This window comes from Sphingobacterium puteale (genome assembly GCF_050986225.1).
GTDB lineage: Bacteria > Bacteroidota > Bacteroidia > Sphingobacteriales > Sphingobacteriaceae > Sphingobacterium > Sphingobacterium puteale.
The window spans coordinates 1,960,825-2,191,510 of record NZ_CP158959.1; the positions used below are offsets into that span (position 1 = coordinate 1,960,825).

Below are 230,686 nucleotides of genomic sequence, written 5' to 3' on the forward strand. Positions count from 1 at the left end.
CAGGACTTCAAAGCCATTGGCCCCCGGCATCTGAATGTCAAGAAAGATGAGATCAGGTTCGAGCCGGTCGATCTGCCCGATGGCTTCCAGCCCATTGGCACATTCACCCGCCACATAATACGTTTCAAATGGTTTCAGATACTGCCTGACCAGCACCCTGCCGTGCTCTTCATCATCGATGATTAAAACTGACTTTTTTGCCATGGGATCATACTTTTATGCAAGATAAACAGAATTATTGTGTTGTCCTTATTTTTCGACAGACGGCATTATAGACAGGTGAAGGTTAAAAATGTAGTGCTGAATCAACATAGTAGGTAAAAAAAACATAAATTAAGGTATAATTTAGAGGTTTATGACATATCCGGGGCATTTAGGCAACCCCAAAAGGGAAATATTGCTTTTTATATTCGTTTTGCTGGTGATGAGCGTGCTTTATGCCACACCGCGTCTCTTTGCGGGCGACTTTTCGCTCGGTTTCTTAAAGGAACTGCTGGTTGATTGTCTGATCATGGCGGTGGCCTGCTTTCCGGTCTGGTGGTTACATTTCCGCAAATGGACGACGCTTCCGATGAAAACGCGCTTTGCCCTGCATCTGCTTACCAGCATTTTGTATTATGCCAGCTGGGTGATCCTTTATCAGTTCTACAACCGATGGATAGGGGTACCGGTCATGACCGGCAGGCAGATGATACAGAATATCGGTCCCAATCTCCTTTTTTATATCCAGGTATTCAGCTCGCTGCATATTGATCTGTTCTTCCGCGAACGGGAGTATCAGCAGAACAGGGAAAGAGAATTGCGTGAATTTGCCCATCGGGCAGAGATCGAAAGCCTTAAGGCACAGATCCAGCCCCATTTCCTGTTCAATACGCTGAATAGTATAAGTGCATCGGTACCAGCAGAAAATGAGCACACCCGAGTGTTGATTGCTCAGCTGGCAGATACCTTTAGGTACGCGCTGCGGTCTACAAGGGAGGAGCTGGTTCCGCTCTGGCAGGAGCTCGATTTTCTGAAAAATTACCTGCTGCTGGAGCAGAGCAGGTTCGGAAAAAGACTTGAATTTGAAATTTTGGCCGACGACGGATGCCGGCAGGTCAACATTCCCCCGATGCTGCTGCAACCTCTGGTGGAGAACGCGATTAAGCATGGTATAGAACCTGCGGTATATGGAGGACAGGTAAATATTGCCTGTAAACTTGACCGTGGATTTATCCATTTTTGCATTCGAAATACGGGTGCTCCTTATGCCGGAACGGTCCGGGAAATGTTTAACGCAGATGGAGTCGGGCTTTCAAATACGGCCAAACGTCTATCAAACCAGTTCGGAGAAAACCTTCATATTGAGCTCGACGAAAATGGTGCGGTGGCGGTATCCTTTGCTCTTCCGGCTGGGCAGAGCTAGACTGCCTTGAATTTTGCTGTGCTCTGATAACAACAATTTATTCCAGACCGGCTTTTTTTCATCATTCCGTGGATGAGACCAAAAGAGCTATTCCCCCGTAACGGTTTTTATGTCGTTTGTCTACCGATATGTGCGTCTTATCGAAAAGATCAGCATCCTAACCACAGGACGACGATATTTGTCAACAGTTAGTAATACTAGTTTCATTTCATATGTGGCATGTCGTGATGATATTCCGATGTTTATTTAAGAATTGCCAGGGGCCTCCAAAGCCCTTGGTTTTTTTAATTGGCACCTACCGCCAATCTTATTTTGTCCGGAACGGCTGCTGTACCTGATGAGCTGGAGGTAGTCAGGAGATATGCTTTGAAGCGCAGATCCGGATGACCGCCAGAATATCGCATTAAACGCCCGAAAATGCTGTTCATCGAATTTACCACCCAAGATGTCCAAAAATTTTCATATTTGATACAAACTGTGGTAAGGTTTATTTTCATATGGGACATGTCGGGAGATATTTCCAGTTAACATGTTTATTTGGGGGGCTGCAAAGACCCCGATTTTTATTTTATAGGGGCAGAATTGCCGGACTAATGTTAGCTGGACTACAAAAAAAGGTGTCCCAAAAGGGACACCGTCAGGAAATCAGGGCTGGATGACCTTGTTAAAATGTGTATTTTACACCGAATCCGCCGCTCTTGCTGGAAAAACCGCCGCCGCTGTTTAGGGTATATCCGGGCTGCCAGTCTAAACTGATCGCGATAGGCAGCTTGTCAATTTTATATTCGAGTCCCGCGACGCCATCCAGACCATAGGAAAAAGAAGAACTATCTAGCTCGCTGTCTTCGAATCCTTTGAGTTTGATGTAACCCAGCGAGGCCCCGCCCCCCAGATACCAGCGTAGTCCCGGTACGGCGAGACTGCCATGATATTCATAGAGCACGGTGAGGTTCAGCGCGGTACCAAGGCCGCTCATGCCATCATAGTGGACAATGGCCTCAAAGGCAGCGTTGTCCTTTACAAAGAACTTTCCGGTGGCACTGAGACCCCAGAGGAATTTGATACCCAGTGCGGCCTTATAAGGCTGTTCTGAATTTCGCACCACAGATGATGATGCTGTTCTGGCTTTTTTCGCTGGGGCAGCTGTGGTACTTTGTGGGGCGGCAGCGTCTTTTTGCTGCGCGAATGTCGGAACTGTCAGTACCAGTGCACCCGCCATAAATAATTGTTTGGGTTTCATGTAGGATTGATTGATAAAATAAAATTATTGGGTCTTGCGGCCTCGTCAATATTCATCTTCGGGCCAGGCCGTACGTCGGTGTCCTTTGACGGTATAGATATCGCCTTCGGCACCGGTTTTATATTTGACATAGATACTGTCTGCCACCACATCACTGGGTTGCTTGGACGCATTTAGCAGAACCTTGCCTTCGATGATCGAGAAATTGACCGCGGGATCGGCCTGGGTATCCTGGTAATCTCCGGCAACAAAAGCCTTGTTGGCGACATCCACTTTGATCTTTGCCAGAATAGTTGGCCGCGATGGGGTAATCAGTCGAAACCAGGCGGCATCGGTTAGATTATCTGAAGTATTATAGGTACGCAGTACAGACATGTTCTCCACACGTCCGCCATCTTCATTGTATATATGTGTATGCCATTCGCCGGAAATCGGAAAAATGGGTGAATATTCGACTGCGGGCTGCTCTTTCTTGCAGGAGGCAAAGGCCACTAGAAAGAGCCCTGTTATGATCATTGTCGTATTATAACGTGATTTCATGATGCTGATCCTTTATTTGTTTCGTAAATATTTCTGCTTATTCTCCATACCGTTGTACTTATTTTTTGTGCCACCACATCTTCGTATTGATAGGAACGACCCTGGGGGTATTGGGATTAAAATCAGATGAATTTTTTGGATAGGCCAATCTCCGTGGTAGCTCATTGCCCGGAAGAGAGGAATTGACAGACACGGTATAGTGCCCTGCAACATAATTGGGGCTGTCCGGTTCTACGCTACTTACCTTCGGATATCCGGTGCGGTTCTGATCATAGAATGAATCCCAGGCCTGACAGCGCGTAGCAGCTACCCATTTCTGCAGGATAATCTGTTCAACCATAGATTCGACGGATCCCGGTCTAAAAACGTATTTCCCGTTTTCTGTAATAAAAGGCGCAGCATTTTTGCCCCAACGGGCAAATGCGGCTGTAACGCCAGCATTATAATGTGCGGCGGCTTTGACTGGTTCGCCTGTGCGGGCAAAGGCTTCGGCCTGTAAAAATTCAACCTCGGCATGCGACATAAAATAGACCGGATCAGTCGCCGCCAGCAAAGCCCGTGAAGAAATGACAGTAGATGACGCGAAATAATCTCCCTGGCGGTAGGCTTCGTAATTTCCATTCGATGCAAGTTCATAGAAATCCGAAATACGCGGATCGTCGTTTTGCTGCAGATAATAGAGTAAAGTGCGGCTTGCGCGGATATTGGGACCGCCCAACGCTCTTCTTTCGGACTCATAAAGTGGATTGGACTTGTTTACCTGATCCTCAAATGCGGTCATTTTTGCATCCGTGTTCAGTACATCAGCCTCGTTCAAAAGCGTGGTAATGGCGGCTTTATTGGCGTCAAAATCGCGCATCAGAATTTTTAATTTGAGTGACTTGGCGAACTTTCGCCAGTTGTCCATGTTCCCGGCAAACAAAAAATCATTTGTTCCCATAGCCGGCCCCTGTTTTGCCTGCTCAACCTTTGCAATGGCTGCCTCCAGCTGCTCCAGGATTAAACCGTTTGCGGTCTTTCCGTCATCCCATTTGGGGGTGAAGTGTCCCTGATCACCCTGAAGCCCCTCTTTGATGGGCAGGTCGCCATATAAATCGACCAATACATGATAATCAAAGGCCAGCATAATTTTTGAAGCCACATAGTAGTGCCACTGACCCATCCCTTCGGCCTTTGTCCCGGCGAGCTGCAGATCCTTCATGCCTCCGCCAAAAAGATTGAACCAGATACCGCTGTAGGATTGATTTGTAAGACTATAGGAGTCAATATTCCGGTATTGGCTGGAGTTATTGTTTTGTGTATAATGCTGTGACCAAAAGCTTCCGAGCAATTGAAGATCGCCACCTATTTTGGCAGCGCTATAGGCTAATCCCGAAGGAAACAGGAGCTGAGGACTGGCATCCTGTTCGGAAGGATCGTACGGATCTATGTTAATATCCAGGCTCTTGGAACAGGCAGCCAGCAAGAAGGTACTTACCAAAAGCATATACCCTATTTTTTTTAAATTTTTCATAGCAAACTCTTCAATAAGATTAAAAACGAACTCTTACACTACCACCAAAACTTCTGGAGGTCGGACCTACAGCAAATTCACCAAAGTTGGACCGGATATCATTTCCATAGTTGGATGATTCGGGATCGACAAAATTGTTATTCGCCGGTGTCCAGAGAAATAGGTTGCGGGCGACCAGACTGAAGTCTATCCCTTTGATTTTCGAGCCCAGGGCAGCTTTGGGCAAGGTGTAAGTCAATACGACTTCCCGAAGTTTAATAAAATCCCGCTTCAGCACCGCCTCGCTATATTGCGCATTATTTGTATTGGGATCCCAGTAGCCGTATTGATTGCCTGCAGAAATGGGCCGATCATTCTCTACGTAGCTGCCGTCCGCCAACTGTCTGACGGAATTTGGTACAAGCCAGGGCTGCCTTTCATTAAAAGTGGTCTTTACTGCATTTCCGACAAAATAGTTTAGCTGGGCAGTATAGGAATAAAAGAATCCGCCCTTACGCCAGTCGAACACTCCACCCAAACTCCAGTCTTTATAGGCAAATCTGGTCGTAAAGCCCAACACAAAGTCAGGCTCAAATTTGCCGACTGGCCGTTTCACATTGGCGTCGGCAATGGGTATTCCCGCATTATTGACCACCGTCCTGCCGGCGAAGGGGCCTTCGGCCACTGTCATAACTTTTGGAACCTTAAAAATCCCCAGCGGCTGGCCAACCTCGGCGATAAAATCCACACCATAGGCACTGTAGATGTTATATTCTCTGACATCATCCCAGAGCTTGGCGACCTTGCTGCGATTCTGCGTAAAATTGACACCAAAGTCCCACTGAAAAGTTTCGGTTTTCATCGGTGTGGTATTTAATCCGATTTCTACTCCCTTATTCCGAATATCGCCGATATTCCTTGTCCGAGTCGTAAAGCCGGTTTCGGGAGAAATGTCGGCTGCAATGATCTGGTCCACTGTTTTACGGTTATAATAAGAGACATCCAGGCGGATCCGGTCCTTCATAAAACGCATTTCGGTACCAAATTCGAGTTCGGTTGTAATTTCAGGTCTTAATTCCTTATTCCCCAGGATTTTGCTGTGCTGCAATCCGGCGGTTCCGCCCAGTGGGAGGATCAATGAACCGAAGCCTAATGCAGTCTGTGTTGCTCCATAAACATTTTCCGTTAGGTACGGCGAGGCATCATTGCCTGTTTTCCCCCAGGCGGCACGCACTTTCAGGAAATTGAACTGATCGGACCTTAGCCCCGGGAATGCCTCAGTCACAACCAGGGAGCTATTTACCCCGCCATAAAAATAATTGCGGTGATCGGCAGGGAGGGTCGAAGACCAGTCCGAACGGAATGAGCCATTGATATACCAGAAATTCTTATAGCTGAATGTAAGATCCGCAAGCAGACCCATCAGTCGCTGCCGTATAAAAATATTGTTGGAAACCGGATTTCCGGTTGTGTTTTTTAGACTATACCAGCCCGGTATATTCAGTCCGGAGATAAATGAATTTAGCTCCGAGTGGCCTCGTTGATTGAAATTGAAACCTGCGATTCCCGTCAGATTCATGTCCGGATTCAGTTGCTTGTCGCCTTGTAGCATCAATGTAGCGTCCAGCTGATTGGTCTTCCGGTAGAATTCAGCATAACGTCCCGTAATTGGTGCTTTGTCGTGTTCGGCAGATGGCGAACCGGGGGTGTAGGTTATCTTCTGCGCAAAATCAATGGTCTTGTTATTGCCAAAATCCCCACCCAATTTTCCGGCAATCCGTAACCAGGGCAGTAGTTTATAGGAGAGATTAATATTTCCGTAAAAACGGTCATCCTGAAATTTTCTGCCGTTATCCACCAGTGCCTTATAGGGGTTGGATGCATACGATGTATAATAATTGTCGTCGTTATAGTATTTGTTCATATAGTCGCGCAGTGAGGCAATAGGAATATCGACGGGGATCTGGATCAGTTCCTGAAAGGTCACATTTCCGCCATCGGAAGCTCCTTGCCCTTGATAGACCGCGTCCAGGTCCCTACGGACATAATTGACACCATATCTCATCTCAAATTTATTCAGTTTGGTATCGCCCTTAAACGAAAAGTTGTTCCGCTTGAGCTTATCGGGATGCCCCGGCAAAATGCCCTGCTGGAAAAAATTACCATAGGAAAAAAGGTACGAAGATGCTTCTCCACCCCCAGAGATGGCCAGCGAATTAGTGGCATCAAGTCCATTCACATAGAAGCTGCGAATGTTATCTTTGACATATGCAAATGGTTTGGTCTGTGCTACACCGTCGACCACTGAACCCCAGGAGCGCACAACGCCATCGAGCTTGGGACCCCAGGAGCCATTTTCGTTGGAATTGTAATCCGGCCACCCTTGTCCAAATATATTTTGGGTCTGAGGTACCATCAGCACACTGCTCGAATTTATTGCACCAGTATAGGTCACCGCAAGCTGCTGACCCAGTTTGCCGCGCTTCGTCGTAATCATAATAACACCATGTGCTCCTCTGGAACCGTATAAAGCCGTTGCGGAAGCTCCTTTTAAGATCGTCATCGATTCGATGTCGGCAGGATTGATATCATTTGCGGTATTTCCCAGATCGACAGACCTAGTCGTATTGATATCACCCTGCATACTGTTATTAATAGGGACGCCGTCCACTACATACAGCGGGTTATTGCCTGAAAAGGATGATATCCCACGGATAATAACTTTGGTAGATCCGCCCACTGTGCCTGAATTGGAAATACTGACACCGGCAACTTTTCCCTGCAGCCCGGTCATGGCAGTCATGTTGTTGGCGGCGGTAATGTCGTCTGACTTAAATGTGGTCGCGGCGTAACCCAGTGCTCTGCTCTGTCTTGAGCTTCCCATTGCGGTGACAACCACCTCCTGCAAGGCATTTGAAGATCCGTCAAGGCTTACATTAAAGACGGACTGTCCCTTTGTGACAATGACCGTCTTTTCCGAAAATCCTACCGAATGAAAGACGATCGTCCTTCCTGTGGGTACAACAAGTGAATAATTGCCGTTGGCATCGGTCTGGCTGGCCAGGTTAGATCCTTGAACGGCGATTGTCACTCCCGCCAGTGGTCTGCCGTCCGGCCCCGTGACGCGGCCGCTCACTTTTTGCTCCTGGGCAAAAGCAACAGAAGCCATGGCCATACTGCCCACAATTAAACTGACTAATTTGTGTTTCATAATTTTATATTATAGTCCTCTTTTATCGCATTGGGAATACCGATGGGTATGTGCAGGGAAATTGCCCCGCCCTGAAAAAATCATAATGTATCCTGTAGCGAAGATATTTGCCCTGGCAATAGGCCAAACAAGAATTAGACGAACGACATTTGCCGGCGGCCATCCGGCAAAAAATGGCGTCCAATAACGCGGGAGGTCTTTGCGTACAAAAGAAGAATTGGTGATGTGCTAAATGGTTTTCGAGTTTCTCATGAATTTGAGGAGGATTATAGTGGGGGGAGCTTTACCTATTTCGAAATGTAAAAAAGAGGCCCGTTTGGGCCTCTTCTCTTAAAATGCTAAATCTTCTTTTAGAGGACTGCAAAGATCGTTATGTGTCCATTTTATTGTTTCAATTTCAGTTAAACGAGGTTACATAAACAAAGTGGGGCTTGCGCAAATCCCCCTCTTTGTTTATTGGACTTATTGATAGGTTTGTTTTAGATCTTTTTCGAATAAGGTAAATGGATCCTGGTAAAATTTTAGAAAGTCTGCCGCACTGACCTGTCCGGGATAAGGGGCATAATAATGTGTCGGACTTTCCTTATCGTTGCGCCATACCAATACATAGGCCATGTTAACGCCCGCTGTTTTTAGCACTTTCAGCAATACATCGTTCCACCATTGCGGATTGGAAATGGATTCCAGACCTGTTTCCGTTAATGCGGCAATTTTATCGTTCTTTTCCGCAAAGGAACTTAGGATTTTGAGTTTATGGACCGCTGCCGGTAGATCATAATGCCCATCGCGGCCAAAATCTGCGTAATTATCCATTCCAACGATATCTACCCAGTCATTGCCTGGGTAGCGTTCCAAAAACTCCTGTTCGGAATTAAATTGACAGTCGGGCGAAAAGGCATAAATAAAGTTATGTACCTTCAATTGATCCCGGAGATAACTTACCGTAAATCGCCAGACGGCCATAAAATCTTCGCGCGAGGTATATTTTTTTCCCCACCAGAACCAGTCTCCGTCAAATTCGTGGAAAGGACGAAAAATAATAGGTATTGCTGCTCCGTCCTGTCCCTTGGCTTGATGTGCAAATGCCGCTATGAATTTTAGCAGTTTTTTATAGTGCCGGTGATGTGTGCCGCCCGGTTTAATGGCGGCCATCGCCGCTATGGATGTAGAGTCGTTCCAGTAAAAACCATCATTGGAAACCGGATTGTTAAAATGCCAGCAAATGGTCGTAATGCCTCCACGGTTGTATGTATCGCTGACCTGTTGCAGGAGCATCTGCTGATTATCGGAAATGGCTTTGGGAGATTGACCTGAAAAACCCATAAAGTCGAAGCCGATGACAGCCGGATGCGAACCGGTGACCGATTTTACATCCGATCGGTCTTTGCTTCCCTGCCACCCATGTCCGTAGGCTGTGGCATCCTGATGGCCGAACAATACATGACTGCCGGCCCATCTTTTAAGGTTTTTATACAGCGCCTGTGTTTGAACCGTTGCATTTTTATCAATCAGCTGCCGCTGTCCCCAGCTCTGCAGCCCCAGCATGAGTAAATTAACAAATAGGAGGATTCTCATACTTTAGGGGTTAAGTGTTCTCAATTGCGCCTTGATGTATTGCCCCGCCGGGGTAAGATGCCGTTTCTTCCAATGGCCATGCAGGGGAGCCATCGGTTTAAGCAAAGCGGTTGTTTCGTCCTTATCCGTCAGATTCCAGTTTGCCCAGCTGAGTTGATTGTTTTCCATCCAGTCGAGCCAGATCTTCGTCTTTTTCAGATCAAACTGGCCATTGCCATCGGCTTCTCCTACGCCCCATTCGGTAACGAACAAAGGCAATTGTTGCCCGATTGCTTTCTGAGCACGGTCTCTCAGCTGCTCCTGATGATTCGGATCGCTCGCATAGAAATGAAAAGAATATGCAATGTTATTAAAGCCCTGAATCCGATCATTGGCCACACTATCCACATCTTGATCCCAATGCGGAGATCCGACGACAATAATATTGTTTTTGGCATCCTTGCGGATCGTATGGATCAGCTCCACTGCATATGACTTGACCACTTGCCAGGTCGTTCTTTCGGGTTCATTCCAGATCTCATAAATAAGTTGCGGATGATCCGGATACTGCTGTGCCATCCGGGTAAAGAAAGCTTTCGCCTGATTGATGTTACGGTCCGCATGGTGGTCGTGCCAGTCTATCAGGACATAGATGCCACGCTGCAATGCCCGGTCTACTACGTTCTTGATCAGTGTGAATTGCTCTTCGGGAGATTGCAGATAGCCACCGTCCGGTTCCACGGCCAGCGCAACACGGATCAAATTGACATTAAAATCGTCGACCAGCCGGTCAACGACTTCTGGGGTATAGTACTTTTTGCCACCCCATATACTCCAGGAGAAACTGATGCCTCGCAATTGGACGATCTTGTCGTGTTGGTCTACTATTTTTCCTTGTTTTATACTGAGGCTTCCATGCCTCTGTACTGCGGTCTGGGAAATTACGCTGTTATGGAGCAGGCACAGGATCACTGCTACCGTAAAAATTCTTATATGCTTCATCATTTGTAAGGGGTGCTAGCTCGCCGAATAATCGACGATTTTTACTGAGCGGCATTTGATCGGGACCAAATGCCGCTGCAATAATGATATTGACCTGCTATTTAAAGAAAATAACGTCGTCTAAATAGAACGTTTCATCCTGTGCATCGGGTCCCTCGATCCAGAGGCCGAGCTGTTTGAAGGCATTGCCTTTGCTCCATAGACCGATATCCGCGAGATCCAGGCGGACATAGGTCCATACGCCTGCCGGAACACGGATGGGAGTTGATCTGTCGGCATTTCCAAAGCCCGCAGCGCGCCCATCGCTGGTAAGATAAAGTGTATAGTCCTGCGAACCGCCTTTGATCCAGAATGAAAGGAATTTTAGGTCGGCATTCTTGGCCATGCCGTCACCCCAGTTGGCCATGCCATTGGCAGACCAGCCTCCTTTGCCGTAAACCATTTTTGAGGATGCATTTCCCGACTTAAAGGTTGCCGTGCTAATTGTTACAGCTCCCCAGCCCCAGCCTTCAAAACCATTTTGATAGGAATCGGTAAAAAGTCTGAAAGCCTGATCAACGTTGACAAACTCCTGCGTTGTCGTAATTTCTCCGGCTTCGCTTCTGATATCGAGTTTTGTTCTGCTGACTTCTGTCTGCGGTAGGGTCACCACCAGCTGACGTTGACTTTTGCTCACGATGCTGGCCTTTGCCCCCGTACCGGTCAGGGTCACCTCCGTTACATCATTTAAATAGTTGCCGTTCAGGATAAGCTGGGTGACCGCGGGGGTAAAGTTGTAGTCTGAAACTGTGGCAACGGAAGGTAGCGGGGTGACATTGAAGGGAACCCGTAATTGCTTGTCCAACATATTGGTCAGGATGATGTCCTGCTGCCCTGCTGCCGCTGTGTCCGGTACACGGAATACCAGCGCATGGTCATTGTTAAAAGCTGGATTGAAGCCGGCAGGAACATTTCCCGTTTCAAAAATAATGGATTTCATGCCCGCAAGTCCCTGGCCGGTCAGTACGATTACCGTACCCGGAGGGCCGGATGTTACTTCCAATGGATCAGCCTGGGGATTTCCTGATGGTGACAGCTTATCGTCTTTTTTACAGGAAACAAATGCAAAGCAGGCTATTGCGAGGATGCAGACGTAGTGATATAAGGTCTTCATAATTTTTTTCTTTATAATATTAAGGTTTATAAGGAACGGCGGGTTTGGCCAGCTCTGGATTGTTGACCACCTCTGTCGTCGGGATCGGAAGATATAACTTGTCTTCACTGCTGAGCGTCACGCTGAGATGATCCACCACTGGCTTGCCCACTGAACTATAGGTGCCTCTTTCCTGCGCTTCCACCAGCTGTTTGGCCTTCGTAAATCCTTGGCGTTGAATGTCAAACCAATAATCTCCCTCAAATGCAAATTCTACCCGTCGCTCATGTAATATATTCGCTGGGGTCAATACGGTCAGGTCGCGTGAGGTACCCAGTCCGGCGCGGTGTCTTACGTCATTGACAGCGGCCAGTGCTTTTGCATCCGTACTCTGCGCCTGATCAGCCAATACGGCCTCTGCATAGATCAGTAATACATCGGCGTAGCGCAAGATGTAGGTACAGATGCTCGTAGAGGTACCATTAACATCCTGACCGCCGCCGCCCGGACCGACCACGTATTTCAGCGCATTGGAACGGGTACCTGTTTTTATCTTCCGTGCATTGTCATTTGAGCTTGTCCATGTGGTATCGTAGGTAAAGCCGTTCGGAAAGGCCGAATTCTTCCAGTCATCCCGATGAAACCCCTGCTCCATAATGGACCAGCCTTTGCGCTTATCGCCCACTTCATAGCTGTCCAACAGGTCGATTGACGGGATAATAGCGGACCATCCGGCTCCGGTGGTTTCCTTCAATAATGGCTCGGGACCTACATAGGCCTGGATAGGATTGCCTACACCATATCCTCCTGATGCTACCCATTGTAAGGCAAAGAGGCTCTCGGAATTATTATTGGCACTCTGATCGGTAAACATCTTCCCATAATCGGGATATAGGCTGTATTTTTTAGCATTGATGACCGTTTCCGCCTTCTTTCGCGCATTTTCGTAGTCTTTTAAGTAGAGATACATTTTGGCCATCATGCCCGTAGCCGATAGCTTGGTCACTCGTCCGGGAGTATCGTTATCTTTCAGGTTGGCCTCTGCAAAAGCCATATCATCCAAGGCAAACTTAATGACATCGGCCTGCAGATACCGTGGTGTATTAAAGTTGCCCGTCGTGGCCATTGCGACCGGGTCGGTGACGATGGGAACATCCTTAAAGACTCGGGCTAGATAAAAATATGCGACCGCCCGGATAAACTTTGCTTCCGCAATTCCCTGCGTTAGATAGGAGGGATCTCCGCCTTTGCTCATTTTTTCTTCAAAGGTGTTGATCAGCACGGTGGCGTTTCCTGCTACTTTATAAAAAGAATACCAGGAACGGCTCACCTGTTCGTCGGTTCCGGAGACCGTAAAATTCAAAAAGGTGTTGTAGACGGGATCACCGGTGTACATATTGCCCGACAGCACCTCGCCGATGGCATGGAAGGCTTTATCTTGATAATCATACCATACGGTATTGTACAGATAGCCGGTTGCACCCCTTACTTCCGCATCGGAATTATAATAAGTGTCCAGCGTTGGATTATTCTGTGAAGGCCTGTCTAGAAAACTTTTTTTACAGGATCCCAAAAACAATAGGCCGCCAATTATTGTGTATATCAGTTTTGTCTTCATAATGTCTTGTTCAATGGTTTAAAAAGTTATATTAGCACCGATCGTAAAGGTTCTCGGATTGGGATAATTGCCCAGGTCAATATTCTGCATCAGCGCGTCATTGTTGTAGGAACCTAATTCTGGATCGTATCCACTGTATTTTGTAAAGGTGTAGATATTCTGTCCTGAGATATAAATCCGTGCGGCCTGCATTTTGATTCTATTGATCCAGGCTGTGGGCAAATTATAGCCGAGGGTAATATTTTGTATCCGTAGGTATGAACCATCTTCGACAAAACGGCTCGACACGCGTTTATTATCCTGATGCCACTGATTGTACCGCGGTACCGTTCCATTGGTATTGAACAATTCGGAGTAGCGGTCTGTCAAGGAGGTCTGCAATTGATTCCAGTATACATTGACCGGTGTTTCCAGTGATCTCTTGGTGTAATTCAGGATATCATTACCCTGAGACCCTTGCAGGAAAACAGATAAGTCAAATCCTTTATATTTGAACGAGTTGGTCAATCCGAATGTAAAGTTTGGATTAGGATCTCCTATATAGGTCATGTCTCCATCATTGATGACATTATTGCCGTCGAGATCGCGATATTTGACATCGCCCAGCCATAAGCCTTTTGCACCAATAGCTTGGCCTTGATTCGCATGGTTGTGCAGGTCATCTTCGGAAGTGAACAAACCATCGGATATAAATCCATAAAAGCGGCCAATAGGTCCTCCCGGAACGGTACGGGTCAGGATAACGGCATTGCTATATTCGGTATAACGCATCAGGTCAGCCTGTTCGCTGTTTAGTTTGTCCAGACGGTTTTTATAATGGGATAGCACGAGGTTTGTTTTCCATGTGAAACCATTTTTATTGATATTGGTAGAAGATATACCGATGTCAAATCCGGTGTTTGTCATCCGGCCTGCATTGACATTGGGTGATTTGATATCATTCCATTCTGTCCCTATGCCTGTATATTTGGGCAGCCGGGTTGCCATAAGCATGTCAGAGGTGATCTTTTTATAGATATCGAAGGTGACATCGAGGCGTCCATTGAGGAAACCGGCATCAAATCCACCGTTGTAGGTAGTGACAGATTCCCAGCCGAGTGCCGGATTGCCGACATTGTCGGGTACGCCGCCCGCGCCAAAGGGGCCGGTGGCGAATAGGCGGATATTGGTTGCATAGCTTGCCCCGCCGACATTTGAACTGCCCACAGCTCCGACTCCGGCACGTACTTTCAGGTAATTCAAAACCTTGAGATTTTTGGCAAACTTTTCATTTGTAACCGTCCATCCCACGGAGGCCGCAGGGAAGTAGCCTAGCTTGCGGTCCGGTCCAAAGTTGGAGGAGCCGTCACGTCTCAGTGAGAGGTTAACAGAGTAGCGGTTGTCATAGGCGTAACCGGCCCGCAGGAAATAGGACTCCATGGCCCAGTCTCCTTTGCCTCCTTCGATGACCTGATTTTCCTGTTCGCCTGCTGCAATAGACGGTATATTCAGGGCCAGATTTTGCCGTGAAGCCAATATATTGTCGTAATAGGAGGCCTGGGCTTCATGTCCAATCTGTGCATTGATGTTATGTTGACCAAATGACTGGTTGTAATTCAAATAATTCCTTAATGCCCAATAGTAGCTGGGATTGCGTTGTTCGACGATTTTACTTGGAGCGAGTATTGTCGTCCCACCCGAGGAAAGGGAGGGCTGGAAGGACATGTTATTATCATTTGTAACGTCATAGTTGATCTCATTTCGCATGGTTAAAAACTTGGTGAAAATCAACTCTCCGTAGACACTTCCAAAGGCTTTGAACTGATCGCCTGTATTTTGACGCAGCTGCGCCAATGCCACAGGATTGACGGGGTTCCCAAAAGCATAGCCTCCTATGGATACCGGTGGTGCAAAATCCCCGTTCAGTCCAAAGACCGGGGCGGCTGGACTATTGAAAGCGGCAACGTTGACGATGGCATCAGATCCGTTGGTCAATGTGGTTTTTTGATTGGTGCGGGCGGTACTGCTGCTGATACCGACCTTCAGCCAGCTTTTGATCTGGTGGTCAAGGTTAAACCGCAGGGACAACCTGTCAAATCCGGAGTTGATGATCGTACCGTCCTGTTTAAAGTAATTTAAACCCAAATAATAGGTCGTCTTTTCACTTCCTCCCGAAAAACTTAATTGATGATTCTGCATCTTGCCTTTCTGAAAGATGGCATCTTGCCAGTTGGTCCCTTCTCCCAGGACTTCCGGACGCTGATATTCTCCGATAGGTACATAGGGATTTCCGGTGACGGTACTGATTTCCTGCAATACCTGATTGTTATACTGTGCAAACTGGCTTAAGTTCATCAGATCAAGGCGGGTAGGGACTTTTGATTCGCCATAATACATATCATAGCTTACTTTTCCTTCACCGGCTTTTCCGCGTTTTGTGGTAATCAGTACTACGCCATTGGCGCCACGTGAACCATAGATGGCCTGCGCGGAAGCATCCTTGAGGATGTCTATTTTTTCAATATCATTGGGGTTAATCCCTGCAATTCCACTTTGGGAGGTAGATCCGGCCATTCCGCCAAGTTTATCCTGTGCAATGGAACTCTTTCCGGTAGGGACAATAATACCGTCTATCACATAGAGCGGTTCGTTTCCATTGATGGAAGTCAGCCCCCTTACGCGTACGGATATTCCTCCGCCGGGCTGGCCACCATTGGCCGACACACTTACCCCGGCGACTTTCCCCTGCAGCATTTGATCGGCACCTGCAACTGGCAGGTCCTTTATGGCTTCTGCACTTACGGAAGAGATCGAAGAGGTGACGTCGGCACGCCTCATGGTGCCGTAGCCCACCACGACGACATCTTCTAGCTGCGTAGCAGCGGCAGTCAGGGTGACATTGACCAATGCCTGATTTCCGACAGGTACTTGGGATGTCTGCATACCGATATAGGAGAATATCAGTACGTCTGTGGGAGCAGCATTGATCTGATAATGACCGAAGCGATCGGTCACAGCGGTGGCCGTCCCGTCTTTTACTTTGACCGACACGCCGGACAATACCAAACCTGACTCATTCTTGACGATGCCATCCACTTTTTTATTTGCAACCTGCGCCGTTAGCAAGGCAGGCGCACTCACAAGCCAGACCAGACCGATCGGCTTAGATAATAACTTTGAGATCATATAAAATTGGTTATTTAAATTTTTGATAAAATAATTGGCGTACAGATCTGATCATGTACAATACTGTTTACGTTTTTTTCCCATTCACACTATAATTAGTTATGCCTTAAGCTGCCCGACCGGACGCCAGACTGTCAATAGGCAATATTAGACTTAAATGTGAAAAATGTAATTATCACTGCGTGCCAAAAGCATATCAGCGAATGCTAAAAAGTTAATTATTTTGCTTTTCAGCCCATTCAAGGTAGTTTTTGGGGCTCATCCCAAAATATTTGGAAAATGACCTGCTAAAATTTGAGGGTTCTGAGAAACCGACCCTATAGGCGATTTCGGCTATGGTGTATTTACCTGTGAGCAGCATATTGCGGGCGTGTTTGAGACTGACGCCCAATATGTATTCCTGTACGCCCTGATTTGTCAGGGCTTTTATCTTGCGGTATAGCTGGCGTCTGCTCATATGAAGCAGCTCAGCTAACAGATCAACATTAAATCCTTTATTGTTCAGATTTTCTTCCACCAGATGTTCTACTTTCTGCAAAAAGTCACGGTCGATCGCGCCAAGGCTGTTCAGCTCCGGTAATTTGCCGGAGGTATCCTGTCTGTGTGTGCTGTCAAATAGCTCCCGTAATTTTCTTCTTGAAAGGAGCAGGTTAGTGATGCGTGCAATCAATAGATCCATCGCAAAGGGCTTTGGAATGTAGGCATCCGCACCATGTGTATACCCTTCGATCTTATTGTCGTCGGTCTGCTTGGCCGTCAGTAAAACAATCGGAATGTGGCTGGTGCGTTCATCGGCTTTGAGTTCCTGACAGACCTGCAAACCATTCATTTTGGGCATCATAATATCGCTGACTACCAGGTCAGGGACGGACTGTCTGGCGAGTTCCAACCCGTCAAGTCCGTTGGTGGCGCTCAGAATTTCAAAATATGCCGACAGCTCGTGCCGGATATAGGCCTGTAGGTCGGGATTATCCTCTATCAACAGCACGATCGGCCGGTCTTCTTTCAGATGAGTATCTGTTTCGATAGCCTGTATCTGTTCTGTTTCCTGACGGAACAGGGGCGACAGCAATTCTTCATACCGCGCGACAAAAGCATCATCCTTATCCTGCAATATTGTACCTTGGGTAGATAGATGGATGGTAAAGTCCGAGCCCCGGCCGACCTCGCTTTGAACGGTTATTTTACCGCCGTGCAATTCGACAAGCTCCTTGGTCAAAGCCAGACCGATGCCGGATGACTTGTTTTCATAAGGATGTACCCCATCTATTTTGTAGAATATTTCAAAAATACGTTCCCTGTCCGATTCCGGAATTCCAATGCCATTATCGATGACGTGGATTTCGACGACAGTTTCGCTTCGTTCTACCGCAACTTCGATCTTTCCTCCGTTCGGTGTAAATTTAAATGCATTGGAAAGCAGATTGGAAAGAATTTTCTCAAACTTATCTTCATCAATGGAAAGCCGTATTACTGGGCTGGCATAGCGGGTAGAAAAGTCTATTTCCCGTACCTGGGCCCGTTCCTTAAAAGCTTCGCATATCTCGTTGATCACTTCGACCACGTTTACGGTATGCGCTTTGAATGACGCAGCACCGTTTTCCAGCCGTCTAAAATCCAGCAGCTGGTTGACCAGGTTGAGCAAGCGGTCTGCATTTTTGTACACGAGCCTGCTGTAGGCCTTCACCTGATCCATGCTGATGTCCTGATGGATGATTTTTCGAAGCGGATCCAGGATCAATGAAAGGGGAGTACGTAACTCATGTGAGATATTGGTGAAGAAATTGACCTTTATCGCATTGATCTCTTCATTCTTTTTTGCAGCTAATCGCTCTAAAAGCACATCATTTTTGAGCTTTTCCCTTGATTTTATTTCCAGAAAAAGTAGGTAGAGTGTCATAGCGGTTATCAGCCCATACAGGCAATATGCCCAGCCAGTTCGCCAAAAAGGGGGAGCAACGACAATTTTCAATATCGCCTCCTTGGAGTTCCATATTCCATCGCTGTTGGCCGCCCTTACTTTAAATGTATATGTGCCCGCATCCAGATTGGTGTAGGTAGCTCTTCGGTTATTGCCTACATAGTTCCACTCTTTGTCAAACCCTTCCAGTAGATAAGCATATTGATTCTGTTCGGGAATGGTGTACCCGAGCGCCGCAAATTCAATGGTGAATACAGTTTGATCATAGTCCAGCACCAGTTCTTTGGTCTCGTTGATATTGCGCGTCAGTGGAGAGTTTTCGGCTCCTATCACAACAGGTCTGTTAAATAGCTGGAAATCGGTAAATATGACCGGAGGGGCATGTACATTTCGCCGGATATTAGCCATATGAAGAACATTAAATCCGTTGTTGCCACCAAACAGAATTTCCCCTTTGCTCGTTTTGAGATCTGCGCCTGCGAGGAATTCTTTTCCTTGTAATCCATTATAGCGGTTATAGTTTGAAAAAGTATGCTGATCCAGACTGTACTGGCTTACCCCATTGTTCGTGCTGATCCATAGATGTCTATTATTGTCTTCAACAATACTGTTGATCACATTGCTGGGCAGGCCCTGTTCTTCACGATAATTGACAAATGTCTTGCGCTGTCTATCAAAACGGTGTAAGCCCCCGTCAATCGTACCGATCCAGATGTTGCGGTCAGAATCGCCATAAATGGTATTGATGATATCACTCTGGAGATTACTGTTTGCTCTGTTGTAACAGGTGAAACGGTTGTCCGCCGGATGATAGATATTGATGCCACCGCCATAGGTTGCGATCCACATATCGCCATTGTCATCTTCATAAAATGCCCGAATATAGTTGTTATTTAGTGCATGGGCCTGTCCATCGGCTCGATGTTTCCTGATCTCCGGTGTATTTTTCTGTATAATGTTGACTCCGCCGCCATTGGTTCCAAGCCAAATATTACCCTGTCGATCTTCTGTCAGTGCATAAATCGTATTGTTGCTCAACTGGAGGGGTCCCTTACCACTATAGAAATGGCTAAATGTACCTGTGCTCAGGTCCAGTTTTTTAAGCCCGCGTTCATAGGTTCCGATCCATAGACTTTTTTTATCTCTTGTCGTCAGTAAAGAGAGTACGGAGAATGAATTTAATCCCATTTTATCATTGGGATCCCAGTGGATAAATTCATTTGTTGCCCGTTTCCAAAGATTGAGTGATCCGCCGTCCGAACCCACCCATATATCTCCGTCAGCTTGTTCGGCGAATGAAGTAATGGTGCTTGTACTCTGACCTGATGTGACGTGAAAATTTTTAAAAACCTGGAAATAAGTATGATTCAGGTCATATTTATTGATCCCTCCGGCAAATGTTCCTATCCATAGGATCCCTTCCTTGTCCAATAAAAGCGCGTATATCGAATTATGGTTCAGGCTTTCCTCGTCGGCGAAATTGTTCTGATAATGTGTGAAATGTCCGGTTTGGCAATCGAATAATTCTAATGCTTCTTCGGTGCCTACCCAGAGTTTATGCTCACCGCCGGGAACGATTGAAAGTACAACATTATTGCTTATTGCTTTGCTGTTGCCTTGTTCTTTTCTGTAAGTGGTAAATGTATTGGTACGGTAATCAAACCGGTTCAAGCCACCATACGTCCCTACCCATAAATACCCGTCTCCATCCTGTGTTATTACATTGATCTTGTTATTGCTCAGTGCGCCCCGGGCGCCTGTAGAAGTGAAATAAGTGCTGCGCTGGGTTTCTTTGTTCAATAGGATAAGGCCGTTTTCCGTTCCTACCCATAGATTTCGCCTGTCATCTTCAAATATGGAAGTAACAACAGCTGTGATAGCACGCCCCTTGGTATCTCTGAACTGGTAGCGGGTCAGATGGCCTGTCTTTTTGTCCATTGAACAGAGATCGGCATAAGTCCCTACCCAAAAGTTTCCTTTGCTATCTTCCAGAATGGCATTGACGCTCACATCAATGCTGTTATTTCCGATTTGGGGTTTTATGACATGCTCAAAAGAATCATTGTCCCGATCATAACGGGCCAAGCCGCCACCCATTGTCCCGATCCAAAGTTCGCCATGTGGGTCTTCGTACAGTGATTTTATCTGGTTGTTAGGAAGACTTTTCTTATTGTTTTGTTTGGTTCTATAGATTTTAAACTGGTAACCGTCATATTTATTGAGGCCATCCATGGTACCAAACCACATAAAGCCATATTTATCTTTTAGGATGCAGGTGACGGTGCTTTGTGATAGGCCCTCCGCTGTGGTCAAATGGCTGAAACGAGCAATGGGTATGGTTTGTGCAGTTAGTTGTATGGTGATCAGACAAGCTATCAGAAAACATAAACATCGCTGCATTATATTGATTTTATCCACGCAATTTCGAATAATCGGTTGTAGGGCTGAAATTACTATTTATTTTGTGCCGAAAAAACTTTAAGTTAATTTTATCTCAAGCCCATTTATTCGGGCAGCAAACATGACTATCGTGAGGAGGATCTGCAAGAGGCGATCACGCAGCGTACCGGTAGGGGATTGATTAAGCATTATTGTCCAAAGGCTGAACTTCTGTTAAACAAAGACCGGCTTTGTTTATTCGCTAAGGTATCTGTCTACAAATGTTGCACAACAATATTATAAGAATTCTGAGTCAGCATAAGAGCGGATTATACCATCATGAATTTCATTTTTTTGTGAACAATCGGGTTTTCCAATTGTTAAAAATGTAAATAAAATACTTTTTATTTGAAATAAAATTAAAATTTAACGATATTAATTCCTTTGCCTTACATTTTTAATAAAATTCGTGCTTATGAACAACTTAGAATTAAACGAAGTCCAACAACATTGGGATAGATTTATCTCCTCAGCCATTGCTTGGGCTCCTCGTATTATTACTGCCGTACTTTCTGCTTTACTTATTTATTTGGTAGGTTCATGGTCCGGAGTAATTCATAGAAGTAATTTAACAGCGTAGATCAACCTTGGATCTACGCTTTCTCATTTATATAAAATAAAATCGAGTGATCTTTTCCAAATCGACTTTTAATAAAGGTATTGTTATCCCTAGCTTGATCTTTATCATAGGGGTATGCCTGTTATCTGTGTTTCTGCCTACGTTGACTGTACGTCTGTTAGATACGGTCAAGGAATTTATTTTTGTTAACCTCAATTGGGTCTACGTCTGGGCTGTGACGCTGTTTGTTATCTTTCTGGTCTATCTGATGTTTAGCAAATTTGGAAAGACGAAGCTGGGTAGCAACGATAGTAAACCGGAATACTCGTTCTTCTCCTGGATTTCAATGCTATTCGCAGCGGGTATGGGTATCGGATTAATGTATTTTAGTGTAGCCGAGCCCATGCAGCATTATTCGACCGATGTCTTTGCAGCAAATCACTATATTAATCGCGCTAAAAATGCACAGCTGTATACGTTCTTTCACTGGGGTATCCATGCCTGGGCTATTTATGGCGTGGTAGGATTGGCTTTATCATACTTTGCCTACCGCTATCGACTACCGCTTTCACTTCGCAGCTGTTTTTATCCGCTCTTAAAGAACAAGATCAATGGAAAAATGGGCAATGCCATTGATGTATTTGCGCTGTGCAGTACTTTCTTTGGTATTACCACGACCTTAGGATTTGGCGTGGTACAGGTGAATGCAGGCCTACAGACCTTGGGAATTGTGGCCGAGAGCAGTTTTACCTACCAGATCATTATTGTGGGGATCTTGACCCTGCTCTCAATTATATCCGCAACTTCAGGGGTGGATAAAGGCGTAAAGCTATTGAGTAGCATCAATGTCATTGCAGTGGTCGTGCTTTTATTGTTTGTGCTCTTTCTCGGGCCGACTGTTTATCTTATCGGAAGTTTTACAGAGGGGATCGGAAATTATATCAACAATTTTTTCGGTCTGACTTTCGATACACATGTTTATGACGAGGCCACCTTACCCTGGTTTTACAATTGGACGATTCTCTATTGGGCCTGGTGGATATCCTGGTCACCCTATGTGGGCCTGTTTATTGCTAAAATTTCAAAAGGGCGTACCATTCGCGAATTTGTCGCTGCCGTGCTGATTATCCCGACTTTATTTAATTTCATATGGATGTCTGTTTTTGGCAATAGTGCAATCTGGTTTGACATCAACATTGCAAAGGGTGCTTTGAGTGCTTTGGCAGATAATCCCGATGCATTGATGTTCAAGTTTTTGGATTTTCTGCCACTCTCTGAGCTGGTTAGTTACCTGGTCATTCTGATCATCGTCATATTTTTTGTAACCTCTGCAGATTCAGGAATACTCGTGATGAACAGTATCGCGACCAAGAATGCAGCCAGATCGCCCAAATGGCAGATGGTTTTTTGGGGAGCGCTACTGGCTATCCTGGCCCTGATGCTACTAAATACCGGGGGCTTGCAGGCCTTGCAGACCATGACGCTTATTACAGCTTTACCATTTTCTATGATTATGCTACTTTTCTGTGTCAGCTTGGTCAAAGCTCTTGTTATAGACCGCAGCTATTATGATCGGGATTTTTCGGTAAGCACTGTCCCTTGGTCGGGAGAATTTTGGAAGGACCGCTTAAAACAGATCATTTCGTTCAAAAGCAGTGCATCTGTTGATCAATTTATCGATACGACGGTAAAGCTAGCATTCGAAGAACTTCAGTCAGAATTTAAACAGAATGGGATCGAAGCGAAGGTCAAAAAAGTAGATAGTCCGGACACTATTGAAATTGAAATCCGCTACGATGTGGTCAATAACTTTATATATGGTGTAAAGAACCAGGTAAAAGTAGTTTCGGATTATGTCATGGAAGAGGATAATCTACCCGATCTCGAAGACAAGAAAACTTATTTCCCAAAATCTTATTTTGGAGATGCCCGTGAGGGATATGATGTGCAGTATTTTACCAAGAATGAGCTGATCAGTGATGTGCTCAAACACTATGAACGCTTTTTGGAAATTATTTCCGAAGAGAAGAATGAAATGTTTATCAGCAGCAATGCAAATAAAAATTTAAGATGAAGGTCCAAAAGCGCACTGGTAAAGGATAATAAATATTTGCACATTAGAAATATATATCGTAATATTGCGATATGATAAAATTGTAATGGGAATAACAAGGACAGAAATATACAGTGCTGAACACAACAAGCTGGGCTCGATGCTTAAAATACTTGGTCATCCTGCAAGAATTGCCATCCTCCAGTATATTATAGATCAGAAAACCTGTATCTGTAATGACTTGGTTGAGGAGTTGGGGCTTGCCCAGGCAACGATCTCCCAGCACTTAAAAGAACTTAAAAATATTGGCGTCATTCAGGGAACGATTGAAGGAAAGTCCGTCTGTTATTGCATTGACGAAAAAATCTGGAAAGAATTTCAAAAGCAGTTCAATTTGTTCTTTGACCAGGATGTCTGCGCCAGGAAATGCTGTTAGGCATTTTTTTTTATAATATCATCGTAAAATAGCAATATAACATTTAATTATAGGGTCATGAAACTATCAGAAATCAAGGAAATCCTACAGGGATTAGAAAATGTAGCGTTTAAGCTGGAAGATGGTACATTTGTACCGGAGTACTTCCACGTAACCGAAGTTGGTCAGATCACCAAAAACTTCATTGACTGTGGCGGAGTGATCCGTAAAGAAAAGTCTGTCAATTTTCAGCTATGGAATGCGGACGATTACGAACATCGTCTAAAACCCGGAAAACTATTAAATATCATCAAACTTTCGGAAGAAAAGCTGGGGCTTGAAGACGGCGACATCGAGGTAGAATACCAAAGTGGTACGATCGGAAAATATGACCTCGGCTTTGACGGAAAGACATTTGTGCTGAAAAATAAGACCACGACATGCCTGGCGCAGGATGCCTGTGGGATCCCTGCTGAAAAACAAAAGATAAACCTCGTACAGCTTGGTGTCAATCCCGGTTCTTCATGTACCCCCGGAAGTGGCTGTTGCTAAAAATCGCGGTACAAAAGAAAAAATTAAGTCGAGAAAACATGAACGATAACATACTAAAAACAATAGGAGGATTTTCGGCTGAAAATGTGCCAGCGGAAAGGAAGATATGCCTACAACCCTTAATAGCCTATTTAAATGAGAAAGTGGACAATGGGGAACGTATCCGTTTAAATTTCATCTGTACCCACAATAGCCGCAGGAGCCACCTCTCGCAGGTATGGGCACAAACCATGGCCTACCATTTTGGATTGAAAGATCTGTTCTGCTATTCTGGCGGAACGGAAGCCACGGCGATGTTCCCGAAGGTCGCAGAAACACTCGCCAGCCAGGGTTTTGAGATCCTCCAATTGGCGGAGGGCAGCAATCCCGTCTATGCTGTTAAGTATGCCTTAAATGAACCGCCGATCATGTGCTTTTCAAAAGTTTACGACAACAGGTTCAATCCGGCGAGCGGATTTGGAGCTATCATGACATGCAGTAATGCCGATGAAGGGTGCCCCCTGGTGATGGGTGCCGAGGCAAGATTTTCTATAAAATATGAAGATCCAAAGATTTCGGATGGTACGCCCGAACAGACAGCAGTTTACCGGCAACGGAGCCTGGAGATTGCCCGCGAGATGTTCTACGTCTTTTCACAGATCAAAAAGTAACCTATGCAGCCAAAACTAAAATTTCTTGACCGCTATCTTACCCTATGGATATTTCTTGCTATGGCAATCGGCGTTGGGATAGGTCATTATTTTCCGGGAATAGCTCATGTTACGAACTCCCTTTCCGTTGGGACAACCAATATTCCGCTGGCAATCGGTTTGATCCTGATGATGTACCCGCCACTTGCAAAGGTGGACTACTCGATTCTCCCGTTAGCGGTTAAGGATAAAAAGGCTATTGGCATTTCACTTTTACTTAACTGGGTCATCGGCCCAGTCCTTATGTTTGCACTGGCGGTTATTTTTTTACGGAATGAGCCTGACTATATGGTCGGATTGATCCTTATCGGACTGGCAAGGTGCATCGCTATGGTGATTGTCTGGAATGACCTGGCAAAGGGGAACAGGGAATATGCGGCCCTGCTAATAGCGCTGAACAGTATCTTTCAGGTTTTCACCTACAGCTTTATGGTCTGGTTGTTTATCAATATCCTGCCCAGTAAGTTGGGGTTGGCTGATTTCGACGTAAGTGTATCGATAAAGGATGTGACGCAAAGTGTTCTGATCTATCTTGGAATTCCCTTTTTGGCTGGATTTGTAAGCCGATATATACTGATCAGTATACATGGAAAAGAATGGTTCAACAGGAAGTTTATACCTAAGGTTTCACCTGTCACGTTATATGCATTACTCTTTACCATCGTGTTGATGTTCAGTCTCAAAGGTGGTAAAATATTGGAACTACCTATGGATGTTGTTAAAGTGGCCATCCCCTTGGTGATCTATTTTGTATTCATGTTTTTTCTCAGCTTTTTTATCAATCGATCGATGAATGTTCCTTATGAAAAGAATGCTTCTATTGCTTTTACTGCAACGGGAAATAATTTTGAACTGGCCATAGCCGTTGCTATAGCTGTATTCGGAATACATTCTCCGCAGGCTTTTGTAGGGGTTATCGGTCCGCTGGTGGAAGTGCCTGTCCTGATATTATTGGTAAGGGCAAGTTTATGGTTAAAGAATAGGTATTATAGTTGATCCTGTAACCGGAGCAAAAATTGTTGTAAGCAGAACAACGGTGTCGAACAGCTCGGCAGCTGCCATATTCCGACGACTATCAGTACTTGCAGAATAGGTTAAACTATTGTGCGCGTATCCGTCTACCGAGTAGTAAATCACGAGCTATCCAGTAGTCTACAGGCTGAAGGTTATTATCAGGAACTTAAATCAGGGATCAGTAAAGGTATGGTTTTAACCGACGCTTTGATCTAGCTCTTTTTGTAATACTAACATCGAAGATGGATTCGAACTCGTTTTTTAGTTCTCAAATCTAGTCCGAAGTGATCTCCGGCCAGAAAGTGATATTGTTTACTATCTGTTGGAAAATAAGAGATATATTTGTGATAAATATGTGTATTGCTGATTTCTATATGATTAAACCACAATTTTGTAGTTGTTGAGACAAACAACACACAATGAAAAATAAAAATGGCCGGAAAAGCACGTTTTTTTTATTGAAAAACGAAAGTATTGTCTGAAAAAAAACGCTAATTTAGCCCTGGAATTTAGCGATATCTACCTTTAAATTAAATGATGACCTAATAATACGATGAAAAGACAATTTTTATTATTTATTTTATGCCTGTTGACGCTTAAAACATTTGCTAACGATAGTAAAAAGCAAGAGGTTGATTCACTTTTGAAAAAAACAAAAGAATTAATTGATGCAGGCCAATTGTTACCGCATCTGGAAACTGCAATAGAAGCGCTTAATTTATCTAACGCAGCTAACTATGATGACGGAAAGGCAAAGTCGCGCTTTTATATAGCAGAAGGGCTTGTAAATCTGGGACTTTTCAAAGAGGGACTCAAGCATCTTGAACTTATTAAGAGTACGAACCATTATAAGGAGAAAATACTTATGCAATCCGAAGTACATCGGGTGTTGGGAAGAGCTTACGGCGGGCTAATGTTGTATCAGCAAGCCGTACGGGAATTTCGTTTACAGTTGGGCTTAATAAAGAATCTAACGGGCCTGAAACAAAAACTATCCTATCAGTTTACCTATGAAAATTTAAGTGTTGTTTTCGATCATTTAAAACAACTCGACTCCGTGGAAAAATATAGCCTTCTTCAATTGGAAAACTTGCGAGATTTTGATGAAAAAAAAGAACCAATGCGTTATTTGATCGTTTATGATAATTTGGGACAGTTATATCTTAACAAACGTGATTTCTCGAACGCGCAACGATACCTGGATAAAGCCATGGCGCTCGTGGAAAAATATAAAATTCCAGTATTGTTTAATACAATGCAACTTTCTGGGAATTTGGAACTAGCGAAAGGAAATTATAAACAAGCAGCGGTTTTTTATGAAAAGAGTCTAGAAAATAAAAGAAAGATCGGTATCAGAAATGGAATTAAAAATTCCTATAGGCAGTTAGCTGATTGTTATCGAGAGGGCAACTTAGACAAAACTAAAGCCGATGAATACGAAATGGCCTTTAGCCGGCTCAACGATTCTTTGGAAAGGGAAAATAGACAGGTCGTTGATCAGGTGCTCAATCAGATTTTGAAATTAAAAGACGAGGAATCTGATACCAAGGTATCGAAATCTCTTAGGATTTCAATAATCATCCTGATAGTGCTTATTATTGCCGTTACATTTTTTGTATGGCGCGTAAGGCACAACCGTAAGCTGTTGGGACAAAAGGAAGAGGCGCTACAGGAAACAGAAACCCTCAACAAGGAGCTTACAGAGCAGATCGGCGAAAACAAGTTCAATAATCTGATCGACCTGGCCAAAAGTAATAATCCGGAATTCCTGACATTATTTGCTGAACTCTACCCGCAGTTTATCCAGGCCCTGAAAACCCTTGACCCCAATATCAGAACGACGGAACTGGAGTTTTGTGCCATGGCTTTTCTTAATTTTTCGACAAAGAACATCGCGGAATATACCTTTGTCACGATCCGGGCTGTACAGGTTCGCAAGAACAGGTTGCGCAAGAAGCTTGAAATCCCTTCGGATGCAGATTTCAACACCTGGATGCGCGGGTTGGCAGAGAAGGGATAATGTTGAGTTTGATAACAGCCTGAGGAATCTTTTTGTAGCGGAAATGTAGGAAATAATTGAAAACGATGGGGAATTAATTAAGTTTGTAGTATAGCGCGTATATCATGCATTCTTTTTATTTCTATTGTTTATTTGTCAGTTCGTTGATCAGTAGCTCCCTCCTTGGGCAATCACTGGATCAGCCTTCTTTTCGGAATATTTCGTTGGGAACGAATGCAAATACGGTGCATTCCTTTGCGCAGGATAGTTTGGGAATGCTCTGGCTGGGCAGTAACAATGGTCTTTTTAATTACGATGGCTATTCTTTACAGGCGCTCACCGGGGCCAAATCTCCTTTTCAGACTTTTGTCTACTGTATTGCGCTGATAGACGACAAGCGCTTTGCGCTGGGTACCGGACAAGGTGTGCTGCTTTACAATTATCAGCAAGATCGCTTTGAACCTTTTCCGGCAGGTGGGCCTTCGGATGTCAGGGCTTTACTACGCGCGGGTGATAAATTGTGGATAGGTTCGATCGCTGGTTTATACTGCTATGATATCGCGACGCAGCAGCTTGTGGATTATGGCAAATCTGTCGCTAAAAATAAGATCAAAACTGCTGTTTATGCCCTCGATCAGGTCGGGGATAGGCTCTTAATCGGTACGTATAATGGGCTCTTTGAATTGAACCCTGCCAAAAAAGAGGCATTGCCGTTGGTACTCCCTGATTATAGACCGGGAAGCAATCAATTTGTGAATTCGATATTTACCATCAAGGGGTCTACCAAAACTTTTATCGGGACCGAATACGGCCTGTATCTGTATGAAAATAGCTCCTCTACGCTCCGAAAGACCCCGGTGCTTCAGAATCATCCGATCAAGGCAATGGCCTCCAACGACAAAAGTACTTTACTCGTGGGGACGGATGATGGTCTGTTTAGCTATCAGCTGGATCGGCAGTTGGTCACGCGGATTAAACATGATTCGCGCAATAGAAACTCACTGGCCAACAATATAGTATGGAGTATCTTTAAAGACCGATCGGAAAATATCTGGCTGGGCACCGATCTCGGCTTTTCCTTATGGTCAAACCGTAAGGTGGAAAAAATATTACCCATCTACCAATTGACGTCAAGCAGTGACGGCAACCGTTTTTACAAAATTTCAAAGGACCGCAAGGGATGGTACTGGCTGGGTGGGGATAATGGCTTGATCCGTAGTCATGGATTGGGCGGCCGCGCTTCGGAAAGCTTTTGGTATCGCATGGATGCCAAGGACTATCGTCTGACCCATAATCGTATTCGGGATATTTATGAGGATCGTAGCGGTTTGGTGTGGATTGCTTCTGATGGCGGAGTAAATGTTTTTGATGCCCATAGCCAGCAATTCAGAAACTTTACGATCTTAGACGCCAGTGGGCGAAGAAATGCAAAGTGGGCGTACGATATTCTGGAAGATGAGGCGGGTAATCTGTGGATTGCCTCCTACATGGGGGGGATATTTGTCGTCAACCGCAATACGCTATTGGAAACAAAGGGGCCAATCACAGCAAGCAAGAATTTTAGTAAAGCGGACGGGCTTTTGGAAGATTTTGCTAACCAGATCCTCGACAATGGCCGGGGCAAGATGCTGGCCTTATTTTATAATAAGGGTATCAGTAGCATTGATAGGGGCACCGGCAAGATAAGTGAATTGAAAGATAGTGCCGGCCAGTCCTTTGCGCGGGCGACCTTTATGCTGAAAGATAAGCAGCACACGCTATGGATAGGTGAGCACGGCGAGCTAAGACAGATCGGCGAAGAAGGGAAAAGTAAACGGATTCGCTTTGACCCTGTCGGTAGGAGCGAGGTCACAGCCATGGTCGAAGTGGATGACGCTATTTGGGTGGCCACGAATGCTGGGGTCTGGCAGATCAATAAGAAAAGCCTCAAAGCCGAACTGCTGCGCTATGGACAACGGATTTCGTCCATGTATTACGATGCCGAAAGGGCTGAGGTGGTGCTCGGTGGAATTGATGAAGTGGTGTTGCTGCCTGCCCACAAGGAGCCTGAAGGTATCGGACGATCAAAAAAGATCGTACTTACTGCAATGTATATCAACAATGAACTTTTCGGTAATTATGGCTATGGCTTACGTTACCGCAATGAAATTACGTTGGATCACGATCAGAACAACCTTAGGCTTGAATTTTCGGACTTGGACTACGGAAATCATCCCGGCTATCGCCTGGCCTATGCCTTTAAAGGTCAAAACGAAACCTGGATCCCCATGGAACGTGGCGATAATAAGGTGCTGCTATCCAATTTAAATTCGGGTAGCTATGATTTACAGTTGGCCAAAGTGGATATTGCTGGCCATGTTGTTTCTGAAATTTATACCTATCATATCCGGATTCGCTATCCTTGGTATGCCTCATATTGGGCTAAGGGCGTTTATATACTTATCGCAGTCTGCCTGTTGTTTTGGATCGTCAATTTTTTCCGGGTGCGCAATACCTTGAAATGGGAGCGGCGGGAGCGACGGAAGGTGCTCGAATTAACAAAGATGAAAATGGACTTTCTGGCAGCCATATCACATGAGCTGAAAACACCATTGAGCTTAATCCTGGCGCCCGTGAGCCAACTGATGCGGCAGACAAAAAACAGCGATAAAAAGAAACAGCTGGATGGCGTGCACCGGAATGCCTTAAAAATCAGTCATCTGATTCAGGAACTCATGACCTTTGATCGGGTGGAACAGCAGGAAACACCACTGCAGGGACTGCTTACATCACAGATTGACCTTGTGCCTTATCTCAGGCAGATCACCGAAGACTGGCAGCAGCTCCCTGAGTATACAACCCTCGCCATTCGATTTGATAGTGATTTGGAAAGTTTTTTTGTACAAACGGATGTGGCCAAACTGGGATCGATCGTCAATAACCTGCTTGCGAATGCCTGCAAATACAATCGGCCGGATGGAAGGGTGGATGTTTCCCTGCGGGCAAGGGATACCGACGTGCAATTGGTCGTGGAGGATACCGGAATTGGAATCGCTTTGGATGACCTGCCTTATGTTTTTAGCAAATTCTACCGCTCTTCCTTAAAAGAGGTGAGTGGGGTGCAGGGGACCGGGGTCGGCTTATTCTTGGTCAAAAGCTATTGTGATCAGTTGGGCTGGAACATCGGGATAGCAAGTAATCAGGAGGGAACCAAAGTGACACTTCACTTGAAACTAGCTCGCATAGACGATACGTACAAGGAGGATAACCCTAAGGTAGATACGGGAAATCGTGATCGGGGCGACAAACCTAAACTGCTGATCGTCGAGGATAATGCCGAACTTGCTGATTTCTTGGTAAACGCTTTACAAACGACGTATGATTGTAGCATTGTAGGGGACGGCCGTCAGGCACTGCACTTGATCGATGGACATACTTTTATGCCCGATATTGTCATCACGGATGCCATGATGCCCAATATGGGTGGAATTGAAATGGTCAGAAAGCTTCGCCAAAATACGGCTACAGCAACAATACCGATCATCCTGCTGACGGCACAGCATGATGACCTGATCCAGCGCGAATGGGTGACGGCCGGAGTAGATGCTTATATGACCAAACCCTTTGATTTGGAAATCCTCCAGATGCAATTGCTCCAGCTATTGGACAGAAAAGAAAAACTCGTAACGCAATTGCGTATCGACGAAATCAGCAAACCAGCGGAGCCTCTCGCTGTGCAATCGCCAGATGAAAAGTTCCTGACACAGGTGACACAGCGCATCGAAGAGCATATCGATGATTCTGAGTTTTCGGTTCAGCTCCTCAGCGACCTGACGGATGTGGCCGCCAAACAGCTTTACCGCAAGATCAAACAGCTGACAGGCTATACACCGGTAGAATATATCCGTAGCATCCGCATCAAAAAAGCAGCCCTGTTGCTGCAGCAAAAAAAGTTTACCGTGGCTGAAGTCATGTATATGGTCGGTTTCTCCAATGCTTCGTATTTCTCAAAATGCTTTCAGTCGGAATTTGGTATGCCGCCAAAGTCTTATATGGATAGTTTTAAGTAAGTTGTTGATATTTAGTTTGTTTTGGGTTTTGATCCAAATTGGACAAGCGAAAAATGTCTAATTTGTGTTGTTTTTTGTCCGATTTGTAGCTTTAAAAGATCGTATGGATTGATAGGTTTGCAATAGTAATAACCAGAAAATTATAAATCGATACAATCCATGCGTGTAATTATTTTATGCTGCTTTGCTCTTTTGGGGTATATTAAATCCTATGCACAGATTAAGGTCAACAAAAAGGTGCCAACGGTATTTGTCGACCCTCAGGGTGTGATGCGTTGGTCTGATACCAAAGCGGAGGCATCCTTTTATGGTGTCAACTATACCGTCCCTTTTGCCCATGCTTACCGTGCGCTGCGCGAAAAGGGGATTGACCATAAGCAGGCCATTGACCGTGATGTTTACCATTTTGCACGTTTGGGATATAATGCTTATCGCATCCATATCTGGGATGTTGAAATCTCGGATAAAAATGGAAACCTGATCAGTAATGAGCACCTGGACCTGCTGGACTATTTATTTTTTAAGCTCCAGCAAAAAGGGATCCGTATCCTGATTACGGGCATGACCAATTTTGGTAACGGTTATCCGGAACGGAATGAAAATACGGATGCATTCACCTACCACTATGATAAATGCCAGGTGCATGCCCACCCTGATGCTATAGCTGCTCAGGAGCGGTATATCGGACAATTGCTGCGCCATGTCAATCCTTATACTGGTCAGTCCTATTTGGAGGATCCGTACGTCATTGGCTTCGAAATCAATAATGAACCTTGTCACATGGGGGCTGTGCAGACCACCTCGGCCTACATTGCGCGCATGGTTGCGGCGATGAAGAAAAGTGGAAATAAAAAGCCGATCTTTTACAATGTAAGCCATAACATGGAACATGTTTCGGCTTACTTCAATGCCGATATCCAGGGCACCACCTACCAATGGTATCCTGTCGGGCTGGTGGCCGGGCGGCAACGCCAAGGCAATTTTCTGCCCTATATCGATCAATATGCCATTCCATTTTCAAACCTGAAGGGATTTGCCAGTAAAGCCAAGGCGGTCTATGAGTATGATCCTGCGGATAACCTCTACAGCTATATGCATCCCGCGATGAGCCGTACCTTCCGTTCGGCTGGATTTCAATGGATCACCCAGTTTGCTTACGATCCAATGGACATCGCAGCCTATAATACCGAATATCAGACGCATTATCTCAATTTGGCCTACACTCCTGCAAAAGCGATCAGTACGATGATTGCTGCCGAAGTGGCTTATCATATACCAAGAAACCAAAAATTTCCGCCCTATCCCCAAAATACGGCGTTTGGCAATTTCCTAGTCAGTTATGAACAGGATCTCTCGCTGATGAATGCGCCCGACAAGTTTTTTTATAGCAATGATACTAAGGTCAAGCCGGTACATCCGCAAAAGCTACAGCATATTGCTGGCCGGGGTTCTTCTCCTGTTGTAAACTACGCGGGCTCGGGGGCTTATTTTTTGGACCGTCTGGAAGATGGACTATGGCGTTTGGAAGTGATGCCGGATGCCGAAAAAATTGCGGATCCCTTTGCCAAGCCCTCGCTCAACCGTGAGGTCGTGCATATCTTATACCGGCCGCAAGAGATCGCTATCCGGATCCCTGATTTGGGCGAGCGCTTTACGGTGCAGCCACTTTTGGGCCAGCATGACGCCACAAAGGCCATTGTTGTAGATGCAACGACCTTTGTCGCCCAGCCTGGCGTTTATCTCTTAAAACGTAAGGATCTACAGCTGCATACGAGCTGGACTGCATCCTCAATATGGAAAAATGGGCGCCTGGACGACTATTATGCACCGAAGACCGAACCGTTGAAGCAGCCGATCTTGATCCATCAGCAACCGGAAGTATTGGAAAAAGGCCGTTCGGCAAAATTGCAGTTCCGCCTGGTATATGAGCAACAGCCTGACTCGATCATATTACAGACGGATCAGGTCTCGTTTTGGAAAGATAATAATCCCTACATCAAACTGGTCGCCAAAGACCAGGATACCTATGAAGCAGAAATACCGGCATCCTGGTTATCAGGAAATGAATTGAAATATACCGCTACGGTATTCGTCGGTGGGAAACAAGTGACCTACCCGGACAATCGTGCCGGTGCTCCGCTCGATTGGGATTATAGCGTCAAACGGTATTGGACGGTTGGATTGTACGAACAGCATGCCCGGATTCCATTGTTCGAATCGCTTGACAAGGCATCTTCTTTCGAGAGTTTTGCGATCCCCGAAACGGCTCATATGACTTCGGTGCGGCAACAGCAGGAGCTGGGACAGATCCCTGTTTGGACGTATACGTTCCGGGCAAAGGATGCCGGAGCTCAATATTTTTGGGTAAAGGATATTAAAGCAGTGGCGCAGGGAAGGCCTGCGGGACTGGGTGCTGCCAGACAGCTTTGCCTTCTATTAAAGTATACGGGACAAGGGGCTGTACTCAAAGCAGGTTTTGTGACAAAAAATGGTTATACCTATGTGAAAGATATTAGGCTTGGTTCGTCAGAAACAACGGTTCGTATCCAGCTGGCGGATCTACAGCTCGTGCCTACGGCCTTGTTGCCTGCACCTTATCCCGTCTTTCTTGAACGGTTTTTTAAACCGGCAGTTCCCGCGGAGTTTGACAGCATGGATATCGAAAAGCTGATCGTATCGGGACAGCAGATGGAGGGGCAATCTTTATCCATTGGGGCTGTATGGCTGGAGTAGCCGGACAATAAACTGCAGCGGTCGTACGGCCTGGCGGGCCATCAACGATCTGGTTGGAGTAGCCCGGCTGGAATATTTGTAGCCGCAGGCAGCGCCATTATAAGGGGAATAACGTGAAATAGAAACAATTATAAACGAATATAAATCTAAATAAAATGAAGGGTTTTGCATTTAAATCAAGTTTATTGGGCTTGTCATTGCTATCCTGTCTTGGGGAAACGCAGCTACAAGCAGCAACGGGTGCAGAAAGCAGGTGGATAGGGTTGATGCAACAACAGGATATCCGCGGTGTGGTGCGTAACGAGCAAGGACAAGGGATGGCGGGCGTGACGGTTTTGGTGGCTGGAACTACGGTGGGTACCTCCACGGCAAGTGACGGTTCGTACCGCATTGCTTTACCGAAAGGGAAATCGCAGCTGCTATTTTCCATGGTGGGCTATAGCAGCCAGACCTTGACAGTGGCGGGTACGACGCTGAACGTTAACATGCTGCCGGCCGGAAATGTTTTGGAAGAACTGGTGGTGGTGGGCTACGGCAGTACAACTAAAAAGGACCTGACAGGTGCGGTCAATACCGTCGGGAGCAAGGATTTTAATGGCGGACTGGTGGGCTCTCCCGAGCAGCTGATCAATGGTAAAACGGCTGGCGTGCAGGTGATGTCCAACAGTGGTTCGCCCTCTTCTGGCAGTACCATACGGATCCGCGGTGGTGCTTCATTAAGCGCTAGCAATGATCCATTGATCGTATTGGACGGCGTCCCCTTGGAGACGGGTGGAATTAGTGGCAACAGCGGCAATTTTCTAAGTTTGATCAATCCCAATGATATTGAAAGCATGACGGTGCTCAAAGATGCATCTTCTACAGCGATCTATGGATCGCGTGCCTCAAACGGTGTTTTGTTGATCACAACAAAAAAAGGAAAGGGCGATGCGCTCCGGCTGTCTTTTTCCTCAATTGTATCCATGCAGCAGGCGCTGGGGGTAGCTGATATGATGTCGCGCGATGAGTTTGCCGAGCTGATCAATAGCAAGGGGACAGCGGCACAGAAAGCTTTACTAGGCAATAGTTCGACCGATTGGTTGTCTGAGGTATTTCAGCAGGCCATGGGTACCGATAATAACCTGAGTTTACAGGGAAAGATGGGGAAGGTCCTGCCTTTTCGTGCCTCAGTGGGGTATTATAACCAGCAGGGTACCCTGCGGACGGACAAAACGGAACGTATGACCGGCGCATTGGTCGTCAACCCTACATTTTTCAATAAACACTTGACCGTAAACCTGAATGTCAAAACTGCACGGAACAACAACAGTTTTGCCAATACCGACGCCATATGGTCTGCTGTGGCTTTTAATCCCACACAACCGATCTACTCGGGAGAGGATGCTTATGGGGGCTATTATGAGAGCCTGGATAATGCTGGACTGCCGGCAACAGGAGCCAATCTCAATCCGCTGGGGCTACTTAAGCAGGAGAAACACCGCAGTACGGTCAATCGAGCTGTAGGTAACCTTGACCTGGACTATAAATTACATATGCTGCCGGAATTAAAAGCTCACGTAACTTTGGGATATGACTATGCCAAAGGAAATGGGTCCAACCTGATCCCGGCAAGTGCGGCCAATAATTTCACAGTCGGTGGTGCTTTTGACCGCTATGAGCAGACGCTCAAGAATAGGCTGTTTACCGGCTATTTAAATTACAATAAATTCTTTTCGGACATCAAGAGTACAATTGATGTGACCGCGGGCCATGATTATCAATATTGGAGCGCAAAGCGGCCGCCAATCGTGTACTATAATGAGGCTGGCGATAATATACGCTCTACGGCAATTGCATCGGACGAGCGCCATACCTTGATCTCCTGGTATGGCCGGATCAACTACAACTATGACAGCCGTTATTTGCTGACGGCCACCATTCGAAAGGATGGAACCTCGCGCTTCAGTCCCGAAAACCGCTGGGGGACATTTCCCTCGGTCGCTTTGGCCTGGCGCCTCTCACAGGAGTCGTTCATGAAAGGAATCTCCTTCCTGAACGACCTAAAACTTCGTGCCAGCTATGGCGTGACGGGGCAGCAGGAGGGCATAGGGAATTACGAATATCTGCCGGTCTATAATTTGGGAACGGCTTACGCGCAATACCGCTTTGGCGATCAGTACCATCTGGTGTACCGCCCGTCGGTGTATAACCGGGATCTACGCTGGGAAACGACCAAGGCTTTTAACTATGGTTTGGATTTTGCCCTGTGGAAGAACAGGATTTCGGGCTCGGTGGAGTATTACACGAGAAAAACACATGACTTGCTGGCCAATGTCCCAGTGGCTGCAGGAACAAACTTTGACCAGAATGCCACCATTAATGTGGGCAATGTGGAAAGCCGCGGATTTGAATTCCAATTGAATACGGTCCCCGTAGAAAAGGATAATCTGCGTTGGGAAGTTAATTTCAATGCGACCAACCAGCACACAAAAGTGACCAATATTGCCTTGGTTCAGGATGCGAATGCTGTGGGGACCTATGTAGGTCCGAATGTCAGTGGCCGGGGAATTCAAATCCTGACGACTGGCTATCAGCCTAATATGTTCTATGTCTATAAACAGTTATATAATGAAGCGGGCAAACCACTGGAAGGTGTTTATGCTGACCTGAATGGGGATGGAGCCATCAATGAAAAAGATCTGTACCGTTATCAGTCTCCAGCCGCAAAATGGCTGTTTGGCTTCAACACGCAATTGACCTATAAAAAATGGACTGCAGCAACGACCCTGCGGGCAAATGTCGGAAACTATGTGTTTAACAATACAAAAATGAACCTGAGTGCCTGGGAGACGTTGCAATATGTGGATCCGGCGATTAATAACTTACATCGTGACTATTTCAATACTGGTTTTCAAACGAGGCAATATTATTCGGATTACTATGTCGAAAACGCATCCTTCCTCCGCATGGAAAACCTTTCGGTGAACTATAATTTTGGCAAGGTCGGGAAGATCTCGAGCCTACGTGTGGGTGCGGTGGCACAGAATGTCTTTATTGTGAGCAACTATAGTGGAATGGACCCTGAGGTTCCGAGTGGATTTGACAGTTCATTCTATCCACGCTCGCGGACGTTTTCGTTAAGCCTCAATTTGGATTTTTAAGCGATACCTGAAAAATAGATAAATAGTTGAAAAACAAATGAAAAGGATGAAAAAGATAAGAACATATTGTTTTGGGTTGCTGAGCATGATTTTGCTGCTGCAGTCCTGTACAAAAGACTTGAACCAATACCCTACGGTGGAGACGACCTCAGAGTCGGTATACACCTCGGTGGATGGCTACCGGGCTGTGCTTGCCAAATTATACGGCTCGTTTGCCGTAGCGGGCAATGGCCGTGGGGATGCCGATCCGGATATGGCGAGCAGCACCGCATCCTGGGGCTACCTTCGGGTGTATTTTAACCTACAGGAGGTACCGACGGATGAGGTGATCTATACCTGGGCCGGAGGAGACAACATGACCGATATCCAGTATATGACCTGGGGTGCTTCGGATACATGGGTCAATGCGATGTATTACCGGATTTACTATACGGTAGCGATCTGCAACGAGTTTTTACGGAATGCAACAGCGGAAAAATTGGCCGCCTTCAGCTCGACTGAACAGGCTCAAATTGCTGCTTTTGCCGCCGAAGCGCGTTTTCTGCGTGCATTGGCTTATAGCCATGCCATGGATCTTTATGGAAATGTTCCTTTTGTAACAGAAAAGGATCCGGTAGCGGCATTTTTTCCGCCAAGGATGACAAGGCGCGAGCTTTTCGCATTTATTGAAAAAGAATTGACCGAAGTAGCTATGCTGCTACCTGAAGCTCGCCAGAATGAATATGGACGTGTGAGCCGTGCTGCGGCATGGTCTTTATTGGCTAAGAATTATTTGAATGCGCAAGTTTATACGGGCACCGCGCGCTATGCGGACTGCCTAAATTATGCCAAGAAAGTGATCGACGGCGGATACGCGCTCCATTCCAATTACAAGCAGCTGTTTAATGCAGACAATGATAAACGTGCAAATGAGATCATTTTTCCGATTCAGGCTGATGTGGCACATACGACGACATGGGGTGCCACCACTTATCTGGTCAACGGTCCGATTGTAGGCAGCATGAAAGCATCAGATTATGGTGTGCTGTCGGGCTGGAACAGTTTCCGTACCTTACGTGAATTTGTCGCCTTATTTCAGGTACAAGATAAAAGGGGGGATTTTTGGAAAAATGGGCAGTCACTGGATGTGGAAGACCCGGGGGCGTCAAGCCAAGGCTACGGAATAGTTAAGTTTACAAATTTGAACGATGATGGCAGCTATAAGACGGATGAAGGATTGGTGAGCACGGATTTTCCGATGATCCGCCTGGCTGATGTCTATCTGATGTATGCCGAAGCGGTATTGCGTGGCGGTGGCGGTAGTGTACAGGAAGCCATTACGCTGGTCAACCGTCTTCGTGAACGTGCCTACGGAAATGCTACTGGATCTATTGATCAGGCGCAGCTGACATTGGATTTTATCCTGGCGGAAAGGGGCCGGGAATTGTTCTGGGAGTGCACACGTCGTACAGACCTGATCCGGTTTGGACGATTTACCGGCAACGCGTACCTCTGGCAATGGAAAGGCGGTGAAATAAATGGCCGCAGTGTGGATGCTAAATTTAACCTGTATCCAATTCCGACGACGGATATGAGCGCAAACCCCAATCTGGTACAAAATCCGGGCTATTAATGGTTGAATTTAGTTAACGACAAAGAAATAGGCCAAAATAGGATATTCCCATATGGCCTTTTAAAGATAAATATTGACACATGAAACAATTGACACTCTATATCTTGGCATTGCTCTTTGTGGCCTGTAAAAAGGAAGGCGGAATGCCTGCCGTTACTGGCATCAGGCCAGCGGTGTTGCACAGCAGCACACAGGAGCTTACCTTAAAGGCCACAGATCGAAAAGCCGTCGCGCTGCAGCTTGTCTGGGATGAGGCGATCTTGCAGAGTGCTGCGGCAATGGCGCAGTCGGCTCTGAAAAATAAGATTGAGATAGCTGCTGACGCCTCTTTTTCAACCCTCGCGAAAAGCATTGAACAGGAGGCTAGTGCAATCAGTTATACCCATGAGCAGCTAAACAGTCTTGTCTCAGGTATGGGATTTGTACCCGGCGAGAAAAAAGCGCTTTATGTCCGCATTGCCTCGCGGCTGGGAGCCAATACGGATTGGCTTTATAGCAACGTGGTCTCCATTGCGGTTACTGCCTATGCACCCATCCAGGAGGCTGCTTATCTTTATCTGGCGAATAAGGAGCTGAACCAATTTTCTTGGAAACTGTGTTCGCGCAAAGAAGATGGGTTTTACGATGGATTTGTACGCCTCGACCAATGGTATAATTTTTATTTAACAAACGAAGAAAGTGCAAATGCTTCACTGATCTATGGTTCTTATCCATTAGACGGTAGCCAATATATCTTATATAGCGGGGCAGACCGTTGGAACTGCTGGACGAGCCAGGGCGGCTACCTTTACCTAACGGCTGACGTCAATAGGATGAGCTGGAAGGAAACCTCCGTGGAGTCGTTGGCTGTGACCGGCGATTTTAATGGTTGGAGCGCCACGGCCACTCCGATGGCTTATGATCAGGCGGCAAAGGTATGGAAAGCAACAATTACAACCACGGCCGCCGAACAATGGGGCATTAAAGTATTGATCAACGGCAGCTGGACCTGGTTTTTTGGTGCTGCAGAAGGTGAGGGCAACTGTGCATTATATACGGCCGATGGAAGTGGATTTGCCTACAATAAGGTGGGCACGCATACCCTGATCCTCGATCTGACTGATCCCAAGCAATTCAAATATCATGTGGAGTAGTCATTTTAGGCTATAACACGCTATAAAAAAAGATTTAATGAAAGCACTAAAAAAAGGAATGGTCTTAGGCCTAATAGGTTTGTATTTTGGCCTGTCAAGTTGCAGCGACAAGGATAATCTTGTGCCAGCCGAAAATACAACGCATTTGGCCAAAGGAGCGGATGTCAGCTGGATGACGGAAATGGAGGCTGCCGGTGTGCAGTTTTTTAACGCCGGGGGAGCAGCGGTAGACGGGCTCAAGCTACTGCATGGACTGGGAATGGATGCGGTACGCCTGCGGGTATGGGTAGACCCCGAACGGGGCTGGTGTAATCAACATGATGTTTTGGTCAAAGCACGGCGGGCGCATCATTTGGGGATGCGTCTCATGGTGGATTTTCATTACAGCGATAGCTGGGCGGATCCGGGGCAGCAAACAAAACCTGCGGCCTGGAAAGGATTGTCATTTGATGGCTTAAAGAAAGCCATAAGCGACCATACCACTGCGGTATTGCAATTGCTGAAGGACAATGGCATTGAACCGGAATGGGTACAGGTGGGCAATGAAACCGGAGATGGGATGCTGTGGGAGGAGGGTAGAGCTTCGGTCAGCATGGCTAACTATGCCGCTTTGAACAATGCCGGCTACGACGCGGTGAAAGCTGTTTTTCCGGCGGCTAAAGTCATCATACACCTCCATAATGGCTACGACAATGCGCTGTTCCGCTGGATGTTTGATGGGCTGAAAAATAACGACGGAAAATGGGATGTGATCGGGATGTCACTGTATCCAACAAAAGATAATTGGAAAGAACGCAATATTGCCTGTGTCGGCAATATCAAGGATATGATTGCACGGTACAACACGCAGGTAATGATCTGTGAGGTGGGCATGAGCTGGGATGAAGCAGATACGGCCGAAATCTGGCTCAACGATCTTTTCAACATGGTGGAGGCAATCCCCGATCAAAACGTGCTGGGCATATTTTATTGGGAGCCCTTGGCGCACAACGGCTGGAATGGTTATACCTTAGGCGCCTTGGATAACAATGGACGGCCGACAAAGGCATTGAATGCATTTAAATAATAGTATATTTATACGCTTTAAATGGCGAATGATTAGCTTAAACGACACACGATAAACACCTGAATGATGAAATTACTGCATGCTACTTATTTTCTGTTCCTTTTGCTCTTCTTTATTCCGACAGCATCACTGGGACAGCCGACCCGAAACTCTTTTTTACTGGAGAAAAACTGGCGTTTTTTTCAGGGTGAGGTCGACGGGGGTGAGTCCGCTGCACTGGATGATGCAACCTGGCAACATGTTACCGTGCCGCATGACTGGGCTATTTATGGACCTTTTGACCGTGCACATGATTTGCAGGATGTGGCCGTAACACAGAATGGAGAGAAGAAAGCTTCCGTAAAGACGGGCCGGACAGGTGGTTTGCCCTATGTCGGTGTGGGCTGGTATCGCAATCAGTTCGATATTCCTCAATTTGACGCCAACACAAAACGTGTGGTCCTGAAATTTGATGGCGCCATGAGTGAGGCTCGGGTTTATGTCAATGGAAAAGAAGCGTGCTTCTGGCCGTACGGCTATAATGCTTTTCATTGTGATGTGACGGAGCTGTTGCATGCCGATGGAATGAACAACAAGCTTGCTGTGCGCCTGGAAAATAAAGCACAGTCCTCGCGCTGGTATCCGGGAGCGGGTCTCTACCGCAACGTCCATGTGATCGTTACCGAAAAGGTGCATGTGCCGGTCTGGGGTACGTATATAACGACGCCCTTTGTGTCGGATAGCCTGGCTTCGGTGAAACTCGAAACTAACCTGAAAAATGCCGATGGCAAATTGCTGCGGATGGTGACAGCCATCACCGACGCGAAGGGGCGTGTGGTGGCGCAGAAGGAAAATCAACAAAAAATAAACTACGGCAAGCCTTTCGTACAAAATTTTGAGGTGACGAACCCTGCGCTATGGAGCCCAGAACATCCCAATCTGTACCGGGCATCAACACAAGTATATGTCGACGGCAAATTGACGGATAACTTTGAAACCCGCTTTGGGATTCGGGAAGTCCGTATCATTGCGGATAAGGGATTTATGCTAAATGGTAAAATTCGAAAATTTCAAGGGGTCTGCAATCATCATGACCTCGGCCCCTTGGGGGCTGCGATCAATGTCTCGGCCTTGCGCTACCAGTTGGAGTTGCTTAAAGATATGGGCTGTGATGCCATTCGTACGGCGCACAATATGCCCGCTCCGGAGTTAGTGGCCCTCTGTGATGAATTGGGCCTGATGATGATGATCGAGCCTTTCGACGAATGGGATATTGCCAAATGCAAGAATGGTTATCATCGCTTTTTTGGGGAATGGGCAGAACGCGACATGGTCAATATGATCCATCATTTTAGAAACAATCCTTCGGTGGTGATGTGGAGCATCGGAAATGAAGTACCGACGCAGTGTAGTGCCGATGGGTATAAGGTTGCTTCATTTTTGCAGGATATCTGCCATCGCGAAGATCCTATGCGGCCTGTTACCTGTGGGATGGACCAAGTGACCTGTGTACTGGAAAATGGTTTTGCCAGTCTGCTGGACGTCCCGGGGCTCAACTACCGTACGCACCGTTATGAAGAAGCTTATGCCAAATTGCCACAAAACCTTGTGCTGGGTTCGGAAACGGCCTCAACGGTGAGTTCCCGTGGTGTATATAAATTTCCGGTCGTGAAAAAGGGAGATATGCTGTATCCCGATCATCAGTCTTCTTCCTATGATATGGAACATTGTTCCTGGTCAAACTTGCCGGATGAGGATTTTGCATTGGCCGAAGACCATCATTGGACCATGGGTCAGTTTGTCTGGACGGGTTTTGATTACCTCGGCGAACCATCGCCCTACGATACGGATGCCTGGCCCAACCACAGCTCAATGTTTGGTATTATTGATCTGGCAAGCATACCCAAGGACCGCTACTACCTCTACCGGAGCCTTTGGAATAAAAATGAACATACCTTGCACATTTTGCCACATTGGACATGGCCTGATCGTGTGGGGCAACAAACTCCGGTATTCGTTTATACGGATTACCCAAGTGCCGAACTATTTATCAACGGTAAGAGCCAGGGGATACAACGAAAAAGCAAAGCATCAATCGAAGCACGTTATCGCCTGATGTGGATGAATACGGTTTACGAGCCCGGGGAAATCAAGGTGGTGGCCTATGATGAAAATGGAAAAACCGCAGATGAGAAAATTGTACGGACGGCGGGAAAACCCTACCAGATAAAAATGGAGACTGTGCACGGCACGATTGCTGCTGATGGACGTGCATTGGCTTATATTCGTGTCAAGGCAGTGGATAAAGATGGAAATTTGTGCCCACATGCAGACGGGCTGGTACAATTTGACGTAAAAGGAGCGGGTACATTCAAGGCCTTGGCCAATGGCGATCCGACCAACCTCGAGGCTTTTCATAAGCCACAGATGCACTTGTTTAACGGACAGCTTACCCTGATCGTGCAGGCTGCCGAAGAGGCCGGCAAGATTCAGGTACAGGCGCAAAGCAGAGGCCTAAAAAAAGGTGTATTGCTTGTTCATGCCGTTTCTGCGCCTTAAGGGCTGGACTTTATACTTGTTTAGAATCATTAGGCTAAAGGTGGGTGGATCAACGGCAATTGCTGTGGTCTCAGTAATCGTGTGTATCCGGAGATGGGGTAGAAACTTGATAAGCTGTAAATTTGGAGTTTTACATGTGATTAACTACCTTTAGAGACCTAATAAAAGCATCGATTTGAAAAGCAATGGTCTTGTAGATACTTCAATAATTAATCGCCTCAAGGATGGAGATGAATTAGCCATGAAGGAATTGATCACGAAATATAAAAGCACCTTAGCGCAGTCGATGATGCGTATCCTTAAGTCGCAGGAAGATGTAGAGGACCTGCTGCAGGAGCTCTTTATCCGTATTTGGACACGTAGGCAGGATATCGATACCGATCTGTCTTTTCATGCTTTTATATATAGGATCGCGGGTAATTTGGTCTACGATCGATTGCGTAAATTAGCGCATGAAAAACGTCTTGTTGCGGATTATTTTACGCACCTTACTGAAGTTTATTCCCATATCGAGGAAGGGGTTTTTAACCAGGAAACGAAAGATATTTTAAATCAGGCAATCAAACAGTTGCCAGAGCAGCGCCGGCGTGTTTTTATACTCTGTAAGATTGAAGGCCGAAGTTATGAAGAAGTAAGCCGATTATTGTCAATTTCGGTGGCAACAGTAAATACCCATATTACAAACGCGAATACGACACTTAGAAATTATTTTCAGCAGCGGCCGGATCTGTCTTTCCTTATAGTGCTGGCATTGCTTTCAGCCAAAATGTTGCACGCCTAACAATTTCTTAAACCTAATTTTATATTTTCTTTATTTTTTTTTGAATTCACTTCATTGGTTTTTCATTTCCAAACGTATATGTAAGAAAAGAACGTATGCAAAACCCTAGATTTGAAGAGCTGTTCAATAAATATCTCAACGATACGCTAACCAAGGATGAAATGTTAGAACTTCAACTTTTGCTGGCGTCGGATGATCATGAGCAAGGTTTACGTTCGTTGATCGATAATGAAATAGCTGCCAATGTGGAAGAGTATCCACATGTTGAACTGAACTGGTTTGCAGAGTTGGAAACTAATGTATTGGCAAATATAAGAAGCACTCGATCTAAAACGCGCTATTTAAACTGGAATTGGAAGAAAACGGTAGCCGCGGCGGCACTCCTGGTCGTCAGTATCGGAGCGTCTCTGTGGATGCTGTCGCGTTTGGATAACGATGAACGAAATACGATAAAACCGGGTACAAGTATTGCCTCATTACGGCTTGCCGACGGAAGAGAAATTGCGCTCAGTAATAAACACGAAAGTATCGTTTTTGGCGATGAACTCATGTACGCAGACGGAGCTTCCATCGAAGGTTTGGAAAGTCATGAACCGATACATCAGGACATGGTAATCACGGTGCCGAAAGGTGGTACTTACCACATCATATTGGCAGATGGATCTAAGATCTGGTTAAATTCGGACTCCAGATTAACATATAAAATCAGAAGTAAAGGCCAACCTAGAGAATTAGAAATGGAAGGTGAGGCATTTTTTGAGGTGGCTACACGATACATGCTTCAGAATAACAAGCGGATCAAAGTACCTTTTCTTGTTAAGACACCCGCCCAGACGGTGCAGGTATTGGGTACAGCATTTAATATTTCGGCCTATCCCGGCGAGGCTACGCGGACTACTTTGGTCGAAGGCAAAGTGGCTATTAATATAAAAGGAAATAAAAAACTACATCAACTGCAACCCAATCAGCAAGCAATTGTCCAGAATAACAGCATTTCTTTTATTCCGGTTGACCCAGCAAATTATGTGTCGTGGAAAGATGGCACATTTACCTTTTCCGATGAAGACCTAAATCATATTCTGAATCAAATAGGCCGCTGGTATAATGTAAAGATTGAATATGAGGATGAAAGCCTGCGAAAACTGAAATTTGAAGGGGTATTACCCCGTAACCAGAATTTAAATTTTGTATTGGAAGCCTTAGCAAGTACCGGTGAAGTCCAATTTACTGTTCATTCGAATACCGTATACGTGAAAAGAAAATAGATTTTATAAACAAACCAGCTAAAATACCCGATAGCCTATGAAGTAAAAAAAGCGACAAAAAAGATAACGTATGGACAGTAAAAATAATCAGGAGCGTTGGAGCGCTCCCGATCATGAAGTTAGCCGTTATCAAATCATCTTGAAAACTCATTTAATACCTAACTAACCAAACAAATGTATAAAATAATTAAAAAAGATGTGCATCGGCTTTTTAGTCGAACGAAACCCTACATTATGAAAATTTCACTGACAACCATCAGCTGTTTTTTGGTCTGTCTACAGATAAGTGCTACGGCTCTCGCGCAAAAGGTGACACTGAAAAATAAGAGCATCACACTCAAAGAGGCTTTTCGCGAAGTCAATAAACAAACTGGTTACCATTATCTGTGGTCTGCAAAACGGGTCAATAGCAATACCCGAATTGCCATTGATATAAAAGACATGGAGTTGGATCAAGCCATCCGGCAGATTATTCATGGTTTACAGCTGAGCTACAAGATACAGGGTAAGCTCATCACCATCAGAGAAAGAGAAAACACCCCAACAGTATCTAATCTTGCGCAAATAGACGATAATGGACAACAAGAGACGATAACAGTTAGGGGGCGGGTGGTCGATTCGCTGGCTAGGCCCCTCATTGGCGTAACCATCAGGGTCATTTCGGCAAATAAACATGTTATAAAGGATTCTAAATCAGATAGCCATGGGGAAATCATTATCGAAAGCGTACCAAAACAAAGTTTTTTGGAAATATCGCTGCTTGGCTACCGTCGCCTTAATCTGGCTGCGACTGAAAATATCGGTACAATCAGGATGGATGTTCTTGCTGAAAGCCTCGAAGAGCTTGTCGTGGTGGGATACTTGACCAAACGGGCTTCTGAAGTGACCGGCGCGGTACAATCTGTCAAGGGTGAAGAACTTCGTAACAGCGTCAGCACCCCCAATGTGCTATCGATGCTTAAAGGGAAAACGACGGGTCTGTATATTACGGAGAGTACCGGAGAGTCGGGAGCAAAAGGTCAGGTGATTGCAAGGGGACAATCGTCAATGACCACCCCTACAAACAATTACCTCGGTCCACTGATTGTTGTCGATGGTGTGATCACCAATTATCAGTCCTTACAGGATGCGGTCAATCCGGCTGATATTGAAGATATCAGCGTGCTAAAAGATGCTGCATCTACAGCTATTTATGGATCCCGGGCTGCACAGGGGGTCATTGTCGTGACTACGAAACGGGGACAGGCTGGTAAAAGCACAGTGGAAGCGCGGGTGCAGGCTGGGGTAATACAGCCAGTAAGGGACATCCGGTTTATGAATACGACCGAACTTATTGATTTTATGGATACGCAGATGAAACGCTATTGGGAGCAAACTCCTTCCATAAGGACGACATTTCCGAACGTCGCCGATTTTATTCGCGAACGCCGCGTCTATACGGATGAAGATCGTACGCGTAATTTCAATTGGGAAGATAAAATTTATAGCAATGGAAATTTTACCAATACAGAAGTAGGGGTACGTCATGGTACCCATAAAACTAAATTTTATATGGGAGTCGGGTGGTTTAAGGAAAATGGAGCATTATATGATAATGGTTTTGACCGAAAAAATATAAGATTTAATATTGACCATGCTATTTCAAGTAAATTACTTGCACGTATCAATGTAAGCTCTATTATTGACCGGATCACCAAACGCAACGGGGTGCCTGAATTATATATGATCCAGCCATTTATGTATCCGTATGATAATGCCGGCAATCTATTGGACAGTCTGCCTGTGCGACAGTCGAGTAATTATGGACCTGCTTACACAACATGGACGCAAAATTTTCTTGCGGAAACGGGATATGATAATACGAAGCTGACAAAGGTACAAAATCATTTAGCCAGCATAAGTCTGCGGTATAATATACTTCCTTTTTTAAGCTTTCAGACTTCCAACTCGCTTAATTTTGTAGGCACCAATGTCAATTCTTACTTAGATCCACGTTCATTTTCCGGAAAGTATGGTGGATACCCTTATTTATTCTCTCCGACAAGTGCAGTTTTACCTAATGGAACGCTAGAGATTGATGATACTAAATTCGTTGATTACCTTATGTCCAATACATTGAATTTCAACAAGACAGTCGGCGGTAATCATGTTATCAGTGCGTTGGTAGGACAAGAATGGGGCAAAAGGACCACAGAAATCATGGACATAGACATGTATAATGTATTGCCCAGTGAGCGGAATATGGGGGCCGCACAAAATTTTGGAAGTGTGATCAATGTGGCATATGGATTTCCTTACAAACCATCGGGAAATTATCAGGAACGCGCCACCTTTTCGGTATTCGGGCAGGCTGACTACAGCTATGCAGGCCGCTATATGGCTTCAATTTCCGTTCGTACGGATGCGACGACCAATTTTGGACGCGACAAACGATACGGTACTTTTTACTCGTTCAGTGGCGGATGGAATATATCCAAAGAGAGCTTTTTTAAAAACATTAAGGCTATTGATAATTTGCGCCTTCGCGCTTCTTACGGTACATCTGGTAGAGACCTGGGCGACGGATACCTAAATACGACATTTTATTCGGAGACAGCTCGATATGAGCAGGTCGATAATATCGGCGCAGTGATCACGCAATTGGCTAATCCGATGATTTCTTGGGAGACACTTCACAACAGCAATATCGGTCTCGATATCGCACTTTTAAAGAATAGGATTAATTTGTCTGCGGATATCTACCACAAACGTAGTGATGGTCTATTACAGCAGGTCAGTTTGCCTTCTGCACAGGGTGCATTAACACAATATCAGAATGTTGGACAGATCGTTAACCGGGGTATCGAAGTATCGTTGAGCACGCATAATGTAAAGTCTGCTCATTTCAACTGGCATACCAGTTTTAATTTTAGTTACAATAAAAATAAGCTTACCAGACTGTATCAGGATTCGCTTTTGGATTCTTACTCCAGATCATATTATCGAAAAATTGGCGAAGATATCAATGTGATCAAAGCGATCCAATTTGCAGGCATCAATCCTGAGAACGGTAATATGCAGCACTATAATTTTGATGAAAAGGGTAATCAAATAATTGTGGAAGGTATTGGGCAAGTGAGCAACTTGGCCAACTGGCAACGGGTAGGGCAGGCTACGCCACGCTTTTTCGGTGGATTTACCAACAGCTTTCAATACAAAAATTACAGCTTAAATGTCGAGTGGTGGTTTCAGGTGGGCAACTATACCCAAATGTCTTTAGTGAATAATTTCCAGGCTCCAACTGCGCCTAGGCTCGGCCGTAATAATGTTGTTTTTGCCGATAATCAACATGTCTGGCAGGGGCCCGGGGATATGCAAGCGAATTATCCTGATGTATTCAGCACCGATCCGAATGCATGGACTGCACTCACCTATCGTTCATCCAAAATGTGGGGGAATGCAAGTCATGCCCGTTTGCGCAATGTCAGGTTCACCTATAGCTTGCCTAACGGCGTGTTAAAAGCCTTGAAGCTAGCTCGCGCAGATGTTTTTGTTAGCGGCGATAATTTATATGTGATCAAGCATAAGGATTTTGTAGGCGTAGATCCGGAAGGAGCCGTCTTAGGAGGGGTAAACACAAGCTATGGTGGGGCGGGTACCGGTTTTGCCAATCCAAGAAGGTTTTTACTCGGGATGCAGCTGACATTTTAATTTGTAAATGATGAAAAATATTCAATATAACAATAGACAATTATATACATTACGATATGTTGTTCTAATCGCACTGACTTGGTTAGGTCTTACATCCTGTAACAAACAACTTGATGAGCTCAGGCCGCATAATGTCATTTTTGAAGAAAGACAATTTGATACGCCGTCTGGCTATTCAAAAGCAGTGTCGGGTATTTATAACCTAATTGCTGTTGGGTCAGAAAGCGCAATAGGGGTTGGTTTTACGGACTTGCAAATTTTTCTTTCAGAGGCCAGGGGAAATACCATACGTGCCCTTGATGCGGAAGTAAACCGGAATACTGACCTATTTGACTATATTAATTCTTCAAATAGAGATCTCTCCTATACATATGCTTTTTGGCGTAATAGCTACAACGTTATGTTGCACATTAATAAAGTGCTTGCCAACGTGAAAGACGACGAAACTAATCCAGTAATTCTGCAGGCAAAGGCGGAAGCATTATTTCTTCGTGGTTATATTTACTTTAATCTGGTCCGTTTGTATGGAATGCCATTCTACCAAGGTAATGGAAATTCGCTCGGCGTGATGTTGGTGGTCAATGATGAATTTGCACCGGGCCTCGCACCCAAACGGGCAACCGTCGCTGAAATATATGAGCAGGTCGTATCCGATCTGAAGACTTCGGTCCCATTATTTAAACAGCAGAAATCCAATAGTTACGCGAGTAGTTCGTCGGCAGAAGCACTATTGTCCCGGGTAGAACTCTACAGGGGCGGTACTTTTTCGTTACCAAATAACGAAGCGAATCAAAAAGCCTTTGAATACGCTGATAAGGTCATTCGTCAAGGGGGCTATGAACTTATACAAGGAGATGCCTTTAAAAAATATTACGATACGGACAACCTGAACAACAAAGAAGACATATTTGCTATTAATGGTGAATTTATGAATGGTTTGATTGCCAACCTCTTTAAGATGCCTTCTCAAATAAATTATACAGGTGGGCTCTATCGACCTTCACCTTATCTTCTATCCCTGTTTGATGAAAAGGACCTTAGAAAAGCATTCTATGTCGAAAATATAACACCGGGCTTTCCAGAGGATCACTTGGCATGCAATAAATACAATATTGGCTATGCTTCTTTATACAGCCGTTCTCCGTACCGTTATCTAAGATTAGCAGAGATGTATTTAAATAGAGCCGAAGCATCGGTCAAATTGGGAAAAAATGCTGCGGCTCTTGCTGATGTAAACATCATCAGGAAACGTGCCGGATTGACTGCGCTTGAGAACTTAGCGGGTGAGGCGCTGTTCAAAGAGATTTTAAAACAGCGTAAAATCGAACTTGCCTTTGAAGGCCATGCGAGTTATGATGAATTTAGAAACGGTCTTTCAATGGTACGCGATTATGCATCGGGCAAATCTTCGTCTATGACGGTACAACCTACCGAAGGAAAAATACTGATGAAGATCCCTGATGAAGAAATTGCGAGCAATCCAAACCTCGTGCAGAACCCATAACTATAATTGACACCAACAGAATAGCAGATATGCCTGGCTTAAAAAGTATTGACAGGAATAAACAAAAACTAAAAATTAAAGAGATAAAACATGAATACTAGCAATAAATTTATAGCGCTTATGGCCGTAATGATGACTTCGTTAACCGTGTCAGCCCAAAAGAAATTTGTGATTAACGGACTGGCCCCAGAGCTGAACGGAAAGTATGTCCATCTGTCTTATGGTACGGGTAACGATAATCAAATAAAAGACAGTGTCGTAGTTGCTAACGGGAAGTTCAAGTTTACGGGAGCCGTTGCCGGGCCAACATTTGGCTATATCAGCTTGGGCGGGCAGGCACTTTCGTTTGACAATATCTTTTCAGTTGTTCTTGAACCTACAACAATGAAAATGACGCTTGATCCGGACAGTATAAATAAAAGCATACTTACCGGATCAAAAGAGAACGATAAGTTAAAAAGCCTCGATGAGCAAAAGGCACCGATCAATAAAGCCATGGAGCCGTTGCGTGCAGAGTATCAGAAGCGCAATGAAGAATATGCCAAAGCAAGCAAAACGCTAAAAGAAATGGAAAAGAAGGTAGAGGCAATGAAAATTGATAACTATGCTTTCCGGGACAAGTTTGAACCTTTCCAAAAGCAGCAAGAAGAAATAGACCGCGACTTTATTGCGAAAAACCCACAGTCTATTGTATCTGCCTATCTGATGCGTTTTAAGATATCGGGGATGACATTGGCGGAAGCTGAAAAAGTATACCATTCTTTCACTTCCGACGTAAAAAACAGCAGTTATGGAAAAGAGGTCTTTGATGAAATCAAAAAAATGCGTAGCGGGTTTCCAGGGAACCCGGCCTATGTCTTTTCGAAACCTGACATAGATGGTAAACCTCTTAGTTTGGCAGATTACAGGGGCAAATATGTGCTACTCGATTTTTGGGCGAGCTGGTGTGTGCCCTGTAGACAGGGAAATCCACATTTGATCAGCGTTTATAATAAATATAAAGATGCCGGTTTTGAGATCATCGGTATTTCTGATGACGACCGTAACGAAGCTGCCTGGAAGAAAGCGGTGGAGCAGGATCAGATACAGATCTGGAAACATGTTCTTCGTGGACTTAAAATGGAAAACAACGTCATCGACCGCTCGCAGGACATATCCGAACATTATGGGATCCATACGCTTCCCACCAAAATATTGATTGATCCCCAAGGCGTTATTATTGGTCGCTATGGTTCCGGAGGCGGATCTGATGCTGATCTTGATGCAAAATTGAATGCAGTTTTTGGTAAATAATTTACAGATGAAGGCAATAAAAATCATAATACAAATTAGCTTACTATTGGTGGCTGGGCCACTTTTCGCGCAGTCCAAATCATTTACGCTAATTGGAAAAGTAGCTGGAAAAGCGGATGGTTATATCTACCTCTCGATTGCAGACGGCGAAAATGGACGGATGGATAGCATGCAGTTAAATCAAGGGAAATTTGTCTTCACAGGACAGCTCGCCTACCCCACGCAAGCCGAAGTTTTGATGGAAAAAAAGAGCGAACGCTCAGCAAATAAGCGTTTACCCCTTATTCTTGAGCCCGGAGAGATGACGTTAACCATCGATTACAACCAATTTGGGCTAGGCGAGCTTAAAGGCTCTATTTCCAATGCGGAACAAGAAATGCTGAATAAAAAACAAGCCAGCATCCGGATCAATATGCAACCCGCTCAACAACACTATAATCGTGTGGTGGAGAGATACCTGGCAATAAGAGAACAGAAAGATACGGCATCGTCAAAAATTATACGGGCTGAAATGAATGCTGTTCAGAAAGAAATGGAGCCATTTCATGCACAAATTCGTGCGACCGAGGATCAAGTATTGGAACATTATCCTAACGGATTTACCGCCGCAAATCGACTGATGTATGCAGTAGGCCAGTTGCCGGTGGAAGAGTCTGCGAAAAGATATGAAGCCCTCAGCACTGGAGCCAAACACAGTATCGCAGGTCGTTATGTCCAATCTAAGATACAGGCCATTCGCCGTGGGTCTGTGGGGGTAAATGCGCCCGATTTTACAAGTACAGACATCAATGGTATCCCATTAACTTTATCGGCTCACAAAGGCAAATATGTATTGCTGGACTTTTGGGCAAGTTGGTGTGTACCTTGTCGTAAAGGAAATCCACATTTACTGGCCCTTTATGCTAAATACCAGGAAAAAGGCCTTGAAATCATTGGCGTAGCATCTGATGATGGGAATGAAAAGGCATGGCGAAAAGCTGTCGAAGATGATAAGATTGCTGTATGGAAGCACGTGTTGTCAGGACAAAATATCGAGAAATTACGAAAAGGAGAGCGGGATGATAATTACATCGGTGGTCAATACGGCATATCTACATTACCAACAAAAATATTGATCGATCCTCAAGGCCTAATCATTGGACGCTATGGTAGTGGCGCCGGCACGGATGTAGACCTCGATCAAAAGCTCACTGAAATATTTCGATAGACATAACAGGATTATGATCACATATAAAAAATATTAAATGATAAACAAAATTAAATTAACGGCAGGATTACTAGTAGTGACCTGCGCTGCATGGGCTCAGAAAGCGCAGCTCAACGGAAATATTAAAGGATTAAAAGATGGGGAGATCGTCTTTTATAGATCAGTAAACGGAGCGCCCAAAATGGACACCGTTCAGACTAAAGGCGGCCAGTTTACCTGGTCAGCAGCAATCCATGAACCGCAGAAAATTTCCATCATGTTTCCAGAACGGTATGTTGAATTTTTTGCAGAAGCAAAAAATATGTCTTTAACCGGAACGGCAGAAGAATTAGACAAACTACAAGTAAAAGGATCTTCCCTACAAGACGAAGCCGATGCCTATCAAAACTCTTTACAAGATATAACAGATCAGGAAAATCCGCTCTATCAACAGTATGGAAAAGCGACCGCGGAAGAAAAAAAGCAAATTGAAGCGAAGATTAGTAATTTCAGAAATATTAGAAGGGAACGCGCCGCAGAATATATCAAAAAGTATCCGTCCAGTTTTTTTAGCCTTAGTTTAGTTGCTGACCGTGCTATGGTGGGTAAGTATGAAGACATTCAACCCTTATATGCCATATTATCAGCAGCGATGAAAAATACCATGCAGGGAAAAGCGCTAGCCAATAGATTAGACATATTAAAACGTAGTGCTATCGGTACTGCAATGTTAAATTTTTCGCAGGCAGACCTCGACAAAAAATTAGTGTCATTCTCATCGTTTAAAGGAAAATATGTACTCGTTGATTTTTGGGCAAGCTGGTGTGGGCCATGCCGGCAAGAGAATCCCAACGTCTTGAAAGAATACAATAAATATAAAGATAAGAACTTTACGGTTTTGGGTATTTCACTGGATGATAATGAAGACAAGTGGAAAAAGGCCATTAAGGACGATGCGATGCCCTGGACTCAGGTTTCTGATCTAAAAGGTTTTAATAATGAAGTCTCTTCTTACTATGGTATTATGGGAATCCCGAGTACCTTGCTTGTTGATCCCAACGGTGTGATTATTGCCAAAGACCTACGTGGTGAGACATTGAGTGAAAAACTGAAGGAACTTTTTGATAACTAAAAAGATAAGATATCGCGGACTGGATTCGATTGATTTAGTTATGACAAATAAAAGGACGGACTTTCGCCGGCCGTCCTTTTATCCTATGCACATTCGGCAGACTGGAAATAAATCTATTTGACTTCCTTTATAGACTTGGCAGTGATATGCATGACACCGGCCTGGTCTTTCCAAAATTCTCCTTTGGCTTGGATCCTATCACCAATATTGTAACGTTTGAATGTTCCACCTGATTTCTGGAGATTGACAATACTTATGGTTACAATCGAAATTGCACCCTTTTTATCCTTAACGGTTGCCATATATCCATCTTTTCCGTTTTCAATGGCGGCAATGGTTCCTATAACTTCTTGTTGTGAAACTTGTTGTTCCATATGAACTGTATTCTTCTGACTAGAGCATGAACTCGCACTCGCCAAAATAAAAATTCCAATAATTCCTTTAATAAATATCCTATTGCTCATTTTTTGTTTTGTTCGTGTGTTAAAACTACAAAATATTGTGGTGTAATCCAGCTGTTAAACAATTTTTATACGAGCTGCATCTGCTTTACCAGATCAAAAGTCGATGGTGCCATATTTTTTTCGGGGGCACGCTGCTGTATGCTGAACAGCTGGTCCTGAGTGGAAGCGTTGTTTTTCAATGAAAACAGGCATGAAGGAAAGAAAGTTGCCTATGCCATGGACTGGGAATAGCCATTCAGGGTCCAACTTAAATAGCCATGGTTCCTTAGGAATTCATGTTTTTTATGAAAGGCATTAATTTACCAAACCTTTATAAAAAATTAACATTAGGCCCGTTAATTTTGGAGCAGCATGGAACATATCAAATCCATTAAATCCGATAATCAGAAAAGTTTCAATCTAGTTTATGAACAATATCATACACAGATTTATGGTTTTGTGCTCAAGCGGACACAATCGGAATACATCGCCCAAGAGGTTACACAGCTTACATTCATTAGGTTATGGAATCAGAGAGCGAAGCTGGACGAGCAACGTGTTATTCTGGTTCAGCTTTTTGGAATGGCAAGACAGGTAATGATAGACTTATTACGTAAAGAAGCGGCCAGATTTAAATATGAAGGCCAGACTGCTGTTACCCCATTTACAGATAGTCTGATAAACTCCGTTGAAAGTAAGGATCTGCTCCGTATCATGGAGATGGATATCCAGAATATGCCCAATATGCGTCGAAAAGTTTTTGAACTCAGCCGTAAAGAAGGGCTTTCACACAAAGAAATCGCCGCCCGCTTTTCCATTTCCACCAAAACAGTGGAACAACATATCAGCAAAGCACTTTTGCAGCTTAAACAGCACCTCTATACGATTATGTTATAAGTCCTTAATATTAAGAAAACCTTACCTGTATTAAATAATTGTTAAGAAGTAGGGGATAGGGCTTTGGCCTGCGTAATAGGTATATGAAGCAGGATAAAAAGCAGGATAACATCCGAAAGAAGATATGGAAAATGCCGTTCTTAATAAACGGTCTTTTCAAGGACGAAGATTGGGCGCAATTCGATGGAGCAAAGTCCGATAAACAGATTCCTGGGGATAAAATGCTGTCATTCATCCAGAAAGAAATTCTGGCAGCGGAGCAGCGGAAAGAGCGGAAGATCATTCGTAAACATAGGGTCGTTCGTATGTTGCGTTATACAGCGGCAGCAGCGGTTCTTGTGTTTTTTTCCTTTCATTTTATCAGCCAGTGGACCAAAGAGGAACCTGCTCTATCCAATAAAGGGGGGGCTGTGGCGCAACAGCCAGCTGCAGACAAAGATACCAGCTGGACGCTAATTGAAAATAAGAATCCACAAAGCATGCTGCTGGACCTACCTGACGGGTCCCGTGTGCGGTTATTTTCTCGAAGTCATATTCGATACACGAAAGAATTTACAGGCAAGAGCAGAGATATACAGCTGGTCGGTAAAGCTTACTTTGATGTCGCTTCTGATCCCGGGCGCCCATTTTCTGTGTTTGCCGCCGGGACTAAAACCACGGCGCTCGGTACTTCCTTTACGATTAATACTTCTATGCAGAATAAAGCCGTGACCGTAGCCCTACATACAGGCAAGGTGCTTATATCCTCTGTCTCTAACCGTTTCAGGGAGGTATTTCTGAATAGCCCCGGACAGAGACTGTCTGTGAACAGACGGGGGCTTACAACCGTGGAGATACCGCGTAAAAAGCGTATCGCAAAAGAACCTGATCTTTCAGCACCCGAGCTGTTAAACCTGAAAAATACCCCTATGCCTATCGTGCTCCAGGGGCTAGAGAATGCTTTTGGACATAAGATCCATATCGCCGATCACGTGATTTCCGAGATTCATTATACAGGAGAGATCGATATACACAAAGAGAAATTGAAGGATATCCTGACAACAATCTGCCTGATCAATGAATTGCGCTATGTCACAAATCCCGATGGAAGTTATACCCTTTATAAACAGGAAAAAACGAAAACCGAAAATTTAAACAACTAACAGATATGCTCAAAAAAACTAATCCACAAAAAAAGAACCTGCTTGTTCTTGCGCTGCTTTCTGCTGGACTGGGTCATGTACATGCCCAGCAGGATCAAGTGAAGGGAGCTGTACAGAATGAAAGAGGTGAATTTCTTCCGGGTGTAAGCGTGAAGGCTATCCAGGTAAATGGAGGCCAAAGCGTGACGACAAGTACAAATAGCCAAGGCTTATTCCATTTTCAGAACTTAGTCGAACGGGGTGGGTATCAATTTGTGTTTTCCGCCGTCGGGTTTCAGGCGGACACCTTATCGGGTTTCGTTATTGAGGCCAGAAAGCCATTGTCGCTCAGTGTAAAACTGCAGCAAAGTTCGGTTAAACTGGATGAAGTTGTCATCGGCTATGGCCGTGTGTCCCGAAAAGACGTAACCAGTTCGATCAGCACCATCAAAGCTGAAGACGCCAATGTTGGTGTATTTACTTCGCCAGCGCAGATGCTTCAGGGCAAAGTGGCGGGTTTAACGATTTCGACGAACAATAGTAATCCCAATGCAACGCCTTCCATCAGCCTCAGAGGAGCTTCAACATTGCGTAGTGGTGAAGCGATGGAACCTTATTATGTTATTGATGGTGTCCCCGGGGCGTCTCTGGCCTTGATAGCGCCGGATGATATCGCGTCCATCGATGTGCTACGGGATGCTTCAGCTACAGCAATTTATGGATCCAAAGCAGCTAATGGTGTTATCATCGTTACCACCAAACGTGGAAAATCAGGTCAGACAAACATCAGTTACAATGGTTACCTGGCGATAGACAAAGTTGCTAAACACTACGAGATGATGAATGCAGCGCAATATCGCTCGTATGTTAAAGACAATGGTTTTTCCATGGAGCCCACGGATGATCTAGGGGCCGATACCGACTGGCAGCGTGAAGTGGAACGAATAGGAGTGTCTAATAACCATAATATTTCAATCCTGGGTGGAACCGAAAAAACTCAATATAGCATCAGCCTTAATACGATCAAAAATAACGGTGTCATTAAGGGAACGGATATGGGGCGGCAGATCGCCCGGGCTTTTTTGCAAACCAAAGCGCTTAACGACCGGTTGACTGCTTCCTTTAATATCAATGCGAGTATCACCAAACAGAACGATGTACTCGCCCTGGATCAAGGACTCAGTGTGTATGATGCCATGTACTACTATCTGCCGGTATCTCCTGTCAAAAAAGATGATGGCTCCTGGTTTGAAAAACCTGACCGCTCACAATATGCCAATCCGGTATCGCTGATCGAGGAAAATACAAATTTTTCCAAAACCAAAGTACTGCAAGCGCATGCCAAATTGGGCTATGAAATATTGCCGGGACTGAAGTATAACATTGATCTTTCCCTGCAAAACAGGCAATTCAACAATGCGCAGTACAACTCCATGTTTTCAATGGCTGCACGCGGACAAAATGGCAAGTCTATCCGTGCTGCGGTAGAAGACGAACGCAAAGTGATGGAAATGAACCTGAACTATGAAAAAACATTTGCCGGTCAACATAAAGTGTCGGCTCTGGCGGGCTACTCCTGGGAAGAGAATAACAACAACGATGGCTTCCAACTGACGACGTCCGATTACTACAATGATGATTTAAGTTACTATAATCCGGGAATGGCGAATGTGGTCGATCTGCTGGGCTTTGGAAATTATTATCTTTCGACTTTGCGCATGATCTCGGTCTACGGACGGATAAATTACGCCTATAACAGCAAATATCTATTCCAGGCCACAGTACGGCGCGATGGTTCATCAGCTTTTGGTACCAATAACCGTTGGGCCACCTTTCCTTCGGTATCTGCCGCATGGCGGCTTTCTGAGGAATCCTTTATTCGTGAAATGGGGATTTTTGATGACTTAAAGTTGCGTGCGGGATATGGTGTAAGTGGGAATTCGCTCGGCTTTGATGCCTTTACCGCACAAAGTGTCCAGGGGGCATCTTCGAAGTTCTTTGATTATGTGAATGCGCAAGGCTTGATAAGTCCATTGCGGACATTGCAGGTACTGCGAAATAGCAATCCGGATCTAAAATGGGAAACTACCAGCATGATCAATCTCGGACTGGATTTTGGATTCGTCAATAATCGCCTCACGGGATCATTGGAACTGTACAAGAAGAAAACAAATGATCTGATCTACGATTATCAGGTAAGCCAGTCGAAATACATCTTTCCGATACTGACAGCCAATGTGGGCGAAATTGAAAACCGGGGGATTGAGCTTACACTAAATGCAAAAGCTATTGATAAAGAGCAGTTCAAATGGAATACTGGACTGGTACTGTCGCATAACAGTAATAAGGTCGTGAGCATTGCCAATCAGCAGTTCACTCAGGATTATATTGAGCTTTCGGATCTAGGTGGGGCCGGTCAAAGTAATTTTTTTCAGCAGCGTTTGACGCCGGGTGCGCCCATCGGGCAATTTTATACCTGGGAATGGGCTGGCTATAACGATAATGGTGTGTCTGTATTCTATGCGCGGGATGAAAAGACCGGTGAACGTATCGGCGAGACCACGATCACCCCGCAAAAGAAAGATCAGACCGTAACGGGAAGTCCGCAGCCTAAATTGACGCTGGGCTGGAACAATAGCCTATCCTATAAAAGCTTTTCTTTAACGGGCATGTTTCAGGGAACCTTTGGTCAGAAGATCTTGAATGCTACGCGTGCACGCCATTCGAATGTCGTCGGAAATGCAGGCCAAAAAAATCTGCTCGCCAGTGTACTGGAGACTGAACGGATGACGGACATCAATGCGCATTACCTGTCAGATCGCTATCTGGAGAATGGAAGTTTTCTACGTTTGGCCTACGTCACGCTAGCGTATAACCTACCGGTCAAAAATATACCTGTGAAAAATCTTAGGGTCTATGCCACAATGAACAATGTGTTTGTACTGACAAAATACAAAGGGATCGATCCGGAGGTGGGGCTGGGCGGATTGACACCCGGGATCGATAACCGGCAGACCTACCCCCGTACGCGCACTTTTATGTTTGGCCTAAATTTTAATCTTTAAGACATTGATCAATGGAAGGTCCCCTTTCGAAAGATTTTTACAAGATCGAAGGAGACTGGGGATGGATCGAATCATTAAATGGATAACAGAGCATAGCAGGCTCATCAAATAATATTTAGATATGAAATCAGAATTTTTTATTCGTTTATTCACACTATCGGCTTTTGCCTTTTCAATAGTTTCTTGCACCGATCTGGATGTTGATATAAAATCACAGCATACGGAGTTCCCCAACACCGAGCGTGCCGCCGAAGCGATTTTGGCCGATGTATACGCGGCCTACCGCGGAGCACTGGGCCGTGACCACTGGATGATTCAGACGCTTTCTGCAGATGAGGCCGTCAGTGTCGCTATCGGTACGGATTATTACGATGGTGGGCGATACCGTGAATTTCACCTGCACAACTGGACCGCAGACAATGGTTTGCTGCCCAGTATATGGAATTCGGCTTCGACCGGCATCACCCTGGCCAATAATGCGATTACGCTGTTCGGTGCCGACAAAGCCGAATTTACTGCCCCCGCACGTGCCATACGTGCATATTATTATTTTATACTGATGGATAACTTTGGTGCAGTACCCTTGATTACCGGGCCCATCGACGCTGTACCTGAGCGTTCCAGCCGGGCTGACGTCTGCCGCTTTATTGAGTCTGAATTGTTGGCAGTAAAAGAGCAACTGCCGACTGTAGTGTCCATGGCAACCTACGGAAAAGCAACAAAATATATGGCTGAAGCGCTGTTGGCAAAATTGTACCTCAACTGGAACGTCTACACGACGGCGGATGTAGCCAGCTATTCGCCCGCTACCCCGAATCAGAAACTAAATGATGTTGTTGCCCTATGCGACGAGATCATTGCTTCTGGTCAGTTTAACCTCACGAGTCATAAGTTTATGGCCAAATTTCGCCCTGACAATGGGTATCAGATCAAGGATTTTATTTTCGCCGTGCCCTTTGACCGGGAAAAACAGCAAGGGATGACCTATGCACGTTTTTGGATCCACCGCAGTGGGCAGAATCAGTTCGCCCAATTGCCGCAAAGTGTAGGGGGCACTTTTCGTGTGTTACCATCTTACCTGGACAAATTTAATTTGGAAGGAGACGAACGCAACGCATCGTATATCGGTGGCAAGCAATACTATTGGTCTAACTACGCTGAAGATAAAAGCCGTCCTTTCCTGATCAAAACTTCTAAACGTGGTATAGATCAGGATTATAAAGGTGCCGATGCTGACGTGCAATTTGACTGGCAAATGGAAACCTCGCGGGATATTGTCTTGCGTCCCGATGGTGCTGCTACATTAAATGCCGGCAATGACCAAAAAGGGCGGTCCATGGGATATCGCTCCATAAAATTCTATATGGACGTAGCCGTGACCTCAGCTAATCAGCGTAATCAGAGCAATGACGTACCTGTATTTCGTTATGCTGATATTCTGTTGATGAAAGCCGAAGCGATACTTCGCGGTGCAACCCCCACAAACGGCCAGACACCACAATCTTTGGTCAATCAGGTTCGCGCTTATGTCAATGCACCAGCGCTGACGGTCGCGCCGGGGCTACAGGATATTCTGGATGAACGCGCACGGGAATTTGCGGATGAATCCTGGCGTAGGAATGACCTGATCCGTTACGGTAAGTTTGAAGATAACTGGGGCTTCCGCTCACTTTATGCTGCTGGAATGAGCGAAAAATTCCGCCGTATATTTCCGGTACCGACTACCGTATTGAACGTAAACACCCATTGGAAGCAGAATCCTGGCTATTAAATTGATCTATGAAACGCAGAACTTTTATGAAAAATTCCCTCGGCACGGCGCTAGCAGCTGGCCTGGGGGGAATTTCGCTGAGCAGCTTCGGACTGGCAGAGCCGACGCAGCTTGAAAGCGAGGATATACAGCAATTATTCAAACCAAAAGATGACTATGATCTTCATTTTATAGCTGTCGGGGATTGGGGACGCAATGGCGCTGATCACCAGCTCGCTGTAGCACAGCAAATGGGGAAATGGGCCGATCTGCATGCCAATGATTTTATCATCTCTACAGGTGATAACTTTTATCCTTCGGGGGTAGTCAGTGAGCATGATCCCTTATGGCATTATTCGTTTGAGAATATTTATACGGCATTTTCATTGCAATGGGATTGGTATCCGATCCTGGGTAACCATGATTACAAATCCGATCCGGATGCACAGGTCCGCTATAGTGGTATCAGCAGACGCTGGAAGATGCCCGCACGCTACTATAGCAGGATATTTAAGCTCAGGGATGATAAAAAGGTATTAATGGCATTTATTGATACGAATCCGATGATCCCCGAATTTTATACCAACAGTGAATATGGACCTCATGTGGCAGGACAGCAGCCCGAAAAGCAGCTGGAATGGTTAGATCAGCTGTTGGGAAACTCGGATGCCCATTGGAAAATTGTTGTTGGTCATCATCCATTATATACGGCCGGACCACGTACCGATAATTACGATACACTTGCCGTGCGAAAGGTATTGGAAACGATGTTTGAAAAACGGGGGGTAGATATTTACCTCTCTGGGCATGAACATTCACTACAGCATCTAAAAGTGGAAGGAAAGAAGTTTCATCAGTTTATCTCGGGTGCAGGATCGGAGATAACCCCGGTCAAAAATAATCTTCCTTACAGCCGTTTCGCGAGGGATCAGTATGGATTTTTCTACTTTTCGATAAATGCAGAAGGGCTGAAATGCCAGATTATCGACTACCAGGGCCACGAGATATATCAATTTAGCCTGCCCAAATCGTAGCGAATCTAATACAGGAAGCCGTGAACGGATAAAATCAGTATCGGTAGCAAATGAAGAATAGTGAAAAAGACAGAAAATTTTTAAAACCTTTTGCACTGACGACGGGATTTCGATACCGTAGGCAGTTGATTTAATTGTATTTTTTATAGGCTAGGGATTGATTCCCTAGCCTATTTTATTTTAGTTTTTAAATAGATCTTGCGGTACTGCAAAAGTTAACATTTGTTCATTGTTTCAGGAAGTGAAAAATTGCAATTTTAAAAATAAAATGCCTGAAGCTATTTTGCCAATTGTTTTTTTGATATCCCTCTTCATCTTAAAGATGATGATCAAGGAATATCGTTTCGCGTTAGCAGCGCGTTTTGCAATGACTATCATGTTGCTGGCGACGGGAATTGCGCATTTCGTTTATGTCAAAGGGATGGTCTAGATGATTCCGGAATATATACCTTTTAGACCTACCATTGTCTATGTCACTGGGATCGTTGAAATAATAGCGGGAATGTTGCTACTGGTTCCTAGATGCCAAAAAAAAGCAGGGGTTTTCCTTATCTTATTTTTCGTTTTGTTACTGCCTTTTAATATTTATGCAAGCATGCTACATGTTGATATGGAAAATGCTAATTATGAGGGTGCTGGTTTGCTCTATTTGTGCTATAGAATTCCATTACAGGTATTTTTTATGGCATGGGTTTATTTTTCAGCATGTAGATACTCTTAGTGCTTCACTCTTTTTCCTTGTTCACACACAACACGAATCTTAAAACGAGTACGACGAATGTTAAATGACTACCCATTTCAGGGATGAATATTTTTATATTTAAAAAATTCATTATTTATTTCTTTTATATAAAAACACCTCTTACTCGTACTAGTTATGCTAGTAAATACACTAGCGATGGCGCAAAATGCAACAGCCGAGAAACATTTGCACAAAGCATTTGAAGCGATAAAAAACCGCGATGCTAAGGCTTTCAAAACATTGTGGCCCGATCAAAAAACATTTTCCGAAATCATTATCAGCAGTGGTGATTTTGATGCCCGTACGTCTGACCTAGTCGAGGTGTACAACGAAAGCAGATATTATAAAATGATGGGAAAAATATTGGAAGATTTTTGTGAGGTTAAGAATGGGGAAATCAACATAACTGTAGGTGGAAAACCAGGAAGTGCCACCTCGGGTAACATATGAGTTGACGGAAGTGGCCAAAGAATTGATTCCGATCTGGGCTCAACTTAGCCAGTGGGGAAACAAACGCCGGAAACTGCTCCATGAGCACGAAGTGAGTGAATAAAAGTAGGAGCTGTGTATGTCTGCCTCTGGATAGAGGCAGACAAGATTATTAGCCTTTGTAAGGTTTTTTAGCGGCTTCTATCAATTCTTTCATTTCCAATTTGATATAGTCCACATTGGACGTGGATCCAGTAAGAAAGTATCGGATATTTCCTTCCTTATCAATAATAAATTTGGCAGGGATACCATTGACACCATATTGAGCTGCCATGACTTTTCCTGTCTGCGGATCTTTTTGATCGTCGTACAGCACCTCGAATGGATAATTGTTTTTTGTAATAAAGGATACAACATTTTCTTTGTAGTTCTTATCCCGCTCCCAGGTATTCATAAACAGGAATTGAACATCCTTATCATTCGCATAGGATTCTTGGGCAGCTTTCATTCCAGGAAATGAGCGTACACAAGGCTGACACCAGGTCGCCCAGAAATCCAATACTACAACTTTTCCTTTTAGGCTGGCGAGGGATACTTTTTCACCCTTTAGATTGAGGAGCTCGAAATTGGGGGCCGGTCTAAAGGTCGCCATCTCTTTGATATGGTTGCGGATGTTTTGCGTTAACTCCGCTTTCAGGGAAGCATTGAACTGCTCATAACCCTGGACGGATCCGTTTAATTCGGTATATAATCTTTTAAGATCATTTTCGACAGCAAACTGTCCTTTGGCATATAATTTTGTTAAAATATTATAGGCCTCAAGCTTTCTGCCTGTTCCTATCAGCGATTTATAGTATACCATGGCTAATCCATCCGCTTGCTCGGGCGCTGCTTTCAGCGCATTTTCGATATATTCGAGAGCTTCAGCATATTTTTTCTGCGCAACAAGAATATTTACATAAGCAGACATCGAGCTGGCATAACCCATCGATGCAAAGCGGGCTTTATTGTCCTTTTGCTCTTCTGGCAGCGTGAGGTAATAATAACTGTCATCCATTGCAGTCTTCAAAAGTGGCGCGGCAGTCGTTGTATCGCCTGCCTTTAGAAGGATCTGACCAACTGGAATATAGCCATTTCCACGCCAGAACCGTTCTTTCATTTCGCCCAAGTAATGAACAGCCTTTGGGGCATTTCCATCATTGGCAAAACTCTGCGCCAAATTGGCCAGAACGTAATCATAGGTCAGGGGTTCTTCACTGAAGTTTTTGACCGGCCATCTTTTGATCAGTTCAGTATACGCCCTTTCTTTCTCCGTTGACGTGCCTGCATTGTAGAAGACATCCGCGATAAAGACATCGCGCGTTATTGCGCCTTTTGGGTATTTTTTTTTCGCGATATTTTCAACGGTAACCATTTCGTTTTCTTTGTCCAGCGAACGGAGGATATTGATGGTCGTACGATAGTCCGCTTCCGTTTTGTAACCTTTTACTTCTGCAAGTAATGCTTTTGCCAAAGAATCTTTTTGTGCCAATGTGCCTTTTTCAATAATGGGAAGGTATTGTTCGTATCTATTCGCCGTTTGTTGTTGCGCATAACCTACTGTTGTTGCGAGCAGGAGTGCTAGTGTTAAAGCTTTTACTTTCATGGTTCTTTGTTTTATTTTTCAACATTCTGTTTAATGGACCCGTTGCCCGGATTCTCGGTTGCTCCCAATGGAAAAGGCATAATCCAGAGGTGTGATGTCGGGCTCAGTTGGACCGTCTTGCCATCAATCGTTTTGCTCAGTGTTGTCGCAAAAGCAGATTCTTTGTTGAGGCGTTTGTAATCGGCAAACGGGGTAATGGAATGAATCAATTCATTCTGTTTAAGCCGCTGTATTTTTTTAATGGCATCAGTGGCATTTTGTGCGGTTAGGTCGCTATAATTTGCTGGAAGGATCCTTGTCTTGCGCACCTTGTTGACGAGATCCATTGCCTTTTGGATATTTCCCTGCCGTGCCTGACATTCTGCGGCAATCAGATAGACTTCGACCGTAGTCAGGCCCTGTGTGTTATAGAAGCCGGTCATCGTGCTGGTATAATAGGTGTTGGGCACTACTGTACGCAACTTCCAGCGTGAAGCGAATTTACTGTCTCCTTTTTCAAATCCAGCTGCACGTTCTACCTGTAGGGATAACTCTGTGGCGGTATAGTTTGGCGATTGGCCATGTCTGAAATAGTAATTTTCGACATAGGCAAAATCCATCGGTGTCTTCTTCAACGCATAATTTGCAGGCTCTTCGATCTGCGATTTATTGGCATTATAGTAGGCTGTCCAGTCGTATAGTTTATCGTTGTATCCCAGTGCTTTTTCGCTATTTTCCAGTGCAACCGGATAGTTGTCCATTTGCAGGTAGATACGTGCCAATAATGCATAGGCGGCTCCTTTACCTGGATGGAGGATAGTTAGTCCTGTCGTAGGCAGGTTCGGGAGTGCGTCTTTGATATCCTTGATCATATAATCATATATTTCGGCAATCGTAACTTGCTTTGAAGGGGCACCGATATCAGCACTTTCAATCCATGGAACTGATAGCAATTGGCCTGCCGTTTTAGGGTCATAATCCGCCGCATAATAATTTGCTAAGGTAAAATAACTGATGGCCCGGAGTACCTTGGCGGTAGCCATTAATTGGTCCCGCTGTTGGAGCGTGGTCTCGGTCATTGCCGGTCCATGCTCCAGGATCAGATTGCAGACAGATATGCTCGAATAGGCATAGTAATAGGTGCTTTCATCGGAATTGTTGTAGATCTTCCGGTCTTCTTGTTCCTTCCAGTTATAGTTTATATCCCATAATTTATAATAGTTAAGATTGGAAGGGGAGACAAATCGATCATTGGGCAAAATAATAGCCTGGGGGATAGGAACTTGATGAACAGTTGCTTCATCGCGCAACAGCGCTTCAAAATCCGCATAGGTTTGTGGGATTTTCTTGCCTTTGGGTAATATGTCCAAATATTTATTGCAGGAAGCGAAAAACAGTACGGGTATGATCGCAAGGAGGTATATTATCTTTTTCATAAGAATTTTTAAATTAGAAGGTGAGGTAAGCGCTAAAAACATAATTCGGTGTACGATAGCCGCCCAGCATATATTTTGCGTTGCTGGATTTGGTAAACATGGCTACATTTTCAGCGTTGAACTGTAACCTTGCCTGTGTCAGGCGCATCTTTTTTATCCAGTCAGCCGGAAGCCGGTAGGCGAGACTAATATTTCGGATCTGTACATTACGAGCATCCAGGACATTGAGGTCCGCATATTGGTACACGGTGCCACTTGCTGAGTTGTAAAGAGATGTTTCTTCTGGAAATACCAAACGTGGAATATCGGTCTTTAGTTCGTCACCTTCCTGTTGCCAACGGTTGCGAATATCTTTATTCATCGGTGCAAGGGTAGTAAATGTCAGATAATTGCCGATACCCATATAAGGTAGATCTGCGTTTCTGATTTTATGGCCACCCTCGTACGTGAGCATCATCGAAAAATCAAAGTTTCTGTAGGAGAGGCTATTTGTCCAGGAAAGGGTATGCGTAGGCACTTTTGTTCCGGCGTATACAATCGATTCTAACGTCGTCGGCGTTTGCGTGGTTTTGTTCCCGTTTTCGTCATATACCTGTGGTATGCCCTGCTGATCGAGCCCGGCCCATTTGTAGGCATAAATTGCCTCGTATGGGTTTCCTATACGGGGATAAGCGTCGGGGTAATCCAATTGTAGGATATAAAATGGCGCTTTGACATTGACATAAGTAACTTTGTTCTTGTTATAAGCATAAAGTAGGTTGCTGTTCCAGCTGAAATCTTTGTTCTGCAAGACGTTGGCATTTAATGTCAGTTCCAAGCCATGATTGGTCATCTGCCCATTATTGATGGCATAGGTTGAATAGCCAAAACCTTCTGTGGGTACACCCATGGTGGAGGCGAAGAGGTCTTTCCCTTGTTTTCTATAGTAATCCAGGCTTCCCGAAATACGGTTTCTAAACAAACCGAAATCCATCCCAACATTCGTGGTGGTTGTTTTTTCCCACGAAAGTGACGGATTTGGACGGTCTGAGACTGTACCTTGTGTCCCCCCTACATGAGAGTTGGTATTATAAAAGGCTGTCATAAAAGGAGCAACATTCTGCAATATATTGCCGCCGATACCATACGAAGTTCGTAGTTTAAGTTGATTTAACCAGTCCAGTTGCATGAAATTCTCCTCACTCAGATTCCATCCGGCACCCACGGACCATATCGGTTTATTCTGATATTTCGAGCTTGTTCCCCATAAGTTTGATCTGTCCCAGCGCAAGCTTCCTGTGAAGAGGTATTTTTTGGAATAGGTATAACCAACATTACCATAAAAGGAAACAAAGCGATTGATAGATTCGTATTGACTGGCATTGTCATACTTTTGATTGAAAGAACCTACCGTACCTATTTTCGGATCGAGCATGGTGTAGGTGAGCGCATCAGGATCAAAATTGTAGAGATTTTGAAGCTGCGAACGCATCCTGTTGTTCCTGAGCTCGCTACCCAATATGGCGTTCAGACTATGTTTTTCGCCAAAGTCCTTATCGATATTGATCTGTTGCCTAAAATTAAATGCATTATTTTTGAGATCCGTTGTTTTATTGATATTGCCATTGGGCATCATTAGTGTCGCTTTTCCATCCGCAATTAACGCGAATTGATTGACTCTCGATCGCGTATAATAGGAGTTTTTCCCGTAGAGAAGCTCGAGTTTTTTATTGCTGATTTCATACTGAAAAGAGGTGGAATAGCTCAGCCAGTCTGCAATCTTCGCATTCAATTTGATGAAACTTCGGTTGGAGAAGCCACTGGACTGTTCGATATTGTTTTTTATCTCGTCCAATGGGGTGATGTCTAAGGTATTAAGGCCATATTGGTTGATGCTCTTGATCGTTGCCTGGCTCATATAATCGGCCATGTAAGCGGTATAATTACGACCGTCGCTATTTTTTAATTGATTGTAAGGCAGATAAGAAAATCCGGGTGCTAGCGCATCATAAGTTTGCCTGTCATCATCTGCATAGTTGAGAAATGAACTCATTTCTACTTCTAACCATTTATTGATCTGGGTGATATTCCGGAGATTGATGCCTAGATTTTGGTTTTTACTGAAACGGTCTTCCAGGAGGTCTTTTTTGTAGGTCGTCGAAAAGTAGAATTTGCTCTTTTCCGTACCATTGGAAAGGTTCAGGTTGTACTGCTGTGAAAAAGGACTCCGTTTGGCATATTTCGCGAGATCGTCATAATAACGATAACCCTGTTGGGAGAGACGGTCCAATTCGGCATTCATTTCGGATTCATTGAGCTGACCGGCGTATTTTTTGAGGATCGTGCGAATACCAAGGCTTCTGTAAGACATATCGTCTAAAGTACTTTGCGCCTGCGCTGGCGTCATTGTTTTTAAATTTGGATTTTGCTGAGCCCATTCCCGTTCGATGCCGATCATGTCCGCGGATGATGCCAGCCGATCCGTATTAAAATAATAGGGGTTATGTGTCAGCGTTGCTGAAACATTGATTTCAGTCCCTTTATTTTTTCCCTTTTTTGTGACGATAATAACAACCCCATTGGCTGCGCGTGCGCCATAAATGGATGCTGCGGCTGCATCTTTTAAGACGGTAATGGACGCGATATCTTCCAAATTGAGGTCAGGGAGGTTTTCTACGACGTTGCCATTGAAATCCATGCTTGTATTGTCTACGGGGAAACCATCGATAACATACAGGGGTAAGGTAACTCCTCTCATAGAAGTTGTTCCACGAAGTAGGCCATTGTGGTAACCTGCAATACGGCCTTCCAGCAAGCTTCCGAGGTTGTTGAGCCGCTGCTGTTGCAGACTATTTTTTGGTAGACTCGAAAATGCTCCTGTAGCGCGTTCCTTAGCAATGGTCTGATATCCTGTATTGATGGTCACATCAACTTCTGAAAGACTGGTATTGCTTGGCTTGAGTACGACCGTAGCAGATTCTTCATTGGCATTGATTTCTAGAGGCTCATAACCTAAGTAGGAAACGCTCAGTATGGCGCTACGAGTAGGAGAGGTCAATTCAAACTGTCCGTTTTGATCAGACTTTGTGGAGATCGTTGTGTTCTTGATCGTGACGGTAGCACCACTTAATGCTGTACCCTCAGCATTGGAAATTTTGCCGTGTAATTTGTACTGTTGGCTGGGTACTGAGGGCGCTGTGGAAATTGATTTTCTGGCAGGTGCATTTTTTAATAAAATGGTGTTTTTGACAATCTTGTACTGGATGTTGTTGGCCGTAAATGTCGCATCCAGCGCTTCCTTGAGCGAGACATCGGTAAGCCGCAGTTTAACTTTTGGAATCGTTAACTGTGCCTCATCATAGACGAAATGATAGGCCGATTGCTTCTCAATCTGTTTCATGACAGCAAGCGCTGATTCGTTATTGGCCTGAATGTTAATCTGTCCAAAACTGTAGGAACTACACAGTACCGAAAAGCCATAGAGTAGCACGGCCCTGGCTTTTTTGTTGAGCCTGGACGAATAGGTTTGTTTCATATAGGTGTTGGGTTAAGTTATCTGTTTATGCTATTGTTTTTTGAGGGTTAAATACACTTTATTGTTTTTCATGTGGCCTTGGATGTCAAAATAAGAAAGGATCTGCATGACATCGTCAAGATTGACGTTTCTAGGGATTTCTCCTGTGATCAGGCGATTTTCGGCTGCGGCTTGGTCAACGACAAAATCAATATTATACCAGCGTTCCAATTCACGGACAATATTTTTTATCGAGCTCCGTTTGAAGCTGAAAAGTCCATTTTTCCAGGCAGTAATACCGCTTATATCCGTATTTGCCTTTTGTAGATTTGCCTGTGCTAAAGTTTGTTGTCCAGGCTGTAAGATCAGTGTTTGCTGTGCTTTATTATTACGGGTGACTTTTACTTTTCCATGGACCAATGTGGTGATCGGAGTCAGGTTGTCATCGTAACTCTGGATATTAAATCCTGTACCTAGTACTTGAATTTCATCGTTTCCAACGGTCACTTTAAATGGTTTTTTCGCATTGTGTGCAACTTCAAAATAAGCTTCACCTTTTAAAATGACTGATCGTTCATTAGTAACAAATTTAGCGGGGTAACTGATGGTTGATCCGGCATTGAGCCAGACGTTGGTGCCATCTTCGAGCTGAACCTGAAATTGTCCACCACGGGGTGTTTCCAACGTTATCATTCGATTGCCCACCGCTGTGCCGAGATCTATATTGCCTGTATTCAGCTGCACGACGCCATTCTTATTGATCAGTTTGTCCTGTTGACCTAATGCGATGACTTCGCCATTGGGCAGGCGAAGTGTTGCCTGGTCATGTCCCGGTTTTATGGCGGCAAACTGTTCAGTAGCCTGTTGGGGTTCTTTTTCGGTAAGTTGCTGCTGCGTATACTGATATAGTCCAAATGCTGAGCTGAGTGTGAGGACTGCTGCTGCGGCATATTTCCATACTGCAATACGTTTTGTTTTTTGTGGAAATAAATTCCTGTCCATCGTATCAAGCTGCTCCTGGATAAACTGATCGTCCAGCTCCGTGGACGTACGCTTTGCTTTGTGCAGATAGAAGCTATGAATGATCCGCAGTTCTTCAGGCGATGCGGTTCCCGCTTTATATTTTTGGAATAGTTCCTGTATTGTTTCTTTCTCCATTCTTTAGGCGGATAGCCATAAGAAGGCTATCTAATAGTAATGACGGTCGAACAGGGAAAAGGGAGTATAAAAAAAATAAAAAAAATAATCAGAAAAAAAAGAAGGAACCAAATTTTGTCCGCAATATGCGTAGAGCGTTATGAACCTGTTTTTTAATTGTTTTTTCGGAGGTGGATAATAGCGCACTAATTTCTTTATAACTATGGCCCTGCTCGCGATTGAGTTCATAAACTTCCCGGGTACGGGGTGACAGTTTGCTCTTTTCGTGTTCGATCATCGCAGCAAGTTCTTTTTCCAGCAGGAAGTCGTCCGTATAACTGATACCCTCCTCGACAAAAGATAAGATATCCACCCGATATTTTTCTACCACCTCCTGATGGCTAAAATAGTCCAGTATTTTATTGCGGATGGATTTGATCAAATATGGTTCGAGTGATTGGCTGATTTCTATAGTTGCTCTTTTATTCCAGAGGACGAGAAAAACATCCTGAACGATATCCTGGCTTAGCTCGCTGTCTTGGGTCATTCGGTAAGCATGGCGAAACAGGAGTTCTTTATAACGATCGAACAATTCCCTGTAGGCTAACTCATCGTTGGCCTTTACAAGTTGGAAGAGAGTATCTTCTTTTAAATTGTGGTAATCGTACTGCACCGGGTTGTTGAGTTGATACTAGTTTGTAGAGCTAATTTAGGACATTGTTTTCAAAAATAAAAAACGAAAGTTTTATAGCCTATCATCCGATTTCGTTTTTACTTCATTTTTGCCTTATTATGGACCCAATACGGTGATGGTCTCATCCGCCTACAGGAGGGATGAGACCGTAAGCGAGTATCATTTTGTTTTTCTAAGGATTAGCGTGCTAGTAGAAGGGGACAATTCATATCGATTGAATTTATCCTTCTTTTGGGGACCTTCAATTTCATAGCCACTCGCTGGATTGATATTCAGCAATACATGTGGCACTAGAGCTGACTGATTAAGTTTCAAGATCACACTTTTATCCTTTTTATTGTATGTTAGTGTTTCGATTTCTCCGGCATCAGTGGTCAACCACAGATTTTCTTTTGCTAAGAAAATGCGGCTTTTGGAAGCTGTTTTTATGGCTACTTCGATGTGATCTTTATCTTCTTTAAGATTGCCACTAAATGCCAGCCAGCCAAATTCTGGATGTTCTATGATATAGGTGCCTGAATTGACAGCATAACCATAAAATCCAGTGCCGTAATCGCCCGAAATACCATCGTTAGCCAATGTCGAAGGATAGGAGTGGAATGCTGCGGGACCAAAGCCATCTGGGGTGACATTCGCCAACGCACCCATCATACCGGCATGCCCCACGCGAAGAAGATAGAAATCATCCGGATGGTCACGGTACTCGGTCAATACGGGGATTGCATTTAAAGCCGAACCATAATGATGTAGCTGACGCTCGATCCGGGATAATTTCCCACCATAGACAAAATCCCAGTAACGACGGGCACTACCGTTGTATCCCCAATGTGGCACGGTAGGCATATAGGCCAAGATCGCATTTAAGGTAACCCGGGTTTTGTCGTCAAAACCAAAGTATCGGGACCATAAATAGACTTCTTCCTGTCCGGTTGAATCCCAGGGCATTTCACTGCCGAAAGGATAATCGAGGCTTTTCCAATGTTCGGCACGTTTGCGCATCACAGCTTCCAATTGATTAGCTTGATCTGTGAAACCTTCACGACGCAGATCCTGGAGGACAAGCAAAAATATACTGCCTTCCATCTGTCCGAACTGTGCGTAATAAGGCGCTTTTTCAATCATGGCCATACTAGTTTGAAAAGCACGGTCTAAATAGGTATCCCAGCTTTCTTCTTGTACCAGATTGCGGTAATTGCGAGCGAGTCGATACATGACCCAATGTGCTGCCGCAACATGGGGATAGTTGTAGGAGCGTCCGATGTTATCGGCTTCTTTTTTAGGCCATGCCGACCAGGTCTTCCAGTTGATATCTGTTCGGTAAGTGCCTGCTGGCATAGTATCCGGTTCGTAGTAAAACAAGCTCTTGACCACCCCATATTTTTGACTGCCTTCCCTGTGCTGGATATGACCATACATCGTTTCATTGACAAAACGTTTTAATTTGCTGATCTCAGCAGGATTGGGTTGCAAGACCTGTTTCATGATAGCTGCCAGCCAACTTGCTGCTCCGGCTTCATCGCTCAGACCGGCATACCAGGCGCGCTGTTCTTGGGTAACGAGTTTTTTTTCTTCGTAATCATAGGTGATAACAGATGGTGACCGTCCAAAAAGGTCTTTGTCATTTTCGTACCACTGGGTGGTCGTTAAGAAATTGCCAAGATCATTGACGACATCTTTTTCGGACTTAATGACTTTATATTGAATAGTTTGTTCGGTGCCATCCTGATAGGTAATGGTCAGGCGTGCACGTCCCCATTGTTGACCTTTGACCTCATAGTGATGCCATTGCTGTGGTGTGTCTTTTAGCTTGCGAATGCTTAGAGCGCCCTCCGGATAGACAGCAATGTTTTTAATGGCTCTGTTATGCTTGATAAACAATTTGACAGGATTATCTAATGGAACGACATAGCCGGGAGCTCCGATGGCCACAGGTCTGTTATTTTTTAGAAGTGTATTTTCAATTTCTTTGATACTTGGAGCTAGTACAAACTTGAGGGCAAATGTTTTTGATTCATAGGGTTTTAATAGGGTTGAAGTTGGTGTGTTCCATTGTTCTACGCCTTTCCATGCTGTTTCGGCAAGTGCTTTACTGTGGATCATCCACTCATGGAAACCTTCGAACGTAATACTTCTGGGCGTAGGGTCATCAAGTAAGGGGCTGTAAGCTTCAAATCCGGCATTGCCGTAAGGGAGCACCAATAAGCTCGGGCCATTTCCATGCAGATGGTTCACTTGGAGATAACCTGCATCTTTGCCGATATAGGGATCGAAGAATACATTTTGTGCATGTGCTTGATTCAGGTTTTTCCAATCCATATTGTTGTTGAATGGAAGGGGTATTCCCAATGATCCGATTTCAATAGCCTGACCGGTAGGATTTGTTAGCTGAAATTTTAAGATCAGATCGCCCCCTGCATTCTCCCAGCTGCGCTTGACTTTTATGGGAATGTCGCCTAATGTCGGAGTGATGTCAGCGGCAGCTAAGATCGTTTTGGAAGGGGGTAATTCGATTACCCTCTTGCGGTCTTTGGCTGAAGAATAATACGACCAATGCGTTTCTCCCTGACGTTTAAGACTGACGTTTATGTCGCCGATATGAAAGAAATTGTTGCGGTCCCGTTTTGCTAACATTTCCACAGGCGTATAGTCGAAAGTAGCATCACCATGTACCTGTTGAAAAGCTGATAAAGTCTGTGAGTGATTGAGCACCTTTATTTTGAGCTGCGCTAAAGCAAAGCTTTTAGATCCTTGATCGATACCCAAAGTTGCAGGTTGGCTTTTAGTAGCTTTCCATACGGGATGCTCCTCCTGTTGACCAATTGCGGAATTGGTCGGTAGGATATAGAGTAAGGTAATGAGGATATAGTAATTGTTCTTTAGATTCATTTTGTTAGGTTTATAAATTTATTATTCTTTACGGATCAGAGCGTGAACTAGTACAAAGTTGATCGATTAGGATCTTTTTTAATTGCCAGATTTTAACCTAATACATTACGTTTTTGATATTTCTACCGGACGAGTTGTTTTGTAAACTACTAAATACTAAATTTAGTGTATAATTGACGTTTATTAAAAAATCATTTTAACCTTAAACGATTCTAATTTATGAAACCAATTCAAGACCAAGTTCCTATTCCCAAAGATAGGACTGTTTTTATTCAGGAGGATCTGTTGGATAAGTTTTATCTTTATTTGCACCGTCATGAGGAGTATCAGTTAATCTGGATCAAGGAGGGAACAGGACAGCTATTATAGAAACCTTTTTTACGAATAGATTATTAAATGTCAATATCCTGTAAGTAATGATTAAAAGCCGGTTAGTTTGGTGTTTTTATAGTTGCTTTCTTTGAACAAGAAAAATTTAAATTACATAATTAAAGACCAACTATGGCTGAATTAAATTGGAAGGGTGTATACCCGGCAGTATTGACTCCCTTTAAAGAGAACGGTGAGATTGACTTTGATATGTTTGCGAAGAATACAGAAGCACAGATCAAAGCCGGGGTACATGGTATTATCATTGCGGGATCATTGGGCGATGCCGCCGTACTGGATACGGATGAAAAGTTTGAATTATTGACTTTCGCAAGACAGGTTGTTGCAGGCCGGGTACCCGTTATACTGAATATTACAGAAAATACAACTAAAAATGCGGTTAATTTTGCTATTAAAGCAAAAGAACTAGGTGCAGATGGGTTAATGTTATTGCCACCTATGCGCTATCGGGCTGATGACCGTGAAGTCGTCACTTATTTTAAGGCAGTAGCGAATGCGACAGATCTGCCCATACTAATTTATAATAATCCGGTTGATTATGCAGTATTTGTATCACCCGCCATGTTTGATGAATTGAAAGATTGCCCGACGATTGCTGCGGTAAAAGAATCTACCCGGGATCTGACAAATATAACCCGGATGAAAAATCAATTTGGTGACCGCTTTAAAATATTGGGTGGTGTGGATACAATCTCTTTGGAATCAATAGTAGTGGGTGCTGACGGATGGGTTTTTGGTTTGGTGGATGCTTTTCCAAATGAAACTGTTGCAATGTATAATTATGCCGTTAATGGTGATTACGATAAGGCATTGGAAATCTATCGTTGGTTTATGCCTTTGCTGGAACTGGATATTCACCCCAAACTTATTCAATATATTAAGCTCGCAGCAACAGCCGAAGGAATAGGTACTCCGCATCTTCGTGCACCTCGGCTTCCGTTAATTGGCGAAGAAGCGGAAAGGATCCACAAAGTGATTGCTGATGGTATTGCCAGTCGCCCGCGCTTAAATTAAAATCTACGGATTAATAAGCATGTAAAAGCCTGCGGGCGATCAGTGGATACTATTCGCCTAAAGGTTATTTTTATGAAGAAAAATCGGAATAAATAATGAATCAATCAGAAGCATTTTTGGATGAGCGTGTTCGCATGGCCGCAGAAGCATTTCAATTTTTGAAATCTACTACGGTTGCCCAACGTGCCGCTTTTATGCATGCCGTTGCAGATAAAATTGAAGGATTAGGCGCCGAGTTGCTGGAGACTGCCCATGCGGAAACGGCATTGCCTTTGCCCCGGCTTACAGGGGAAAAGGCTCGTACGGTTGGCCAGTGGCGCACTTATGCCAATGCGGTCGCTTCGGGAATTTATGCCGAAGCCCGCATCGACCTAGCAAATAGTGAAACAGGTAAAAGTGATATCCGGAAGTCTAATGTGGGGATAGGGCCCGTTGTCGTCTTTGGAGCAAGCAACTTTCCTTTTGCTTTTTCTACGGCTGGCGGCGATACGGCGAGTGCTATCGGGGCGGGCTGTCCGGTGATCGTCAAGGGCCATTCGGGACATACCCAGACATCGACGATCATGGCTGAAGCAATAACCGCTGTGATCAAAGAAATTGGATGGCCGGAGGGCGTGTTTAGCCATATTCTTGGAAATAATATCGAAGGCACTGATACAAAAATAGGGGCCTACCTGACTGCCCACCCGCTTGTCAAAGCTGTGGGATTTACGGGCTCATATTGGGGCGGAAAGGCCCTGTTTGACATTGCCAATCAGCGGGAAGAACCGATACCGGTATTTGCCGAGATGGGAAGTATCAATCCGGTATTTGCCTTTACACATCTCTTAGCAGATCGCGCAGAAGTTCTCGCGCAGGAATACGCGGCTTCGCTGACTTTGGGTGTGGGGCAGTTCTGTACCAATCCCGGGGTATTCGTAGCGGTAAAAGGGGATGGTCTGGAGCGTTTCAAAAAAGCGCTTGCATCAGCTATCGTTGCTACGGCACCGGCTACAATGCTCAATACAGGCATCCATGCGCATTATGAGAAAAATAAAACAACCTTAAGTAGCCAGGCGGATGTGGCTATCATCGCCGAATCCGGTATAGCTGCTGCCCAAGGGCAGGGAAGTCCTGCTGTGGTAAGTACCTCAGCCAGCAATTTCTTGAAAAACCGAGTATTGAGCGAGGAAGTTTTTGGCCCTTTTGCGGTAGTGGTAGAAGCCGAGAATGATGCTGAAGTATTGGCTATCGCGCGGCAACTTAAAGGACAATTGACGATTACAATTGCAGCGACCAAGGAGGATGTGAAAGAGCATCAGGATATTATTCATGTGGTGAAAGATAAAGCCGGGCGTATCTTATTTAATGGCATGCCAACTGGTGTAGAAGTGGTCTATGCAATGCAGCATGGAGGCCCTTTTCCTTCTTGTACCGATCCGAGGTTTACCTCGGTAGGGCCGGATTCGGTGAAGCGCTTTGTGCGTCCTTTAGCTTTTCAGAATTGGCCAGATGAATTTTTGCCAGAAGAGTTAAAAAATGAAAACCCATTGGGTATCGCTCGCATCGTGGACGGTGCTGTGGTGACAACAAAAAGTATTTAGGATAATTTGTATCGCAACTGATGAAGAAAACATTTTTTTGTATTGATTCCCATACCTGTGGTTGCCCTGTGCGATTGGTGGCAGGAGGAGCTCCGGTCTTGAACGGAAGCTCAATGATGGAACGCCGGCTGCACTTTATGGAAGAATATGACTGGATTCGGAAAGGATTGATGTTTGAACCGCGCGGTCATGATATGATGAGCGGTAGTATTCTTTATCCTCCAACAGACCCTAATAATGATACGGGCGTGCTTTATATCGAAACAAGCGGATGTCTTCCGATGTGTGGGCATGGTACAATCGGTACCGTGACGCTAGCAATCGAAGAGGGTTTGGTCATTCCAAAAGTACCGGGTAAGCTGCGTCTGGAAACACCCGCGGGATTAATCCTTATTGATTATGTACAAGAAGGTCCAAAAGTCAAAACGGTTAAGCTGACGAATGTGAAGTCTTTCCTCTATAAAGAAGCGCTGACGGTGCAGTGCCCTGATCTGGGGGAGATTGTAGCCGACGTTGCCTATGGTGGAAATTTCTATGCCATCATTGATCCTCAGAAAAATTTTGGGGATATCAGTGATTTTTCGGCGAGCCAGCTCATTCATTATGGAAAAATTATCCGTCGCTTACTCAATGAGAAAACAGATTTTATTCATCCCGAAGATGAAAATATATATGGTCTTAGCCATATTCAATGGACCGGAAAACCAACGAAAGAAAATTCTACAGGAAGAAATGCGGTGTTGGTAGGCGAAAATGCATTGGATAGGTCTCCTTGCGGTACAGGCACTTCTGCGCGCATGGCACAGTGGTATGCCAAAGGAAAGTTAAAAAAAGGCGATGAGTTTGTTCATGAGAGTTACATAGGTTCGCAATTCGTCGGTCGTATTGAACAGGAAACGACGATATCCGAGCGGGCGGCCATCATTCCTTCGGTGGAAGGCTGGGCACGAATGACGGGGTATAGTCAGATCATTATTGATGATGAAGATCCCTATAAAGAAGGATTTCAGGTTATGTAATTACTATTAAAATATCAAAAAACGTGTCAACAAAGAATAAAGGAAAAGTTGCTGTCATAGGGACAGGTATCGCAGGATTGTCTAGCGCGTATTACCTCTTGCGGGATGGCTGGGAAGTTCAGATTTTAGAGAAAGGTGACGGACAGGACAATTGTTCCTACGGTAACGCAGGAATGATCGTTCCCAGTCATTTCACTCCATTGGCAGCGCCGGGTATCGTGGCACAAGGTGTAAAATGGATGTTGAACAGCAAAAGTCCATTTTACGTCAGACCCGCATTGAATTTTTCACTGATCGATTGGGGATTGAAATTCCTGAAACATGCCAATGAAAAACATGTCCACCGAAATGCAGCCGCGATACGTGATCTGAATCTTGCCAGTAGCCGGTCATATGATGAATTGGCCCAACAGGAAGGCTTTGATTTTGAGCTTAGGCAAAATGGGATTATGATGCTCTACAAATCTAATCATGTCGCACACGAAGAAATTGAACTGGCAGAAAAGGCCCAAAACTTGGGCCTGGATGTGGAAGTTTTTGATCAAGCGGGTATTCAGGCCTTAGAGCCTAATCTCCGAATGGATACGATCGGCGGTATTTTATACAAATGTGACGGTATCTTATATCCGCCCCAATTGATGAAAATGTTGACAGACTACCTGCTTGCTCATGGCGTGCAGATCAACTATCAGACGGAGGTAACAGGTTTTAGATTTTCAGGCAAAAAGGTCTCCGAAATCGTTACGTCAAAAGGAGCATTTCATGCCGATGAAATTGTCGTAACCGGGGGAGCAGGGCTACCTGCATTGGCTTCGAAGCTACACTTGAAATTGCCTTTGATGCCCGGCAAGGGGTATTCTTTCATGTATGATACAACAGACAATAACCGGATGATACATGCAGCCCTGCTATTGGAGGCTCGTGTAGCGGTGACGCCCATGAATAATCAGATTCGTTTTAGCGGAACCATGGAATTAGGTCCTGCCAATGATAAGATATACCCTAATCGTGTCAAAGGTATCGTCGAATCTATCCCTAAATATTTCCCGGATCTAAAGGTCGATTATCCGAAGGATATCTGGTTTGGTTACAGACCATGTTCACCTGATGGGCTTCCTTATTTGGGCAGAACTTCCAAATACAGCAATGTCAGCATTGCGGGGGCGGGCGGTATGATGGGGCTGAGCCTCGGACCTGCTTACGGAAAAGCTATCACGGCCTTATTGTCCGGCAAAGCCACGGAAACGGATATCTCAGGCTTTAGTCCGGATCGGTTTCAATAGACACATATAAACCGATAAACCGAAATGATGAAGAAAAACAACAATAACCCTAACGTAAAGAAATTTATAGTCATTGGCGTGCTTTGTATGGCTTCTTCGCTAACAGATGCCCAAGATATGGATTTGTATCAACACACCACACCCATTGAACCTTATATCATCCAATATCGACATGATCTGCAGGCTGTCAATTATTTTTATGGCCCAATGCCCAAAAATTGGGGATTTCAGCAGTCCGCAGCCTCACCTGAGCAGATCAATAGACTGCTCAAGATCGACGATGACTATTTAGCTAAGTTAAGAGCATTTGATTATAAGAAATTGAACACCAATGGTCAGGTCGATTATATCCTGCTGAACCAGAAAGTGCAACGACATCAAGAAGAACTCAAAGAAGAATTATCTTCCTACAATCGGCTGAAGCCTTACTTACCATTTGCCGAAAATATTCTTCAATTTGAAAAGCAACGTCGTCGAGGTGCTACTGTTGTGGGAAAGGATATTGCCATCTTGCTGGAAAAAACGAGGGATCAGGTTGATGAAGTGATCCAAAAGCTAGAAAATGTAACAACAATCGAGTCCACTGATGTCAATTTCCTTGTCAATATGGTGGAGTCATTGCGAATCCGTTTGGAGAGTGCATTTGATTTCTACAATGGTTATGATCCGATGTTTACCTGGTGGGTGCCCAAATCTTATGAAAGTTTAAATGAAAAACTGATCCGTTATAAAGGTGCATTGCAGGCAAAGAGCAATTGGAAAGTGTTTAATGATGGAAGTAATATTGGCGGGCAGCCGATCGGAAAAGTTGCGCTCAACAAAAAATTGCGGGAGGAAATGATCGCTTATGATGCGGATGAGTTATTGCGTATCGCTGATCAGGAATGGGAATGGTGCGTGGCCGAGTTATTAAAAGCTTCCCGTGAGATGGGATTTGGTGATGATTGGAAAGCAGCACAAGAAAAAGTTAAAAATACCTATGTGCCCGAAGGTCAGCAGCCCGGTCTGATCAATCAGTTATATGATCGAGCCCAGGCATTTATCAAACAGCACGACCTGATCGCCATCCCTGAATTGGCGGATGAAACCTGGGGAATGATTATGATGACACCGGAACGGCAATTGGTCAATCCTTTTTTTACGGGCGGACGCGAGATCAGTATTTCCTATCCGACCAATACGATGACCTATGAGCAGAAGATGATGAGTATGCGGGGTAATAATCCGCATTTTTCATTGGGTACGGTACAGCATGAACTCAATCCGGGGCATCATCTACAGTATTTCATGAATAAACGGTATAAACCCTATCGGGAGCAAAATTTTAATACACCATTTTGGACGGAAGGCTGGACTTTATATTGGGAATTATTGCTCTATAGAATGGGATTTGCAAAGACAGCGGAAGAACGTATCGGGATGTTATTCTGGCGAATGCATCGTTGTGCACGGATTACATTCAGTATTAAATTTCATTTGGGTGAATGGACGCCACAGCAATGTGTTGATTATTTAGTCAATCAAGTGGGGCATGAACCTGCAAACGCGCATGGTGAGGTGAAGCGATCATTTGAAGGTTCTTACGATCCTTTGTATCAATTGGCTTATTTGATCGGTGGCTTGCAGCTGCTGAGTATCAGTGATGAATTGGTAGGATCGGGGAAAATGTCCTACAGCGAATTTCATGACCGGGTCATCAAGGAAAATTACTTGCCCATGGAGATGCTCAGGGCGGTATTGACAAACCAGCAGCTTGAACCTGACCATCGGGCAAAATGGAAATTTTATAAATTTAAATAAGTGCAATCCAACCCTATATTATGAATAATCAGGAAAATAGTCAAGATTTCAAAAAATCATTGGGTTTATTGGATGCAACCATGCTCGTTGCCGGAAGTATGATCGGTTCGGGGATCTTTATCGTATCGTCCGATATCGCCCGAAATACGGGTTCTGCCGGTTGGCTGATGGTGGTGTGGTTGATCAGCGGATTTATGACGCTGGCCGCCGCTTTGAGTTATGGTGAGCTCAGTGCCATGTTTCCGAAAGCTGGTGGCCAGTATGTCTATCTCAAAGAAGCCTATGGGCCAGTGGTCAGTTTTACATTTGGCTGGACTTTTTTTGCGGTTATCCAGACGGCTACGATTGCAGCTGTGGGGGTAGCTTTTGCTAAGTTTACAGCTTATTTGTTTCCGCTACTGGATGAAGATGTCTATCTGCTGGTAATAGGTGACTATCATATTTCATCCGCTCAGCTGTTGGCTATCGCTGTTATTTTGCTGCTCACCTTTATTAATACAGGTGGTGTAAAGAATGGTAAAACAGTACAGACGGTATTGACTTTGATCAAAATATTAAGCCTGGTTTTATTGGTTATTTTCGGTTTTGCGGCTTTCGATATGGAGGTGTGGAATCAAAATTGGTCTTCAGCCAATAGGTGGGATCTACAACAATTAAATGTGGATGGATCGACAGCAGATTATGCCACCTTTGGTGCGTTTGGTGCGATGTCTGCAGCACTTGTGGGGGCTTTGTTCAGTAGTGATTCTTGGCATTCATCTTCTGCGGTAGCAGGCGAGATCAAGAATCCGCAACGTAACATTGGTTTGAGTTTAGCCTTGGGTACCCTGATCGTGACGGTGATCTATATTTTGACCAATGTGATGTATACGGGGGTGTTGACGGTCGAGCAGATGGCCAGCGCGCCTAAAGATCGCGTGGCTATGCTCGTGGCGCAAGAAATTTTCGGTCCTGTTGGAATCGCCATCTTGGCGATCATGATTATGGTCAGCACTTTTGGCTGTAATAACGGACTGATCTTGGCTGGTGCAAGGATCTATTATTCCATGGCACAGGATGGTTTGTTTTTTAAGAGGACAGGTACGCTAAATAAGAATGCAGTACCGGCTTACGCGTTGTGGTTACAGGCGCTCATTGCAACGATATGGTGTCTGACTGGCAAGTATGGTGACCTGCTGGATATGATCACCTGTGTAGTGGTGATGTTTTATGTGCTGTGTATCATCGGCATCTTTTGGTTAAGACATAAGCGTCCGGATGTGCCGCGTCCTTATCGGGCGTTTGGCTATCCTTTTATACCGGCTGTTTATATTGTGATGGGGATTTCGTTTATTATTTTGCTGGTGATCTATAAACCGCAATTTACCTGGCCCGGTATCATCATCACGCTTTTAGGGATTCCATTATACTATGTTGTGAATCAGAAAAAACTAAAGATATAGGCTTACTTATTTTTAATCCTGCCTGGACGCAAAGGGAGGCAGATCAACACAAGGATTTAAAGAATAACAGATATGAAGTTAACATTTACAGCTGTTTTATTGACGATATTTCAGCTTACTACAATGGCACAGGGGACATTGGCGGACTATAAACGTGCCAAAGAGATCAAAAGTGCATTTGGCAAGGTGTATCAGGTACCACAGCAGATTATCTGGTCTGAAAAAGGAGATAGTTTTTGTTATTGGGTGAATCAGAAAGACAGCAAAAGGAGCTTATATCTGGTGGATGCGCTCAACAGAAAAAAAATAGCTACCGATGTTGCTATGATTGAAAAACAGTTGTCTGCCCAGCTGGGTAAAGAAGTAAAATTAGGTGTTTTGTGGGGAAGGGATCTGAAAGTGCTGTCGGCAAACGAGGTTGAGTTTAAGGAAGATGACGTGGTGTGGAAGTGGAATGGGGAGGAAAATAAGCTGAGCAGATTGCATGATATCCCTACAACTGGCACTGACCGTCGATCCAGTGGATATTGGGGAGCACGCTGGGACGATAGCAAAGGTGAACCGATAGATTCGCCCGATAAGGTCTATACGGCTTATATTAAAAATAGCAATGTATATATCAGTAAAAAAGGGGATTCAAAAAGTGAGCGCCAGCTGACCTTTGACGGAAGTCCCGGGGAGTATTATAACGCCCGTATCCAATGGTCCAATGATTCAAAAAAATTGGCTGCTTCAAAAGTGAGGAAGGCTGAAATCAGACAGTTGACTTTATTGGAGTCTTCGCCGACCGATCAATTGCAGCCAAAATTACAAACAAGAGACTATAATAAACCCGGAGATGCGCTGTCACAATACTATCCGACCATTATTGATATCATCGGGGGACGCGTGATAACTGTAGATCCTGCTCAGGTAGCCAATCAATTTTCACTTTCTGCACTTGTATGGAAAGCGGATAACAGTGGAATTACATTTGAATATAACCAACGTGGTCATCAACGGTACGATGTGATGGAATTGAGTGCTGTGGACGGAAAAACCAGAGCAATTATTTCAGAACGTAGCGCAACATTTATTGATTATAGCGGAAAGAAATACCGGAACGATCTCAAAAAAACAGCGGATATCATTTGGGCGTCGGAACGTGACGGATGGAATCATCTGTATCTATTTGATGCAAAAACGGGCGCATTGAAACAGCAGATTACAAAAGGAAATTGGGTGGTGCGCAAAGTTGTCACTGTCGATGAAGATAACAAAAAGATTATTTTTGAGGCGAGTGGCATGCATAAGGACGAGGATCCATATCTTATCCGTTATTATGCAATTGGTTTTGATGGCAAAGGTCTGAAAGAGCTTACTCCGGAAGCAGCCAATCATCAGGCAACATTTAATGCAGATCATTCTTTATTTGTCGATCTATATTCCCGGGTTGACCAGGTTCCACAGACCGTATTACGTCGGGTAGCCGACGGACAGATCGTCATGAATCTGGAACAGGCGGATATTTCAGATCTGGAGGCTACAGGATGGCGTAAACCTGAGGTGTTTAAGTCCTTGGCCAGAGATGGTAAAACTGATATCTGGGGCATTATAGTGCGGCCACGAAATTTTGATCCAAACAAAAAATATCCTGTGATCGAGTATATCTATGCTGGTCCACATAGTGCTTTTGTCCCCAAATCATTTTCTGCTAATCCGGCAGGGCTCGCTGAGCTTGCAGAGCTGGGTTTTATCGTTGTGCAGATCGATGGAATGGGAACATCCAATCGCTCAAAAGCATTTCAGGATGTTGCCTGGAAAAATCTGAAAGATGCAGGTTTTCCTGACCGTATTGCATGGATGAAGGCTGCCGCGCTTAAATATCCGTCTATGGATATTGAAAAAGTCGGTATCTATGGTACTTCTGCCGGAGGACAGTCTTCTGCCGGAGCGCTCTTGTTTCATCCTGAATTTTATAAGGTAGGGGTTTCATCCTGTGGCTGCCATGATAATCGTATGGACAAAATATGGTGGAATGAACAATGGATGGGCTGGCCGATCGGGCCTGAATATGCAGCGTGTTCTAACATCGAAAATGCGTATAGATTAGAAGGAAAGTTGCTCTTGATCGTAGGGGAGCTGGATGATAATGTAGATCCGGCATCGACTTATCAGTTTGTCAATCAGTTGATCAAGCATGGTAAGGATCACGACTTCATTATGGTCCCGGGGATGGGACATGCTTCTGGTGGTGATTTTGGAGAAAAGAAACGCCGCGATTATTTTGTCAAACACTTACTCGGTGTGGAACCTCCGGCTTGGACGGCTTATTAACGAACAAAAATCGAGCTTTCGAGCTCATAAAGTGATAGAGATGAAAAGTTATAGAGTTTTTTTACGTTTTATCTTCATTGCCACAATCCTAACGAAAGGGATCAGCCCGGGACAGGCACAAAGTGGTGATCAGATATTGGATGGAATCGGCGAAACGGGCATGATCGCGCGATATGTCTTTAATGGCGATCTGAAAGATTGGTCCCGCAACAATTTGCATGCTACTGCTGGCCAAAATGCTACATTTATCAACGATAAGCGCTTTGGAAAAGTACTGTCGTTGTCGGGTGAAAAAAATGATTTTGTCCAGATCCCTGCCGATGCGCTGACCGATATGGAGTCATTGAGTATCTCGGGTTGGATTTATTTGCGTTCGGAAAAAGAAGGCCAGGTTGTTTTTGACTTTGGAAAGGATGCGCATAAGCATTTCTTTGCGGCTCCTTCCGGAACGAATGTCCAAGATGGTTTCCAGAGTGTAATGACGACAGGGGGAGATAATCAAAAAGGAGCTGTCGCGCCAGCATTGGCATTGAACAGGTGGGTTTACCTGACGATCGTGGTGGACATTCCGGCCAAAACGATGACAACTTATGTCGATGCTGTACCTGTTGGTGAATCGAAGCAGATACCGCGTGAATTGACGGAAGTGTTTGGATCATCGGGAGATAAGAATAAATTGTATATCGGAAAATCACTTTTGACAGAATCGCCGACATTGGATGGTATGTTGCATGATTTTCGGATCTACCGTGTTCCGTTGAGTAAAAATCAGCTTACTGCGATTTATACCAATTCACAACGTGGGGTAAGTAATCGCGCCGTAAATGTGACCAAAGTGGAAGACAACCTGCCTGAATTTCCATTGACCCGGGCGCAACTCTATAATGCTTACTTGCTTGCAGTGCCAGATGTGCAGGTGGAAACGGCATTAGGCGATTTGCCACGCTTACCAAGCTATGTAGTGGGTACATATAAAGAGGGAGTGGTCGGTCCCAAAGTACGGGTATTGTGGCCTTCGCCAAATGATAACAGTACCGTCTTGGAAGCTGGACGTTATACCATTACAGGACGGGTTCCGGGAACGGATTTACAGCCTAAAGCAATCGTGACCGTTAAACCAAGTAAGACCGCTGCGGCACCACAGTTGAAGTTGGCAACTTTTGGACTGAATCAGGTCTCCTTACAAGCGGATGCACAAAATCAACAAACAAAATTTATTGAAAATCGGAATAAATTTATCAAGACTTTGGCGGCTACTGACCCCAATTCTTTTCTCTATATGTTTCGCGATGCATTTGGACAGCCACAACCGCAGGGCGCTAAACCGCTGGGGGTATGGGATAGCCAGGATACCAAACTCAGAGGCCATGCGACGGGGCATTATCTGACTGCGATCGCACAGGCTTATGCGAGTACCGGATATGATAAAACATTGCAAGCTAATTTTGCCGAAAAAATGAACTACATGGTCAATACGCTGTATGACCTGGCCCAATTGTCGGGCAAACCGCAGCAGGCAGGTGCTGTGGCTACAGCTGACCCGACCGCCATACCTTATGGTCCCGGTAAATCAGCCTATGACTCGGATCTGAGCCGCGAAGGAATCCGCACGGATTATTGGAATTGGGGGGGGGGCTATATTAGCGCCTATCCACCGGATCAATTTATTATGTTGGAAAAAGGGGCGAAATATGGGGGACAGAAAACACAGGTTTGGGCGCCCTATTATACTTTACATAAAATTTTGGCAGGCTTAATTGATATCTATGAAGTGAGCGGCAATGAAAAGGCGCTTCAGGTGGCCACGGGTATGGCAGACTGGGTGCATGCGCGGCTTAGTCAGCTGTCGAAAGAAACGCTGATACAGGTGTGGAATACATACATTGCCGGTGAATTTGGAGGAATGAATGAGACATTGGCTCATCTCTACCGCATCACCCATAAGGAACATTATTTGAAAACCGCACAATTGTTTGATAACATTGATATGTTCTTTGGCAATGCGAATCATGCACATGGATTAGCCAAGAATGTCGATACTTTTCGTGGATTGCATGCCAATCAGCATATTCCACAGATTGTGGGAAGTATCGAGCTATATCAGGTTTCCAATCTGCCGGAATACTACCGGGTGGCCGACAACTTTTGGTACAAAGCTGTAAATGATTACATGTACAGTATAGGCGGGGTCGCGGGTGCGCGTAATCCGGCCAATGCGGAAGTTTTTACAGCAGAACCGGCGACCTTATATGAAAATGGTTTTTCTGAAGGAGGACAGAATGAAACCTGTGCAACTTACAATATGCTGAAATTAACAAGCAACTTGTTTCTTTTTGATCAACGCACCGAATATATGGATTACTACGAACGCGGATTGTATAACCATATTTTAGCTTCTGTGGCTGAAAATACACCTGCTAATACGTACCATGTGCCACTGCGACCGGGAGCAATAAAGCAATTTGGGAATCCCGATATGACTGGCTTTACCTGTTGTAACGGTACTGCAATCGAGAGCAGCACCAAATTGCAAAATAGTATTTATTTTAAAAGCAGAGATGATCAGGCTTTATATGTCAATCTATTTATTCCTTCCACGTTGGATTGGACCGAACGGAAGGTAACTGTGGAGCAGAAGACGAGCTTTCCAAAGCAAGACGAGACGGAGCTGACCATTAAAGGAAATGGCAAATTTGATCTTCATGTTCGTGTGCCCGGCTGGGCAACCAAAGGGTTTTACGTGACTGTCAACGGGAAAGATCAAAATGTACGGGCACAGCCGGGGACTTATTTGAAACTGAGCCGCAATTGGAAAAACGGTGATCGTATCAAGCTAAAAATGCCTTTCCAGTTTCATTTAGATCCAGTCATGGATCAACAGAACATCGCCAGTTTATTTTATGGACCGATCTTATTGGCGGCTCAGGAACCCGAGGCGAGAAAAGACTGGCGTAAAGTGACGCTGGATGCAAAGGATATCAGCAAATCTATAACAGGTGATCCGCAAGGTTTAGCGTTTAAGATTGATGGAGTGGATTTTAAACCATTTTATGATACCTATGGACGACACTCGGTTTATCTGGATGTTACCTTAAAATAAGTGCACTGTATGCTAAAAATTTCGAGGGGTACTTTGCTTGACGAAGTACCCCTTTATCATAAATATAGAAGATGAAAAAAATATTCTTTTTTGCCTTTTTCGCCCTTGTAATGGGAACTGGATCTGCTCAGTCGTTGAAAAAGCATCAAGTAGCTCATGCTTTAAACCCTTTGTTACCGGGGTATTTCGCTGATCCTACAATCAAAAAAATAGGCGATACGTATTATATCTATGCGACGACGGATGGGAATGGCTGGGGAGCTGGTCCATCGCAGGTATGGACCTCCACAGATTTTAAAAATTGGACGATACAGCCGATGAACTGGCCGAATACCCATTGGTACTGGGCTCCAGATATGACAAAAGGCTATGATGGTAGGTACTATTTATATTATAGTCAGCCCGTTGAAATATTCGGTGCGGTATCGGATACACCTACCGGTCCTTGGCAATCTCTGGCAGATCATAATAAATCTATTATACCCAATTATATAATTCCGGGAGTGATTACCTTGGATGGCCAGACGTTTACTGATCGCGATGGACGAATTTATATGTATTGGGGTACCTGGGGTATTTATCCGGACCACGGATGCGCTGTGGGTTTAATGCGTCAGGACATGAAGAGTTTTGAAAAAATAGAGTTGATTCCCAATACGGTGGCAAAGGAATTTTTTGAAGCACCATATATGTTTGAACGCAGGGGCATATATTATATGATGTATTCATCTGGGCATTGCGAAGACCACACCTACCGCGTACAATATGTAAAAAGTAAGGTCGGACCGATGGGACCCTTTGAATATCCTACTGCTAATCCGATATTGGTGACAAATGATGACGGTACAATACATGGTCCGGGGCACCACAGTGTGCTGGAAGAAGGGGGGCGCTACTACATCGTGTATCATCGGCATAACAATCCGCATTCAGGTGGTGGTTTTCACAGGCAGATTGCGGTAGATGAACTATTTTTTACGCCGGAGGGCGATATCCAAAAAATTGCTCCGACACATCAGGGAATTACTGATCTCATCAAATCAAAAACTGATCCCGAGGATCGGGCTTTTGGAAAGCCTGTAACGACTTCTTCTTTTTACAATGATGATTTTAGGCCCTCTTTTTTGGTTGATGACAATAACGGAACTTTATGGAGAGCAAAAGACAATCATCAACCCGCTTGGCTCATGATTGACCTGGAAAAAATAACGGCAATACAGACTGTGGCCATTCAATTTGAATATCCGACCTATGCTTACCAATATCGGATCGAAACTTCCACGGATGCTAAAAATTGGGTGACTTATGAGGATCAGTCGCAGAATAACCGTTGGGCTAGTCCCGTATTGTCGCATGGCAAGGCCGAGGCGAGATATGTACGTGTACAGGTATTGAATACACAATTAGCAGGTCTACCTCGAGGAGTATGGAATATTAAGGTTTATGATAAAGCCCTGAAGCAAGAAACAATATGGTCTGCGCCGCAAAATATGATTCCGATTGATACGACTTTTGGTTCTTTAGTCCATTTGGATGCGCTGGACTATAAGGAAGGTGAACGTATGACAACAATCCACAACAAGGGGATATTGAAAGGAAGTTTTAAGAGTGAAAAACCGGTCTATGTCAAGAACTACCAAGGGAAGAAAGCTTTTTTCTTGAATGGTTCCACATCACTTCGTTCGACATTTGCAGTCCCGCAATCGTTAGCAGGTAATAGTCCCTACACGGTATCGATGCGGATCAACAATCCACGAATAGAACGATTTGAAAACGTCGTGGCTTGGTCTAAAGGGAATCAAGATATCAGCAAAGCGATATTCGGTTACGGAGCAGATGCTCAGCGGGGTGCTGTCATTCATGGTGCCTGGCCAGATATGGGGTTTAAGAGGTTGCCGGTAGCGGATCAATGGCACCATATCATCATCTCATTTGACGGTTACATGGAACGTATTTACGTCGACGGGCAGTTGCAACAGGAGGAAAATAGAATGTTGTTTGTTAATCCAGCCGATTATTTTGTGGTTGGAGCTTCGGATTTGCTGGATCAACATTTTTCGGGTTATCTGGCAGATTTTAAGGTTGCCAATGTGGATTTATCCGCTACGCTATTAAAGGAAAAGAATGCTTTTTATCCGCCCGAAAATAGGTCTTTCGTCATACAGACGGATGATCTTGCTATCGGTAAAATCAACAAGATTCGAAATCAGGGGTTCAGTAGTCACCATGATATCATGATTAAACAGGGAGAAGTGCTACTACAGGGCAATCGGACCGCCATAAAAATGGATGAATTGAAAGATTCGGTATTGTCGTGTATTATTACTCAACCGTCCCATACCTTAGTTTTTGATTGGTTTGATGGCCAGGCTTGGAATCATGGTTTGGCAGTACATGATCAGGGGAAAACTGCATTTTATAACAATGGTAAACATACACCGGTGAAGCAGATGAATAAACTGTTGCAGATAAAAAATAATGAAGTTGAACTGAAACATGCTGTTCATTTTTTTAGCGCTTACCCTGAAAAGTTTTCTTTAGATCAGGTTCACGAAAATTATCAGATCTGGAAAGCTAAAAGTGCAACGGATCTGAAAGATTATGTCCCGGTTACAGCGGGCAAGCCGTCTTGGATAAATGATAGCAATGTATTTGTACAGATCGTTGGCGATCGATCAGGCTTAGTCTATTTATTTTCTACGGAACATTACCATTCAGGTTGGATTCAAGAGCCTTATCATTTATTCGATCAAGCACATCTGGGCAAGACTATCTCAGTTTTTGCAAAAGATGAGTTCGGAAATGTGAGTAAAGCATTGGTAGTCGATATTCCGAAGTCAAAACCGCCGTTGATCGCTCCGTCTGTTAACCAGATATTTAGTTTGGGACAAAAAGAAATCTCCTATTGGGATGCTTATCAAGCTGGGGCATATCCAGATAGTACACAGGTTCGCATAAACGGGGTTGGTGGACAATGGACACTGGGCTCCAAACACACAAAATGGGGCGATAAGGCGTTGTTACCTCCATTTGTGTATAAAAAATTGGAAGGTGACTTCACCATTCAAGTTTATGTAAAAGATGTCGCTGGACTTGCCGCAAAAAACCGTATGTCCAGTGAAGCTGGTATCATGATACAGGCGGGTGAACAATCCAATTCTTATATCAATAATACAGTACTAACGGGCTGGAATTTGGGTAATCTAGCGCGTAGCATAGGCCATCAAACACATCAAGAAGGAAATAATGGAACGGGATTACAGTTTTTTCCTTATCTCCAAGTACAAAAGATAGGTGATTATTTCTTCCTGCGAAGTTCACAGGATGGTATTTCCTGGATTGATCTGCCCAATACACCGTTTCTGCGTACAGATTGGGCGGGACAGAAACTGCGTGTAGGCTTGTACCAGATAGCGACCAATAATCAGGATGGATATGGTTTATTTGAAGATATCAGAATATGGCAATACTAGTTTTATGGCTTTTACTCGATTGCCTTAATCAATAATAACAACTTCATCAACTTGTTAAGATGCTTCTGCAATCTATGGGGCAAGAGCTTCCCGTGGTGCGATCCTGATCACGACCAAAAAAGGTATAGCAGCGTCGCATTGTCTATGAAGCATTTGCGACGCTTTGGCTAAAAAACGGTGATCAATGGTTAGTTTATAAGGATGCGAAGGGCTAATTATTCACTATGTTTATGATTTTACCTTATACTGTTGAAAATATGAAAATCATTGATAAAGAAACGATTGATACTGTCCTTAAATATGATAATTTGATTGAAGCGCTGCGCCAGGTTTTTCAATCGACCTTTACGATGCCTGTCCGGCATCATCATTTTTATCAAAATACTGAGGGAATTGAAAATACGCTTATTTTAATGCCTTCCTGGACAGATACCTATATCGGAATCAAACAGGTTGTTGTCGCTCCCGGGAATCATAACAAAAACCTACCGGCAATACATGCCCTGTATACCTTGTTGGATGCAGTTACCGGAGAATTTTTAGCGCAGATGGACGCTGCAGGGCTGACCTCGCGGAGGACAGCCTGTACTTCTGCTTTAGCGGCTTCTTATTTGGCTCGGGAAGATGCAAAAACCTTATTAATTGTTGGCGGCGGGAAGGTTGCCCAGCATCTTGCGCAAGCACATTCCGTTGTCCGTCAGTATACACAAATTTTGATCTGGACAAGAAATGCAGCGAAAGGTGTAGAACTGGTATCCAGCTTACAACAGGCGGGATTTAGTAACGTTACATATGCCGATAATCTGGAAGAAGCTGCGGGTAGGGCAGATGTGATTTCTTGTGCTACGCTAAGCCATAAACCGCTGGTAAAGGGAGAGTGGATAAAGGCTGGTACACATCTGGATCTGATCGGATCCCATACGCCTAAAACACGCGAAGTAGACGACATGGCTATCTTGAAGAGTAGCATATTTGTGGATTCTCGAGCCGGGGCAATACATGAGACGGGGGAGTTGGCGATTCCGATTGCATCCGGAGTTCTTGATCCAAACAGTATCAAAGGGGATATTAAAGAACTTTGCTGTGGCGAGATTAAGGGAAGATCATCTTTGAAGGAAATCACTTTATTTAAGTCGGCGGGTTTAGCGATAGAAGATCTGGCTGCGGCTTTGCTTGTATATGAACATGTGATCCTATCTGCCCATGTTTAAGCTTCTCCTGTAATAAAGAAATTTTGATCTGCGTCTTAAGGAATCTTATTTACCATGTGGGGATAGGGCTTTTTTGCGCATAGTTGAGCAGTGTCCGTCCCCTTAATTTGTCCGATAGATATCATGATGACGAAGGAAAAGCAGGGGTTCATTTTTCGATATAAAGAAAAAGCCATCATGTAATCCGAAGTCCACCGGGGCGGGGAAGATCTTATAGATATCTTAAATTGAAAAGCCCGGCTTGGATAAACCAGCCGGGCTTTGATTCCTCTTTTTCAACAGGAATTTCTAGTCAAATAGGGATTATATAATGACTACTTATGAAAATTTTTAAGTTTCTTATTTATCCTGGATACAACGTACTGGATAACCCGCATACTTAAGATAAGTCGACGTATCCCAAGAACTTTGAAAACCCCGTCCTTGTCGTGCACTGTTATTGCCACCAACTTCCATATTTAACCAATAGATTGCAGAACTTTGTCTGATAAGTTGGGCGCCGGTTGTTGGGTTTCTATGACCGGCCGCAGGGAAGCTTAACTTAATATCACTGCTCTTTCTGCTGGTCATGATATGTGCCGCTGTAAAGTCTGACAGTCCAACCGTTGTATTGCCAGTGAAAGTCGTCCAGTTGCCGATCGAGGTGTGGCGGGTATAATTTCCTAAACGTGTATATTCAGCTGGGCTAGGTAAGCGGTCGCCCGTACCACATGGATCCAATGGAGCTTTTACAGGTGCTGCTGCTGTACCACTATTCCAGGAACCATCAGGAGCGGGTGTATTATTCCATCCAGCAATAGCGCCATCGCCACTATAAGCATTTGCTACTGCTGCCTGACGGCCCCATTGATAGTAATTACCATATAGTGCCTGTACGGAAGGAACGGCATCAGGATTATTGGTTGCAGGGTTTACATTCGCCACACCGAGGTTATAGCGATCCCAACGATGGCCTCCAATGACAGCGTAGCGTGCATCAGCATCAGAAGTGCTACGGGTAACATTCGATGCGTTGACAAATCGGTCGCTGTTGAAACGTAATTTCATGGTGTAGGAAAAGCCGGGTTTTAACCCCAGACCCGCATTTGAAAAATTAAAGCTTACCGCCTGCGCATTGACATCATGACCGATTTTGATCTGGCCGCTTGGTATGGTTAATGCAATTGAAAAATTGGTCGACTGACTCTGGTTGACGATAAAAGTCCGCGCTGTTGCATCAAGATTTGAAATAGGGGGCACGTTTGTAGCATTCGTGGCGGATACTGTTTCACCGGTACTCAGGTCGACAGTTGGGTTAGCGAAAGATGAAACCCATTCCGCCTGAACCGGAACCTCCGAAAGGTAACCACCTTTTACATAGTTTGCAGTACCGAATATACCGGTAGCATCACTATTGTCAACAAGCAGGGTCACACGGGTAAACATATGCTGCAAAGGTGTCGTCAATGGCGTCGGGGTATTGTTGCCGAGTATGGTGACATCTTTTTCGATGGCATACATGAAATCCCCACCATCTTCAGCATAGCTTGTAAACGCGAAGTTAACCTGACCAGCCGTATACAGATTTGTTGTCGGGGCAGCAGGGGGGGCAGTGGTCGTAGAGCCCAATGAATAGATCACAAAGGTATATTTATTACCCGCGATCAATTTATCCCCGAAGAATACCTGCGTTGAATCCGCAGCATCGCCAACGGCCTGGTCGATGTAGGTACCGTCTGTTTCATAGGCTACTACCCGATAGGTTACGGGGCCTCTCAAAGACAGCAATTTTGTTGCGGCCTTTTTACCGGAGGATGCTTTAAGCCCGCTGTTACCTGGGGTATTTTCGGTCAGTTCTGCGGTAATGCTAAACGGTCCCGACTGAATTTCTTTCGTTATCTTAAAAGGTTCAGTTGTGCCTGCCTTTGCGGACGCTTTCGCCACAGATATATTATCTCCGCCGAATTGGGCTTCTGTCAAAGCCAGTTTTATCCCTTTATTCACTTCAATGGTATTTTCACCTTTCTCCTTGCTACAGGAAACGGCAACTGCTAAGAGAATGATCAAGGATATTTTTGTTTTTGCTAGTTGAAATATTGTTTTCTTCATAATGTTTTAGTCTTCATAATAAAAGTTTGATTGTCGTTAGTTCCACCATTCACCGCTGCTCGGATCCTGGGTTTCTGATCCGCCGTTATTCCAGTCTGTTTCGTTAACGCCGGAGCCTCCTCCGGGTTGGGCCGACCCGGCCGAACCTGCAGCCACACCTTCCTCCATCAGTACTTCTAACTGCTCGATTACGGGTGTCACGTAGATCTTTTTTTCAGTTTTCTTTTTCATGTGTATTTTTATTATTTGGTTTATGACTCACATCTATTAAATAGGACACCTTACGCAACACTGGATTAAAGCCGCTGTATCCTCCTAAATAAATGCCTTTTGTTAGTTCAGATTTCTACCGCTTGTACTGTTCTTGGCGCTTAAAATTAACATTGTATTTTTAATTTCTGTTTAATTTAAATAATTAGCTGTTTTTGTTACTTCTCATAACTTAATATATTGCACTATTTTAGATCAAAAATAATGCTAAAGTTTAAGGAATGTCTTGATTTTAATATCACATATCTATCACATGTTTATCACATATTTTTGTAGGTCATTAGGTTTGTAGTGTGTTGTTTATTTTTTTTTAACCTTATTATAAAAAAGAACTGCTTAAAAAAAAGCGAGTCCAAACGCTGCGAATTATCTTGTGTAGGGTGTGATGTTATTTTAAGATAATATATTTCTGAATAGTGTCTTTTATTTATTTTGGATGCATGAATATGTGATATGTTTGTGATATGTCGCCGTTGTTTCTTTTCGAGAAATTGTTTTGATATTTGTCGCTAATTAATTAAAATGTTTATTAATCATCAAAAACTAAAAAAGAAAATGGTTTTACAAACACAGACAGGACGAAGTTTGAGGACATTTGTTCTATCAGCTTTAGTATGTGGATCGATGTATTCCTGTAAGGAAAGCAAAGACAGTGTGGCAGCAAGTGGCAAAGCTAGCGTCAATATTCAGTTACTTGGCGTAGAAAACCCGATCGTAACAACTAAGAAAGCAGGTAAGGGAAATACTGCTGGGGGAGCGATCCAGACAACGGTAATCCCATTGACAACGTCAAGTTCTTTTGAGGCAACATTGACCAGCGAGTCGTCCGTGACAAGTGGCAACCAGTTGCGGGCCTCGTCCGGTACTCGTGCTGCGGTAATCGAAGAAAGAACGCCCTTGGCAGCCAATGTCAAATATAAAGTCGTTGTATATAATGCCGACGGGGATTATGTAACCGAAAAGACGTATACCAATTCAGTCGACAATAGCACTGAAATCACGTTAGATGCGGAAAAGACCTATACTTTTGTTGCTTATTCAGTCAATAGTACAGCAACAGTGCCGGCAGTGACGGCTCAGGCTGATCTAGCTAGCGCAAGTCTGGACAACATCAGTGCAGATCTAATGTATTTCAAGCAGGATTTAACCGTTCATTCAGGTGATAATAATCTTGACGTGATACTGAAACATCAGTATAGTGAAGTAACCACTAACTTGACCATGGCGACCGAAATGACCGGTGCAATAACAGGTTTGGTTTCGCCGACAATCAACCCTACATATTCGAATGCAAGTTTAAAATTAGCAGATGGTGCAATAACCTATAATGGCAATACAACGAGTACTGCGGTACAATTCCCGGCGTTGGGTGCAGGTTTACGTACGGTGTCAAGCAATCCGACCTTGTTGATCCATCCGGGAGAAACTAATGGCGTATTTAGCTTTGGATCCATTACCATTGATGGAGAAACAAGATCAAATGTCGGCGTGGCCGGTCTGAAGATACTGCCGGGTCAACGTTATAATCTTAACTTAAATTTCAAGACTTGTACAGAACCGGTAACAGGTGGAGCTGACATCAACTGGACTTATCCAGCGTCAGGAAGCGGAGCTGTCGTCGATGGGGTGACTCAGCCGGCAGGATATGTCGTGACCAAAGATCTTACTGCTCCGGGAGCAGATTATGGATTTGTCTTTGATATCCTTCAATTGGACAACTCCTTCAATATGGAAATCAATGGAACAAAATTGGCGACACAAGAGATTCAGTTTGAATCGGGCATTGCAATTGCGCCTAAGAATGTTCGTTTCGCGGACGGAAGTGAATATAATGGTGCCAATGCTGAAGGAGGAGCCACTATACCTCAGATCTATAATATGACAGGTACCGCAACAAATCCAATTATTCGTGTGGTCATTAGCCGTTCGGGAGAAGTGCAAATGTATGGCAGCAAAAGTGCTGGAGGAGCGTTATATCCATTGGTGCTGACGCAAGGACAATTTAACCTTGTACCATGGAGCTCTACTGCTAATAACGTTAAAATTACCCAAGTTGTTCAGGGAGCGACCAAAATGGTGGGATCTGGAAGCGGTAGAAAGAAAATTGCTTGTACACTATAATTATAGTCAAATTTCATAGACTCAGAAATAGTATATAATAAAAATAATTATGAAAACAAATCAGTCAAAAAATATATATGTTAGCCCAAAGATCGAGGCGCTAAATGTTGAATTGGAACAGGGGATCGCTGCAGGCTCAGCTGCTCCGGGAAGTGCAACCAGCAACAACCCGCAGGAATCTTGGGATAAAGCAGATGATGACGACCGCTTGATCAACTGGTAAAACTTTCCAGTTGAATATTGTTTAATCAATCAGCGAGGGCCCGGCAGATTTTTAGGATAAATCTGTCGGGCTTTTTTATGGGAATAAAGATGTTAACAGTCGGTTCCCGAAACGGAATCGTTTGAACTGGACTTCGAATAGTAGTAGAAAAACAACAAAATCGAAAGCCTTTTTGTGGAAGAAGGCTTTCGATTTTGGAATAATAGTAGGTTTATCCAACTTTCGTATTTAGATTAAATGTGTTTTTTTGTGATTTCAATACATTGTTATTCAGGTTTTTATAAAATGTGATATTAATGTGAAAGGCTGTTTTTTTTGATTCTTTCTTTTAATGCAAATATTTGTCAAGCAGATTAGGGCAGCTATTCTGGCTAAGACGCTAATGGAGAAAAGCATCGCTAAAATAGAACGTTAAAACGTTTGGATGCCCGCAGTGCTAATTATCGCCCGGACCCGATTTGCGTAAGGGCCCGTGATAATATATTTGGAGTTACTCGGCAGGGATCATTTGATCTCTGTCGAGTTATTTGTCAGCTGTTGATTGAAGGGCTCTGTCAGGGGAAGGAAATAAAGAAATGAAAATTTACCGAAAAACAATATATAATGGAAAGGAATAACTTTAATGATCTAATTGCTTTAGCGAAGAATAATAGTGCTGAATTTTTGGCTTTGTTCAGTGAAATCTATCCAGATTTTGTTGTCTCATTAAAGAAAATCAATCCTAAAATCCGTAGTAGCGAGTTAGAATTTTGCGCTATGACCTTTCTTAATTTTTCGACCAAACATATTGCTCAATATACTTTTGTCACGGTACGGGCTGTACAGGTACGCAAAAATAGATTGCGTAAAAAGTTGAAGATCGCATCAGATGTAGATTTTAACAATTGGATGCGTGAACAGATTCAACGAAATCCAATTGTTGAACAGGATCTAAGTGGAGGTGAGACCACGTAGGAATAAAGATTATTGATCGGGAATATTGTACAAAAGTAAAGGGAGTTTTATCTAAAATTGGCATCAAGTAACAGTTAGAATAATTGTTTTATCAATTATGCTTCAGTCAAGCATTTTTTTGCACATGATAATACAAAAGAGAAAAAATGTGTGGTAGCTTTTAGGATAGATTATAGACAATGAGCAAAAAGATCTTTTTATGTGACGATAACCTCGTGATTTTGGAGGCTTTGGAGCTGATATTGAGTATGACTCATGCAACCATCATAAGCGAAAGCAATAGTTCGCTCGTCTTGGACAGGATAATAAGCGAAAAACCTGATATGTTTATCTGTGATTTACAGATGCCAGGAACAAATGGTGGGGATCTCATCAGACAGATTCGTATGCATAAAGAATTCAATGGTCTGTTTATCCTCTGTATTTCAGCCTCGTATAATGGTCGGGATATTGCACTCAATGCTGGAGCTAACGACTTTCTACCCAAGCCTTTTGAGATACATGAACTATTGTCGGTCGTCAATCAGGTTTTGATGCTGGGAACTGGTTGATTCACCGTGCAGGCACAATGGAAATGTATTTTCGACGCAGGCATTTTGACTGCGTCTCACCGGATTTTAATTACAAATTTCGGTCCGCCCAGCTTTCCTTTCAAAAATTAACGACTTAGCGATGGAATGTAGGACTGAGCAAACCATTAACTTTCGCCTGCCTAGTTCATATTTTTAGAAAGATGAATAGGTAAACATAGGGTTAAAGGATAGTTTTTTGAGGCCGGAGCAGCAATTGTTCCGGCCTTTTTTTATTGGATAGGAGGATCCGTTTATTGATGTATAATCTCAAAGTTCGGCTTTAACAACTGATATGACTACACATTTAGATCCAATGCCATGAAGCATGAAGATTTTTGTCAAAAGCTTTATCCTTTGGGAAAAATAGATTTTAACTTGATCTTGCACGATGTACAATTTAATGTTATATTAACATCACAATTATAACTTTGCATAAATCCTCTGGAAATCCGATATCGCGTACATATAATTAATGCGTCATGAAAGAATTGTCTGATAAGGAACTGTTTGATATTGTAAAAGATGACAATACACAGGCATTTTCGGTGTTGTTTGAACGATATGGCAATACATTACTAAGCTTTATCCTAAAACGGGTCGGCTCAATTACGGATGCGGAAGATATCCTTCAGGACGTTTTTGCCTCTTTGTGGAACCGGCGCCATAAAATTGAAATTGAGGCTTCAATCTACCCCTATCTTTTCAAAGCGGCCAAATATGAGGTGATCGACTGGATGGTCCAAGATCAGAAGCGGATCAAGCATTTCGAACGGCTTGTGCTTCCATTAGAAGAAGAGCCCGTCGGCGCCAGTAGCAGCGATGAGAAACTACTGGTTCAGGAACTATCTTTTATGCTGGATCATGAAATCGCCAAAATGCCTACGACCATGCAGTCTGCATTCAATCTCAGCCGTGTGGAAGGCTTGAGCATTAAGGAGATCGCTTTCCGTTTATCCATATCCGAACAGACGGTTAAAAATAATATCTCCTTGGCTTTAAGTCGCTTAAAACTAAAAACAAAATAAAAATCATTTTTTTTCGGTACTTCTACAGTTTATCTGGGGTTATATAAATGTATGACAGAAGATAATCAAAGAGAAAAAGCTCAAAAATTACTGAAAAAATATCTCAAGGGAGAATGTAATCCGGATGAGGAACGGATGGTTACCGAATGGTTCTTTTCATTTGATGAAGAACCAGCAGTTCCAATCATGGAAAAAGAGGCGGCCTTGGAACGCTCCAAAAATGTGCTGATGCACAAATTTGAAGGCGGGATAAATCAGGTAAAACCCAAAAAGAATGTCTTTGCGTGGAAACGGGTGGCCGTAGCTGCTTCTGTTCTTTTGGCATTAACGACCACGTTTTTATTACTACGGCAAAAACAGACAAGTTCTGTTCCACAGCTTGCCGCAATTACCGCGGATACTTCCGGCATGTTTAAAAATGATATTCTTCCGGGCGGACGCTTTGCTAAGCTATCCAATGAACGGGGAGAAACGCAGTTATTGGGAAGGGAAGCGCTGTCCGAAAATGTAAAACCCAGCGAATTTAAAGGGAATCTTACATTGGAGGTTCCAGCTGCCGGCACCTATAGTGTTGAGCTGAGCGATGGAACAACAGTCTGGCTGAATGCTGCTTCTAAATTAGAATATCCGGATCAATTTGCAGGTGACGAACGTAAGGTGAAGCTGGTAGGGGAGGCCTTTTTTCAGGTGGCCAAAGATGCCAGCAAACCTTTTCGCATTGAAGTCGAAAACTCCGTTATTGAAGTACTCGGTACCAGCTTTAATGTAAATGCCTACCAAAGTGAAATCAGCACCTCACTGGTGGAAGGTAAGGTGAAAATTATGAGCCACGGGCACGAGGCTTATCTTTCTCCGGGAAATGAAGCGATCATCAGTGCAGATAAAATACGCGTACAGCCTGCAGACATACAAAAGAATACAGCCTGGCAACGCGGCGAGTTTTTATTGGATGGAAGCAGCTTCGAAGAGATTATCAGTCAGATTTCGCGATGGTATAATGTGGATTTTGTCAATACCGAGAACATTAGCCTAGATAATCGGTTTAATGGGACTCTCAGTAGGGAATCCAGACTTTCGGAGGTCTTGAAAATTCTGTCGTACACAACAAACCGAAAGTTTGAGATCGATGGAAGGCGTATCGTCATTCATTAATACAATTAATTTTATTATCAATTTAAATTTATAAAATATGATATAACCAGACGAATTAACCAAAAGGTTCAATACAATAGTAAAGGGGATGTTGACGCATCCCCTATTGTAAAGAGCCAAATTTATTGAAGTGCGAATTCTATAGATTATTAAACCCTTAACAATTCAAAGTTATGAAATTTTTTTCTCCATTAATAGCATGGGGGGACCGGAGAAGTCATTCTTATACCCTAAGCATTAAAGTCATATTGACTATGAAGTTGATTTGTGTACTGCTGCTGGCCTTTACGATTGGTGCTAGAGCATCAGGATATGCGCAACAAGTAAATCTATCCTTGAAAAATGCTACGATTGAAACTGTTCTTAAAGAGATTTCCAATCAAACCAGATTGCGTCTGTTTTACGACGAAAGATTATTTGAAAATGCTTCGCGTGTGGATATTTCCGTGGCCGGATCCGATGTGCGGGCCGCCCTGGCAAAAACATTGCGCGGACGTAATCTGATCTTCGATATCATGGGAAGCACAATTGTCATTAAAGAAAAGAAGCAGACGGACCGTGAGATTACCGGGATTGTCAGGGATGCTTCCGGACCGATGGCGGGGGTGAACGTGACCGTATTGGGGGTAACTGGAATATCAACAAGGACCGATCGGGAGGGTCGGTACAGCATTCGCGTTCCGGAGAAGTCCATCCTGCTATTTCGGTTTATGGGCTATAAAGACGCTGAAGTTAATGTCTCTGACAGGAACAGCGCTGATGTATTGATGGAAACCGCGGAGTCTCACCTGGATGAAGTTATTGTGGTGGGTTACGGTACACAGAAGAAGATTAATCTCTCGGGTGCGGTTGATCAGATCGGTGAAAAGTTTCTGGAAAGTAGGCCCATTACCAATGTTGGAACGGCCTTGCAGGGTGCGATGGCGAATCTGAATATCACACCGACATCGGGAAGGGCTAACAGTTCGCCGGGAATCAATGTGCGTGGTTACACCTCGCTATCGGGAGGTGGACCTTTGATCGTGATCGACGGAGTGCCGGCCACAAATGACGAACTCAACCGCATGAATCCCATGGACATCGCGAGTGTGACGGTATTAAAAGATGCCGCATCGGCAGCGATCTATGGTAGCCGCGCTGCTTTTGGTGTGGTATTGGTGACCACCAAATCGGGTACAACAAAGGATATCAAGGTGACTGCCAACTCCATTTTTGGTGCCAAGGCGATTACACGATCGGTGGAGATAGAAGACGATCCTTATCAGGTCATGAAATACAGAAATATCATGTCCGCCCCCTGGTATAGCCTTTATGATGAGAAAATGCTCGAATATGGTAAAAAGCTGAGCGAAGATCCGTCATTGCCACGTGTGATTGTCGATCCACAAAACCAAAATGCTTATATCTATCTCGGATCTACGGATTGGTTTAAGGAAGTTTATAAAGATATACAGCCTTCCTATACCAACAATATCAGCATTTCACAAAAGAATGAACGTTCCTCGTTTTATCTTTCGGGCGAATATTATCGACAAAATGGTATGCTGCGCATCAGCCCGGATACGTATGACCGCTATAACTTCAGGGTAAAAGGTGATTATAAAATTACGGATTGGTTTACCTTGTCCAATAACACCACCTTTACGAACGATAAGTATGATCAGCCTTCGGCAATCGACCAAGGTTACCTTTATTGGCATAATGTCAACCGTCAGCCTTCACTAAATACGGTTTATAATCCGGACGGTACCTATACCGAGGCTGGGGTAAATATGATCGGTGCTGTAGCCGAAGGTGGCCGCAGCATAAGTCGTAATAATGATTTTCAGACCAGCTTTGGTGCAAAGATCGACTTCATTAAAAATGTATGGACTTTAAATGGGGACGCAACCTTTAGACGGATTTCAGGAAAATCGCATTTCTTTCAGCTACCCTTGGCCTATAGTACAGGACCAAATGTGATGAACAAGCAAAACTTTAACAGTTATGCCTCCAATGGAAGTAATGAAACGCGTTATAATGTATACAACATCTACTCGCAGTATCAACGGACACTCAACGACCACTATTTTTCGATAATGCTGGGTTTCAACCAGGAAGAGCGGATCTATGAGTCTTTTTCGGCGTCCCGGGATCAGTTGATTTCCAATTCGTTGCCGACAATAGGACTCGCGACGGGTCAAACGCCTTCTGTAGGGGCAGCTGACTACGCCTGGTCTGTTCGGGGGGCTTTTGCCAGATTGAATTATTCGTATAAGGACAGGTATATCCTTGAATCCAATCTCCGCTACGATGGCTCATCAAGATTTCCTAAAAAAGATCGATTTGCATTCAATCCTTCGGTATCCGCTGCTTGGGTAGTTTCGCAGGAAAACTTCTTTCAGCCTCTGAAGGAAACGGTATCCAATTTTAAACTACGGGGATCGTACGGTTCATTGGCAAACCAGGATCTCAGGGACAACTATTACCCTTACATTGCCAATATGTCCAAGGGTAGTGGTGCAATTTTGGACGGCAAGGTTGTACCCATTGTTGGCAGTCCGGGCTTAGTGTCATCGACCCTGACCTGGGAAACCATTACACAGTCCAATTTTGGGGTGGATATCGGCTTATTTAAAAATCAGTTTTTCGGCTCATTTGATATCTATCGTCGCGATACAAAAGATATGTTGACCGCAGGCCGGATATTGCCGGTCGTGCTTGGTACAGGTGTACCATTGGAAAATGCGGCAAACCTAAAAACAAATGGTTGGGAATTGACGCTTGGTTACAACAAAGAATTTATGGTGGCCAGCAAACCGTTCACAGTCTCGGCCAGGGTCAATCTCGCAGATAGCAGGGCTTATATTACCAAATATAACAATCCCATAAATAACCTAAACGATTACTATGTAGGTCAGGAATTGGGCGAAATGTGGGGATTGACCACATTGGGATTCTTCCAGTCGCAGGAAGAGATCAAGGCGCATGCCAATCAAAATGATGTCACTTCGTATCCCGGCACTAGGGGATTGGAACCGGGCGACCTTAAGTTTGCCGATATCAATGGTGATGGCAAAATCAACCGTGGTGATTGGACCTTGGACAATCATGGTGACTACAAGGTGATTGGTAATTCGAGACAGCGCTACAGCTACGGTGTTGATTTGAATTCAAGCTGGAATGGCATTGATCTGCGTGTTTTCCTGCAAGGTGTCGGAAAAAGAAACTATTATCCTCCGGGTGGCGACCATTATTTTTGGGGTATTTATGCGCAGCCCTGGGCGAGTCTGACCAAATTCAACCTGGACCATTGGACACCCGAGAATCCAAATGCATATTTGCCAAGACCCAAATCCTATGTAGCTGAGCAGAGCGGTATCGAACTGGCTGCTACACAGACCAAATATATGCAGAATGCAGGCTATTTAAGAGTGAAGAATGTGACCTTGGGGTACACCCTTCCGAAATTGATCACAGATAGATGGGGAATAGACCGATTGCGCCTGTTCGTCAGCGGTGAAAACCTTTTTGAGTTTACCAAACTCATGGATTATTTGGATCCTGAAATTGTCGGCGACCGGACGGCTTATCCTTTTCAGCGGACTTATTCGTTTGGCTTAAACTTTAATTTCTAAAATGACTATTATTATGCAAAACATAAAAAGACAACTAATCAAGATTGGAGCGCTGATAGGGGCCTTGTTCCTGATCATGAGCTGTAACGATGATTTCATGGAGCGGTATCCCACCACATCGGTTACACCTGAAGTTTTTTTTAGCAATGTAAACGATCTAAAAACATATACAGACGGTTTTTATGGAAGTTTGAGCGCTCCGATAGCGGATCTGGGAACAGATAACCTGGCCCATCACAATTCGGGCAGCACGATTGATGAGATCATGCGGGGTGGAATAAGCCCTCAGAATGCAGCGGTATGGAGCTGGTCTGCCCTGCGAAATATCAATTTCTTTCTTGAAAATGCAGGTCGTGTAAAGGGAGCAAGTGCTGCCGATGTAAACCATTATATCGGTATCGCCAGATTCTTTCGTGCACGGTTTTACATCGATAAGGTCAATCAGTATAGTGATGTGCCCTGGTATGGTAAGACCATGGGGACCTCAGATCTTGAACTATTGAACAAGAAGCAGGACAGCCGGATACTCGTGGTGGATTCCATTATGGCGGATCTCGAATTTGCGGCTGCCAATATCAAACCGGACGGACACAAATCGACGGTCACCAAGTGGGCAGCCCTAGCTCAATTGGCGCAATTCGCCTTGCAAGAGGGGACGTTCCGTAAATATCACACGTATTTGAACCTGAGCGGATCGGCAAATATTTTTTTACAGCGGGCTGTTTCTGCTGCTGAAGAGATTATGAAATCGGCCAAATTTTCGATCAGTACCACCGGCGGTGTCAACCGTGCCTATCGGGATCTATTTATCAGCCTCAATCTACAGGCAAATCCTGAAACTATCCTATTTATTGATTACGATAAAGATCTTAGAAGAATGCGCAATGCGCATACGGTATTGGACTATGAATGGGCGTTGAGCCAAACGTTGATGGAAAGTTATCTGATGAAGGATGGAAAACGTTTTACTGAACAAGCAGGTTATAAAACAAAGAATATTGATCAGGTTTTCGTTAACCGCGATCCGCGTTTTGAGCAGACCTTTATGAAACCCGGATTTCAGCCAATCAATGTTTCAACGCCACATCGTCTGAAACCAACATTGGGTGGTTACAATCAGATCAAGTTTTACCCCGAAATAACAGAAATGATCGCCTGGGAATCGGCCTACACAGATGCTTTTGTGTTTCGTTATGCCGAAATTCTGTTAATCTTCGCGGAAGCCAAAGCCGAGCTGGGAATTCTCACGAACCAAGCTGATCTCGATAAATCGATCAACCTCTTGCGGATGCGTGTGGGAATGCCGGTCATGCAGCTGGGGGAAGTTAATGCCAATGTGGACCCGGTATTGCAAAACTACTATCCAAATGTGAAGGGAGGCAATGTGGGACTTATCCTCGAAATCCGCAGAGAAAGACGTGTCGAACTGGCCTGTGAAGGTCAGCGATACCGGGATGTCTTTCGATGGGAAGTGGGCGAACGCCTGGCCGATCAACAACAAGGGATGTATGTAAAGGCATTAGGCCCGATGGATGTAACGGGAGATGGTAAAATTGATATAGCGATACTCGAATCTGCAAAAGATACGGGTCCGATCAAAGATCTGACTGAAGAGGAAAAGAAGAATATTTCCCTGTATTATTTAAAGGATGCCAATGGCAACAATACGACCATCTATCTTGAAAATGAAAACAACGGCCATATTATGTTTACGGTGGCAAGAGATAAAAAGAAGACATTTGAAAAACCCAAATATTACTATTATCCAGTGGCCAATAGCCAAATGGTGCTGGATGGCAGTAAATTGGTGCAGACAAATTTTTGGTAACTGAGAGATTTTTTTTGAGAAAGGTAAAGATAGGTGAATCCAATTGTCGGAATAGATCCTATCTTTCCTTGTATATATAGCTAATGAATTTTGAATAGATAATTGATATGAGACGACCGATACAAAAGTTTATACTTCCACTCTTGCTTTTGTGCAGCAACGCGATGTATGCGCAATATCAGGGACATGTCTTTTTGGATCTTGATAAGAACAAAAAGATGGATCGCAATGAAAAAGGAATGCCGGGTGTGGTCATATCCGATGGTTACGATGTTTTACCGACTGCTGCTGATGGTAGCTTCAGCCTCAAGGGGAATGAGAAGGCAAAATTCCTCTTCGTGCGTATCCCGGCAGGCTATAAAGCGAGCGGTACCCATTATATAAAGATTGACCCCAAATTGGAACGTTATGATTTTGGCTTGACGCTGGATGATAAGCAGCAAGGAGATAATCTTCGTTTTATCCAGATTACGGATACCGAAACACCGCTATATGGCGACTGGATAGACAATATCCGTAAATTTTCGCAACAACAGCGGGCTACGCTGATTATGCACACGGGCGATATCTGCTATGAACCGGGCATGGAATTTCATGCGCGGCAGGTCAATAGCCAACTGATGGGAGTGCCGACTTATTATACGGTAGGAAACCACGATCTTGTCAAAGGTGAATACGGCGAGAAGCTATTTGAAGATTTATTTGGTCCGGTGTATTATTCGTTTGAGGCCGGACCGGCACATTTTGTCGTTACCCCGATGCCCGGTGGTGACTATGCCCCGAGCTATAACCTGGATCAGGTAATCGCTTGGCTTAAAAAGGACTTGGCCCTGAAAGCGAAAGATAAACCACTTGTTTTTATCAATCATGATCTGATTGTCGGCAAGGATTTTGTCATGAAAGGAAAAACCGATTCCATCGATTTAAAACAGTATAACCTAAAAGCTTATCTGTATGGTCACTGGCACAACAACTACAGTTTTGGGAGTAGGGATGGGGTAGCGGTGATATCAACAAATGCACCCAACAAAGGAGGGATAGACAATTCTGTGGCGCAATTTATGGTCATTGATATGGATAAAAATGGGGTAAGGAACATCACCGCCAAATATCCCTATCTGTCGGATCATATCGCTTTGATTTATCCGCAGAGCGGGCTGATGCAGATTTCAAACGGACAAAAGCTCGAGATTGGCGCCAGTGTATACCATACCGAAAAATCTGTTCTTTCTGTATATGCCAAGTTGTTAAATGAACAGGGCAGTGTCCTAAAAACAGCCACGCTGAATAAAGCGAGTGACTGGAACTGGCGTGGAACGCTAATGGGCACTGCGTCGATGAATCAGAAGCAAACGATCCTACTGGAAGTGAATTACGGGGATGGCACGCAAGCCTTGAAGAAATTTGGATGGAATAACGAGCCTGCTTCGTCAAATTTGCTCCGGTTGACCTGGTCAAAAAACATTGGGTCTAATATATGGAAGAGCTCACCTCTAGTACAGGGACAGCGGGTATATGTGGCCAGTATTGATGATGCTATTGGTGGTAAAAGTAAAATCCAGGCCTTAAAAGCCCAATCGGGTGAAACCATCTGGACTTTCCACACCCAGAACTCCGTTAAGCAGAAGTTAGCCTATAGCAATGGCTTGATACTGGCGACAGACATGGGCGGAACAGTTTATGCGATCGGCGAAAAGGACGGTAAACTTGTCTGGAAAAAAGAGTTGAGTGGGGGAAGGCTCCCTGGATATGTAAGTGCTGGTGTCGTCCGTGATGGTATTTATTATACTGGGGCAGGAAATTATCTGTCGGCATTAAAAGCTGATGACGGTACGATCATCTGGCAAAACCGGGATTGGAATGGAGGTGAGGGTATGCCCGGAGAGCTGCTCATCACAAACGATTATTTAATTACTGGTGCCAACTGGAATAGCTTATTTGTACATGATCGCAGGAGCGGAAAACTACTATGGAAAAGAAATGAAGATGGTTTGCGTTTTAGAACGGGTGGAGCAAGTGCCGATAGCAGTTCTTTTTATGTCGCTGGACTGAACAATGTTTTTCAATTGGATCAAAAGACGGGGGCAGTAATCAATAGGACACAGAGCCAAGACGATTTTAAAGTGATGGCTTCGCCGCTCCTGACCGAAAGTTTGCTGATCATGCCAACGGCGACCGATGGGATAAAGGCTTTCGATCGCGGAAATTTAACCGAAAAATGGAATTTCCAGACCGGTGAAGCGCTGATCTATACTTCAGCATACTCTAGTCCGGATCAGCATAAAAAAGTGAGTACTGTTGAGTCGAGTATTCGTTATGCGGCTGGAAAATTGTTTTTTGGAGGGTCGGATGGTTACTTGTATGTCTTAAGCCTGGACGGAACTTTAGTGCAAAAAATTAACCTAGGCACGCCGATTTTGGCTGAAGTCACTATTCAGGGAAATGAGGTCTATGTTGCGGATTTTGCAGGTAATGTGTATTGTTTTACCATGACAAATAGCTAAACAGATAAATCCGGGTATAGCTTTTCCGCTGGCTTTGTCCTTAATAAAGGCTGATTTTTGCAATAGAAGGTATCAAGAGAACTTCATGAAAAAACTAGTCGTAAGACTAGTTCTTTTGCCTGATTAATACTGGTCGGGAGGCCGTCCGGAGCTTTTTGAGCCGTTATCGCCAAGCCCCATGGATTGCATAGGCCGTTTAAGATAGGCAAAGGGGATTTTCTAACTGTACAGGAAGGCTTTCATCAGGCCGTGAAATTGGTTGACCGTGATATCCAAGTCGTGGAGAATCAATTCGGTAAAAATAGTTGGTTTTAAAAAGGTCCGGGTACAGCTGATACCCGGACCTTATATGCGGCATTAACGTCTTACGCCTAGCAGTTTCTTATATTCATTCAGCAATTTTGATTGAGATCTTTCCTTTTTCCGCTTCTGATGTGATGAAGTACTAAAATGGTCGATTTCGCGTTCGAGTTTAAGATAATTTTGATAAATCTTCTGATCCAGGTTACCATTCTTGACTGCTTCCAATACGGCACAGCCAGGTTCATTGTGGTGCGTGCAGTCTTTAAAGCGGCACAATCCAACATAGTCTTTCATATCCAGTGTATCGGTCAACGTTTCGGTACCGTCAGTGGCCAGTCCAAATTCGCGGACCCCGGGGGTATCGATCAGTATCCCGGCATCAGTCATCTCAACCATCTGCCGTCGTGTGGAAGTATGTCGCCCTTTGCCTGTGGACTCGCTGATCGCAGAAGTGTGAACAGCCGGTTTTTCGCATAGGGCATTGACTAGTGAACTTTTTCCTACACCGGATGAGCCCACCAAGACAACAGTTTCGCCTGTTCCGATAGAGCTGCGTAAAGCCGTAATTGTCTCCGGCTGGTGCATACTTGTCAGGTAAACAGGCATCCGTAGCTGAAAGTGCTTTGTCGCCTCTGCTATCGTTCCGTGGTCGAAATCCAGGTCGGCCTTGTTGAGTACCAGTATCGGCTGGATATTTGCCTCAAAAATCTGGACGGCAAAACGTTCAGCACGGCGCATGTTAAAATTTGAGTCGAGGCTCTGTACGATAAGTGCTTTGTCTATGTAAGCGGCTATTGCCTGTTTATCTGAAATAGTGCCGTTTTTTTTACGGACCAATACACGTTCTCTCGGTAGCATGTCTACAATAATACCCTTATCTTCCTCAAATTGCTGGAAAATGATCCAGTCTCCCGTGCAGGGAAGCTCATAAGCTGATTTTCCGAAAAGCATATTTCCGGTCAGTTCACATTGCAGCAGTCCATTTTCGGATACAACTTCATAGCAGGTCCGATGGACAGTCGCAATACGACCGTGGGGAAGCGATTTAAATAGAGAATTTTGTTTCAGTTGATTTAATTTATCGTTCCAACCATATTGATGAAGGTTAAAACTGAATTCGTCTCTGTTGACGAGATGCTCATTATTCATGATATAGCAAATTTTGGCGCATGCAAAAAGATTGCGTTGTTTGCACGGCATTTATAAAAAAAAATACGTAATTATTCCCGGATAGATTTATCCAGGAGCAGTTGGAGAGACACGATATACGGAGCGTACGACGTGTTTACTAAGCTATATCCGATTGATGTGTTTTAAGCATATGGCAAATATACACAATAGCATTGATTTATTTTCATAATATGCGCTGATAAGGCCCATATAACTTACATCTATTTGGAGATGATTATCAATAGGGTACAAAGTTAATCTTTTTGGACCAACTCACGTAAATTGGGAAATCCCGGATCTGACTGGATACAAACCGGCCTCCGCTGCCACATTGTTAATTTATCCATATTTTTTTACCATAGATAATGACCGATCAGTAGCGGGGAAACGTCTACCTAGAAAAGACTGTCCGTGATACCACAATTGTACGGCCTGAAATTTCCGTCAGCAAAACCTAGGATCGGTTGACGCTCAGCTGTTGCGCCATACCATTTAGTTGCCAAACCGATAACTCAATGACAATAATACTTTTCTGTTGTCCGGAAAATCGGAGTAAAATACCTTCAGATCTCCGTATTTACTGATTAACTGTGGATTAGCATTTCGGAGTAGACCATTGGCTGTAAGCTTGATCATGCCACGGTCACCAAACATCTTCTTTTCTGCAGCCAGATCCAGTCCGTACCTTTTGTCGGTCCGCGAAGGACCGGTGGTAATTCCCGAACGATAATAAAGTGCTATTTCAGCGCGCAAGCCATACTTGAATTGTAGCGTATGGCGGCTATTGGCCGTCCAGCTGGAACCTTTTGAATCTAGGTTTACATCGCCGATTTCACCGGAATAGTTGTTGTAGAATGCATTGATATAATGGCTTGCTGTCCACCAGGAGCGCAATGTCTGATTGTACATCACGCTGGCGCTGTAATTCAGATAGCGTCCTATATTCTCTGGCCGCGACAGATTTTCGCCGACTTGATCCCCTTGTCGAACAATCCAATTGATCATATCACGGCCATAAGAAATACCCAATGTAGTGAATAACTTATTTTTATAACCATGACCGATTTCAGTAATGTAACTCTTCTCCGGTTTTAAATCCGGATTCCCTTCGTTGTAACTATAGGCATCCTCATAGATCCGAAATATATTGATGTCGTGATCGCCCGGTCTCTCAATTCGACTGCTGAAGGATGTCCTTATGGTATTTTTATCATTGAGGTGATAAAGCAATGAACCACTTGGGAACAGGTCGAAATAGCGTTGGTCATTTTTCTTGTCTAAGGTCACCTGATTGGCATCTATAAAGGTATATTCTCCACGTAGACCAGCCTGATATTCGAGTCGCTTGAATTTGCCAGAGTAGATGGCATAGAGTGCTTCAATATGCTGGGTGTATTGAAAACGGTTGGAAGTCGCATCATCACGTATCCATGTACCTTTATCCAATAGGGTATTGACCACATCATTATTAATGAAAAAGTAGGTCCCTTTCCAGCCAAGTTCGATTTTACCCGAATCAGTTAAGGGTTTGCTATAATCGAGTCTGCCGGAATAGGTCGTATTACTTAAATCCTGTACATTGGTACGTCCTGTACTCGTTTTCGTATCGGTTTGTAAATTGAACTTATCCGTTTCAAAACGATTGTTGTAATCGTTGCCATGGGGTGCGAAGTCAAAATTGAATTTTAAAAAATGATCTTCTCCTTCGTATTTATTGCTATAATTCACATTAAATGTCCAGTTTTTAAAAGTCTCGTCAAAGCGGTTCTTACTCAGCGCCTGTTCTGTCTGGATGTTCGCGGGATAGTTCCACGTATCCATCTCAATGGAGGCATAAGGTTGATAGTTGCCTTTCATCCAATGTACGCTTCCATCGAGGATTCCCCCGTCGGAAAATTCATATTTTGCTCCCGCCCGTAGGCTATGGAAAGAGGCGTCATCCAGTTTCTTGCTTTCATGCTGCCGTTGAAAGGAAGTTAAGCTGCCTTGGTTAAAGAAGCTTCTTTCGGTCAGATTATGGCTATTGCCACGGTCGTAACTTGTGTTGCCCTGCAGGTACATATCCAGGCCGTTTACTTTATAGTGGAGGCCCCCGCCAAAACCACCATGGAATTTTCTGCCTTGGCCGGCACGGACAAACGCATCGCCACCAAAGCCTACTTTCCCATTTCGCTTGGTTACGATATTGATGATCCCCGCTGTCCCAGAGGCATCTTCGCGGGCTGAAGGATTGCTGATCAGTTCAAGTTTTGAAACTTCGGCGGCCTGGAGGCCGCGAAGGATGCTCGCGAGCTGTTCGCCCGATACATACATATCGCGCCCATTGATCCGTATATTTGCCCCGGCACGCCCCTGAATGGAAAAATTTCCCTTACCATCGGAGACTAGGCCGGGCGTTTTTTCTAAAAGCTCGAGCACATTGTTCCCTTCTGCTAATACGCTTCCTTCGACATCAACAACCATTTTATCGGCATATTGGCGCACAGCGGCTTGTTTTCCGGTGACATGAACCGTCTCCATGATCTGTGCGAGAGGTTGTAAAAATAGGGGTGTGGCAATTTGCTCTGCACCGGATAATTGATAGGACCTGCTGAATACCGTCGTGTATCCAACGGAACTGTAGCGAATCATATAATTCCCATTTTTAGCTGCCTGTAACAGAAATAAACCATCTTTGTCGGCATCGGATTGTGCGACTAATGCCGAATCTGGTAAGCGTAAAAGACTGGCGGTAGCTCCTTTAAGTGGCTGCCCGTCTTTGTTAAATATTTTTCCGGATAATTTCGTCTGGGCCAGGAGCCCTAGAGTTGAACTTGAAAGCAGAATCGCTAATAATGTGGATTTCGTCATAAATAATATTCCCTGTTCTTTCAAGAGAAAGAACCTTCTTAAGCATAAATTAAACAAGTTTTATTGTCAATGAATTCAAAATTTAGCCTTCCTTTTTGAACGGTGATTCCGGACCTATAAAATCTTATAAGTCCGTAGGCTTCGGTCGAAAACGGACCGGCGGCTTTCTTATCGTTGTAGGTGCGACCGTATCGGAATCGCGCTTATCTTCGGGGGTGGCAGTACCCTTTAACAATGTATTGCGTCCTTTTTTCTTTCCCCATTTGCGGTTGTACCAAATAATAAATCCTGTAATAGGTAAAGAACCAGCGATCAAGGTGAGAACAAAGGCCAGCACTTTCGTCGGAAAGCCCCAGATAGACCCCACATGAATATCGTAATTGAGCCGTCTGAATTGTTCCCCTGCCCGGAGTTCATAAAAATCCTTGTTAAAGAGTGTTATATTATTGGGCAGAAAGGCACCTGTATACCGGTCGAACGAATAATAGCGGTTGTTATACTGCCTATCCATGTCGTTGCGAATATACACCGAAATTGTAGCATCTTTTTTTTCAGCATCCGGATAAGTGATCGTCAGGTAATGTGGATCTTTATATTGTGTAAGTATGCGATGGATCTCTCGATCAAAAGCTTTCGGAAAATGTGCCAGCTGATCAATTTTTGTTGAATCGGAATGAACTGATGTTCGTTCGGCGAGGGGAGTTCCCCAGTTGGTTGACCAGTATAATGCGCGGTTGAACCACTCGATACCATAATACATGCCCGTTACCGCCAGTAATAACACCAAAAGAAAAGAATAAAAGCCTACTACATTATGAAGATCCAGGTTGACGCGTTTCCAGCCGGCTTTCCATTTTATCCGAAAGCTTTTTTCGCGGGTGGATTTTGTCCATTTTTTTGGATACCACCATACCAAGCCTGTGATCAGGGTAATACTGAATATCAGCGTCGCATAATTAACGATAGGGCGGCCGATATCCCTTGGTAGCCAAAGGAAGCGATGCCCGTTCAGTGTCCATGCAAAAAAGCTATTCAATTTCTCTCTTAACTGTGCTTCTTCGGAATTATCTTTCACTTGCAAACCCAGGTACTTACCCGTGTAAGGGTGCAAAAGATGCACCTGTGGTTTTACTTTTGGATTTCGACCCTTTCCTTTATCCTCTTTTTGTTGGATGGTAAAAGAAATGGGGTGATCGCGGGTATAAGTAATCTCCCCTACAACAGCATTCGGATCGAGCGAATCCGCGATCCCAATAATGCGCGACGGAGAAACCAGGGACTGACCGGATGCAGAGATATATTGGCGCTCTTTTTTCGGGATGAGGAGATCGATAATTTCATGATTAAACACCCAAAGGCAACCCATCAGGCAAATCACAAAGACAATACTGCCAGAGATTAATCCCATCCAGAGGTGTAGCCAGTTATTGACCAGTCGAAATACCGAATTATTTTTCTTTTTTCTTACCGCCATCTCGGATTTAGTTTACAGCAAAACTCATGGAGCTGGCACGGCTATATTCTTCAAAAGCCTGTCCTTCGATCTTTTCTTTCCGGGATACCTCGGCGTAGTATTTGCCTTTCCATTCCGGAATGAATTTGATGACACCCTGTGCATCTGTTTCCAACCATTTGATCCAGCCACTTGGGGCAATGATCTGAACAGCAGCATTTGGTGCGGGTTTGCCTTTTTGAAATAAGGTCAGCGAGACCTCTTTTTTATTTTTAAAAACAGTTTGGTCGGCAAAGACAAACAACTCATTGGCAAGATGTGCGGAAGTATGACCAAGGGTGACGCTTCCAACTTGAATTGTGGCGATTGCATTGATCTGATATTGTGTCTTGGCGCCTTCTTTGCGCTCTGTATCTCTTTTTAACGAAACATGATAGACACCATCCTGATCAGGAATAAATGTGGCCAATAGATGATTTCCCTGCGGGGTAGTCGTTAGTAATGCTGTACTCCCGTCCGGTTTGATCAATGTCAATGTAACCTGCATACCTTCTTTGTACCACCACCATTTGGAGATGAGTTCGTATTGATCCGGTTCGCCATAAACCACTTTTACGGTATGGGATTTTCCTTTCGTACCTTGCAATGAAGTTTCAATAAATACGGCATGTGCCGATGCAGACAGGAAGATAAAAAAGCTTAGGATGCTGAACAGTAATTTTTTCATATGTTTAAATTTTGGGGTGTTGGATAGAGAAATGCCCCGCCTCGATTTCGCGTATGCTGAAATCTTACCCATCCCCTTTAAAAGGGATATCGGCAGGGTACTTCTTACGTTTTGCCGGAACTTATCTGAGCTTATTTAGGTGATAAACTTGGCTGATTCCAGGATCGATCTCAGCCCCGCGTTTTACAGAATTTTTTGCCGGATCATATTCATATACATACCATTTGGACTCGTCTGTTTTAAAGACATCGTATAGTTTGCCATTCTCCATAAAATTCATCGTGGTTTTTGACTCACCGCCACCCACTAATATTCTGAGGTCGGCAACAATCTTTTTATTTGCTGGATCGATGACAAAAGGGCTGATGTAAACTTTACCATCACCTAGTTTCTGTACCTGCGATATATTATTGCTGAATACGTTGTAATCTTTTAAATCGAAGAAATAATCTGGATCAAAGGTTGTCTGTCCCGATTTAATACGTAATAGGCCATAGGTCGCCGCATCTGTCTTTTTGGTTACAACATAGAGGTCCTTATTGTCATCGGTAAAAGTAAGTGTCTGCACTTCCCAATGGCCAGCTGCAAAACCGCCTCTAGCATCTTTTATAATTTTTCCGTTGGCCAAACTTGGGTAATCACATACATACATATAGGCGGTGTCGATAATATCCTTACGCGTTTCATTACTTCTATATTTGTGACCTACAAATAGTTTGTCGCCTCGTTGCGTGAAGCTTGTAGGTACGATATAAGGGTTATGATCTTTGCCCTCCGGTGTTTTGGGATTAAACGTGATCATCGGGATTTCGATACCGATGGTCTTGTTGATTGTCAGATTGTTGACGTTCATGAAATAGATTGGTTGTTCCAATACATTTTTGGTCTTATTGGTGGTCCCTGCTGTTTTGGTCATGACCATCTCATCTTTGGTGCTAATATCTTTTAGGACTTTGCCTAGGTAAAAATTTCCAGGGAATGCATAGTTGTTCGTTTCTTTCCAGGATTTACCGTTGACAACTTCAAATTGACTGAATCGTGTGCCATCGTTTGAAAGGTAATACTTTCCTTCGTAGGCATAGGCGTAAATCGCATAAAATGCTGCTGGCAAATGCGATGTGATATCGATGCCTTGATTGTTTGCGGCGGTCAAAAGGGTATCTTTCATCAGATTATCTGCTGTCAGTAGGTAGGATGAACCAGCCGCGGTTGTCACCCAAACACTGTACAGACTATTTGAAGTAGGTGTTGGTTCTTCCGGTGAAGTGATTTCAGGTGATGATTTCTTGCAGGAAGAGAATAATACAGTCGCAGCGAATATAGCGACGGCGAATTTGTTGATTTTCATAAAAATATGTATTTATTTGTTTTACATGATTGATAATCTCAGCTTGACGTAAAATGCACGTCCGGGCCGTTGGAGACGGAAATTGTCGTATGCTCTATCATCTGTCAGGTTTCTTGCTTCAAAGGATACGTTGTACTTATTGCGATCCCAGGCATAGCTGAGCACAGCAGAGTGGATATTTTGGGACGGAATGAGATCTTTGGATTCAAGCGATCCTTGATTTGATTCGGTGAGATAAAACCAGTGGGTATATTGATATAAGTACGATAGTTGAACTCTGCTTCCTTGCTGAAACCAGTTATTCTGAATTAGGCTGATATCGGCATTTCCATAGACCCAAGGCCGGTTTATGAGTTGTTTGTTATAATTTGAACTGATTTGTTGCCTGGAGTCGTCTGTGTATTTTTTATTGTATAAGGCTTTATCGTAAGATCCATTAAGGGTAACCGCCAGCAGATCTTTAAAACCGTATTTGACTTCGGCCTCGAAACCATAGAGCTTCACCCCCTCTTCGTTGTAGCTTTGAAAATAGGAAATTCCATTCTGAATGACCGCCCGGCTGTTTATATAGTTTGCTGCCAGGCGATAGAAGCCTGTCACATCTACGTTCAGAAAATGATTTTGGTTGATGTAGGTATTGTAATAAAATCCGGTGTTGATGTTGTCACTACGCTCGGGTTTTACAGCCCAGTTCCCTATTGTATTGACACCATCGCCAAAAAGCGCAGTCATGGAAGGTAAGTTGTATGCCCTTTCGTAGGATAGTTTCCATCCGCCATCCTTGGTTATTCTATACCGGGAGGCAAGGCTCATGCTATAGTAATTACCTTGTTTTTTTTGATGAATTATTTCACCGCTGATCAAATTGTTGTTTCCATCGAATTTGCGCTCATCAATATCTTTCGAAGCATCCATGCGATAGTATTTTACCGCCAATACATTTGATAAGCGCTTGTCAAACCATTGGTTCTGCCAGGATAGCCCCAAAATATGTCTTCCCAAATAGGATGGTAAACCTGAGCGGTTATAATTGCCGACCAGATCATACTCTTTCTGATCATTGCTGTTAAAGTTGTAGTTGAAATTGATGCTTTGGTTACGGGCTTCGTCAAAGTCATAGTTTAAATTCACCCGCGCTAAATAGTTCGACAGATTATACTTCATGTCTTTTTGGGGATTTGGTGTTGTGCCCTCGTAATTTGAGACCCAGGCACCGGTCCAGTCGTAATTATACTTGGCGGTATCTCTCACATATCGGGTGTCGTAGCTATAACTTGTGAAAATATCCGCATATAAGCGATTGACCAGAAAATTGCTTTTTTTATAGTTTAAGGTTGGCATCAGATAGTTGCTTTCGGACCATGCGCCACCAAATACCTTGCTGAGGGAAGCGCCGATCTGATTTTCCTTATGATTTTGGGAATAGGTGAAGCCTGCATAAAATTGATCTGCCCAGGATACATCGCGAAAACCAACCTCCAGTTGTCCCATAGTAGAGGTATAAGCATCGTTAAATCGCTTAGCTTTGGGGACGGCGAAATACTTGTTGTCGACCGTTTTCTCGATAAGAACATTGTACTTTTCGTTGGTATACATATTATAATCATTGTCTGAATGATTGTAATATGCATTCATTCGAAATGATAATTTGTTTTTTGGATTGGTAAAGGTGCCCACGATCGCAGCTTGATGTGTATTGAAGGAGCCATAGGAATAACTCAGGTCCAGGTACGGTCGCGCGCGACGTTTGGTAATGATATTGACAGCACCGCCTAGTGCGTCGGAACCCAAAAAAGCAGGTACCACACCCTTATATACTTCAACACGATCAATCAAATTGACAGGAATATTATTTAAAGACATCGAGGAACCAAAATTCTCCATAGGAACACCGTCAATGTAGATCTTTGCATCGAGTCCATTGATGCGGAACACAAAGTTAGAACCGAGTCCACCATCTTCACGTATGGTAACTCCCGTAGCGCGCTTCAAAATCTGTGTCAGATTGGCTGCTTCGTTGGCATGTTTGTTCATGTCAATGACGCTAACATTGAATCCTGATCGCTTGATCTCGGCTACTTTCTTCTCATTTTCAGTTTTCCCATATGCCGATACGGTCACTTCCTCCATATAATTGCGATCTTCAATAAGCTGAAAATCCTGAATGAGTTTTTCGTTTACGGCTCTTTCTTCGCTGTGGTAACCAACAGCAGTGACATGTAAGATGGCGTCCGTTGAACTGTTTAATTGTAATTTATAATAGCCGTCTATATCGGAAGATGTGCCTGTATGCTGATCTTTTAAGCGTATGGTTGCTCCTGGAATGGGTTTCCCAAAGTTATCTTTGACAAAGCCTGAGAGGGCATGCTTTTTTGGGCTCTGTGCCTGTGTAAACAAGGTAAAAATTAATAATAGAATAAAAGTAGATGTTGACTTCAACATTTTATTTAGATTAAGTATATATAAGAGGGTTGCTTATACTTATCCTTTACCGAATGTTGATAGGGGGTATTTTTTTAAAAAAATATACAAATGGTTGATTGTGAGGTTGTTTTTTTTGTAGGGATAGAGCTCTTATTTTAAATAATCCATCCGTACGATAAAATTGGTGTTATTGGGAAGCTTAAGTCCTTTCGAAATTTCTTTCGTTTGTAAATCATATTTCCAGACACGGTGCTGGTCATTTGAGCCATCTATGGCAAAATACACGTACTTTCCATCTGTCCATACGTTTTCTTTTTGGGTACCTTTATCCAAGGGAATCTGGATTTTCTCTATAGAACCGGATTGTAGATCGACCAACCTGTATTCAAACTGATAGACAGCATGAAAATTGGAGAAATCGGTATAAAGCTTCTTTTGTTCGTTGCGGATAATTGCCTTTCCGTTGCCAACATACCAGATCCCATAGGCGTGATTTCCGATTGATCTGGAAATATTGATCATGTAGTCCTGGTCAACGAGCAGCTGACCTTTTCTTTTTCTAAAGATAGCTGTTGGTAATTTGGGGTTATTTCCCAGTGCTATGCCAGGATTAGTCATAAAATAATAATCACCTTCTTCGTCTTTAAAACTATAGGATTGTATGATATTGAAGCCGCCGGGATAAGTTGAACGTGTTTCTATCTGAATATTTTTAAGTTTAAAACTATCGTATTTTATGGTGGCGTAATAGGTTGTGTCAGATGTTGTATGCCCATACTTCCCCGTGGATTTAAAGAAGGAGTAGGCCAGCCAAAGATCGTCGTTTTCAATATTCACAAGCCCTAGGTGCAGCGCGCTATATTCCTTATTGGCAAAGGGGAGAACAATCGTATCTTGTTTCACGACTTTCATCCCCGCAACATTAATCTGATATAGTCTAGCTTGCGGTGTTCTATTTTCGGCATCCTCTCGGCAGACGGCAATTAGGTTGTCGTCATCTTTCCAGGTAATGGTTTCAAAATCACGGTTTTTTAATTGTATACTGTCTACAAGGACAAAGGATGAACCCTGTAATTGGTATTTTGTAAAGACACTCGTCTGACTCGATAATCGATAAAAGAAGCCATTTTTGTAGATATATTCCCTCTCTTGAATACGCGAACTGGACAGTGGAATCTGAAAGATAGGGCGTCCGTCGTCATCTAAACTTTCGGTAAACAATAAGCTGGTGGGGTTTTCGTCTTTATTGTACAGACAAAAGACAAAGTTGGGGTCTATATTTTTTTCTGAAATTTGTGTACATGAAAAAATGAAAATTACAAGGAAAAACAACACTAGTAATCGCTTCATACTTGTCAATTAAATGCTTTGAAATTGTTCCCTGATTTTAATTTGCATATTGTATGGTAAAAAAGCAAGATCACTTTTTTGAAATGCTACAATTTTACCAAAATCTGGAGAATTCGATACAAAATACTCTCTTCCGGCTTTAAATACCAATTTGTTGTGATGACTATCCAAAAGTTCAAAATCCCGTTTAGGTTTTATGATAAAGTCACCGGAGAATGCCAGTTTTTTATTGACCAAATCAATATTGGCCATACTATTTTTACTTAACTGCACATCGTAATAATCTTCGGTGAAGAACTTACTATTTTCAGCAGATGTATTGGTAAAGGTATGATTATCCAAAGCAGGATTGGAAAAATAGAAAATAGAAAAACCGATCACTAAAATAACCGCTGCTGCTGCTGCAATTTTGCGCCATTTTATTTTGCCGTTTTGTGTAGCATCCGCCGTGATCTTATTCCACATGGACGATCCAACTTCTTCATTTACTTGAGTGCTTTCGGTGATACTGTCCCAGGAATCATTGTTCAACCATTTCTCAACTAAATGCCTATCAGCCTCAGAACATTGACCTGAAGCATATTTTTTTAGTATATTTTGGTTGATTTCCATCTGTTTTGATAATTCGGATACATTCAAAAGTACAAAAAAGTAAGCAATAGAAATCTAGTAATATTGATATTGCAATACTTTTTAAGTCTCATCTTAATAACTGATAATGCCTTGCTGATATGATATTCGACCGCTCTTTCCGAAATTAGTAAGTTTGTTGCGATTTCTTTATTGGTCAATCCCTCGTCACGGCTCAGTTTATATACATTTTTACATTGTCTTGGCAACGATTCAACTGCATCATCCAGATGATTTTTAAGTTCTTTGTAATAGAGATTGGTATCTTCGTACAATTCAGTTTTACTGCTTGACAGCGATTCATGGTGCCGTTGCTTAATACCCTTATTCCTTAAAAATTCCAGTGATTTTAATTTCACCGAGCGCAAAAGATAGCGTTCTGCATCCTGTAACTGAAGATCAGCTCTTCTTTCCCATAGGGATTTAAAAACATCTTGGACAATCTCTTTGGCATCATCTTCATCGCCAATGCTTTTTAATGCGAAAGAATACATTCTCTTCCAATACAATTGGAAAAACTCCTCAAATTGCCTTTTGTTGAGTGCTATTTTATGTACTGAGTTTTTCAAAGCGAACAAATATACGTTCTATTTAGACTTATTACAAATAAAAAAAACGGTTGATTAAAGACCTACGGTCTAAGATTCTATTCCTGAGTATATGTTTAATTATTCTGGTGCTAATTTTTTAATTATAATTTTATTCGGTAGTTTTGGCGGCTGTTAAACCATACTATTATTTTCTTATTACTCTTTATTGTGGATAATCAAACTATTATTACACTGCTTATTGTCGGAATTGTTATCAGCAAAACACTTATCGGTGTACTGATTTACTTTTTGATTCGAAAAAACCGTCTGCTGAAATTCGAGCAGTTCAAGCTAGCCGCGGCCAACACTGCTCTGCATGAACAGGCCCAACGTATCCGGCATTATAATGAGGAACTTAAAATAGCGGAGAATTTTAAAACAAAGGTCCTGTCAATAGCATCACACGATCTACGCGCGCCATTTGCGTCGGTCGAGGTGCTATTGACGATCAACGATATTTCTTTAATCGAGAAGGAAGATCTCAGCCTGATTTTTACAAATTTGAAGGGGCAGGTTGCCCGATCCCGGAAGATGCTCGAAGAGGTGTTGCGCTGGACAGATGCCCAGTTGCGGGACAAACTTGAGAATACCGAAACCTGTAATATACTTGATCAAATAAATGACCTATTGGAAATGTATCGCCTAGAACTTCAAAAATCCAAGATGCTGGTTTTAAATACTGTGGACCGAAACTTTTCGGTCGATATACATAAAGAAATATTTTGTTTCGTGGTTAGAAATGTCATCAGCAACGCAACTAAATATGGGCGGACAGGCGGGAAGATACAGATCCTACTGAGGGATAATACGGTCGATCATTGGGAACTGACCATTATAAATGATGGTGATGAATTGTCTCCGGAAGTTCTTTATCATCTAAATTTTGTCAATAGTTGGGAACGTAAAAAAGCTGAAAATAAGAACGGTGCTGGATTGGGTATTTCCCTCTGTAGAGATCTCCTGAAGCGAATTAACGGAAGTCTGCAATTTGCGAACAGCAGTGGTGAGGGTGTTTCCGTAAAATTGATGTTTCCCCGTAAGCGTATAGGTGCATAACGCGAAAGAAATTGGACCGTCCAAAACATTTTAGTGCACATATTGTTGTAAATGCAGGGTATGGCCAGAATGATGAAAATATTTCTTTTAAGAATAAGACCTTTTCTTGTATTGCCTTTTCTGCTTTTGACCGGCTGTTCAACGTTGATCAACAATGTTCAGGTGCAGACACTGACAAAGAACTACTGTGCACCGAACGTAGCCTACGGATCAATTCCCGTACAAACAATTTCAGCTGCTGACAGTACCAGGCTCAGAGCTGTTTTTTCTTACCATGATTTTGTATTGGTCAAATACCTCAACCTTTGGCCACATATCATCGGTTATCTGGACAATTCCGGTAATCCCACGGTGAAGCTGGCGGCAAAACAAAAGGTGAACGACAGATACATGCTTTTTGAGACCGAATTGAATGCCATTGCGGCGGAACTGGACTGCAATGGAGAGCGCATTGATAAGCTCGCAGGCTACATGGACGAATTGAATTCGAATACACAGACCCGACTGACAGTGGCCTCTATTCTTTTGGGGGCTGTCACGGCGGTTACCGCAACGATTGTCAAAAATGATAAGCTCAATAATGGCTTGAGTATCGCCGGTGGGGTAGGCACAGCGGTTTTGGGATTTATGACCTTAAATCCCAAAGGAAAAAAGGTGAGTATGCATCTGACGCGCAATCTGCTCCAAAGCATCTGGTTTCAGAACAACCATGCGCAATTCTATCCAGCTTCGATATGGGGGATATTATCGGAAAAAGGGTTTAGTAACTCCGAAAATCTGTCGCTGGTAGAGACCACCCGGCAACGCTGGTTAAAATATGGCCTCGACGATCAGCAGGGCAGTCCTCTGGAAAAACTTTATTTTAGGGAGGGCGGCGTCTTTACGGCGGCGGAACTGCATGATCTGGCCAATATGCACAATGAACTGCAGGCAACCATACGGTCCGTACAACAGGATATGCGGAGTCTGATGCAGACCCTCAGTACACTGGACTGAGCTGTCGGTCTGTCGACACTGCTTTTGCGCTTTTTTGACTTTCTATTTTAGTTTGACGCCCCTATTTCCGTCTGATCTGCAATTTGACACCCAGGGCAAGCCCAATATAGTCATCAAATTTTAGGTATTTATTCTGAATACCACTGACCAGATACAGATCACTGGTATGTAGGTCATAATAAAATTTTATTCCTTCAAAATAGGAGGAATTGGATTTTAATTTATAGCTGAAGTCTTGGCCAACAAAAATATTGATGCGTAGCCTGGTAGAGAACCTATAATAACTGTTCGGATATTTGTCGGGCTCCTTGTACCAGAACTGTTTGCCCAGCGTTGTGTTGAGGTAAACCCCGGTGCGCAGCGGATGGTAGCTGATCTGCTCATGCAGCTGTACTTTAAAAGGCGTATAGGTCTGACGCAGGGTTAAGGTGAGCTTGGCACGGTCGGTATCATATTTTGGAACATAACCCATTAAAAAGTCCGTCGACCACTGTTTCTGCCGACCATAATCCCAGCCCGCACCTGCCGAAAATAAACCGATGGATCCAGCATACTGAACCAAGTAACTGGAGGGTACAAGGCTGAAGGCCGCTTTTTTGAGTTCTTTGGTTTTGTTGCGTCCCGTAGGTGTTCTGCTGTCGGAGCCCGAAATCATGTCATACTCCCCGGCGAGTGTCTGGGCTGTCGTGATCGTGGAAAAGAAAAGGGAAACAAACGCGAGGAGTGATGTGCGTGCTTTAATAGGAAACAAGTTCATGAGCATAGTGATCCTTGGTGATTGTAAAAATTAGAAATTGGCGTTTGCCGATGTTGGGAGTGCCATAATAAATGATGCCGTCCTTGAAAATATCATCTTTCTGGTAAATATGGTCATGACCATTATTGCAGTAAAGCAGGTTAGGGTACTGTTTAATGCTGTATTGAAAGACAGAAGCCACATTGTTGTTGAACTGATCGGACATAGGCCTGGCATGCATGATCACTACACTCTGCTCAAAACGCTCTTTATCCGTCTGGCGCTCATGCTCAATAAATGAAAAATCAGGCACCGGTGTGGAATAATCCGATTCCAAGGCGTTTGTATTTAAGCATAGAAATTTTGTTTTTCCGGCTATAAAGCTATAATTAGGGCTGCCAAATACCTGTTGAAAAATCTCTTCCCCATTCGCCAGACAGTCGTGGTTGCCAAGCAACGCGACGTAAGGCTGTTTCAGTTTATCCAGAATATCGCGCTGCCATAGAAATTCTTTGGTAAGCCCAAAGTCACTGAGGTCACCGCCATGAATGATAAAGTCTATATCATTTCGAAGGTTGACTATTTTTACAAAATCGTCAAGTTCGTCATGCCATCGCTGCGAGTCGCTGATAAAAGCGTATCTTATGGTATCTCGATCGGCATAATCATGTTCTATTTTTGCGATATTTTCAGTGTTAATATGCTGCCTCCCATCGATTTTTCCAGAATAGGGATGGACATCAAACATGTCGCAGCCTTGGATAAGAAAGAGGACGAAGAATAATGCGATGTATGTGCAATTTTTTTTCATGTGAATGCTGTTATTGACTTTTTGAACTCAAAAGTAAGTTTTAAACCCTGACCTCACTTTTTTACGGATTATTATTACCTCAATATGATATTACACGACATTGCATTAACATAAACTCATTCATTTTTTTTCTTTTTTTTATGGGTATATGTGTACATATACCTTCCATTTACGATAACGTTACCGCTACTTTATCCGGTAAATCAGTTGGATTTCTGTTCGTTAAGGTCTTTCTTTGGACTATAACGCAATTAAATAAACTCAAAATCTTACCTAAAAATGGATAAATTATGATAGTTCATATCCACAGTAATCGCAGAGTTGCCATTGGCACGACGCTGGGCTGTCTCTTCCTCTGGACAGGCATTGCCGCCGCGCAGACGACAACCATCAAAGGAAAGGTCAGCAGCACTACGGACCAAACTGCCCTGGTAGGTGCCACGGTTAGCAACCTGATGAACAAACTGGCTACAAAGACCGACAAACAGGGGAATTTTAGTATTAGCGCCAACGCAGGGGATAAACTCAAGATTTCGCTGCTCGGTTTTGAGACCATTGAAATCGCTGTTCCCGCCACGGGAGACCTCCAGGTCACGCTCGAAACGGAAAGCCAGCAGATGGAAGAGGTCGTCGTCACTGCACTGGGCATCAAGCGGCAGGTCCGGGGACTGACTTATGCGACACAACAATTGGATGGTGCCACGGTCAACAATGCCCGTGACAATAGTGGTAATGTGCTGAGCAGCCTGACGGGGAAAGTCGCCGGTGCTGTGGTCACCACCGCAGCAACAGGGCCTGGGGCATCTGCCAGGGTGGTTCTCCGCGGCAACAAATCTATTACGGGCAACAACAATGCGCTTATTGTGGTGGATGGTGTGCCCTACGATAATTCCAGTGCGCAGCAGGCCAGCGGCACCACCTACAATTATGGTACAAGTGATGGGGCAGCGAATATCAATCCCGATGATATTGAATCTATTAATGTGCTCAAAGGCCCTTCGGCAGCAGCGCTTTATGGAAGCAGGGCCGCAAACGGTGCCATTCTTATTACCACAAAACAGGGCAGAGCGGGGCGGTACCAAATTGACTACAACGGCAGCGCATCCCTGGACCAGGTCAACCTGCTGAGTAGATTCCAGAATAGCTATGGCCGTGGAAATGGGGGTGTCACGGGAACCAATGTTGGTGAAAGCTGGGGTCCCCAGGGCAGGACTTACAAAAATAATGTCCGTGATTTTTTTGAAAATGCAGCTACCTTTAACAACAGTGTCAGTACCTATGGTGGTACCGAAAAGGTCCAGGGCTACGTTTCCTACACCAACAATAAGATCGGCGGCATCATTCCGGGCAACGATCTCAAACGGAACAGCCTCAACCTGCGTGTCAATACGGAGCTGATCCCTAAGCTGAAAACCGATGTTAAGCTCAACTATGTCAACCAGCAGATCGACAACCGACCCCGACTGGGTGATATGGGAATCCCCGTGGAAGTCTATGTAATGCCAAGGGATATGGATAAGGCTGAACTACAGGATTATGAAACCATCGATCCCGTCACCGGCGAGCCACAACGGAAATATTGGTCTGGTTCTGCCGTCTACGACAACCCTTACTGGAGTACCAACCGTACCTCGGTCAATGAAGTTCGGGACCGCATCACCGCCATGGGCTCGGCAACCTACCAATTGACGGACTGGTTAAATGTCATGGGGCGGTTCAGTTATGATAAATACATCGATAAGACAGACGGTTCTTTCTATGCGGGTACAGTGTCCATAGGGGATGTCCGTCCCGGCGGTAAATATTTTGAAACGCATGCACGCTACCAGGAACGCAACTTTGATCTCTTATTTAATGGAAAGAATTCGATCAGTGAAGCCGTTAAAATCACTTACAACGTTGGCGCAAGTTCGTTAGACCGACGGTATTCCAGCTTTCAGAATATGGCCAATGGGTTATCCATTCCCAATGAATTTAGCCTAAAGATGGCCACAACGCCTGAATTTTTGCTTATCAATGGCTATCAGCGCCGCCTCAATTCGATTTATGGAAGTGCGCAGCTAGCTTTTTTTGACAATATTTTTCTGGATATGACAGCAAGAAACGACTGGACCTCGACCTTGAAGTCACCGCACAGTTACTTTTATCCTTCAATCGGTGTATCTGCGATCTTTAACGAATGGCTCAAATTACCGGCTTGGGTCAGCTATGGCAAGCTGCGTGCCTCCTATACGCAGGTGGGCAATGACCCGGATCCTTATCTGCTCCAGCAGCTGTATTCTTTTGGCCTTGGTGCAGGAAAGGGCTTTATCTCACGCTCACCGATAAAAATGATCCCCGAACTGAAGCCGGAGCTGACAAAATCCTATGAAACAGGGCTGGATATGAAATTCTTTGCCAACAGACTGGGGTTTGACCTGACCTTGTACAAAAGTAATACGATCAACCAGCTGCTGACCCTTGGTCTGCCCATGGCGAGTGGTTATAGCCGGCAGTACATCAATGCCGGAAATATCGAAAACAGGGGAATCGAGGTCCAGCTGACCGCATCGCCCCTGAAAAAAGAAAATCTGGAATGGCAGACCACTGTCAACTTTGCCGCCAACACCAACAAGGTGATAGAATTGCACGAAAAAACAAAACGTGCGACGATCACAGAAAATACCAAATATGCTTCGGTGGTGGTTAATGAAGGGGAGCGATACGGTGATCTGTATGGCTATAAATGGAAAGTGGACGGGCAGACTGGCAAATATGTGGTGGACAATAGTGGCCTGCCCGTGGTTGAGGCCAATCAAAAACTGGGTAATTTTAATCCAAAGGCTTTATTGGGCTGGTCCAATTCAGTGCGGTACAAAAATTTCACGGTCAATGCTCTGATTGATACCCGTATCGGTGGTGAGATCGTATCGGGAACCTCGGCTTACCTGGCGGCTTTTGGTGTGGCGGATTATACCGCTGATTACCGCGATGGGGGGCTGGTGCTGGATGCCGTGGATGCCTCTGGTGCCGCCAATACCAAGGCCATCACGGCACAGCAGCTCTGGACCCGCGTATCGCAAAATGGCCGTGATGCCTGGGGTGAATTCTTTACCTATGACATGACCAATGTACGCTTGCGTGAACTGTCTGTCAGTTATAAGTTTAACCTCAAGAACACAGCAGCGATCAAAAGTGCGCAGCTGATGTTGACGGGCCGCAACCTATTTTTCTTTTACCGCGGAAAATCTAAGCTGGATATTCCGGGCATAGGCAAAACGGATAATCCTATCGATCCGGAAGCAGCGCTTGGCGCCGGTAATTTTCAGGGAGTCGAAGTGGGCCTGCCGCCTACAGTGCGCTCCTTTGGGCTGAATGTGAAGTTAACTTTTTAAATCCGTGAGAAAATGAAAAAGAGCACGATATATACCTCGCTATTAGCATTAAGCTTGCTGTCCTGTACCAAAGACTTTCAGGATGTCAATACTGATCCCAATAATATCACGGTGATCACACAGCGTGAATTGCCTTTTATGTTTGCCAAGGCCCAGTCTTCGGCTGCAATGAACAGATCTTTTTACCAGACAGTACAAAACCTGGGCGCAGATTTATATGCCCAGTATTTTGCACTTACCACGAATTCCTTCAGCACGGACCGCTATCTGCTGACGCCGGACTGGCAGCGCCGGTTCTGGACTGTTGTCTATGTGGATACGGCACCTCAGCTCAAAAGTATTCTTGAAAATACCGATCCCAAATCTGGGGAGGCTGCATTGGCCAATATTATGTGGGTCTATGCCTTCCATCGCCTGACAGACCATTTTGGACCGATCCCGTATTTCGGGGCTGCCGAAGCCAATGATGTCATTCCCTACGATCCCATGGATAAGATCTATGCGGATTTCTTTGAAAGACTGACGGTTGCAGTGGCCAATTTAAAGGCGCTGCCTGCGGGGACGAAGATTTTTCAGGGCTACGACCTGATTTTTGACGGGGATACCGATCGTTGGACCCGTTTTGCCAACTCACTCCGTCTGCGACTGGCCCTGCGCATTGCTAAGGTCGATGCGGGTAAAGCAAAAACCGAAGCGGAGGCCGCTGTTGCAGCAGGATTAATGTCAAACAATACCCACAATGCCAGCATGCTCAAATCTTTATCGGGCAATGATACCAACGGACTGGCCCAGGTCGCCGTATGGAATGAGTTTTCCATGAGCTCCACCATAGCCTCTTATTTAAAAGGCTATGCCGATCCGAGGCTAGGTATTTATTTTCAGCCCAGTTATACCGGAAAAGCATTTAATAGCGTCCGTAATGGTGCCACGGCAACCGACCTCGGCAATGTACGCAACCAGTCGGGGTCCAATTCGAATGTGGGTACATACTGGGTACGCTACAATGGTGCAGCCATTGAAGGCAATTTCACGCAGAACTTTCATGTGATGTGTGCCGCTGAATCTTTTTTCCTTCGTGCAGAAGGAGCGTTAAATGGTTGGAACATGGGGGGCGAGGCCCGGCAGCTGTACGAAGAGGGTATAAAAACCAGTATGGAGCAATGGGGGGTAACAGAATCTGCTCAGATCAACAGCTACGTGCTATCGGATCGTGTACCAGCAGCTCCGGGTGACTACCACAATTCAGCTGCAGTCGCCAGTATTCCTGTCAGATGGGCGGCAAGTCCGGCTGAACAGCGGGAGCAGATCGGTATACAGAAGTGGCTAGCCATATACCCCAATGGCATGGAAGCCTGGGCTGAATACCGGCGTACCGGATTCCCTAAAATGTATCCGCTGATCCAATCGGATAACGCGGATCTGCCTGTAGGGACGTTTATCAAGCGATTACCTTATCCATTGACTGAAGCGACGGACAATCTGACTGAACTTAACAAGGGACGCGCTCTGCTTGGCGGCACCGACAATGCTGCAACAAAACTCTGGTGGGATGTGGATTAATTTGGGTAAATTAAAATGATAGACTTCAAAATAGGGCTGATATCTTTAGGCATATTTATGGGATTAAATTCGAACATACAAGCACAACAACAGCCGGCATTACCTCGTGTGCTGGCGATGCCGGCAGAAATAGACCCGTTAAGGGTCGGGTTGGAGGACCGGGTGGAACAGCTAATGGCAGGACTGGATCATCACACTACGGCAGATCCGCAGGAAATTATCCGGACGGTGAGAAACAACCTGAAGCTGGACGGATACGCCGTACCGCCACTGGATATGCAGCTTATTTCTTCGATTGAAAAGGGTAGCTACAGCATCCATACCCTGGTGTTCCAGAGCCTGCCCGGGGTATATGTGCCGGCAAGCTTATATGTGCCCAAGGGAAAGGGACCCTTTCCGGCGATACTGAACAGCCATGGGCATTGGCCTCCGGGACGGCGCAGTGAAATTGTCCAGCGAACAGCGCATATGCTGGCATCCAATGGCTATGTATGCCTATGCATTGATGCCATGGGCTCGGGCGAGCGCGGCCGCGGGCATCAGCATGAATATCATGGGGCCAACCTGGGTTCGGCGCTGCTTGATCTGGGCACGCCCCTGATGGGGATGCAACTGCTCGAGAATAGCCGTGCGATCGACCTACTCTGCGATCTGCCTGAGGTGGATCCCGAAAGGATAGGAGCTACCGGAGCAAGTGGTGGCGGCAATCAGACCATGTGGCTGGCTGCCATGGATCCTCGGGTCAAAGCAGCTGTCCCCGTCGTTAGCGTCGGTACCTTCCGCGCCTATATCATGAACAGCAACTGTGTCTGTGAACTCCATCCAAATGGATTGCTACATTTTGAAGAAGGGCAACTTTTGCAGGCAATGGCTCCCAAAGCAATCAAAATTATTACGGCACTCCGCGATGGTAATGCGGCCTTTAATGCGCAGCAGATGCTCAAATCTTTTCGCATTGCGAAGCGCGCTTATGAGCAGCAGGGGGTAGCGGAACGGCTCGACTATGAACTCTTTGATGAGCCGCATAGCTTTACCGAAGAAATGAACAGAAGTATGATCAGCTGGTTTGACGGGGTGTTTGCTATGCAGCGCAGGGGAGATAATCACCGGGTTTCCGACTTCCAGCCTTTGGATACCAATGCGCTGGCTGTATTGAAACAAGGGAGCAAGAGAGCTGGGATCCTCAGTATCCCAGCATTTGTCAGTCGAGAATTCAGCCGCGTAGAATCGCAGATAGCCACCTCGCCGCTGGACGAAGATGCATATAAAAAACAACTGCAAAAAATGGCCCTGATCGACACTGCTGACCACTTATTCCACGTGCAGTCGCTGGAGCCGCAGCAGGGCTGGAATCGGGTTATTCTGGAGCATGCCGCTGGGCAATTGATTCCGTTGTTGATCAGTCCGCCCCAGGCAGTGACGAATGCTATGCATGTCTACTTTCCCTCAAAAGGTAAACAAGAGGCGCCATTGTCGGAAATTGACGCTCTACGGAGTAAAGGCGAGGGTGTTGTGCTGGTAGATCTATACGGGCTTGGCGAGCGCACCTCCATGAACGCTGATCAAATTGATGGCGCCCTGCCACGCTTTCATACGTTATCGCGCTCCCTGCTCTGGACGGGCAGCAACATGATGGGAATCTGGGCAGCTGAAATCGGGCTTATCAACAACTATCTGCAACAGGAATATAGTAGCTACAAACGGCTGCTTGTTGCTGATCGTGAGACCGCCATCGCTGCATTGATCGGCAATGTGCTGGCTGACACCGGACAGCCCTTGTTGCTGCGGCAGATGCCTGTCAGTTATCTGCCGGACGAGAGCGGTGTACTGGACAGCTACAATATGGCGATTCATATGCAGGGTATACTCCGCTGGGGTGATATCCCGATGCTACTGGCCCTCAACAAACAACAGACCAGTATCGAGGGACTCTATCATCTGAACGGTAAATTGTGTGAACAGTCCGAAAAACAGCAGTTACAGGACAAAGTACAGGGTTATAAAAAGCAATTGAGTAACGAAGGAGTACTCCTTATCAACTAAATACTATGGGAACAAATCGAAGATCATTTTTAAAACTGTCAGGATTGGCTGGCATTGGATTGATGACTGGCTGTACGCAGGAAAATAAGGCTCCGACAACGGCCAAACTGGATCATATCAGACTGGAAGCCACAAAAAAATACAGTTCTACCTTTAATATGTCGGGCTATGCAGCTCCAAAAATACCCACGGTACGGGTCGGCTTTATCGGTGTTGGTAATAGGGGATCAGCTGCGGTAGAGCGTTTGAGCCAGATCGAGGGTGTAGCTATCAACGGTATCTGTGATGTACGGCCTGAGAAAGCTGCTGAAGCCAAAGGCCGGATCAAAACTGGCGGCCACCCTGCGCAGCTTTATACTGAAAATGCAGCACACTGGAAAAAAATGTGTGAACAGGCGGATTATGATCTAGTCTATATTGCCACGCACTGGCAACTGCACGCTGAGATGGCCATCTATGCGATGGAACAGGGGAAACATGTTGCCCTGGAAATCCCTGCAGCGACGAGCGTAGAAGATTGCTGGCGACTGGTACAGACTTCGGAGAAAACCAAAAAGCATTGCGTCATGCTCGAAAACTGCTGCTATGATTACTTTGAACTCCTGACCTTAAACCTCGCCCGGCATGGATTTTTTGGCGATATCGTTCATTGTGAGGGCGCTTATATCCACGATATCCTAGAGAGCTTTTTCGATGCTGAAAAGCGCTTTGATTTCTGGCGGCTTAAGGAGAATGCAGCACGCAACGGCAATCTATACCCTACACATGGTCTGGGACCAGTCTGTCAGGTGCTGAAAGTAAACCGTGGAAATAAGATGGAATATATGAGCTCCATGTCTTCCAAAGATTTTATGCTCCAGCAAAAAGCGAAGGACATGGCAGCGAAAGATAAACAGTTTGAAGTCTATGCGGAAAAACCGCTTCGCGGAAATATGAATATATCCAATATACTGACCCATAGTGGCAGTACAATCATGCTGCAGCACGATGTGAGTTCGCCTAGACCTTATTCGCGTCTCCATCTGATCAGTGGCACCAAAGCTTTTGCGCAGAAATATCCACTTCCGGGCAAGATCGCCATCGGCCATGCCGACTTTCTGTCAAGCGAAGAGATGGTCAAGCTGGAGCAGCAATATACCCCAGGGATAGTCAAAAGGATCGGGGAACTGGCCAAACAGATCGGGGGCCATGGCGGCATGGATTTTATGATGGACTGGCGCCTGATCGATTGCCTGCGCAATGGCCTACCGATGGACATGGATGTCTATGATGCGGCCAGCTGGAGTGTCATCGGTCCCTTGAGTGAATGGTCCGTCGCCAATGGGTCCCAACCCATTGAAGTGCCCGATTTTACCTGTGGCAACTGGAAAAATAATAAAGTACATGATATTGACCTTGCAGCAGCAGAGACCCAAGCTGCCCTATCATAAGTTAAATTGAACGAAAACAACGCTATAAAATCAAGAAACGTGAACATTAGAACATTTAAAACCCGGGAAGAACTCGGAGTACATGCAGGAACTGCAGGAATTGAAGCTATCCAAGCCGCCATTGCGGAAAAAGGCGAAGCCAACATTATCCTGGCGACTGGACAGAGCCAGTTTGAAACTCTTGAAACCTTAGTGTCCAGTGATTCCATCGACTGGAGCAAGGTACGCATGTTTCACCTGGACGAATATATCGGTATGCCGATCAGTCATAAGGCCAGCTTCCGAAAATACCTGACCGAGCGTTTCGTGAATCAGGTAGGACCGTTAAAAGAAGTGGTACTGATCAACGGAGAGGAGGATCCGGCCGCGGAATGTATACGTCTGCATAACAAGATCAAAGCGCATCCGATCGATGTTGCCTTTGTGGGAATCGGGGAGAACGGTCATCTGGCTTTCAATGATCCACCCGCCGATTTTGACGTCAAAGAGGCCTATCTATTGGTCAACCTGGATGAACAGTGTCGACGTCAGCAGTTGGGGGAAGGCTGGTTTGGTTCACTGACGGAAGTGCCCTTGCAAGCCATCAGTATGTCTATCCAGCAGATTCTATCGGCCCGGAAAATTATCTGTGCTGTACCGGACGGGCGCAAGGCACAGGCGGTAAAAAACTGTCTGACAAAACCGATTTCCAACCTGAATCCAGCCAGCATATTGCAGCAGCACAGCGACTGCACCTGCTACCTGGACGCAGAATCAGCATCACTTTTAGACTAATTGGAATCATATGACAGCACCAGCACCCGATCGGAAAACCACTTGGGTATCCATAGGCATCATAGGAACGATGTTTTTTATCTTTGGATTTGTATCCTGGATCAATGCCATCCTTATTCCGTATTTTAAAATCGCCTGTGAACTGAGTAATTTCCAGTCATACCTCGTTGCTTTTGCATTTTATATTTCCTATCTGCTGATGTCGATGCCATCCTCTTATCTGCTAAAAAAAATAGGCTACAAGAACGGAATTATGGTGGGCTTCTGGATTATGGCCCTGGGGGCGTTTTTATTTGTTCCCGCGGCTTATAACCGGGCCTATCCGATCTTTTTGCTGGGGCTATTCACCTTGGGAAGTGGTCTGGCGCTGCTACAGACAGTGGCCAATCTTTATATTACGCTGATCGGCGAAAAGGAGCGGGCGGCGCAACGCATCAGTATCATGGGTATCTGCAATAAGGGCGCCGGAATACTGGCCCCCTTACTCTTTTCCTATGTCATTCTGCGGCCCCAGGACAATGAGCTCTTTAAGCAGTTGCCCCATATGGCGGATGCTGCACGTACCCTGGCTCTGGATGAATTGATATTACGTGTTGTCGGCCCTTACACCGTGGTTGGTATCATCTTGTTTCTGATCGGAGTACTGGTCAAATTCTCTATCCTTCCTGAACTCGACCAACAGCAGGGGACAGCGGAAAATAATAAGGGTGGCAACAAAAGTGTTTTACAATATCCGCACCTGATCTTGGGGGCTGTGGCCATATTTCTGCATGTCGGCACCCAGGTCATTGCAATTGATACGATCATAAACTATGCTGGTGTGATGGGGCTATCGCTGCTGGAAGCCAAAGCGCTGCCCTCTTACACATTGACAGCAACAATACTGGGCTATCTGTCCGGAATTGTACTGATCCCCAAGGTTTTTAGTCAGCGGACAATGCTGCGTTTCTGTACGGTTTTTGGACTGATTTTGTCTATCTTGGTGGTGACGACACAGGGGCATGTGGTGCTCTTTCAAATGGACCTGGATATCTCCATCTGGTTTATTGTGCTGATCGGGTTTCCGAATGCACTGATCTGGGCAGGTATCTGGCCGTTGGCACTGGAGGGGCTTGGCCCACTGGCCAAGCAGGGGTCAGCCCTATTGATCATGGGGCTCTGCGGGAATGCGCTACTACCGCTGCTCTATGGGGTACTGGCGGATGCCATTGATCCTAAATCGGCCTATTGGATACTGACACCCTGTTTTTTATATCTGGTATTTTATGCCTTTAAAGGACACCGGATCCAGCGATGGACCGGACAAAAGAAAATAACAACTTAATATGCGGATCATTACGAATGCCAATATTATCATGCCTGACCACGTGATTGCGGGCGGAACACTATGGATTGCCGATGGGAAAATAGTAGCCATTAAGGCGGGCTATGTAGCCAGAGAAGCAGTCGATGCTGCCTGGTCGACTGCTGAATGGATGGATGCGCAAGGCTTTTATCTGGCACCGGGATTTATCGATATTCATGTACATGGCGGTGGCGGTGCAGATTTTATGGACAATACCGTGCCGGCATTTCTGACGGTTGCCGAAACACATCTGCGCCATGGTACCACCGCCATGCTGCCCACAACCTTGACCAGTGAACCTGAAGAACTGCTGGAGCTTTTTTCGGTTTATGAGCTGGCACGCGGGCGAAACACTTTTGGTAGCCGTTTTCTGGGCCTGCATTTAGAGGGTCCGTATTTTGCGATGAACCAACGTGGGGCACAGGATCCAAAATACATCCGCAATCCTGATCCGAAGGAATATTTGCCCATCCTCGAGCGTTATCACCCGATTATCAGCCGTTGGAGTGCCGCACCGGAATTGCCCGGCGCGCTGGACTTTGGACGTGCCGTACGCAAGTATGGCATTCTGCTGGCCCTGGCACATACCGATGCGGTATATGAAGAGATCCTGCCTGCAGTGGAGGTGGGCTATCGTCTGGCCACGCACTTTTATTCGGGGATGTCCGGTATGACGCGCCGCAATGCCCACCGTTATGCCGGAGCCATTGAAAGTTGTTTTCTTCTCGACCAGATCGACGTAGAGATTATTGCCGATGGGGTCCATTTGCCTGAACCTTTCCTGCGGCTGATCCATAAAGTGAAGGGCACGGACAAAATGATCCTGATTACCGACGCAATGCGTGCCGCAGGCATGCCCGAAGGGAAAAGTGTGCTCGGAAGCCTGCGTAGAGGGACCGAAGTGATTGTGGAGGAAGGGGTAGCTAAATTGCTTGACCGCTCTTCCTTTGCGGGCAGTGTGGCTACGGCAGACCGCCTGCTCCGGACGATGATTAATCAGGGGGGCGTGAGCCTGTCAGAGGCAGTAAAAATGATGACGGTCAATCCGGCGCGCCTGCTTGGACTAGATCATCAGATCGGATCGATAGCAGTAGGCATGGATGCGGATATCGTGCTTTTTGATGATCATATCAATATCCAGCACAGCCTGATCGGAGGTGAACTGCGGTATAGCAAATAAAGACTAGCCACTCGTCCGTCTAGTCGAATCCCTTTGGATCAGCTTTCCGGGCAGTATGATGTCCTGAACTTCAAAATCCCGATTTTTGATATGACGGATCAGCAGCGCACAGCTTCTTCGGCCGATCTCCATGGCAGGTTCTTCGATGGTGCTTAAATTTGGCTCGACTACAACGGCGATGGGATCGTTTGTGAATCCGATGACACCAATGTCCCGGCCCACCCAAAGTCCCCGCTGTTTGATGGTCAGGATAGCACCTACAGCTTTGCGGTCATTGGCAGCGAAGATGGCGTCCGGAGGATCAGGAAGAGCAAGCAGTTGCTGCGTATCTGCAGCACCATGTGCCTGTGAGAAGCCGGAGAATACAATGAGCTGTTTATCTACGGGCATATCATGTTGCTCCAATGCCCGAAGGTAGCCGCTTAGGCGCTGCTGGGTAAACTGCAAACTTTCGGGACCGGCAATGTGGGCAATACGACGGTAGCCCTGCTGGATCAGGTATTCGGTGGCCTGCATGGCACCGTCGAAATCATCCTGAACAACTTTTGAAGCGTGGATATCGCGGGGTACCCGGTCGAAGAACACGATGGGCATTCCTTTGGCCATGAGCTGCTCGAAATGCGCATTGGTCGATGAGTCGGAAGAGATCGAAATCAGAAGCCCATCTAAACTGCTTGTCGAAAGATTTTCCAGGAGCGTTTGCTCACGCGCTACATTATCGTTCGTCACATACAGTATGACATTATAGTCACGTTCATAGGCTTCCTCCTGGATACCTGAAATCACCATGGAAAAATAGTAATTGGTGATAAAGGGGATAATCACGCCAATATTTTTTGTTGAACCGGAAGCAAGCGCCGACGCATTTTTGTTGGGTTTAAAATTCAGTTTCTTGGCAAGTGCCAGTACCTTTTTTCGGGTTTCAGGGTTGACATCATGTGTATCCCGAAAAGCCCGTGAAACCGTTGATACCGAAATTTGGAGCATCCGGGCGATATCCTTGATGCCTAAAGGGTTCTTCATAGTGTTAGATAGGTTTAACCAAATTTAGGATACAAAATACTAAAAACTATCGAAATAAGCAGGATCTCTCTAGCTATAAATGACAACTTTATTGTTAGTTCATTTGAGGGGTTCTTCTTTTCGGAGATGTACCTTGACTGTATATTAATCCTGTTTTTGTAAATGTCCCCTATGTGACTTCTTGTTGTTTTGGTGGGCCTACAAGGATGGCTCTGTTTACCAGTACCGCTTAAGAGGGCTTAAGGAAAGCGGAACTGGAGACTTATCCTGATAGTGGGAAGATCTTCTGGTTTAAGAATCTCGCATGCGAGTAGAAAAAGCTCATGATCTGAATCTAGCGAAATCCCTTTGTTATATGAATAATCTACTTTTATAGTCGGATGGCGTAGTGCCTTTGATGGATTTAAAAAATTTATTAAAGTTGGGTAAAGAATTGAATCCACAGGCATAAGCAATATGGGTGATCTGGTTTTCGTCTTGGCCCAAAAGTCTGCAGGCTTCTTGTATACGGACTTCATTTACGAACTGCGAAAAGGTTTTTTTTGTACGTGCTTTAAAAAACCGGCAGAATGCGGGTTTTGTCAAGTTAGCTAACCTAGCCGCTTCTTCTAACGAAATGTTCTTTTCGAAGTTTTTAAAAACGTAATCGTAAACATTATCAATGGCCTCACCATAATTCTTTAAAGGACTAATAAGATAGGGTTCACTGTGTAGCAAAGTATACTCATCTGTATCAAGAAGAATTGCTAAGGACTCAAATAAACAGGCTGTTTTTTGAATGTCGGATGCCACAAGCATTTTTCGGAGCAACTTTTTTAGTTTACTTTTTGTATTGCCATACAATAACATCCCTTGCTTAGATCTGGCTAAGAATGTCTTGAGAGCTGTATTGTCGAATAACGACGAGCACAGTGAGCTGATAGCATCGGGATGGAAAAATAGAGATAAGGATTCGGGGACTGGGCTGTTTATACCCAGTTTTTTTTCATGGTACCAAACGTGAGGAAGGCCCGGTCCAATAAATGTTAGCTCGTCAGCTTCAAAATCATCGAATTGATTTCCTATGTATCTGCTGCCATTCCCTTCAATAATGTGAGTCAATTGGCATTCATTATGAAAATGATATGCTCCGGAAAATTGATTCTCTTTTCGGATTTCAAAAATACGGTGCTTATAATTTTCAAGCGCTTTAGCATAAACTGGCCTCATGGATTCTAAGATATTTTAATGGAGCGTCCAGCGATGTGAACTCCAAGCTGATTAATGATTTGACACCTTAATCAAAAGACGGGATATAAATCCAGTAGGCCATGTAATAAATGCTTAAAATCATGTAAAAAATTATTCTTCACGATAAAATTGAGTCGTCTTTTAAGTTCTCATTTTAGGCTGATAAAGCTTTAGGAAGATATTGTCGATTTTGTGAAAGTTTTGGTCGATAAAGTGGTTTTTATTCAAAGAGATTACTTCTAATTTTGCTAGTTAGATAAAACGAACCAATAGAAAAAGAAGGCATTTTATGTACTTTTGGTTGCCACGCCTGTGTCGTCGCAAAGTAGGGAGATACCTAAAAAGCATGAATCAATAATATCTGACTTAAAAAAACAAAATATCCATCAAGGGAATGAAAGCGATAAAAATTATAAAAGAAGGTCTTGTACAAAGCGTTGAGTTGCCACGACCTGATTTGCGGGTGGGGCATGTGTTGCTCAAAATAGATTATGTGGGGTTTTGTGGATCTGACCTCAACACCTTTCGGGGACTGAACCCGCTTGTCAGATTGCCCATTATTCCCGGCCACGAAATTGCGGGGACGGTAGTCGAAATAGGAGCGGATGTAGCACCTGAAATTCAAATGGGTATGCGGGTCACCGTAAATCCATATTCCAATTGCGGACGTTGTGCCGCATGTAAAAATAATAAACCCAATGCCTGTCAATTCAATGAAACCATGGGTGTGCAACGTGATGGTGCTATGGCGGCTTATATAGCGGTACCGTATGAAAAGGTAATCCCCGGAGACGGCCTGTCGGCAAAGGAGCTGGCACTTGTCGAACCGATGAGTGTGGGCTTTCATGCCGTAGATAGGGCATCGGTAACCGACAATGACGTAGTATTGGTCTTGGGATGTGGCATGATCGGTATAGGGGCAATAATTCGGGCCGTCAGACGTGGAGCTTCGGTTATCGCTGCAGACGTAAGCGAAAGTAAGCTTGCTCTGGCCAGACGTCTTGGCGCAAAATTCAGTATCAATACAGCTGCGGAAGATCTAAAGCAGCGACTGGATGAGCTGACCAACTTCATGGGCGCAGATGTCGTCATTGAGGCGGTCGGTAGACAGGAAACCTATCTGGCGGCAATTGATGCCGTGACGTTTACTGGAAGGGTGGTCTTTATTGGCTATGCAAAGGAGCCGATTCCTTTTGATACACAGTTTTTTGTGAAAAAGGAACTGGATATTATGGGGTCAAGGAACGCATTGCCAAAAGACTTTGAAGCGGTGATGGATTATTTAAAATCAGGAACCTGCCCAGTGGACCAACTGATTACCGCTGTCTGCACTCCTGACGGGGCACATGCTGCTCTTAACGCCTGGGTGAAAGATCCAGGAAGTGTGTTCCGGATACTGGTCAAATTCTAATCAAAAATATATTCTGAAAATGGAAGGTAGATTAAGCCAATCCTTTGGGAAATATCACAGATAGAAGTCCGAAGGAAATAGTAATTAGGTCCTAATGAAAACAAAGCTAATGATCGCTGTTTGTGTAGGTGTTTTTTTACACAATTTATATGCGCAAAATCCCAATTCGAAAGCACTGGATCTGAAAAATACCTATGTCATCGAAAAGACAGACAGTAAAGCAGAAATTGTTCGTAAAGCAGTGCATTTAATCCCGAATGATAGGCAATACCAAGCGCTCAAGGATGAATTTATAGCATTTATCCATTTTGGTCCCAATACATTTACCGAAATGTATTGGGGACGCGGAAAGGAAGATCCGGCAATATTTGACCTCAAAGAGTTAGACGCAGATCAATGGTATACGGCAATACGGCAAAACATCACGATGGTTTTGTCCTCTGGCAGAACCGTTATACCAAACATGGTATTATGTCTACAGGTTTTCAGCAAGAGCATGGGATACCTGATCGTCGCTTTTGAATACATGGACAGCCCTAAATCAATCCTTTAGGACGAATGCTAAAATAATTGTAGCTCAAATGGCAACAATTATTATATTTGCTACATTGTCAACTCATGAAAGCGAAACAATTCATATGGATCTTACTGCCTTTGATGCTCCTACAAAGCTTCTCAACTGTATGGATATGGACCGTTTTTCAGATCAATAGGGATTATATAGCCAAGTATAAATGTGTCAACCGCTTTAACGGACAAGCCCTTTCCTGTAGAGGGCAATGTATATTGATGAAAAAGATGCGTGAGCACGAAGAAAAGGAACAAAAAAACCTTGAAACACGCATTATTGATGTTGTCTTTATCAACAATCCCCTGAATTGTATCTTCGAAACTTCGGTGTACGACGAAGCTGCTGCAACACGCGCTTTTCCGCAAGTGAACGAAGAATATGCTTACAGCCCTATCTTTTCTATTTTTCGCCCACCGCTCGTTTAATTTCTTTTTAAGGAATTTGCCGGATAAATCCATTACCTTTTTATACCAATGAGGCAATTCCTATGTGTTTTCCTTTTAGGGATGACTTTTCCATAGTTTTCCGTGGCATTTATTCCCCCCCCCGATGTATGTTTGGAGGGCGATTGGGAGACCAGTTGTCTGCTTCGGATCAGTAAGCTTGAATATCGAATTGTCTGATCTACTGTAGCAATACGGCTGGGAAAACTGATTTATACCGTTTTAAACAAAATTAAAAAAGAGAGCGAAATGAAAACTAGAATAAATATGGGAGGATCAAACGCCGTACACCCGAATGGATCATGAATATAATTCTCGATCCTGCGACCATGCTTGACAAAGATCCGGATGCTAGGGCACTGCGTAAAGGGTGTGCTTCTCCAATGATAAGTCTGGGCTTGCAGCAAGAAGAAGCGCGCACAATTTTGGAATACCTCCGTGAGCGGAATAGTGTGACAAAGTGATAAATTGAAGCGAATGAAATCCTACAAAGTGAAAGCACTATTTGGAGTATTGATGGCCTGGGCAATTTGCCTACAGGCAACAAATCTGCTGTGGGTATTTATTGGCTTTGAATGCAATCGTGATTATATTGAACAAAACGTATGCATCAATCGTTATGGCCCTGTAGCGACCTGTAAAGGTTTCTGCTACATCAGCGAAAGAACAGTCCAACAGAAAGATTTCAGCGATGTACTCGTTAAGGTGAAAAGTGCCGAAATACTGCTATTTGCACGACTCGACGATGCCGTAAGTTGGGTGCAGCCGTTTAGCCTGATTTTAAAAATACGTTATCCGCAATCAAGGGGTCATCAATTGTCTCAAGGTATTTTTATGCAGATTTTTAAACCCCCTATCGTATAACCATTTCCCTTTAAATTTTTTATTGAAGAAAAGAATAAGACAATGGTAATACGAAAAGAAAAACTAGATTTTTTAAGACTAGAAGATATTGATTCGGCTTCCAATGGGATTGTTATTATGCCCGTCGCCGAATATTTACAGGTCAAAGGAAACCAGAACACATTGCATGCACGTTCGTTCTACAGTTTGCTGTCAATAAAGAGCGGAAACCTGATGATGGTGGCAGATAAAAGAATGTATGCCATGGGCAGACATGATATCGTCAGCATAAGCTGCAATTGCGTCTGTAGTTTCCAGCATCATGTACCTGTTGAAGGATGTGCTATCCTATTTACAGAGACATTTTTTATGCAGCGGTACAATACGGAAGTGATACATTATTTTAACTTTTTAAAATGCAACCAGATGCATGGCTTTGTATTGACAAGTGATGAAATTGAACGTTGTATTCATCTAATGGAATTGATGCAGGTGGAATATGATACAGCAAACTTGGGTTCAAGAGAAGTGCTGCGCAATTATCTGAATATTTTACTTCAGATGCTGGGCCGTCAGATCACCAAAAACTTCGGCTTTGTGCAGATGGATGAAAAGGAGGAAAAAATAGTTGCATTTGAGACCTTGGTTGATGAACATTATAAACATAAGCGATTCCCGTCTTTCTATGCGGAGCGATTGAATATTTCAGTGAATTACCTGAACCGCATTTGTCGTGAGAAGAGAGCCACAAGCTGTGGTGCACTGATCAGAGACCGGATCGTGATGGAGGCGGAGCGGCTATTGTATCATACCTTCAAAACGGTAAAGGAAATTGCCTTTGAACTGGGTTTTGAAAATGTGCCTTATTTCATCACATTTTTTAAATCCAAGAAGGGGCGTAGCCCAGAAGAATTTAGAAAAAAACAGGAGGCATAAACGACGGCAGAAGCGTCTTTTTCATCGAATGAAAAAGACGCTTCTGCCGTATAACGGACTAGAGTTACGAAAATGAAAATATATTGACTCTTTATTGAATGAGATCGGATAGAAACAGAAGGCATCGGAACTGTTATTTCTGCTTTTTGGAGAGATATAGTTTGATCTTTGAAAAAAAGAATAGCGATGGATTTTCCAATGTTTCATTTAGATTGGTTGAATGATGGTTTTAGGACAGGTTATCTATATATTTTTGGAAATAGTAAATTAAACAGCATGAGAATGTTACAAGTTTCAAGAGGCTATCTGTCTTTTATGTATCTTTTTGAGATAACCATATTGATCGCCTCGGCCTGGACATGGTATCAATACAAAGAGCCTCTTTTGTGGGTGATGGTGCTGACAGGAATATTTTCTGCACTGACTATCGTTTTTCAAAGTATACATATTTCTAGTCTGTACTTATTGATGCTAAAGGACAATACGCTACGGCATAACGATGAATGTCTTGAAAAGAACTACCAGTTTATTAAGGGACTTTATTAAGATCTTTTACATAACCTCAAGATTAGGCAGCAGGCTAGAATTTAGCTCATTCGCCTGCTGCTCCAATCCCTTTTTTAAGTTGTTGGGTTAATCCGCCAGTTCGATTTTTGAGACCAGGTAGGTCTTTCCGAAATTTTATGGATCATGACTGACAGTCGCCCGGATGGATTTCCATTTAGATACAGGTCCATTGCCAGTATGGATATTTAGTTTGATATATTGCCAGATCTCTTCTAATTTTTCGCGACAATTTCATCGCTATAGCTGAGATGGATGGCGGTTCCGATACGTCTGAAGGGCCTCCGTCCACTAGTACGGGACCTTTATAAGGAACCATCTTTGCTTTAACTTTATAATTATACCCCGGTTTTCGATCCTTAAAGCCCGACAGTGGTAGCTCCGGGGATACATTTTGTGGTAAAAGTAATAGGTTGGTCATGTATAGAGCCATAACAGTGGCTGACCAGAAGTTCGACCTCTTGCCCTTCTTTCAAGTTAAACCAGCCATATCCTTTCTCTTTTGAGCATGCTGAAAAAATAAATACGGTCACTAATAATAAAATGTGCTTCATGGCTAAATGAAAAGGTTTATAAAATTATTTCATTAACCTTTATAACGATAAGGCAAATCTTTATGCAACATCTACTCACTCGCACTCATTTTTTATTTTGATGTCATTCTTTTTCCATACCCCGTTTGACGAGATATAAAGTGGGGCGTCTAGCTCTTTGTTTTCTAAATACCAAAGAATAATCCCATTGTTTTTTTGAGATCGTGTCAGTGCTGCATTTGGTCAACGGACAGCAGCAATACGTCAAAATGTTTTCAGCTTCCGGGCGGCAAAACCTTCTTTTGCTGAAAAAACATGAAGAAAAAAATTTTATGTGCCATTCTGTTCAGTAGCTTAGCGACAATGACAGCACATGCTCAAAATGCAGTATCCGGACAGGTTGTCGTTGATTACGCCCCACTGTCAAACTATATCCGACCGGAAGATAGTGTAAAGACTGGTTCAAAAAGTGATTTCAAAAGGATACGGTTTAATCTGGAGATCCCCTTATCGACCAAGGTGGATTCCATGGGCAACATCAAACGCTGGTCATGGAAAGTGGGGGCTGCCTACGCGAAAATGGAAAACCGTAACTATGAGCAAGCTCTCTTTCCGACCGAAATGTTAAATGCCGAGATTGGACTGCAATATTTGACGTCTTTAAAGAAAAATTGGTCTCTGCTGACCTTTGCATCTGTTGGTATTTATTCTGATTTGGTCAAAGTAGACGGTAAAGATGTGCTGGGGCAGGGAGGAGCGCTTTTTATTAAAAGATTTAAACCTAATTTGGCTTTTGGCTTCGGCCCGATACTGAGTAATAGCTTCGGTGTACCGATGATCCTACCTGGATTGTATTTCGACTGGAAGACAAATGGAAAAGTAAAATTCAATGTGAATTTTCCCCAAGGTCTTTCTGCTGCTTATCAAGTCAACAAGTTTATGGATTTGAGAGCGGTGGTGAATCTGGACGGGATGACGGCCGAACGCGAAAAGGACGGAAAGTCCACACTCGGAGGATTTATGCTATTGACAGCTGGTCTTCAGCCCCAGTTTAACCTCGGCAAAAACCTCAAGTTACAACTAACGGGGGGAAGCACACTCGCACGGATGTATGTTGAAAACGATAGATCCATAAAGAGTATTTTCAAAGACAAGAAACAGGCTGATCCCCGTTTCTCGCCAACGTTCTATGCCTCCGCTGGATTTAAATGGAATATGCCCTATTAACGGCTGAGGAGCTTCTTAAAAACGACGTTTTGGAGAAGCTCCTCTCTTTTTGTACGTGAAATGGGCAAATCTCGCTCAGCAATGTATACCCGTCCGCCGGAGATGATATCAATATGGTTGACATTGACTAGGTAAGATTTATGAATGCGAAAGAAATGATTAGCAGGCAAAGCCTCTTCTAGTGCCAGCATGGTCTGATGGATCGTAAGTGTTCGCTCTTTAAAATGTAATTTGGTGTAATTTTGCATACTTTCGGCATAAAGGATGTCGGTCCATGAGATTTTGACGAAGGCGTCGCCTTGTCGGACAAAGAGCATGGTGTCGTTGGGACTGGGATCCTGTAATGTTTTGGTACGTTGCACAAATTGTTGATAGGCTTTGGTTGCCGCCTGAAAAAAACGCTGAAAAACAATTGGTTTTAGAAGATAGTCTATTGCCTGTAAGCGGAAACCTTCTAATGCATACTCCGAATAGGCGGTAATAAAAATGCACAGGGGTGGATTGTCGAGTGACTCCAAAAAATCAATCCCATTGAGGTAAGGCATATTAATATCCAAAAATATAAGGTCGATATCACTCTGTTGTAACCTAGACGCCGCCGCAAGGGCCGAAGGAAAAGTATCCACAAGTTCCAAAAAATCAACTTGCTCAGTCATTTCGGCAATATGCTGCCGTAACAACGGCTCATCGTCTACTATGATACATCTCATCTTTGTTTGTTCCATTTTTTTAGCAATTAAGATCAATTGTCAATTCGACACAAAAGCTGTCCTCATGCTTTTTGATCGCCAGGGAATATTTTTTTTCGTATTGCAGCTCCAATCTCTTTTTGACATTTTCCAATCCAATTCCGGAATGTCTGGTCGAAGCCTGCTGTGGATAGACCTGATAGCTGTTGCTGATTTGAAATCGGAAATGACCATTTTTTTCAATACAGTTAAGGTTGATTTTGCCTTTTTGATTTGGAAGCCGGTCCACATGTTTGAAGGCATTTTCGACAAAACAAATCAACATCAGCGGTACGATATGGAGATCTTCTGTTGACTGTGACCAAGTGCAGTTGACTTCCAGTTCATCTCCCCAGCGCATTTGTTCAATGCTGATGAAATTCTGTAAATATTGTAGTTCACGACTTAACAGCACGAATGACTGGTTGCACTCATAGAGCTGGTAACGTAGGATGTCAGAAAATTTTAATAGTAAATAATCGGCCATCTCTACATTTTTTTTCATTAGGATATGGATATGATTCAATACGTTGAACATAAAATGGGGATTGACCTGGTCTTGCAATAATTTGAGCTGGCTTTCCAGAAAGTTCTGCTGCAACTGGCTATGGTCCTGTTGAATATTGGCATGTTCCTGATAGAATCGGATGCCACAGGCTGTGCCATTGATCAGCAAAGAGGAAGGAATAGATTTATAGCATTGAACAAGTAATAGTGAGGCTCGTTCATCTTCCGGTAGTACTTGGCTATGCATAATAAAATAGACATCCACCACACTGATCAGTAGCGCTAAAATAACGACGAAAAAGATAGCTTTGAAAACAAAGGGCTTCATTTTTTGTGTCTTAATAGCTTTAGGCAAAATATTGTCACTCAGGAACTGCGAGATACTGATGGAACAGATCATGATTAATGAGCTATGGATCAGTGCGCTGGCTGTATCCATATCCTGCTTCACCTGTATCCACAGGGCAAACCAGAGGACAAGCCAGAAGAGTGTGAGAAACAAGTGCCGATGGAGGTAGTTTTTTTTGAGAAACATGGGACAAAAATAGTCAAATATATAACAAAAACCTTTGAAGGCGATACAATTGCCTCCAAAGGTTCTGATGTTAAAGGTTATGTTAGAATAAGAAATAACCTACCCCAATGGAAAATGCCTGCGGCTTGGATTTAAATGAATTGCTAAGGTCAGAAAATCCGCGTTCGTAACGAAGATCGATGCTGAACTTTTGGATATCTACACCAAGGCCGCCTGTAAATTGGATATTGGATTTATCGAAATGTTTGACTCCTTCTTTAATGGCTTTAAGCGGAGATAGGTTATCATTCAAGGTGTAATTGTATACCGCACCCGCAAATATTCGTAAGTTCATATCCTGTTGTTGAATGAATTTATAGCCGACCATCAGGGGAATATCGATCGCATTCCATTTGAGTTTGGTTTCGGTCTGTCCCTGTGGTTTAAGAGCGGCTTTCCGTTTGCTGAAGAGGGCCTCCCCTTGAATGTAGGCGCTACCGAAGTTGACACGTGCCATACCACCTAGATGAAGGCCCAAGGCGTATTTGTCGTCCAGATCCGCCAGTTCCGTATTGAGTTTGTTCAGGCTACTTCCACCTTTTATACCAATCTGAATGCGGGGTTGTTCCTGTGCGAATACCATTTTGCTTAACATCATCGCGAAGAGTACAACGCATGATAAAATTGTTTTTCTGTTCATTTTTATTGTTTTGATATGCGCAAAAAAACGAATGTTTGGGCCAGTACGGAAAAATCTTTGACGAATGGCGTCTTAGCGTTGACGAAAGCAAAAATGACGATGACGTCATCGGAGACTGTATTTTCATGATGTCGATATGTGCATACTTTAAGTCGATATAGCATAAAATATATTGTACTATTCTCCGTAAAATTGGTCTCTTAAAAAGAGAATTAATGACGTCTAAAGGAATCGGGAAAACGACTTTTGCATGGCTTCCAAAAGTCATTTATGGTACAAGTAGTTTAGGCAATTTGTATAAAGAAATGTCTTTTGCAGATAAATTAGCGATTATCCGAGCCTGTATTCAGCATGCCGAGGGCTTGGCTGTTTTCGATACGGCAGGTAAATATGGCGCGGGCCTGTCGTTGGAATCCTTAGGTGCAGGGCTCAAGCAACTGAAAGTTGATCCGTCAACGGTGTTGATCAGCAACAAACTCGGCTGGTATCGCATTCCTTTGGAAACGGAAGAACCTACCTTCGAATCCGGGGTATGGAAAGGACTTCGTTATGATGCTGAACAGCGCATTAGTTACGCTGGGATCTTATCGTGTTACTATCAGGGAAATCAATTGCTGGGAGATTATCCAGCACAATTGGTCTCGGTACATGATCCTGATGAATATTTGGCAAAAGCATTGAATAAAGCCGATGAGAACCAACGCTATCAGGATATTTTGGAAGCTTACCGTGCGCTAATTGAATTGAAAAATCAAGGCAAGGTACGCGCTGTTGGAGTAGGATCCAAAAGTTGGAAAGTCATTCAGCGCATTGCTCAGGATGTTGAATTGGATTGGGTGATGATCGCCAATAGCCTAACATTACACGATCATCCGGCTGAATTATTGGAATTTATTGCCGAATTAGCGGCCGCAAATATTACCGTGATTAATTCGGCGGTATTTAATGGCGGATTTTTGGTCGGTGGTGATTACTACAATTATCAGTTGGTCAATAGGGAAACTTTGGCTGGTGAAACATTATATAAATGGAGAGAGCAATTTTGGGAAACTTGCGAAAAATTTGCTGTTAAGCCCGCTGAAGCTTGTGTTGCTTATGGTTTCGGAATTGATGGTGTCAAAGCAGTCGCATTGAACACGAGTAAAGCGGAAAAAGTGAAAGACAATGTGGCCATGGTGAATCGGGTGATTCCAATGGAATTTTGGGATGAATTGGCGGTTTCCGGCATAATCTAATCAGGGGTAGATGGCTCATTTGTTAATGTTGCCACGCTGCGTTTGTAACTTGTCGGTGTCTCTCCGGTCACTTTTTTGAATAGTCTATTGAAGTAAGATATATTTTCAAATCCCAACCTAAAGCTCAGTTCCTGAATGCTGCTATCATCAACCAGCATCATTAACTGGGCTTTTTCTATTTTTTTTCGGTTCATATAGCTCACAGGGGTGTCATTCATGTGTTTTTTAAAAAGCCGGATAAGATGATCTTTAGAAAGAAAGATCAGATCGGCAAGTTGGTCAATGGAAATGGACTGGTGGATATGCTCGTCGATATAGTTCAATACTCGAGTGAGACGCTTTTCGACCTGAGGTATTTTATCGCTTGCAGCAGCTAAGAACCGGCTCATCAGTAACTGTATTATTGCGTGGCTTTCGGCTTCACGAGCAAATGGGGATGCTACCTGTAAGGCAATGCTTCTCATTAATTCGGTTGAGTTTTCATAACGCTGAGGGTCATAGATAGACAAAGCACTTCCGGGGTTGATCTGATGTAGGCGAATGATGAGCTCCTCCAACAGTTGATTGGCCTTGATAACCTTGGGAAATATGTAATGGTCAAAAATACTTGACATAATGTTAGGATTTTCATAGATATGGATATAATACAACGAGAATTTACCGTTACATTCATAGCTATGGTGGATATGGGCTGGTGTCAGGTATAGATATCCGGGCTGCATTTTAATCACTTCGTTCTGTAAAATTATCTGTGCTTCTCCTTCGCAGACATAGTGTATCCTGGCAAAAGGGCTTTTGATATTTTTAAAATTCCAGTCCGCATCATGCTCGGCATATCCGATGTTTAACAATGTAAAATCTAGTCTATTCTTTTCCCTTTTTATCATAATGAGCTAGGTGAGTTATTCGGTACAATAATAAATAATTAGATCAGAAATTGCTGCAAGATATTGCAAGTAAATGTCGATAATGTGCTATTTATTATCGGTAATTAAGTTTCTGTATCTGGTTAATTACGACTTCGTTCAGGGAGAAAGCTGTAACTAGCTGTTCGGTAAAATTATTAAAATATAAAAAAGGCACGCTTTTTAATGCAACAATATTGCATTTAATAGATATTGTTTTTAATTTTGTTCGAGACAAAAGCAAGAGGTGTATTGCTGCAGGGAATTGGAGAGAAGCGATGTCCAAAGGATGAAAAAATTGAAAATTAAATTTTAATGGCAATCACAATGAGAAAAAAACTACCTGTAACTGTATTGAGTGGCTTTTTAGGGGCTGGAAAAACTTCTTTATTGAATCATATTCTACATAATAAAAATGGTCAGAAAGTTGCGGTCATTGTTAACGATATGAGTGAGGTCAATATTGACGCGCAGGCTGTAGAACGGGAAAATGTACTGTCCCGGACGGAGGAAAAGCTTGTGGAAATGAGCAATGGCTGTATTTGTTGTACACTTCGGGAGGATCTTATGGTCGAGGTTGAACGTTTAGCAAAGGAAGAACGATTTGATTATCTTCTGATCGAAAGTACAGGAATCTCGGAGCCAATTCCGGTAGCGCAAACGTTCAGTTACGCAGATGCTGACAACAATATTGATCTATCTACATTTAGTTATATTGATACGATGGTTACTGTGGTCGATTGTTTGAATTTTGCGAAGGACTTTGGAAGTGCTGAAACTTTGCGGGATAGGGAATTGACGGACGATGATCATGACAATAGAGCAATTGTCAATCTTTTGACTGATCAGATCGAATTTGCCAACGTCATCATACTCAATAAAGTGGATCTCGTCGCCGAAGAAACAATAGGCACTCTGGAGGCCGCTATCGGTAAGCTTAATCCTGAAGCTAAGTTGATCCGGACACAATTTGGAAAGGTGAATCCGGAAGCGATTATGGGGACTGGTGCATTTGACTTTGAGGAGGCGTCAGCTTCCGCGGGCTGGATACGTGAGCTTGAAACTGAGCATAGGCCGGAGACAGATGAATATGGAATATCTTCGTTCGTTTTTCGGTCCCAACGTCCTTTTCATCCACAGCGTCTACATACTTATCTTAATGAGCGCTACCCGCGTAATATCATACGGGCTAAGGGACTTCTCTGGATGGCGTCTCGTCCTGATATCGCGATCAGCTTTAGCCAGGCAGGAGGAAGTGTGCGGATGGAAAGCGCTGGAGCATGGTGGTGCAGCATGCCTGAAGCGACACGCAGCCAGTATCCGATCTATGCTGAAGTGAAGAACGATTTGTTGAGGCGCTGGCATCCTGAGTGGGAAGACCGGAAAAATGAGCTGGTATTTATTGGGCAGCATTTGAAAAGAGAGGAATATTTGGCTGAATTGGAATCCTGTCTGTTGACAGTGGAAGAAAGCGAGGATTGGCGCTTTACCTGGTGGAAAGATGAATTTCCTGAAAATCTTTAACCGATTTCAGGATACCGGTGCCCAGTTATTTTAGTAGAACAAAAAACAAGTTGATTAGTGTATAGTTAAAGGCTGGATTGTTATAAATGGGAACTTTTTCTTTGATGTTATCTTGCTCATTAATAGTAACTAAAATTGTAATAATAGAAATCAGGACTTTTATAAATAATATAGGAGCAGTTCATTTTTTGAAACAATTTCAGATTATATATTGTCTTAAGATTAGTTAAATGAGTAAAATATATAATCTTATGAAAAAAATAATTCCTTTTGCTTTAATGTCGAGTTTATTGGTCCTTGTTTCCAGCTGCGCTGCCATTGAAGGTATATTTAAGGCAGGTGTCTGGTCGGGTATATTGCTGGTCGTAGTCGTCGTGGCAATTGTTATATGGATTATTAGCAAATTATTCGGCGGATCTAAATGATCGAAAGAGTGATCAGAGCAGGGCCGGGAGTAAGCGTGTTATTTATTGGCCCTGTGCTGATGATTACCTATTGTTTTTCGGTCAAGTATTTCCAATATCGCTTGGGAACATGTCTCAAGTGAAGTTTTAAATTCTGCCGAGATTCGATCGTAGTGCTTTTAAAATAGGTTTTCCAGAGATGCTGGAATTCTTTTTCCTTCGGGTCCAGATCTATTTCTAAACTGTAAGGATTCTGAACTTCATCCTCACCATAGCTAGATACCTCCTCTATATGGCGGCAATCGTAATAAAATCCGTATTTTCGCCGTATATCATAGATCAGCCATTGCTGATCAGTAAAGCGATTCTTAAAAAAGTCAACTACTAATGGGATGACATTAAAATCAGGTTCTACAATAGCTGTATACAAGCCATTGTCGGATTTGACAAATCGTATAAAAGCCTTCATCCGGTGTCTCTCCCGGCTCACTTTCTTAACCGTCTGATGTATGCGTAGCAAATCTGGTCGTCCATAATTCTGCATATTTATTTTTCCGGATCTGAAAAGTTCTACCATTAGCCGAAAGCCGTTGATCCATTCGGAGGGACTATCGCTTAGAAAATTGTGATAAAAGATCTTGCCATTTTGCGGTCCAATTATCTTATTCATTGCAGTCAAGATACGTAAGGCTTTAAGTTCATCTGTATGGATCTGCCGTTTCTGTGAAAAGATATTGATTTCCAGCTGCTGTGAAGTGGTTGGAATAGCGTCAAATTCTTTTCGTTCAAAAGCTTCGAAAACACAACATAGATAGCCATAATAACTTCCATCGAAAATATAATTCATCAAAATAATGTTAACTGCGTTTGAATGCTATTTGATTTGGTGCTGGTCTGGTGTCCAATAAGAGTTTTTCGAATCTGTTCCGGGTAATGAAATCCGGCACTTATGACGGTATCTACGCAAATCATAAAGTATTTGGCTCTGTTAAACGCAATTCCTAGCTTACGCAACTGGTATTCCTTTAATTTTCCGTATTGACGTGCCTGCACGATTTTGTTTGCGGACTGTCTGCCAATTCCGGGAATTCGAATAATTGAGCTGTAATCGGCCGTATTGATATCGATCGGAAAAAATTGGGGATTACGTAAGGCCCAAGCGAGCTTGGGGTCTATATCCAGTTCAAGCTGTTGATGTTTGGTATTTAGGATTTCATGAAGGGAGAATCCGTAGAACCGCAATAACCAATCTGTTTGATAAAGTCTATTTTCACGAACAAGGGGAGGTGTAGTGCCGATTTGCGGAAGCGTACTATCTGTCGCGTTTATGGGTATATAACCTGAATAGTAAACGCGCTTAAGTTTATAATCTTTATAAAATTCATCAGCGGTCCGCATAATCTGTAGGTCTGTCTCTGGGGTAGCTCCAATGACCATCTGTGTACTTTGGCCTGCAGGGACAAACAACGGTAGTTTTTTGACAATATTTTTATGCTGTTGAATGTTAAGGATTTCATTTTTGACAATTGCCAAAGGCTCACGGACGGATTGATGGTCTTTTTCTGGGGCAACAAGCTTTAAGCCCTCCTCCGTAGGGATCTCCAGATTGACACTCATCCTGTCAACATATAGGCCGGCCTGCTTCAATAGAGACTCGCTGGCTCCAGGGATAGCTTTTAAGTGAATATAGCCATTAAATCTCTCTTCGGTGCGAAGCTTTTTTACGACGAGCATCAATCTTTCCATCGTATAATCTGCGGATTTAAAAATACCGGAACTTAAAAACAGGCCTTCGATATAATTACGGCGATAGAAATTCATCGTCAGGTCGACGACTTCCTTAACTGAAAATGCAGCTCGTTGGACATCATTGCTACGTCTGCTGACACAAAATGAGCAATCGTAGATACAATAGTTGGTCATTAAAATCTTCAGCAGGGAGACACACCGGCCATCCTCGGTATAGGTATGGCAGATACCGCTCGCTGATGCATCACCAATGCCATTGGTATTTTTGCGTTTTCCCCCACTGGAGCTACAGCTGACATCATATTTTGCCGCATCAGCTAAGATTCTCAACTTATCGTCAAATCCAATCATGATCAATATTTTAGTAATTTATGTAAAATTACTATTTTTATTAGTAAATATAATACAGCAAGGGCTAAAAATAATTCTGTAGGTCTGTGTTGGCAAAACGAGTCCAAAGTTCTTTTTCCAAAGATGGTAACCTAAAAAGACTCGGCTTCGAGTTGGAGGGAAACTATGGAAGTGCTAATAAGATCATCTCTTCCATCCCAATAGGTTGCTATTCTTTCAATCATCTTTTATTTGTTTATGTCTACAATTTATCCATATTACCCCAAACAAATGGTTGATTTAATGTCAGGAAGAATAATTATACATAGGCGATGATAATAGAAGTTATAATGGAATAGATTCTTCGAACGTATCCATTTACGGAAATGAACTTTATACGGTGGATTTCGCTGTTATATAAGTCGTTTGCGATAGCATAAAGTTGATGTAAGATGTCGATAATATTGTCCAGGAAATATAATCTTTTACCGGATATGTACCTGTAGCAAGTTTCAAACTTAATCGAACTATTTGATGGGAGTGGTTGTTCAATAGTAAACGACATATTATGGCAGAGAAAAATATGAAAAATCAGGAAGCATTGGATAAACTGAAAACAATCATCGATCAGATCGACGTAGGTACTATTTGTTCTTTTAGCAAGGAGTCTGTATATCCACATGGTGTTCCTATGAGTAGACAGGAGGTTGACCCTGCGGGGGACATATGGTATATTTGTTCCGCAGAAAGCGAAACTCATCAAAATATCGAAAACGATCCTAGAGTCTCGCTCTTTTATGCAGATCCAAAAAATTATACTTTTTTGAGCGTCAATGGTACGGCCAGTTTATCCAGGGATCAGGCAAGAATTGATCGTTACTGGAACAAAATGATGGAAGGCTGGTTTAAAAAGGGGAAGGAAGACCCCAATATCCGGCTAGTGCGTGTAACTCCTCAAGATGCGCATTATTGGGATTCGAATTCCAATAAGATTGTCAATATTTTTAACATGCTGAAGGCGACGGTAACTGGTCATTCCGAGGATATTGGCAAGGAAGGGGATTTAAATCTCAGAGCCGGAAGCTAAGATATCATTTACGCCCGCCCAATATAAGAAAGATAACCTTTTAAAGGGGTGGGAACAGCATATATAGGAATAAACATATAGCTGAATCGCAGGCAATGAATAGATCCAAAAGTCTACATATATTATTTCATGTAGACTTTTTTGTTGGCACGTTTAGTTTTTAAGATGATTTAATAACGGATTTTCCCGTTATCAATGCATAGGATCCCAGACTTGCTTAAACTCAAAAAGTTTTAAATTACATAAAAGAAATTTAAGGTATCCATCTTCTGGAAAAAAAGAGTATATATCCTTGCAGTGATATATGCGGATAATTTTTTGTGTGTATATTTGATTCATATAGACTGACCAAAATATTGACACTATGAAAGAACGAGAATTAAATGAATTGACTGACCAGGAATTATTGGAAAGAAAAAAGCAGCAAAAAAGCAACAAACTGATCAACGCCGTGCTAGTTGGATTTTGTGCCGGTGTATTGATTTATGGTATCGTGAATAAGGGTATTACTATTTTCACATTTATGCTCCTCGTCATGGGCGCTTGGGCATTTATGCGTTGGAAAAAAAATGACGAAGCTCTTGATGATGAACTAAAATCCAGAAACCTGAATAAAGAGTAATCTATATGTTTAAAATAATGATACCGAAGCCTTTAGCGCTTCGGTATTAGGATTGTGAAGAAATCCAGATGTTAATTTAACCTTGTCAGTCGTTATTTATAGCGAAGCATTATCACGCAACATTTTTATGTTGTCATGCGCTTCCAGCTGTTTGTTTAATTGCATTGCCAGTACATTTTTTAAATTGGGCGTTAGCTCATCAGTGTCTTCCTCCAGCACCTTTTTATAAGTGGCTTTAAAGGCGTCCTCACCTTTTTCACAGCTTTCCAGCAGGCTTTTTTTATCGTTGCCAGTGACATTCACTTTTATACCCATCCAAGCTCTAAAAAGTTTACCACTGAGCATGGTACCGTCTGTAGGCTCTTTTCCTTCAAGTTCCATGTAAGGTGTCAAATCTGCAATAAACGATTGGGATTGATCGATGTATTTTCTAAAGTCTGGTTCCAGTTCATGCAGTCCGTGGTTGTGTGCAAGTTCTATCGCTTTGTTGTAGCCTTCGATTCTATCGTTATTGATCTTGATAATGTCATTGATAATTTCGGGGTTATTGATGTTATTTTCCATATTAAATTTGATTTATTTACATTTAATAAACCTAGCAAAGGGCTGCTCCGTTTGCCCTATATGCGATTCAGGTATTTAATCCTTTGCTCAGTATTTTTACGAGCTGGTTATCGAAACTTTAAAAATGGTATGATAACAGTGAGATTCAATAATTACAATTCCAATGCATGGGCGTTTTTTAGACGTTAATGTCCCCCGATAAATCAGGTTTATCATTTTCTTTGTCTTCCTGCTCATCCTGAGCCTCATCAGGATCATGTGTGCGATCATCTTTAATACCTGATAAATCTGTATTTGGATTGTTATTATGATCGTCCGGATCTGCTGTGCGATCGTCTTCGTCTGTGAAGATGCCTTTATTTTGCTTACTTAGATCTGGGCTTGGTTCCCTTGGGTCCGGGTTGGGAATAATTGTCATAAGAAAGATGTACATACCCCGATGTACAATTTTTGGGTTATTGAATGGTTTCATATAATTGTCTTTTTTATATAGAACCGATCGAAGAGGTTTAAAGTTGACCGAAGTAATACGCAACTTGCTGCGTTTATACCTGAATGATAGGAATCGAAGAATCGCAACCTAAGAAATAACCATTTATTAGTAAACGTTTTTTATAAAAAACAATGCATGGTGCCATCGTTTGGATTTATAGAATTAATTTATATTATTTCGTGCGGATGAATTATTAAATTAAGAGTTGGGATCAACAAACAAAGTAGCTCCATCTTTAGCGGCTTTGTTTGTTGATTCGTGAGGGGTAAATGCCAGTGAAATAGTTTATAGCAATATTACTCTTTTTTAATTGTTATTTTTTGGCATCAATATAAGGCTTGTGGTACTGCTCATTGAACCGTTTTTTGTCGTCGCGATAGCTACTGACGGCACCTAACTTGTGCATCAACTTGATATAACACCAGGCCAAGTCGATCTGGTAAGGCCTAAAACCACTACGGGCGCTTTTGGGATAGAGGTGATGGTTGTTGTGCCACTCGCCCGCTACGATACCGGGCCAAAGTTGATTGATGGATTTGTCTTTTTCATTAAAATCTATCCCTTCCCGTTGTTTATCTTCACCTTTGGCATGGCCTTCATAATTAAAAGTACGTACACCAATGGCCCAAAATCCAGCCGCACCAAACAAGCAACAAGCCAGAGCGTGTCCACCGATCAAAAAGAATACAATATACCAAAATGACCAGTTCAACACCCAAGATAGAATCGCATGGGTCGGATTAACATAAGAGCCCCATTTTTGATATTGTGCATAGCTATTGGCGGTAACCCCAGTGTGCTTCATAAGCAGTTTTACACGGTTATAAGAGTTTTCGTTCAGATCTTTGGCAATGGGTTGATGGTTTACATCTGCTAAGAAGCAATAGAGAAATCCTGCCTGTGCATTGTACGGATCTCCGGGTTGATCGGATTTTGCATGGTGGACATGATGAGAAATTACATAAATTTCTTCGGGTATTACATTTATAGTAAGATTTTGCGTAAAGAAACGCCAGAAGGAGTTTCTAAATTTAAAGGCACCATGTGTGGAAAACCGATGATGCCAGATGGTACCATGCGTACCCATAACGATCATACTGTAGATAAAAGCTGCCAGGACCGTCCACCAGCTAAGGTGGGCAAAGAGAAAAACAAAGAAAAATGGAATAAGACAAGCTACTTTCAGCCAGCTAAAAAAGGGGAGCCAGTTGCGTTGGTCCTTAAAAACATTCAATCTTTTGAAAAATTCGCTGAATATCTGTTTTGGGCTCGGTTTAATAAGGTCTCCATTGTCGTCTTTCCATCCGTAGCTGGGGGTTTGGAGTACATGATCTAAAAAGGGCATTCTGTTGGTTGATTCTAATTGTTGATAAAGTGCTAAGCTACGGTATATATCGGTTAAAAAGTGTTAATTCAAAAAGTTTAACATAATAAGACCATACTTTTTAATGTAATCGTCGGGTTTTGAATGACAATAGGCATTTTTTGTCTTCGCCCTACTACCGTCTCTTTACCAATATGCTGTCCATTGGTAGTTGAGCTGTTTCAAAAGGTTCGCTAACGGTTGTTATTGGACTGAAATAGTACCTATATGTTTAACGCTTCCCTTTACGACTTGAACGCCTTCAATAGTTTTGTCCATGTAACCTGACACTGTAGGTTGAATAACGATTTTGTATGTGCCTTCTGAAATACCCGGAAAATAGAATTTCCCGACGGAATTAGCTAAAGTTCCAACGGTATCGACTCCATTGATGGCGAACACATGTGCCAGTGAAGCTGCAGGATTAACAGTACCGGTAATTGCACCTGAAGTCGCTACTGGAATTGCACGGATGACCGGTTTAAGCAGGTATTTACCATTGCCAGTTTGTACGATTGACTTCGATGCATCAAAATCAAGTAAAAGAGTATAGGCGACATTAGGAATCAGTTCGTCTTGCACTTTTATCTTAACTCCCGAAGACTGACCGCTGGGCGTTGTGAGCGGATGACGGGTCCCATCAATCCAGATTTCATTCCCCTCATCTTCAAGTTTTAGTCTGATTTCCTGAATCATACCTGAAGGAACGTCATCACCTGCAATTACGGTATCTTTACCCATTGTATAATTGAGAATGTTAAATGGGTTTCCGTCAACATCTAAACTTTCACTGCCTGAACTTGTACGTATTTCAACTTCATCAATGTTTAGGTGAATGGCATCATAATAACCAGGAGCGTCCGTAATTTTAATGGTAACGGGAGTTGTGGGAGTAGATCGGTAATCATCCTCACTACACCTGCCTAACAGCATTGTGGCTGCTAATGCAGTGAAAATTAAATTTATTTTCATAGTTAGTATTTTTATGACACCCGATACAAATGCTGTGCTAATGTATTTAAAATGTTACATTGGTGTTGGAGGTGAAATGAAAATTATAGCACCGTTCATGAGAAATATATGTTGTTTATTTAAACCTTTTTAGTTGCAGCATTGTGTTATGATTAACATTATTTATCATTAAAAAATGGTGCTATGGGATTAACGAAATATAGAGACAAACGCACTGCCGAAAAAACTCCGGAACCCTTTGGCGGAAAGCCGAACGGCAAGGAACTGAGATTTGTTGTACAGAAGCATGATGCCTCTCATTTGCATTATGATTTTCGCTTAGAGATGGATGGAGTGCTGAAAAGCTGGGCCGTACCAAAGGGGCCTTCTATGGATCCAACGATCAAGCGACTTGCTATGATGGTCGAAGATCATCCCTATGATTATCGAAATTTTGAGGGAATTATTCCTAAAGGTCAATACGGTGGCGGAACTGTGATCGTTTGGGATCAAGGAACTTATGAGTCCGTAGAAGGTGCAAAGGATGATATCGCCACTATGGACAAAAGTCTCAGACACCAGCTCTATTCCGGAAAGTTAAAATTTAGGCTTCATGGAAAAAAGCTGAAAGGAGAATTTGCACTGGTCAAGGCTCATGGACGAGGGGATAACGGCTGGTTGCTGATGAAACTTGAGGATAAATATGCAAGCGATCAGGATATCACAAAAAAAGATAAATCCGTTATCTCCGGTAAGACCATAGCGCAGATGGAAAAATCACCCGATAAGGTATATGGGAAAAAGATTGTTAAAAAAGATAGCACACTAAAAGATAAACACAGTACAACAAAAAAGGCTGCTGAAATGATTAGCGAACAGTCTGAAGCAAAGCCTGAAGAACCATTAGAAACTCAGATGGTGCCAGATAAACTGTTGAAAAAATCTCCCGCGCAAGCCTTTTATACCCATATTGAGCCTATGCTTGCAACCTTGGTTGATAAACCTTTTGATAATGGTGACTGGGTTTATGAGGTAAAATGGGACGGTTATCGGGCGGTTGCCTTTATGCATAAAGGGGAAGTGGAACTGAAGTCTCGAAATGACAAGAGTTTCAACGAAAAGTTTTACCCCATTTACGATCAGCTCAAGAAAATAAAAATCAATGCGATTATGGATGGGGAAGTGGTTGTATTGGACAAAAATGGTGTAGCAAATTTCGGAGGTCTGCAGAATTGGCGCAGTGAAGCCGACGGTGATCTTGTCTATTATGTATTTGATATCTTGTGGTATGAGGGTAAAGATTTAAAGAGCCTATCTCTTCTCGAAAGAAAAGCCATTTTAAAAACTGTACTTCCGCAGAACGAACAAATTCTTTTCAGTGAGAGTTTTGATACTTCCGGTGCCGACTTTCTTAAGGAAGCGAAAAAGCTAGGCTTGGAAGGGATCATGGCTAAGCGAAAATATAGTAGCTATCATGCGAATAACCGCTCACATGACTGGTTAAAAATTAAAGCCAATAAGCGTCAGGAAGTTGTTATTGGTGGTTATACCCTAAACGATGATTCAGGTAAGTTATTTAGTAGTCTGCTTGTAGGCATATACGAAGAGAAAAAACTCATTTATACCGGAAAGGTTGGTACCGGCTTCAATACTAAGATGCAAAAAGAAATGATGACATTATTTAAGCCATTGATCATAGAAGAGGCGCCTTTTGCAGAAGAACCTAATGTCAACAAACCTTCGCGCTTCCGTCCCAATCCACCACATGCATCGGTGACTTGGTTGCGGCCTGAACTCGTATGTGAGGTCAGTTTTACGGAAATAACGAACGATGGCGTTATGCGACATCCTTCGTTTGTTGGTATGCGGGAAGATAAAAATCCAAAGAAAATAATGCTCGAAAAGGAAGAGCCAGTACAACAGATTGTTGCAGATAAAACGAATCATATGGTTAAATCGCGTATGGCTGGAGGACGCAAGACCTTGTTAAATCCAACAGAGAAAACTCAAGTAAAAAAAATCAATAAGCAGGAGCTCAGGTTTACCAATCTTGACAAGATTTTTTGGCCAAAGGAAAAGATCACCAAAGGCGACCTTATCAATTATTATTACCAGGTTGCACCCTTCATCTTACCATACCTAAAAGGTAGGCCTCAGAGCATGAACCGATTCCCAAATGGTATCAATGAAGAGGGGTTCTATTTCAAAGATGTTACCGATACCGCGCCGGAATGGGCTGAACTTTATTTATATCAAAGTGAAACGGATAATCGGGATAGACATTATCTCGTCGGGAAGGACGAAGCAACTTTATTATACATGGCCAACCTCGGTTGCATAGAAATGAATCCTTGGAACAGTACAGTTAAAAAACCTGATCATCCAACCTACTGTATCATCGACCTTGATCCGGATAAAAACTCTTTCGATCAGGTGATCGAAGCAGCTCAGGTGACCAAGCAGATTCTGGACAATATGGGAGTGCCTAGTTATTGCAAGACAAGCGGTTCTACAGGGCTTCATATTTATATTCCTTTGGGAAACAAATATACTTATGATCAAGCTAAAGAGTTTGCGCGTATCATCGTGACTTTGGTGCATGCTGAAATACCAGCTTATACTAGTCTCGATCGTACTGTACGTGACCGAAAAGGAAAGATGTATCTGGATTTTCTTCAAAATAGACCTCACGCAACTATTGCGTCGGTCTATTCTGTCCGTCCAAAACCTGGAGCTACTGTGTCCATGCCACTCCACTGGGACGAGGTAAAGAAGGGACTGAAGATGACCGATTTTACTATTTTTAATGCCATAGAACGGATAAATAGTATGGGTGATATTTTTAAGCCTGTATTGGGCAAAGGGATCGACCTAAAAAAGATCATTCGTGCCTATTCTGCGAAATAGTCTTATTTCTGTTAATATAGCGTCACCTTTCATTGTTAAATAAAAACGCCATTATAATAGGACTGAGCCTATAATAATGGCGTTTATAGAATAAAGCAATGTGCAATACCGTTAAACTTAGTATTTCTTTCTGCTATACATTCGGTATTGGTATACTTTTCAATCGTCAGACGACTATTGCTTCAACAGAGTTAGCAGTTCTTTTGCAGCCTCTTCTGATGAGCCGGGATTTTGGCCAGTGATAAGCTTACCATCTTTGACCACATGACTGCTCCAATCATCACCTTTACTATACTGTCCGCCAAGATTGATCAATTCGTCTTCAACTAGAAAAGGGACAACATCTGTCAACTGTACAGCTTCCTCTTCGGAATTCGAAAAACCGGTAATTTTTTTGCCCTGCACCAATGGACTGCCATCAGGATTTTTTACAAATCGAAAGACTCCAGGGGCGTGGCACACAGCAGCAACAGGTTTATTGTGCTTCCAGAATGTCTCAATCAATGAAATAGAAGTTTTGTCATTTGCGAGATCCCACAGTGGACCATGGCCACCAGGATAGAAAATTGCGTCGTAATCCTGTTCATTAATCTCAGACAAAACGACACTGTTGGCTAATTTGCGCTGAAGTTCATTATCCGCATCAAAGCGCTTTGTTGCTGCGGTCTGGAAATCAGGAAGTGCGCTTTTGGGATCTATAGGTGGTTGCCCGCCTTTTGGCGAAGCGATGGTGATGTCAATGCCTGCATCGGCCATAATATAGTAGGGAGCTGCGAACTCTTCCACCCAAAAACCTGTTTTAGCTCCTGTATCTCCCAGCTGGTCATGTGAAGTCAAAACGACCAATACCTTTAAATTCTCTTTTTTCATCTTTTTAAAAATTAATTGTCTAAATGGTAACACAAAATAGGGCATAAATCTTCAGACCCCTATGTGATATACATCACATTTTAAAGAATGGTTTGTTTTGGTGATATAGACCACATTATTTTTAGTGATAGAGCTGGCTGAGTGTCTCACGACCCCCCGAGATAAGATGCAATCAAATGTTTTGGAACAATATTATACAATTCAGGATATTGGAGCACCAATTCCTCATAACGACTGCGCGCGTCATTGTTGAGTAGGGATAGAATAATGGATGGTTTTATCGATATGTTGCCTGAGAATTTCGCGACCGTTCATAGCTTACAGTTAATTAATGGACTAAAATTAAGCAAAATCTCCTGATCTCAGCGTGCTGCGTCTTCTTTTGGAAGTGTGTCTACATATAATTGGTTATTCACTAAATATCAAGCGGATAAGCTCTACTGTATAAATGGTTATTACCAGCTTAATATCACCTACTGAAATAAAAGTGAAATAATACTATTTTTATACTGTATTAATAAGGGGTTAATAGGGTATTACCCCTGGTAAACCCCTGTTAACCCCTTGTTATATCCCTGTAATTACGATGTTACTATTGGCTTTGAGATTAATTAATTCCGGGCTTGTGTACTAGATCAAGGAGATTATGTTATTTTTCAAAATCAATGTTTAACCGGTTTAGCGAAGATGAGAAATTCTATTTTTTTTATTTTTTATTTTGTTTATACAAAGTTTTTTTCTACTTTAGTGTTGCCCATCACGGGCACTTTTCATAAAATAGGTTAATAATATGGCTAAAACACCCGGAGTACCCCATGCTATCGGGTGTTTTTTTATTAAAGGCTTTTATTTTCTGTATTCATTCGGTGTAAGTCCTCTGTGTTTTTTTAATAATTTTGAAAGATGGTTTTTGTCACTGAACTCCAATTCGTGGGCGATTCTCCAAGTCGCGTGCTACTATAACGCAGGTAAGTTTCGACCAATTTCAATCGATAAGCAAGCCGGTAATCTAGGGAGGATGTTCCGGTCTGTTGTTTGAAATACTCATCAAAATAATTTTTGGATATGCCAAAGTGTGAAGCGATCTTCCGGATTGTGGGTTTTATCTTTGTCCTTAGCATACCGCTGTATGTACGTGATGACCTTTAAAATAAAGCTTTTTGATCCTCCCGGATTTCGGATATTTCCTTTCGGATGAGGTTTGCCGTTAAATTCAAGTGAAGGGAGATGCTTTTCGGGTAATAAGGTAATCGTCTATTTTATGAAATGAACTCACGAGCGACCTGAATAACGAGTATTTTTGCAAAACTTTCATCCGAATGATCCGGAATACCGGCACGAGCATGGTAACTGTTGTTGGTATACTGAGAAGTATACAATAACTATTCTGATACAGTATTGTGAATAGTAGTGATTTTAAGTAAGTTTAAATACAAGGAACCAAAGATTACCATAAAAATTCCAAGAAAATATGTTTATTATTGACAAACAGACATTAGCAGACTTAAATGTTACGAATAATCAATATAGAGATTTGTTCGATTTGTTTGATGGTACAGTTACATTGGGCGGGCGTGATACCTTGTATTCCTATTTTCTTGATCCTCTTTCAGCTAAATCTAAGATATTGGACAGGCAGTGGATTATCCGTTATATGCAAGAAGTAGATATCACAGATATTTTGGATAAGTATATGATGCAAGACTTGGAACAATATTTATCTTTGCCACTGGAGCCGTATTCACCGACCAGGACCTCCTATTATTTAGAGCTTGTCACCACAAATTTTCTTTCAGTGGATTTTAAAAAACGCCATCTATTAATTAGACGCTCCATTCATGAAATAGCTAAAATAATAGATTATCTCAACGTATTTCTTGGTGCTGTTAAATCTGCGCATCCCACAAAAAGTTTTATCGCTGATTATTTCAACAAAATTGATCGCGTATTGGAAGATATTGATTTAGGTGAGTTTGAAAAATTACTTGAGGATAAACTTTCACTGGAACTGATGATTAAATACGATTATCTTTTTAGGAATATCAAACGGAATGCGATACGTGAAGTCTTTGCTGTCTTGTATCAGTTGGATGCCTTGTATGGTGTAGCTAAATGTACTAAAGAAAGACATCTTGTATTCCCCGATATAAAGGATCATGACCCAGGTTCCGATATGGTTCGAATTCAGGCCGGATATAATCTCTTTTTGGAAGATCCGGTTAAGAATGATATTGAAATAAAAAGTGGCGGTAACTTATGGTACCTGACGGGTGCGAATATGACGGGAAAATCTACATTGTTAAAAACAATAGGTACCTGCGTGTATTTGGCGCATATGGGTTTTCCAGTTCCTGCGGAAGCGATGGAAACAGTGCTCTTTGATGGCATATTGGCGACAATAAATTTAGGGGATAATATCAGCGCTGGAGCTAGCCATTTTTTTAATGAGGTGCTTCGCCTTAAGCACTTAGCTGAGTTGCTTGCAGCGGGTAAAAAAATTTTTGTCCTGATGGATGAGCTGTTTAAGGGAACAAATCATAACGATGCCAGTGAGGCGACGTCACAACTTATCAGCTGTCTTCGGGGATTTGAGAATAGTATATTCTTACTATCATCTCATATCACCGAAATTTCTTCTTCCCTGGAAGAAAAAGGGGCTGTAATGAAACATTTAGGCGTGAAACTGGATGAATCCAAAGGGCTCATCTTTACCTATAAACTCTTAGAAGGTGTCGCTCAAGATAAACTGGGTATGTGGCTATTGAAAAGAGAACAGGTATTTAACGTTTTACTTGCAGCCAGGTCACGGTATTAAATCGTATCGGCGGATAATGGCAATGCAGTTGATTTTACTTCTTTCCAAAGTTATTTAAAGTATACAATGGAATGGCATTGATCATCGTAAAAGCGAAAAAGGAGAAACGAGCGAAATCCGTATTAAAGCATCAAGTAAAGAATTAACCCGGCATCCGTAAAAATAAAGGTCAATAACCGAATCTAAGTTTGTTGATCTGAAAATAAGTAATATATTTTACATTATTTACTCAGGGGGTTAGAATTTTTATACCTTGATCGTGGTTGAAAACGACGAATCATAAATTATCCAAGACGAATCGTAAGCGAGAGGAGAAGGGAGGAAAGAAGCTCTTTATATTTGTATCGAAAATTACTGTAGCTGTATCCCATGTATTAATATAATGGAAATTATTAAGGCATTTATCACTTATTTGGTTACTTACGCCATTACATATTATGGTATTAAGTATTCACTTTCCGATCATTTTTTGGTCATTACGCTAAATCTTGGAATTTCGGCGTTGACTGCGGCATCCATTACTGCTTTATTGTCAACTGATCTTTTAAAAAGAAATAAAAACGAATCATAAAAAAGTCCTCTTGTTTGAAATCTGGAAAAGTTATCCAAGTAGTTGATAAGCCTGTTGTTGATCAGCTACCACCTCAACAACTGTGGTAGCCAGACAATCACCTGCGGGATACGGTAGATACGAATCGTAAATCACAGATACGGATTGTAAATAGATGGTACACAGGAGAAATAAACGAGATATATTTGGAATAGGAGATCAACACGTTACCGGTGACGGTATAGATGTTTTTCATTAGGTTAGAAAGAAGCCGTTCGGAATTCCCCGTTCCAGCGGCTTTTACTTTTTAAGAATTTGCGATTTCCATGATTATCTCTATCTTCTGCTGGTTGCCCGGGATGTTGTACGTATACTTATGATGCTGTTTTTTGTCTTATCCGTTTGTTATTCTGATTTTTATATAGGTTAGAATAGTATTTTTCTATATCTTTGATAAAGAGCCAAAAGCCTTTAGCCTTACCGCTGTATGTACGGAAATATTTTGACTTTTGGAAAGCGAGTAATTTTTGAATCATGAAACATCTTTTTGTACTGTTGCTCGGTTTGTTTTTATTGTCCAGTTGTGACAAGGAGGAAGTTGATCCTGATTCCATGGAGATCGATGGTAGTACATTATCAAAAAAATTTAAATTTATTAGTCGTTCTGTTGGTTTTTCGATAAACCAGTTCTACGTTGACCAGACCGTAGATAAAGATTTTTATTTAGGAACAGTATGGGGACTGAAAGATACTATGCCTACCGTTGGACTTGTTTCCTTGCGTAGCCACTATAAGCCGTTTAAAATCAAAATAGTACCAACCACTCCTGTTATATCCAGCGCGAAAATCGTACCTACGTTTGAAGGTGTTCGTTCATATGCCCGAAAAAATAAAAGTTCTGAGTTTACTATGTCGGGTTTTTCAGTGACAGATTTTTTTGATTATGAGTCAATTCGTTATCACCTCAATAATAGTCCTGATGTAGACAGTGTCCTAAAGCTTGTTGAACACCATGATTCAACAACCGTTATAAGAGCTTATAGCTGTTTGATGCGTAGTGAAAATATTGCATTTTCATTAATGGCACAATTCAATGAGTTTTCGTCTGCCTTTCCAAGTAAAGATGTTGTTCAACTCAGGCATGCCGGTTTTAATCCCTATTATACGAATGTTGTGAATTACGGTACTCATGTGATTATGATGGGGGAGAGTGATTTTCCGCGAGTTGATTTCAAAAACGCGCTCGATAAATTACTGAGCGGCCAACCATTGGTTGAAAAAGAGAAAACGATCCTTAATGCTTCGGATCTGTTGATCTATTTACGCGGTGGCAGAAAAGAAAGCTTTATCAGACGTGCGAATGGTCTACAAGAAATTTCAAAACTGGTAACGGAATTTAAAAAAGAGTTTGAAAAGCAAAGCAATTCATTTGATTTTCCCATAAGCTATTCACTCAGAAGTCTTGACAATTTTTCACTTTTAAAGTTTTGGTATTCCTATGATTTTCTTGTTCGAGAAGAAAAGAGTAATTAAATGCGCTAATGGGGGCTCGAAGATTTTTATTATTTGCTCTATAATCTGATGAATACCTTGGGTGTGTTTTTATTTCTGGGAACAATAGAAATCAGCTTTCCATTACGACGGATAAAACGCGTCGGGCCTCCCTGTTTGTCTGCGCTGCCAAATTGAACAAACGGTTGCGTTTTGATCAGAGTTGCCAATACTGATAATTCTCATTATTATCGTGTGGTTATAGTCTGCTCGTAAATAGATCAACTATAGCTGGTTCTTTTATAAAATCAGACAATTGTGAAAAAATATATATTTCTTGCCAGTATTCAGGTATTGTCGGCGCTAGGGCTATTGGCTCAAACGGCGAAATCGGATATACCATTACAACTATTGGCGACCCGGAGCTGGATCCGTGTGGATCTGGATGATAATCAACCGAACATGACCGGGACGAAGGTCTTTTGGGCGAAAACGAATAAGAAACCGCAGACAGCCAATGCCATATTAGCTGATGGAGCCAGACGTTACTATATTCAACAGGTAGACCCCGAAACGGCTTATTATATCTGGGTGGAATCTGCAACAGGTAAATCGTTGGCGAATGGAAAAGTGCATACGAGCAAGACATGGCAGCTTGATGATATGGAGCTAGGTGAAGTACAAAAAAATCCGAGTTCAAGAGCGGTTCCGCTTGGTATGGAAGTCTATTGGCAGGACGAGTTTAATGATCGACTTTTAAACCGGAATAAATGGACCACCAATTATTTCTCCTCATTGAATTATCTAAATGAAAAATCAAAGCAGGAGATGTTGCAGAATCAATTACCCCAGCCGGCCTATACGCTTGACGGATCCGCAATTAACCTCTATGTGAATGATACCATCCCAAAGTGCATCTTTACAGAAGGTGGAAACCAAAAGATTTCATCCATTCAGACCTATGACTGGAAAACGAATGAAAATTTGCTGGACAATAGTAAAGGTGGTTATTTTGAGGTAAAAGTACGGCGCAACCGCCAAGGTAACCCGAAAGGAACAAATACTGCATTTTGGTTCGATTCACCAGGACCGGATATTCGTTACTATCTTCAAGAGGGAGCCGAGGTTGATGGAATAAAAGGAATACGCCCAAAAGGCCAATTGTTTGAAATAGATGTGTTTAAATATATCACGGCTCAATTTGTCATCCACGGACATGTCGATACGAAAGGGGTATTTCAACGTAATCTTCCTACACATATTGCCGAAGGATATGAGCATGTAGGCCAGTGGGTTACCCATGGTGTGTTGTGGACTCCAACGAGTGTTAAACATTATATCAATGGTGATTTAATTAAAGAGTACGACGATAAAAATCAAATCTACTCACCCAACCATTTTATGAATGTGTTTTTAGGCACATACGGTTCCGAAGGTGGGGTAAATATGGAGGTCGATTATATCCGTGCCTATAACTGGCCTTTGCGTGATGGAAATGAGCTCCCTAATCCCGATTTTGAGGGAAAAGCTGGTCTCAAACCCTGGGAAGGAGAAGGTACGATTGCGGAGGATATAGGTGAAAAGGGAAGTAAGGCTCTTGTACTTGCGCAAGGGAAAAAGATAGAACAGTACATTTATCTGGACCCAGCGCAACAATTTAACCTTAGGTATTGGGGCAGAGGTGGCAGTATAGCCGTAACAGTAGACGATGTGAAGGTTGTGAGCGGAGAACTGTCGAATCTAAAGCAACAGACACTGGAGTTGGGTAAGAAAGGTAAAAAACAAGAAATTAATTTTGTGACTGGTCAGGAAATCAATCCAAATAAAAAGATAGTGCGAATAGCTTTTACGAACACAGGTAAAGAGACCATATATTTAGATAATATAACAGTAAAGAAGAAATAAAATAACTGAAACTTATCCTACCATAATTATGGAAATATGGCTCCATGTAGATGAATATCTTTTTTTAGATCTCCACTTTTTTGTTATGCCTGTTTCAAACATTGGCTTTTGGTTAAATATAGTAAAAAAAAGAATGATAAAATTAAGTAGACACGTTTTGTCTTACTTTTTCCATTAATTGTACCAAAAAAAGCAATGTACCCTTTCCAAAAGCTCTTCAATTGTGGAACTTTTTAACGGCTATTTGGATACTCCTGTATCCAATGGAAGGAGCGTTTCATTAATCCTGATTTTTGAGAATCCTGTTTGATAAGCTTAATTTTCTCAATACGGTTTTCAATAGTTTTCGTCAATAAGATATTTCCATTTCGATCGATTTCATAATCATATTGATAATTGTTCAATGTGAGTTTTTGTTGTTGGGAATCAATTAAGACAGATAGGGACAGAGGATTGTAGTCTATATCACGGACAAAGGCACGATCGTTATCCTGCTGAAAAAATGATTTGCCGCCATTCTTTTGGAATGGTTTTGATATTCTCATCGTTTTTTTCAAAATGGTAGATTCCGTAGAGCGGTGATTTTTTAAAAAAGGCGTCGATTAACTTCTGGGTGTTAAAAATCCCAATTACCTGCTGTACTCCAAAGATGGTAAGTATTAATATTTTAAAGACGATAAGTCCTTTTCTCTTCCATACTTTATTAAATAATGGTTGTTGAATGGTAAATAACAGTGCAGGTTGCCCTTTAATAAATACGGAAACCAGTGTATGTGTGGAAGGTAGCAACAAAAACAGTGAAAACAAAAACAAGGCAGTCGAAACCATCTTCACTGGAACATCGTAAAAATAGTTGATGGACATGATATTAATGCTCGTGACAAGGGTTACTAGAGCCCCCAACACAACGGTTTTCCGGAATAGAAGGAATCCCGACAATATTTCAGCTATTCCAATGAGAATATTGTAGCCTTTAGAAAAACCAATAAATGTCCATGCCTGTCCCATCGGAGTGTATTCTCCCAGTGGTTGCATCAACTGTGACAGTGAGGGCGGCTGCATCTGGAAATGCATCACTTTAATTACACCGTAGTTTATCAACATGAATGCAATATAATAACGTATTGTTGTGGTCAACCAATAATATAAGGTTTCATAGTTTTGACGCTTCAAATCAAATAAAGACCAGCTAATTGCGGCTACTGCAGCAACTATGACAAGCAAAAGTAACGATACCCAAGCATAGGAAGTATCCCCACTTCCATTGATAAAAATAGTATAATCGTACTGATATTGTAAAATGGTTTTCGCAAACCAAGGTGTGATCCAATGCATAAGATCAGTTAATGGTTTGCCGATGTATCCGAAAAGTGGAAAAGCACCATTATTGAAAACGAGTATGAATGAAAAGATGAAAACGAAAGAAAATCGGAAGAAGAATTTCTTTGATGGGGACCACGCTTTGATACTGTTTTCTGCAATAGAAGTCATAATAGAAGTTTATATTGATTAATTTAATATTTATCCATGAAATTAAGTGCTTAAATAATTAAATAGATAATAAGATCGTGGTTTCTCTTGTTTGACCAGAAGTTTTTATCTTGTTTTAAAATATGGATAGAATGGATAAAATCAAGAACTATTTTGACTCACTCATTAAGATGGAGGCGGGGGACTGGGATATTTTTTCGTCAATGCTTTCCAAGGCAGTTTTTTCGAAAAGATCATTGATTCTCGAAATGGGCAAAACGGAGCGCTATCTATCTTTTATTGAAAAGGGAATTGTTCGGTTCAATATTCCAAAATTAGATTACGATTTTACCTTTGGTTTTGCGTTTGAAAACTCTTTTGTGAGTGCCTATGATTCATTCCTGACCCAAACACCGTCGCCCTATAATCTTGAAGCGATTACAGATTGCGTCTTGTGGCGGATATCTTATGATGATCTGGATACTGTGTACAAAACGACACAGGTAGGGAATTTTATCGGACGAAAGGCAATCGAAGATATCTTTTTGAAGAAAATGAAACGTGAATTTACCTTACTCGAAGATTCAGCCAAAACGAGGTATGTCAATCTGATGCGGGAACAGCCTGAGTTAATTAATAATATCCCACTCAAATACTTGGCATCTTATATTGGGATTAGACCACAATCACTAAGCAGAATCCGGAAGGAAATTTCTTAACAATTGTTCATTGATAGGGAATAGAAAGACCCATAACTTTGAATAAAAAAAGATTATGAAACCACTTTTTGTTTTACTTACCGTATTTTTCATCAGCAATTTAGTTATACGACAGTATAAGGGCGATATGGATTATCATTTGGCTGGAAAAATAGCCCTTGCTACCACATTATTGTTTACCTCCCTTGGACACCTTATTTACACAAAGGGCATGGTGTTGATGCTTCCTGATTTTATCCCATTAAAAAAAGAAATAATTTATGTGACTGGACTATTGGAGGTCATGGGGGCCTTTGGTTTATTCATACCATCTATAAGTCGTCTTACAGGGATGCTTTTAATTGTCTTTTTTATACTGATACTACCGACAAATATATATGCGAGTATGAGGCACCTGAACTATGAAACTGCGACTTTTGATGGAAAAGGTACCGAATACCTGTGGTTTAGGATTCCATTTCAACTGCTGCTTATCGGCTGGACTTATTATTGTGTACTACGTTAATTTACGCTCCTCTTAACTTAAAGATAGCAATAAGTTAATATTGATAAGTTCAGTGTTGTTTAACAATATTTTATTTTTGCTAAACATTTAATGGTAAATAAATGAGAGAAGCGATCAAGATGGTGGTATTTGATATGGCAGGTACTACTGTAAATGAGGATAATATAGTTTACAAGACACTTCAACAGGTGATAAATCAAATTGGTGGTTATCAACTTACATTGACAGAAGTGTTGGAGCACGGAGCTGGCAAAGAAAAATTACAGGCCATTAAGACTGTACTAAAAAATTGCCTCAATATAGTTGATGGCCAATTGGCGGAGCAGATGTTCCAATCATTTTTGCAAGCACTTGAAAATGCCTATGAAGTAGCAGACATTTATCCGAATTCAAATGCGAATGAACTTTTTGCGATTTTGAAAGAGATGAATATACTTCGGGTATTAAATACGGGATATGACCGTAAAACGGCGGAATCCCTTTTGAAAAACCTTAATTGGGCTGTCGGTCGAGATATTGATGCACTGATTACAGCATCCGATGTGCCTAAAAATAGACCTTATCCGGATATGATCGATCTTGCAAGAGTAAATTTTGCAATAACAGAGCCCACAGGTGTAGTAAAAATAGGGGACTCGATTATTGATATAAAAGAAGGTCAGAATGCGGGTTGTGCTTTGAGTATTGGTATTACGACAGGGGCGCATCTTGCTGACCAGCTAAAGTCAGCTCATCCGGATTACGTGATTGATGATCTACTGGAAATTGTACCCATTATCGAAAAATACAATATACCAAGTCAGGTGGTTTAATGAAATGAAGACCGTATAAAAGAAATAAAGCAGAAAGAGACCATCCAATCGGTCTCTTTCTGCTTTAATATGTCAAACTAAATGTAAGTGTCTATTGCATTTGTATACCTTCCATGGAATTTTGGTTTTTGTTTTTCTTGAACATATTCATGTCCATTTTGCCAAAACGATAGGAAAGGTTCAATTTGACAAGCTGCGGATTGGAGAGGCGATAATAGTCTTGGTAGAAACCATCCCCTGAAGAGACTATGGTATTGCCGCGGGTCCTAAAAATATCGTTTACAGCCAATGTCACGGAAGCAGCCTGATTTTTCAGGAAACTTTTCTTGATGGCAAAATCAATTCCATAAAAAGGCTTTATGTATCCCTGAGAGGAACTTTGAGCCTGATTCATCGGCGGACCAAAGGTTTGATTTTGTGTGACCGGCATATTTGTTTTCCCTTGATATTCAAACGCGAGCTGAAGGTTCCAATTCTTTTTTAGATTGAATGTATTATTTAATTTTCCAAATACAGTCCACATACCTTCCGATGGTGTCTTGTCATCTATTTCAATTTTTGAATTATAGAAATTGAGGTCTGCAGTCAGATCCCACCATTTTTTTAGGTTATTCGTGTACGTAAACTCTGCCCCATAGTTTTTGCTGGAATTTGCATTAATATATGTATTGATAAAATCCATTTTATCGGTAATGGGATTGAGTTCCTGAGTTAGGTAACGGGTGATCAGGTTCGTGGTTTTTTTGTAATAAACCGAAGCCAAGAAGGTACCTTTGCCATGTGTCCGGCTATAGGATAATTCGCCTGAAGTTGTAAACTCCGGGACGAGGTCCGGATTACCACGTGTAATATTTAAGCTGTCCGTATAGTCAACAAATGGAATTAACTGAAAGAAGTTGGGACGATTCACACGACGGGTGACACTCATCTGTAGCTGATCTTTCTCGGTCAGTTTCTTGCTAAGGAATAGGGAAGGAAAGAGACTAAGCGGGTATTTATTGTGGAATTTTTGGTTTGTGTTGATTAATTCACCGTCATAGGTGGAATTTTCTACACGCATACCGACTTTATAAGATACCCAATCTCTGAGGTCGCCACCAAGTGAAGCATAAGCCGCATAGACCGTATTCTTGTTATCGTAATTGGCTGACGCAGCGCTGATATCCTCGTAATCATCTTTATCGCGGGCTTTAAGGCTGTTGTTATTCAGGTTTTTGAGTTTGTTGATCTGCGCGCGAACCCCCGTCTCAAGTTTCATCCCATTTTTAAATGGTTTAACATAATCTGCCTGTACGGTCATAAATTTATTGTCACCAGATCCAATGTTCTTTTGGATCTGTGAACCAATGATTTCACTGTTATCTAAATAATTGGTGGTGTAAGTACCATGAGAATTGTTTGTTCCACCGAAATAATTAAAGTCCGCGGTCAATTCTTCACCCTCGGTTTTGAATTTCTGAACAAGGCCTGCCTGTAAACCTCTAGGTTTGAAACTACGTTCGGATTCGGAAATTCTATTGCTATTGCCTTGCGTTTCCGTCGTTATCATCGTGTTTTCATTGGGGCGAAATTTGCCTTCGACAAAGATTCCTGCAACGGATACTGTCGTGCGTTGACTAAGGTCATAGTCTACCCCGAGCCTTCCAAAGCTGATCATTCCCTTTGTTTTACCTTCGATATCCTGATTAACCTCAGAATTAACGCCACCAATTGTGCTGTTCCGATAGCTATCACCTTCGGTATTTGTCCGCATACGCATATTCATTCCCGTAAGGGATATATTGAATTTGTTTTGACGCAAATTGAGACTCCCCATAAAATTGGTCCCGCCAAAGCGATCTGCTCCAAGAGTAACCATACCGTTGTAACCTGTTTTTTTATTCTTTTTCAGAATAATATTTAAAATTCCGGCCATACTCCCCGAAGCATCATATTTGGCAGAAGGATTGGTGATGATTTCGATCTTTTCGATGACGTCAGCAGGTATTTGGTCTGGGGTTAATGTTGTGGGTTTGCCATCTACAAAAATAGTCGGTGCAGCATTCCGGAGCTTGACATTCCCATCAATATCAACTTGTACAGAAGGCATATTGCGCATAACATCGATGGCAGTACCACCCGCTGCTACGATATTCTTTTCTACATTGTATACTTTTTTGTCGATATCCATTTCAAGTAAAGCTTTACGACCAGTGACCGTTACTTCGTCTAGCTTTCGATTATCATTTTCCAATGTGATAGCACCAAGATCTTTATCCAAAACTTTGCTATCAGATCCATACTCGACCACAATATCTTTAGGGCTGTAACCTACCGAGCTTATTTTTAACTTCCATTTGTCTTTGGTGGATAGTGCCGTAAAACTAAATTTTCCATTTTCAAGCGAACTCGTGCTTTTGAATAAGATTTCCCGCTCTTTGCCTGAAGACTGATCATGGATCACCCGTAGTAGATTGACAGAAGCCTGTGCGATTGGTTTGCCCTGAAGGTCTATCAGTTGACCGGAAAGTTTGCCTTCAGCGACGGAGAAACTACCTGGACGGCTACCGGGAACTGTTTGGGCATGTAAAGAGGCAACCGCAGTTGCCAGTAAGAGTGCTGCTATAATTTTTTTCATTTTTTCTTTGCTATACGGATCAATAGCTGGTGTTGGACAAATTGACCCCAAGCAAATTTGTAAATGATTTTTATTTTACACAATCATCTGTAGACCGATGGGCTGAATGTGTAGACCAATGGCTGTTATCCTTTGTTCGCTGACCCTTTTGTCTGGAACTGCTCTATATTTTTGACATATTTTCTGCCAATTGGTAGTGCAACTTCAGGTAAGGTAAGTTTTGCCGGTGTGCAATGTTCGATTCTGGCTTTGTTGACAATAAAAGAATTGTGTATGCGTAGGAAATCGCTTGCTGGCAATAGCTTTTCCATACCACGTAAATTACTTCGGGTTAGGAGTGGGGTCTGCCGGTCAACCAAATAGATTTTTACGTAATCTTTTAAACCTTCGATATAGCTGATTTCGTGGTGATAAATCTTGGTTTTTTTATATTCCACATGCACGACAATATGGTCTTTTTCGACAAGGTGTTTGTTCCGTAGTGTCATGATATCCGCTACTTTTCGAACCGCAGCCGTGAGCCGTTCTTTTGAAATAGGCTTCAAAAGATAATCTACTGCATTTAATTCAAATCCCTCAACAGCATATTGATGGTAGGCAGTTGTAAATATGATTAACGGTGGATCTTCGAGATCCCTGACAAATTGTGTTCCTAGTTTTTCCGGCATCTGGATGTCCAGAAAAATGAGATCTACCGAATGATTCTTCAGGTAGTTAACAACGTCTACAGGAGCATGGAATTTCTGTAGAATTTCGATTTGGTCAAAACTTAACAGATCATCCTCCAGCAAATTAAGGGCGAATGGTTCGTCGTCAATGAGTATACATTTAATCTTCATCTGTCATTAGTCTGAGTGCAACTTCAAAATAGTCGTCTGCTGTTCTTTTGATCGTGAGTTCATGGCGATTGGGATAAAGCAACTGTAATCGTCGTTTTACATTTGTCAATCCGATCCCTTCATTTGGCTGGTGCTCGGTATATTGTAATATTTTATTAACTGATTTAAAAACAAGCCCACCCGGAATATCTATGAATTGAAACAGTATGTAGGGGCTGTTTTTGCTATCCACCCCATATTTGAAGGCATTTTCTACAAAATGAATAAATAATAAAGGCGGGATCATTCTATTCTTGACGCTACTTTCGATTTGTAGATCAACTTCACCTGCGATGGGAAGCCTTAATGTCTGCAAAGCAATGAAATTACGCATATGATCAATTTCTTTGAAAAGTTCGACCTTCGGTCCATCAACTTCATAAAGTATGTAGCGCAGCATTTCGGAGAGCTTGACTATTGTCCCTTCGGAGTCAGGAGATTGCTTGCGGATCAGCCAGCGAATATTGTTGAGCGTGTTGAATAAAAAATGTGGACTAATTTGCAGTTTCAAAATAGTCAGTTCAGCTGTTGTCTTCTCTAATGCAATTTGCTTATTAAGTTCTTTCTGTCTCGCTTGTTCATTATAAAGAAAGATCATGGACGAAGTGATCATACATAGAGAGTAGATAATACCTGGACCTACTACAAGTCGCACAAATAGGATATTCTCTTTTTTAAAATGTGCTAATTCTCCGTTTGGGTTGAAATAAACGATGGCATAATTGAGCAGGACGTAGGCCACAAAACCTAGTGCGATGAATAGGATAAAAATCTTTCGGTGACCAAAGAAGTACTTCGGTGCAACAACATAACAATGCAGATAAAAGTTACTCGCCAGGAAGACGATATTGCTGAGATGTGATAGCGCTGAGTAGATTTTGAAATCAGCGATTTTATCGGGCTGATAGAGATAAGTAATAAAAGGGAGTAATAGCAGGATGGTCCATATCACTAGGTGTAAATAGAATTTTCTTAAGAATTTACTGATCATGATGTGCTCTTCAAGTTGTGCTATTATTGGAATGTAATCAAAAGTATAAAAATATTTGCGATAGTAATACGATATCGATGGCAGGGAATGGTATAAATTTTAGTTTAAATTGTTATGTCTCGAAATATTTCGGGACATTGGTTATTGCGTTTGCATAAACTCTTCAAAATAGTTTTGTATTTTGCATACATAAACTTGACAACGTGACATTCAATCCAAACCGATATAATTTAATGCCTTATAGGCGATGTGGAAAAAGTGGTATCCAGCTTCCGGCTATTTCCCTTGGTCTGTGGCAAAATTTTGGTGATATCGATCAAAAAGAAGTGTTTAGGCAGACGCTACGTACGGCTTTTGACAATGGTATCACACATTTTGACCTCGCCAATAATTATGGTCCACCTCCCGGTAGCGCGGAGCGAAATTTTGGTGCTATGTTGAGCTCAGATTTTGTTGGACATCGGGACGAACTTTTGTTGTCGACCAAAGCGGGATACACCATGTGGGATGGACCCTATGGCGATTGGGGAAGCCGTAAATATTTAATGGCAAGCTTACATCAGAGCTTAAAGCGCCTAAAACTTGATTACATTGATATTTTCTATCATCATCGACCTGACCCGCAGACGCCTTTGGAAGAAACGATGACTGCCTTAAGTGATATTGTACGACAGGGAAAAGCCCTGTATGTCGGTCTATCAAACTATCCTGCGGATTTAGCGAGGAGGGCAATTGCACTATTACATGATCTGAGATGTCCTTGTCTGATCCATCAACCCAAGTATTCCATGTTGGTGCGTAAGCCAGAGGATGGACTGTTGGACGTGTTGGATGAAGAAGGGGTAGGAGTTATTGCTTTCTCTCCCTTGGCACAGGGATTACTGACCAATAAATATTTACAAGGCAATATTCCGACAGGTTCTCGAGCTTCAAAAGAACATTTCTTGAAGAGTACCACTATTACATCTGACCTGATCACAAAATTATCTGCTTTGGATGAAATCGCATTGCAACGAGGCCAATCACTGGCGCAGATGGCTATTGCATGGCTATTAAAGGATGAACGCCTGACTTCGGTTTTGGTCGGAGCGAGAAACAGTGAACAACTGACGGATTCGTTAAAGTCGCTTGATAATTTGAGCTTTAGCATAGAGGAACTCAACCGGATAGCGCATATACTTGATGTAGCTTAATTTCTAACGAATGATAAATAGCAATGTATATGTCGGTCTTTAAAGCCAAATTGGAGATAATAGGAATCAATCCTTTTGTTTTTGTGCCTGATGAAATTTTACATAATCTCTTCGCCGAAGCTGGAGTGGATAAGGGATATATCCCTATCAGTGGGAAGGTAAATGGTAAAGATTATAATCAGACCCTATTACGGTATAAGGGCGAGTGGCGATTGTATATCAACACCCAAATGTTGCCAAATTCACCTAAACGAATCGGTGAAATATTGGAATTATCTGTTGTTTTTGATCCGGAAGACCGAAGTCTGCTCCCGCATCCCGAACTAGAGCAGGCATTATTAGAAAATGAAGAAGCTAAAACAGTCTTTGACCGTTTGGCACCATCCAAAAGAAAGGAGATTATCCGTTATATTTCTTTTCTAAAGACCGATGACAGCCGACGTAAAAATATTGAAAAGGCAATTGGATTTTTGCTTGGTAAAAATGCGTTTATCGGGCGCCTGAAACCGGAATAAAAATTTTTGTTGGGGGATTAGTTCAAAAAATAAATAAAATGGAAGATGCAAAGGTAAGGTGGGGAATCATAGGGTGCGGTGATGTGACAGAGAAAAAAAGCGGTCCCGCGTTTAATAAAGTTAAAGATAGTAGATTATTGGCTGTAATGCGGAGAGATACCGCTAAAGCTGCCGATTATGCCCATAGACACCAAGTTCCGCATTGGTATTCGAAGGTCGAAGACTTGTTGGACAATCCGGCATTGAATGCTATTTATATTGCGACTCCACCGTCTTCGCATTTTGACTATGCATTGAAGGCGCTAGCAGCCGGAAAAGATGTTTATATCGAGAAACCGGTTACCTTAAATGCACATGAAGCAAGACTGCTTTTGGATGTTGTCAGGAAGAATAATGGCAAGCTTGTCGTTGCGCATTATCGAAGACAGTTACCGCTATTTCTCAAAGTAAAAGAGTTGCTGGACACAGGGCGGGTAGGAACAGTTCGTACTGTCCAGCTCCGGTTATGGCAGAGTCGGTCGCCGGATTTAGTGACCAAGGGGGCGGCAGACTGGCGCACAGACCCAACAATATCCGGAGGTGGATATTTTTTTGATCTTGCACCACATCAATTGGATCTGATGTTGTATTTTTTTGGCTTACCGATTTCTTTTGAAGGATTTAGCCAGATTCAGGATGCAGCCTCTGCTGTCGCAGATCAAACAACTGGAACTATATTATTTGAGCATCAAGTTGTTTTTAATGGAAGCTGGTGTTTTAATGTCAGGCAAGAAGATCAGGTAGATCACTGTGAGATCATAGGTAGCCGCGGGAAGATTACCTTTTCCATATTTGGCAATTCGGTAGCCGTTCAATCTGATGATGAAGAGAATGAATTTGTGTTTGAGCATCCTGAGCATATACAATATCCCATGATCGCTAGTACAGTGGCTTTCTTTGAGGGGAATGGTCCAAATCCTGCATCTATGGAGGAAGCAGTGACTTTAATGGAGATTATTGATTGTTTTGCCAAAATAAAATAAGTGACCAGTGACGGGCCGGCGATAGATTTCAATGCTTATAGGTATCAATTCCGATGCTATGGCTGGTCAAAATGAAAACTAGTGGTAGGCAGTCTTTAATCAAATGACAGTTACAATAGCAAATTTTCAACTCTTATAACAGTACAGCACTGAAGTGGAGTACTGTCATAAGAGTTTTTTTATGCCTAAAATTTAAATCTTGGCCAAGGCGCCATTGATAAATGATAGCTCATCTATCGTGAGATCGATTGCTGTAGCTTCTGCATTTGCAATAGCCTGGTCAGCGTTTCGCGCTCCAGCTAATACAACGGTTATAGCAGGTTGCAAGCTTGTCCACCGCAGTACCAATTGTGAGAGCGTAACGCCTTTATCAGCTGCCACTGGACTGATGGTATCTAAGAAGGTTTGTACTTTTTTGAGATCAAATTGCTGAAAGTAGCCGTTACGGTGATCATTTTCTTTCAATTTACCTTCACTAAAGTATTTACCTGTAAGTAGGCCACGTTCCATTGGGCTATAAACAATGATGCTCAAATCATGCTGTTGTGCATAAGGTACAAGATCTTGCTCAATGCCACGGTTTAGCATACTGTAACCGACCTGATTGCTTGCGATCTGGATTGAATTCTGAGCTTCCGAAACTTGCTCAACACTATAATTGCTTACACCCGCTGCACGAATTTTTCCTTGTTGCAAAAGTAAATCTAAGGCTTCCATTGTTTCAGCAATGGGTGTAGTATTATCTGGCCAATGGATTTGCAATAAGTCTATATAGTCCGATTGCAGGCGTTTTAGGCTGTTTTCGACTTCTTTAATCACACTGGCCTTTGAGGCATATTTGTAAACAGGGATAGTTTTGCCATTTTCCTCGGCATCAAAGAAAAATTCACCTTTACCCTGATTACTTCCGTCCCATAGTAAACCAAATTTGGTCAACAACTGAATTTTAGACCTATCGTAACCTTTTATCGCTTCGCCTATCATCTCCTCACTTAAACCGAAGCCATAGAAAGGAGCTGTATCTAGCGTAGTAACTCCATGATCAATAGAAGCTCGTACCGATTCGATAGAGTCTTTTTTCTCATTACCACCCCACATATTTCCTCCAATGGCGAAAGCACCATAGGTGATTACTGAAAGTTCCAAATCTGTTCTTCCTAATTTTCTGTATTCCATATTTTGTTATTTTAATCTTTACTGCCCTCTGAATATTTTAATCAAATCAAAAGGGGCGACTTGCTCAATACGATGATTCCAAGGATTGATAGTGCAAAGGTAGAATAGTAATTTCTATCATTAAAATAAGTTAAATTACAATTGTATATAATTTTAATTATAGATTGACCTTCTTTTTACAGCTTGAATTTTATTTCTCTTTGTACATCAAAAGAGAAACAGGTAAATTTAGGGGAGACAAAAGTGAACTAACTGCACGAAACCGTAAAGAATATAGAACATTGATATATAGCGTATGCGGATAGAAGAAGAATTTAAACCTGATGCTATCATTATCGGGACTGGTCTGGCAGGATTAACTGCGGCAATGGAAATTACCAATGTAGGAAAGAAAGTACTTCTATTGGATCAAGAGACCGAAAGAAATATCGGGGGACAGGCATTTTGGTCTTTTGGCGGTCTATTTTTTATCAATTCACCACAACAACGTCGTATGGGGATCAAAGATTCTTTGGAGCTGGCGCAGCAAGATTGGTTCGGTACCGCAGGTTTTGATCGGGCAGCTGATTACTGGCCCCGTCAATGGGCCGATGCCTACTTGAAATTCGCGGCCGGTGAGAAATACGCGTATGTAACGAAGCTAGGTATTAAATTCATGTTTATGGTAGGCTGGGCTGAGCGTGGAGATGGCCGTGCTTCCGGTCACGGAAATTCGGTTCCCAGATTTCATGTAAGTTGGGGTACTGGAACAGGAGTCGTTAAACCCTTTATTGAAAAGGCCTATACTGCGGAACAAAATGGACTCTTGCAATTTAAATTTAGGCATCGTGTTACCAGGTTGATTATGGAAAATGATGCGATAAAAGGGGTATTTGGTGATATTTTAGAAGATGATGATAAGGAAAGGGGGGCTGCGACCAATAGAAATGTCATTGACACCTTCGAATATCATGCGCCGCACGTTGTCGTTGCTTCGGGCGGGCTTGGCGCCAATCACGAACTTGTACGAAAGAACTGGCCTGAATGGCTGGGTACAGCTCCATCCGCGATGATCTCTGGAGTTCCCGCATATGTAGACGGAAAGATGATTGCGGTCGCTGAACAGATCGGCGCCCACACGATCAATAAAGATCGCATGTGGCATTATACCGAAGGTATCCAGAACTGGAATCCGATTTGGCCCAATCATGGTATACGTATTTTACCTGGTCCTTCCTCTCTTTGGTTCGATGCGAAAGGTAATAGACTTCCGGCGCCTTTTTTACCGGGATTTGACACCTTGGGTACGCTAAAGCATATACAACATAGTGGTTATTCGTATTCCTGGTTTATTTTGACACAGAAAATCATTAAAAAAGAATTTGCGCTTTCCGGCTCCGAACAAAATCCAGATATCACTAATAGGGATTATAAACTCTTCCTCCAACGGATTTTCGGTGCCAAGGCGCCTGGACCGGTTGAGGCATTTAAGGAGCACGGGGTGGATTTTATCGTTTCGGACACATTATCGGAGCTGGTACGAAGAATGAATCTCCTTTCCGGAGATGATCTGTTAAATTATGAATTTATTGAATCACAGATCCTGGCAAGAGACCGTGAATTGGATAACAAATTTACGAAAGACACCCAGGTCAATTATATCCGTAGTACGCGAAAATATCTCGGCGATAGGCTAGGAAGAGTTGCTTCTCCACATAAGATATTGGATCCGAGGAATGGACCATTGATTGCTGTACGGCTACATGTGCTGACACGTAAGACGCTGGGCGGGATTAAGACGAACCTTGATGCACAGGTTCTGACAGTAGAGGACCAAATTATCGAAGGACTGTATGCTGCCGGAGAGGTGGCTGGTTTTGGAGGCGGAGGCATGCACGGATACAGAGCATTGGAAGGGACATTTTTGGGCGGTTGCATTTTTTCGGGCATGAAAGCTGGAAGGCACATCGCGGGAAGACCGGCGGCTACTTTCTGAAAATGTAAAACTCATTTCAATGGAAAGAGAATTTCCTTATTTTTCCTGATCTTCATGATTAAATGTTATATTAGTTATCTGTAGGGAAAGTGCTGCATGAGTCGTCTTTACCAAAAAGATGATAGATCTAATCAAAAAATAAAACAAACTAAACCAAATTAAACAATGAAAAGAAAAGATTTTCTCCGTAATACCGGGATCCTGACGGCCTCAGTGCTATTTGCCAATACACCTGTTTTCGGCAGGGAATCTGGAACTGTGCGTGTCGGGCTGGTCGGCGTAAACGGAATGGGCTGGTCCAATCTAAATGCGATATTGAAAGTTCCCGGTGTCCAATGTACAGCACTTTGTGACGTAGATGAAAATATACTCAGCAACCGAGTGGAAGAATTAAAAAAACGAAATATTACAGTTAAAACCTATATTGATTACAAAGATTTACTCCGGGCGAATGATGTGGATGTTGTGATCATCGCTACACCCGACCATTGGCATTGTTTACAGATGGTAGATGCGGTTGCAGCGGGTAAAGATGTATATGTTGAAAAACCTATTGGAAATTCCATTCGGGAATGTGAGCTCATGGTCGCTGCAGCAAAAAAATATAAACGTGTGGTACAGGTTGGGCAATGGCAACGGAGTCAGCAGCATTTTAGGGATGCAATGGCTTTTGTCCATAGTGGCAAACTGGGTAAAATCCGGTTGGTTAAAGCTTGGGCGTACCAAGGTTGGATGAAAAGCATTCCGGTGCTGTCTGATGCTTCGGTTCCTGCGGGTGTTCACTATGACAAGTGGCTTGGACCTGCCCCAAAACGGGCTTTCAATCCCAATCGTTTTCATTTTAATTTTAGGTGGTACTGGGATTATGCGGGGGGGCTGATGACGGATTGGGGCGTTCATATGTTGGACTATGCCCTGATCGGAATGAAAGTTTCTGATCCGGTATCCGTTATGGCCGCCGGAGGAAAATTTGCTTATCCTGATGATGCGGCTGAAACTCCGGATAGTTTAACTACAGTGTACGAGTTTGACGGATTCAATGTCCAGTGGGAACAGGCAACGGGAATAGATCTCGGGCCTTATCAAAAAACACATGGGGTCGCTTTTATCGGTAATAATGGCACATTGGTGGTCAATCGTGAAGGCTGGGAGGTTATTCCTGAAAAAGGCCGTATGGAAGCTGTCGTATTTCAGCCATCAAAAGATAATGGACTGGATAAACATATGATCAATTTTATAGAAGCTGTTCGCAATAAATCCAGTGAAGGACTGCATGCGCCGATCGAGGCGGGTGCCCATATTGCCATTTTTTCCCAGATGGGGAATATTGCTTATCGAAGCAAAAAGAAGCTGTACTGGGATAAAAATAAGCGCACTTTCAATGATAAAGATGCAGATCGCTATCTGGCTAAAATTTATCAAAACGGGTATAGTATGCCTAAGGTATAATGTTGCATACGGATGTATCAAAAGTTTTTTGCGATGAGTTTTAAAACGATCGTATTCGGGGTAGCAATCAGTACATTATGTGCATATTATGCCCTTGCGCAACGAATGGAAGAGATGTGGGATGGTGGCAGCGGGAAAAGTGCTGTTTCACAAAATAGGGGAAAGCTGTTCCGGGAGGGCAAATATGCCCTATTTATTCATTGGGGTATTTATTCCCAATTAGCAAATAAATGGCAGGGAAAAACCTATTATGGAATCGGAGAATGGCTGATGAACAAGAGCATGGCGAATATTCCCCCTGCGGAATATAAATTGGCGGCGTCTTCTTTTCATCCGGATCAGTTTGATGCCACAGCGATTGTAAAGCTGGCAAAAGATGCCGGAATGCGTTATATCGTTATTACCAGTAAACACCATGACGGATTTTCAATGTTCCATTCGAAAGTTAACCCCTTCAATATTGTCGATGCGACGGATTTTAAACGCGATCCAATGATTGAATTGGCGCAAGCTTGTAAAGAAGGCGGCATCGGTTTTGGATTTTATTATTCTCAAAACCAGGATTGGACTTATCCCGGTGGAAACGGTGGCCCTAAGGTTGATGCACAGGGTAAAGCGAAATCTTTTGACGATTACTTTTGGGAGAAATGCTATCCTGAGGTACAGCAAATTACAACAGGCTATGGTCCTATAGAACTGGTATGGTTTGATACGCCGGGTGGAATGGATAAAAAATACGCACAGAAGCTTGTTGAACTGGTGCATAAAAATCAACCGGGAGCATATGTATCTGGAAGGGTAGGGCATGGGCTGGGAGATTATTCTACACTCGGGGACATGGAAGTACCTCGGGAGAATGTGGATGGCATTTGGGAAACGGTTGATGTGACTAATGATTCCTGGGGCTATGCTTGGTATGACAATAATTGGAAGAGTAGCCGGGAGATATTACAACGCACACTATCAACTGTCGCACGTGGGGGAACATACATGCTGAATGTAGGCCCGAAACTGGATGGTTCTATTCCGGATCAGGCGGGTTTGGCTCTGCGCAATGCAGGTGCTTGGATCAAGCGTTATCCCGAAACGGTTTATGGTGCGCAAGCATCACCTTGGAAGCATGCGCTACCTTGGGGCGATGCCACCGTGCAGGGGGATCGTATTTCCTTACTGGTCTATCATTGGCCTGCAGATAGAACCTTATACGTTCCGGGCTTGACCAAAGGGGTTCAGTCGATTAAACTCCGGGGTTCGAAAGATCAAGAAAAATTGAATTATACATTTGAAAAGGACTGGCTTAAAATTGATATTCCGAAAATTGCCCCCGAAAAGATGGTGTCCGTTATCGAGATTAAGGTAAACGGTACAGCTCAGGTCGAAGAAATGCTGGGAGTTGATCCAGCACTGGAAACCGTTATTCCCGTTGATTTTGGAGAGGTGGAGGGCTGTAATAAAGAAGGAAAATCGTGGATGGAGAAATTTGGTGAATGGAAACATGTTGTTCAGGTCAGTAAATGGACAGAAAAAAGTAAGTTCTCCTATGAAATAGCTGTCAAAAAACCTGGTTATTATCAGGTAGACATGAATTATGCAGGCGAAGGACGGATGGTATGGCGTATTGAAAATTCAGCGGGCGAGGTTGTTCAAAACCAACAAGAGTCGGCCCATGTCTATAATTGGTATTCCTGGGGCTGGATGAAATTTGAAAAGGCTGGACGATATAAAATAACTGTTTCGTTGGTCGAAGGCAATGGTGATAAGGCGAGTCTGACTGCTCTTCGGTTTAAATATGTGGAATAGGAAGGAGATAATTTGTGAAGATGGCTGTTATTTCCGGTATTTATTCGTCAGAAACCTGAAAAGTTCAGTCATGGCTTTGAAGGTAAGTAAACCTAATCCTATACCCAAAACAATGCCCAGGCCAATGCCGATTAAAATAGCCGTATTATTGCTGTGCCAATCATAGACGGCATTCAGGAAAATACAAAATATAACGGAAACTATAGTGCTGCCCACGATGGCTGAAGAAAGGAATAGAGTTTTGAAACCTTTGGTTATTGACCGCTGTTGTATTCCGACGATAACCGATGTTGAAATAATGCCGCCGCTAATAAGCAGGATGATTGTTGCTACAAAGAGTAAACCAAGAAGGATGCTGATGACCGTGAGTGCCAGAAACACGAAAGAACCCATCAGCAGCAGTACCGCTAAAAAGTCATCATCGTTACGGAAAGAGTCAATTATGTAATAATGACTCGGTAAGAATTTGATTAGTAATGTGAATAATAATTCTGGCAAACCCATTCCGCTTCGTTTTACTGCATGATCAGATTGATTTTCTCAATGGAATCTTCGTTTTCAAGGAAATCAATATAGGGAATTAAGGGCTCGATATCTTGCTTGTCCATTGTTTCCAAATCGTCAAATAATGCTTCTACAAAATCATTACAGAAAGATTTACCAAAACTGTAAGCCCTGATTCGTATTAAATCATCGTAATTTATCTCCGTTGCGTTCAGATTAAGCACTTCTTCGGGAATCTCATAGTCGCCATCGGCCGGATAGCCAATATACCTGAACATCCTTTCTTTCCATACCCTGAATAAAATCTGATGTGAAACATGGTTCCCAAAGTATGTGAAAACCTGAGCGAGAAGTTCAGATGCTATTTCTTTTTCAAAAATGCCTGAGATACTTTTGTCAAGCAATTCAGCATAAGCTAAGAAAATGGAGCTGTTGAAACGGAAGTCAAAATGAGAGGTCAACATGGAAACCACGTTGTCTTTGCCCTGGGCTCGTAATAATTGTCTTGCTGCTAATGAGGTGAGGTTGTGCTTTTGCTCGTGGCCGTGGTTATCGGGGATGAGTACAATATGATCCTTTTCAAAGAGAGAGATGACGAATTTCCAATCTTCAGGTCTCTTGAGGATTTTACAGTTGTGGGCTAAGTAACCGTTCCGCTTGGGGTCAGACTTTTTGTCTCCGACTATTACCTCAGCAGGCTGAATAATATGCTCCGGAGGAATTTTAAACCTGCGTATATGCACAAAGAGTTCTTCTCCGGAAGGTAACGCAAGGGTACCAAATCCTTTGTTATTGTCGAACCATTTGACAGCGCCGATAAACATGGCTGGTGTTGAGTTTTGTTTCAATGCTATAAAGGTAATGAATTAAAATATTTATTATGCATTGAAAATTAAATATTTGCGATTATCCGCTGAATAAAGAGGTTTTTTAGGAGCATTCGTCCATCCGAAGTGATTTTCCGCCGGTGAAAATACAGCGAAACCCAGTTAATTGAAGTGATTTAAGGAAACATAGCGTGCTGATCCCCAACTGGAATTTGTAGTTTAGAATAACTATTTATGGCGTTTTTTAGTATCGTATAATCAATGTGGTTTTGAAAAATGTATTATTATGAATAATTTCATAGCGAATAAACTGATCATTTTACTATGCACTATCAAGCCGTATATCAGAAGATAGATTATAAGCGCTATCAATTTTTAAGGGAACACTCAGGCTTATCTCCAAAAACGGAGGAAGCTGCACGTCTAGGAATGGAAAATTCCCTATGCTGTGTGGCTATTTTAGATGAGGACAACGATAATGAAATAGTAGGTATGGGTAGAATTGTAGGCGATGGTGCTTGCCATTGCCAGGTCGTTGACATCTGCGTGCTTCCCGAGCATCAGAAAAAAGGACTTGGAAAGCTGATTATGCAGAAACTTGATGAATATATGAATTCAAACCTCCCTGAAAGCTGTTATGTCAGTTTGATCGCAGATGGTGTTGCTTCCCAGCTTTATGCGCAATATGGTTTTAAGGAGGTGTGGCCTGCATCGAGAGGTATGGGTAGAACGTTTTAAAGTGAATGGGATATTATGCGCCGTATAATTGCGAAATCCATTCTCAATAAGACCAAACGAAGAGATCCTTGGTTTCTTGACGATTATACGCTGAATCCCTATAGTGGTTGCTCTTTCAATTGTTTGTATTGCTATATTAGGGGAAGTAAGTACGGGATAAACATGGCTGAAAAGTTGAGTATGAAAAGCAATGCTGTCGAACTTTTGGAAAAACAGTTGTCTCTGCGTGCGCGAAAAAAGCAGTATGGAATTATCGTTCTTTCTTCTGTGACAGATCCTTATCTGCAGTTGGAACAGAGCGAATTGCTTACCAGACAGCTGTTGGAGGTCATCTTGCACTGTCGTTTTCCGGTACATATTATTACAAAGTCAAACTTAGTGACCCGGGATTTTGATTTGTTGAGAGCGATTAATGCCACGGCAATACTTCCTGAGGATCTTCAGTCAAAATTAACACATAAGGCTTTTGTTACTTTCTCATTTTCAACAATAGATGACCGTGTTGCCGGTATTTTCGAACCAGGGGCTCCATCACCCTCGTTACGATTGGAAGCATTAAGGCAAGCGCGTGAACACGGACTCCATAGTGGGGTCAGTCTGATGCCACTGTTGCCCTATATTTCGGATACTGGAGCGAGCCTGGAACTGCTATTTCAGACTTTTCAGGCTATTGATGCTAGCTATATTTTTCCTGCCACCCTTGCTTTATATGGGAGTGATCCAGCAGATAATAGCGCGCTGGTCATGCGCGCTATTGAAAAGCATTATCCACAGCTATTGCAAAAGTACCAGCGACTGTTTGATTCAGATGGAAAATTGCCAGGTTACTACCGCCAAGCCTTTGCAAATAAGGCTAAGTCGTTGTGTTTAAAATATGGATTACGGGATAGTCTATTTTAGCAGCCGCTAACTCCTATTTTTACCCTTTGTTTTACAATTTTATAACGCGTTGGTGGTGTGTTGTTTATGTGTCCAAAAAGGCGATTAATTTATTTTTCGTACTTTTATGCTGCCAAAAGACAGCATGGCGTAAGTTTATTCCGCTAGTACTGAAGCCTTTTTTGAGCCCAGTCCAAGTTGTTCGTTGTATTTGTTGAAGTATATTTGGAGCTGTATTTAGCATAGCTCATCTTTAAAAGACTAATTTCTTTTTCATCGTTGCACTTATCGAACCGAGAGTAAAGCGTCTACACAGGACAATATATAACCATCGCGGTCAATTGGTTGACAGACAATCTGAAGCCGTTTTTTGATCTGATCAAAAACATCGGAAATACATCTATTCTTGGTCTTGAATGGCTATTGATCGGGGTATCATGTGGTGGTACAGACAAACCGCTCAGTTTGCTATCGTCTCTCTTTTCCTCCTGCAAATAGATCGCTAAAATATATCAGGAGTCGAAATATCGGCATCCGAGGCTGTACTTTGTGTGTTTTTTAAATATATACGTGCTAAATTAATTTGTCGTTTTTGTTCTGCGGAAAGTGGATAGCGTTCGTCGTGGACAAAGGTGTCCAAGCCTTTGGGAAATTCCCAGGCAAAGTCCAGCACCATTGCCTTTTCGGCCGCGTAAATAACGTCGAGCTTGCTCGCCAGAGGGTTGCCTACTTTGATATTGTTATAAATGCTATCCGGGATTAAGTGCATGTCGATGTGATCTGTTAAAAACTGCTCAATATTGCTATTTTTCTTTTGCATAAGCCAAATGGTATTAAATAATTAAGAATCATTCTAAATAAATTTGTAATTTAGCCAAAGATAATAGCTAAAGTGCTATTGTTGGGTATGCAATGAGGAGTAAAAAGTCCGCGAAAAGGAATAGTTGAAAACTTAAGAAATATGGAATGGGATTAAGGCTTTATGATATTGATTCGGCTAATTTGTTATTGGAAAGAAACTATCCACAGACTTTCTTTTCTATCGATGGCGGTATCCAGGAATGCGTCACACATCTGGGGGCTTCATTTGGTGAAGGTTATTACAAGGAGATTTTCTTTGACGGAATTCATATAGGCTATGGTCATGCGAATTTATATGAACGCGTACTTTTTCGTTTCGAAAGTGACTTTGAGACTGTTGAAATGCATTTTGCATTGAAAGGCAAGAGCCAGGCTACAGGAGGAACTTTATCTAAAACCATTAATTTTGAGACTTATCAGCATAATATTCTCTATGGCAATTCAATCTGTGGTCAGATACAATGGGAAGGTAATGAGATTCAATTGTGCGAAATAAACTTGTCACCAGTTTTTTTTAAGAAATTTATACCCGATAATTCGATCTTATTTAATGACTTTAGAAATATTATTGATAAAGGAAAATCTGGCTTACTTAAGGATGGTAATAGAAGAATTACCCATGAAATGTATGCTATTATCGATAGTATAGTAACCTGTGAGCGAAAAGGGATTTTTAAAAAAATATACCTTGAGTCAAAGATCATGGAATTATTGCTGCTTCAATTGGAACAGTTGTCCGATACAACTATTTTGAATACCACGCTTAAAAAGACTGATGTCGATAAAATCTATGCGGTTCGTGAATTTTTACTTGAAAATATAGATTCAAATAACACACTTGTCAACTTGGCCCATCTGGTCGGGACAAACGAGTTTACGTTAAAGAAAGGGTTTAAGGAGCTGTTTGGTACAACCGTTTTTGGCTTTTGGAATGATGCAAAAATGGAACATGCCAAAAAACTCATCTTAGACAAAAACATGACCATTGGTGAAGTCTCCGACGCCGTTGGGTATAAAAATCAGCGTCATTTTTCAGATGCTTTTAGACGAAAATTTGGATTTCCACCAAGCAAATTGAAAAAATAAAGTGACTTGGATATTTTAATTGTTCCCTGATGGAGTATGGAAATAGCTATTTTTTAAAATTGTTACTTAGAATTATTTTTAATATTGTTATGAAAATACGACATATCATTTACCCTTAAATTTATTACACTATGGGCAGAGCTGAGATGAAAATTATATAAACTGAATTAAGAGTCAGCCGAAATGAATACCTGACGCCGCACTATATTCGCATTTATTTGACTGGAGATGGCATTTTGGAAATTGTGCCACAGCTCTTCCCGTATTAGGTGCTATATTGGAAGGTCTGCTGGCATCTGTCAAAGGAACTTGTATCATTGAAGTTCATGGCCGTGAAGATGTACAAAAATTATATACAAAAGCAGCGATAGACTTTATCTGGTTGTATAATGAAGTACCGCAAGAAGGAAGTCTGCTCGCAGATCTGGTGAAGATGAGATCTCTTCCCCAGACAGCCCGGTTTGCTTATTTTGCTGCCGAATTTTCGACCGTTAGGAAGATACGCAACTATTTGCGTAAAGACCTCGGTTGGAGAAAGGAAGAACTTTACGCTTATTCCTATTGGAAAATCGGAGTTGCAGAGGATAAATCTGCTAACGAGCGTCGTCAGGAGAGTGAAGAAGTCAATTCCCCCTTGGACTCAGCTGAATAATATGATAACGTAGCCCTAGCCGTCATATACATACGAATGGGGCTACGTCTTATAGCCAATAAACCGTACACTGATACTCACTTCTTTTGATCGATATAGTCCTGATGCCCTTGATCAAGGCTAAGAGATTTGTGTCTATAGTATCAAAACAGTATTTTTATGGTTTGGATGAGGAGCTATAACAGGAAATATAGATTATGATGAATATGGAGGAGCAAAAAATTATTTTGGTTGAAGACGAGCAGGACGTTGCAGATTTGATCGTTCAGGGATTAGGAGAAGAAGGTTATAGGGTCATTCATCTCGGACGCTCAGAAGGACTCGAACAATTATTGGCTAAACAAGATGTTTCTCTTGTTCTGTTGGATATTCTTTTGCCGGGCACCAACGGACTTGATATCTGTAAACAGATTCGGCAATGGGGGTACACCGATTTGCCAGTCATGATGTTAACAGCCCTTGGTACGCCAGAAAATGTGGTTCTTGGGCTTGACAATGGCGCCGATGACTATCTTTCCAAACCATTTAAACTCATCGAACTCAAAGCCAGAATACGTTCGTTGATCCGTAGACAACAATCCATTGTTCAGGCGACACAACGTGAAACTCTACCTCCGAAAGACACATTCAATTATGGGTTTCTAACGATTGATGATTACAAAAAAATTGCCTATTGTGAAGGTCAGGAGCTCAATTTGACAAGTACCGAGTATCGCTTACTTCTATTATTTATCCAGAGCCCTAAGAAAGTATTTGAGCGCAGTGAGCTGCTGGATAAAATATGGGGAATTAATTTTGATATCGGATCAAATGTCGTGGATGTATATGTGAATTACTTACGGAAGAAAATCGAGAAGGTCACCAGCAAAAAAGCGATCCATACCGTTATCGGAATGGGGTATGTGTTAAAAATTGAAGACTGAATAGGTTAAGCAGACAGAATAGGTTCAAATGAATAATTACAATAGGAAACTCATCTATTTAATTGCAATATTAGTCATATACGTCAGCTGTTTCGTTGGCTTTATCTTTTATTCGATTACAAACTTTGCTTTTACGGATTTTTATAAGCGCCTGGATCTGCGGAGAAATATTGCGGCAGAAAAATTCCTCAATGGTAAATCTGCATCACAAACGGATCAGTGGAGTTTGGATTTTATAGAAAATCTAAATAATCAACATGAATTTTTTGTTGAATTTGATAAGAACGGGGAGATTTTAAGAAGTCAGGGCTTTCATTCAGTGTTATGGGATAAAATTAATAAGACCGGAACATCAAATTTCAAAGCTGGACATCAATTCTATTCGACAAAGTATTTCTCAAAAAACAATAAAAATTATATTATCGGTGCGTCGGCTGAAAATTACTTCTATACACATCACTTGGCCTACCTGCGTAATTTGCTCATTATTAGTTTGATTTTGGGTATCCTCTTTATCTCGTTGGTTTCAGTATTCATGAAACGTTCCTTTTTGAAGCCTATTCTTACAATGATGAAAGAAGTCCAGCAGATTGGTTCTGAGAATCTCGATAAACGGCTTGACGAAGAGAAATATAAGGGTGAACTTCATGATCTGGCATTTACCTTTAACAGTATGCTGACGCGCCTAGAAACGTCATTTGAAACACAAAAAAACTTTATCAGCAATGCTTCACATGAATTAAATACACCCCTGACCTCTATTATCGGACAGGCCGATCTGGCACTCTCCAAAGAGAGAACAATCGAAGAATACCAACGCACGCTACTTAAAATTATTGAATCTGCTGAACATCTGGAAAAAAAGACCAAAGCACTTTTACTGTTAGCACGTACCGGCTTTGTGAGCAATTCAACAACATTCAATCCTGTTCGTATAGATCAGATCGTGATGGATGCAGAGTTGACGGTCAAAGCCATCAATGATAAATTTAAAATTACAACCGATTTTAGTCTGCTTCCGGATGATAGTATGCGACTCAAAGTCAATGGAAACGCAATTTTACTCCAGCTTGCATTATCCAATATCATTAGCAATGCCTGTAAATATTCTTCTAATAGAACAGCTTATATCGCTTTGGGGGCATTGGATAATAAAGTGTTTATTTTGATAAAAGATAAGGGAATCGGGATTCCTTCAAAAGAATTGGAATATATTTATGATCCCTATTTTAGGGCGTCCAACACCAGTGGTATAGACGGATATGGTATTGGCTTGCCACTAGCGAGAAATATTATTAAGCTTCACGGTGGGACGCTAAAGGTTAATTCTGTCGTTGGCGAAGGTACTACAGTAGAAATCGAATTGCCTACTTATCTTCGATTTTAATAGCATTCTAATGCCTCGGGACTGTTTTTAATCCCATTTTAATAAGTTGTTAAAATTCTAATGAAAAGCTAATTCTAGCTTCATTCAGTTGCCATTTGTGCCGACTAATTTTGTCCAAAAGAAGTATGGCCAAAATGACACGCATATTAATCCCGAGTGATTTCACCGTTGATTCACTCTATTTTGTAAGACAGAGTATTGAAGCATCGTCAGCTGAAGAAGTTGATGTAATTCTTGCTTATGGTAATAAAAGTAGTACATCCGCGAGCGAGCTCATAGGCATCGGAATGGAAGATCAGCTCGATGAACTTCAGTCTGATGCTTTTTTGAAGGCATGTGAAACAATATGCCAACGATTTAAGAACCGAAAGCTGACTATTTATGCGGATATTATAAGAACCGATAACGCCAATTATTTACAACATTACCTTCGAGGGGCGGGTGTAAACGAAATCAAGATACCAGCTAATTATAGCTATCAGAATAAAAACCGCAATTTTTTCGATGTAGGAAAAGCATTACGAAAACTAAAGGACCATGTTCTTCATCCCATTTTGGTCACTTAATATTACATTGATTATTTAAAGAAATTATCTCCGCATACTTTCAAACTATTTTCTATTTATATGGCTCACACACAAGGCGGCCCATCAGCTCTACAACGTTTAGTCAATTTATTGCATACTGAACGGAATACGATTAACTATATTTTTATTTACGCTATCGTTATCGGTATTTTTAGTTTAACCATTCCAATAGGGATAACAGCAATTTTTAACTTTTTGAGCAATGGTGCGATGTATAGTTCCACCTATATCTTAATTGCTTTTGTTCTATTGGGTGTTATCGTTGCAGGATCTCTTCTGATCGGGCAATTAGCACTTGTTGAATATCTAGAACAGAAAATCTTTCTAAAATCAGCAATGGAATTTGCCTATCGCCTTCCGAGGATCAAGCCCAAAGAATTAATTGGGAAAAACCTTGTGGAACTGGTGAACCGTTTTTTTGATGTGATTATTATTCAAAAGGGTATTATTAAGCTTTTGATAGATATCATTGCTGCGGTTGTAACCATATTCTTTAGTGTCGTGCTCTTGTCTTTTTATCATCCGGCTTTTTTAGCCTTTGGACTCGTGGTTATATTCGCTGTGGCTATAATACTTGTTTTGTATTATAAACGTGGACTGAAAACAAGTATTGATGAATCGGAACAAAAGTATGCCACTGTTGCTTATCTGGAACAGGTTGCGGCGGATATTGGCCACTATCGTGGAAATGATGTCAAAATGAATGAAGTTACTCAAGTCACTGATACGATTGTAAGCAAATATCTGAATTCCAGGAATCAGCATTTTAAAGTGCTAAAACGCTTCTTTGTTGGGTCCGTTCTGCTACGCACCGCATTATTTGGCATAATGCTTTTGCTGGGATCTTATTTTGTTGTTGAGCGGCAAATAACTTTTGGTCAGTTTGTCGCCGCAGAAGTGGTCATCGTCCAAATTGGCTATGCCATAGAAAAACTAATGACAAACTTAAATACCATTTTTGATATGTTGACCGGTGTTGTCAAGTTAGGCACCGTCACTGATCTGGCGTTAGAGGAGGGCGCAGCTTATTATGTTGACTAATGAGGAGCAACCTGTCAAGACAGCTGTCAGCTGGAAAGATCTTTCCCATCATTCAGTTCACGCCCTTTTAAAAGATAAAGGATCTTTGCTATTGGGCCGTATCCTGATCCTATCAGGACTGGTTTTTGCTTTTGCCTTATTTCTGCCCTGGAGACAGACAATACCCGGGAAGGGCTCCGTCACTGCATTGCGGCCACAAGACAGACCTCAAACGATACAGAATCAAATTGGAGGCCGAATTGAACGTTGGGCGGTGACAGAAGGCCAGGAAGTCAAAAAAGGAGATACAATTTTAGTCCTATCAGAGACATCACAATCTTACTTTGACCCCAATTTGCCTTTACGATTAGAGGAGCAGTTGCTTGCTAAGCGAAGTGGAGAATCTGCTGCACAGCAAAAAATGAATGCGACGGAAGAGCAGATCAAGGCCTTGAACTATGGCCTGACTTATCAGTTGGAATCCGCTCAAAACAAGGTTATACAAGCTCAAAATCTTGTTAAAAGTGATAGTGCTGAAGTGATTGCGATAATGAGTTTTTTTGAAACAAGCGAAAAAAGACTAAAACGTTATGAAGAAGGTTATCAGGACGGCTTATTTTCCCTTACAGATATCGAGACTAGGCGCTTAAACCTACAGAATGATCGGGCTAAGGTGGTCAGTGCTGAAAATAAGTTGTTAAACTCAAGACAGGCATTATCCAATGCACGCATCGAACTCAATAATATTCGGGCAAAATATAATGAGTCATTGGCTAAAGCACAGTCGGATTTAAGTTCGGCTTTTTCCTCAAGGGCGTCTGTACAGGGCGATATCGCTAAATTAAGAAATGAGATTTCCAATATCGACATAAGACGCGGCCTTTATATTGTCCGGGCTCCGCAGGACGGCTATATTGTAAAAACCTTTAAGGCTGGCATCGGTGAAAATATGAAAGAAGGAGAATCCGTGGCAACACTACAGCCCAAAACGCCATTACTTGCCATAGAACTGTATGTCAATGCCATGGACGTGCCTCTTATCTTGCCGGAGAGTGATGTTAGAATTCAATTTGATGGTTGGCCATCGATCCAATTTTCAGGTTGGCCTTCTGTGGCGGTAGGCACTTTTGCCGGAAAAGTCTCGGTCATTGATAAAGTGAGTAGCACGAATGGTCAATTTAGAATCTTGATACGTCCGACAGATCCCGTTCCCAAGGGTGATGAACCTTGGCCTGCGCAGCTCAATCTGGGATCTGGCGCCTATGGTCGAATCATTTTAAATAAAGTCCCCTTATGGTATGAGATCTGGAGGCAATTAAATGGATTTCCACCAAGTTTGGAGCGTGAACCGAAAGAAGACAGGAAGAAGTGATTGTAATTATATGAATAAATTGAATTTTATCCTTATAGCCTTATGTGCTGTTCTTTTTCATAACCTATCCGCACAAGAGCGGGCAGATCGCTTAAAAATAGATTTTACAACAGATGATCTGGAAGAACTTTTAATGGCCCATCATCCAATTGTTAAGCAAATTAATCTATTGACTGAAACTGCTAAAGCCCAGGTTGTGCAAGCTGCGGGAAAATTTGACCCAACTATTTATTCGAATTTTAAAAACAAAAATTTTGGTAATACCAACTATTATAATCAGTGGAACAATGAATTAAAAATTCCATTATGGCTGGCCGGTGCGGACCTAAAAATCGCTTATGATCGAAATGTTGGAAATTACACCGATCCTCAATCAAGAACGAACAACGATGGATTGTCTGCCGTGGGTATCAGCATTCCACTGGGACAGGGCTTAGTAATTGACGGTAGAAGAAACACTTTACGGCAAGCAAAGGCCATGTTAAGTTATGTTGAGGCCGAGAAGATTAAACAGATCAATACCATTTGGTATCAAGCATTGTCCGATTATTGGAACTGGTATTTTGCCTATAAGCAATACGAACTTTTGCTGGAAGGCGTGAAATTAGCCGATACGAGATTTAAGGCGATCAGCGAACAGACAGCATTGGGGGATAAGCCACTAATTGATTCCGTTGAAGCAGCGGTTGTTGTACAAGAGAGGCGAATAGAACTGGCAAAATATGAAGTTGAACTTCAGAATGCAAGAATAGTGTTGTCCAATCATCTGTGGAATGCACAGCAACTTCCCGTTGAGCTTCCTGAGCATGCTGTACCTAATAAAACGGATAGTACAGCGATTTTGCCGGACAGTAAGGTGATTTTAGGACTTCTTGACTCCGCAAAAGTTGCACATCCCGAATTAATAAAACTTGCCAGTAAAAGCCAGCAATTAGTTTTTGAGGAACGTTACCGAAAGGAAATGCTCAAACCAAAGTTAAATATTTCAGGTACACTTATCTCAAGTCGTCACGGTTTCAATAATTTTATCCCCCCAGCATATGATTTTAACTGGCATAACTATAAATTGGGATTCGAATTTGCATTTCCTCTATTCATCCGTAGTGAGCGCGGAAAATTGAGGGAAGTAAGAATTAAACAAGATCATCTACAGTTTGAAAGACGTATTGAAGAGCGAAATATTTACAATGACATCATGAGAAAATATAACGATTTAAGCGCATATAGCAAACAAATTGAATTTCAGTCGGTAAATGTGCGTAATCAGGAGCGATTGCTTAAAGGTGAGTTGAATAAGTTCAGACTTGGGGAATCGACATTATTTGTTGTCAATAGCAGAGAAAATAAGCTGATCGAGATGAAGATAAAGCAGGAGAAACTTTTTACCGACTATCGGAAAGCGTTAGCAGAACTGTATTATAAGGCCGGAACTAAATTTTAATCTCATTTTAATTTTCCCCTTATTTTTAATCCTATTTTAATAAGCCTGTTTAAATTCTAATGAAAAGCTAATTTTAGCTTCATTCCGTTGCCATGCGTGGCCATTAACTTTGTTAAAAAAATAATTGGGCATGGCAAAAACAACGCGTGTATTGATTCCAAGTGATTTTACAATTGATTCACTTTTTTTTGTAATCCATAGTATTGAGCAGTCTAAGGCCGAACAGCTGGATGTCATTTTGGTTTATGGAAATAAAAGCAGCACTTCAATCAGTGAGTTATTGGGAATAACACTTGAGGACCAGCTCAGCGATCTCCAGTCTGAGGATTTCTTGAAAGCCTGTCAGATAATCTGTCATCGGTATGAAAATCGCAAACTGAATATCTATACAGATATAATTGGTACAGACAATCCCAATTATTTACATCATTATCTGAACGGAGCCCGTATTGACGAAGTCAAGATTCCGACAGATTATCAATTTGAAAAAAGAACAAGACATTTTTTTGATGTTGGACAGGCTTTGTTGCACTTAAATGAAAACAAGCGTAAGCATGTAAATATTGTCGAAAAACCGGCAACAAACAAAACAGGAAGCAATGTCTTAGCGGATTTATTTTTTAACAAACAATGGGATGTTAACTATTAAAAGAAAAATACTGGCAAGATTCAACTTTGTCTTTTTGGCATTGTTGCTTTTTGGGGCATCAGCGATGGTCATGCTTTATGAAAACCCCGAACGACTTTTAGAAGGAGAGTGGGAAGAACAGGGCTGGTACTTTGAAAAGGTGGAGAAATCACCAACCTTCAAAAAACAGGCGATTATCCATGAAGGAATCAAAGATGCGGCCATCGCGCATTTGCCGCCATTACAGGATGGCCTATGGCATTTTGAAAAAATGGGTGAAAAGAATTTTGTGGCCCATCACAAGGATAAGCAGTATAACTGGTTTCTAAAAGGAAGGGGACATATCCTTGAGCTGCGTAAAAATAATGAGCTTGTGGAAAGCTTTATTATTCAGAAACTGAATAAAAACCAGCTCGTCTTACATCTCAACCTGGATATGCAAACGAAAGGAATAGCACGTATTGTGCTGAAAAAAGGAGGAAAGGAAAAATATGCTAAGGAAATATAGCAATCATCGAACGATTCAAGACAATATTAAGCTGGGCGGACTAACGGCATTTTCAGCTGGCATGGTCAACGTAGCTTCTGTTATTGTATTTTTTTCCTTTACATCTAATGTAACAGGATATTATGCCGTTTTTGCACAGGAGATAGCGAAAGGAAACTGGTATCAAGGGGCTGTCGTTTTGTTTTGGATATTGTTGTTTTTAATTGGAAGCATGTTTTCCAATTTGATTATCATCCATGGTAAGGGTAAGTTCAGCGCATACCTGACACATTCGATACCGTTGGTATTGGAAATTTTAAGTATATTGTTTGTCGGTATATATCTCGATATCTTCTATGAAGATTCGCTAAAGGAAACCGAAATATTGGTCGGGGCCTTATTGTTTGCGATGGGCCTGCAAAATGGACTGACGGCGAGTATATCCAATTCAGTAGTGAAAACAACCCATTTGACCGGTTTGACGACCGACTTGGCGATACTCATATCTATGTTTACCAAAGAATCCAATAGAAACAATAAAGATTTGGTAGATAAGTTTCATTTGCTGCTGACCATTGTCACTAGTTATGTAATGGGAGGGCTACTCAGCGGAATTTCATTTAATTATCTGTCCAATAAAACATTTTATGTCGTTTGTTTTGTGTTGCTGATAATTGGTTTGTATGATCACTACAAACTATATCTGCTCAAAAAGCAATTCGTAAAACGTCATCGCGAGGTATTGGTTTCCTAAATTTATTGGTGGTTATATAAAAAGGCCAATCATACCTCGTCGTATGATTGGCCTTTTTTATATAATTCTATCCAGGTGGTGCGGAAAGTCCTCATTCATCAACTGTTTATAATTGAGGCAGAATTGCTGAAATTTAATACGGGCATCATGCTGTTGATTGAGAGCAAACATCGCTCTTATTTCAGAAAATAAAGCCTGTTCATTTAGCGGGTCCAATAGGAATACCGTATGCGCCAGCTCAATACTTTTTTTATGTTGATGTCCGAGATCCGCTTGCTGAAGTTCCGCCAGTAAAATGGGCAGCAAACTTTGTTCAACCTCAGCTTTTAAGGCATCAAAGATAGGCTGATCCAATCCCTGTAAAAACTTGCCTCTTTGGATGATCTGTATGAGTCTATTTTCATTGATATTGGAAGGATTTGCCATCAAATGGATGCATTCTAAATAATCACAATAGAATTCATTCGTCTCTTCGATAAAGAATCGGCCCTGTTTATGTACAAGTTCTATTCCTGTAAACTCGCTCAGCACTTTTCGTAAATGATTGATCGTAACCCCTCTGGAGTTTTTTACCTTATCTTCTGATTTGTCAGGCCACATCAGCAGGCTGAAATATTGTGAACTGATCCCCGACCTGTGGGACAAGATGAGGCAAAATGCCTGCTTCAGCTTTGTGCTAAATAAATGGGAAACATCACGTTTGTTTCGATCAAATGCACGAAACTCACCAAATAGAAAAATTGCATTTGCGCGAATATATTCATCATTTTGTCGCAATTGATTTGTTCCCGCTATTGGAGCGATAGGAAATGTTGATTCCTGCGTGATAGGAATAGTGCTTCTTTTCCTTCCGCTTCGTCCCCAGATAATGTAAGCGCCAAGCCCACATATTCCAAACAACATTAACAATAAGAGTACTTTGTGGTTTGAACGGTATGTCGGGAAGCTATTTAATTCAGCGAAGGTTATTGGCATCATATTTAACGAATAAACCTTTAGCGTCGATTGTATGTCATCTTTTGACTCTTGAACTAATATCAAAAGCCGTCCTAATTGCTTATCTGAATAAAGTTGGGCATGTGTACTTATTTTATCTGAATAGATCGGGACAGAGTCTCCCAATATATCAAAACTTCCATCTTGAATAGCAAAACGGTAGAGCTGGATATTGGATTTAGTCAGATATTCCGGATAGCATAAGGCATAGAAGTGAGCGCTATCAGGGAAGACCAAACCACGGGCAGGTACAATATGTTTGTCTTTCCAAACGATATCCCATTTTTTTGTGATTTTCTTGCTGTCTAGATTGATCTGATAGAAATCATAAAGATATTTTCGTCCGACAATGTGTTCACCGGATTCATTTCCCATACCGCCGAATATATAAGCTGTTCGATCCTTAGGTCCTTGGCCTGCTGTCAGAAAATAGCGTGGAAAAATTTTATCACCTGACCATCCTTCGACAGTTTGCCATTTGCCGGAGTCGAGGTCATAGCGCCTAAACTCGCCACTATAGGCCATATTTCCGTAACCTCCAAAAATATAGAACTGCCGACGTCTTTCATCATAAAAAGACCCATGATGGTTTAGCTCCTTTTTTATCAGGTCATAGCTTTCAACTTTCCATTCTAAATTTTCAAGATCAAGGCTGGCGACTGTAGGGCCTAAGTAAGGTTGCGTATAAAAAAGCTCATAGACATATAGTTTATTTGTCATCGAGTCTATAAAATTGTTTCCTAAAACCAGTTTGACGGGACAGGGGTTATGAAAAGCGAGCTTCTTTGTCTGATTGTTTTTGACATTGAATATGGTAATAGAGTCCTGATTAAAATAATAAATCTCTTTTGTTCGTTGATTGTAGCTAGAACCGGCCTGTGATGGGGAACTGCCAGTAAAAATATTTTTCCATTTGTAAGAATCCACAATCAGCCAAGTGGGGTTGGAGACACGTCCATAAGCCTTGCCGTTTTCATCGTGGACAATATGACCTGTATTCTCCTTTAATGGAAAGGAGTATCTATTCGTTGCATTTCCAATACGTACATTTTTGACGGACATCATGGGTACATCGATCAGGTAATCACTTTTTCCAAAAATAACCTCAGGGCTATATTGTTTTGGTAGTTTCACCTTTGGAGACTGAAAGGTCCGATCCTGTATTTTGAGCTTGAATAGTTGCTCCTGAAGATCGAAAGTCAATTGGACGTCGATCCACTCTTCTTTAAATAGTCGCTGTTGGTTTATTTTTGCAATAATCAAACTACTTTTGCCCTCTTCATTCAGACGGAAGATACAATTTCCTGCCTCCTCGTCATAAAATAGATTGTAAACCGTGTTATTGTCTTTATTCTTGACACGGAAGATGTTGCCTAACGAGTTTGATGCATATATGGATAGCTGGAATGTTAGGGTAAACTGCTTTTCAAAAGAAACGTCTTTATTGTTGAACAATTCATAGGAGGTTCTTTTATCTATGGGTTCATGTCCGGCTCTAAACTTGAGCCCCTGAGATCGGGAAAGTATCGGAATTAAAAGTAAAAAAACTATATATATACAGCGTCGCATAGCGCAATCAAAAAAACTTAAACCAATAGTTGTCGACAAAGAGCTGTTCAATATAGAGATTGTCCCTTGTCGGCTTTTTATGAAATCGTAACGGTTAGGATATATCCCTTATCAATATCTTACAGGATTAAAAGTATGCAAAAAAAAGCGCGCAATAAAATAAAAGCTATGTTACAATCACGACAGGCATGCTATCTCCAATGATGATATAAAAAAATAGTCGCTTGGGTTATCGTTTTATTTTTACGTTTTAACCCGATTTTAACCCAAAAATTAATCATTCGACATTACCTTGCGTTAGAATTCCTGCAGGTATTTCCAGTAGGAACTCGAACTAATTATAAATCGAAATCTTACTTATGAAAGTCTTTAAAAAGCTGCAATTTATTGTTGTTGCTTCCGTGTCAATGATGATTGTTCGGTACGCACATGGTGAAACACAAACTTCCTTTTCTGTTATCAATATTAATATCCATCAGCCTGTCCAAGAGCAAAACTTGGTCCGTGCGATGGAACTCGTTGACCGGGCTATGGAAGTTTATTTCTCAGCGGATAGGCAAGCCATGTATCGTTTCTATAATCCGGATACGGAGGTGCGCCCCGAAGAAAAGGCAAGCGTATGGATGTATTCCGCTTCGATAGAAGCTGTCAATGCAATATTAAATGGTCTTAGGCTGCAAAAAGAAAAAGGGAGTCCTGGCCTATTTGATAAACATTATCAGCGCTATGTTGAGCTATTGGCCCAGCTCCATGAAAATGCTGCTTATTATTTGGGGAACTTCAACCTGATTTCTTTTACACAAACTAAGGACTGGACCGTATATGCGGTGGACCGGGCGAGCGAAAAAGGCGGAGCTAACGTAACCGGTATCCTGAATGTTTATGACGATCAAATGTGGATAATACGGGAATTGATAGAAGCTTACCATCTGACCGGTAAAGATACCTATTTGAAAGAAGCAGAATATCTAACAGCTTACGTCCTGGATGGATGGGACTGCACCCGCAATAGTCAAGGAATTGAGAACGGTGGAATTCCATGGGGCCCCGGATATGTGACCAAACATGCCTGTAGCAATGCTCCAATGATTAGCCCTTTGGTCTGGCTGCATGAAATCTATAGGAAAAAGAACGATCAGATAACATATAATTATATCGATGCACAGGACAAGCAATCTCGTCGTTCTAAAATGCTCCGAAAAAGTGATTTTTATTTGGATTTTGCTAAAAGGATTTATGCTTGGCAAAAAGATCATTTATTGAATAATAAGGGCGTCTATGATGATATGATGGGCGACTGTTATCCAGATTGTACCATTGCATACGAAATTGTTGACGGCGTAAAATACCGAAAAAATACCCAATTAAGGAAAGCCGTCGGAACTTCTTTTTCCTATAACAGTGGTACAATGATTTCTGGCGCTGCCGACCTGTACCGGGTGACGAGATCTAAGGTCTATTTGGAAGAGGGAAAGGAACTGGCGAATGCCAGTTTCCGGTACTTTGCCAAGCTAGGTTCAGAGGTTCCGGCGCATTATACCTATGCTTCAGAGGGGTTTAACAATTGGTTTAATGGCATATTACTTCGGGGATTTCTTCAGATTTCTCCAGTCTTTGAAAAAGAAGGAAGTTACATGGACTCCTTTCAGCAGAATTTGGACTATGGGTATACCCATTTTTTGCGCTCCGGTTTATTACCACAGAACCTTCTTGGAGGGTGGCATGCAGACAAAGACAAAAATAATCTGGAAGGGATGTTCATGTTCGCTTATGCGGCACAGTATGCGATGCTGTCTCAATATGAGGCTGGCAAAAAGTGAAATGAATAAAAAGATCGACATAAGCAATTGTGATAAAAAAACGAATACCAATAAAAACCGAGCTTTCGAGCTCATGAAATACATCAGATAGCATAGTAACTATTTAAAAACCAATTTATTTAAATGAAAAAGGATATAGGGAAATCAAGGCGGCGACTCAGCACACTGCTCGTGCTGCTGGCGCTGGGCATTCCGTCCGTCGGATGGGCGCAACAGAAAAATGTCAGCGGAAAAGTGCTCGATAGTAACAATAAGCCAATTGCGGGAGTGACAATATCGGTTCAGAATGCCGATACTCGGATTGAGACAACCACTGACGCAGATGGTAGATATTCCATTAGCGTTCCTGAAGGGAAAAAGCTTTTATTTAAATCACTAGGATTCAACGCTAAGGAAGAGCTTACAGACGGAAAATCCACGATTAATGTTGTCCTGCAAAGCGATGATACTCAGTTGGAAACTGTGGTCGTGGTCGGTTATGGAACGCAGAAAAAGCAATCTCTTACCGGGGCTATTTCCTCCGTAAAGGGGACGGAAATGCGGCAGACGAAAAATGAAAATCCGCAGAATATGCTGACTGGTCGTGTGGCTGGTGTACGCGTGTGGCAGCGGAGTGCAGAGCCGGGTGCCTATAGTGCTAATTTCGATATTCGTGGACTTGGTGCTCCACTGGTTGTAATTGATGGTGTGCCCCGTACGAGCGAAGACTTTCAGCGTCTGAATCCAAGTGATATTGAAGAGGTTTCGGTATTAAAGGATGCATCGGCAGCAATTTATGGGGTGCGTTCGGCAAATGGTGTTGTGCTGGTCACGACAAAAAAGGGAAAAGAAGGAAAGACTACGGTCAATTACAATGGTTCCTATACCTTCCAACGACCTTCGGGGTTGCCTGTATTGGCCGATGCAATCAGCGCGATGACGATCTACAACGAGAAGTCCATGAACAACATCAATGGTGGTAGTCCGATTTATACTGAAAAAGATTTTGAAGATTTTAGAAATGGGAAACGGCGTTCTTCAGACTGGACCTCGTTGGTCTTCTCCAAATATGCACCGCAGACGCAGCACGATATTAGCTTTTCTGGCGGAAGCAATAAAATTCAATACTATATCGGAGGAGGCTATTCCTATCAGCAAGGATTCTTTAAATCGGGTGATCTCAATTATAATAAATACAACTTACGTTCGAATATTTCGGCAGAATTGGCCAAGGGATTGAAATTGGATCTGAATATCAGCGGTATGGCCGATCAGCAAAATAATCCTTATGCAAGTTCGGTCGATATTATCCGAAACTATTGGAAACAGGGCATGTTGTTCGCTGCATATGCTGATCCTGAAAACACGTTGTTAAATTATGAGGGATTGGATTTAGAACAAAATACGGTCGCAATGATGGACGCGGATATTTCTGGGTATCGTAAATTCAAAAAGAAGACCTTTCAATCCTCGGCCGCACTGAATTACGATCTGAGTAATTTATCACCTCTTCTGCAAGGGTTTTCCGCAAAAGCATTGATTGGTTATGATTACCGCACGGATAACAATTCCCTATTCAGAAAGGAATATTATCAATATGCGTTGAATCAAACAACGGGTAAATATGATCAAAAACTCTATAATTTGAGTAGCCCAAATCAAATGAAAAGGGAGTTTTTTGACAAACAGCAGCTATTGGGACAATTTATTCTGAATTATGACAGGACGTTTGCGGATCAGCATAAAGTATCAGGGCTTTTGGGATGGGAATCCCAAAAGAATGACGGTGATAATTTCTATGCTTTAAAAAATCTGGCATTTGGTTCGGATAGACTATCAGCTGGTGTAGAGGACGGACAGATGAGTTCCATGTATCCTGGGATAGCAGATTACTATAACGAAGCGAAATCCGCTTTATTTGGGCGTGTGAATTATGATTTTGCAGGCCGATACATCGCTGAATTCCAGTTTCGATATGATGGATCGTCGCGTTTCGCAAAGGGACATCAATGGGGATTTTTTCCATCAGCTTCAGTTGGCTGGCGTATATCGGAAGAACCGTTTTTCAAGTCTAATGATGCACTTTCTTTTGTTAATCAGTTAAAACTGAGAGCAAGTTATGGCGCATTGGGTGATGATCAGATTAAAGATTGGGATTTTGGTTGGCTTCCGGGATATATCTATCCCGCAGTCAGTGGCAATGCCGAAAACGGCTATAATAACCAGTATGCTCCGGGTTATATTTTTGGTGGTAAATACGTTACTGGGGTTACTCGAAAACCTATTGCAAACGAGTTGATTACATGGTTTACTGCAAAGACTTTCAATGCAGGTATAGACTTCGAAGGCTGGAATGGTCTGTTTGGATTTACATTAGATTATTTTGAACGTACGCGGAATGGATTATTTAAACGTCCAGAAAGCGAATTCCCTACAGTGATCGGAGCTGTTCCGCCCTTGCAAAATGCGGATAGCGATCGTCATATGGGACTGGAACTGGAATTGAAACATCGCAATAAGATCAATGATTTCTCCTATAATATTCGCGCGATCGCCACAGTGACAAGGAATAAGTACCTGACTTCCGTCGAAAATGGCCCTTACAAAAATTCTTACGATCGATGGCGGAATGATAACCTCAACAATAGATATCAGGGACTCCAGTTTGGATATGAATCTGCCGGTAGATACGAAAACTGGGAAGATATCTGGAGCTATCCGATTTATAAAGAGCGTGATGTATTGCCCGGAGACTATAAATACCTGGATTGGAACGGTGATGGTGAAATCAATGGTCAGGATGAACACCCATTTGCCTTTGACCAGACGCCTTGGGTTAACTATAGTATGAACCTTGAGACTTCCTACAAAAATTTTGACATGAACTTATTATTGCAGGGGTCTGCTCTCGGTTCCATGCAGTATAAAGAACCTCTCTATGCAATCTGGGGATCAAATGGTGGCGGAACATTGGAACAATATCTCGATCGCTGGCATCCCATGGATCCTTTAGCTGATCCCTATGATCCAGCAACAGCATGGGTGAAAGGATATTATGCCTTTACCGGAAGATATCCAATGGAAAACTCTGAATTCAATCGCGTCAGTACAGCTTACTTGAGATTGAAGAGTGTTGAACTAGGGTATACTTTCTCAAATCTAAAGCCTTCGTCCACGATGCGTTTACGCGTGTACGCGAATGCCTATAATCTTTTCACAATAACAGGCGTACGATTTGTGGATCCAGAACATCCGGATGATGACTTAGGACGGATGTATCCATTGAATAAGACCTATTCATTAGGCCTATCGCTTACTTTTTAGCACGCAAAAAAATATTTCAATGAAACCGTCATGATTTATTCAATCATATTGGGAATGAATAAATCTGATAGCTTCATTACAATTGAAAAGCAATTTATACAGATGAAAAAATTACTCATTATATTATCATTAGCTGGCTCAATCGGACTAACGGGTTGTGCCGATCTGGATATTACGCCCAAAAATGTGGTTACAGATCAAGATCTGTTGAGCTCGCCCGCCGGTATGGATATTTACATGGCCAGGATGTATAGCCTAATGCCTTTCGAAGATTTCAAGTATATGGCACAATGGGGTATAGAATTTAATGGTTGGCTGGCTGCCATCGGTATTGAAGGAACTGGGGAAGCTGTGACCAGGGATGGCATCAGCACTTCTTTTACAGGTGAAAGGACAGCCTATTGGGAAAGAGCATTCGAATTACTTCGGGATGCGAACCATTTAATCGAGAATTTACCCAATTACAAGGACAAGTTTTCTGAGGATCTTTACAATCATTATTTAGGTGAAGGATACTATGTTCGGGCAACAGTATTTTACGCCATGGCACGACGCTTCGGTGGTGTACCATTGGTCACCAAAGTCTTACAATATCCAAATACCTCAGCTAATCTGGAAATTCCCCGTTCGAGTGAAGAAGATACCTGGAACCAGATCCTTAAAGATTATGATGAAGCGATCAAATTAATGCTTCCAAAAAGTCCCAAAACAGGTTACTCCAATAAATTTGTGGCGCTTTCTTTTAAATCCGAAGCCATGCTCTATGCGGGAAGTGTGGCTAAATACAATGAAACTGTTTCCGGCCGCCTGACAGGTCTCGGAAGGAAAACGGGGGTGCGGGTTATCGGTTTTGATGCCGCTACAGCAAAAGCTGCTTCGCAAAAGTATTTTTCGGAAGCCTATGCTGCTGCCCGACAAGTAATAACAGCAGGTGGCTATTCTCTGTATAAAAAGAAATGGACAGCGAACGATAAAGAGGCACAATATCAAAATATGGTGGATATGTTCAGTGACCTCAGTAGTCCTGAAAATATCTACGTCAAGGAATATGTCTATCCGACCTTGACACATAGTTTTGATGCCTTTAGCTCGCCTTTCACTTTTAGATCACCACTTTCTGCAGGCACCTGTCCTACGGTGGATTTTATGGAATTGTTTGATGGATTTGACAAATATGCTGACGGAACCGTCAAAGTGACCACCGGACAGAACAATAAGGAGGGCGAATATAAGCTGTATGACAAACCGATGGACTTCTTTAAAAATGCGGAACCCCGTCTGCGTGCTTATGTTATTTTTCCCGATGATATCTTCAAGGAAAGAAAGATGGATATACGGGCCGGGATTTATACCGGTCAAACACCTATAAAACCTTTGTTTACAGATTATTCCTATGCTACAGCGGATACGCGTTATCAACAGCTGGGTGCTTATACCGGTTCACCAAAGACCTTGTATCTAAGTCCAAGAGATGGCAGTGGTCAGCAAACGGTGGATTATAATGGACAAAAAATGAATGCTGCCGGAAACGAAGGGCCGTTCTTCGATAATGGGGAAGCGACATTAACAGGTTTTTATGTGCGTAAATGGCTCAACACAAATCCGGCAAAAGAAGTTGGAGAAGGAAAATCTGATCAGCCCTTTATTTTGATGCGTTATGCTGAGGTCTTATTAAACGCTGCCGAAGCAGCCGTTGAACTAAAAATGCTAGGTGCGAATCCTGCCGATGGAAGCGACCCTTTACAGACAGCGACAGGCGCTGTCAATGAGATTCGCACGCGCGCGGGAGCGGATTTATTAACAGGCACCATTACCGGTGATAATACCGGAAGAGATATTGTCAGAAGGGAACGTCGCAAAGAACTCGCATTTGAGCATAAGGCGAAATGGGACTTACGTCGCTGGCGGGTATTGCATTTTGAAGGCCGGGATGGTTTCTGGGGAACACAAAAGGATAAAAACCTATACAGTAATAATGAGAACTTTAGATTCAGAGGATTGTATCCATTTTTTTCCACCTCAACAGGTAAATACTTCTTTGATGCACGATTCCAATGGGTAAGTACCAAAACATTCCGGTACACACCTGTAGACTATTATTTTGAAATTCCCGGTGGAGAGGTGGCTAAAAGTCCAGTGATCGACCAACAACCCAACCGATAAATAAGTATGCTGTGCTGCGAGCGTGAATGCGCCAAGCACGTTTTACCTGTGCGGGGTGAATTTCTAATATTAACGTATAATGAATTACAAGAAATGAAAAATAGTATTTTTGGTGCGATAGGCATATTATGTATGCTGAGTTCGTGTAGCCTCTTTGAGGCAGATAATTATGAAGCCCCTTCTGTGGCATTAAAAGGAATTGTCGTTGACGCACAGACTGGTGAACCTATATTGACCGATCAGGGCAGTGAAGGTATCCGTGTCCGATTGACAGAGCTTAGCTGGGGAGATAATGTGGAGCACAACCCTGACTTCTATTGCATGCCCGATGGAACATTTCAACATACCAAATTATTTAAAGGTAATTATAACATCACCGTAGACGGGCCTTTTATACCATTGGTGCGTACAGACGGTGATGGCAAGGTGCTGTCAGATGACAGCAAAAACATGGAGCTGAATGGTTCACATGAGATCAAGATGGAGGTGCATCCTTTTCTCAAAGTAGAATGGGTAGGAAACCCTGTTGTCGAAAACGGAAAGGTAAAAGCCAAGGTAAAGATTACCCGTGCCATAACCGAACAGTTTTTTCGAGATAAGATCGAGCCTCTAGGAAGTTATAGTCCTGATTTTTTGAATGTCACGGATATACAGTTCTTTGTGAGCTACTCCTCCACGGTAGGATATAGGGCACGCGATGAACGATGGTCCAGCAAAATCGAGTATGGTGGCGACAGCTTTAACGCGAAATTGGGCCAGGTTATTGATCTTGAATCTATTGGTGAAATCCCAAAAGGTCGCACGGTCTTCATTCGGGCGGCATCACGAATTAATTACGATACCCCCCGTGGAACAGGTACCCGTAGGTGGAACTACAACGAAGCCAAGCGGGTAGATATTCCATAAGGGAATCTACAACCATGTTGAGCCGGTCTGTTTAAAAGATCAATGTTGCAGTTGGATTTTGAATAAGACTGGTTCAGCTGGTAGACCAATAAACATGATAAAATCATATTGCATAGTATAAAAAATGCAGAAGTAAACGATAAGTAATAGCAATGGAAATAAACAATAGATTATGATTAAAACGAATATACTCGCTTTATTGACGCTGACGACGCTTCCTGTGTTCGCTCAAAGAAAAGATCCCGTAAAGACGACATTTCAGAGTTCCAGAGAATGGCGCCCGACCATTGACAACCGGGCGGACGCGGTGATGGTCTATGGAACAGGGGGGAATCCATCTGACAAGTCTCGAAAGATTCCATTTGAAGAGCGCGTGAAATCTTGGCGTGATAAGGGATATATTACCCATTTTATGACCGGGATTGCCTGGGGCGAGTATCAAGATTACTTTACAGGAAAATGGGATGGAAAGATGCACTTGGATGAGGGGCAAGTTGACGTAAAAGGTGATACCATCTGGCATGGTCATATGGTTCCCTATATTGTTCCTACAGCAAATTATTTAAAGTACATCAAAGAGCTGCATGTTAAGCGGGTTATTGATGCTGGGATTGACGCCATATTTATGGAAGAACCGGAATTCTGGGCACGCGCGGGTTACAGTGAATCATTTAAGAAAGAATGGAAAAAGTACTATGGTTTTGAGTGGCGACCGCAGCATGAATCGCCAGAAAATACTTACTTATCGAATAAATTAAAGTATGCTTTATACCTCAATGCACTGAATGAAGTCTTTACCTATGCGAAGTCGTACGGGAAAACCAAGGGAATGGACGTAAAATGCTATGTGCCCACGCATTCCTTGATCAACTATTCGCAGTGGATGATCGTCAGTCCTGAAGCGAGTTTGGCTTCGCTTCCGTGTGTGGATGGTTATATCGCGCAGGTATGGACAGGGACTTCGCGTGAACCCAACTATTTTAATGGTGTCGCGAAAGAACGTGTTTTCGAAACTGCTTTTCTGGAGTACGGTGCAATGGAATCTATGACCGCACCCACCGGACGAAAGATGTTTTTCCTGACGGACCCGATCGAAGATTGGCCGCGAGATTGGGCCGATTATAAGAAAAATTACCAAGCTACGTTCACAGCGCAGCTGCTATATCCGAATATCGCTGATTATGAAGTGATGCCCTGGCCCGAACGTATCTATGAGGGACTGTATAAGACAAGTCCCGATAGCGACCAAAAGGAAAAAATACCGCGGCATTATTCGACTCAGATGCAGATAATGATCAATAGCCTGAATAATATGCCAAAAACGGCAAGTCAAGTTTCCGGATCGACAGGAATTAGTGTCCTGCTGGCAAATTCGTTGATGTTTCAGCGTTTTCCGACGCATGCCGGATATGACGATCCACAACTGGCCAACTTTTACGGTCTTGCTCTTCCTTTTCTAAAACGTGGGGTGCCCATAAAAACAGTTCATCTGGAGAATTTAGGAATTAAGGATGCTCTGGCGGAGACGAAGGTACTCCTAATGTCTTACTCCAATATGAAACCCCTAGCTCCCGAAGCGCATCAGTACCTTGCAGATTGGGTGAAAAATGGTGGTGTTCTGATTTATTGCGGTACCGATCTCGATCCTTTTCAATCGGTACAGGAATGGTGGAACACCAATGGCAAACAGTACCAGCGGCCATCGGATCATCTATTTGAGAAAATGGGGCTGAAGACCGGTATGGCAGAAGAGGGGAAATATAATTACGGAAAAGGTACTTTTTATGTGTTACGATCAGACCCCAAAGAATTTGTGGTCAAACCCGATAACAGCCTCAAACTGTTGGACGTGACGAAGAGCCTTTATGAAAATAATCCTAAATCCGAAAAGTTGCAATTTAAAAATTATTTTACGTTGACGCGCGGTAATTACGATCTGATTGCCGTATTGGATGAAAGTGTGAGCAATGATCCTTATCAGGTGAAGGGAAATCTAATTGATCTTTATGATCCGGCTCTGCCCATTGTTACTTCCAAAAATATCCAGCCGAATGAACAGGGGCTGTTTGTGAATATAGATCATATAAAAAACAAACAACAGCCACAGGTACTGGCCTCGGCAAGCCGTATTTACGATGAAACATCGGCTGGGCATCATTATTCATTTACTGCAAAAAGCCCGATTAATACCACAAACATTTCTCGGATATTATTACCTGGTAAGCCAATGAGTGTTCTTGTGAATAAAAAAGAGGAATTTTTGGAAGCAAATTGGGATACGAAAACAAAAACGTATTTGCTGGGATTTGAAAATAATCCCGATGGTGTACGTGTAGATATCAAATGGTAATAGGTTAGATGCTCGATTTTCAGATTAAGGAGAGGATAGCAAGATTGATTTTGTAAACTAGAGATTAATTATACGTTAGTTGCCATACCTGGAAAAAAATAAGAACCATATTCCCCGTGAATTTGGTTCTTATTTTATAGTCGCATTTAAGAGCGATCTCCAGTGAATCTGGGTAAGTTTCTGCCCCTATCCGGCAATATACAGCCGATGATTTGATTTTCAGGATGTAAATTTAATCTGTATCAAAATGAAAGCCGCTGTTTGATAGTTTACTATTTCAATTGCGAGTCTTGGAATTCGGTTGGGCTGAGTCCAAATTGTTTTTGGAAATTTCGGGAGAAATGTGTGGCTGAACTATAACCTAATAAATTTGAAATTTCATAGACTTTGTATTGTCTTAAACTAAGTAACTCTGCCGCTTTTCGAAGCCTTGTCAGGTTAATCAGTTCATTTGGCGACAGGCTTGAGACCAGATTTATTTTTCGATATAAGGTGGGCCGACTCATGCAGAGAATGTCTGCCATACGGTCTACATTAAATTGTGGATCATCCAGATGTTCCATTATGATTTCTTCGATCTTGAGCAGGAAATCCTGATCACTTTGATTTTGACCGATTTGCTGTATCTGGGACATCGGATTCTTGATGAAAAATTCCTTGACCTTAATCCTGTTTTTTAGCAAGCTAGCAATTTGAGCTCTTAAAAAAGCAGGCGAAAATGGTTTTTCGATGTATGCGTCAGCACCATATTCTAAGCCTTGGATTTTTGATTCTATGCTATTTTTTGCCGTCAGTAAGATGACGGGAATATGTGCATAAGCAATATCTTCCTTGATTTTCTGGCAAAGCTCATAGCCATCCATTTCGGGCATCATCACATCACTGATGATTAAGTCGAAATATTCCGACGCGAGTAAATTTAAGGCCTCATTTCCATTTGTACTGGTGGTAATATGGTAATCTTCATTAAGGTCATCTGCGATAAATTCAAGTAATTCAGCATGATCATCTACTACTAATAAATTGGCTTTTGCATTCATAATCATTGGTTTGAACTGTGGTTTAGCGGTAACGTCAAACGGAATACATTCCATCGTGAACTTTCGACTTCAAATACTAGATTGCCCTGATGTTTTAATGCCAAGGATCTTGTCAATGCTAATCCTAAACCACTTCCGGGAATATTCTTATTTTGTTTTAAGCGATTGAATGGTTCAAAAATTCGTTCCCTTTCTTCTGAAGGAATTAAATCACCGTCGTTTTTCACGGTCAATATAGCAATATTTTTCTGTTTCTCCGCTGCTAAATTCACTTCAATATCCTTTAATGAGTATTTTAAGGCATTATTGAACAGGTTATAACAGATTTTATCAAAAGCATCTATATCAATGTACCCCATGATATCGGGAGCGATGGTGACCGTCATGTTTCTTCCCATGGCTTGAACCGTCACACTGAAATCATTGCTGATTTTTTGTACTGCCTGACTAATGTTTTCCAGCTCAAAATGTAATTTAAAGCTTTCCGTTTCGACTTGCCTAAAATCCAGCAACTGGTTACTGAGAGCAATCAATTTTTCGGTATTGTTCTGCATGGTCGTCAAGAGCTTGTCTGTTATTGGATTATGTTCGACCTTGTCCATAAGTTTTTCCAAGGGCGCTTTAATCAAGGTTAATGGTGTACGTATTTCATGGACTACATCCGTGTAAAAATTGATTTTTGAGCGATAGAGCTCTTGTTCGCGAAGATTTTGAACGGTCAGTAAATGTTGACGGTTTCGTTGTTTTATCTTTTCATTAAAATGATAAATAATAAATATAATAAGCGCGATAAGAATAAATGCATAACAGATGTAAGCAGGTATACTTGCCCAGATCGGGGGAAGAATAACAATTTTAAGACTTGCAGACGTAGGAATAACATTTCCGTTGGGATCTTCAGCTTTAACCGTAAAAATATAGTCTCCCGGTGCAAGCTTGGTGAAATAAGCCCGTTGATTGCTGGTGATATCAACCCAGTTATTATCTAGGCCTTCCATCTTGTAACTGTAATGGATAGAATGGGGGGCTTGGTAATGCAGTGCGGCAAAATCAAGACTAAAGGATGATTCATCGTGTTTCAATTGAATTTTATCCGTGAATAGGATGGATTTGGAGAGTATATTGCCATCAGTATACTGGTTAATCGCTTTGTTATTGATATAGAGGTTTGTGATATAGATCGGAATTCCTGTATTATAACTGATCTGATTGAGTTTTTTTGGATCAAAACGGATTAAACCGTTGATCGTGCCAAAATAAAAATTGCCCTGCCCATCATTAAAGGAGGAATTGTAATTGAACTGGATGGACGGTAAGCCCGATTCTAAGTTAAAAATCCTTTTTTTTCCATTCGACAAATGATAACGGACCAGTCCTTTGGAGGTGCTTACCCAGAGGTTATTTTGCTGATCCTCAAGAATAGCCAGGATCACGTTGCTGGGCATACCTTCATGTATGCCTATTTTTTCAAACCCGTTACCTGTAGGCTGCTTTTTGGCCATTCCGCCTTCTGTAGCAACCCAGATCTGTTTTTGGGAGTCTTCAAATAGACTATTGATTCGGTTGTTTGGTAGGGAAGTTTGATCTTCCTTATTATGCGTATAATGCTTGAAAGCTCCTGTAGTCGGATTGAAGTAGAATAAGCCATCCCTCCAGGTGCCTAACCAGATATTTCCCTGTTTATCTTCAAGCACGGTTGTGTAAAACATATATTCGGGAACGTTTCGGAGGATATGAAAAGATTTACTGGAGAAATTAAAACGATACAAACCACGGGTGGAAGCTGCTAAAATCTCTCCCTTCCTTGTTTTATACAGATAAAAGAGGAAATTGCTCTGTAGATCGGTGTTGGAATAACTATTTCGATCAATGTGGTAAACAACTTTTTCTTGTCCGGGATCAAAAATATCCAGTCCGTTGACAAAAGTACCGACCAATATTTTATTGTCAAAGGGTAGAATTCCATGAATATTATTGTTTGCCAGATTTCCCTGTTTTTCAGAGAAATTTTTGATTTTTCCGGAAATAGGGTCTAGTTTGGACAAACCGCCATTTTCAGTGCCGATCCAGACATTGCCTGTAGGGTCTTTGGTAATGATACGTACGACAGATCCCTTTAAGCTACCGGGTTTATCCTGAGGTAAAAATTTTTCGATTATGCTGTTATTCTTATGATAGTAATTAACACCACCAAAATACGTCCCAAGCCAGATTCCTCGATCCCTGTCCTGGAGAATGTTATAAACGGCATTGTCAGAAATACCCCATGGGTTCTCCTGTTCTTTTTGAATATTGATAAAACTTTGATCCGCAATTTGATAAATGAAAAGCCCGGATTCAGTTGCAAACCAATACTCGGTATCATTCGGCTGAAGGATATCCCTGACATAGAGAAATTGCTCTAAGCGGTCTGGGCCTAAGATGGATTTTAAGCTTTTTTTCGTTAAATCGTATATATAAACGCCAGATTTGGAAGTGCCGATCAATAACTCCCCTTTACGGTTCTCCGTTATTTTTTCGATACTGAACCAATCCTTTGCACCATATTTTAATTGAAAGTCTAATAGGAGAACTGGTTCGTCGGCATTATTGATCCGGAAAATTTTTCCTTCCGGAGTACCAAAGAAAATAGTTCCATTTTTCGTGCAACTGACTGCCGTAATATAGAGATCTGATCTGGTAATTTGTTTAATTTCGTTGCTGATCAGATGATGGTAATAGAGCATACCGTTCGATATAAACCAGATTCGTTTTTTTTGATCTGTAATGATAACGGGTACATCCGAATTTTCGAACTGTTTACTTAACAACCTAAACTGTTCATCAATGGGGTTGTAACAGTAGATTCCTTGGTCGGTGCCAATCCAGATCCTTCTCCTGAAATCTTCTTTCAGGGAGATGATATTGTTGCCTCCTAAGCTGTTTTTTTCAGAGGTGGAGGCGTCAAAATGTTTGAAACTATTTCCGTCAAATCGGTTCAGACCATCTTTAGTGCCAAACCAGAGAAATCCGTAACTATCTTGCATACTACAGATCACTGCATTGTTTGAAAGCCCCTCATTAATCTGATAATGGTTAAAATAATAAGGCTGTGCCCGGATCAGCAAAGGAGACAACAGCAAGAAAAATAAAAAATGCAGCGGCTTGAGGTTGATCATGATCATTTGGTTATTGATACAAAATAGCTTAAAATTGAAACAATTTAATCCCAAAAAAATAAAAAAAAATTGGATTTTAGTATCTGTATTGTAACCAATAAAATTATAAAAAATATAGATAACAACGCACGTTGTCATTCCATAAAGATTATAAACGATTTAAATCATAATAAATGAAAGGAAAATTGCTGTTGCTGGGTATTTCCGGTATACTGACTTGTTGTTGTCTGTCTTGTCAACAGACGAATAGTTCAAAAGGTTCCCCAAATGATACGATTGCAGCCTTGATGGACACTGCATCATTTAGTACAACAATCGATACCAAAAAAGTCTATTTATACGAATTGACCAACAAAAATGGTGTACAGGCCTATTTTACAAATTTTGGTGCACGTATTGTCGGTCTGTGGGTGCCTGACCATACGGGTAAATTGTGTGATGTTGTTTTGGGATTTTCTAAAGCCGTTGATTATAATAACCCCAAAGAACCATTTTTTGGAACGATTGTAGGGCCTTTCGGAAATCGTATCGCAAAAGGAAAATTTAAGCTGGATGGCAAGGACTATACGCTGGCGGTCAATAATGGACCTAATACATTGCACGGCGGCTTTAGAGGCGTACATTTTGCGCATTGGACCCTGAAGAAGTCGGACCCTTCATCGCTTACTTTTGCGTATACATTACCCGATGGGCAAGAAGGGTTCCCGGGAAATATTCAGATGGAAGTTACCTACACACTCAATGACAGCAATGAATTGATGATCACTTATCGGGCTGAAACCGATAAAAAGACAGTGATCAATTTAACAAATCATGCTTATTTTAATTTGAACGGCGAGGGTAGCGGAACAATTTTAGACCATCAGCTTCAATTGTTTGCCAATCAATATACGCCCGTCGACAGTACTTTGATACCTACGGGACAATTGGCCGAAGTAAAAGGAACACCGTTTGATTTTACCTCTCCCAAGACTATTGGAAAAGATCTCAATACCGATGACAGGCAGCTCACCTATGGAAAAGGATATGACCATAATTTTGTGTTGAGCAAGGAGAAAGAAGGTGAATGGTATAAGGCTGCACATGTCGTGGGAGATAAGTCTGGTATTATCATGGATATTTTGACCACCGAACCGGGGATTCAATTCTATAGCGGTAACTTTATGAATGAGCAAGTGCAGTTAAAAAATGGTAAAAAAGATTCGTTTCGGACAGCTTTCTGTTTAGAACCGCAGCATTTTCCGGATGCGCCAAATCAAGCCAGTTTTCCAACCACAATTGTAAACCCCGGAGAGATCTATCAAACAAAATCCCTGTATCGTTTTTCAATAAAATAGTATAGATTAATAATGATTGGTTTTGGAAGTACATCTCTATGGGGATGTGCTTTCTTCTTTTGATACAAATAGGCAGTTTTTTGAGAAAAATCAATCGTCCAACTCATTGATTAAACCTTATTTTTGGATAATCAGTTATAAAACTAATCAAGCCAATAATGACAAAAAAAATAGGTCTATTATCTTATTTAATTGGAATTTGTTTTCTAAGTTCAGCGCAGAGCAATGCCGTCGTCGCTGTTGATCAACTACCGGTAGAGGGTAAAAATCTAAACTATATTAACAACCGCTTGCCGTTAAAACAGAATGCCCTGCTAAAATTGCCTGTAGGAAGTATTGTTCCTCAAGGTTGGTTAGGAAAGTATTTGGAGTTACAAAAAAATGGTCTTACTGGTCACCTTGGTGAGATCAGTGCCTGGTTATCAAAAAAAAATAATGCCTGGCTGAGCGCAGACGGAAAGGGTGATTATGGCTGGGAAGAAGTTCCTTACTGGTTAAAAGGCTATGCAAATCTGGGCTATATTCTGAAAGATCCAAAAATAATCGCGGAGTCAAAAATATGGTTGGAGGCAGCCATGAAGAGTCAACGGCCAGATGGCTACTTTGGCCCCCTGATCCTGCGCAACAATAAACCCGATTTATGGGGAAATATGATTATGCTCTGGTGTCTACAATCCTATTACGAATATAGTGCTGATCAACGTGTGCTAACCTTAATGACAAACTACTTTAGATGGCAGGCGAGTTTGCCCGATAGCTTTTTTCTAAAAGACTACTGGGAAAATAGTCGCGGTGGGGATAATTTATTATCGGTCTATTGGCTTTATAATCGGACTCAAGGGAATGAATGGTTGATGGACCTCGCCGATAAAATCCATCGTAATACGGCCAACTGGAGGCAAAAAGATGACTTGCCCAACTGGCACAATGTCAATGTTGCACAATGTTTCAGGGAGCCGGCGACTTATTATCTCAAAAGTCAGTCCGCTGAAGATCTGAAGGCGACTTACAATAATTTTCACTTTGTCAGACAGGTATTTGGCCAAGTGCCGGGCGGAATGTTCGGTGCCGATGAAAATGCCCGTCCGGGATATACCGACCCTAGGCAAGGAGTCGAAACCTGCGGTATGGTCGAACAGATGGCCTCCAATGAGATCCTTCTGGGAATCACGGGCGATCCTTTTTGGGCAGATCATGCGGAAGACGTGGCCTTCAATACGTATCCGGCAGCGGTAACAGCTGATTTCAAAGCGCTACGTTATATCACTAGCCCCAATATGAGCATTAGTGATAGTCACAATCATGCTCCGGGCATTGATAACAACGGCCCGTTTTTGATGATGAACCCTTTTAGTTCACGCTGTTGCCAGCACAATCATAGTCAAGGATGGCCATACTATGCAGAACACCTGTATATGGCAACGAACGATAATGGCGTTGCTGCGGTACTTTATGCTGCATCCAACGCGGATATCAAAGTCGCAGATAACCAAAAAATTCAGATTCAACAAAGCTCCAATTATCCATTCGAAGAATCAATCCGTTTTGCAATAGGAACGAATGGAAAGGCTATTGATTTCCCATTCTACTTGCGGGTTCCTGCCTGGGCAAAACAGGCACAGGTCAAAATTAATGGAAAGACACAGAATGTAGCAGCTGGCGCGAAGTATATTCGGATTGACAGAAAATGGAAAGATGGAGATCAGGTTGAGCTTTTGTTGCCAATGTCCATTGAGTTGAATACCTGGACAACGAATAAAAATGCCGTGAGTATTCAACGGGGCCCATTGACCTATGCCCTAAAGATTAAGGAAAATTACGTACAAAAGGATAGTAAAGCTTCGGCAATTGGTGACTCAAAATGGCAGGAAACTGCTGATCCGACCAAATGGCCTTCTTACGAGATCCTTCCGGCAAGTGATTGGAATTATGGCCTTGTTCAAGATCAATTGCTTGCTCCGGATCAATTGAAAGTAGTCAAACGGGCCTGGCCAAAAGATGCCTTTCCATTTGAAGCAGATGCGGTGCCCATTTCTATTTTGGTAAAAGCGAAACGAATTGATGGTTGGAAAATAGATGAAAATGGATTGACAGGGGTATTGCCCTTGAGTCCGGTCGAAAGTCAGGCAGCCGTAAAAGAAGTTGAATTGATTCCAATGGGGGCGGCCCGTTTGCGTATCGCCGCATTTCCGACAGTAAAGTAATAAAAGATATAAATGATATAACGATTTTTATGATGAAGAAAACCTTGTTTTTTGCCAGTTTGATGATGGCTGCACAATTGAATTTTGCACAGGAATGGAAACCGGCTGGCGATCACATATTGACCTCATGGGGTGAAAAAGTGACTGTACATCAACCCCATCCGGAATATCCGAGACCACAACTGGTACGAACAAATAATTGGCAAAATTTAAATGGTTTATGGAAATATGCCATTACTCCTGTCAATGTGAAGGACATACCTCAACAATGGGATGGAGATATTTTGGTTCCCTTTGCGATTGAATCCGCACTTTCTGGAGTCGGTAAGGAAGTGGGTAAGGATAAGGCATTATGGTATACCAATACCGTTACCTTGGACAAGTCGGTCAATAAAAATAATGTCTTGCTGCATTTTGGAGCCGTGGACTGGCAATGTGATGTGTATGTAAATAGTCAACTGGTCGGTAGGCACGAAGGCGGTTTTGATCCTTTTTCAATGGATGTAACCCGTTTTCTCAAAAAGGGAGCCAAACAGGAAATCGCTATACGTGTATGGGATCCTACGGACGATGGTCCACAACCTAGGGGTAAACAGGTCAATCGTCCGAATGGTATTTGGTATACACCAGTTACCGGGATATGGCAAACAGTATGGCTGGAAAGTGTACCACAATCCTATATTGTGACTACAAAGCAGACGCCGCACTTGGATGAAGGAGTACTTGCCTTTCAAGCAACAGTAGCAGGTAGCCGGGCCGGAGATGAAATTAAAGTGCGGGCACTAAACGGGACTCAGGTTATTAAAGAACAGGTGGGGCAACCAAATACGCTTTTCGAGCTTGCCGTACCTAATTTGGTTGCCTGGTCGCCCAATAATCCGAAGCTTTATGATTTAGAAATTCAGTTAGTCCGCAAAGGGAAGGTCATTGACCAAGCAAGAAGCTATTTTGCGATGCGTAAAATTTCAATGGGAAAAGATGAAAACGGAATACAGCGGCTTCTATTGAACAACAAGTTTACCTTTCAATATGGACCACTTGACCAAGGCTGGTGGCCCGATGGCTTGCATACAGCACCTACGGATGAAGCGTTAAAGTTTGATGTGATCAAGACAAAAGAAATGGGTTTTAATATGATCCGTAAACATATTAAGGTTGAACCAGCGCGTTGGTACCGCTATTGTGACAGTATCGGTATGCTTGTCTGGCAAGATATGCCAAGTGGTGACCTGGGGGGAAATCATTGGGATATGCAACCAGGAAAAATATCCGGTGGAAATCGGGACAAAATACGTTCGCAGGAGTCTGAGGGCTACTATAGAAAAGAGTGGAAGACCATCATGGAAGTTTTGCATAATTATCCGAGCATTGTGATTTGGGTGCCTTTTAATGAAGCTTGGGGCCAGTTTAAGACAAAAGAGATTACCGAATGGACCATGGCCAATGACCCATCCCGATTGGTAAATAGCGCGAGTGGTGGTAATTTTATGGAGACGGGTCATATATTGGATATACACAATTACCCGGATGCAGCGATGCCGGATCCAAAATTATTTGGGGCTAACCAAGTGCTGGCACTTGGAGAATTTGGTGGATTGGGCCTTCCGATTGATGGCCACTCCTGGCAGCAAAAGGACAATTGGGGGTACCAGAGCTTTAAAAATAAAACCGAACTTCTCGAACGATATAAACAACTCATCCGTGATCTGACACGACTTATTCCAATGGGACTGTCGGCAGCAGTTTATACACAGACGACAGATGTTGAGGTGGAAACCAATGGTTTAATGACTTATGATCGTAAGGTGGTAAAAATGCCTGAAGCGGAATTAAATACAGCCCATCAGCCCTTATACCATGCACCAACAAAATAGTATTAAATGGACGCAATGAATGGAAATCGGGATAACATAAAATTGATGAAATGCTGCAGTCGACCTCATTAAAATATTGGAGTGGAGTTTTATGCCTGTGCCTGTTGAACTCATGTAGAAGTTCTTCAGGTTCAGTCACACAAACTGTTCAGACCGTGCGGTCCTCCGTTAAAAACAAGATTTACATAAATCCTGTCTTTGAACCGATACTTGCAGACCCTACAGTTATACGTAATCCACAGAATAAGTTATTTTATGCTTATGGAACAGCTGACAATTGGGGGGATGGTAAGGGGCAGCGTTTAGTTTCTATTTTGCAGTCAAAAGATCTGGTGCATTGGACCTGGATAGGGACGGCATTTTCAGTCAAGCCAAACTGGAAGCCGGAAGGTGGGATTTGGGCGCCGGATGTAGTGTTATTGAACGGGAAATATATGATGTACTATGCTTACTCCACCTGGGGCGATCCTAATCCCGGTATTGGGGTGGCAGTAGCGGACAAACCCGAAGGACCATTTTTGGATCAGGGCAAACTGTTCGATAGTAAATCGATCGATGTCCCCAATTCGATAGACCCCTATTTTTTCAGGGTAAATAACCAGAACTACCTCTTCTGGGGAAGTTTTAGCGATACCGCTGCGCAGGGGACCTATGGTGTACCTTTGGATGACAATGGTATGCAGGTACCCGATCTTAACAAGAAATTTAAGGTTGCAGCCGGTGATTTTGAAGCTGTGGTAATCCACAAAAGAAAAGGTTATTATTACTTTATCGGCTCAAAGGGCTCCTGTTGTGAAGGCGAAAAAAGTACTTACCATGTCCTCGTTGGCCGATCAAAAACTTTGAAGGGCCCTTACTTGGATCAGGAAGGCCGTGATTTGAGACAAAGGGGAAGTGGAACATTATTGCTGAAAGGGAATGATAAATTTGTGGGCACGGGGCATACCTCCCGGATTATAAGCGACGAGCAGGGCAATGACTGGCTACTTTATCACGCCATGGACCCCAAGCGGCCCCGTGTTTCTACAGGGGGAAATCGCCGCATGTTATTATTGGATAGGGTAATATGGAAAGAGGACTGGCCAATGATTGAAGGAGCAACAAGTAGTGTTGTGGAAAAGATCGCCCCTGTCTTTAAATAGTTCTTATTGACATTTGAAGGAAATAGGATTAATATTGCTATTGTATTTCCTCTCTACTAGAAATCCGTGGAGCTACAGTAATGGCTTAGCCCAAATACTTAGGCCACAATTAATGTAAATGCTGGTCAAGCCATTGATCAATGCATTTAAAAACATCTTCTCTGCAATCCTCGTTGAGTATTTCGTGGCGCATTCCTTTGTACAGTTTGATGGTAATATCCGTCTGTCCCTGCGAGCGCAGCTGAGTGGCCGCCTGTTCCACTCCCTTCCCAAAATCGCCAATAGGGTCATCTTGTCCGCTAATAAATAATAAGGGCAAGTTTTTCGGGATACCTTTTGTCAGCTTATTGTCTGTCGCACGTAGCGATAGACTTAATACCGTATAAAAGCCATTGTTGGTAAATAAGCCGCCACATAGCGGATCTTCGATAAAAGCAATTCGATTCGCTTTGTTGACACTCAGCCAATTGCAGTTATTTTGATTGGGCTCATTTTTAAATCCGGCATTATTACGCTGATCAAATATGCTGTTAATCAATCGGCTTCGTTTTTTAGGTGCAAAGGAGTTGAGAACTGCCAACAGCATACGAAAAGCGGTGGATCCCTTTTGTCGCGCGCCCGTCCCAACGATTATTGCCCCTTTAAAACGATCTCCTGCTTCTTGTAAGGCGCAACGGGTAACAAAAGATCCCATGGAATGCCCTAAAATAAAATGCGGTTGATCGGGATAGCTTTGTTGCAATAAAGTGCTCATTGTTAGCGCATCCTGCACGAGTTGTTCCGCTGGATCAGATTCTTGAAAATAACCTAATCCATTCGCATTCAAGGCCGTTTTCCCATGTCCCAGCTGATCATAGGTGAGTACAGCAAAACCACGGTTAGCCAGATGATCGGCAAGCATTTGATACCGGCCACTATGTTCCTGCATCCCATGAACAATCAATATTGTCCCTCGTACCTTTTGATTCTCAGGTTTAAATATATTATAGAAGAGTTTATGGCTTGGTTTACCCTCAAAAGAACTTATTGGAAAAAGATTGGACGATACCGTATTCATTCTGTTGCTTCCTTAGTGTTAGCTTAAACTAAGATAATTTTGTTGGATTTGCAAGTTGGGCTTGTCGGGTTTGGAAAAAAAGTCTAAAGAGGTATACGATGGGGAAATTTAACCCGTATTAATTTTTTAGTACCGGAATATTTTATAGATTTGCAGTAATTTAGAATTAATTTAAATAAGAGGTTGGTTCTTCGGTTTAATAATAGCATTTAGCTGAGGTTAGCAAGAGCCATCCGATATTCACAAACAGCTAGCGGGAATAGCTATTGTTCATGATGACTTCATTATCAATAAAAAATACGTTTCTAATGAAAAAGACACTTTTAGCAGCTTTACTTTTAGCGGTATCTTACGCACAAGCACAGACAAATTCTTTGATGAATGGTGAGTTTTGGAAAGGTAAACCTACTTTGGCTACAGTTAAGGAGGAAATTACAAAAGGAAATAGCCCTTCACAACCGAATGCGGCATCTTTTGATCCCGTAACGATGGCTATTTTAAATGGAGCTCCGACAGATGTTGTCAAATTCATGATTGAGCAAGAAGGAAATAGTGTTACGAAGAAAACACACCATAGCCGGAGCTATCTACATTGGGCTGCTTCAAGTGGTAATGCGGAGTTGGTGGATTATCTCATTGCAAAAGGCTCTGATGTAAACTACCAGGATAGTCATGGCTACCCGATCATCGCCTATGCTGCGTCGACAGGAAACACTAATATGGCTATTTATGATGCTTTATTCAAAGCCGGAGTAGACCCAAAACAAAAATATGAAGGTGGAGCCACGTTAATGATGCTGGCAGCTTCTGCTGATAAAGATCTAGCATTGACAGATTACTTTATCAAGAAGGGGCTTTCTATACAAGATAAAGATGAATATGGACGTACAGTAACAGATTATGCGGCGAAATTAGGTAACATGCCGTTGGTCGAAAAGTTTATCGACCGTGGTGTAAAACCGACAAACAATGCCTTGTTTTTTGCTACACAAGGATCTAGACAAGCATCAAATGGACTGGAGACTTATACCTATTTGGTAGAGAAACTTAAATTGGATCCTAAATTCATCAATAAAGACGGTGCGACTTTATTACATGCACTTGTACGCCGTCCAGATATGACGGTGATCAATTACTTTTTGAATAAGGAAGTTGATGTTGCAAAAGCAGATAACGAAGGCAATACAGCGCTTATGGTTGCGGCGAATGGCAAAGACGCAAAATTAGTGGAATTGCTACTTTCCAAAGCAAAGAATGTGAATGCTGTGAATGAAAAAGGTGAATCTGCATTGACCAAGGCGGTGGGTAATGGTACAGCTGAGATCGCAGCACTCTTGATTAAAAACGGTGCGGATGCCAAATTATTGGACAAGGATGGTAACAACTTAGCTGTTTACTGGTTCAATTCTTTTAGGGAGGCTCCGCAGAGTGGACGTCCGCAACAGGCTACGCAATCCAATAGCCCACAGGTAGATGATTTTAAAGAAAAGTTAGCTGTGCTTAAAGCGGGTGGACTGGATGTGGTCGCACCACAGAAAAACGGTAGCACACTCTATCATCTTGCCGTTGCTAAAGAAAGCACAAACCTCATTCAGAAAGCAAGTGAACTGGGGGTAGATATCAATGCTCAGGATAAAGAAGGAACCACAGCACTACATAAAGCAGCTTTGATTGCCAAAGACGATTCATTATTGAAAACATTGGTCGCTTTGGGAGCAAAAAAAGAACTGAAAACCGAATTTGATGAAACCGCATACGATCTGGCAAAAGAAAATGACTTTTTGTCAAAAGGAAATGTACAGTTGGACTTTTTAAAATAATAAGATGAATACTATAATTAAGATCGCACTGACCACACTTTTGTTTTCTACAGTTTCTGTCAGCACATTTGCCCAAACAGGTAAGTATAAATGTATGATCCAAATGAACGCCTATCAAGGAGAACGAGCTTATGTCGTTATTTCACTCATAAACCCGAAAGGAGCATACGAAAAAACACTTGCTGTATTGGGACCAGATAAACAATGGTATAATACATTGAAAGAATGGTATAAATTTCAGGCTAAAACCAAAGAAAAGCTGAGTGCAGTGACCGGTGCTTCCGTTGGTGGAGGCGATCGTGCGATGCGTACATTGGAAATAGACGAATCTAAATTCAACAAAGGGTATAAACTTCGCTTTGAATCTGCTGTCGAAGAACAGAAATATCATACCACAGATGTAGAAATCCCATTAACAAAAGAGGCTATCACTGAAAAAGCGAATGGTAAGGGATACATTAAGCTTGTCAAATTAAATAAAGTACAATAAAAAAAATGTTGGTATCTGTCTGGAGGTATGCACATTTAGCCTTAGCTCTTGTTTCTTCTGTTTTTTTACTTTTATTATCGCTCACGGGAGTAATTTTGGCCGTTGACGCTGTCAATGAAAAAGTACCGTCCTATCGAATAGAAAATATAGATTCTTTGGATCTTTCGCAGACCATTACCGGCCTGC

At 42.8% G+C, this 230,686-nt stretch carries 171 protein-coding genes (2 of these 171 running past the window's edge); 110 read left to right on the top strand and 61 right to left on the bottom strand.

Features of this window, described 5'->3' with window-relative positions; all coding sequences use genetic code 11:
- Positions 1-204, bottom strand: the start of a protein-coding gene (locus ABTV71_RS08105; RefSeq protein ID WP_433902841.1) for a LytR/AlgR family response regulator transcription factor. Its footprint begins 525 nt before the window's first position; only the first 204 of its 729 coding nucleotides appear in the window; it begins with the start codon at positions 202-204; its stop codon lies off the left edge, out of view.
- Between the two features lie 367 nt (positions 205-571).
- On the opposite strand from ABTV71_RS08105, the gene ABTV71_RS08110 reads away from it, so the two are divergent.
- Positions 572-1,405, top strand: a complete 834-nt coding sequence (locus ABTV71_RS08110; protein ID WP_433902842.1) for a sensor histidine kinase — start codon at positions 572-574, stop codon at positions 1,403-1,405.
- A gap of 284 nt (positions 1,406-1,689) precedes the next feature.
- Here the strand turns inward: ABTV71_RS08110 and ABTV71_RS08115 are convergent, their stop codons facing one another.
- From ABTV71_RS08115 to ABTV71_RS08165, 11 genes are all read right to left on the bottom strand, one after another.
- Positions 1,690-1,833, bottom strand: coding sequence for a hypothetical protein (locus tag ABTV71_RS08115; protein ID WP_433902843.1), 144 nt, complete (start codon positions 1,831-1,833; stop codon positions 1,690-1,692).
- Positions 1,834-2,069: 236 nt separating this feature from the next.
- Positions 2,070-2,645, bottom strand: a complete 576-nt coding sequence (locus ABTV71_RS08120; RefSeq protein ID WP_433902844.1) for a hypothetical protein — start codon at positions 2,643-2,645, stop codon at positions 2,070-2,072.
- A gap of 45 nt (positions 2,646-2,690) precedes the next feature.
- Positions 2,691-3,185 carry a lipid-binding protein gene (locus ABTV71_RS08125; protein ID WP_433902845.1) on the bottom strand — a complete coding sequence of 165 codons (495 nt, stop codon included), beginning with the start codon at positions 3,183-3,185 and terminating at the stop codon, positions 2,691-2,693.
- 58 nt (positions 3,186-3,243) lie between these two features.
- A complete protein-coding gene (locus ABTV71_RS08130; RefSeq protein ID WP_433902846.1) occupies positions 3,244-4,698 on the bottom strand; it encodes a SusD/RagB family nutrient-binding outer membrane lipoprotein in 1,455 nt (484 codons plus the stop codon).
- A 19-nt stretch (positions 4,699-4,717) separates the two neighbouring features.
- On the bottom strand, positions 4,718-7,888 hold the full coding sequence (locus ABTV71_RS08135; RefSeq protein WP_433902847.1) for a SusC/RagA family TonB-linked outer membrane protein: 3,171 nt from the start codon (positions 7,886-7,888) through the stop codon (positions 4,718-4,720).
- A gap of 462 nt (positions 7,889-8,350) precedes the next feature.
- Entirely contained in the window at positions 8,351-9,463 is a 1,113-nt protein-coding gene (locus ABTV71_RS08140; RefSeq protein ID WP_433902848.1) for a glycoside hydrolase family 26 protein, read from the bottom strand.
- Positions 9,464-9,466: 3 nt separating this feature from the next.
- A complete protein-coding gene (locus tag ABTV71_RS08145; RefSeq protein ID WP_433902849.1) occupies positions 9,467-10,447 on the bottom strand; it encodes a glycoside hydrolase family 5 protein in 981 nt (326 codons plus the stop codon).
- Positions 10,448-10,541: 94 nt separating this feature from the next.
- Positions 10,542-11,597, bottom strand: coding sequence for a cell shape determination protein CcmA (locus ABTV71_RS08150; RefSeq protein ID WP_433902850.1), 1,056 nt, complete (start codon positions 11,595-11,597; stop codon positions 10,542-10,544).
- Between the two features lie 19 nt (positions 11,598-11,616).
- Entirely contained in the window at positions 11,617-13,194 is a 1,578-nt protein-coding gene (locus ABTV71_RS08155; protein WP_433902851.1) for a RagB/SusD family nutrient uptake outer membrane protein, read from the bottom strand.
- A gap of 18 nt (positions 13,195-13,212) precedes the next feature.
- Positions 13,213-16,359: a SusC/RagA family TonB-linked outer membrane protein gene (locus ABTV71_RS08160; RefSeq protein WP_433902852.1), complete on the bottom strand. Its 3,147-nt coding sequence runs from the start codon at positions 16,357-16,359 to the stop codon at positions 13,213-13,215.
- Positions 16,360-16,573: 214 nt separating this feature from the next.
- Entirely contained in the window at positions 16,574-20,680 is a 4,107-nt protein-coding gene (locus tag ABTV71_RS08165; protein WP_433902853.1) for a hybrid sensor histidine kinase/response regulator transcription factor, read from the bottom strand.
- 454 nt (positions 20,681-21,134) lie between these two features.
- Between ABTV71_RS08165 and ABTV71_RS08170 the strand changes: the two genes are divergently transcribed.
- The 21 genes from ABTV71_RS08170 (at position 21,135) to ABTV71_RS08270 (ending at position 55,122) form a co-directional block, all read left to right on the top strand.
- Positions 21,135-21,299, top strand: a complete 165-nt coding sequence (locus tag ABTV71_RS08170) for a hypothetical protein (RefSeq protein WP_181390454.1) — start codon at positions 21,135-21,137, stop codon at positions 21,297-21,299.
- A gap of 46 nt (positions 21,300-21,345) precedes the next feature.
- Positions 21,346-23,352 (top strand): BCCT family transporter, encoded by a 2,007-nt coding sequence (locus ABTV71_RS08175; protein WP_433902854.1) that lies wholly within the window; start codon positions 21,346-21,348, stop codon positions 23,350-23,352.
- 85 nt (positions 23,353-23,437) lie between these two features.
- Positions 23,438-23,767, top strand: a complete 330-nt coding sequence (locus tag ABTV71_RS08180; protein ID WP_121126860.1) for an ArsR/SmtB family transcription factor — start codon at positions 23,438-23,440, stop codon at positions 23,765-23,767.
- A 57-nt stretch (positions 23,768-23,824) separates the two neighbouring features.
- Positions 23,825-24,298, top strand: a complete 474-nt coding sequence (locus ABTV71_RS08185) for a DUF6428 family protein (RefSeq protein WP_165306124.1) — start codon at positions 23,825-23,827, stop codon at positions 24,296-24,298.
- A gap of 38 nt (positions 24,299-24,336) precedes the next feature.
- Entirely contained in the window at positions 24,337-24,948 is a 612-nt protein-coding gene (locus ABTV71_RS08190; protein WP_108632554.1) for a low molecular weight phosphatase family protein, read from the top strand.
- Positions 24,949-24,951: 3 nt separating this feature from the next.
- Positions 24,952-25,983, top strand: a complete 1,032-nt coding sequence (gene arsB / locus ABTV71_RS08195) for an ACR3 family arsenite efflux transporter (protein ID WP_433902855.1) — start codon at positions 24,952-24,954, stop codon at positions 25,981-25,983.
- Between the two features lie 571 nt (positions 25,984-26,554).
- Positions 26,555-28,021 carry a tetratricopeptide repeat protein gene (locus tag ABTV71_RS08200; RefSeq protein WP_108632552.1) on the top strand — a complete coding sequence of 489 codons (1,467 nt, stop codon included), beginning with the start codon at positions 26,555-26,557 and terminating at the stop codon, positions 28,019-28,021.
- A gap of 104 nt (positions 28,022-28,125) precedes the next feature.
- Positions 28,126-32,049, top strand: coding sequence for an ATP-binding protein (locus ABTV71_RS08205; protein WP_433902856.1), 3,924 nt, complete (start codon positions 28,126-28,128; stop codon positions 32,047-32,049).
- A gap of 159 nt (positions 32,050-32,208) precedes the next feature.
- On the top strand, positions 32,209-34,782 hold the full coding sequence (locus tag ABTV71_RS08210; RefSeq protein WP_433902857.1) for a hypothetical protein: 2,574 nt from the start codon (positions 32,209-32,211) through the stop codon (positions 34,780-34,782).
- Between the two features lie 155 nt (positions 34,783-34,937).
- Positions 34,938-37,922, top strand: coding sequence for a SusC/RagA family TonB-linked outer membrane protein (locus ABTV71_RS08215; RefSeq protein WP_433902858.1), 2,985 nt, complete (start codon positions 34,938-34,940; stop codon positions 37,920-37,922).
- 46 nt (positions 37,923-37,968) lie between these two features.
- Complete coding sequence (locus tag ABTV71_RS08220) at positions 37,969-39,534, top strand: RagB/SusD family nutrient uptake outer membrane protein (protein WP_433902859.1); 1,566 nt, start codon at positions 37,969-37,971, stop codon at positions 39,532-39,534.
- A gap of 80 nt (positions 39,535-39,614) precedes the next feature.
- Positions 39,615-40,667 (top strand): DUF5111 domain-containing protein, encoded by a 1,053-nt coding sequence (locus tag ABTV71_RS08225; RefSeq protein WP_433902860.1) that lies wholly within the window; start codon positions 39,615-39,617, stop codon positions 40,665-40,667.
- Positions 40,668-40,704: 37 nt separating this feature from the next.
- The gene (locus ABTV71_RS08230; protein WP_433902861.1) at positions 40,705-41,733 is read left to right on the top strand and encodes a glycoside hydrolase family 53 protein; all 1,029 of its coding nucleotides are present in this window, start codon (positions 40,705-40,707) and stop codon (positions 41,731-41,733) included.
- Between the two features lie 63 nt (positions 41,734-41,796).
- Entirely contained in the window at positions 41,797-44,271 is a 2,475-nt protein-coding gene (locus ABTV71_RS08235) for a DUF4982 domain-containing protein (RefSeq protein WP_433902862.1), read from the top strand.
- A gap of 175 nt (positions 44,272-44,446) precedes the next feature.
- Positions 44,447-45,052 (top strand): RNA polymerase sigma factor, encoded by a 606-nt coding sequence (locus ABTV71_RS08240; protein ID WP_433902863.1) that lies wholly within the window; start codon positions 44,447-44,449, stop codon positions 45,050-45,052.
- A 95-nt stretch (positions 45,053-45,147) separates the two neighbouring features.
- Complete coding sequence (locus tag ABTV71_RS08245; protein ID WP_433902864.1) at positions 45,148-46,317, top strand: FecR family protein; 1,170 nt, start codon at positions 45,148-45,150, stop codon at positions 46,315-46,317.
- 234 nt (positions 46,318-46,551) lie between these two features.
- Positions 46,552-50,007: a SusC/RagA family TonB-linked outer membrane protein gene (locus ABTV71_RS08250; protein WP_433902865.1), complete on the top strand. Its 3,456-nt coding sequence runs from the start codon at positions 46,552-46,554 to the stop codon at positions 50,005-50,007.
- A gap of 7 nt (positions 50,008-50,014) precedes the next feature.
- Entirely contained in the window at positions 50,015-51,511 is a 1,497-nt protein-coding gene (locus ABTV71_RS08255; protein WP_433902866.1) for a RagB/SusD family nutrient uptake outer membrane protein, read from the top strand.
- Positions 51,512-51,601: 90 nt separating this feature from the next.
- The gene (locus ABTV71_RS08260) at positions 51,602-52,804 is read left to right on the top strand and encodes a redoxin domain-containing protein (protein WP_433902867.1); all 1,203 of its coding nucleotides are present in this window, start codon (positions 51,602-51,604) and stop codon (positions 52,802-52,804) included.
- Between the two features lie 7 nt (positions 52,805-52,811).
- Positions 52,812-54,011 (top strand): redoxin domain-containing protein, encoded by a 1,200-nt coding sequence (locus tag ABTV71_RS08265; protein WP_433902868.1) that lies wholly within the window; start codon positions 52,812-52,814, stop codon positions 54,009-54,011.
- Between the two features lie 37 nt (positions 54,012-54,048).
- Positions 54,049-55,122, top strand: coding sequence for a redoxin domain-containing protein (locus tag ABTV71_RS08270; RefSeq protein WP_433902869.1), 1,074 nt, complete (start codon positions 54,049-54,051; stop codon positions 55,120-55,122).
- A 113-nt stretch (positions 55,123-55,235) separates the two neighbouring features.
- Here ABTV71_RS08270 and ABTV71_RS08275 read toward each other — a convergent pair whose 3' ends face one another.
- Positions 55,236-55,496 carry a hypothetical protein gene (locus tag ABTV71_RS08275; RefSeq protein ID WP_433902870.1) on the bottom strand — a complete coding sequence of 87 codons (261 nt, stop codon included), beginning with the start codon at positions 55,494-55,496 and terminating at the stop codon, positions 55,236-55,238.
- A 441-nt stretch (positions 55,497-55,937) separates the two neighbouring features.
- Here ABTV71_RS08275 and ABTV71_RS08280 point away from each other — a divergent pair, with 441 nt between their 5' ends.
- From ABTV71_RS08280 to ABTV71_RS08310, 7 genes are all read left to right on the top strand, one after another.
- Complete coding sequence (locus ABTV71_RS08280) at positions 55,938-56,462, top strand: RNA polymerase sigma factor (protein ID WP_121126811.1); 525 nt, start codon at positions 55,938-55,940, stop codon at positions 56,460-56,462.
- 83 nt (positions 56,463-56,545) lie between these two features.
- Positions 56,546-57,604, top strand: coding sequence for a FecR family protein (locus tag ABTV71_RS08285; protein ID WP_433902871.1), 1,059 nt, complete (start codon positions 56,546-56,548; stop codon positions 57,602-57,604).
- Positions 57,605-57,609: 5 nt separating this feature from the next.
- Positions 57,610-60,648 carry a SusC/RagA family TonB-linked outer membrane protein gene (locus ABTV71_RS08290; protein ID WP_433902872.1) on the top strand — a complete coding sequence of 1,013 codons (3,039 nt, stop codon included), beginning with the start codon at positions 57,610-57,612 and terminating at the stop codon, positions 60,646-60,648.
- A gap of 121 nt (positions 60,649-60,769) precedes the next feature.
- A complete protein-coding gene (locus ABTV71_RS08295; RefSeq protein WP_433902873.1) occupies positions 60,770-62,419 on the top strand; it encodes a RagB/SusD family nutrient uptake outer membrane protein in 1,650 nt (549 codons plus the stop codon).
- 26 nt (positions 62,420-62,445) lie between these two features.
- A complete protein-coding gene (locus ABTV71_RS08300) occupies positions 62,446-63,432 on the top strand; it encodes a metallophosphoesterase (RefSeq protein ID WP_433902874.1) in 987 nt (328 codons plus the stop codon).
- Positions 63,433-64,309: 877 nt separating this feature from the next.
- Positions 64,310-64,624, top strand: coding sequence for a hypothetical protein (locus ABTV71_RS08305; RefSeq protein ID WP_433902875.1), 315 nt, complete (start codon positions 64,310-64,312; stop codon positions 64,622-64,624).
- 10 nt (positions 64,625-64,634) lie between these two features.
- Positions 64,635-64,727 carry a hypothetical protein gene (locus ABTV71_RS08310; RefSeq protein ID WP_433903700.1) on the top strand — a complete coding sequence of 31 codons (93 nt, stop codon included), beginning with the start codon at positions 64,635-64,637 and terminating at the stop codon, positions 64,725-64,727.
- Between the two features lie 48 nt (positions 64,728-64,775).
- Here the strand turns inward: ABTV71_RS08310 and ABTV71_RS08315 are convergent, their stop codons facing one another.
- The 6 genes from ABTV71_RS08315 to ABTV71_RS08340 all read right to left on the bottom strand — a co-directional run bounded on the left by ABTV71_RS08315 (position 64,776) and on the right by ABTV71_RS08340 (position 75,873).
- The gene (locus tag ABTV71_RS08315) at positions 64,776-66,248 is read right to left on the bottom strand and encodes a redoxin domain-containing protein (RefSeq protein ID WP_433902876.1); all 1,473 of its coding nucleotides are present in this window, start codon (positions 66,246-66,248) and stop codon (positions 64,776-64,778) included.
- 11 nt (positions 66,249-66,259) lie between these two features.
- Positions 66,260-67,663, bottom strand: coding sequence for a RagB/SusD family nutrient uptake outer membrane protein (locus ABTV71_RS08320; protein ID WP_433902877.1), 1,404 nt, complete (start codon positions 67,661-67,663; stop codon positions 66,260-66,262).
- Between the two features lie 13 nt (positions 67,664-67,676).
- On the bottom strand, positions 67,677-71,177 hold the full coding sequence (locus tag ABTV71_RS08325; RefSeq protein WP_433902878.1) for a SusC/RagA family TonB-linked outer membrane protein: 3,501 nt from the start codon (positions 71,175-71,177) through the stop codon (positions 67,677-67,679).
- A gap of 30 nt (positions 71,178-71,207) precedes the next feature.
- Positions 71,208-72,314: a FecR family protein gene (locus ABTV71_RS08330; RefSeq protein ID WP_433902879.1), complete on the bottom strand. Its 1,107-nt coding sequence runs from the start codon at positions 72,312-72,314 to the stop codon at positions 71,208-71,210.
- Positions 72,315-72,402: 88 nt separating this feature from the next.
- Positions 72,403-72,966 (bottom strand): RNA polymerase sigma-70 factor, encoded by a 564-nt coding sequence (locus tag ABTV71_RS08335; protein WP_121126801.1) that lies wholly within the window; start codon positions 72,964-72,966, stop codon positions 72,403-72,405.
- 180 nt (positions 72,967-73,146) lie between these two features.
- Positions 73,147-75,873: a DUF5695 domain-containing protein gene (locus tag ABTV71_RS08340; protein ID WP_433902880.1), complete on the bottom strand. Its 2,727-nt coding sequence runs from the start codon at positions 75,871-75,873 to the stop codon at positions 73,147-73,149.
- A gap of 219 nt (positions 75,874-76,092) precedes the next feature.
- Between ABTV71_RS08340 and ABTV71_RS08345 the strand changes: the two genes are divergently transcribed.
- The 11 genes from ABTV71_RS08345 (at position 76,093) to ABTV71_RS08395 (ending at position 94,504) form a co-directional block, all read left to right on the top strand.
- Positions 76,093-76,242, top strand: coding sequence for a hypothetical protein (locus ABTV71_RS08345; RefSeq protein ID WP_433902881.1), 150 nt, complete (start codon positions 76,093-76,095; stop codon positions 76,240-76,242).
- Between the two features lie 132 nt (positions 76,243-76,374).
- Positions 76,375-77,277 carry a dihydrodipicolinate synthase family protein gene (locus ABTV71_RS08350; protein ID WP_223578023.1) on the top strand — a complete coding sequence of 301 codons (903 nt, stop codon included), beginning with the start codon at positions 76,375-76,377 and terminating at the stop codon, positions 77,275-77,277.
- Positions 77,278-77,372: 95 nt separating this feature from the next.
- Positions 77,373-78,860: an aldehyde dehydrogenase (NADP(+)) gene (locus ABTV71_RS08355; protein ID WP_433902882.1), complete on the top strand. Its 1,488-nt coding sequence runs from the start codon at positions 77,373-77,375 to the stop codon at positions 78,858-78,860.
- Positions 78,861-78,880: 20 nt separating this feature from the next.
- Positions 78,881-79,879: a 4-hydroxyproline epimerase gene (locus tag ABTV71_RS08360; RefSeq protein WP_223578027.1), complete on the top strand. Its 999-nt coding sequence runs from the start codon at positions 78,881-78,883 to the stop codon at positions 79,877-79,879.
- 23 nt (positions 79,880-79,902) lie between these two features.
- The gene (locus ABTV71_RS08365) at positions 79,903-81,162 is read left to right on the top strand and encodes an NAD(P)/FAD-dependent oxidoreductase (protein WP_121126796.1); all 1,260 of its coding nucleotides are present in this window, start codon (positions 79,903-79,905) and stop codon (positions 81,160-81,162) included.
- Between the two features lie 24 nt (positions 81,163-81,186).
- Positions 81,187-82,962 (top strand): DUF885 family protein, encoded by a 1,776-nt coding sequence (locus ABTV71_RS08370; protein WP_433902883.1) that lies wholly within the window; start codon positions 81,187-81,189, stop codon positions 82,960-82,962.
- A 20-nt stretch (positions 82,963-82,982) separates the two neighbouring features.
- Positions 82,983-84,404, top strand: a complete 1,422-nt coding sequence (locus ABTV71_RS08375; protein ID WP_433902884.1) for an APC family permease — start codon at positions 82,983-82,985, stop codon at positions 84,402-84,404.
- Between the two features lie 72 nt (positions 84,405-84,476).
- Positions 84,477-86,720, top strand: coding sequence for a prolyl oligopeptidase family serine peptidase (locus ABTV71_RS08380; protein ID WP_433902885.1), 2,244 nt, complete (start codon positions 84,477-84,479; stop codon positions 86,718-86,720).
- 40 nt (positions 86,721-86,760) lie between these two features.
- Entirely contained in the window at positions 86,761-89,820 is a 3,060-nt protein-coding gene (locus ABTV71_RS08385) for a beta-L-arabinofuranosidase domain-containing protein (RefSeq protein ID WP_433902886.1), read from the top strand.
- A 71-nt stretch (positions 89,821-89,891) separates the two neighbouring features.
- Entirely contained in the window at positions 89,892-93,293 is a 3,402-nt protein-coding gene (locus tag ABTV71_RS08390) for a family 43 glycosylhydrolase (RefSeq protein ID WP_433902887.1), read from the top strand.
- A 257-nt stretch (positions 93,294-93,550) separates the two neighbouring features.
- A complete protein-coding gene (locus tag ABTV71_RS08395; protein WP_433902888.1) occupies positions 93,551-94,504 on the top strand; it encodes an ornithine cyclodeaminase family protein in 954 nt (317 codons plus the stop codon).
- Positions 94,505-94,843: 339 nt separating this feature from the next.
- On the opposite strand, the gene ABTV71_RS08400 is transcribed toward ABTV71_RS08395, so the two are convergent.
- Both ABTV71_RS08400 and ABTV71_RS08405 read right to left on the bottom strand, forming a co-directional pair.
- Positions 94,844-96,592, bottom strand: coding sequence for a hypothetical protein (locus tag ABTV71_RS08400; protein WP_433902889.1), 1,749 nt, complete (start codon positions 96,590-96,592; stop codon positions 94,844-94,846).
- Positions 96,593-96,628: 36 nt separating this feature from the next.
- Positions 96,629-96,793 carry a hypothetical protein gene (locus ABTV71_RS08405; RefSeq protein WP_433902890.1) on the bottom strand — a complete coding sequence of 55 codons (165 nt, stop codon included), beginning with the start codon at positions 96,791-96,793 and terminating at the stop codon, positions 96,629-96,631.
- A gap of 624 nt (positions 96,794-97,417) precedes the next feature.
- Here ABTV71_RS08405 and ABTV71_RS08410 point away from each other — a divergent pair.
- The 9 genes from ABTV71_RS08410 (at position 97,418) to ABTV71_RS08450 (ending at position 110,858) form a co-directional block, all read left to right on the top strand.
- Positions 97,418-98,983 (top strand): hypothetical protein, encoded by a 1,566-nt coding sequence (locus ABTV71_RS08410; RefSeq protein WP_433902891.1) that lies wholly within the window; start codon positions 97,418-97,420, stop codon positions 98,981-98,983.
- 49 nt (positions 98,984-99,032) lie between these two features.
- The gene (locus tag ABTV71_RS08415) at positions 99,033-99,206 is read left to right on the top strand and encodes a hypothetical protein (RefSeq protein ID WP_433902892.1); all 174 of its coding nucleotides are present in this window, start codon (positions 99,033-99,035) and stop codon (positions 99,204-99,206) included.
- Positions 99,207-99,809: 603 nt separating this feature from the next.
- Positions 99,810-100,160, top strand: a complete 351-nt coding sequence (locus ABTV71_RS08420) for a helix-turn-helix transcriptional regulator (RefSeq protein ID WP_433902893.1) — start codon at positions 99,810-99,812, stop codon at positions 100,158-100,160.
- Positions 100,161-100,339: 179 nt separating this feature from the next.
- On the top strand, positions 100,340-100,711 hold the full coding sequence (locus tag ABTV71_RS08425) for a response regulator (protein WP_433902894.1): 372 nt from the start codon (positions 100,340-100,342) through the stop codon (positions 100,709-100,711).
- A 500-nt stretch (positions 100,712-101,211) separates the two neighbouring features.
- Positions 101,212-101,757 carry an RNA polymerase sigma factor gene (locus ABTV71_RS08430; RefSeq protein ID WP_433902895.1) on the top strand — a complete coding sequence of 182 codons (546 nt, stop codon included), beginning with the start codon at positions 101,212-101,214 and terminating at the stop codon, positions 101,755-101,757.
- Between the two features lie 51 nt (positions 101,758-101,808).
- Entirely contained in the window at positions 101,809-102,909 is a 1,101-nt protein-coding gene (locus ABTV71_RS08435) for a FecR family protein (protein ID WP_433902896.1), read from the top strand.
- Positions 102,910-103,163: 254 nt separating this feature from the next.
- Positions 103,164-106,526 carry a SusC/RagA family TonB-linked outer membrane protein gene (locus tag ABTV71_RS08440; protein WP_433902897.1) on the top strand — a complete coding sequence of 1,121 codons (3,363 nt, stop codon included), beginning with the start codon at positions 103,164-103,166 and terminating at the stop codon, positions 106,524-106,526.
- A 13-nt stretch (positions 106,527-106,539) separates the two neighbouring features.
- Entirely contained in the window at positions 106,540-108,354 is a 1,815-nt protein-coding gene (locus ABTV71_RS08445) for a RagB/SusD family nutrient uptake outer membrane protein (protein WP_433902898.1), read from the top strand.
- 107 nt (positions 108,355-108,461) lie between these two features.
- Complete coding sequence (locus tag ABTV71_RS08450; protein ID WP_433902899.1) at positions 108,462-110,858, top strand: PQQ-binding-like beta-propeller repeat protein; 2,397 nt, start codon at positions 108,462-108,464, stop codon at positions 110,856-110,858.
- Positions 110,859-111,215: 357 nt separating this feature from the next.
- Here the strand turns inward: ABTV71_RS08450 and rsgA are convergent, their stop codons facing one another.
- From rsgA to ABTV71_RS08495, 9 genes are all read right to left on the bottom strand, one after another.
- Complete coding sequence (rsgA, locus tag ABTV71_RS08455) at positions 111,216-112,310, bottom strand: ribosome small subunit-dependent GTPase A (protein ID WP_433902900.1); 1,095 nt, start codon at positions 112,308-112,310, stop codon at positions 111,216-111,218.
- Positions 112,311-112,823: 513 nt separating this feature from the next.
- Positions 112,824-115,181, bottom strand: a complete 2,358-nt coding sequence (locus tag ABTV71_RS08460; protein WP_433902901.1) for a TonB-dependent receptor domain-containing protein — start codon at positions 115,179-115,181, stop codon at positions 112,824-112,826.
- A 124-nt stretch (positions 115,182-115,305) separates the two neighbouring features.
- Positions 115,306-116,655: a PepSY-associated TM helix domain-containing protein gene (locus ABTV71_RS08465; RefSeq protein ID WP_121126048.1), complete on the bottom strand. Its 1,350-nt coding sequence runs from the start codon at positions 116,653-116,655 to the stop codon at positions 115,306-115,308.
- A gap of 7 nt (positions 116,656-116,662) precedes the next feature.
- Positions 116,663-117,361, bottom strand: a complete 699-nt coding sequence (locus tag ABTV71_RS08470) for a DUF4198 domain-containing protein (RefSeq protein ID WP_433902902.1) — start codon at positions 117,359-117,361, stop codon at positions 116,663-116,665.
- 121 nt (positions 117,362-117,482) lie between these two features.
- Entirely contained in the window at positions 117,483-118,709 is a 1,227-nt protein-coding gene (locus ABTV71_RS08475; RefSeq protein ID WP_121126046.1) for a hypothetical protein, read from the bottom strand.
- A gap of 21 nt (positions 118,710-118,730) precedes the next feature.
- Positions 118,731-121,151, bottom strand: a complete 2,421-nt coding sequence (locus ABTV71_RS08480; protein ID WP_433902903.1) for a TonB-dependent receptor — start codon at positions 121,149-121,151, stop codon at positions 118,731-118,733.
- Positions 121,152-121,283: 132 nt separating this feature from the next.
- Positions 121,284-122,483: a hypothetical protein gene (locus tag ABTV71_RS08485; RefSeq protein WP_433902904.1), complete on the bottom strand. Its 1,200-nt coding sequence runs from the start codon at positions 122,481-122,483 to the stop codon at positions 121,284-121,286.
- 9 nt (positions 122,484-122,492) lie between these two features.
- On the bottom strand, positions 122,493-123,095 hold the full coding sequence (locus ABTV71_RS08490) for a hypothetical protein (RefSeq protein ID WP_433902905.1): 603 nt from the start codon (positions 123,093-123,095) through the stop codon (positions 122,493-122,495).
- Positions 123,096-123,118: 23 nt separating this feature from the next.
- Positions 123,119-123,682, bottom strand: a complete 564-nt coding sequence (locus ABTV71_RS08495) for an RNA polymerase sigma-70 factor (protein WP_433902906.1) — start codon at positions 123,680-123,682, stop codon at positions 123,119-123,121.
- 189 nt (positions 123,683-123,871) lie between these two features.
- Between ABTV71_RS08495 and ABTV71_RS08500 the strand changes: the two genes are divergently transcribed.
- Entirely contained in the window at positions 123,872-124,759 is an 888-nt protein-coding gene (locus ABTV71_RS08500) for a sensor histidine kinase (protein ID WP_433902907.1), read from the top strand.
- 69 nt (positions 124,760-124,828) lie between these two features.
- Entirely contained in the window at positions 124,829-125,755 is a 927-nt protein-coding gene (locus ABTV71_RS08505; RefSeq protein WP_433902908.1) for a hypothetical protein, read from the top strand.
- Between the two features lie 61 nt (positions 125,756-125,816).
- Here the strand turns inward: ABTV71_RS08505 and ABTV71_RS08510 are convergent, their stop codons facing one another.
- Together ABTV71_RS08510 and ABTV71_RS08515 are read right to left on the bottom strand one after the other, a co-directional pair.
- A complete protein-coding gene (locus ABTV71_RS08510; RefSeq protein ID WP_433902909.1) occupies positions 125,817-126,512 on the bottom strand; it encodes a hypothetical protein in 696 nt (231 codons plus the stop codon).
- On the bottom strand, positions 126,493-127,302 hold the full coding sequence (locus tag ABTV71_RS08515) for a metallophosphoesterase family protein (protein WP_121126038.1): 810 nt from the start codon (positions 127,300-127,302) through the stop codon (positions 126,493-126,495). Before ABTV71_RS08515 ends, ABTV71_RS08510 begins: the two co-directional genes overlap by 20 nt.
- Before the next feature lie 290 nt (positions 127,303-127,592).
- Between ABTV71_RS08515 and ABTV71_RS08520 the strand changes: the two genes are divergently transcribed.
- The 7 genes from ABTV71_RS08520 to nagA all read left to right on the top strand — a co-directional run bounded on the left by ABTV71_RS08520 (position 127,593) and on the right by nagA (position 139,008).
- Entirely contained in the window at positions 127,593-130,676 is a 3,084-nt protein-coding gene (locus tag ABTV71_RS08520; protein ID WP_433902910.1) for a SusC/RagA family TonB-linked outer membrane protein, read from the top strand.
- Between the two features lie 12 nt (positions 130,677-130,688).
- A complete protein-coding gene (locus tag ABTV71_RS08525) occupies positions 130,689-132,236 on the top strand; it encodes a SusD/RagB family nutrient-binding outer membrane lipoprotein (protein WP_121126036.1) in 1,548 nt (515 codons plus the stop codon).
- Positions 132,237-132,512: 276 nt separating this feature from the next.
- The gene (locus tag ABTV71_RS08530; protein WP_433903701.1) at positions 132,513-134,279 is read left to right on the top strand and encodes an alpha/beta hydrolase family protein; all 1,767 of its coding nucleotides are present in this window, start codon (positions 132,513-132,515) and stop codon (positions 134,277-134,279) included.
- 5 nt (positions 134,280-134,284) lie between these two features.
- Complete coding sequence (locus ABTV71_RS08535) at positions 134,285-135,709, top strand: Gfo/Idh/MocA family protein (RefSeq protein WP_433902911.1); 1,425 nt, start codon at positions 134,285-134,287, stop codon at positions 135,707-135,709.
- Between the two features lie 39 nt (positions 135,710-135,748).
- A complete protein-coding gene (locus ABTV71_RS08540) occupies positions 135,749-136,483 on the top strand; it encodes a glucosamine-6-phosphate deaminase (protein WP_433902912.1) in 735 nt (244 codons plus the stop codon).
- Positions 136,484-136,493: 10 nt separating this feature from the next.
- Entirely contained in the window at positions 136,494-137,807 is a 1,314-nt protein-coding gene (locus tag ABTV71_RS08545) for a sugar MFS transporter (RefSeq protein ID WP_433902913.1), read from the top strand.
- Between the two features lies 1 nt (position 137,808).
- Positions 137,809-139,008 carry an N-acetylglucosamine-6-phosphate deacetylase gene (nagA, locus tag ABTV71_RS08550; protein ID WP_433902914.1) on the top strand — a complete coding sequence of 400 codons (1,200 nt, stop codon included), beginning with the start codon at positions 137,809-137,811 and terminating at the stop codon, positions 139,006-139,008.
- Positions 139,009-139,011: 3 nt separating this feature from the next.
- Here the strand turns inward: nagA and ABTV71_RS08555 are convergent, their stop codons facing one another.
- Positions 139,012-140,031 carry a LacI family DNA-binding transcriptional regulator gene (locus tag ABTV71_RS08555; RefSeq protein WP_433902915.1) on the bottom strand — a complete coding sequence of 340 codons (1,020 nt, stop codon included), beginning with the start codon at positions 140,029-140,031 and terminating at the stop codon, positions 139,012-139,014.
- A 351-nt stretch (positions 140,032-140,382) separates the two neighbouring features.
- Positions 140,383-141,240: an AraC family transcriptional regulator gene (locus tag ABTV71_RS08560; protein WP_121126029.1), complete on the bottom strand. Its 858-nt coding sequence runs from the start codon at positions 141,238-141,240 to the stop codon at positions 140,383-140,385.
- Between the two features lie 415 nt (positions 141,241-141,655).
- On the opposite strand from ABTV71_RS08560, the gene ABTV71_RS08565 reads away from it, so the two are divergent.
- The 7 genes from ABTV71_RS08565 (at position 141,656) to ABTV71_RS08595 (ending at position 146,011) form a co-directional block, all read left to right on the top strand.
- Positions 141,656-142,672 carry a zinc-binding alcohol dehydrogenase family protein gene (locus tag ABTV71_RS08565; protein ID WP_121126028.1) on the top strand — a complete coding sequence of 339 codons (1,017 nt, stop codon included), beginning with the start codon at positions 141,656-141,658 and terminating at the stop codon, positions 142,670-142,672.
- 94 nt (positions 142,673-142,766) lie between these two features.
- Positions 142,767-143,225 carry a hypothetical protein gene (locus ABTV71_RS08570; RefSeq protein WP_433902916.1) on the top strand — a complete coding sequence of 153 codons (459 nt, stop codon included), beginning with the start codon at positions 142,767-142,769 and terminating at the stop codon, positions 143,223-143,225.
- A gap of 65 nt (positions 143,226-143,290) precedes the next feature.
- Entirely contained in the window at positions 143,291-143,668 is a 378-nt protein-coding gene (locus ABTV71_RS08575; protein WP_433902917.1) for a hypothetical protein, read from the top strand.
- Positions 143,669-143,988: 320 nt separating this feature from the next.
- Positions 143,989-144,150 carry a hypothetical protein gene (locus ABTV71_RS08580; RefSeq protein WP_433902918.1) on the top strand — a complete coding sequence of 54 codons (162 nt, stop codon included), beginning with the start codon at positions 143,989-143,991 and terminating at the stop codon, positions 144,148-144,150.
- Between the two features lie 13 nt (positions 144,151-144,163).
- Positions 144,164-144,550, top strand: a complete 387-nt coding sequence (locus ABTV71_RS08585; protein ID WP_433902919.1) for a hypothetical protein — start codon at positions 144,164-144,166, stop codon at positions 144,548-144,550.
- A gap of 42 nt (positions 144,551-144,592) precedes the next feature.
- Positions 144,593-145,465: a helix-turn-helix domain-containing protein gene (locus ABTV71_RS08590; RefSeq protein ID WP_433902920.1), complete on the top strand. Its 873-nt coding sequence runs from the start codon at positions 144,593-144,595 to the stop codon at positions 145,463-145,465.
- A gap of 186 nt (positions 145,466-145,651) precedes the next feature.
- Positions 145,652-146,011, top strand: coding sequence for a hypothetical protein (locus ABTV71_RS08595; RefSeq protein ID WP_433902921.1), 360 nt, complete (start codon positions 145,652-145,654; stop codon positions 146,009-146,011).
- A 377-nt stretch (positions 146,012-146,388) separates the two neighbouring features.
- Here the strand turns inward: ABTV71_RS08595 and ABTV71_RS08600 are convergent, their stop codons facing one another.
- Positions 146,389-146,583: a hypothetical protein gene (locus ABTV71_RS08600; protein WP_433902922.1), complete on the bottom strand. Its 195-nt coding sequence runs from the start codon at positions 146,581-146,583 to the stop codon at positions 146,389-146,391.
- 294 nt (positions 146,584-146,877) lie between these two features.
- Here ABTV71_RS08600 and ABTV71_RS08605 point away from each other — a divergent pair, with 294 nt between their 5' ends.
- Complete coding sequence (locus ABTV71_RS08605; protein WP_121126022.1) at positions 146,878-147,789, top strand: DUF6268 family outer membrane beta-barrel protein; 912 nt, start codon at positions 146,878-146,880, stop codon at positions 147,787-147,789.
- Here ABTV71_RS08605 and ABTV71_RS08610 read toward each other — a convergent pair.
- The 3 genes from ABTV71_RS08610 to ABTV71_RS08620 all read right to left on the bottom strand — a co-directional run bounded on the left by ABTV71_RS08610 (position 147,786) and on the right by ABTV71_RS08620 (position 150,238).
- Entirely contained in the window at positions 147,786-148,499 is a 714-nt protein-coding gene (locus ABTV71_RS08610) for a LytR/AlgR family response regulator transcription factor (protein ID WP_433902923.1), read from the bottom strand. The two genes, ABTV71_RS08605 and ABTV71_RS08610, sit on opposite strands and share 4 nt — an antisense overlap.
- Positions 148,500-148,518: 19 nt before the next feature.
- Positions 148,519-149,559 (bottom strand): sensor histidine kinase, encoded by a 1,041-nt coding sequence (locus ABTV71_RS08615; RefSeq protein WP_183078781.1) that lies wholly within the window; start codon positions 149,557-149,559, stop codon positions 148,519-148,521.
- Between the two features lie 82 nt (positions 149,560-149,641).
- Complete coding sequence (locus tag ABTV71_RS08620; protein ID WP_121126020.1) at positions 149,642-150,238, bottom strand: porin family protein; 597 nt, start codon at positions 150,236-150,238, stop codon at positions 149,642-149,644.
- A 215-nt stretch (positions 150,239-150,453) separates the two neighbouring features.
- On the opposite strand from ABTV71_RS08620, the gene ABTV71_RS08625 reads away from it, so the two are divergent.
- Positions 150,454-151,473, top strand: coding sequence for an aldo/keto reductase (locus tag ABTV71_RS08625; RefSeq protein WP_433902924.1), 1,020 nt, complete (start codon positions 150,454-150,456; stop codon positions 151,471-151,473).
- Here ABTV71_RS08625 and ABTV71_RS08630 read toward each other — a convergent pair.
- On the bottom strand, positions 151,470-152,360 hold the full coding sequence (locus tag ABTV71_RS08630) for a helix-turn-helix domain-containing protein (protein WP_433902925.1): 891 nt from the start codon (positions 152,358-152,360) through the stop codon (positions 151,470-151,472). The two genes, ABTV71_RS08625 and ABTV71_RS08630, sit on opposite strands and share 4 nt — an antisense overlap.
- Before the next feature lie 345 nt (positions 152,361-152,705).
- Between ABTV71_RS08630 and ABTV71_RS08635 the strand changes: the two genes are divergently transcribed.
- Together ABTV71_RS08635 and ABTV71_RS08640 are read left to right on the top strand one after the other, a co-directional pair.
- A complete protein-coding gene (locus ABTV71_RS08635; protein WP_433902926.1) occupies positions 152,706-153,902 on the top strand; it encodes a GTP-binding protein in 1,197 nt (398 codons plus the stop codon).
- A 251-nt stretch (positions 153,903-154,153) separates the two neighbouring features.
- The gene (locus ABTV71_RS08640; protein WP_183078780.1) at positions 154,154-154,327 is read left to right on the top strand and encodes a hypothetical protein; all 174 of its coding nucleotides are present in this window, start codon (positions 154,154-154,156) and stop codon (positions 154,325-154,327) included.
- A 67-nt stretch (positions 154,328-154,394) separates the two neighbouring features.
- Here the strand turns inward: ABTV71_RS08640 and ABTV71_RS08645 are convergent, their stop codons facing one another.
- Positions 154,395-155,153, bottom strand: a complete 759-nt coding sequence (locus tag ABTV71_RS08645) for a TIGR03915 family putative DNA repair protein (protein WP_433902927.1) — start codon at positions 155,151-155,153, stop codon at positions 154,395-154,397.
- Positions 155,153-156,406, bottom strand: coding sequence for a putative DNA modification/repair radical SAM protein (locus ABTV71_RS08650; RefSeq protein ID WP_121126015.1), 1,254 nt, complete (start codon positions 156,404-156,406; stop codon positions 155,153-155,155). The genes ABTV71_RS08645 and ABTV71_RS08650 overlap by 1 nt, the downstream gene beginning before the upstream one ends.
- Positions 156,407-156,953: 547 nt before the next feature.
- Between ABTV71_RS08650 and ABTV71_RS08655 the strand changes: the two genes are divergently transcribed.
- Positions 156,954-157,472, top strand: a complete 519-nt coding sequence (locus ABTV71_RS08655; protein WP_121126014.1) for a pyridoxamine 5'-phosphate oxidase family protein — start codon at positions 156,954-156,956, stop codon at positions 157,470-157,472.
- A gap of 364 nt (positions 157,473-157,836) precedes the next feature.
- Positions 157,837-158,094 carry an FUSC family protein gene (locus tag ABTV71_RS08660; protein WP_121126013.1) on the top strand — a complete coding sequence of 86 codons (258 nt, stop codon included), beginning with the start codon at positions 157,837-157,839 and terminating at the stop codon, positions 158,092-158,094.
- Between the two features lie 96 nt (positions 158,095-158,190).
- Here the strand turns inward: ABTV71_RS08660 and ABTV71_RS08665 are convergent, their stop codons facing one another.
- From ABTV71_RS08665 to ABTV71_RS08680, 4 genes are all read right to left on the bottom strand, one after another.
- Entirely contained in the window at positions 158,191-158,658 is a 468-nt protein-coding gene (locus tag ABTV71_RS08665; protein WP_121126012.1) for a PA2169 family four-helix-bundle protein, read from the bottom strand.
- A gap of 178 nt (positions 158,659-158,836) precedes the next feature.
- The gene (locus ABTV71_RS08670; RefSeq protein WP_121126011.1) at positions 158,837-159,130 is read right to left on the bottom strand and encodes a hypothetical protein; all 294 of its coding nucleotides are present in this window, start codon (positions 159,128-159,130) and stop codon (positions 158,837-158,839) included.
- A 334-nt stretch (positions 159,131-159,464) separates the two neighbouring features.
- Entirely contained in the window at positions 159,465-160,496 is a 1,032-nt protein-coding gene (locus ABTV71_RS08675; RefSeq protein WP_121126010.1) for a fatty acid desaturase, read from the bottom strand.
- Positions 160,497-160,718: 222 nt separating this feature from the next.
- Entirely contained in the window at positions 160,719-161,447 is a 729-nt protein-coding gene (locus tag ABTV71_RS08680) for a DUF4382 domain-containing protein (RefSeq protein ID WP_433902928.1), read from the bottom strand.
- A gap of 222 nt (positions 161,448-161,669) precedes the next feature.
- On the opposite strand from ABTV71_RS08680, the gene ligD reads away from it, so the two are divergent.
- Positions 161,670-164,372 (top strand): DNA ligase D, encoded by a 2,703-nt coding sequence (gene ligD / locus ABTV71_RS08685; protein WP_433902929.1) that lies wholly within the window; start codon positions 161,670-161,672, stop codon positions 164,370-164,372.
- Positions 164,373-164,546: 174 nt separating this feature from the next.
- Here ligD and ABTV71_RS08690 read toward each other — a convergent pair whose 3' ends face one another.
- The 3 genes from ABTV71_RS08690 to ABTV71_RS08700 form a co-directional block, all read right to left on the bottom strand.
- Complete coding sequence (locus ABTV71_RS08690) at positions 164,547-165,242, bottom strand: type 1 glutamine amidotransferase domain-containing protein (protein WP_121126069.1); 696 nt, start codon at positions 165,240-165,242, stop codon at positions 164,547-164,549.
- Between the two features lie 846 nt (positions 165,243-166,088).
- Positions 166,089-166,169, bottom strand: coding sequence for a hypothetical protein (locus tag ABTV71_RS08695; protein ID WP_433903702.1), 81 nt, complete (start codon positions 166,167-166,169; stop codon positions 166,089-166,091).
- Positions 166,130-166,363 carry a helix-turn-helix domain-containing protein gene (locus ABTV71_RS08700; RefSeq protein WP_433902930.1) on the bottom strand — a complete coding sequence of 78 codons (234 nt, stop codon included), beginning with the start codon at positions 166,361-166,363 and terminating at the stop codon, positions 166,130-166,132. Before ABTV71_RS08700 ends, ABTV71_RS08695 begins: the two co-directional genes overlap by 40 nt.
- A gap of 350 nt (positions 166,364-166,713) precedes the next feature.
- Here ABTV71_RS08700 and ABTV71_RS08705 point away from each other — a divergent pair, with 350 nt between their 5' ends.
- The 4 genes from ABTV71_RS08705 (at position 166,714) to ABTV71_RS08720 (ending at position 172,003) form a co-directional block, all read left to right on the top strand.
- A complete protein-coding gene (locus ABTV71_RS08705; protein WP_433902931.1) occupies positions 166,714-168,057 on the top strand; it encodes a MutS-related protein in 1,344 nt (447 codons plus the stop codon).
- 382 nt (positions 168,058-168,439) lie between these two features.
- On the top strand, positions 168,440-168,628 hold the full coding sequence (locus ABTV71_RS08710; protein WP_121126005.1) for a hypothetical protein: 189 nt from the start codon (positions 168,440-168,442) through the stop codon (positions 168,626-168,628).
- Positions 168,629-169,141: 513 nt separating this feature from the next.
- Positions 169,142-170,140: a hypothetical protein gene (locus ABTV71_RS08715; RefSeq protein ID WP_147430495.1), complete on the top strand. Its 999-nt coding sequence runs from the start codon at positions 169,142-169,144 to the stop codon at positions 170,138-170,140.
- 276 nt (positions 170,141-170,416) lie between these two features.
- Positions 170,417-172,003 (top strand): glycoside hydrolase family 16 protein, encoded by a 1,587-nt coding sequence (locus ABTV71_RS08720; RefSeq protein ID WP_433902932.1) that lies wholly within the window; start codon positions 170,417-170,419, stop codon positions 172,001-172,003.
- Between the two features lie 233 nt (positions 172,004-172,236).
- On the opposite strand, the gene ABTV71_RS08725 is transcribed toward ABTV71_RS08720, so the two are convergent.
- Positions 172,237-172,548: a hypothetical protein gene (locus ABTV71_RS08725; protein ID WP_433902933.1), complete on the bottom strand. Its 312-nt coding sequence runs from the start codon at positions 172,546-172,548 to the stop codon at positions 172,237-172,239.
- The gene (locus tag ABTV71_RS08730) at positions 172,490-173,494 is read right to left on the bottom strand and encodes a hypothetical protein (protein WP_433902934.1); all 1,005 of its coding nucleotides are present in this window, start codon (positions 173,492-173,494) and stop codon (positions 172,490-172,492) included. The genes ABTV71_RS08725 and ABTV71_RS08730 overlap by 59 nt, the downstream gene beginning before the upstream one ends.
- 131 nt (positions 173,495-173,625) lie before the next feature.
- Here ABTV71_RS08730 and ABTV71_RS08735 point away from each other — a divergent pair, with 131 nt between their 5' ends.
- From ABTV71_RS08735 to ABTV71_RS08745, 3 genes are all read left to right on the top strand, one after another.
- On the top strand, positions 173,626-174,192 hold the full coding sequence (locus ABTV71_RS08735; protein WP_433902935.1) for a Crp/Fnr family transcriptional regulator: 567 nt from the start codon (positions 173,626-173,628) through the stop codon (positions 174,190-174,192).
- Between the two features lie 55 nt (positions 174,193-174,247).
- The gene (locus ABTV71_RS08740) at positions 174,248-174,697 is read left to right on the top strand and encodes a DoxX family protein (protein WP_121126000.1); all 450 of its coding nucleotides are present in this window, start codon (positions 174,248-174,250) and stop codon (positions 174,695-174,697) included.
- A 101-nt stretch (positions 174,698-174,798) separates the two neighbouring features.
- Complete coding sequence (locus ABTV71_RS08745) at positions 174,799-175,509, top strand: HAD hydrolase-like protein (protein ID WP_433902936.1); 711 nt, start codon at positions 174,799-174,801, stop codon at positions 175,507-175,509.
- Positions 175,510-175,600: 91 nt separating this feature from the next.
- Here ABTV71_RS08745 and ABTV71_RS08750 read toward each other — a convergent pair whose 3' ends face one another.
- The 3 genes from ABTV71_RS08750 to ABTV71_RS08760 form a co-directional block, all read right to left on the bottom strand.
- Complete coding sequence (locus ABTV71_RS08750; protein ID WP_433902937.1) at positions 175,601-178,126, bottom strand: TonB-dependent receptor domain-containing protein; 2,526 nt, start codon at positions 178,124-178,126, stop codon at positions 175,601-175,603.
- A 125-nt stretch (positions 178,127-178,251) separates the two neighbouring features.
- A complete protein-coding gene (locus ABTV71_RS08755) occupies positions 178,252-178,965 on the bottom strand; it encodes a LytR/AlgR family response regulator transcription factor (protein WP_121125997.1) in 714 nt (237 codons plus the stop codon).
- Entirely contained in the window at positions 178,955-179,995 is a 1,041-nt protein-coding gene (locus ABTV71_RS08760) for a sensor histidine kinase (protein WP_433902938.1), read from the bottom strand. The genes ABTV71_RS08755 and ABTV71_RS08760 overlap by 11 nt, the downstream gene beginning before the upstream one ends.
- 233 nt (positions 179,996-180,228) lie before the next feature.
- Between ABTV71_RS08760 and ABTV71_RS08765 the strand changes: the two genes are divergently transcribed.
- The 3 genes from ABTV71_RS08765 to ABTV71_RS08775 are packed head-to-tail and all read left to right on the top strand — an operon-like array spanning position 180,229 to position 182,725.
- Positions 180,229-181,188, top strand: a complete 960-nt coding sequence (locus tag ABTV71_RS08765) for an aldo/keto reductase (RefSeq protein WP_433903703.1) — start codon at positions 180,229-180,231, stop codon at positions 181,186-181,188.
- Between the two features lie 29 nt (positions 181,189-181,217).
- Entirely contained in the window at positions 181,218-181,703 is a 486-nt protein-coding gene (locus ABTV71_RS08770; RefSeq protein ID WP_121125994.1) for a YdeI/OmpD-associated family protein, read from the top strand.
- A gap of 38 nt (positions 181,704-181,741) precedes the next feature.
- Positions 181,742-182,725: a Gfo/Idh/MocA family protein gene (locus ABTV71_RS08775; RefSeq protein WP_433902939.1), complete on the top strand. Its 984-nt coding sequence runs from the start codon at positions 181,742-181,744 to the stop codon at positions 182,723-182,725.
- A 192-nt stretch (positions 182,726-182,917) separates the two neighbouring features.
- On the opposite strand, the gene ABTV71_RS08780 is transcribed toward ABTV71_RS08775, so the two are convergent.
- Positions 182,918-183,901: an aldo/keto reductase gene (locus ABTV71_RS08780; RefSeq protein ID WP_121125992.1), complete on the bottom strand. Its 984-nt coding sequence runs from the start codon at positions 183,899-183,901 to the stop codon at positions 182,918-182,920.
- A gap of 295 nt (positions 183,902-184,196) precedes the next feature.
- Here ABTV71_RS08780 and ABTV71_RS08785 point away from each other — a divergent pair, with 295 nt between their 5' ends.
- The 3 genes from ABTV71_RS08785 (at position 184,197) to ABTV71_RS08795 (ending at position 189,125) form a co-directional block, all read left to right on the top strand.
- Entirely contained in the window at positions 184,197-185,876 is a 1,680-nt protein-coding gene (locus ABTV71_RS08785; RefSeq protein WP_433902940.1) for an FAD-binding dehydrogenase, read from the top strand.
- A gap of 165 nt (positions 185,877-186,041) precedes the next feature.
- The gene (locus ABTV71_RS08790; protein WP_433902941.1) at positions 186,042-187,325 is read left to right on the top strand and encodes a Gfo/Idh/MocA family protein; all 1,284 of its coding nucleotides are present in this window, start codon (positions 186,042-186,044) and stop codon (positions 187,323-187,325) included.
- Positions 187,326-187,358: 33 nt separating this feature from the next.
- Positions 187,359-189,125: an alpha-L-fucosidase gene (locus ABTV71_RS08795; RefSeq protein ID WP_433902942.1), complete on the top strand. Its 1,767-nt coding sequence runs from the start codon at positions 187,359-187,361 to the stop codon at positions 189,123-189,125.
- 27 nt (positions 189,126-189,152) lie between these two features.
- Here ABTV71_RS08795 and ABTV71_RS08800 read toward each other — a convergent pair whose 3' ends face one another.
- The gene (locus ABTV71_RS08800) at positions 189,153-189,629 is read right to left on the bottom strand and encodes a hypothetical protein (RefSeq protein WP_433902943.1); all 477 of its coding nucleotides are present in this window, start codon (positions 189,627-189,629) and stop codon (positions 189,153-189,155) included.
- A gap of 11 nt (positions 189,630-189,640) precedes the next feature.
- Positions 189,641-190,477: a cold-shock protein gene (locus tag ABTV71_RS08805; protein WP_433902944.1), complete on the bottom strand. Its 837-nt coding sequence runs from the start codon at positions 190,475-190,477 to the stop codon at positions 189,641-189,643.
- 303 nt (positions 190,478-190,780) lie between these two features.
- Between ABTV71_RS08805 and ABTV71_RS08810 the strand changes: the two genes are divergently transcribed.
- Both ABTV71_RS08810 and ABTV71_RS08815 read left to right on the top strand, forming a co-directional pair.
- On the top strand, positions 190,781-191,194 hold the full coding sequence (locus ABTV71_RS08810) for a GNAT family N-acetyltransferase (protein WP_433902945.1): 414 nt from the start codon (positions 190,781-190,783) through the stop codon (positions 191,192-191,194).
- A 15-nt stretch (positions 191,195-191,209) separates the two neighbouring features.
- A complete protein-coding gene (locus tag ABTV71_RS08815) occupies positions 191,210-192,094 on the top strand; it encodes an SPL family radical SAM protein (protein WP_121125987.1) in 885 nt (294 codons plus the stop codon).
- A 481-nt stretch (positions 192,095-192,575) separates the two neighbouring features.
- Here the strand turns inward: ABTV71_RS08815 and ABTV71_RS08820 are convergent, their stop codons facing one another.
- Positions 192,576-192,893 carry an ABC transporter ATP-binding protein/permease gene (locus tag ABTV71_RS08820; protein ID WP_121125986.1) on the bottom strand — a complete coding sequence of 106 codons (318 nt, stop codon included), beginning with the start codon at positions 192,891-192,893 and terminating at the stop codon, positions 192,576-192,578.
- A gap of 146 nt (positions 192,894-193,039) precedes the next feature.
- On the opposite strand from ABTV71_RS08820, the gene ABTV71_RS08825 reads away from it, so the two are divergent.
- The 11 genes from ABTV71_RS08825 (at position 193,040) to ABTV71_RS08875 (ending at position 203,271) form a co-directional block, all read left to right on the top strand.
- The gene (locus tag ABTV71_RS08825; protein WP_121125985.1) at positions 193,040-194,020 is read left to right on the top strand and encodes a helix-turn-helix domain-containing protein; all 981 of its coding nucleotides are present in this window, start codon (positions 193,040-193,042) and stop codon (positions 194,018-194,020) included.
- Positions 194,021-194,207: 187 nt separating this feature from the next.
- Complete coding sequence (locus ABTV71_RS08830) at positions 194,208-194,672, top strand: siderophore-interacting protein (RefSeq protein WP_433903704.1); 465 nt, start codon at positions 194,208-194,210, stop codon at positions 194,670-194,672.
- A 197-nt stretch (positions 194,673-194,869) separates the two neighbouring features.
- Entirely contained in the window at positions 194,870-195,595 is a 726-nt protein-coding gene (locus ABTV71_RS08835; protein ID WP_433902946.1) for a response regulator transcription factor, read from the top strand.
- 28 nt (positions 195,596-195,623) lie between these two features.
- On the top strand, positions 195,624-196,982 hold the full coding sequence (locus ABTV71_RS08840; protein WP_121125984.1) for a HAMP domain-containing sensor histidine kinase: 1,359 nt from the start codon (positions 195,624-195,626) through the stop codon (positions 196,980-196,982).
- Positions 196,983-197,116: 134 nt separating this feature from the next.
- On the top strand, positions 197,117-197,548 hold the full coding sequence (locus ABTV71_RS08845; protein WP_147430492.1) for a hypothetical protein: 432 nt from the start codon (positions 197,117-197,119) through the stop codon (positions 197,546-197,548).
- A gap of 60 nt (positions 197,549-197,608) precedes the next feature.
- Positions 197,609-198,610: an ABC transporter ATP-binding protein gene (locus ABTV71_RS08850; protein WP_433902947.1), complete on the top strand. Its 1,002-nt coding sequence runs from the start codon at positions 197,609-197,611 to the stop codon at positions 198,608-198,610.
- Complete coding sequence (locus ABTV71_RS08855) at positions 198,600-199,961, top strand: HlyD family secretion protein (protein ID WP_433902948.1); 1,362 nt, start codon at positions 198,600-198,602, stop codon at positions 199,959-199,961. Before ABTV71_RS08850 ends, ABTV71_RS08855 begins: the two co-directional genes overlap by 11 nt.
- A gap of 10 nt (positions 199,962-199,971) precedes the next feature.
- Positions 199,972-201,402 (top strand): TolC family protein, encoded by a 1,431-nt coding sequence (locus ABTV71_RS08860; RefSeq protein WP_433902949.1) that lies wholly within the window; start codon positions 199,972-199,974, stop codon positions 201,400-201,402.
- A 130-nt stretch (positions 201,403-201,532) separates the two neighbouring features.
- A complete protein-coding gene (locus tag ABTV71_RS08865; protein WP_121125979.1) occupies positions 201,533-202,051 on the top strand; it encodes a hypothetical protein in 519 nt (172 codons plus the stop codon).
- On the top strand, positions 202,038-202,538 hold the full coding sequence (locus tag ABTV71_RS08870; RefSeq protein WP_121125978.1) for a hypothetical protein: 501 nt from the start codon (positions 202,038-202,040) through the stop codon (positions 202,536-202,538). Before ABTV71_RS08865 ends, ABTV71_RS08870 begins: the two co-directional genes overlap by 14 nt.
- A complete protein-coding gene (locus ABTV71_RS08875) occupies positions 202,522-203,271 on the top strand; it encodes a YoaK family protein (RefSeq protein ID WP_121125977.1) in 750 nt (249 codons plus the stop codon). The genes ABTV71_RS08870 and ABTV71_RS08875 overlap by 17 nt, the downstream gene beginning before the upstream one ends.
- Positions 203,272-203,328: 57 nt before the next feature.
- Here the strand turns inward: ABTV71_RS08875 and ABTV71_RS08880 are convergent, their stop codons facing one another.
- On the bottom strand, positions 203,329-205,836 hold the full coding sequence (locus ABTV71_RS08880; RefSeq protein WP_433902950.1) for a kelch repeat-containing protein: 2,508 nt from the start codon (positions 205,834-205,836) through the stop codon (positions 203,329-203,331).
- 359 nt (positions 205,837-206,195) lie between these two features.
- On the opposite strand from ABTV71_RS08880, the gene ABTV71_RS08885 reads away from it, so the two are divergent.
- The 5 genes from ABTV71_RS08885 (at position 206,196) to ABTV71_RS08905 (ending at position 216,378) form a co-directional block, all read left to right on the top strand.
- Positions 206,196-207,656 (top strand): glycoside hydrolase family 76 protein, encoded by a 1,461-nt coding sequence (locus tag ABTV71_RS08885; RefSeq protein ID WP_433902951.1) that lies wholly within the window; start codon positions 206,196-206,198, stop codon positions 207,654-207,656.
- Between the two features lie 123 nt (positions 207,657-207,779).
- Positions 207,780-210,959: a SusC/RagA family TonB-linked outer membrane protein gene (locus ABTV71_RS08890; protein ID WP_433902952.1), complete on the top strand. Its 3,180-nt coding sequence runs from the start codon at positions 207,780-207,782 to the stop codon at positions 210,957-210,959.
- A 102-nt stretch (positions 210,960-211,061) separates the two neighbouring features.
- A complete protein-coding gene (locus ABTV71_RS08895; RefSeq protein ID WP_433902953.1) occupies positions 211,062-213,122 on the top strand; it encodes a RagB/SusD family nutrient uptake outer membrane protein in 2,061 nt (686 codons plus the stop codon).
- A gap of 93 nt (positions 213,123-213,215) precedes the next feature.
- Complete coding sequence (locus ABTV71_RS08900) at positions 213,216-214,028, top strand: DUF3823 domain-containing protein (RefSeq protein WP_433902954.1); 813 nt, start codon at positions 213,216-213,218, stop codon at positions 214,026-214,028.
- 172 nt (positions 214,029-214,200) lie between these two features.
- Positions 214,201-216,378, top strand: a complete 2,178-nt coding sequence (locus tag ABTV71_RS08905; RefSeq protein ID WP_433902955.1) for a hypothetical protein — start codon at positions 214,201-214,203, stop codon at positions 216,376-216,378.
- A 272-nt stretch (positions 216,379-216,650) separates the two neighbouring features.
- Here ABTV71_RS08905 and ABTV71_RS08910 read toward each other — a convergent pair whose 3' ends face one another.
- Both ABTV71_RS08910 and ABTV71_RS08915 read right to left on the bottom strand, forming a co-directional pair.
- Entirely contained in the window at positions 216,651-217,418 is a 768-nt protein-coding gene (locus ABTV71_RS08910; RefSeq protein ID WP_433902956.1) for a response regulator transcription factor, read from the bottom strand.
- 2 nt (positions 217,419-217,420) lie between these two features.
- Entirely contained in the window at positions 217,421-220,576 is a 3,156-nt protein-coding gene (locus ABTV71_RS08915) for a ligand-binding sensor domain-containing protein (protein WP_433902957.1), read from the bottom strand.
- Positions 220,577-220,749: 173 nt separating this feature from the next.
- Between ABTV71_RS08915 and ABTV71_RS08920 the strand changes: the two genes are divergently transcribed.
- The 4 genes from ABTV71_RS08920 to ABTV71_RS08935 all read left to right on the top strand — a co-directional run bounded on the left by ABTV71_RS08920 (position 220,750) and on the right by ABTV71_RS08935 (position 227,133).
- Positions 220,750-221,913 carry an aldose epimerase family protein gene (locus ABTV71_RS08920; protein WP_433902958.1) on the top strand — a complete coding sequence of 388 codons (1,164 nt, stop codon included), beginning with the start codon at positions 220,750-220,752 and terminating at the stop codon, positions 221,911-221,913.
- A gap of 158 nt (positions 221,914-222,071) precedes the next feature.
- The gene (locus tag ABTV71_RS08925; protein WP_433902959.1) at positions 222,072-224,117 is read left to right on the top strand and encodes a beta-L-arabinofuranosidase domain-containing protein; all 2,046 of its coding nucleotides are present in this window, start codon (positions 222,072-222,074) and stop codon (positions 224,115-224,117) included.
- 29 nt (positions 224,118-224,146) lie between these two features.
- The gene (locus ABTV71_RS08930) at positions 224,147-225,991 is read left to right on the top strand and encodes a glycoside hydrolase family 2 protein (protein WP_433902960.1); all 1,845 of its coding nucleotides are present in this window, start codon (positions 224,147-224,149) and stop codon (positions 225,989-225,991) included.
- Between the two features lie 50 nt (positions 225,992-226,041).
- The gene (locus tag ABTV71_RS08935; protein ID WP_433902961.1) at positions 226,042-227,133 is read left to right on the top strand and encodes a family 43 glycosylhydrolase; all 1,092 of its coding nucleotides are present in this window, start codon (positions 226,042-226,044) and stop codon (positions 227,131-227,133) included.
- Positions 227,134-227,242: 109 nt separating this feature from the next.
- Here the strand turns inward: ABTV71_RS08935 and ABTV71_RS08940 are convergent, their stop codons facing one another.
- Positions 227,243-228,190 (bottom strand): alpha/beta fold hydrolase, encoded by a 948-nt coding sequence (locus ABTV71_RS08940; protein ID WP_433902962.1) that lies wholly within the window; start codon positions 228,188-228,190, stop codon positions 227,243-227,245.
- A 308-nt stretch (positions 228,191-228,498) separates the two neighbouring features.
- Here ABTV71_RS08940 and ABTV71_RS08945 point away from each other — a divergent pair, with 308 nt between their 5' ends.
- The 3 genes in view from ABTV71_RS08945 to ABTV71_RS08955 are tightly spaced (at most 5 nt apart) and all read left to right on the top strand, a layout consistent with a single transcriptional unit that may run on beyond the window.
- Positions 228,499-230,010 (top strand): ankyrin repeat domain-containing protein, encoded by a 1,512-nt coding sequence (locus ABTV71_RS08945; RefSeq protein WP_433902963.1) that lies wholly within the window; start codon positions 228,499-228,501, stop codon positions 230,008-230,010.
- 4 nt (positions 230,011-230,014) lie between these two features.
- Positions 230,015-230,500 carry a DUF2271 domain-containing protein gene (locus ABTV71_RS08950; RefSeq protein ID WP_433902964.1) on the top strand — a complete coding sequence of 162 codons (486 nt, stop codon included), beginning with the start codon at positions 230,015-230,017 and terminating at the stop codon, positions 230,498-230,500.
- Between the two features lie 5 nt (positions 230,501-230,505).
- Positions 230,506-230,686 carry the beginning of a PepSY domain-containing protein gene (locus ABTV71_RS08955; protein ID WP_433902965.1) on the top strand. 2,018 nt of this gene lie beyond the right edge of the window, so only the first 181 of its 2,199 coding nucleotides appear in the window; it begins with the start codon at positions 230,506-230,508; its stop codon lies off the right edge, out of view.

Excerpts from the sequence above, each read along its gene's own strand:
- ABTV71_RS08920 (WP_433902958.1), top strand. The coding sequence starts at position 220,750 with ATGAAAGGAAAATTGCTGTTGCTGGGTATTTCCGGTATACTGACTTGT.
- ABTV71_RS08600 (WP_433902922.1), bottom strand. The coding sequence starts at position 146,583 with ATGAAGCACATTTTATTATTAGTGACCGTATTTATTTTTTCAGCATGC.
- ABTV71_RS08815 (WP_121125987.1), top strand. The coding sequence starts at position 191,210 with ATGCGCCGTATAATTGCGAAATCCATTCTCAATAAGACCAAACGAAGA.
- ABTV71_RS08185 (WP_165306124.1), top strand. The coding sequence starts at position 23,825 with ATGAAACTATCAGAAATCAAGGAAATCCTACAGGGATTAGAAAATGTA.
- ABTV71_RS08425 (WP_433902894.1), top strand. The coding sequence starts at position 100,340 with ATGAGCAAAAAGATCTTTTTATGTGACGATAACCTCGTGATTTTGGAG.
- ABTV71_RS08440 (WP_433902897.1), top strand. The coding sequence starts at position 103,164 with ATGAAGTTGATTTGTGTACTGCTGCTGGCCTTTACGATTGGTGCTAGA.
- ABTV71_RS08810 (WP_433902945.1), top strand. The coding sequence starts at position 190,781 with ATGCACTATCAAGCCGTATATCAGAAGATAGATTATAAGCGCTATCAA.
- ABTV71_RS08325 (WP_433902878.1), bottom strand. The coding sequence starts at position 71,177 with ATGAAACAAACCTATTCGTCCAGGCTCAACAAAAAAGCCAGGGCCGTG.
- ABTV71_RS08370 (WP_433902883.1), top strand. The coding sequence starts at position 81,187 with ATGATGAAGAAAAACAACAATAACCCTAACGTAAAGAAATTTATAGTC.
- ABTV71_RS08535 (WP_433902911.1), top strand. The coding sequence starts at position 134,285 with ATGGGAACAAATCGAAGATCATTTTTAAAACTGTCAGGATTGGCTGGC.
- ABTV71_RS08675 (WP_121126010.1), bottom strand. The coding sequence starts at position 160,496 with ATGCCCTTTTTAGATCATGTACTCCAAACCCCCAGCTACGGATGGAAA.
- ABTV71_RS08245 (WP_433902864.1), top strand. The coding sequence starts at position 45,148 with ATGCAAAACCCTAGATTTGAAGAGCTGTTCAATAAATATCTCAACGAT.
- ABTV71_RS08360 (WP_223578027.1), top strand. The coding sequence starts at position 78,881 with ATGAAGAAAACATTTTTTTGTATTGATTCCCATACCTGTGGTTGCCCT.
- ABTV71_RS08305 (WP_433902875.1), top strand. The coding sequence starts at position 64,310 with ATGCTAGTAAATACACTAGCGATGGCGCAAAATGCAACAGCCGAGAAA.
- ABTV71_RS08710 (WP_121126005.1), top strand. The coding sequence starts at position 168,440 with ATGGAAATTATTAAGGCATTTATCACTTATTTGGTTACTTACGCCATT.
- ABTV71_RS08130 (WP_433902846.1), bottom strand. The coding sequence starts at position 4,698 with ATGAAAAATTTAAAAAAAATAGGGTATATGCTTTTGGTAAGTACCTTC.
- ABTV71_RS08850 (WP_433902947.1), top strand. The coding sequence starts at position 197,609 with ATGGCTCACACACAAGGCGGCCCATCAGCTCTACAACGTTTAGTCAAT.
- ABTV71_RS08230 (WP_433902861.1), top strand. The coding sequence starts at position 40,705 with ATGAAAGCACTAAAAAAAGGAATGGTCTTAGGCCTAATAGGTTTGTAT.
- ABTV71_RS08770 (WP_121125994.1), top strand. The coding sequence starts at position 181,218 with ATGTCGGTCTTTAAAGCCAAATTGGAGATAATAGGAATCAATCCTTTT.
- ABTV71_RS08925 (WP_433902959.1), top strand. The coding sequence starts at position 222,072 with ATGACAAAAAAAATAGGTCTATTATCTTATTTAATTGGAATTTGTTTT.
- ABTV71_RS08235 (WP_433902862.1), top strand. The coding sequence starts at position 41,797 with ATGATGAAATTACTGCATGCTACTTATTTTCTGTTCCTTTTGCTCTTC.
- ABTV71_RS08640 (WP_183078780.1), top strand. The coding sequence starts at position 154,154 with ATGAAAAAAATAATTCCTTTTGCTTTAATGTCGAGTTTATTGGTCCTT.
- ABTV71_RS08475 (WP_121126046.1), bottom strand. The coding sequence starts at position 118,709 with ATGAAAATCAACAAATTCGCCGTCGCTATATTCGCTGCGACTGTATTA.
- ABTV71_RS08575 (WP_433902917.1), top strand. The coding sequence starts at position 143,291 with ATGAAAGCGAAACAATTCATATGGATCTTACTGCCTTTGATGCTCCTA.
- ABTV71_RS08415 (WP_433902892.1), top strand. The coding sequence starts at position 99,033 with ATGAAAACAAATCAGTCAAAAAATATATATGTTAGCCCAAAGATCGAG.
- ABTV71_RS08505 (WP_433902908.1), top strand. The coding sequence starts at position 124,829 with ATGATGAAAATATTTCTTTTAAGAATAAGACCTTTTCTTGTATTGCCT.
- ABTV71_RS08820 (WP_121125986.1), bottom strand. The coding sequence starts at position 192,893 with ATGCAAAAGAAAAATAGCAATATTGAGCAGTTTTTAACAGATCACATC.
- ABTV71_RS08215 (WP_433902858.1), top strand. The coding sequence starts at position 34,938 with ATGAAGGGTTTTGCATTTAAATCAAGTTTATTGGGCTTGTCATTGCTA.
- ABTV71_RS08860 (WP_433902949.1), top strand. The coding sequence starts at position 199,972 with ATGAATAAATTGAATTTTATCCTTATAGCCTTATGTGCTGTTCTTTTT.
- ABTV71_RS08120 (WP_433902844.1), bottom strand. The coding sequence starts at position 2,645 with ATGAAACCCAAACAATTATTTATGGCGGGTGCACTGGTACTGACAGTT.
- ABTV71_RS08200 (WP_108632552.1), top strand. The coding sequence starts at position 26,555 with ATGAAAAGACAATTTTTATTATTTATTTTATGCCTGTTGACGCTTAAA.
- ABTV71_RS08160 (WP_433902852.1), bottom strand. The coding sequence starts at position 16,359 with ATGATCTCAAAGTTATTATCTAAGCCGATCGGTCTGGTCTGGCTTGTG.
- ABTV71_RS08350 (WP_223578023.1), top strand. The coding sequence starts at position 76,375 with ATGGCTGAATTAAATTGGAAGGGTGTATACCCGGCAGTATTGACTCCC.
- ABTV71_RS08745 (WP_433902936.1), top strand. The coding sequence starts at position 174,799 with ATGAGAGAAGCGATCAAGATGGTGGTATTTGATATGGCAGGTACTACT.
- ABTV71_RS08115 (WP_433902843.1), bottom strand. The coding sequence starts at position 1,833 with ATGAACAGCATTTTCGGGCGTTTAATGCGATATTCTGGCGGTCATCCG.
- ABTV71_RS08450 (WP_433902899.1), top strand. The coding sequence starts at position 108,462 with ATGAGACGACCGATACAAAAGTTTATACTTCCACTCTTGCTTTTGTGC.
- ABTV71_RS08655 (WP_121126014.1), top strand. The coding sequence starts at position 156,954 with ATGGCAGAGAAAAATATGAAAAATCAGGAAGCATTGGATAAACTGAAA.
- ABTV71_RS08940 (WP_433902962.1), bottom strand. The coding sequence starts at position 228,190 with ATGAATACGGTATCGTCCAATCTTTTTCCAATAAGTTCTTTTGAGGGT.
- ABTV71_RS08790 (WP_433902941.1), top strand. The coding sequence starts at position 186,042 with ATGAAAAGAAAAGATTTTCTCCGTAATACCGGGATCCTGACGGCCTCA.
- ABTV71_RS08485 (WP_433902904.1), bottom strand. The coding sequence starts at position 122,483 with ATGAAGCGATTACTAGTGTTGTTTTTCCTTGTAATTTTCATTTTTTCA.
- ABTV71_RS08525 (WP_121126036.1), top strand. The coding sequence starts at position 130,689 with ATGAAAAAGAGCACGATATATACCTCGCTATTAGCATTAAGCTTGCTG.
- ABTV71_RS08510 (WP_433902909.1), bottom strand. The coding sequence starts at position 126,512 with ATGAACTTGTTTCCTATTAAAGCACGCACATCACTCCTCGCGTTTGTT.
- ABTV71_RS08945 (WP_433902963.1), top strand. The coding sequence starts at position 228,499 with ATGAAAAAGACACTTTTAGCAGCTTTACTTTTAGCGGTATCTTACGCA.
- ABTV71_RS08190 (WP_108632554.1), top strand. The coding sequence starts at position 24,337 with ATGAACGATAACATACTAAAAACAATAGGAGGATTTTCGGCTGAAAAT.
- ABTV71_RS08380 (WP_433902885.1), top strand. The coding sequence starts at position 84,477 with ATGAAGTTAACATTTACAGCTGTTTTATTGACGATATTTCAGCTTACT.
- ABTV71_RS08595 (WP_433902921.1), top strand. The coding sequence starts at position 145,652 with ATGGATTTTCCAATGTTTCATTTAGATTGGTTGAATGATGGTTTTAGG.
- ABTV71_RS08825 (WP_121125985.1), top strand. The coding sequence starts at position 193,040 with ATGGGATTAAGGCTTTATGATATTGATTCGGCTAATTTGTTATTGGAA.
- ABTV71_RS08565 (WP_121126028.1), top strand. The coding sequence starts at position 141,656 with ATGAAAGCGATAAAAATTATAAAAGAAGGTCTTGTACAAAGCGTTGAG.
- ABTV71_RS08625 (WP_433902924.1), top strand. The coding sequence starts at position 150,454 with ATGACGTCTAAAGGAATCGGGAAAACGACTTTTGCATGGCTTCCAAAA.
- ABTV71_RS08630 (WP_433902925.1), bottom strand. The coding sequence starts at position 152,360 with ATGATAAAAAGGGAAAAGAATAGACTAGATTTTACATTGTTAAACATC.
- ABTV71_RS08320 (WP_433902877.1), bottom strand. The coding sequence starts at position 67,663 with ATGAAAAAGATAATATACCTCCTTGCGATCATACCCGTACTGTTTTTC.
- rsgA (WP_433902900.1), bottom strand. The coding sequence starts at position 112,310 with ATGAATAATGAGCATCTCGTCAACAGAGACGAATTCAGTTTTAACCTT.
- ABTV71_RS08910 (WP_433902956.1), bottom strand. The coding sequence starts at position 217,418 with ATGAATGCAAAAGCCAATTTATTAGTAGTAGATGATCATGCTGAATTA.
- ABTV71_RS08465 (WP_121126048.1), bottom strand. The coding sequence starts at position 116,655 with ATGGCGGTAAGAAAAAAGAAAAATAATTCGGTATTTCGACTGGTCAAT.
- ABTV71_RS08890 (WP_433902952.1), top strand. The coding sequence starts at position 207,780 with ATGAAAAAGGATATAGGGAAATCAAGGCGGCGACTCAGCACACTGCTC.
- ABTV71_RS08895 (WP_433902953.1), top strand. The coding sequence starts at position 211,062 with ATGAAAAAATTACTCATTATATTATCATTAGCTGGCTCAATCGGACTA.
- ABTV71_RS08760 (WP_433902938.1), bottom strand. The coding sequence starts at position 179,995 with ATGATCAGTAAATTCTTAAGAAAATTCTATTTACACCTAGTGATATGG.
- ABTV71_RS08400 (WP_433902889.1), bottom strand. The coding sequence starts at position 96,592 with ATGAAGAAAACAATATTTCAACTAGCAAAAACAAAAATATCCTTGATC.
- ABTV71_RS08340 (WP_433902880.1), bottom strand. The coding sequence starts at position 75,873 with ATGAATCTAAAGAACAATTACTATATCCTCATTACCTTACTCTATATC.
- ABTV71_RS08180 (WP_121126860.1), top strand. The coding sequence starts at position 23,438 with ATGGGAATAACAAGGACAGAAATATACAGTGCTGAACACAACAAGCTG.
- ABTV71_RS08800 (WP_433902943.1), bottom strand. The coding sequence starts at position 189,629 with ATGGGTTTGCCAGAATTATTATTCACATTACTAATCAAATTCTTACCG.
- ABTV71_RS08930 (WP_433902960.1), top strand. The coding sequence starts at position 224,147 with ATGATGAAGAAAACCTTGTTTTTTGCCAGTTTGATGATGGCTGCACAA.
- ABTV71_RS08210 (WP_433902857.1), top strand. The coding sequence starts at position 32,209 with ATGCGTGTAATTATTTTATGCTGCTTTGCTCTTTTGGGGTATATTAAA.
- ABTV71_RS08680 (WP_433902928.1), bottom strand. The coding sequence starts at position 161,447 with ATGCTGTTAGGCAGGTGTAGTGAGGATGATTACCGATCTACTCCCACA.
- ABTV71_RS08835 (WP_433902946.1), top strand. The coding sequence starts at position 194,870 with ATGATGAATATGGAGGAGCAAAAAATTATTTTGGTTGAAGACGAGCAG.
- ABTV71_RS08490 (WP_433902905.1), bottom strand. The coding sequence starts at position 123,095 with ATGGAAATCAACCAAAATATACTAAAAAAATATGCTTCAGGTCAATGT.
- ABTV71_RS08170 (WP_181390454.1), top strand. The coding sequence starts at position 21,135 with ATGAACAACTTAGAATTAAACGAAGTCCAACAACATTGGGATAGATTT.
- ABTV71_RS08275 (WP_433902870.1), bottom strand. The coding sequence starts at position 55,496 with ATGGAACAACAAGTTTCACAACAAGAAGTTATAGGAACCATTGCCGCC.
- ABTV71_RS08935 (WP_433902961.1), top strand. The coding sequence starts at position 226,042 with ATGCTGCAGTCGACCTCATTAAAATATTGGAGTGGAGTTTTATGCCTG.
- ABTV71_RS08725 (WP_433902933.1), bottom strand. The coding sequence starts at position 172,548 with ATGAGAATATCAAAACCATTCCAAAAGAATGGCGGCAAATCATTTTTT.
- ABTV71_RS08580 (WP_433902918.1), top strand. The coding sequence starts at position 143,989 with ATGAATATAATTCTCGATCCTGCGACCATGCTTGACAAAGATCCGGAT.
- ABTV71_RS08125 (WP_433902845.1), bottom strand. The coding sequence starts at position 3,185 with ATGAAATCACGTTATAATACGACAATGATCATAACAGGGCTCTTTCTA.
- ABTV71_RS08650 (WP_121126015.1), bottom strand. The coding sequence starts at position 156,406 with ATGATTGGATTTGACGATAAGTTGAGAATCTTAGCTGATGCGGCAAAA.
- ABTV71_RS08265 (WP_433902868.1), top strand. The coding sequence starts at position 52,812 with ATGAAGGCAATAAAAATCATAATACAAATTAGCTTACTATTGGTGGCT.
- ABTV71_RS08205 (WP_433902856.1), top strand. The coding sequence starts at position 28,126 with ATGCATTCTTTTTATTTCTATTGTTTATTTGTCAGTTCGTTGATCAGT.
- ABTV71_RS08410 (WP_433902891.1), top strand. The coding sequence starts at position 97,418 with ATGGTTTTACAAACACAGACAGGACGAAGTTTGAGGACATTTGTTCTA.
- ABTV71_RS08315 (WP_433902876.1), bottom strand. The coding sequence starts at position 66,248 with ATGAAAGTAAAAGCTTTAACACTAGCACTCCTGCTCGCAACAACAGTA.
- ABTV71_RS08250 (WP_433902865.1), top strand. The coding sequence starts at position 46,552 with ATGAAAATTTCACTGACAACCATCAGCTGTTTTTTGGTCTGTCTACAG.
- ABTV71_RS08950 (WP_433902964.1), top strand. The coding sequence starts at position 230,015 with ATGAATACTATAATTAAGATCGCACTGACCACACTTTTGTTTTCTACA.
- ABTV71_RS08660 (WP_121126013.1), top strand. The coding sequence starts at position 157,837 with ATGAAAGAACGAGAATTAAATGAATTGACTGACCAGGAATTATTGGAA.
- ABTV71_RS08775 (WP_433902939.1), top strand. The coding sequence starts at position 181,742 with ATGGAAGATGCAAAGGTAAGGTGGGGAATCATAGGGTGCGGTGATGTG.
- ABTV71_RS08735 (WP_433902935.1), top strand. The coding sequence starts at position 173,626 with ATGGATAAAATCAAGAACTATTTTGACTCACTCATTAAGATGGAGGCG.
- ABTV71_RS08715 (WP_147430495.1), top strand. The coding sequence starts at position 169,142 with ATGAAACATCTTTTTGTACTGTTGCTCGGTTTGTTTTTATTGTCCAGT.
- ABTV71_RS08225 (WP_433902860.1), top strand. The coding sequence starts at position 39,615 with ATGAAACAATTGACACTCTATATCTTGGCATTGCTCTTTGTGGCCTGT.
- ABTV71_RS08135 (WP_433902847.1), bottom strand. The coding sequence starts at position 7,888 with ATGAAACACAAATTAGTCAGTTTAATTGTGGGCAGTATGGCCATGGCT.
- ABTV71_RS08520 (WP_433902910.1), top strand. The coding sequence starts at position 127,593 with ATGATAGTTCATATCCACAGTAATCGCAGAGTTGCCATTGGCACGACG.
- ABTV71_RS08140 (WP_433902848.1), bottom strand. The coding sequence starts at position 9,463 with ATGAGAATCCTCCTATTTGTTAATTTACTCATGCTGGGGCTGCAGAGC.
- ABTV71_RS08390 (WP_433902887.1), top strand. The coding sequence starts at position 89,892 with ATGAAAAAAATATTCTTTTTTGCCTTTTTCGCCCTTGTAATGGGAACT.
- ABTV71_RS08705 (WP_433902931.1), top strand. The coding sequence starts at position 166,714 with ATGTTTATTATTGACAAACAGACATTAGCAGACTTAAATGTTACGAAT.
- ligD (WP_433902929.1), top strand. The coding sequence starts at position 161,670 with ATGGGATTAACGAAATATAGAGACAAACGCACTGCCGAAAAAACTCCG.
- ABTV71_RS08530 (WP_433903701.1), top strand. The coding sequence starts at position 132,513 with ATGCAGCTTATTTCTTCGATTGAAAAGGGTAGCTACAGCATCCATACC.
- ABTV71_RS08220 (WP_433902859.1), top strand. The coding sequence starts at position 37,969 with ATGAAAAAGATAAGAACATATTGTTTTGGGTTGCTGAGCATGATTTTG.
- ABTV71_RS08255 (WP_433902866.1), top strand. The coding sequence starts at position 50,015 with ATGATGAAAAATATTCAATATAACAATAGACAATTATATACATTACGA.
- ABTV71_RS08780 (WP_121125992.1), bottom strand. The coding sequence starts at position 183,901 with ATGGAATACAGAAAATTAGGAAGAACAGATTTGGAACTTTCAGTAATC.
- ABTV71_RS08280 (WP_121126811.1), top strand. The coding sequence starts at position 55,938 with ATGGAACATATCAAATCCATTAAATCCGATAATCAGAAAAGTTTCAAT.
- ABTV71_RS08290 (WP_433902872.1), top strand. The coding sequence starts at position 57,610 with ATGCTCAAAAAAACTAATCCACAAAAAAAGAACCTGCTTGTTCTTGCG.
- ABTV71_RS08375 (WP_433902884.1), top strand. The coding sequence starts at position 82,983 with ATGAATAATCAGGAAAATAGTCAAGATTTCAAAAAATCATTGGGTTTA.
- ABTV71_RS08460 (WP_433902901.1), bottom strand. The coding sequence starts at position 115,181 with ATGACGAAATCCACATTATTAGCGATTCTGCTTTCAAGTTCAACTCTA.
- ABTV71_RS08740 (WP_121126000.1), top strand. The coding sequence starts at position 174,248 with ATGAAACCACTTTTTGTTTTACTTACCGTATTTTTCATCAGCAATTTA.
- ABTV71_RS08855 (WP_433902948.1), top strand. The coding sequence starts at position 198,600 with ATGTTGACTAATGAGGAGCAACCTGTCAAGACAGCTGTCAGCTGGAAA.
- ABTV71_RS08585 (WP_433902919.1), top strand. The coding sequence starts at position 144,164 with ATGAAATCCTACAAAGTGAAAGCACTATTTGGAGTATTGATGGCCTGG.
- ABTV71_RS08645 (WP_433902927.1), bottom strand. The coding sequence starts at position 155,153 with ATGAATTATATTTTCGATGGAAGTTATTATGGCTATCTATGTTGTGTT.
- ABTV71_RS08420 (WP_433902893.1), top strand. The coding sequence starts at position 99,810 with ATGGAAAGGAATAACTTTAATGATCTAATTGCTTTAGCGAAGAATAAT.
- ABTV71_RS08430 (WP_433902895.1), top strand. The coding sequence starts at position 101,212 with ATGAAAGAATTGTCTGATAAGGAACTGTTTGATATTGTAAAAGATGAC.
- ABTV71_RS08145 (WP_433902849.1), bottom strand. The coding sequence starts at position 10,447 with ATGATGAAGCATATAAGAATTTTTACGGTAGCAGTGATCCTGTGCCTG.
- ABTV71_RS08110 (WP_433902842.1), top strand. The coding sequence starts at position 572 with ATGAAAACGCGCTTTGCCCTGCATCTGCTTACCAGCATTTTGTATTAT.
- ABTV71_RS08840 (WP_121125984.1), top strand. The coding sequence starts at position 195,624 with ATGAATAATTACAATAGGAAACTCATCTATTTAATTGCAATATTAGTC.
- ABTV71_RS08635 (WP_433902926.1), top strand. The coding sequence starts at position 152,706 with ATGAGAAAAAAACTACCTGTAACTGTATTGAGTGGCTTTTTAGGGGCT.
- ABTV71_RS08730 (WP_433902934.1), bottom strand. The coding sequence starts at position 173,494 with ATGACTTCTATTGCAGAAAACAGTATCAAAGCGTGGTCCCCATCAAAG.
- ABTV71_RS08300 (WP_433902874.1), top strand. The coding sequence starts at position 62,446 with ATGAAAAATTCCCTCGGCACGGCGCTAGCAGCTGGCCTGGGGGGAATT.
- ABTV71_RS08905 (WP_433902955.1), top strand. The coding sequence starts at position 214,201 with ATGATTAAAACGAATATACTCGCTTTATTGACGCTGACGACGCTTCCT.
- ABTV71_RS08295 (WP_433902873.1), top strand. The coding sequence starts at position 60,770 with ATGAAATCAGAATTTTTTATTCGTTTATTCACACTATCGGCTTTTGCC.
- ABTV71_RS08355 (WP_433902882.1), top strand. The coding sequence starts at position 77,373 with ATGAATCAATCAGAAGCATTTTTGGATGAGCGTGTTCGCATGGCCGCA.
- ABTV71_RS08620 (WP_121126020.1), bottom strand. The coding sequence starts at position 150,238 with ATGAACAGAAAAACAATTTTATCATGCGTTGTACTCTTCGCGATGATG.
- ABTV71_RS08395 (WP_433902888.1), top strand. The coding sequence starts at position 93,551 with ATGAAAATCATTGATAAAGAAACGATTGATACTGTCCTTAAATATGAT.
- ABTV71_RS08515 (WP_121126038.1), bottom strand. The coding sequence starts at position 127,302 with ATGAAAAAAAATTGCACATACATCGCATTATTCTTCGTCCTCTTTCTT.
- ABTV71_RS08865 (WP_121125979.1), top strand. The coding sequence starts at position 201,533 with ATGGCAAAAACAACGCGTGTATTGATTCCAAGTGATTTTACAATTGAT.
- ABTV71_RS08795 (WP_433902942.1), top strand. The coding sequence starts at position 187,359 with ATGAGTTTTAAAACGATCGTATTCGGGGTAGCAATCAGTACATTATGT.
- ABTV71_RS08610 (WP_433902923.1), bottom strand. The coding sequence starts at position 148,499 with ATGAGATGTATCATAGTAGACGATGAGCCGTTGTTACGGCAGCATATT.
- ABTV71_RS08785 (WP_433902940.1), top strand. The coding sequence starts at position 184,197 with ATGCGGATAGAAGAAGAATTTAAACCTGATGCTATCATTATCGGGACT.
- ABTV71_RS08545 (WP_433902913.1), top strand. The coding sequence starts at position 136,494 with ATGACAGCACCAGCACCCGATCGGAAAACCACTTGGGTATCCATAGGC.
- ABTV71_RS08435 (WP_433902896.1), top strand. The coding sequence starts at position 101,809 with ATGACAGAAGATAATCAAAGAGAAAAAGCTCAAAAATTACTGAAAAAA.
- ABTV71_RS08470 (WP_433902902.1), bottom strand. The coding sequence starts at position 117,361 with ATGAAAAAATTACTGTTCAGCATCCTAAGCTTTTTTATCTTCCTGTCT.
- ABTV71_RS08915 (WP_433902957.1), bottom strand. The coding sequence starts at position 220,576 with ATGATCAACCTCAAGCCGCTGCATTTTTTATTTTTCTTGCTGTTGTCT.
- ABTV71_RS08445 (WP_433902898.1), top strand. The coding sequence starts at position 106,540 with ATGCAAAACATAAAAAGACAACTAATCAAGATTGGAGCGCTGATAGGG.
- ABTV71_RS08750 (WP_433902937.1), bottom strand. The coding sequence starts at position 178,126 with ATGAAAAAAATTATAGCAGCACTCTTACTGGCAACTGCGGTTGCCTCT.
- ABTV71_RS08155 (WP_433902851.1), bottom strand. The coding sequence starts at position 13,194 with ATGAAGACAAAACTGATATACACAATAATTGGCGGCCTATTGTTTTTG.
- ABTV71_RS08150 (WP_433902850.1), bottom strand. The coding sequence starts at position 11,597 with ATGAAGACCTTATATCACTACGTCTGCATCCTCGCAATAGCCTGCTTT.
- ABTV71_RS08885 (WP_433902951.1), top strand. The coding sequence starts at position 206,196 with ATGAAAGTCTTTAAAAAGCTGCAATTTATTGTTGTTGCTTCCGTGTCA.
- ABTV71_RS08570 (WP_433902916.1), top strand. The coding sequence starts at position 142,767 with ATGAAAACAAAGCTAATGATCGCTGTTTGTGTAGGTGTTTTTTTACAC.
- ABTV71_RS08560 (WP_121126029.1), bottom strand. The coding sequence starts at position 141,240 with ATGAGGCCAGTTTATGCTAAAGCGCTTGAAAATTATAAGCACCGTATT.
- ABTV71_RS08755 (WP_121125997.1), bottom strand. The coding sequence starts at position 178,965 with ATGAAGATTAAATGTATACTCATTGACGACGAACCATTCGCCCTTAAT.
- nagA (WP_433902914.1), top strand. The coding sequence starts at position 137,809 with ATGCGGATCATTACGAATGCCAATATTATCATGCCTGACCACGTGATT.
- ABTV71_RS08845 (WP_147430492.1), top strand. The coding sequence starts at position 197,117 with ATGACACGCATATTAATCCCGAGTGATTTCACCGTTGATTCACTCTAT.
- ABTV71_RS08615 (WP_183078781.1), bottom strand. The coding sequence starts at position 149,559 with ATGTTTCTCAAAAAAAACTACCTCCATCGGCACTTGTTTCTCACACTC.
- ABTV71_RS08665 (WP_121126012.1), bottom strand. The coding sequence starts at position 158,658 with ATGGAAAATAACATCAATAACCCCGAAATTATCAATGACATTATCAAG.
- ABTV71_RS08870 (WP_121125978.1), top strand. The coding sequence starts at position 202,038 with ATGTTAACTATTAAAAGAAAAATACTGGCAAGATTCAACTTTGTCTTT.
- ABTV71_RS08480 (WP_433902903.1), bottom strand. The coding sequence starts at position 121,151 with ATGTTGAAGTCAACATCTACTTTTATTCTATTATTAATTTTTACCTTG.
- ABTV71_RS08765 (WP_433903703.1), top strand. The coding sequence starts at position 180,229 with ATGCCTTATAGGCGATGTGGAAAAAGTGGTATCCAGCTTCCGGCTATT.
- ABTV71_RS08605 (WP_121126022.1), top strand. The coding sequence starts at position 146,878 with ATGAAGAAAAAAATTTTATGTGCCATTCTGTTCAGTAGCTTAGCGACA.
- ABTV71_RS08330 (WP_433902879.1), bottom strand. The coding sequence starts at position 72,314 with ATGGAGAAAGAAACAATACAGGAACTATTCCAAAAATATAAAGCGGGA.
- arsB (WP_433902855.1), top strand. The coding sequence starts at position 24,952 with ATGCAGCCAAAACTAAAATTTCTTGACCGCTATCTTACCCTATGGATA.
- ABTV71_RS08880 (WP_433902950.1), bottom strand. The coding sequence starts at position 205,836 with ATGCGACGCTGTATATATATAGTTTTTTTACTTTTAATTCCGATACTT.
- ABTV71_RS08285 (WP_433902871.1), top strand. The coding sequence starts at position 56,546 with ATGAAGCAGGATAAAAAGCAGGATAACATCCGAAAGAAGATATGGAAA.
- ABTV71_RS08555 (WP_433902915.1), bottom strand. The coding sequence starts at position 140,031 with ATGAAGAACCCTTTAGGCATCAAGGATATCGCCCGGATGCTCCAAATT.
- ABTV71_RS08670 (WP_121126011.1), bottom strand. The coding sequence starts at position 159,130 with ATGAAACCATTCAATAACCCAAAAATTGTACATCGGGGTATGTACATC.
- ABTV71_RS08260 (WP_433902867.1), top strand. The coding sequence starts at position 51,602 with ATGAATACTAGCAATAAATTTATAGCGCTTATGGCCGTAATGATGACT.
- ABTV71_RS08385 (WP_433902886.1), top strand. The coding sequence starts at position 86,761 with ATGAAAAGTTATAGAGTTTTTTTACGTTTTATCTTCATTGCCACAATC.
- ABTV71_RS08875 (WP_121125977.1), top strand. The coding sequence starts at position 202,522 with ATGCTAAGGAAATATAGCAATCATCGAACGATTCAAGACAATATTAAG.
- ABTV71_RS08345 (WP_433902881.1), top strand. The coding sequence starts at position 76,093 with ATGAAACCAATTCAAGACCAAGTTCCTATTCCCAAAGATAGGACTGTT.
- ABTV71_RS08590 (WP_433902920.1), top strand. The coding sequence starts at position 144,593 with ATGGTAATACGAAAAGAAAAACTAGATTTTTTAAGACTAGAAGATATT.
- ABTV71_RS08690 (WP_121126069.1), bottom strand. The coding sequence starts at position 165,242 with ATGAAAAAAGAGAATTTAAAGGTATTGGTCGTTTTGACTTCACATGAC.
- ABTV71_RS08270 (WP_433902869.1), top strand. The coding sequence starts at position 54,049 with ATGATAAACAAAATTAAATTAACGGCAGGATTACTAGTAGTGACCTGC.
- ABTV71_RS08165 (WP_433902853.1), bottom strand. The coding sequence starts at position 20,680 with ATGCAGCGATGTTTATGTTTTCTGATAGCTTGTCTGATCACCATACAA.
- ABTV71_RS08900 (WP_433902954.1), top strand. The coding sequence starts at position 213,216 with ATGAAAAATAGTATTTTTGGTGCGATAGGCATATTATGTATGCTGAGT.
- ABTV71_RS08700 (WP_433902930.1), bottom strand. The coding sequence starts at position 166,363 with ATGCTAAGGACAAAGATAAAACCCACAATCCGGAAGATCGCTTCACAC.